Raw genomic sequence first — 230,686 nt, forward strand, 5'->3', positions numbered from 1 at the left:
CATCATCACGCCCACCCTGATCATGGGCGGCGCTCTGGGCCTGCAAAGCGAAGTGCCGTACCTGATCAGCATGGCGCTGTTTGTCTCGGGCCTGGGCACCTTTGTTCAGGCGCGTCGGTTCGGCCCGATCGGTTCCGGCCTGTTGTGCCTGCAAGGCACCAGTTTCTCGTTCATCAGCGTGATTCTCAGCGCCGGGTTCATGGTCAAGGCCCGGGGTGGCGGCACCGATGAAATCCTCTCGACGATTTTCGGCGTGTGCTTTTTCGCGGCATTTATCGAAGTGGTGTTGAGCCAGTTCATCGGCAAGCTGCGGATGCTGATCACACCCGTGGTGACCGGCACCATCATTACCCTGATGGGGCTTTCGCTGATCAAGGTCGCGATGACCGACATCGCCGGCGGCTTTGGCGCGGCGGACCTTGGCGCGGCCAGTCATCTGGGGTTGGCGGCGTTGGTGCTCGGCACGATCGTGGTGCTGAACCGGGTCGATGTGCCGTTCCTGCGCCTGGGGGCGATTGTCATTGGCCTGACCCTCGGTTACGTCGTGGCCTGGCTGATGGGCGACGTCAATTTCGCCAGCCTGCCCGACGTGCCGCTGATGAGCGTGCCGGTGCCGTTCAAGTACGGCTTCAATTTTGACTGGGTGGCGTTTGTACCGGTGGCGGTGATTTTCCTGGTGTCGCCGCTGGAAGCCGCCGGTGACCTGACCGCCAACTCGATGATTTCCCGGCAACCGGTCAAGGGTCCGATTTACATCCGCCGGATCAAGTCCGGCCTGCTGGCTGACGGCCTGAACTCGGCCATGGCGGCGGTGTTCAACAGCATGCCGATGGTGACCTTCGCGCAAAACAACGGAGTGATCCAGCTCACCGGCGTGGCCAGCCGTTACGTGGCGTTCTTCATCGCCGGCCTGCTGGTGTTGCTGGGGCTGTTCCCGATGATTGGCGCGGTGCTGCAATTGATGCCCAAACCGGTGCTCGGCGGCGCGGAACTGGTGATGTTCGGCACCGTGGCGGTGGCCGGCATCAAGATCCTCGCCGAGGCCGGTCTGCATCGGCGCAACATGCTGATCGTGGCGATTTCCATCGGCATGGGCCTGGGGGTCGCAGCGGTGCCCGAAGTGCTGCGCGAGCTGCCCAAGGCGCTGCACAACATCTTCGAATCACCGATCACCGTCGGGGCGTTGTGCGCTATCGTGCTGAACATCTTCCTGCCCGAGGAATTCATCGAGCTGGAAGAGGACGATTTCGATCCGGAAGCGTCGATCTTGCAGGTCATGGAAAACCCCGATGTCCCGGCCAAGGGTGAACCCCCACGGCCTGCGGCAGTCGCACAGTTGAACCGCTAGAAAGCTCGAGGGCTGAGCCCGTGGCGGCTCAGCCCTTTTATTTATGAGAGCGTCTACATGCGCAGCGTCCACGCCGTCATCCTTTCTCTGCTGTTGCTCTCCCTGAGCGCCTGCGCCCTCTTCCCTCATCGCGATCCGTTGAACATCAACGTGGTCGGCATCGAGCCGCTGCAAAGCCAGGATATGGAAGTGCGCTTTGCCGTAAAGATCCGGGTACAGAACCCCAACGAAACGCCGATCGACTACAACGGCGTGGCGCTGGATCTGGAAGTCAATGGCCAGCCACTGGCGTCCGGCGTCAGCGATCAGTCGGGCTCGATTGCACGCTTTTCCGAAACCGTGCTGAGCGTGCCGGTGAGCGTTTCGGCGTTCTCGGTGTTACGCCAGACGTTGGGGCTGAGCCAGACGCAGACACTGAATAATCTTCCCTACGTGTTACGCGGCAAACTGGCGGGCGGCTTGTTTGGAACGGTGCGCTTCGTGGACACCGGAAAACTGAGCTTGCCGGGGTCGACAGCCGGAACTCGGTCATACCGACAATGAATATCCCCTGTGGGAGCGAGCCTGCTCGCGAATGCGGTGTGTCAGAAAACACATGCATTGACTGACACTCCGTCTTCGCGAGCAGGCTCGCTCCCACAGGGGTGATGCTGTTCAACCAGTGACGGCTAAACGGACGCCGGGCCGGGCGCGCGTAGTGACCGATCACGTCGTAGTCCTAACGCGCGCGACTTGATCTTCTAGCGCCAATCCAGATAACGAAACAGTTCCTCCTCCTGATCAAAGTGCAGTCGCACGAGGGTATCCAGACGAATCAACTGATGCTGGATCTCATCAGCAGATGCCGTTGCGGGGTCGGAACTGAAGTCGCTACTCATGCGCGCCAGTAAATGGATAAGACGAAAAATCTCCCGGTGAGCGTGGCTCATAGCCGACATCGGGTCCTCGCCCGGCATGCTTCGCGTCAGCAGCGGGTACAGTATGTTTTCATCTTCGTGTTCATGCTGCGCCAGTGATGTTTGCAGCTTGTTGACCAGTTGCGCCAAGTCGGTCTGTGCTTGCGAAAGTGGGCGCCGGGCGAAGTCATTGGCCAGTTGGTGCAGATCGCTCAGTACGGTGGAGAGTTGCTGGTGTTCATCTTGCAGGCGGTCGATATGCTCTGCGGCAAGCTTTCGTTTCCTCAGCACCCACATCGGCCCAAGTGCCCGCAAGGCGTTAAGGATAATCACCACGTCGATACCCTCCTGCACCACGGCGCCAATCAGCGGCGGCAGGTAACCGAGGGCCGCCACCGCCATGGCCAGCAACGACATCCCCATGCCGACCAGCACACCCTGGCGGGCGATGTAGCGGGTGCGTCGGGCAATGTCCAGCGCCTCGACCAGACGATCCAGACGATCCACCAGCAGCACAACACCTGCGGCTTGTGCAGAAGCAGTGGCACCGCTGGCCCCCATGGCTACGCCGACGGTGGCCGCCGCCAGGGCCGGGGCATCGTTGATGCCATCACCGACCATCAGTGTGCTAGTGCGCAGGCAACCTTCCTGTACCGCACGCACTTTATCCTCAGGGGTCAACCCGGCACGCAGCTCGTCAATCCCGGCAGATAGCGCAATCATCTCGGCGGTTTCCAGGCGATCCCCGGTGAGCATGACTATCTTTTCGATGCCCCGATTACGCAGTCGATGCAGAGTCTGCGGCGTTTCGCGCCGAACCTTGTCCGAGAAAACCAGCAGGCCCGCGAGTTGCCCATCCACGTCGATGAAGCTTCCACTGCACGCCAGGTAATCCATGTGGCGCAGCATGGCGGCGACCCAGTCAGTTTCAGGGGCGTCTTTGTGAGCAAAAGACAACGAGCCGAAACGCACCTGCACGCCATCGACCTGCCCACAAAGTCCAGAGCCTGGGCTTTCTTCTACTTCCTGTGGGACGCTCAGAGGCAATTGACGCTGATGCGCCGCCTCAACGATGGCCTGGGAGACAGGGTGCGTCGAGGCCTGCGCCAGCGAAGCGGCCAGGCCAAGCAGGCGCTGCGGATCGACCAGTCCGTTGACCTCTATCGACTGCAGACGGGCATGGCCGCTGGTCAGCGTGCCGGTCTTGTCGAGGAACACCTGCTTGACTCCGGCCAACGCTTCCAGGGTCACGCCGTCCTTGATCAGTATCCCGCGCCGCGCTGCCCTGGAAATCCCCGACATGATGGCAATCGGTACGGCCAGAATCAAAGGGCAAGGTGTGGCCACCACCAGTACCGCCAGCGCTCGCAAAGGATCACCACTCAATTGCCAGGCCAATCCGGCAATCAGCAACGTCAGCGGGATGAAGAACAATGCATAGCGGTCGGCCAGGCGCACGAAAGGTGCGCGCGAACGACGTGCCTCCTCAGCCAGCCGCACTATGCCGGCATAGGTACTCTGCGCGGCCGTTCGCGTGGCGATTATCAGGATGGGCGCACCGACATTGGAAACGCCGCTGGGCAGTTGCTCTCCTTCTCGACGGGTGACGGGCAACGACTCACCGCTGAGCGCCGATTCGTCCAGAATGGCCGCAGGACTTAGCAACCGACCGTCGACCGGTATCACCTCCCCAGCCGCACCAGCAATGTCTGATTCAGCTGGACCTGCTCAACGGGGATCTCGCGCAAGCCGCCCTCCTCCTGCAGCCAGGCAAAACGTGGCGCCCGGTCGATGAGCGCACGAAGCTCACGGTCGGCGCGTTGCTTGGTGAAAAACTCCAGGGTCCGTCCGGTCGCCAGCATTAAGGCAATCACCGCTGCCACCAGTGTCTGATCAAAGACCAGGGCAGCAGTGATCGACAGCAGCGCGATCAGGTCGACACCGGCCTCGCGCCGGGCCAGGCGCCTGACGATTTCAAGGAGCAGTACCGCAGCCATCACCAGACTTCCGGCGGCCCAGCACCTCGATGCCCAATCAGGTGCTTGCGCAACATACGCAATGCCGCCGGCCAGCAGCGTCAGTGCGGTGAGCAGCAACAGAACAGGGTCCAGCCACTTACTGAGCATCGAAGTGAGTTCCTCAAAAGCGATTTGCAGGCCTCGCTGTAAAACAGCTGTCGCTCATCGAGGTATAGCTTAGGACTCGAATGTCTTTCGTGTCCCCGGCGCGCCGCAATTTCAGCGCTGGACACAACAGAAGTCGCGGTTGTGCCCGGACGACCCAGGTGTAAACCTGTTTCAGGACTAGACAGTGCAAAAGGCTGAAGCAAGGCGTGCGTTAACGCTGCGATCACATGTTCTCTTCGACACACGAATCTGATTGTCTGACCGCCAGAATGCTGCCCTGCAACGAATACAGCGCGCGCTCCATAGTGCTGCCGATGAATCGATTAGTACCCACCCGATGCAAGGTGCCCATCACCACGACGTCAGCCTGGTAATCATCGACAAATGCACTGATCACCGGCATCGGCAGCCCCATGAAAAAATGCCGGCGCTCTGGAGCAATGCCATAGCGCTCAGCCAGGGTGTTGAAGGCCTGATAAAGGGACGCTCGCAACTCATCCATGAAGGCCACATTCCAGCAGCCGGTGATCAGCGGCGTATCGCCATTGAATGCAGGCGATAAGTCATAGGCGTAAAGCAGGTGCAGCGATGCGTCGCATTGCACGGCCAGCGTATGAGCTGCCTGAATGATGGCATCGTTCACATCACGGATTTGTGTGACCGTATCAAACAGGTCCACAGCGGCGACGATCTGATGAGGCAACTCATCATGGACCTGGTTGACCAGGTGCAACGCAACGGGACACCCGCGCAGCAAATGGTAATCCAGAGGTGTGACGAACACCCGTCCAAGTACCGGGTCCACCGTGACATCCTTGATGACCAGGTCGGGCTTGAGCTCTTCTACACACTTCACGATGTCGAGCAGTGGATCGCAGGTGAAGACAACTTGCACGTTCACCTCCAATCCCTGTGCATTGAGACGCTGAAGTGTCTGGTCCCTCCAGTGGAGATAATGGCGCTGATATCGCTGGTCCCCCTCCTCGTCTCTGTTCTCTTCCCACACATGCGCCATGGGCGCGGGTTCGATAAAGGCTCGTACATCCAGCATGGCTCCACTGGCCCTGGCCAGGGCGATGGCACGCAGCAAGGCTGGGGCCTCTTTGAGGTTTGGGTTGGCGATCAGCAGCAAGCGTTGATAGTGGGCCATGACACACCTCGTCTATACACCGGCCCATAGCGTGGCCATGTTCAAAGACTGCACTCGTTGCGCCCTATGCCTGTTTGACTTACATCAAATCCAGGCAATTGAGTGCACTGTCACAAGAGATCTGATCCAGATCATATTCAGGCGCACTCAGCGGAGTAGAAAGAAGTGAATCGCGAGATTTGCCACTGCGCGCCAACCTATGAAGACGGCTGGAGGATCGCATCATGCTCACTGTCAAAGACCATAATGATCGGGCCTCTGAAGCCTATTCCAAAGTCACTGGGAAATACTGGATCGAAGCGCTCAAGGATGGTCGTCACGTGTTGATCCGGCAACTGACGGAAAAAGACCGCGAGCGAGAGTACCGCTTCATCAAACATCTGTGCCCTGAGTCCCGGCACATGCGCTTTCTCATGCAGAGCAGCGAACCCGGCAACAAGCAGTGCCTGGCTTACATCGCACTGGTCCACGAAAATGGCCAATTGATCGAGATCGGCGTCAGCCGTTATGCCGCCACGGGCGAATACAAGTGTGAAGGTACGGTGACAGTCGCCGATCAATGGAAGCGTCTAGGTTTGGGTACGTTATTGCTGGAACATTTGATCACGGCCGCGCGCAAGAACGGTTTTCACCAGATGTATGCGCTCGACGCCTCCAGCAATGCCCCGATGCGCGACCTGGCCAGATCACTGGGCTTCGAGACGCGCGACGATCCCTACGATACCCGTCAGGTGATTCACTGCCTGTACCTGTAAAACAACGGGGCGCTTGAAGCACCTTGATCTGGTGACTCATATAAGCGGCCTATTGGCCCGCGAGGTGAGGAATCTGGCCCCCGACACCTTCTCTCAAGCCTTTGCACCCTTTATTGACGAAACTCAATTGTTCATCTGGAGCAAGGCGTAGGAATAATCAAACAGGTGATGAATCGACACAAAAGTTTGCGTTTAAACACAATGTGTCGAGGACCTGCGGATCGATCTCCGGCCGTTGTGCGCAAGCGCAATACCGCTGGCGGTAACCCACCCTTACGGGGACGACGGTCATGAACACACCCTCCCAAGACATGCTGGATAACCTGTATGGCTCACCTCGGCACATTGACCAGGCTGCCATCGCACCGCTTCTGCGCCAATACGCTGAGCCTCTGCCGGCGCTGGACTCATCCGCCTTTGGTGAAATGTTCGATCGCTATGCGGATGCGCGCGTGGTGATGATTGGTGAGGCCAGTCATGGCACCAGTGATTTTTATCGAACCCGGGCAGCGATCACCCAAAGGCTGATTGAGCAACACGGGTTCAACATTGTGGCCGTTGAAGCCGACTGGCCGGACGCCGGCCATGTCGACCAGTATGTCCGGGGGTTGGCACACTCGGCGTGGAAACGTCACATCTTCAGCCGATTCCCGACCTGGATGTGGCGCAACACCGACGTGAGAGCATTCGCCCACTGGCTGCATCTCTACAACCACACCCTCGCCACTGAACGTCGCGTCGAGTTCCGCGGGCTGGACGTCTACAGCTTGCGCAACTCCATCCATGAGGTGCTGAGTTATCTGGACCGGGTCGACCCACAGCTGGCCCACGAGGCCCGGCGGCGCTATGGCTGTCTGACCCCTTGGCAGGATGATCCCGCGTTGTATGGTCACTTCGTCGAACGTGCCGGCTTGATGCCTTGTGAGCAACCGGTGATTGAACAGCTCGACGCCATGCTGGCCGAACAACTGGCCGGGCTCATCCAGAACGACGAGGCCTTCTTCAATGCGGCGCAAAACGCTCGGGTAGTGCAGGCGGCGGAACAGTATTACCGTGCGATTTATCGAGGGTCGACCGCCTCATGGAACCTGCGTGACCGGCACATGTTCGACACACTTCGGGCACTGCTTGAGCACCGCGGTCCACAAGCCAAAGCCGTGGTTTGGGCGCACAATTCTCATATCGGCAACGCGGCTGCGACGGAAATGGGCTGGAAGGGTCAGTTCAACATCGGTCAGCTGTGCCGCAGTGCTTATGGGCGCGATGCCGTACTGATCGGTATGAGCACCGACCGTGGCCAGGTGGCCGCAGCCGATGACTGGGACGGCGACATGCTCATCAAGGACATCCGGCCCTCTCGCCCGGACAGTTGGGAGCACCAGTTCCTCAAGGCGGGTGTGCCGGCGTCATTGACCGACTGGCGAGACCCAACGCGCAAAGCGCTGCGCCGGGTGTTGTCCAAACCGTTGCTGGAACGGGCCATCGGGGTGATTTACCGCCCTGAAACCGAGCGTGGCAGTCACTACTTCGAAGCGACGCTGGCCGAACAGTTCGACGCCATGATCTGGATTGAACAGACCCAACCCGTGACAGCACTGGCGCTACCGAAAAGCCAGAGACTCGAACCGGAAGACGAAACCTATCCGTTTGGCGTGTGAGGCCGGTCAGGCGTTGTCAGGCGGGGTCGTGCAAATACTTCTCGAACCAGTCGCCAGCGAGTCTGGCGACTTCTTCAAGTGCTCCAGGTTCTTCGAAAAGATGGGTCGCGCCCGCCACAATTTCCAGCTGCTGCTCACACTGCAAGGCCTGACTGCTTTGATCATTCAGTTCGAGCACCACCGGGTCCTGGGCGCCTACGATCTGCAGAGTGGGTGCCCTCACCTGCGACAATGCAGCCCCCGCCAGGTCGGTGCGCCCTCCGCGGCTGACCACCGCATGCACCACCTCCGGGCGCACGGCCGCCGCCAACAACGCCGCCGCAGCACCGGTGCTTGCGCCGAACAGACCGATTCGCAGCGAGTGCAACTCCACGTCCCGACCGACCCAGTCGATGACGTCCACCAGTCGCCTGGCGAGCAAGGCAATATCGAAACGCAGCTCCCCGGTGAGGTTGTCCAGGCGTTGCTCTGGCTCCGTGAGCAGGTCGAACAGCAGCGACGCCAGCCCCCGCCTGGCCAAGGACTCTGCGACAAACTGATTGCGTGGGCTCAGACGGCCACTGCCGCTACCGTGCACGAAGATCACCAGACCATCAGTCTGCAGCGGCAGACGCAGATCGGCCGATAACTCAACCTCTTGCAATTCCAGCTGTCGAGATTGAGGCTTAATCATCGAAAGGTTCCCGCGAGGCAGAATCGGTGGAGGCCTCTCGCTGCCAGGCCCGTTGCAACAAATCAATGACTTCTTCGTCCGAGGTCTGGGGGAAACTCAAGTACCAATACCCGATCGACATCATCCATTCAGGTATGAGTGGACAGATCACCTCATCGACTTCGAAGCTCAGCGTGTCCACCGTTTCCCGCGGAGCAACCGGCACGGCAACGACGATACGAGCAGGTGCCTGCATACGCACCGCGCGGATCGCCGCCATCATCGAGGCGCCCGTCGCCAGGCCGTCATCCACCAGAATCACCACCTGCCCCTTGAGCTGCAAGGGTGGCCGGGCGCCCCGGTACAGGTGCTCCCGCCGCTGCAATTCCCGTGTTTCACGCGCGACCACGGCGTCGAATGCGGCCGGGGAAATCGGGTGAGCCCGCAGCGCTTCTTCATTTCGGATCTGGATACCGCCACTGGCGATGGCACCCATGGCGAACTCGGGGTTGGACGGCACGCCCAGTTTGCGCACCAGCATCAGGTCCAGGCGCACGTCCAGGGCCTTGACCACTTCATAGGCAACCGGAACGCCGCCACGGGGCAAGGCGAGGACGATGATATCGGGTCGATGGGCGTATTTGAGCAACGGTTCCACCAGGCGTCGACCGGCTTCTGCCCGGTCCTCCAATGTGGTTTGTAATGAGGGGCTTTGACTCATGAATAACCTCCTCAGGCGATGACGCCTGTCGTTTCGTTACACCATGGCCTTGTCCGGCTAGACCGCCAGAACACTGCAAGGCACCTGGTACAGAATATGTTCGGTCGTGCTGCCCAGCAGCTTCTCCAGGCCGTGGTACTGGACTCGGCCCATCACGATCACATCCACCTGCTGCTCGTTGGCAAAATCGCTCAACGCCGCGACCGGATGTCCGAGAACAAAATGCCGACGGTCAGAGGGGACGCCGTACCGACCGGCCAATTTGCTGAACGATTGTTCCTCGGTGGTGCGCAACTCTTTGGTGATGTCTGGAAGCGCCAGCCCCCCATGTCTGCCAGATAGACCCCTGAAAGATCGCAGGCATACAGCAGGTGCAGCTCGGCATCGCACTGCAACGCCAGGTTGGTGGCTTGCTGAATGATCCGCTCGTTCAGCTCGCTGTCCGCAGGCGCCGTATCCGACGCGTCAACCGCCGCCACGACCTTGCGCGGCAAGGCATGACCACCGCCGCCCACCAGATAGACCGGTATCGGGCAGTGCCGCAACAAATGCCAATCCAGCGGGGTGAAGAACGCGCGTTTGAGCGCTGATTCGTGCTGCACTTCCTTGATCAGCAGGTCGGGCTGCATTTCCGTGACGTGATCAAGAATGTCTTGCTTCATGTCGTCGGCCCACATCACCTCTGTCGTCACTTTGAGCCCCAGCGCGTTGAGATTGGTTGCCTGGTTTTTCAGCCAGTCGCGATGGTCCTGAAGGTAGCTTTCCCGGGCTTTTTCCTGCACGCCTTCGTCAAGCAGTGACAGTATCTCCAACGGCTTTACAAGCGCAGCAATATGCAAGCCCGCGCCGCTGGCCTTGGCCAGAGCGGCCGCATGGTTTATCGCTGGGGAATGGCGCAGGGCCGGGTTGATGATGAGTAACAAGCGTTGATATTGGCTCATGATCTGACTCCATACAGGGGGACTCGACGTCCATCGCTGCCCCATTGCTGAGACTAGTCGTAACGCCTGCGCCGGATCAGGCACCCGCGTTGATTCAGCGTCCTCTGTTGATGTCGCCCTGGCGTTGATTTATATCAAATCCCCGCGTAACGCCGTTCATTGGACCAATGCAGGTCATGGATCGGCTTTCATTTAACCGTACTTGATCAATATCAACAGGGCCGGGCCGAGCAGGATTACGTTGGCAAAATGGGACGGCATTTTTGCTGTGCTCAGGACTTTGATGCTTGCCGGTTCCTTGATGGTGTGATGCCCCCACCGCACCGGCTTTCGACAGGAGACGACAATGTCGACCCAACTTGCGAGTCAGCGGTTGCGCTTGTACGACAGCGATGAACTCGATGGTGTGCTGCAGGCGATGGCGCGCCAAGCGGCGATATTGTTGCCGCCCGCTCAATCGGCACTGATTGGCATCCAGCGTCGCGGCGAGCCGCTGGCACAGCGCTTACAGCAGCATCTTTCGCGTCAGACCGGCCAGCCAGAACTGCCGCTTTACCCCCTGAAGGTCAAGCGTTATGCCGATGACCTCAAGGTCCTGCATGCACAGACGGAATTGACTGAGAACCCACTTCTGGGCGAGCTGGACCTTGCCAATACCACCCTGCTTGTTGTCGACGATGTGCTTTTTGAAGGCCACTCCCTTCTGCGCACCTGTGCCTATCTGGCGCAGCTGGGGGCCCGTCGGGTCTACACTGCGGTATTGGTTGACCGGCATGTTTGCCAGCAACCGATCCGTGCCGACATTGTCGGCGTGCACCTGCAAGTTGCCGCCCATGACATCGTCGAATGCAACGTCCCGCCCTACGAAATGGAGTTCTGCATTGAAGTGTTGCGGCATGGTGCTGTCCGATGACGGCGCAACTGTTCGACAAGCCTCAAAGGAGCCAATGCATGCTCACCGACCGCCCGCTTCTTTTTGCCCTGCAAGGCAGTGAGCACTATGCAACCCGCGTCGCGCAGCGGCTTGGCTGCCAACTGGCCCTGCATGAAGAGCGCGACTATGAAGATGGCGAACATAAATGCCGACCGCTGGCATCGGTTAACGGTCGCGAGGTCGTGGTGTTCCATGCTTTGTATGGGGATGACCGGCAGAGCGCTAACGATAAGTTGTGTCGCCTGTTGTTCTTTTGCGGAGCACTCAAGGATGCCGGCGCTCGCCATGTGCAAGTCGTAACGCCCTATCTCTGTTACGGACGCAAAGATCGTCGCAGCCAACCTCAAGACCCAACGATCACCCGCTACCTGGCGGCCATGATTGAAGCCTGCCACGTTGATCGTCTGGTTGCCCTGGAGGTGCATAATCCGGCCGCGTTCGACAATGCCTTTCGCATTCCGACGTGGAACGTGCAGTGCACAGAATTATTCGCCGAGCATTTCGCCAGGTTCGTCGGCGACACCGACGTGGTGGCGGTGTCCCCGGATTCCGGTGGTGCCAAGCGCGCCGAACAGTTTCGTCAGGCCCTCGAACGACATCTGGGACGCTCAGTGGGCAGTGCGCTGATGGAAAAGCACCGTGCTCACGCGACGCTGACAGGCGCCCTTTTGGTGGGCGACGTATCGGGTAAGACAGCCATTGTTTTCGACGATCTGATCAGTACCGGTGAAACGCTGAAGCATGCGGGCCTTGCCTGTCAAAAGGGTGGAGCCAGCCGATTGTTTGCCGCGGCGACCCATGGTTTGTTCACGGCGGGCAGCCATCTGTTCGACAAGCCGCTTTTCGAGCACATTGCGATCTCTGACAGCGTGCCTCCATTTCGCCTGTCCCCGAGTGCGTGACGCAGCACGTGCACGTAATCGACAGCACCGCCCTGATAGCCACCTTGCTGGCTGAAAGTGGAGCATTCGATACCGTTTGAGCAGATGAAGAGGCCGATCAAAGACAATGGGGAGTGCCTGACGTTGAAAAAGATGAAAATCAACACAGCATTCACACTGATGGAGCCAGGCCCGGTGGTCTTCGTCACCACAAATGATGGCCGCAAGAACAACATCATGACCATCTCGTGGACCATGGTGATGGGCTTCACGCCGATTTTTGCCATCACCACCGGGCCCTGGAACTATTCGTACGCCGCGCTTCTGAAAACCAAGGAGTGCGTCATTTCAATCCCCACTGTCGATTTGATCGATTGCGTTATTGGTGTGGGAACCTGTTCTGGTGCCGACACAGACAAGTTTGCAACCTTCGGATTGACGCCCGTGAAAGGCAAACATGTCAGGTCACCCTTGATCAAGGAGTGCCTGGCCAATATCGAATGCAAGGTTGTCGATATCATCGAGAAACACAATATTGTTGTCCTCGAAGGCCTCGCCGCCTACATCGATGAGTCACGCAAAGAGACACGAACCCTTCATTCAGTGGGTGATGGTTCCTTTGTCGTGGACGGACGCAAACTGGATAGAAGAGAAATGATGCAGTCGAAGCTACCAGAGGGTGTCCAGGTGGTTAGTCAATGATAATGGGCGCCACAGGTGTCCACATGGCAGGCAATGAACAGTCCTCGACGAGTCACTGACCTGGTGCGTTCCCGAGCGTTAATAAAAGCCTTCCGGGTAATACGTTGAGACCTGTCAAGTGAAGGCAAGCCAGCGTCAACGTTGCCATGCAATTAGTGCATTTTCCGCTGGCAGAAAGGCGTCTGAGTGCCAGGCGCGTACCCGTGGGGTGTAGCCATCCACGGGCCGCGTGGCAGCGACCGAGATGGCAAAGATATAGCCTTGGATGGCGCCGGGTATGGGGCCGACGGCGTTCATCGGCAGGCATTCTGCCGGGTGTCCATCGCACGGGGCGGCATAGAGTTCCACCCTTACCCACTCCGGTGCGATCTCCCCCAGATAGACCGGTACGCTGATGTACAGCCACTCGCCGTCGTGTTTCGCATCGACCGTGCCGAAATGTATGTTGTCCCATCCCAAGGCAACCGCCTTGTGCCAGGCATGAAGCCCACGTGCGAGTTCGGCCTTATCCTTGCTACGGCGTCGGAACGCCTGGATCGCCGGTTGGTAACAACAATCCAGGTATTCGAGCAGCATGCGATTGCTACTGAATTGCGGCCCCAGTTGCGACATGCTGGCGCGCATGCGTTGCACCCAGTCTCGTGGAATTCCCTGCGTGTCGCGTGTGTAAAAGGTGGGCACTACTTCTTCTTCGAGCAGGCGGTACAAGCACTCGGCGTCGGCTACATCGTCGCTGGGGGCGTCGTCGCCGATTGCCCAACCGCAGGTGGGCTGGTACGCCTCCGCCCACCAACCGTCCAGTTGGGACAGGTTAAGTCCGCCATTGACCAGAACCTTCATCCCACTGGTGCCACAGGCTTCCCATGGTCGTCGCGGTGTATTGATCCAGACATCGACGCCTTGCACCAGATGTTGGGCCTGTTCAATGTCGTAATCCTCCAGGAACACGACATGCCTTCGCAGATTTGGACGATGAACAAACTCCATCCATGCCTGGATCAGCTGCTTGCCCTGCTCGTCACTGGGATGGGCTTTACCGGCGATGATCAGTTGGACCGGTCGATGCTCATCGGTTAGCAGGCGGCTCAGGCGCTCCGGGTCATGCAGCAACAGATTCGGTCGCTTATAGTCGGTGAATCGCCGCGCGAAGCCGAGCGTAAGGCAATTGGGATCGAGCACCTGCGCGGCTTCTTCGACCCGCTGAGGTGACTCGCCACGCTGTCCAAGATGCCATGCCAAACGGTGACGCGTGTAATGCACCAGATCGCGGCGTTGCTCGGCGGCCATCGTCCACAAGGCCCTGTCATCACTGTGGGAGACCGTCCCTGAGAGAGACTCCACCGTGCCGAGCCAACGTTCCTTGCCACAGGTGCTAGTCCAAAGGTGATCAGACCACACCGAATCCCAGGATGGCACATGGACGCCGTTGGTAATGTGCCCTACAGGTATCTCTTGAAGCGGCCAGCGTGGATAAAGATCACTGAACAATTGACGGCTGACCTCGCCATGCAAACGACTCACTGCATTGCACTGGGCGCACCCACGCAATGCCAGAAAAGCCATGTTGAACGGCTCATCGTCGTCCGCCGGATCACGCCGGCCCAACGCCAGAAGTTCGCGCAATGAAATGCGACAGTCTTCGAGATACTCACGCGCGTACTTGTAAATGAGCGAGGGTGGAAATAAGTCGAAACCCACAGCCACTGGCGTATGCGTTGTGAATACGTTACCTGCACGCGTTGCCCACCATGCCTCCCAGAACGATGTTCCCATCTTGTGCATAAAACGACGGGCACGTTCCAGCACAAGCAGTGCGGCGTGACCTTCGTTAAGGTGGCACACGTCAACGTCGATACCCAGTGCGTCGAGTACCGCCCAGCCACCAATGCCGAGCACCACTTCCTGGAGCAAACGCATTTCCGAGCCGCAGCCATACAACTTAGAGGTGATACCGCGGTCGGCGGGCCCATTGCGCAGATCGTTACTGTCCAGCAGATACAGGCGCGTACGTCCGACAATGGCCTGCCATATACGCAAATACAAAGTGCGACCGGGAAGTTGCAGCACGATTTTCAGCCAGGCGCCGTCATTTCCGATCGTTGGCTGAATCGGCAGGCTGGTGGCGTCGTTGTAAGGATAGGCCTCATGCTGCCTGCCTTGCGCGTCGATGTATTGCCGAAAATAGCCTTCCTGATAGAGCAAACCCACCCCAAGTATCGGAACGCCCATGTCGCTCGCCGTCTTCAGGTAATCTCCTGCAAGCACACCGAGTCCGCCAGCGTAGAGCGGAAAGGCCTCACTCAAACCGTACTCCATGCTGAAATAGGCGATCCGCGCCGAATCCCTGGCCCCTTGCTGCTGTGCATACCAGCCTGAGTCGTCGAGATAACGCCGATGCTCTGCGATGGCGTGCGCCAGTTTCTGCGAGAAGTCAGGATCTCGGCAGAGTTCGTCAAGACGCTGCTGCGAAGCATTCTGCAGAATCATCCACGGATTATGGGTACGCACCCAAAGTTCTGGGTCAATCGATTTCCACAGGTCGTCGAGTGCATGATTCCAGGTCCAGCGCAGGTTAAGCGCGAGGTCGGTCAGTGCGCAGAGTTGCTCCGGCAACTCACGTGGCAAGAAGGCATACACGTCGACACCTCAAAGTAATCGGCAGTTTTTCGGATCTTGATCAGGCGTGCCATGAGGCAACGGTTTTACGGTGTGCGATTAAGTGACAGGCGCTTTTCCACCGCCAGAACATGCCGAGTCGTGGCGAGCACTGCATCCGGATTGAGGCTTATCGAGTCGATGCCAATTTCCACCAGAAATTCAGCCATCTCAGGATAGTCAGACGGCGCCTGTCCGCAAATACCGGAGTGGCGGCCGTTACGTTTTGCTCCCTCCACCGCCAGGCGAATCATCTGTTTAACCCCCGGATCGCGTTCATCGAAATCGAATGCGACGATTTCCGAATCGCGATCCACGCCGAGCGTCAGCTGGGTCAAGTCATTGGAGCCGATGGAGAATCCGTCGAACAGTTTGGCGAAGGCGTCGATCAGGATGACGTTGTTGGGGATCTCGCACATGACGTAGACCTCCAGTCCGTTTTCTCCGCGCTTGAGGCCATGGCTGGCCATCGCTGCCAATACCTTTTCGCCCTCCTCCACTCTGCGGCAAAAAGGGATCATCAACTTGACGTTAGTCAGGCCTATCTCGTCGCGCACCCGCTTCATTGCCGCGCATTCCAGCGCAAAACCTTCGGCATAGGCACTATGGGTATAACGGGACGCCCCACGAAAACCGATCATTGGGTTGTCTTCTTCCGGCTCGAAATACTGACCGCCCAGCAGGGTCGCGTATTCGTTGCTTTTGAAGTCGCTCATGCGCACTACGCAGGGTTTTGGATACACCGCCGCCGCAATTGTGGCCACGCCTTCGGCCAAGGTCTTGACGAAAAAATCTGCAGGATCATTGTAAGCAATGCTCAAGGCCGCGATTTTTTCACGTGTTGCGTCATCCACCTTTTCCGGGTGTACGAGCGCCATCGGATGCACCTTGATGTATTCATTAATAATGAATTCCATACGCGCCAGACCAATGCCATCCACCGGTAGCGAGGCAAGACTAAAGGCCTGATCAGGATTGCCCAGGTTCATCATAATCTTTGTTTTTGGATGTCCCAGCTCGCTGAGATCGGTGTGCTGAATGTCAAAACCCAGAATGCCTTCATAGACATTTCCGGTTTCGCCTTCGGCGCAGCTAATGGTGATCGGTGTGCCGGTTTCTATTTTGTCTGCCGCGTTTGCGGTTCCCACGATGGCGGGAATGCCCAGCTCACGCGAGACGATGGCGGCGTGACAAGTACGTCCGCCCCTGCTAGTCACGATAGCCGCGGCGGTCTTCATGACAGGTTCCCAGTCGGGTGCCGTGGTATCTGAGACCAGCACCTCGCCTGGTTGGAAATCACTCAGATGCTTGGCATCGTTGATGACACGCGCCTTGCCGGCGCCAATTCTGGTGCCGACCGCCCTGCCCTTAAGCAGCACTGTCGATCTTTGCTTGAGATGGTAAATCTCAAGCACGCTGCCTTTCTTTTGCGACTCCACCGTTTCCGGTCGCGCCTGCACTATATATAACCGGCCATCTATGCCGTCTTTGGCCCATTCCATATCCATGGGTTTGTAAAAACCGGCTTTGCCCGAATAGTGGTTTTCAACCTTGATGGCATAGTCGGCCAGCACCATCACATCCGCATCAGAGATGCAGAAGCGGGTTCGTTCTTCGCCGGGCGTATCAATATTCTTGGTGTATTCCACCGCGATAGTGCCGGTATTGAGCTCGCCGGCAAAAATCATCTTCTTTGCTTTGCTACCCAGGCTGCGCTTCAAGACAGCACGATAACCCTGCAGAAAGCTGGGTTTGTGCACATAGAAACTGTCGGGGTCTATCGTGCCCTGCACGACATTCTCGCCGAGCCCCAACGCGGCATTTATGAAGACGACATCCCTGAAGCCTGTTTCCGTGTCCAGCGAAAACATCACGCCACTGGCCCCTATATCGCTACGCACCATCTTCATGACCACGACGGCGAGATAGACCTTGTAGTAATCAAAGCCATTGTCGTATTTGTAGTGGATGGAGCGGTCGGTAAAGTTGGACGCCAGGCAACGTTTGTAGGCATCGAGCAGATCATCGTCAGTGACGATGTTGAGATAGGTGTCGTTCTGCCCGGCAAATGAGGCCTGCGGCGAATCCTCGGCGGTCGCCGAGGACCGCACCGCCAATGAGATGTTTTCGCCGTATTCCTGTTTGAGTTGGGCATAACTTTGCAAAATCGCCGTCTTTAGATCTTCCGGCAATGAACAGCCATATACGATCGCCCTCGCCTTTGCCCCCGCGCCTGCAAATCCTTGATGTTGTCGGGGTCGAGTCCGTCAAGTGCCGCATGCAGAGGCTGCCAGGCGCTATTGTGATCAAGCACATAACGATACGCCTCAACGGTGATGGCAAAACCGTTGGGGATGCATACACCCTCAGTCGTGAGGTTCTGGTACATCTCACCCAGCGAGGCGTTCTTGCCACCGACCAGCGATACATCGTTGATACCCAGCTCTTTGAACCAGCGGATATGTGAATGCATCACGATATTTCTCCTTTTGATGGGGGAGACTGTGTCGGCCGCTTCTATTTGATATAGAGCTTTATGGCTTGATGCCGCCTGCGTGTGTTGATTTAGATCAATGAGCGCCCTTTGAGCAGTAATAGCCGGGAGTATCAGCCCGCTTTTTGATGTATGCAGAGGGCGTAGCTGGACGAGAAGTACCGCCGCTACCAAGACCTCACCGTCTGCAATGGCTGCCAGCTCTGGTCACCTGCGCCGATTGAGCGTTGAATGATGTAGCCGAGCCGTCCGCCATCCTATTCAGGATCAAACCCATGACCCGTTCTGTTCCTGTAAACGCCGACGATCTGGAGCGACTGCATAATCGATCGTTCGAGGAAATCGTCATCGGCGAGTCCGCCTCTCTGGAGCGCACCCTGACAGCTCCAGACATTCAGCTGTTCGCACTGGTCTCGGGCGATGTGAACCCGCTGTACGTCGATCCGGAATTTGCTGCCACCACCCACTTCAACACTGTTTTCGCCCATGGCATGTGGGGGGGAGCGTTGATTTCGGCGTTGATTGGTACGCAGTTGCCAGGGCCCGGTTCGGTGCCCTTGGGGCAAACCCTCAAGTTCCTTGCCCCGGTACGCATCGGTGACACACTGACGGTCTCGGTGACGGTTACTGCTCGCGACGTAGCGCGGTATCTGCTCACGCTGGCCTGTACCGGCATCAATCAGGAAGGCGTGGTCGTGCTGGAAGGTGAATCCCTGGTCCACGCGGCCGGCGAGCATATCGATGTGCATCGAGCCAGCCTGCCGGGCATAGAACTGCGCCACAGCGCCGACGGTCTGAATCGTTTGTTGCAAGCCTGCCAGACGCTGGAACCGATCCGCGTTGCGGTGGTACATCCTTGCGACGAGGTGAGTTTCGAGGCGGCCCTTGATGCCCGCGATGCAGGGTTGATCGACCCGATCCTGATTGGCCCAAGAGCCAGACTCGAAGCGTTGGCGGCCAAGGGCGGCCACGACCTTTGCGGTCTCACCATTGAATACGTGCCCCACAGCCATGCTGCCGCCCTGCGCGGTGCGCAAATGGCCCGTGATGGTCTAGTCGAAGCGTTGATGAAAGGTAGCCTTCACACCGACGAATTGATGTCCGCCGTGGTGCCGTCGTCGGCGCTACTGCGTACCAAGCGGCGCATCACCCACTGCTTCGTGATGCAGACGCCTTTTTATCCGCGCCCCTTCATCATCACCGATGCAGCGATCAATATCGCGCCGGCGTTGGTCGACAAAGTGGACATCGTGCGTAACGCCATCGATCTGGCACATATCCTCGGCGTCAGTAATCCCCACGTGGCGATTCTCGCTGCCGTGGAAACGGTGAATGCCAACATGCCCGCCACCCTTGATGCCGCAGCGCTGTGCAAAATGGCTGATCGCGGCCAGATCACTGGCGCGGTCCTTGACGGGCCGCTGGCGTTCGACAACGCCATCTCCCTGGCGGCGGCGCGTATCAAGGGCATTCACTCAGCTGTTTCCGGTAAAGCCGACATTCTCGTCGTGCCTGATCTGGAAAGCGGCAATATGCTCGTCAAGCAACTGGAATACCTGGGCGGTGCCTCCAGCGCGGGTATCGTGCTTGGCGCCAAAGTGCCGATTGTCCTGACCAGCCGCGCCGACTCCGTTGAATCGCGCATCGCGTCCTGCGCCATCGCCGCGCTGGTCGCCCATCACTATCGGGTCACCCCGCCATGAACGACACGGATAACGGTGAAGTGATCCTGGTCCTCAATGCGGGGTCGTCGAGCATCAAGTTCGCCCTGTTCGACGCCACCTGCAGCCCTTTGGCTCGCACACCACTGTGGCGCGCAAAGGTCGACGGCATCACGGGGCCAAACTCGGTGGTCAGCGAAAACGGCGGCGACGATCAGCCACTGACCCTCCATGCAAAACATCCTTATCACGATGCCCTTGGGTATATTCGTGAGCGGTTGCGAACTCAACTGGTAGGCCGTTCGATGAGGGCCATCGCCCACCGCGTCGTGCATGGAGGGATTAAATACTCCAAACCGGTATTGATCGACACGCAGGTGCTGGCCGACCTTAAAAGCTACATCCCGCTAGCCCCGTTGCATCAGCCCTTCGCACTGGAGGCCATCGAAACGCTGCTGCAAACCCACCCCGACCTGCCACAAGTGGTGTGTTTCGATACCGCCTTCCACCAGACCCTGCCAGACGTGGAGAAAATCCTGCCGCTGCCTTGGTCGGCCTGGGAAAGCGGCTTGCGCCGTTACGGGTTTCACGGACTTTCCTATTGCTATCATTCCATTGCGCTGGCCGAACGCTATGGCGATCAGGCGCGCGGCCGGACGCTGGTCGCGCACCTGGGCAGCGGTGCCAGCCTGTGCGGTATGCGGGACTTGAAAAGCGTCGCCACCACCATGGGTTTCTCAGCGCTGGACGGTTTGATGATGGGCTCCCGCTGCGGGGCGCTGGACCCTGGCGCGGTGATTTTCCTGATGGAAATCTGGAAGCTGAGCCTGGAGCGGGTCAGCCATATTCTGTATCACGAGTCTGGCCTGCTGGGAGTTTCCGGCATTTCCAGCGACCCGCGCGAATTGCTCAAAGTCGAAGCCACTGAGCCTCGCGCGGCCATGGCCCTTGCGTTGTACCTACGCCGGTTCATCCACGAAGCCGGTGCCCTTGTCGCGGCACTGGGTGGTCTGGACATGCTGGTGTTCACGGCAGGTATTGGCGAACACAACGCGGCGATTCGCTCTCGTATGTGCGCTGGCCTGCAGTATCTGGGTGTCGAACTGAACGAAACGGCGAACCAGGCCAATGCCTCAGTGATCTCGACCCCGGCCAGCCGAGTCAAAGTGGTGGTCGAGGCCACCAACGAAGAATGGGTCACGGCGCTCGATGCCCTGCGCCTGACAGAGCCAGCCAATCAGCAAGTTCGATCCGCCCCGCGCCTCATCCCCTGAAGGTATTCGATGGCTCGCCGAGAAGTGCTGTAAAGCGTCGGCACGTCGGTCAACCCGCCGACGGTGATCGTTGAGCTCAAATGAGGTGCCGATCGTGAGGCTGCCCCGGACAACAAGGCGCTCAACGGCCTGACATCAGTTTTGTGCGCTTTGAGGGCGACCGCCACCGCCATCGCGTAAAAACTCCTTGAGTGAGGTCAGCGAACGGGTATTGAGCACATCGTGTTTTTCCAGCCAGGCTCGACGCGCCTGAGCGACGCCGTAGCGCAAATAGGAAAAATCCGCGGCGCGATGGGCGTCCGAATTGATGCTGATGAGCACGCCTTGATCCTTGGCGTATTGGCACTGAAGGTCAAACAGATCCATGCGCTGGGGCTGCGAGTTGAGTTCCAGGCAGCAACCACGCTCAGAGGCTGCCTTGATGATTGCAGGCAGGTCCATGCTCAGGGGCGCGCGTTCATTGATCAACCGACATAGGGGATGTGCCAGTACGCTGAAGTAGCGATGATCCATGGCCCTGAGCAGGCGTTGGGTTTGTTGATGCAGGGTCAAGCCGAAATGACTGTGGACGGCGCCCACCACCAGGTCCAGGCGCCCCAGAATGTCATCTGGCAGATCCAGGCGACCGTCTTCGAGAATGTCGACCTCAACGCCCTTGAGCAAGGTCATGCCTTGCAAGCGGGCGTTGAGCGCATCGATCTGGTCGATTTGCTTCAACAATCGATCAGTGTCCAGGCCATGGGCCACCCTGAGGGACCGGGAGTGGTCGGTAATCGCCAGGTATTCCAGTCCGGCGTGCTGCGCCGCAAATGCCATCTCTTCCAGGCTATTGCCTCCATCCGAGTCACGGGTATGAGCATGCAAGTCACCTTTGAGGTCGCTCAACTCAATCAGCCTCGGTAAACGACCTGTCAGTGCCGCCTCGACTTCACCGCGATCTTCGCGCAGTTCCGGCGTGATCCATACCAATCCCAAGGCCTGATAAACCGCCACCTCGGTGGCACGGGCCACGCATTCTTCGGCCTTGAACACCCCATATTCGTTGAGTTTGAGCCCCAGCTTCCGGGCCCTCTGGCGAATCGCGATGTTATGCGCCTTGCTGCCAGTGAAATACACCAGAGCGGCGCCAAATTGCGCCGGCTTTACAATGCGCATATCCACTTGCAGGCCTGAGCCCAGCACGACGCTGGCACGCGTGCGCCCTTTAACCAACACGGTGGAAATCTCCGGGTGCTTGAGCAAGTGTGCCGTGACATTCACAGAAGGCGCTGCGGCCACGAGGAGGTCGATATCACCGACAGTGTCGCGCATGCGACGCAGGCTTCCGGCCACCGTCGCTTCCTCGATACCCGCAAGCTGCTGCAAGTATTCGATCAGACGGTGCGCCACGGGCTCGACAAACGCCAGCGGCAAACGGCGATCGCTTCCAATCCCCTTCTGCGCGGCGCTCAACAGCCGCGTTTCCATCTTTTCGCCGAAACCGGGCAGATGGCGAATGCGCCCCTGTCGAGCAGCCTCGCATAACTGCTGCGCGGTTTCGATCCCCAGATCGTGATACAGGTGCCTGACGCGTTTGGGGCCCAATCCGGCGATGGACAACAGTTCAACCAATCCGGGCGGCAATGTCGAACGCAACCGCTGGCGCAAAGCGCAATTTCCGCAGGTAACGATTTCGTTGATCTTGCCTGCCAGATCAACTCCAATACCGGTCAGTTTGGGCAGTGGTTCGCCACGCGCGATGATCTCTGCCAGCTCAAAGGTCAACGCCCTCAAGGTACGCGCCGCATTACGGTAGGCCCGGATCCGAAAGGGGTTGGCGTCATCGATTTCCAGCAGATCAGCGATTTCGAAAAAAACTTCGGCAATTTGATCATTGCCAATCACCCGCCTGTCCTTGAGCGAGGCCGATAGCCAGTCTGGTAACGGTTCCTGAGGCGGTACGGCGGTGAGCTTCATGGCAGTGCCCGTCCAGTGAAATGAAGAACGCGCGTTTGAGCGTTGATTCGTATTGCACGTCCTTGACTAACAGGTCGGGCTTTTTCCCGCGCGATTCCTCAAGCAGTGACGATTTTACGAAAGCGGCAATATGCAAGCTCGCCACGGTAGCCGAGTTCAGCGCTAAATGCCGGTGAGGCACATGCTGTGCGTGTTTTGCGATCAGCCGACCCAGCGAATCTCCGGCGCCTTGTGCGAGACCGGTGCAGGCGCCGATTTCGGATGGCCAACGATAATGGGCGCCACTGGCGTCCACTCGGCAGGAAGGCCCAGTGCATGCTTCCCCTGCGGCGTATCAAGAAAACGTTGGGCGAAACCGATCCAGCAGGTACCCAGCCCGTCAGCGTACGCGGCGAGCATCAGGTTTTCGGCGGCCAATGCGCAGTCTTCGACGATCCACTGACCTGGCGCGTTCCCCGAAATAAGGATGAGTACTGGCGCGTGGTAGAAGATGTGAAAGTTTTCGTCATTGAGTAGCGAATGGAAGTGCGCGGAATGGGGGCCAGCGGGCATCGTCTTGAGCATGTAGGCCTTTGCTTCTCGCGAGATCCGATCCAGCACTGCTTGGTCTCGGATCACCGTGAACGTCCACGGTTGTTGGTTGACCGCGCTGGGCGCTTGGGCAGCGGCATTGATCAAACGACGAATGACATTTTCATCAACGGCTTCTGTCGTGTATTCACGCGTGGAGCGCCGGCCGGAGATTGCCTTGTCGATGTTCATGAGTGCATACCTCAAGGTAGGTCATTTCATAAAGTCGTCCACTCACGCAGACCTGCTGCTGATTTAAATCAGATCAGGGCGGAACCGGTGGCAACCGACGATTCGATCGGCTCACCGTTTGAGTGGCAAACAATGCGTGACGGCACTACTGCCCAGTACCTTCACCCCTTGCGGATCGAAGGCTCGGCTTCGCCGGATTTCGCCTTTTGCCCCAGATAGGCGATGAGCTTGTCCAGGGTGTCCACGTGTTGGTAATCGCTTTCAGGAATTGCTATTCCCAGGCTCCGATTCAGAGCCTCGATGACACGAAGCCAATCCATGGAATCCAGATCAACCTCTTCGCGCAGTGACCGATCAGATCGCAACTGCTCGATTTCAAGTTCCGGGGCAATGCCTTTCAAGGCTTTCAATACTTCATCGCGGATCATTTGCGGGTTCATATGCCCTCTCCTCAAAGCGCCTCTGGCGTCTGCAGCAAACGACGAACTTCGCCCAGAAAACGTGCGCCGTAGTGACCGTCGCTGACTCGATGATCGGCGGACAAACTGCTAATGACAGTGGGCATGACACACAGCTGGCCCTCTTTCACCCAGGGCCGCTCACTGATACGACCGAAACCGACCAAGGCAACCTGGGGCGGATAGATCACCCCCAATACGCTGTCCACGCCCTGATCGCCGAGTTGAGTGACCGTCATGCCGGCGCCTCCCAGCTCGGAGCTGCGCAGGGATCCGCTGCGGGCGCGCTCGACCAGGCTGGCCAGTTCACTCATCAAATGAGTCAAGGATGTGTCCGCCACATGATGCAGCACCGGGGCGACCAGGCCACCCTGGCGCAAGGTGATTGCCACCCCAAGGTCGGTATCGAGTGCGGGCTTGAAGGCGTTATCCAGCCAGAAACCATTGAGCTGCGGATAGTCGCGCAAGGCCAGCGCCACTGCTTTGAGCAGCAAGACGCTGGGCAGCAGGCGCTCTTGAAGTGTGCTTTGCGCATTGTGTGCCTGCAGCCAGGCCATGGATTTATCCAAGGCGATGGTTTCGCTGAGGTAGTAATGGGGAATCTCGCTTTTTGAACGAGTCATGGCCGCCGCAATGGCGTGCCGCATGGCCTGGTCGGGGGCCGGCGGGTGCGCCACATGAGCGGCTGCCTCGATGTCCTCCAGGGTAACGACTCCCTGTGGACCATGGCCTTTTACATCAGCGGTGCTGACGCCTAGCTCGGCAGCACGCTTGCGCGCCGCGGGAGATATCCGCGGGCGTCTGCCGGACGATGCCTGCTCTTCGATCAGCAGCGGCGCCGCCGTCGTTGTTCGTCGCGCACTGTGCGGATCTTCGCCCGGTTCCAACAACCGGGCGATGGTGGTACCGACCGGGACTTTGGCGCCGATATCGATCAGCAGTTGCGACACCGTGCCCTCATGCCAGCACTCGACATCGATGGCGGCCTTGGCGGTATCGACGACGGCAATCACCTGGCCCGGCTTGACCGCATCGCCCGGGTGGACTTTCCACTCCAGCAACGTGCCTTCATCCATATCAGCCCCCAGAGAGGGCAATTTGAATTCGATCATCGTTTACCTTCCTGGCCTGATACTCGAAGACACCACGTCATCGCGCTCACCCTGATGTCCCCCGGCACAGCTCATGAGCGGCCGCGACGATCGTCGACACTTGTGGCAGGGCCGCCTCTTCCAGATGCCGGGGATAAGGTATCGGCACCTCGGCGCTGCACACCCGTGCCGGCGGTGCATCCAGCTCGAAAAAGCCTTGTTCTATGATCCGCGTAATGATCTCGGCGGATAGACTGCCGCTGCGCCATCCCTCGTCGACCACCAGGGCCCGACGGGTTTTGCAGACAGAAGCCATCAAAGTCTTGTCATCCAGAGGGCGCAGGACACGCAGGTCGATGACTTCGCAATCAATACCCTCCCCGGCCAGTACCTGCGCAGCCTCCAAGGTCTTGCCGAGTGTGCCGCCGTAAGTGATCAGGGTCAGGTCCTTGCCGGTTCGGCGGACCTTGGCGGAGCTGATGTCCACCGTCTCCCACTCGCCCGCATCACCCTCCAGGTTGTAGAGCTGGGCGTGTTCGAATATCAGCACCGGGTCCGGATCCAGCAGCGCTGGCCAGAGCATGCCGCGTGCATCTTCGATGGTCGCCGGCGCCAGGATTTTCAGCCCGGGAATATGGGCGTACCAGCCCTCCAGGCTGTGCGAGTGTTGCGCCGCAAGCTGGCGTCCGGCGCCTGTCGCCATGCGCACAACCAGGGGCACGGAGAACTGTCCACCGGACATGTGCCTCAAGGCAGCAGCCGTATTCATCAACGGATCGAGTGCGAGCAGACTGAAGTTCACGGTCATGATTTCGACAATCGGCCGCATGCCCCCCAAAGCCGCCCCTATTCCGGCTCCCACGAAACCCAGCTCGGACAATGGCGCGTCTCGAATGCGCTCGGGGCCAAACGCCTCAAGCAACCCCAGGGACACGGCATAACTGCCACCGTAGCGACCGACGTCTTCGCCCATCAGAAATACCCGTGGGTCCCGCTGCAGCGCCTCACGTATTGCCTCGCGCAGCGCCTCGCGATAGCTCACACGAATGCTCATGGCGCCGCCCTTGGGGTGTAGACATCGCGAGACAAATCCTCGAGCGGCTCCAGGCTACCGCTTTCGGCATAAGTAACGGCGGCTTCCACTTCAGCGTCCACCTGGGCGAGGATCGCCAGAAATCCGGGTTCGTCCAAAAGGCCCTCGGCCTTAAGCTGTGCACTGTACGTATGGATCGGCCCATGGGTCTTCCATTGCTCCACCTCGTCCTTGTCACGATACAGCTGTGGGTCGAACATCGAATGGGCACGAAACCGATAGGTGCGGAACTCCAGAAAAAAAGGCCCACGCCCCGCACGGATGTGTTCAACCGCATCACGAGCGGCTTCATACACCGCGATCACGTCCATGCCATCGACGGACCGGGTATCGACTTTGTAGGCTGAGGCTTTCGCACACAGGTCCGTTTGCGACTGCGAACGGTCCAGGGCCGTCCCCATCGCATAGAGGTTGTTTTCACAGCAAAACAGCATCGGCAGTTGCCACAATGCGGCCAGGTTGATGGACTCATGGAAAGCCCCTTCCGCCATCGCGCCTTCACCAAAAAAACAGGCTGAAAGACGCGATCCACCTTGCATACGTTCAGCGAGTGCCAGACCCACCGTCAGTGGCAAGCCACCCGCGACAATGGCATTGCCGCCGAAGAATCGTGTCGTGGCATCAAACAGGTGCATTGAGCCGCCGCGCCCTCGCGAACATCCTTCCTGGTGCCCATACATTTCGGCCATGATTGCTTTCATGGAGACGCCCTTGATCAGGGCGTGGCCATGTTCGCGATACGTCGCGACCACCGCATCGTCGGCTGCCAGTGCATGCAGAACGCCGACGGCGACCGCTTCTTCACCGATGTACAGGTGCAGAAAGCCACGAATCTTGCCCTCCCCGTACAACTCGCCAGCGCGCTCCTCAAGACGACGGATACGCACCATGTCCCGCAGCAGCTCGAGAGCAATGTCCTGGGACCGCGGTGGGAGGCTCATGGCGGACTCTCCATGCTGGAAGTGTCGCCTTCAGGCAAACCCAGTTCCCGGGCCTTGAGCAGACGCCGCATGAGTTTTCCGCTACGGGTGTGCGGAAGCACTTCCACAAATTCCAGTTCCTTGGGCGCAACGACCGCCCCGAGGCGCTTGCGTCCATGACCGAGCAACTCGTCGTGCAGGGCCTGGCTGGCAGTGAAACCACGCTTGAGTGAAACAAAGGCTTTCACGGTTTCACCCAACAGCGGGTCGGGCTTGCCGATCACCGCGGCCTCGGCTACGGCCGGGTGTTCCATGAGGGAGCTTTCAACTTCGAACGGACCGATCAGGTGACCCGCCGACTTGATGACATCGTCGCTGCGACCAATGAACCAGTAGTAACCATCGGCATCGCGACGCACGAGATCGCCGCTCAGGTACCACTCACCGACAAAGCAGTGACGATAACGCTCCTCCTGCCCCAGGTAGGTACGGAACATGGCAGGCCATGGCTGTTTCAAGGCAAGGTCACCGACCTCGTTGTCACCCAGAAACGCCAGTCCGCCCTCTTCTGCTCGAACGACGATGGCCGCCTCGACACCCGGCAGCGGCTTACCCATGGAGCCTGGTTTGATGGGCATGGCAACTGTGTTGGCAATCATGATGCCGCCGGTTTCGGTCTGCCACCAATTGTCGTGGATCGGCAGCCCAAGCACCTCTGTGCCCCACCAGACAGCCTCGGGATTAAGCGGCTCGCCGACACTGGCAATAAACCGCAGACTCGGAAAACGATGGCCGCGCGCCAACTCCGCCCCCGCTTTCATCAGCAGGCGAATGGCTGTCGGGGCGGTATACCAGACCGTCACCTGTTGCTTCTCAAGTATCCGGTACCAACGCTCGGCATCGAATTCATTGCCCTCGACCACACTGGTGACGCCCAGCAACAACGGGGCAAAGATCCCGTAGGAAGTGCCGGTCACCCAACCCGGATCGGCGCTGCACCAATAGACATCTTCGGGGTGCAAGTCCAGGGCGTATTTCCCGGTGACGCGATGGGTCAGCGCCGCGCCATGGGCATGCAACACGCCTTTTGGAGTGCCTGTCGTGCCGCTGGTGAAGTGTAAAAGTGCCGGGCTGTCGGCGGTCGTATTGGCAACGGTGAAGGCTTCCTCTGCCTGCGCCAGCAGTTGATGCAGATTGAGCGTCCCCTCGATCTGCGCCGTATCGCCACCGTTTTCGTCGTACAGCAGCACATGTTTGAGGGCCGGCAAACGCTCGCGTATGGCCGCGACCTTGCGCCGGTAGAGGGTTTCGCTGGTCAGCAACACACTGCCTTCGCCAAGACGCATACGGGTTTCGATGGGCTCCGGGCCGAAGGCACAGAACAATGGCGACACCACGCAACCGAGTTTCAGGCCACCGAGCACCCCCAGATACAGTTCCAGCCCTCGGCCACAGAGTACAAATAGTCGATCACCGGGCATCACGCCCAGCTTTTTCAATACATTGGCAAACCGGTTGGTCAGGATGCTCAGTTGGGCGTAACTGATGTCGCAACTCCCCCCGTTGCGATCAAGAATGCGCAATGCCGTATGACGTCGACGCGCCCCTTGCGCATGCCGATCCACGGCCTCATACGCCAGGTTCAAACCGCCGCCCGGCAAACCGGCCAGCGCATTGGCTTCCACCTCCCAGGAAAAGGCCTCCCGAGCTTGCACGCTATCGAGCCAATTCGGCGCTAACGGCAAGTTGGCCAGGGTTTTCTTAATGATCGCTGGATGCATGATTGCCACCTTGAGTCGTCTTCGGTCCGTCCCTAGACCGCCAGGACACTGCAGGGCACCTGATACAGAATATGTTCGGTCGTGCTGCCCAGCAGTTTCTCCACCCCGTGGTACTGGACTCTGCCCATCACGATCACATCTATGTTGTGCTTGTTGGCGAACTCGCTCAGCGCCGAAACGGGATGTCCCAGAATGAAATGTCGACGGTTAGCAGGCACACCGTACCGACCGGCGAGTTTCAGAAACGATTGTTCCAGCTCTTTGCGCAGCCCCTTGGTCAGCTCCGACAGTTTCAAGCCACCGCCCAATTCCTCCAGGTAGTCTTCCGTAATGTCATAGGCATACAGCAGGTGCAACTCGGCATCACACTGTATGGCGAGGCTGGAAGCCTGGTGGATAATGCGGTCATTCAACTCACTGTTCTCAGGCCCACCCGCCGAAGCATCAACCGCCGCCACAATCTTGCGCGGCAGGACATGGTGAGCCTCGCCCACCAGATAAATCGGTACCGGACAGTGGCGCAGCAAGTGCCAGTCCAGCGGGGTGAAAAACGTGCGCTTGAGCGCTGATTCTTGCTGGATTTCCTTAATCAACAGGTCGGGCTGCAATTCCTTGACGTGATCCAGGATGTCTTGCTCCATGTCATCAGCCCACGCCACCTCGGTGGTCACCTCGATCCCTCTGCCACGCAGAAGTTTGGACTGGTCCTCCAGCCAATCGTGATGGTCCTGCAGGTAACGCTCCCGAGCCTTTTCCCGGTCGCCTTCTTCGAGCAGCGACAACAGTTTCAACGCAGGAATCAACGTCGCAATATGCAAACGTGCACCGCTGGCCCTGGCGAGCGCTGCTGCATGGTCGATTGCCGGAGAATGGCGCAGGGCCAGGTGGAGGATGAGTAACAGTTGTTGATACTGGCTCATGGTCTGACTCCAGGCAGAGGGTTCAACGCCTGCCGTTGGCCTCGTAGGGCTCAGCCGTTGCGTCCACGCCGGACCAAGCACCAGCGCTGATTCAGGTTGCTCCGCTGGAAAGTGCCTGACGTTGATAAATATCAACTACCGGCGTGAGCCCCTATAAGAGGAGCAGCCTTTCATTCCACCGTACTTGATCAATATCAATCGGAGCGGGCCTTCCCTTCTCCACACTGCCGAAAAGTCCGCAGACGACGTGGAGGCGAGAATGCACACCCTGCAAGACGAGGTCATAGCCTTTCTCTCCAGGCCGTCCAGCTACGGCACGTCAAACCAGCCCGTGGAGCGTATCGAGACCCATGGTTCGGTGATTTTTCTGCATGCCAACCGCGCCTACAAACTCAAACGCGCCGTGGCGTTTGCCGAGCTGGATTTCCTCAGCCTGGAAAGCCGCAAAAACGCCTGCGAGGCAGAGTTACTGCTCAATCGACGGACTGCGCCGACGCTGTATTTGAGCCTGTGTCCGATCAATCGCCAGGCGAATGGCCAGTTGGCGCTCAACGGTTGCGGACCAGCGGTTGACTGGCTCGTGGTGATGCGCCGCTTCGCTCAGGATCGGCTGTTTGACCGAATGGCCGTTGAAGGACGTCTGACTGAACCGATGATGGAACAGTTGGGGGCTGAGATCGCCCGCTTTCATGCCAATGCACCCATCACTCCTTCTTACGGTCACATCCCGGACCTGTATGAAGAAATCGAGAAAAACCATCGGGAAATGTCTCGCTACCCACCCATCCTCGATTTCGCGACAGTCACCGCGATTGCTCATACCTCCCGGACCCTGTTGGAGTCGTTGACCGAGTGCCTCGAAGATCGCCGCCGTGAGGGCCGCGTTCGCCGTTGCCATGGTGATATGCGCTTGGCCAATATCTGCCTGCTCGACGGTCAGCCCACCCTCTTCGATGGCATCGAGTTCAGTGAGCGGCTTTCCTGCATCGATGTGCTCTACGACCTGGCTTTTGTGCTGATGGACCTGCAACACCATGGCCTGAACAGGTTAGGTGCTCGGCTGTTGTCCAGTTACCTCAACCACAGTGATGTGCAGGAGGACTGCAAACCCTTGGCGTTTTTCCTTTCTTTGCGGGCCGCCACGCGCAGCTTCTCCCTTGCGGGTGCAGCGCTACGTCATGCCGATCCGGCCAAGCGATACGAGAAAAAAGAAAAAGCTGTCCAGTTGATGCACCAGGCACTGAGTTACTTGCACGGCGAAAACCCGATTCTCAATCACCTGGCGATGTCTGAGGCGGCCTCCTATACATGACGTTATCCACGATGGGCGTTTCATTCAGGGAAAGGAGCCTGGGCCGGTGATTCCTTTTCCGGAATATCCGTCATGGTCGCCTCGGTCAGCAGCAAGATACTGGCGACTGAAACAGCATTTTCGAGGGCAATACGCACCACCTTGGTCGGGTCAATGATGCCGGCTTCGTACATGTCGACATAGCAATTGGCAGACGCATCGAAGCCAATGTTCCCAGGTTCGGCGAGCATGCGCGCAACCACGACGCCGGCATCCACCGCCGAATTTTCAGCGATGAGTCTGGCCGGAGCTTCCAGCGCCCGGCGAAGAATCTGCAGGCCGGTCCTGGCATCGCCCTCATATCGGGCCTCTTCGGCCGCGATAATCGGGACGGCCTTGAGCAACGCAAGACCACCCCCCGGCACAATGCCTTCGGCGATCGCCGCCCGGGTCGCTGAGATGGCATCATCCAGCGCATCCTTGCGCGCCTTCATTTCAGCTTCGGAAGGCGCCCCGACCCGGATCACCGCAACTCCGCCAGACAGCCTTGCCAGTCGTTCCTGTAGCTTTTCACGGTCGTAATCGCTGGTGGTACTGTCTAGTTGCGCACGGATCTGCTGCAAACGCGCCTCGATGGCCTCGCGCGTACCGGCGCCCCCTATCAGCGCCGTGCTGTCTTTTTGCACCACGACTCGATGTGCACTTCCCAACTGGTTCAGTTCCACCTGTTCCAGAGTGACGCCCAGTTCGCTGGAAACCACCGTTGCCCCCGTCAGAACGGCCATGTCCTGCAGCATTTCCTTGCGCCGATCACCAAAGCCCGGAGCCTTGATCGCCACCGCTCGCAGAACACCGCGTATCTGGTTGACGACTAGCGTGGTCAACGCCTCACCCTCGATATCGTCCGCGATCAAAACCAGTGGTTGCCCGCTTTTAGCCACGAGCTCAAGCAAGGGCAGCAAGTCTTTGAGTGCACCGATCTTATGGTCGCAGAGCAGCAAGTAGGCGTCATCGAGTTCGACCTGCATCTTCTCGGCATCGGTGACGAAATAGGGTGAGACATAACCCCGGTCAAACCGCATGCCTTCCATGACTTCGACCACTGTTTCGGTGGTCTTGGATTCCTCGACACTGACGACGCCTTCAACGCCGACCTTTTCCAGGGCGTCTGCCACCAGCTGACCGATGACGGCATCGTTATGCGCCGACAGCGTGGCGACCTGAGCCTTTTCCTTGGGGGTGCTGACCGGACGTGACTGGGCGGCCAGGGATTCGACGACCAACAACAGCCCGCGATCCAGGCCGCGCTTGAGGTCGATTGCACTGGCGCCCGCGACGACGTTACGGATGCCATCGGCCAGGATTGCATGGGCCAGCACCGTTGACGTACTGGTTCCGTCCCCTACCGCATCGCCTGTGCGTTCGGCCGCCTGACGCAGCATTTGCGCGCCCAGGTTTTCCTCGGGGTCGAGCAAGTCAATGCGTTTGGCGATCGTGACGCCATCATTGCAGACCGTTGGATTGCCCCATTTACTCTGGATCAGTACCGATTTTGATTTTGGCCCCAACGTCACTCGCACGGCGTCTGCCAACTGTGTGGCGCCACTCAGGATTTTCTCGCGGGCTGCAGCACGAAACACGATTTTAGTGTGAGCCATCAGGGTGTTCTCCTGGCCAGTTTTTCAACAAGTGCGTTTTGGCAGCTTCTATGAACTGGCCCGGGCGACGTTGACTTTTATCAACAAACTCACAACGCCACCGCGCCCCAGACGGCCCAAACAATGCGCGCACCGTCGGGATGACCGACTGTCAGTTCACGTCCCGGAATTGACAAAGATCAATTCGCGCAGCAAGAAACAGAGTCCAAATGAAGGTGTGTGTTCAGCAGGCTGAAAGGAGAAGGGATCTGTTTTTCAGTCACGGTTTCACGGTTATAGGTGAAATCTTTTCCCATTTGATGCGCGAGGAGAAAAGCCATGGACAAGTTTCAGCAGAGTCAAAAAAGCAAGCTGTTCAAAACATCCACTCATGACCCCTATTGCTCGCAGCGGGTTGAAGGTTCAGCCATCTGCCCGCAGTGTGACGCGGTCTATCAAGCCGGGAACTGGACTTGGAAACACCCTGAAAACACGGTCATTCATGATGCGCAAACAGTGACGTGCCCAGCCTGCCGACGCATCGATGACAACATGCCAGCGGGGACGCTCACGTTATCGGGCAGCTTCTTGCTCAAGCATCGAAATGAAATCATCAACCTGATCAAAAACACCGAAAAAAAGGAAAAAGCCGAGCATGCCCTGGAGCGCATCATCGGCCTTACCGACTCAGCGGCTGCTCTAATCGTGACCACGACCGGCATCCATCTCGCGAATCGCCTGGGCCATGCACTGGAAGCCGCGTTCAAAGGGAACTCTGATTACCGGTACGGCGATGATAAGTATGGCTTGAGCGTCAACTGGACACGTGACGAATAGAACCGGACGCGGTTGTCTCAATATGGAAAGTTGAGGGGGATCAGGACACCCAGCTCACCTTCTTGTGCTTCCAGAAGGAGTACGACCATGGCCATCAATGAATCAGCCTCGCCGAATGCAACCAACCTTAAATCGATCAGCCATAGCAGGGCGTTGTTTTTTGAAGCCGACCGTTTGAACGATCAAGCCTACGCATTGTTGAACGAGCCCGTTTCGGCGCAGACCATCCATAAGTTTTCTGACGCAAAAAAAAGGGCGGATGAAAAATACCGACAAGCCTGGCAGGAATGGTTGCATACCAGGGACAAGAACAACCGATGACAGCACGTGAATGCTGTTGGGTCAGCAGCGTGGCCAGCCATGGCATGGCGTCAGGCGTCAGGCGTCAGCGATCAATCGGGCTCGATTGCACGCTTTTCCGAAACCGTGCTGAGCGTTTCGGCGTTCTCGGTGTTGCGCCAGACGTTGGGGCTGAGCCAGACGCAGACACTGAATAATCTTCCCTACGTGTTACGCGGCAAACTGGCGGGTTTGGAACGGTGCGCTTCGTCGACACCGGAAAACTGAGCTTGCCGGGGTCGACAGCCGGAACTCGGTTATACCGACAATGAATATCCCCTGTGGGAGCGAGCCTGCTCGCGAAGACGGAGTGTCAGTCAATACACGGTTTTCCGACACACCGCATTCGCGAGCAGGCTCGCTCCTACAGGGGTGATGCTGTTCAACCAGTGACGGTTATGCGGTGAAACGGACGCCGGGCCTGGCGCGCTCGTCGACGCTCAACTCGAACACATCCGGGCGCGCGTAGTGACCGACCACGTCGTAGTCATAACGCGCGCGGACCAGGTCGTCGGTGTCGATTTCGGCGGTGAGCAACCCGGCCCCGTCACGCAACGGCCCCGCCAGAATGTCGCCCATGGGCCCGACGATCACACTGCCGCCCGCAATCAGCGGCCGATCCGCTGGCCAGTTGGCAATCTCCACGCCCAGGGCTTGCGGTGAATCCTGAACCTGGCAAGCGCTGACCACAAAACAACGGCCTTCATGAGCGATGTGGCGCATGCTGACCTGCCACATCTCGCGCTCATCCACGGTCGGCGCGCACCAGACCTCGATGCCTTTGGCGTACATCGCGGTGCGCAGCAGCGGCATCATGTTTTCCCAGCACACCACCGCGCCGATTCGCCCGACCTGGCTGTCGATCACCGGCAACGTCGAGCCATCGCCCTTGCCCCAGATCAATCGCTCAGTGCCCGTGGGCATCAGTTTGCGGTGCTTGGCGACCAGGCCGGCCTGCGGATCGAAATACAGCGCCGTGCAATGCAACGTGCTCCCGGCGCGCTCGATCACGCCAATGACCAGGTTGGCCCCGGTGCGCGCCGACAACCCGGCCAGGGCGTCGGTTTCGGCCCCGGGCACGTCGATGGCGTTGGCAAAATAGCGGGCAAACGCTTCGCGACCTTCCGGCAGTCGGTAGCCCAGCTGAGTGCCGAACGTCTCGCCTTTGGGATAACCCCCGAGCAACGCTTCGGGCATCACCACCAGCGCGGCGCCGGATTCGATAATCGCGTTTTCCCAGGCAAGAATCTGTTCCAGGGTCTCGGTCTTGCCGCCGGGCAAGGCGCCGATTTGCAACGCTGCGACAATGGATTTTGGCATGGCGATCTCTCCGAAAGCGTTGAGGTGTTGCCCATTCTCATGCGCCACGGGATCATGAATAAAGCCCGACTCACTGCTGAATGATATGAGCCAAATGAATATCGCCACTGTTGACCTCAATCTGCTCAAAGTTTTCGAAGCGCTGCATGAAGAGTCCAGCGCCAGCCGTGCGGCGTTGCGCCTGGGCGTGACGCAATCGGCCGTCAGCGCGGCGTTGCGGCGACTGCGCGAGCTGTATGGCGATCAATTGTTCGTGCGCACCGGCCGTGGCCTGGCACCGACGCTCAAGGCCAATCAGTTAAAACCGGTGGTGAGCGATGCGCTGAACAAATGCCGTCAGAGCCTGGCAATGGTCGATCCGGCGGCCAATCATTACGACGGGCGCTCGGTCACGGTGGGGTTATCGGATGATTTCGAGGTGGCCTACGGCCGGCGATTGATCGAGGCCATTGCGCGCAGCGCGCCGAAGTTGCGCCTGATCTTTCGGCAAACCCACAGCCAGATCGTCGCCCAGGCATTGATGGAACGCAGCATTGATCTGGCGATCACCGCGGGCGGGTTCAGCGAGCGGTTGCTCAGTCGTCAGGTGCTGGGTGAAGGCAGTTATTCGTGCCTGGTGGATCCGCTCAGCCTGGCCCCGGGGCAACAGACTCTCACGCTTGAGGAGTTCGTCGCCCGCGAGCACATTCTGGTGTCGTCCGGCGGCTTTATCGGGATCACCGATGAGGGGTTGGCGGCGCTGGGGCTGAGTCGGCGGGTATGCGCCTCGACCACCCACTTTGCGGCGTTGCCACACTTGCTCAAGGGCAGTCAGGCGGTGGCGACCATTCCGGCCCACGCCGCTCAAAGCATCGCGACGCTCTGCGGTCTGGCGCTGCTGCCCTGCCCTTTGGCGTTACCGCGCTACCCGATTGAACTGGGCTGGCGCACCAGCACGCAGCTCGATCCGGTGGTGTTGAAAGTGCGCGAGGCCATTGTCGCGAGTTTTGCGTGAAGGCAGGCCTTACTTGGCGGCCATCAAGCGATTCACTTCACTGCGCACCATATTGGCGAATTCCGGGGGCGACATGGCATCAAGTTCGGCACGAACCCATTCAGCCCATTTGCCTTTGCGCTTGGCGCGTTCGCCAAACAACCGCGCGGCCTCGCCCTTGGATTTGCCAAGGTTGCTTTGCCAGAGGTCGAACAGACGGGATTTCTCATCTTCAAGCGCTGCGCGCTCAGCCAGGGGTTTGTCGGCCAGATTGAAGCTCATGGGAGTTACCTGCTGCGTAAAATAGGCGACATCTTACACTGTAGGACGAAATATCCGACTCGGGATTTTTCCTTGGCGTACAGTCAATACGCAAAGTCGCTGCAACTTTTTCAGTTGCCGCAGACTCCATTGTTCACTGCCCATTTACCTGCAAGGAGTACCCAATGGCCCGGAAAACCGCCGCACAAACCGCCGAAGACCAGATCAAGGATCAGGCATTCAGCGAACTTCAGGCACTGATCGAAGAATCGGAAAAACTGCTCAAAAGCAGCGCTTCTCTGGTGGGTGAGGAAGCCGAGACCCTTCGCGGGCAAATCTCTCAGAAACTCCAGCAGGCCCGGGACTCGGTCACCAGTGTTCGTGACCGCACCAAACCGGTGGTCGACGCGACGGAGACCTACATCGGTGGCCATCCATGGCAAACCGTGGCCATCTCCGCCGGGTTCGGCCTGGTGGTCGGGTTGCTGCTGGGCCGCCGTTAAACAGAAATACATCGAACCTGCAGGACCCAGGCTTGCCGGCGAAGGCGTATTTGAAATCGCCTTCGCCGGCAAGCCTGGCTCCTACAAAAAAAGTTTCAGAGCCCTGCCAGTTCTCGCAGGTTTGCCAACGTCTGAGCGTTCAGCTGAATGCCTTGAGCGTTGGACTGAGCTCGCTGGTGGTGACGTCGATCACCCGGCAGGCGCTTGAGCCCTACGCTGTGCATCTGACGCACCAGTTCCTGGCTGCGTTCGGCGAAATTCTGCCCGGCGGCCTTGCTCGGATCGATCACGATCAGCAGTTGGCCGGTCCATGGCGTTTTGGCTCCCGGATGGTTCTTCCAGTCAAACTCGAAGGAGAAATTGCCGCCGGTCAGGGCCGCCGCCAACAATTCGACCATCATCGACAGCGCTGAACCCTTGTGGCCACCAAACGGCAGCAGCGCGCCCCCCTCCAGAATCGCCTTCGGATCCTCAGTCGGCTGGCCAAGGCTGTCCACGCCCATGCCTGCCGGCAAGCGTTCACCTTTTTGTGCGGCAATCTGCACATCGCCATGGGCGATGGCGCTGGTGGCCAGGTCAAAGACAATCGGCTCACCGTCAGCCCGGGGTGCGGCGAAGGCGATCGGGTTGGTGCCGAACAGCGGCCGGTCGGCGCCGTGGGGCACCACGCACGTCATGCTGTTCACTACGCTCAGCGCCACCAGCCCTTCATAGGCAAACGGCTCGACATCCGGCCACAGTGCCGCGAAATGATGGGAGTTGCGGATCGCCAACACCGCAATCCCGGCGCTGCGGGCCTTTTCCACCAGCAGAGCCCTGGCGGCCGCAAGCGCGGGTTGGGCAAAACCGTTAGCCGCGTCGACCCGGACAAACCCCGAGGCGACGTCCTCGACCACGGGCACGGCCTGGCCGTTGACCCAGCCGCTCTTGAGTGTCGAGACATAACCTGGAATACGAAACACGCCATGGCTGTGGGCGCCATCGCGTTCAGCGCCGGCGCAGTTCAGCGCCAGGGTCCTGGCGACATCGGCGGAGGTGCCATGGCGCAGGAAAATTTGCTCAAGCAATACAACAAGCGCGTCGAAATCGAGCGATGGGGTGGTCGAACTGACGGCCACTTCGGGCGTTGCGGTCATCTGAAGCTCCAGTTTTATTATTGAATACGGGCACCAGGGGAAACGAGGTTGCTCGGCAACCAACAGCAGACGTCGATTAAGCGCTGTTGTACCGGCGTCCTGTCAAGTCTCGAGCACCTGATCGGCTCAAGCAATATGTACCGCACCGAAGCACTCCGCTGACCGTAATGTTTTTCCTCAACCAATAGCCTGCGATGGCCACTGATCGCAGCCAATGAGGAACATCCATGACCACCCCCGCTGAGCCCTATTTTTTCGACGAGGCTGAACGCGCATCCAATGCCAGACAACCCGGTGAGCGCGAAAACACGCTGAACTTCACCCTCGACGACCTGAAATGGCTGAAGCACGTGTATTTGGCCACCCACGCTGCTCGCGTCGCGCAAAAAGAGCCCATGCAGGCCTGCCAACTGTTGTTGAAAGTAACCGGCAAAACAGACATTCCATTGGCCGGAGCCTTTGCCCTGAGCCGGTCCGAAAATGGAGAGGTCATCCTTTACACACCTTGGAAAGGCTTGATCAAGTTTGCCGATTTGGCCGACCTCAAAAGCAAACTCAAGGAGTGGCTGACGCAGGCCGAAGGCAAACGCGAGCTGTTGCGCTTTCTCTCCATCGAACAACGCAGCGCTTTACCCGCCGCCACCGTTCCCGACATTGCCACGAAAGACATCGAAGGCGCGGTGTTCCAGGACCAGCAACTGACCCTCGATCACAATCAGGAACAGAACATCAAGGCGATGAAGGCTGAGCTGCTGAAGACGCCAACCCTGCAATCGATGCTCGATGACACCCTCAAGCACGCGTTGCACAAGGCATTTCCCGCGCTGGACCAGCGTCTGACCCGGCTCAAGAGTTTCGTGAAGACCGTTTCAGCCTTCGACGGCAACGAAGACCTGCACACAATTTCCTCGATCCCTTTGAGCGATGCACTTCTGCACTTCTATCTGACCAACCAGTGGCCCACCGGCGATTCAAGAGTCTTCGCCAATCCCGAGCACAGCGTCAGCAGCGACGCGGATAACCAGACGTGGGAAAGCGCGGTGAAAGAAATCGCGCAGAGCTTCACGCCGCACTTGCACAGCCTGCTCGCCTTGTTCTGGAACACATCCATGAGCACAGGCCTTTCACGCTTGGCGTTTTTCACCGAGGGCCTGCGTGACACCTTTCACCTGAAACTTCTGCACCAGCGCCAGAACGGTGGTTTGACCACGCAGGAATACCTGCGACTGATGAACGTCAGCCTCCCGCCTGACGCGCACGACCCTCTTCGCATCGAGAAAATACGAGTGACCGCACCCTTCAGGCATTTTGCGGAGCTGGCCTCGACCTTGATGATCGGGTGCACCAACACCCTGGGTTTTCTGTACTCCCCTTCCCGAGGCATCGAAGCGACGAACAATCTGCCGGCAGTCAAAAACATCGTGCTGGAGATGATGAAAACCGAAGGGCATGAAGACACCTTGCTCAACTTCATGTCGCTGGACGAACGCGCCACCTTTCTTGCTTTGGAGCCGGTTGAGCGTGTGGTTGAGGGCAAACCGATCGTTGGTCCGGTGTTCAATCACTTGATGGCCGACATCCTCGGCAAGCAACGGGACAACCTGTCTCATGCGCTGAGCCGCTTGCGCGAAAGTGAAGGTACGCTCGAGCCCCATGCCTTGCTCGACAGCGCACTGGATGTCCGGGGATTGATCGATGACCGTCTGCTGGCCTCCGACCCTTCAGGACGCTGGAGTACACGCGTGGACCGACGCTTTGGCGCGCAACCGGCCACCGTCCGCGCCGAGTCGGCCAGGGAGGAGTTGTCGCGGCTCGATTCCGTCGAACAGGCGCTCGATCAACTTCTGGATAAACACCCGGCCATCTCCACGGCAACCCGCTCGATCACTGACGCTGAGCGCGTCCTGAGTGACTCCGTGGCCAGCTTGCAATCGACGTTTTCTCATACGTTGTCAACGGCATTGCGCAGTGAACTGAAGCTGCGTGCCGTCACCCGCACCTTGAGTACAACGGAGCAGGCAATCATCAAAACCGTGCTCGACAGCCCGATACACCTGCAGCGAGCGGCATTGAACGGCTTTCTGCCGGACGTGTTTTCCCTGGCGCTCAAGGCCGGCGATGCAGCGGATCCGTTGAAGCTGGCCAGCTGTTTTGTCCTGACTGAACGAGGCGGCCAGGATCCGGTGCATTCGGGCAAGGCGATTGTGTGGACGCCTGCGTTGGGGTTTGAAGCGTTCAAAGGGCTGACGCCGTTGCTGACCGAACTCGGTCGACGCCTCGCCGACGTCAACCATCGCTCAATGCTGCTGGAGAACCTTGGTCGCAGCGAGCGTTTGCCTGGCCGGACTTACACGTTGGCGCCTCTGCAGCGGGTCTATGGGCATTTTCTTGATTATCTGCAAAAACCTTATGTGCACCTCGATGAGCCGTGCCTGACCGATGCGCTGGCAACAAAGCTCTCCGCGACGCCACTGACCCATCTCCTGGATCTTGTCTCGCTGCGTAAACCGATGACAGGGCTTGACCGTCCGATGGACATTGCACAATCCCTGACCACCCGGCAAAAACTGCCGGCATGGCTGGCCCAGGCATCCGTCAAAGAGCTGATTGTGCATGCCGAGCTGCTTCAGCAATACGTCGATAATGTGAAAGACGACCAGGATTACCTGACCGGCCTGCGGTCACTGCAACGCACGGCGCACCATGGCCTTGAAAAACAACTCAAGGCGGACGGCTTCAACATCGACCCTGACACGGTCCGGGTGCAAATCAACGCCCGCCCGACATCCACGGCCCACACCCAAACCCTGACCGACTTTGCCTTGACTCATCTCAAGTCGCTGGACCCACTCCATTTCAAACTGGTATCGCTTGATAGCACCGTGATTCCCGAGGGGATGAACGAGCGCTACATCAAAGAGCTGATCCGCAACCTGAAAGCGGGCGACCATCAACAGAAAATAGTGAACGACGCCCTGGCCGACACCCCGGCAAACGCAGAGCGCCGCAAGCGCTTCTACACACAATTGCCCTGGCAATTAATGCATTACGCCCACGCGGAAAAACTTCAGGAGCGCCTGAGCGAGACCGGGTTTGATCTGATCCGGCAAGTCATGGACATGCCCGACGCCCTCGCCCGCGCGGCGGTCGACGGTGCCCACGCAATCATCCGTCCGCTTGAGTTCCTGGGTATCAGGCAGGCCCAATCGATCAAAGTGCCCGGTGTCTATCTGATCGGCTCGACGGCGGATCGCACTGGAGCGCAGGTGCTGATTGCGCCTCACAGCCCTGGGCACGGGATGAAAGAATATGAAAACGAAGCCCAGCTGCTGACAGAACTGAAGACCCGCGGACCGCTGCTCGACTGGCTACTCCTGAATCTGCAGAACCCTGACCGGACGCTGCTGGAAACCCGGATGGCGACCCCCCATCACCGCGTTGCCAGAGCCACGTCGTCGAACATCACCACGCTGGCTTCCCAACCGATCAAGGGGAACCTGTTCAAACACCTGCTCAATGACAACGTCGCCTTGTTGGGCCGATTGCTCGGTTGCCAGTCCGATGAGCGAAAACAAGGCGAATGGGCAACCATCAAGCATGTGCTGGGCGAAGACCTGCACGAGGCCTATACATTTTTCATGGGCAAGCTCGCCTACCCGGAGACGGTGTGGCGCAGTTACCGCGACATCAAGCAATCTGCCGAAGACCTGCAAACCCATCGGTGGGGAGCCGCCGTAAAAGCGTTCATCAGCGGCGTGGCCGAACTTTCCACGCTGCGCCAGACACTGGGGGATTCAACGCTGCTGTCGTCGGCACCGGCCCTACCGGCACCGGAAAAACCCGATACCCGGCTCAAATGGCAGGATATCGATGTCACGGGACCCGAACGCACGAAACTCGCGCGCCACGAAAGCATCAACGTCGATCTGGGTTCGCTGACTTCAGACGCCACGCTTGGGCTCTACACCCACCCAACGACAAAACAGCACTACGGGCCGGTTGAAGGAAAGGTGTATCCGGTCATCAAGCGCGGCAGCCGCTGGCGCATCGGCGACACACGCAAGCTGGGCCCTCATCTGCGCCAGAACGAATCGAAGCAATGGTTGCTTGATGGACGAGAGTCGGCGCCTCGCTTCAGTCTGTTCGGACGCCTGGAGACTGCGAGATCGGTGTTTGATGGCATGAACGTCGATGCCTCGGGCATGTCCCGTATCCGACGATTGTTTCCACAGAAGGCCCGTCAGATTGACGAAGCGCTGGACCTGGCAACGACCTACGCCTGGAACAGCTACCGAAACCTGCAACAGCTCAAATCCTCCGACGACACCGTCACGCCCGTGCATCAGCTCATCATGGATTTCCTCGGTGTGCAGCATGTGCTGCCCGCGCATGTCGAGCAGCTTGAAAAAGTCATTGGCGACGTTTTCGCAGCGCTGCTGGAGCCGTCACTGAGAAAACCGAAGTCCAGTCGTTTTGCCGTCGGCAGGCTGACCGAAGACGCCCAAAACACGTTTGCCTTCATTGTCGCCAAAGACAAAAACCGCAGAATCCACCTTGCAGAAAGATTCTTCGACCTTAGATTCGATCACTACCGTCAACACCTGACCGACGCGGCCTTCCCGATCGACACCCATGCACGGGCGGTGACGTTGATACATGAGTTGTCGCACATGGCCTGTCAAACCGAGGACATTTCCTATCTCGATCCCGGCAGGCCGTTCACCGACCTGATTGGAACAGCCACCCCGCTGGCCACAGAGCTCAAACGTGCGTTGACCCACGTGCAGAAAACGGCGCTTTCGATCCAGACCCCTTATACCCGGCTGTTCATGACCCAGGATCCTGATACCGGTGAGTGGGAAGATCTGGGCAGTAACTCCGACAAGGAATCCGATCGGGTGAAGGACCATATCCTGGCATTGACTGGCGCAGAAAACCTCAGCGGAGCCCGCGAAACGTTCAAGAAAAACCCGCTGGTCAGGCTGACCGTACAGTTGGGCAACGCCGACAGTGTGGCCTGGCTGGTCAGTCATCTGGGCCGTGAACTGCACGTCAGTACGCCCTGATGTCAAAAATAATTCTCATTTGATGGTTAATTGCCATGACGGCTGTTCTCGCAGACTTCCCCTCAAGGTTAGAATGCACGAAATCAGGATGAGTCAATGACCGACAATTCTCTCTCGCAAGCCGAATATGACGCCATCACCGATGCCGCTGCGCACTGGTGCATGCGTCTGCACGCCGTCGACTGCACCGCCGAAGAGCGGATCGCCTTCGAACATTGGCGTGATGTTCATCCGCTGCATGCGTTCGAGTACGAAGCCATGCTCGAGATCTGGGAAGTCGCGGGGGATTTGCCGCGTCCCGAAGCCGTTACATCGGTAGCTCGCTTCAAACAGGCCGCTCCTTGGCGCACGGTCGGCATTGCCGCCGCCGTGTGCGCCTTGGCGTTGCCGCTGGCGGCGTACAGCGGCTGGAACATGGGCTGGCTACCGAATTCGTATCAGCATTTCGAAGCGAGTGACACGGTCCGTCAGGTCACCCTGAGCGATGGCAGCCAAGTGGAGCTGAACCTCGGCAGCGAACTGATCTTCAGCAACTACAAGGATCAGCGCCGGGTCACGCTGGAAAAAGGCGAGGCCTTCTTCAGCGTCAGCCACGATCTGGCTCACCCTTTTGTTGTCAGGGCAGCGGACGGCAGGATTCGCGTCACAGGGACCAAGTTCAACGTCTGGATGTACGAGGATCAGGTACGCGTGAACCTGATTGAAGGCTCGGTGCTGGTGAGCAGCAACGATGACCTTCCAGGGGATGGCTTGCGCCTGGGGCCGGCGATGCAGGCGCGTTATAAACACGGCGACTTCACACCGCAGATCAATCAGACCTACCCCAACGACAATTCCCTGGCGTGGCGCAGTGGCAAACTGGTGATTGATGATCTGGCGCTGAACGATGCCCTGCCGTTGATCAACCGTTACCTGAGCAAACCGGTCATGGTCGCTGACCACAGCACCGGCACGATTCGCCTGGGTGGCATCTACAACATCAAGGAATTGAACAACCTGGTGGCGTCCCTGCCCAAGGTGCTGCCGGTCTACCTGACCCGTAACAAGGAAGGTAATCCGGTACTCAATTCGATCCCGCAACAAACCCCTAAAAGCTGAAAAGGCCGCAACCCTCAAGGGGGTGCGGCCTTTTTTACTGCTTGAATCGCCCTCTTACTGAGCGGCGACCTTCCCGGCTTTTTCATCCTGCTCGCGGATCGTCTGCGCCTGATACTGCGGATCTGAGGTTATCTGTTGCTCGGTAAACGGCAGCGTGCTCAACTGCTTCTTCGAAAAGGCAACGGTCTGATCCCGTGAGTACTTCGACGTCGGGTCGCTGGACAACGAGAAAGCCAGCAGGCCTTGGGCGTGCGGCCCCTTGTCATCAAAGGTCACCACTTGCAAATAGCTGGTGCCGCTGATGACTTCAAGTTTGCCGTCGGTTCTCGGAACACTCTGGATGGCGTTGTACACGCCAAGCGTGCCGGGTCCGCCGTGGATCGGTGTCTGTTGCCCACCGCTGCTGACCACCTGAATATCACCCCAACGGCTGTCATCCTTGAGTCCCAGTTTTTCCACTTGTTCCACCGACGCCAGCATCGCCTCGCGAATCGCCTGGGTGACCTGCGAATTATCGAGCGCCAGGCCACGGGGCGTGTGCTGCGGATCTTTCGGGTCGAACGCCACTCGCCAGATGTCCGGGACTTGCTGTAACGGTTCCATGACATTCTGGAAGTGTACAAAGCCGAGTCCGCTGTCCAGATTCGCACTGCGGTCCCATGTCTTCAGGCTCGCGCACATCGGAGCGAGCGTTGCTGCATCGGCACCCAGATCGTTGGCGCAAAATTGCAGCAGGTCCGGCATCACTTGCCCGGCCTGGTACACCTGATCGTCCATCACCATCCGTTGCAGATCCGCCGCCGAGACCGGACCGGCCTTGCTCAGCGTGCTCAACCGGTCCAGAGCGAACCGCGAGCGCAGCCCCAGCGGCTGGCCTTCCTGACTGATCAGGGGCGAGAAGCCGGTGAGCGGTTGCGCCGGGTTGGCCATCCACGCCGAATCGTTGGAGTGTTGGACGTAGTCCCTGCGTTGCAGTTGCGGCAACTTGTCCGCCGCATAAATGCCTTTTTGCGCGGCGTTCGGGTCGATGTCCCAGGCACAGGCGCTGTTTGAACCATCGAGCACGATCAACTGCAACCCGACGCGCGGGTCGCTGCACTTGGCGAGTTTGTCAGCACTGACGTTCGGCACCACCGACAGGTTCATGTACAGCGTCTGCCCCTGATCATCCACCGCCAGGGTATTGACCCACGGGATACCCTGAATCTTGTGGACCGAGGCCTGTAGATCCTTGAGGCTGGAGGCCTGGTTCATGGCGTACCACTGCTGCAACACCCGGTCGTTTTCCAGGTTGGCATCGCGCAGGCTGTAGGCGTACTGATTGTCCCAGTCGAGTTTTCCGGGCCACTGCACGATCGGACCGAACTGCGAGCTGTAGACCACATGGGACACTGCTTTGGTCTGGCCGTCGGGCTGTTTCACGTTCACCGTCACGGTCTGCTTGTTCATCGGCAGCGACTGGCCGTCGAGCAGATAACGGGTCGAATCCTTGGGATCAAGTTGCAGGCGATACAGGGTGAAGTGCTTGGACGTGTCCACCGTATGGGTCCACGCCAGGTGTTGGTTAAAACCGATATTGATCATCGGCAACCCCGGCAACGCCGCGCCCATCACGTCCAGCTTGCCGGGAATGGTCAGGTGCATCTGGTAGAAGCGCATCCCGCCAATCCACGGGAAATGCGGGTTGGCCAGCAACATCCCACGGCCGTTGAACGAACGTTCGCTGCCGACCGCCACCGCGTTGCTGCCGCGATCCAGCGCGAACCGCTGCATGCGCGTGGCCGCCAGCTGAAACGACGACCCTTCGCCCGCGGCCTGAGCAACGGCCTTGGGTGGCGTCGCCCCCGCCAACGCTTCGGCGAATTGCCCTACGCCACCTTCGACCAACAGGCGGCGGGTCAACTTGACCAGGTCCTGCGAGGTGATGTCGCGCACCCATTCGCCCTGGCACTGCTGCGGCAAACCCTGTGCACGACGCTCGGTCAGCGAGCGGTTGTATCCGGCCACATAACCGTCGACCAGATCACGCACTGCCTGAGTTTGCGCCTTCCAGAACCCGGCGACGGCTTCTGGGGTATTGAGCCAGGTGAAGAACAGGTCGCTGACCTGGTTCTCGCGCTCCTCGACCGTCAGCTGATCCGGGCCGAAATAGCGTGAGCGCTCGCCATTGACGGTGACAATCTCATTGGCCAGCAAGCACAGGTTGTCCTGCGCATAGGCGTAACCGATGCCATAACCGAGTCCACGCTCGTTATCGGCACGAATATGCGGCACACCAAAACTGGTGCGGCGAATGTCGGCGCTGGCCTGCTCCGGGGCATTGCGTGCATTTGCCGCAAGACTCAGCCCTATCAACATGCCCGCAAGGCTCAACCTGGTAAATTGCCTGGAAATAATCACGCTCGCTCCTGATCGAAAAGACAAACACCCTGCGTCAAACACGCATCGCGCCTTCCCCTAGGAACGAAACCCACGGCAAAAATTTAGGCCCTGAAAGGCGCTTTAACCAGCCTTCTCACAGGACGCTGACGTGATGGTGACGAATTTTCTACATTCGATCCTTCATTATTTGCCGTGCTCATACGTCTTATTGAATGAGAGCACCCATCACATTTCCTGGCCGGCTCGGAAAAGGAGTTTTTGCATGTACAACTCGCAACTGCCAACGGACGGTAGTCACGCGCCCAAGCGTTCAGCCATGGACTCCGGGGTCTTCAGTCAACGAGGCGAGCGTAATGGTAACGAGCGGATCAGATTGCTGCTCAAAAGCTTCGGCCTGCGAACCAGCCTGATTCGCCTCAAGGTCATCGACGCCTTGCTGACCGCCGCCGAAAGCGAGCGCAGCCTGGGCGTGCGAGGCGTGCACGGCCATTTGCTGGACCTGGATATTCCCCTATCCTTTCTGAGTGTGCGAGAAGTGTTGAAACGCTTGTGCAGCGAAGGCGTGATCACCCTCAATGCCGACAAAAGCTACAGCCTGCATCCGCACGCTGTAGCCATGCTCCATCGCGACTGATCAGGTCAAGGTGCGTCGCTCAAGGCTTGACCTTGCGACGCATCACACCATTGACCACCACCACGATCACCGCGACGCCGATGGCGATGTACTGAAACAGCTTCTCGCTGATGACGCCTGCGTTTTGCAGATACGAAAGGCCGAACATGATCCCCAACACCACCAGGGAGATCAGAATCGAGTATTTCAAACGTTGCGACTGAGTCATTGCGAATTCCTGAACCTGAAAAATGTGTCCGGTTTGTATCCGAAAGCATGCCAAGCCCCTACCTTTGTGCAGGAATGGGACGCTGCAAACGGGGTCTCATGTTACAGCCGATGAAGAGATTTGGCTTTATTACGGCGATAACCATGAGGATTTTCAAATGTTCCGTCGAATCACACGGCTGATTCCCCTGCTCGCGCTGCTGATGCTGAGCGGCTGCATCGTTTTCCCCCACGGTGGCCGGCACGGCGACCACCATTACGATCGCGGTGGACCGGGTTATTACCAGCATCGATAACGTATGACGCGTAAGTAATTGAACATCCGCTTGTAAGAAAAGCGGATATCCCGTGATTGCTGAACCAATGCCCGCCCCGTTGCGGGCATTTTTCGTACATACACTTTCCCTTCTTTTTTACTGCCCTCCCCCCATCGAAACCTGGCGAAAACTATTGAAGCTTTCAGTCTTAATAGTCCGTTTGAGGTATTCATACCCGCTTGATTAATCTTGGCGCATCGCAATAAGACCCACTATTTAACTTCACGAAGAAGAACAGGGATGCCATGCACAAACCGCTCATAAATATTAGCCCCTATCAGGTGTTCGGCTTTTGCCTTGCCATTACTTTTTTTGAACTTCTGACGTATATGGCCAGCGACATGATCATGCCCGCCATGTTGACCGTCACTCATGATCTGAATGCCAGCGGGAGACATGTCCCCTACGCCTTCAATCTTTATCTGGCGGGCGGCATTCTTCTGCAATGGCTTATTGGTCCGCTGTCGGATCAGTTCGGTCGCCGACCGATGTTGCTCATCGGTTGCGGTTTATTCGCCCTGTCCTGTGCCGCCGCGTTCAGCGTGCACAGCATTTATGCATTCAACGGCTTGCGGGTGATTCAGGGCATGGGGCTGGGATTTGTCATCGCGGTCAGCTATCCAGCCTTGCAAGAAGTGTTCTGCGAAGCCGACGCAGTAAAAATCATGGCGTTGCTGGGCAACGTTGCATTGCTCTCTCCGCTGCTGGGGCCTTTGCTCGGCAGCCTGCTGCTGGAGTGGTTGTCCTGGCGGCAGCTGTTTTTACTGCTGGGTATCGGCGGCCTGTTGGTCTGGCTCGGGCTTTACCTGTTCATGCCGGAAACCGTGGGTACCTCGCGTCATGACGGTCAGCGACTGGCGGCGGTGCCGTTCGAATGGCGCGGCACCGTGCGCCGTTATGCCGCGTTGCTCGGCAACCCGCGATTCCTCAGCGCCTCGGTCGCGCTGGGGGTCATGAGCCTGCCCTTGATTGCGTGGATCGGGCTGGCCCCGCTCCTGCTGATTCACAATCAGGGACTTTCACCCTTGCAGTACGGCCTGTGGCAGATCCCGGTGTTTGCGGCCGTCATTCTCGGCAACCTGATACTCAATCGATTGATCGCCGACACTGAATTGCCGCAACTGATTCGATACGCGTTGTGGCCGTTTTGCGTCGGACTCCTCGCCTTGCTCGCCAGCAGTTTCTACGGGGCGTCTACGCCTTTGCTCATCAGCGCCCTGGCCGTTTACGCCATCGGCCTTGGCATGAGCAACGCCGCCCTGTACCGGCTCGCGCTGTTTTCAAGCGACGACAGCAAAGGCCTGGTCTCGGCCATGATCGGCATGATCTCGATCGCCGTCATGGGCGGCGGCGGCTCGCTGATTGCGGCGGCCGGTGCCGGTGACAACCACGAATCCTTCGCCCTGATGGCGGCTATTGCAGGGCTCATGTGCCTGCTGCCCTTACGCCTTTTTCTGCGGCGTTCTCACCTCCCGCTTGCTGCCTGACTCCACCCGAAAGGTCCTTCGATGATCCATTTACCCCACACCGATGCGCTTTGCGCGTTAACGCAACCCTATTGCCTGGATTCCGTGCCTGAAGGCCTGTTCGACCGGGCCATGGGGGAAATCAGCCTGTTTCATTGTCACCACACGCCTGGCTATGAGCGCTGGCTCAACAGCAACGGGCTGGTCGCTCAAGACCTGGCGACACTGGATGACTGGTCAAGACTACCGCCGATTTTCGCTCACTATTTCAAACGTCACCTGTTGTTCGGCCCTACGGGCGAAGGCGCGCTGGAGCTGACATCGTCCGGTACCAGCGGCCAGAAAAGTCGCCTGCGCTATGACCAGCGCAGCATGGCGGCCGCCCAAGGCATGGTGAGCCACATTTTTCGCCATTACGGCTGGGACACTCCGGACAGTCCCTGCAACTACTTGCTGCTGAGCTATGAACCCAAGGCTGCGATCACCTTGGGCACTGCGTACACCGACCAGTTTCTGTGCAGCTATGCGCCGGTCAACCGCATCGCTTATGGATTGCGCCTGACGGGCAACGGTCACGCGTTCGATGTTTTTGGGGTGATCCGCGCCTTGCAGGAATTCGCCGAAGAAGGATTGCCGGTGCGCATTCTCGGCTTCCCGGCGTTCCTCTCCCACGCGTTGCAGCACATGGAAGACACCGGCGTCGCGGATCTGAAGCTAGCGGCCGAGTCCCTGGTGTTTCTCGGGGTGGTTGGAAAACCCAGGCCGCACAGGAAATTCCTTTGTCGCAGTTGTATCAACGCATCCACCGCCAATTGGGCATCGACCTGTCCCGCTGCCGGGACGGTTACGGCGCTGTCGAGCATGCCGTGCCCTACATCCAGTGTGCTCGGCAGCATTTCCATGTGCCGGTTTATTCGAAGGTCTTCGTGCGCAACCCAACCAGTTTCACTGTTCAACCCTACGGTCAGCGCGGCTTGTTGGAGTTCGTGTCGCCGTACATTTCGTCCAGCCCCGCGCACGCCGTTGTCATGGGCGACCTGGCGACGCTGCACCCCGCTGCCAGCTGCGGATGCGGCTTGCAGACCGACTGGTTTGAACTGCATGGACGCGCCGGCACGACCGCCAGCCGCAGCTGCGCAATGGCCGCTTCTGAACTGATTGAAGGAGCCTGACATGTACTTGATCAATGGTGAACTGCGGGACGATATCACCCTCGAGACAGCCCTCGAGCAACTGCATCCACAATTGCCACAGCGGTTGAATGCACCGATCGACAGCGACACCGTCATCGACGCAGCGGCCCGATTTGCCCTGCAATTGCAAGCTGGCCGACTGGATGTGCCCCTCGACAACGATCAACAATTGGGGCTTGTCGACTTCTGCCAACGCAGCCACCTCACCACCAAGCTTGAACGTGAGTTGGGGGTGCAACCGCGTTCGTTACGGCGTATTGATTACCGGCAATCCTGTTTTGAAAGCTGGCATCCGCTGGGGCTGGTGGTGCACATCACGCCGGGCAATGCGCCGATGCTGGCGTTCTGCGCGGTCCTGGAAAGCCTGTTGGCCGGCAACATCAACTGGCTGCGCCCCAGCTCCAGCGATGAAGGATTGACCGCCCGGTTACTCGCCGCGCTGGTGCATTGCGACACCAGTGGCCAGTTGGCTGATTTCATCGCGGTGCTGCCGGTCAGCACGGCTCAGATAGCGCAACTCTGCACCCGCGCCGATGGCGTCGCCGCCTGGGGTGGTGAAAACGCGCTAAAAGCGATTCGTCAGCAGATCCCGGCCGGGTGTCGCTGGATCGATTGGGGCCACAGGATCAGCTTCGCTTATCTGTCGCCCGAGGCGGCGAGCGATTCGACGCTGGACGCGCTGGTGGATGAAGTGTGCAGTCTGGATCAGCAAGCATGCTCCAGCCCGCAATGGCTGCTGGTAGACAGCAACGATCCGGCGGTTTTGCTGGACCTGGGTGAACGTCTGGCCAAAGCCTTTACACGTCGTTCCTCACATTGGCCGGCGCTGGTTCCTACTGACCAGGAGGCTTCGGAAATCACCACCCGTACCGCGATGGCGAGGCTGGAACACTGCTTTGCGCAGCAGACTGGTCAGGTCTGGACCGGCCCGGGATGGAGGGTCATCTGGGATCACCATCAGACGCTCGCGCCCTCGCCGCTGTTTCGTACACTGCTGCTCAAACCGGTGCCGCAACACTTGATCGCCGAGACGCTATTGCCTTGGCGCACCGTCCTGCAAAGCTGCGTGTTGATGTGTTCTGCGGTGCAGACGCCCGGGTTGGTGCGCTCGCTGGTCAATGCCGGCGTCACGCGTATTGCCCCGTGCGGGCTGATTCATGACGGCTACCCTGGGGAACCCCATGACGGCGTCTACGCGCTGTCGCGCTTCAGTCGCCGCCTCTCGGTGAGTCTGTCGCCTGAGGCCGTGCCTGGCCGGGCAACACTCGACGCGCTGCCAACCGCTGCGGATACACGCCATGAGCCGATCATGGACAAAAACACATTCATGACCCAGCCGATCAACGCCATGGCCCAGCTGTTTTTCCGCTCTGGGGGCAGCAGCGGCACGCCAGCCCTGGCCGGGTTCAGCTATCAGGACTTTCAACGGCAGATGCGCGCGGCGGCAGACGGCCTGTTCGCCGCCGGTCTCGACCCGTTAACGGATCGGGTGATGAACCTGTTTTACGGCGGCAGCCTGTATGGGGGATTCTCCAGCTTCACCAAGGTTCTGGAATTGATGGGCGTTACACATTTCCCCATGGGGGCGCCGCACGATGATGACTTCAGCGAAATGGCCCGAATGATCGTGGATCATCGCATCACCGTGCTGATCGGCATGCCGAGTACGTTACATCGCTTGTTTTTCAACGAACAATGCCAGCTTCGCGCGTACTCGGGCATCAGCAAAGTGTTCCTCGGCGGCGAGCACCCCGGCCAGGCCAGCCTGCGCCTGATGGAAAGCTGCGGAGTCTCGACGATTCGCTCCGCGATTTATGGCTCGGTCGATGCCGGTCCGCTGGGGCATGCCTGCGCGGCAACGGCAGACGGCGTCTTTCATTTGATGTGCGATACCCAGCATCTGGAAATCGTGCATCTCGAACACGATTCTCCGGTGCAAGCCGATGAGATCGGCCGGCTGCTGTTCACCTCTCGGGCCCGGCAAGGTCAGGCCGTGCGCCGGTATGACGTGGGGGACACCGGTCGCTGGATATCCGGAGCCTGCCCTTGCGGGCTCGACTCACCGCGATTCGAATTGCTGCAGCGCCACGGCAAGCTGATACGGATGGGCACGGAATTCATTTCACCGTCGGCGCTGCAGGACAGCCTCGGCCTGCCCGTTCAACTTGTGCTGGACCACGCCTGCGATGGCGGCGAGCGGTTGAAGGTTTTAGTGAACCTGGAGGCCGAAAAGGCGTATGAAAAGTTATTGACCCACACCGCACTGACCAATGCCGTGAATGCCGCGCTGATCACGGTAGAAGTTCACGAGTGTGCTGAATCCGAATTCACCAAAAACAAACACAGCGGAAAAACACCGTTGGTTATCGACAACAGACATTAAACATCTCGTTTGTCTTTTAATCTCACAACGCCTGATAAAAAAAAGAGAACCCAGTGAAAACAACTTATTCGCTTGAACAACTCTTGCCTTATATAAGGCAACACTCAAACTTCTATCGCAAACACCTGCAACACTTACCGGCAGAAGGTATTACATTAAAAGACCTGCCACTGACCAATGTGGCCGACTATTGGGCTGACAGTAACGACCTGAATCATTGGCCTGTGCTGACCGGCAACATCGAAGACGCGCTGGTGTTTAAAACCGGCGGATCCACCAGTCAGGGCAAACTGACGGTTTACTCGACCCGCGAGTGGCAAGCCTTGGTCAGTACGTTTGGAAACAGTGTTTCCTCTCAACTGAAGGACGGTGACAGGGTCGCCAACCTGTTCTTTTCCGGCGATCTCTACGCCAGTTTTCTGTTCATCCACGACTCGCTGGCGCACGTCAAAAGGTCCATCTGTGAGTTTCCGTTCACCGGCGAAGTCAGCATGGATGTCCTGGCGGATGCGCTGGATCAGCACCGGATCAACGTGCTGGTGGGTGTGCCGGCGCAGTTGTTGAAATTCGCCGCATACCTGAATCAGCATCAGCGGGTGCTGTGTGGGGTTGATACGTTGCTGTACGGCGGCGAAAGCCTGTTCGGCCCGCAATTGGCCATCCTCACCCAGGTATTTCCCAATGTGCGCATCGCCTCAATCGGCTACGCCAGTGTCGATGCGGGCCTGATCGGCGCGACAAGCCGCGACTGCGCCTTGGGCGAGCATCGGGTATTTGAACCCCAGACCCTGCTGGAAATCGTCGACGAACTGACCGGTGAAGTCATTGAACAATGCGACCACACCGGATTATTGCTGGTGACCAACCTGACCCGCCAACTCATGCCGCTGCTGCGATATCCGGTAGGCGACCGTGCCTGCTGGCGTGAGCCCGCCAACACCCCGATGCGCAAATTCGCCCTCAAGGGGCGTAGCGCCCATAGTCAGCGGGTTCGTGTGGGGTCGGCGTCGTTGTTGATCGACGAAATGCGACAGATCGTCCAGCGCGTTGCTGGCACCGACCAATGGCAATTGCGCATCGAACATGACGGCTACAAGGACATCGTCAGTGTGACATGGGTGCCTGACGCAAACGCCGTGGCCACCGCCACACGATGCCTGGCATTGTATGAAGCGCTTATGGCCCATTACCCCGCGCTCGAGCATCTGAATCACGAAGGGCTGCTGGAGTTGCGAGTGCTGTCCTGCAACGTTACCGACCTGAAGCTTCACCCTCGTTCCGGCAAACAGATGCGGGTCCTGGATTTGCGCCCCTATGACGCGCCATCGCTGGAGACTGAGTGATGTCTCATCTGATTTTTCGACGCTACCGCCCTTCCGATGCCCGTGCCGTGAGCCAGTTGTTTCGCGAGGTTTATGGCGATCATTACGTTCAACCGGATGTTTACCTGCCGCACATGATCAGCCAGCACACCGCCGAGGGTCGCTGGAAATCGATGCTGGCGGTGGATGATGTACGCGTTCTGGGGCATGCCGCGTTATGCCACGAATCGTCCCCGCAGAGCGCGGAACTGGCTCTCAGCGTGGTGCATCCCGCGGCGCAGGGGCAAAGTATCGCGACACGCCTGGGCCGGGAGTTACTGTTGCAGGCCGGGGCACTGGGCTTTAAGAGCGTCCTGATCAAGCAAGTGACCCACCATCCGTACACGCAACGCATGGCCGCAAACATCGGTTTCCACAGCACGGGAGTGCTGCCCGACTACGTTCCTTCGCCCTTCGCCGAACCGCACCCGGAAACCATTGTGATGGGCTGCCACGTGGTCGAAGGGCAGGCGCGTCCTCTTCCCGACATTCTCTGGCCCGAACGCTACCGGGGGTTTATGCAGCACCTGAGTTCGCTGTTCGGAACCCATCCAGAAATGCCCCCACAACCTTCGATACCCTTGCAGATCAAGCAGCACCATCACCGCTTCGACATGGTCATTCACCGTCTGACCAAACGTCTGCTCGACCAGATCCGGCAATTGCCCGGTCACTGGATGATCTCGACCCGACTTGCGTTGTCGCGCCACTTCGCCGAAGACTTGCGCAGTTTGACGACGCTTGGCTTCTCGTTTACCGGGTTGATGCCCGCTCCCGGCAGTCATGGATGGTTTGCCCTGTTTCATCGAGGGGCGCGGCCTCGGTCCCTCAATCTGCATTGCCCCTACATGCAACAGTTGCACGACGATTTGCAGCAAAACACCGAAGCACTGGGCAGCGCTCGCTCAGCCGCTTGAGTCTTTTCGGTAAAACTCATTGCCCGGTTGCGCGCAAAGCTCCACCAGCCAGTCGACAAACACCCTCACCCGCCGGGACAACTGGCGGTGTGGAGGATAGAGCGCCGTCAACGGCATGCCGGGGGGCGGCGTCGCGTTCAATACTTCGCACAAACGCCCTTCCTTCAATTGGCGGGCGACATGGTAGTACGGCGTCTGGATCAGTCCGTAACCCGCCTCACAAGCAGCCAGGTACCCGTCGGAACTGTTGACCGACACGTGCTTGGGCAGGTCAATCAACCGGAGTTGATCATCGACCATGAATTCCAGCCCGAACCGCTTGCCGGTGGTGCTGGAGAAATACTCCACCATCTGATGGCCCTCAAGGTCAGCCAGACTTTGCGGGGTTCCATGGCGCGCCAGGTACTCGGCGCTGGCGCAGGTGATCTGGTCGAGCATGACCAGCGGCCGCGCCACCAGTGACTCATCCAGCGCCGCCCCGCCGCGCAGCACACAATCAACGCCTTCACGAATCAGGTCGACAGGTCGGTCATTCAAACCGATTTCCAGTTCGATCAACGGATAGCGGCGGGTGAACTGCGGCAATGCCGGAATCACGATCAGGCGCCCGATCCCGGACGGCATGTCCACTCGCAGCAAGCCTTTGGGGTTGTGGCGGGCGGCGGAAAACACCACTTCGGTTTCCTCCAGATCGGCCAGCAACCGCACGCAACGGGGGTAATAGGCTGCGCCGTCGAGGGTCAGGCTGATCTGCCGCGTGGTCCGTTGCAGCAGTTGCACGCCAAGGTGAGCCTCAAGTTGCTTGATCAGGATGGTCACCGACGCGCGGGGCAATTGCAGGCTGTCCGCGGCTTTGGCAAAGCCGCCCAGCTCGACGATTCGGGTGAACACGCGCATGGCGTTAAAACGGTCCATTTGTCAGGCGATCCGGTCGATTATTTAGAAATTGCGAACAGTGATAGCAGTTGTAGCCGGTTTATCTTGTTTCTGTCGAGGTCAACACTGGAGGCTTACACCACAGGGAGTTCATTTCATGCAAACACGTCAATTGGGCAAAAACGGCCCACAGGTTTCTGCCATCGGTTTGGGCTGCATGGGCATGACCGATTTCTATACGACCGGTGTCGATACCCGTGAAGCCACCGCCACCCTGCATCGGGCGCTGGAGTTGGGGATCAACCTGCTCGACACCGCAGACATGTACGGCCCGCACACCAACGAAGAGTTGATCGGCAAGGCCATCGTCGGCAAACGCGAGCAGGTGTTCCTGGCCAGCAAGTTCGGCATTGTCCGCGATCCGTCCAATCCCGGCGCCCGGGGCGTCAACGGCCGACCGGACTACATTCGCACGTCTATCGACGGCACGCTCAAACGACTGGGCGTTGAAACCCTGGATTTGTACTACCAGCACCGGATCGATCCCCAGGTGGCCATTGAGGAAACCGTCGGCGCCATGGCCGAGTTGGTCAAAGTCGGCAAGGTGCGTTATCTGGGCTTGAGTGAGGCGTCAGTGGCCACGCTGGAACGGGCACACAAGGTTCATCCGATCAGCGCCCTGCAAAGTGAGTATTCGCTGTGGAGCCGTGACCAGGAAGAGAACGGTTGCCTGGCTGCGTGCCAGCGTCTGGGCATTGCGTTCGTCCCTTACAGCCCATTGGGTCGTGGCTTTCTGACGGGGGCACTGAAAAGCCCGGATGACTTTGCCGCCGACGATTACCGGCGCTTCAGCCCGCGATTTGAAGGGGAAAATTTCGCGAAAAACCTGTTGCTGGTGCAGCAGGTACAAGCCTTGGCAGCCGACAAAGGGGTGACGGCGGGCCAATTGGCGCTAGCCTGGGTGCTGGCGCAAGGTGACTACCTGATCCCGATTCCCGGGACCAAACAGCGTAAATACCTTGAAGAAAACGTTGGCGCACTGGAGGTGAAACTCAGCGACCACGACTTGCACGCCCTGGAAGCGATTTTCCCGGCCAATGCCACCGCAGGCTTGCGCTATCCAGAGGAAGTCATGAAATTACTTGATCGGTAACCAACGCCAGGCCCATTCGGTCTGAGTGGGCCGGCACTGCGAGCATCAAGCCTTGGATCTGACGCCACCGTCGGTAGCAGGCACCGTTGTACCGTTGCCCTTGCCGTAAGCCTGCAGGTTCTGCAGCACATAAATCGCCGTCTTGTATTCCGGAATCAGGCCGGCGGCGTATCTGTCGCCCTTGATGCTGTTGTTCTGGATGGTGTCCAGTTGCGTAGCGAAATACTCCAGCGCATTGAATTTTGCATCCGGGTCTTTCTGAATACCAAACCGGTCGAATTTGTCACCGGCGTTCATCAACGTCATCGACGTGATATCGGAGATCAATCCCTTGCCTCGCAAAAAGGCGCTGAGATTGCCCAGCTGTTTGGCGGAGACATTTTCCGGGTCAAAGCCTTTCACGTTCCGATGGATTTTCTGCTCATCCATTTTCGCCGTGTTCAGCGCGTTTGGATTGGTCCCCACCAGTGCCAGCATCTGCTTGACCCTGGCGCTGTGGGTGACAGGTTTGCCCCCGCCCGTATCCTGAACCAGCAACCCTGCCTTGGGAGTCCAGGCCCCTGTGTAGCCGATAGTCATGAATGAACTCCCGACTGCGTGACCATAAAAAATTCCTTGTTAAGTCCAGTTTTAGAGCCGCCGAGTATCGGCCTGGCAACTAGCCATACCAACAACTTTTTTCCAGTTTTTACAATTTTTGTACATGTTAGATACAAAGCACCAAGCGCCTTGTTTCATTGGTCTACACATTCTTTTCAAAAGAGGTCTAGCCAACTAATCAGCCTCTTGTACGTCTTGGTTAGTTTATTTGTATCAACATCGACACTGTCCGGCCCCTGACCGCTCGTCACCCTGCCCCTTTCTAGCACGCTCGTACCTAAAGCTCGTCCCTTGCAAGCCGATAGCTCTTCGAAGCGCCGATTTTCATTCCGAAAACCACAATAAGAACGCTGCACAAGGACCGGTCCCATGCCCGCATTCCGCACCATCCAGGCTCGTTACACGCTGTTTCTGGTCCTGTTCATCCTTCTGTTATTCGTCCTCACGGTGGTCGGCATCAGCCAGTTGGTCGCCCCCAAGCTTCGTCACACCGAAGAACAGGTGGCCCTCAACCGCATCGCCGAAGTGGCCGAGCAAATCCAGGGCGAACTGAACAAGGTTCAGGCGCAACAGCGCAGCATCACCCAGACCATTCCGTTGCTCGACAGCGCCGCCATCGACACGGTGCTGCCAGGCCTGGTCGATCAATACGGCGAGTTGAAAGTGTTCGGAGGCGGTATCTGGCCGTTACCCGGCCAGCGTGAGGCCGGACGTAACAAATTCAGCACCTTCTGGCACCGCGACGCCTCGGGCAAGCTGGCGGTCAATACGTTCTGGAACAGTGACGCCGCTCCCAACTATTACGACCAGACCTGGTACAAGGGCGGCATGCAAACCCCGCGCGGCCAATGCGCCTGGGCCGCAGCCTATAAAGATGACGCCAGCGCGGAGCCACGGACCAACTGCGCCATGGCCATTCAGAAAAATGGCGCGGCGTATGGCGTCTCGACTATCGACGTGACGCTGGGCTTCTTCAATGACTTGATCGCCCGCAAGGAAAAAGACCTCGGCGCCGAAATGCTGATCGTCGAAGCCGACGGCAAGATCATCAGCAACAGCTCGCGGATCAGTGGGCCAATCGTGCTGAAGAACATCAGTGAGCTGGCCGGCAACTCGCCGTTCGCCAGTCAAGTGAAGGCCGGCCTGCAAAACCGTGATCAGTCGCAGCGGGTCGAGTTCGACAACAACGGTGAAGCCAACACCTTCTTCATGCGCCCGATCGAAGGCACCCCGTGGTTCCTCGCCACGGCCCTGCCGACCACGCTGATCACCGCCCAGCGTGACGATGTGCTCAGCACACTGAGCCTGCTGCAAATCCCGATGGTGATTCTGCTGGTGTTGCTTCAGATCTATGCGATTCGCCAACTGATCCAGCGGATGAAAATCCTCAAAGCCAACATTGACGCCCTGTCCGCGGGCGATGCCGACCTGACCAAGCGCATCACTATCCGCGCCGAAGACGAACTGGGCGCCATCGGGCACTCGGTCAACGCCTTCATCATTTATTTGCAGAACATGATCGGCGAAGTCACCCAGGCCACCGGTGCCATGGCCTCCAGCCTGGACAACCTGCAGCGGACTTCCGCCCACACCAGTCAGATTCTGGTGCGCCATGCGTCTGAAACGGATCAGACGGTCACGGCGATTACCGAGATGAGTTCGACCGCCGAAAGCGTCGCGCAGAACGCCGCTGAAACGGCGGCCTTCACCCAGCGCGCCAACGAGAACGCCGATCGTTCACGGGTCGTGGTCGGTGAAGCGTCCAGCAGCGTGATCGCCTTGATCGACGAAGTGGCGAGCGCCACCCATAAAGTCGAAAGCATGCAGGAAGACGCGCAACGCATCACCGAAATCCTCGGGGTGATTGGCGCGATTGCCGGGCAGACCAACTTACTGGCGCTCAACGCCGCGATCGAAGCGGCCCGGGCCGGTGAGCAAGGTCGCGGTTTCGCGGTCGTCGCCGATGAAGTCCGCGCCCTCGCCGCCCGCACGCAAGCCAGCACTTCGCAAATCAATGAAATGCTCAAGCGCCTGACCCAAGGCGTGAGTTCGTCTGTAACTGCGATGGAAAATACCCAGGCCAGTTGCCAGTCTGCCGCCGACGCCACGGCGCGGGTCAACACGGGCCTGGATGAAATGGCCGGCTCGGTCAGCCACATCAACAGCCTGAGTACGCAGATCGCCACCGCCGCCGAGCAGCAAAGCGCGGTGACCGAAGAGATCAACCGCAGCATGGTGCAGATCCGTCACATGGTGGATGAGCTGGTGAAAAGCGGCCAGGCCAGCGAACTTAATACCCAACAACTGCTGCAAGCCAACGCGCGTGTCAGCTCGATCATGGGGCGATTCAAGGTTCGTTGATCGCTGCTGAATTACACATGCTCCCTGGGCCGGGGAGTTGGGTCTGGTGAGGATCTTTGTGGCGAGGGGGCATGCCCCCTCGCCACGACAGCTTGGCGTACCTGTATTACTTCGAAACAACCTCGTATCTCTTCCCGGCAAAAAATGGTCAAAATGCATCTTTTTGGCCGCAACCCGAGACGAGATCCCCCATGCGAATCCACCTGCGTCTGGTCGCCCTGAGCGCCCTTTTTATCTCCTCCATGGCCCAGGCCGCCGACCTGGTCCCGATCGAAGTCCACCGTGACGCCAACTGCGGCTGCTGCAAAAAATGGATCAGCCACCTCGAGGCCAACGGCTTCAAGGTTGAAGACCACGTCGAATCCAACATGAGCGAATTCAAGCAGCAGCACGGCGTGCCTCCACGCCTGGCGTCCTGCCACACCGGCCTGATCAACGGCAAATTCGTCGAAGGCCATGTGCCTGCGGATCAAGTCCTGGCCTTGAGCAAACGCAATGACCTGCTGGGTGTTGCGGCACCGGGCATGCCTATGGGTTCGCCGGGCATGGAAATGGACGGCATGAGCGATGCCTATCAAGTGATCGGCCTGAAAAAGGACGGCACTGATGTGGTGGTGGCGGACTACCCGGCCCATTGATGGGTGGCGCCTACATCGGGCTGTTCTTCGCGGCGTTCGGTGCCGCGACCTTGCTGCCGTTGCAGTCCGAAGCGCTACTCGTGGGGCTGTTGCTCAGCGAACAGTATTGGCTATGGTTGCTGCTGGCCGTCGCGACGCTGGGTAATGTCCTCGGTTCGGTGGTGAATTGGTGGCTCGGCTGTCGCATCGAGCGGTTTCGCGACCGGCGCTGGTTTCCGGTCAGCCCGCGCCATCTGGAACAGGCCCGAAAACACTATCAACGCTATGGTCATTGGTCATTGCTGCTGAGTTGGGTGCCAATCATCGGTGACCCGCTGACGTTGGTGGCCGGCGTCATGCGCGAGCCGCTTGGGCGGTTCCTGCTGATCGTGACGCTCGCCAAAGGTGCTCGTTATGGCGTGCTGGCCCTGGCCACGCTCGGCTGGATCGGTTGAACGATCGGCGGCGGCGATTGCCTGTCTTTAATGTCGCCCTAATCATGCCGATCCAGCATCGGCGGGTTTTCTATGGAGTTCACCCATGTCCCTTCCCCTCTCCCGTTGGCTGCCCGGCCTGTTTCTGACCGCTGCACTGCCTGTTCTGGCTCACGCCGAAGGCCCGGAATACGGGCCGGAACTGCAAGGGTTCGAGTACCCGTATACGGTCAAGCACTTCTCGTTCGAGTCCCAAGGCAAATCCTTGCAGATGGGTTACATGGACGTCGCCGCCCACGGCAAGGCCAACGGGCGCAGCGTGGTGTTGATGCATGGCAAAAACTTCTGCGGCGCCACTTGGGACAGCTCGATCAAAGCCCTGAGCGAAGCCGGTTACCGGGTGATTGCGCCGGACCAGATCGGTTTCTGCACCTCCAGTAAACCGGACAACTATCAATACACATTCCAGCAACTGGCGACCAATACCCAGCAACTGCTCAAAGCCCTTGGCATCCAGAAGTCCAGCGTGCTCGGGCACTCCACCGGCGGCATGCTCGCCACACGCTATGCGTTGCAATACCCCGATCAGGTCGAGCAACTGGCGCTGGTCAATCCCATTGGCCTGGAAGACTGGAAAGCCCTTGGCGTGCCCTATCGCACCGTCGATCAGTGGTACGAGCGCGAACTCAAACTCAGCGCCGACGGCATCCGCACCTATGAACGCAACACCTATTACGGTGGCCGCTGGAAGCCTGAATTCGATCGCTGGGTCGATATGCTTGCCGGCTTGAACAAAGGCCCGGGGCACACACAGGTGGCCTGGAACTCGGCGTTGATCTACGACATGATCTTCACCCAGCCGGTGTACTACGAGTTCAAGGACCTGAAGATGCCGACGCTGTTGCTGATCGGCACGTCCGACACCACGGCCATCGGCAGTGACATTGCCTCCCCGGAGGTCAAGGCCAGGCTCGGTCATTACGACGTGCTCGGCAAGCAAGTGGCAAAACTGATTCCCCAGTCCACACTGGTTGAATTCCCCGGCATGGGCCACGCGCCACAGATGGAAGAACCGGCGCAATTCCACCAGGCATTGCTCGACTGGCTGAACAAAACCAATCCCGTGCGTTAATGAGGTAAGGCTGATGGCGGTGCAGATTGCGGTGATCGATGATTGGCAGGACGTGGCCCGTGACGTGGTCGACTGGTCAGTGCTGGACAGCCTCGGCGAGGTGAGTTTTATCCATGATTACCCCGCCGACAACGCAACCCTGGCGGAGCGTCTGGGTAAATTCGAAGTGATCTGCGTAATGCGCGAACGCACCCGCTTCGATGAAGACCTTCTGCGCCAATTGCCGACACTCAAGCTGCTGGTCACCGGTGGTATGCGTAATGCTGCGCTGGATCTCAAGGCCGCTGCGGCACTGGGCATCCAGGTCTGTGGCACCGACAGCTACAAACACGCCGCTCCAGAACTGACCTGGGCGTTGATAATGGCCGCGACCCGCAATCTCGTGGCCGAAGCCAATGCCTTACGCGCCGGGAAATGGCAGCAAGGCCTGGGCGGCGACTTGCACGGCAAGACACTGGCGATCCTCGGCCTTGGCAGCATCGGCCAACGGGTCGCGCAGTTCGGTCAGGTGTTCGGGATGCGGGTGATCGCGTGGAGCGAAAACCTCACGGCCGAACGTGCCGCTGAAGTGGGCGTGACCTATGTCAGCAAGCAGGAACTGTTCGAGCAGGCCGATGTGCTGTCGGTTCATCTGGTGCTCAGTGATCGCAGCCGCGGATTGGTCGACGCCCAGGCGCTGGACTGGATGAAACCCTCGGCGCTGCTGGTCAACACCGCCCGCGGACCGATTGTCGATGAGGCTGCGCTGATCAAGGCCTTGCAAAAGAATCGACTCGCGGGGGCGGCACTGGATGTGTTCGACATCGAGCCATTGCCGGTGAATCATCCGTTCAGAACGCTGGACAACGTGTTGGCAACGCCGCATGTCGGGTACGTCAGCCAACAGAACTACCATCAGTTCTTTTCGCAAATGATCGAGGACATTCAAGCGTGGTCGGCGGGTGAGCCGATTCGCCTTCTGAGCTAGGACCGAAGCGCCGCTCTCGCACTCGATCGATGTTGGTCAATACTGAACGCGAAAACCACGTATCCTCTGCGCCCGTTTCACGTTCAACCTCGCGAGGGCAGTTTGTCTAAAGGTATCGCTTTATCGGTCTCGGCCTCGGTGCTGTTTGCCGTCATGTATTACTACACCTCGCTGCTCACGCCCTTGAGCGGCGTGGAGATTTTCGGCTGGCGCATGCTGCTGACCGTGCCGTGCATGACCGTGTTCATGACGGTTTCCGGCGAATGGAAACGCGTGGTCGAGATTTTTCGGCGTATCGCCGGGAATCGCAAACTGATCGCCGGCCTGATCGCCTCCTCTGCCCTGCTCGGCGTGCAGCTTTGGCTGTTCATGTGGGCGCCACTCAACGGCTACAGCCTGGATGTGTCGCTCGGCTATTTCCTGTTGCCGCTGACCATGGTCCTGACCGGGCGGATCGCCTATGGCGAGCGCCTCTCGTATCTGCAAAAAATCGCCGTGGTGCTGGCCTGCCTTGGGGTGATCAACGAGGTGTATCAGGTCGGTGGTTTTTCCTGGGCAACCTTGCTGGTCTGCATCGGCTATCCCTTGTATTTCATCCTGCGCAAGCGCCTGGCCGCCGACAACCTTGGCGGTTTATGGCTGGACATGGCGTTGACGCTGCCGGTGGCGTTCTGGTTCGTGCAGAGTGGCGAACAGGGTTTCGGCGTGTTTGATCAACACCCGTGGTTGTCGCTGCTAATCCCGATACTCGGAGTGATCAGCGCGTCGGCGCTGGTGGTCTACATCATCGCCAGCCGGTTGTTGCCGTTCAGTCTGTTCGGGCTGTTGAGTTATGTAGAACCGGTGTTGCTGCTGGGCGTTGCATTGCTGCTTGGGGAAAGCATCAAGCCCGGGGAATGGTTGACTTATATTCCGATCTGGCTGGCGGTGGTGGTGCTGGTGTTTGAAGGGTTCAAGCACCTGGTTCGGCATCGCAAACCTTAAGCCCTACACAAAACCAAATGCAGGAGTGAGCCTGCCCGCGATAGCTATCTGTCAGTCAACAATGATGTTGAATTTGACGACACTATCGCGAGCAGGCTCACTCCTGCAGTTTTAACGGTGAAGCGGCTTAATCGGTGGCGAGTACACCGCGGCGAACCTGATCACGTTCGATCGATTCGAACAGTGCCTTGAAGTTGCCTTCGCCGAAACCGTCGTCGCCTTTACGCTGGATGAATTCGAAGAACACCGGCCCCATCAGGGTTTCCGAGAAAATCTGCAGCAACAGACGCTTGTCGCCCGACTCGGACGAACCGTCCAGCAGGATCCCACGCGATTGCAGCTGATCGACCGGCTCACCGTGGTTCGGCAGGCGGCCTTCGAGCATTTCGTAGTAGGTTTCCGGTGGCGCGGTCATGAAGCGCATGCCGATGCTTTTCAGGTGATCCCAGGTCTTGATCAGGTCATCGCTGAGGAAGGCCACGTGCTGAATGCCCTCACCATTGAACTGCATCAGGAACTCTTCGATCTGCCCGGCGCCCTTGGACGATTCTTCGTTCAGCGGGATGCGGATCATGCCGTCCGGCGCGGTCATGGCCTTGGAGGTCAGGCCGGTGTATTCGCCCTTGATGTCGAAGTAACGGATCTCACGGAAGTTGAACAGCTTCTCGTAGAAGTTGGCCCAATACGCCATGCGACCGCGATACACGTTGTGGGTCAGGTGATCGATGATTTTCAGACCGGCGCCGACCGGGTTGCGGTCAACACCTTCGATGAACACGAAGTCGATGTCGTAGATCGAGCTGCCTTCACCAAAACGGTCGATCAGGTACAGCGGCGCGCCGCCAATGCCTTTGATCGCCGGCAGGTTCAGTTCCATCGGCCCGGTTTCGATGTGGATCGGCTGGGCGCCGATTTCCAGCGCGCGCTTGTAGGCCAGTTGCGAATCCTTGACGCGGAACGCCATGCCGCACACCGATGGGCCGTGCTCGGCCGCGAAGTACGAAGCAACGCTGTGCGGTTCGTTGTTGAGGATCAGGTTGATCTGGCCCTGGCGATACAGGTGCACGTCTTTGGAGCGGTGGGTCGCGACCTTGGTGAAGCCCATGATCTCGAAGATCGGCTCCAGGGTGTTCGGGGTCGGCGATGCGAACTCGATGAACTCAAAGCCCATCAGGCCCATTGGGTTTTCGTATAAATCTGCCATTTTGGCGCCTCATCATTTTTTAGAATTAACGGAACGTTAGTTGCTAAGAATGCTGAAGCCGGCGGGTGGCGCGCAGGAGATGCCCCGCACGCTGCGGGCGAGGAAGTCACCGTAGATCAATTGAAACCCAAAACTTTTCATTGTCGACCCAAGGCTGATGCGGGCGAGGCTTCTGCTGGCAGAAGACGATTATTATTGTATGCGTAACCCGATTCTACACAGCGTAAATAGGTTTGTCCGCCTTCTGTATCAAATCCCCTTTTTCCCTGCTCGCGCAAGGGGTTTGTTGCACAGGAAAATCCCCGTGAGAATCAGCCCGCCTCCCAGGCACATCACCAGCGTCAACTGCTCGCCCAACAGTAACGCGCCGAGGATCACCGCCGTCAGCGGATTCAGGGCAATGAACACCCCCGAACGTGTCGCGCCGATTTGGCGAATGCCATCGTAATAGCCGATGTAGGCCAGCGCCGAGCCCAATACACCCAGGTACATCAGGCTCATCCATTGCTGCGGACCGAGGCTCATGAGCGCGCTGACACTCAGTTCACCCCGTATCGCACTTGCCACCCACAGCATCAGGGTGCCGAGCAGAATCGAATACGCCACCGTCTGCACCGGCCCCAGCGAGTGGTTCAGTTCTTTGGAGAACAGCGAGTAAATCCCCCAGCCGAGCACGCAGCCGAAAATCAGCAGGTCACCGATCCACGCGTCGGCGTTGTCGACCAGTAACTGCGGGTTGCGACTGACGATCACCAGACTCGCCCCGGCGATACAGATCGCGATCCCGATAACCTTCGCCCGACTCAAGCGCTCCTTGAACAGCAGCCACGACGCCAGTCCGATCACGGCGGGATTCAGCGCCACAATCAATGACGCACGCGATGCATTGATGTAATGCAGTCCATAAAAGAAGCACAGGTTGTAGAAGAAGATGCCGAAGAACCCCAGCAGCGCCAGTTGCAGCCACTGCCCGGGGCTCGGCTTCGCCAGTGGTACGCGGGCCAGCAGCAAAAACAGCAGCAATGCCACGCTGGCCAGGAGGAATCTGAGGCTGGCGGCGAACAATGGGCTGAGGCTGTCCGCGAGAAACCGGCCAGCCACGAACGTCCCGCCCCAGATCATGGTGACGGCGGCGAGTTTCAAATAAACCGGCACATCCGATGAGGTTGTTTGCGCGTAAGCATTCATGAGGTGCAAGGACTTCAGTCAGGGAAGATGACGTATCATTTGACTAATGCATGATCATCGTAAAATGAGTAAAGACTCATGACCCTGACACAACTCGAGATTTTTTCGCTGGTCGCCGAACTGCGCGGGTTCACGGCGGCGGCCAATCGGCTGGGGATCTCCCAATCGGCGGTGTCGCATGCCTTGAAGTCGCTGGAACAGGAATTGGGGGTCGAGTTGTTCCGGCGCCACCAGTCCCAAGTCGAGCCGAGCGACATCGGTCTACAGCTCTTGTCGCGCGCCCGGGCCATGCTCGGGTTGGCCGACACCTTGCGCCAGGAAGCCGCCGACGCTCGCGGGATGAAGCGCGGCACCCTGCGCATCGGCTCGTTCGGCCCCACCTCATCGATCAAACTGCTGCCACAGATCCTGGCGCACTACCGCGCCGCTCACCCCGGTATCGAAGTGCACATCGACGAAGGTCCGGACCGGCAGATTATCCAGTGGCTGGAAGAACGACGAATCGATATCGGTTTCGTGGTGCTGCCCGAAGATCGCTTCGATACCTTCAGGCTGATCGAAGACCGGATGGTCGCGCTGCTGCCCTCCGATCACCCGCTGACCGGTCGCGACAGCCTGAGTTTGAGCGACTTGTGTCACGACCCGTTCGTGCTGACCGAAGCCGGGTCTTCGGAGCTGGTTTCACGGCTGTTCACGGCTGCCCGGCTGACACCGAACATCCGTTATCGCTGCTCGCAGCTGCTCAGCACCCTCGACACCGTAGGCCGAGGCGATGCCGTGACCGTGGTCGCCGAAGGTTCGTTGCCCGACGACAACGACAGCCGCTACGTGAAAAAACCGCTGTCTCCATCCGTCAATCGGCAGGTAGGTCTGGCGGTGCTCGACCAGCGTCAGTCGTCGCCCGCAACGCTGGCGTTTATCCAAATGGCTACAAACCTTGACTATCGTTGACCGGCATAAATACCGACGGCCATCTATCATGCCCACTACCTGAACTCTTTTTGGGGAGGCGTGCCGTTGTCCTCCCTGCATTTGAGAGCCGTATCCCTTCGTCACAGGCTTTGTGAATGCCACTGAACGCCAAGACCCACAAACGCGGCAAACGAATGGCTGTAACCGTTTTGAGCGGGGTACTCCCGGTGCTATTGGGGGTTGTCATTCTCTATATGCAGGCCGAGCGTGCGCTCAAGCAGAGCACCGAGCTGACGGCCGAAGAAGCCATCCGCCAATTCGAACTGATGCTCGACCGTAACGCCCAGGCGGCACGAGAACTGCTGCCGCTGGCCGGCCAAAGCTGCAAAGACGTCAAATTGGCCCTGCGTGAACAGGTCACCCGCGGTCCATTCGTGCGCGCGACGAATCTGGTGTGGGACGACAGCATTTATTGCAGTTCTTTGTTCGGTGACTACCACGAAAAGCTCAGTGCCGGCGACTACTCCAAAGGCCGGTTGCTACTGATGAAAGGCAACCTGGTCACGCCTGACACTGCGATACTGGTGTATCGACTGGGCGAAGGAAAACAGGGAGCTTTAAGTACGCTGGACGGTTATCACCTGAGCAACGTGCTGCGCATGATTGGTCGCAAGACGATCCTGTTGCTGCAAGTCGGTCCCAACTGGATATCCGCCGACGGCAAGGTTCACGATGTCGCCCTTCCCGTCCCGCCCGTAGCCGAAAGCAAACTGACGTCCACGCGTTATGGCTTTACGGTCGCAGCCGGTTTCCCCGAGGGTGAAACCTGGCGCTACATGAACAGCGAGTACCCACCGCTGTTCAGTTTGCTGATCTTCTTCGGCGTGGTCTCGGGCGCAATCGGACATGTCCTGCAAAAACGCTCGTCGTCCCCCAGCCATGAAATGCAGCGTGCGCTGGAGGCCGGTGAGTTTGTTCCGTACTTTCAGCCCGTGGTGCATGGCGATACCAAAACCTGGTCCGGCGCCGAAGTGTTGATGCGCTGGAATCACCCGAAGGAAGGCCTGGTACGCCCGGACCTGTTCATTCCTTTTGCCGAGCATTCCGGGTTGATCGTGCCAATGACCCGCTCGTTGATGCGACACACCGCGGCGCTGTTGGCGCCTGCCGCTGCTTCGTTCGATGGGCCATTTCACATTGGCATCAACATCACCGCCAGTCATTGCAAGGACTTGGACCTGGTCGAAGACTGCCGGGAGTTTCTCAGTGCCTTCGCACCAGGGGCCATCCACCTGGTGCTGGAATTGACCGAGCGCGAACTGATTGAACCAACGGCCATTACGCACCTGCTGTTCGAGCAGCTTCGCACCTTGGGCGTAATGATCGCTATCGATGACTTTGGCACAGGTCACTCAAGCCTCGGTTATCTGCGTCAGTTCAATGTGGACTTTCTGAAAATCGATCAGAGTTTTGTCGCGATGATCGGCGTTGACGCGCTTTCCCGGCACATTCTGGACAGCATTATCGAATTGTCGGCCAAGCTTGATCTGGGCATCGTCGCCGAAGGCGTGGAAACCGAGGAGCAAAGTGACTATCTGGCCGCACACGGCGTGAACTTTCTGCAAGGTTATTTGTTCGGTCGACCGATGCCAGGAGCCGAATTCATTAATGCATTAAGGCACCATTAACCTGCGGTTTAAGCGACGAGGAAACGAAGCAGCGCACCAAATTGAATCAAAAGACTACTGTAGTTACATGAAGAAAAAGACAGGATTTACTCTTGGCCAATTAACTACTACAATTTTTCATGCCTGCGCAAGATTGGCAGGTGAGCCACTATCACCGAGTCGCTTCAAGGCTCTTGGCTTATAGCTTTGTTTGCGGTTGGTATCAGCCAAACACACTATTGGAGTAATGAATTTGTCCAGACTCGCTGAATTTCGTGCCGCTGAGAAGGCCCTTCAAGAACAGCTCAAGCAGCTGGAATCGCTGAAGAATGATGCCGGGCTCAAGAAAGAAATCGAATTCGAAGAAAAGCTCCAGGGGCTGATGAAAACCTACGGCAAAAGCCTGCGCGACATCATCGCCATCCTCGATCCGAACCCGGCAAAATCCGGTCTGCAGGCAGCAGCCCCTAAAACCCGTCGCGCCCGTGTGGTCAAGGTTTATCACAACCCGCATACCGGTGAGCTGATTGAAACCAAGGGCGGCAACCACCGTGGCCTGAAAGCCTGGAAGGAACAATACGGTGCCGCCACCGTAGATTCCTGGCTGCGGGGCTAAGCACTCGCGGTGATAAACAAGCCCTGCCAATGCAGGGCTTTTTTTATGGCCGGCCTCTCAATGCAACGAAGGGAGTCGTTCAACTCGCTACTTGCCGACTAAACTTTATGCTTAATCCGTTTGGGTATCTAAAGATTTCAGATCGCGCTGAAATCTGCAGTCACGCAAACCCGCAACTAAAGTTTCAAGCTGTTACGAGCCGCCGCAATTTCATCCTCACTTGCCTTATAAGCCTCAGCCTGCCCCGCGTAGGAAAGAACATAGGCCTTATCGGCATCCACCGCCGCGACCAATGTTTGCGACAGCACATGTCGACCATTCTGCGTAATCGTGCAGGTAGTTTCCAATCCCGATAAGCGGCTCAAGGTCGCCGGGTGAATTTTGTTGCAGACACTTTGATAGCCGCCTTGAAAGAAGTCCTTCTGCACCGACTTGCGCATTTCCAGCAGCACACCCTCAAGATTGACCTGATGACCGCTTTCTACTTGAGTCATGGTCAATTCCATCACCATTACCGGCGTGCCGCCTTGGTCGACTTTCACCGCGCGCTGTCGGGAAACCCCTGGTTTGGCATCATCTTGCGGAACGGCTTCCACCTCCCAGCCCTTCGGCCAGGTCACCACCGGTGCATCCGCTTGAGCGCTGGCGACACCTGACAACAGGAAAATCAGGACCCACGTCGATTTACAGAATCGGATCATTGCAATGAGCACTCACGGATTGAACCGTAAAGTCTGAGCCTCACCCGTCCGTCAGGCAATAGCAGACTCTTAGCGTTTGGTGATGTCCCAGCCCTTGCGTATCATTGTCGCCATTCGTTAGCCCCACTTATTTTCCGGAGGGCCCATGAGCCTGCACGAATTGAACACTTTCCCCGGCGTGACCGCTCAACCTGACACCGCCACCCAGAAGTTCGTCTTCAACCACACCATGCTACGGGTCAAGGACATCACCAAGTCCCTGGATTTTTACACGCGCATCCTGGGTTTTTCGCTGGTGGAAAAACGCGACTTCCCGGAAGCCGAGTTCAGTCTGTATTTCCTGGCGCTGGTTGATAAAAACCAGATTCCGGCTGACGCCGCCGCCCGTACCGAATGGATGAAATCGATCCCTGGCATTCTCGAACTGACCCACAACCACGGCACCGAGAACGATGCGGATTTCGCCTACCACAACGGCAACACCGACCCGCGCGGCTTCGGCCATATCTGCATCTCCGTGCCGGACATCCGTGCGGCGTGCGAACGTTTCGAAGCGCTGGGCTGCGATTTCCAGAAACGCCTGAACGACGGGCGCATGAAGAGCCTGGCCTTTATCAAAGACCCGGATGCGTACTGGGTCGAGATCATCCAACCGGCACCGATGTAAAAAATTCGCTGCCACTGATCGCTCCCACGCTCTGCGTGGAATTCAGCCCGGTAGGCGTTACCACGCAGAGCTTGGGAACGATCAGTATCACGCACACAAAAACCCCATGATCGCTCATGGGGTTTTGTGTTTCAGCGTTGGTGTTTAAGCCGGCGCGGAGGTGCGGATCAGGTGATCGAATGCGCTCAGCGAAGCCTTGGCGCCCTCGCCCACTGCAATCACGATCTGCTTGTACGGCACGGTGGTGACGTCACCGGCAGCAAACACGCCCGGCATCGACGTTTCACCACGGGCATCGACGATGATCTCGCCGCGAGGCGACAGCTCGATGGTGCCTTTGAGCCAATCGGTGTTGGGCAGCAAACCGATCTGCACGAAGATCCCTTCCAGCTCTACGTTACGCAGCTCGTCAGACTGACGATCCTTGTAACGCAGGCCATTGACCTTCTGACCGTCGCCCAACACTTCAGTGGTTTGCGCACTGGTGATCACGGTGACGTTCGGCAGGCTGTGCAACTTGCGTTGCAAGACCGCGTCAGCGCGCAGTTGTACATCGAACTCCAGCAACGTGACATGAGACACGATGCCCGCCAGATCGATGGCCGCTTCGACGCCGGAGTTACCGCCGCCAATCACCGCCACGCGCTTGCCTTTGAACAGCGGACCGTCGCAGTGCGGGCAGTACGCCACGCCTTTGTTGCGGTATTGCTGCTCGCCCGGGACGTTCATTTCACGCCACCGCGCACCGGTCGCGAGGATCACGGTCCTGGCTTTCAGGGTCGCGCCACTGGCGAAATGGACCTCGTGCAACTCACCGTTCTTGCCCGGCACCAGTTTGTCGGCACGTTGCAGGTTCATGATGTCGACGTCGTATTGCTTGACGTGTTCTTCCAGCGCTACTGCCAGTTTCGGGCCTTCGGTTTCCTGCACGGAGATGAAGTTCTCGATGGCCATGGTGTCGAGCACCTGTCCACCAAAACGCTCAGCCGCCACACCGGTGCGAATGCCTTTACGAGCAGCGTAGATCGCTGCCGAAGCACCGGCCGGGCCACCGCCGACGACCAATACGTCAAAGGCTTCCTTGGCGCTGATTTTCTCGGCCTGGCGCTCGATGCCGCTGGTGTCGATCTTGGCGAGGATTTCTTCCAGACCCATGCGGCCCTGGCCGAAGTTCACGCCGTTGAGGTAAATGCTTGGCACGGCCATGATCTGACGATCATCGACTTCGGCCTGGAACAACGCGCCGTCGATGGCGACGTGGCGGATGTTCGGGTTCAGTACCGCCATCAGGTTCAGCGCCTGGACCACGTCCGGGCAGTTCTGGCAGGACAGCGAGAAGTAGGTCTCGAAGCTGAACTCGCCTTTGAGCGAACGGATCTGTTCGATCACTTCGACACTGGCCTTCGAAGGGTGACCGCCCACTTGCAGCAAGGCCAATACCAACGAAGTGAATTCATGGCCCATCGGGATGCCGGCAAAACGCAGGCTGATATCGGCACCCGGGCGATTGATCGAGAACGATGGCTTGCGTGCATCGTCACCGTTATCTAACAACGTAATCTGGCTGGAAAGACTGGCAACGTCTTTCAGGAGTTCGAGCATTTCCTGGGATTTCGCACCGTCGTCGAGGGAAGCAATGATCTCGATCGGCTGGGTGACCCGTTCCAGGTACGATTTCAACTGGGCTTTAAGATTGGCGTCCAACATACGGGCGATTTCCTTTTACTTGAGACGAAAAAAAACGCCCGAGCGAATCTCGCCCGGGCGTTTTTGAGGGCGGTTGCAGCTTACTGAGGTGCGGAAACCCGCCCTGATAGTGCTTTCACAGACTTAGATCTTGCCGACCAGGTCCAGGGACGGAGCCAGAGTGGCCTCGCCTTCTTTCCACTTGGCTGGGCAAACCTGGCCTGGGTGAGCAGCGACGTACTGGGCAGCCTTGATTTTGCGCAGCAGCTCGGAAGCGTCACGGCCAACGCCGCCATCGTTCAGTTCAACGATTTTGATCTGGCCTTCAGGGTTGATCACGAAGGTGCCACGGTCAGCCAGGCCAGCGTCTTCGATCAGCACGTCGAAGTTGCGGGAGATAGCGTGAGTCGGGTCGCCGATCATGGTGTACTGGATTTTGCCGATGGCTGGCGAAGTGTTGTGCCAGGCAGCGTGGGCAAAATGGGTGTCGGTGGAAACGCTGTAGATCTCGACGCCCAGTTTCTGGAACGCGTCGTAGTTGTCAGCCAGGTCTTCCAGTTCGGTCGGGCAAACGAAGGTGAAGTCGGCTGGGTAGAAGAACACGACAGACCACTTGCCTTTCAGGTCAGCGTCCGACACTTTTACGAAGTCGCCATTTTTGAAGGCGTCAGCTTTGAACGGTTTAACTTGGCTGTTGATGATAGGCATCGATGACTCTCCGTCAGGGTTGAAAAGTTTGGTTGAGAAGTTGATGGGGTGAATCCTACCCACTCGATCGCCGCCTGGCTCATTGGCAAAGCTCATGCTGCTGATTGGTTTTCGCTATTAGCGGACAGTATTAATAGAAGAAAACGGTATCTAGCTCACCAATGGCTTTTCAGCGACTCGGGCCATCCCGAGAAACGGGCTGACTTCAACATAGCGCATGGCTGACTTCACATCCTTCCAACCCACATAACTCATCAACGATTTCAGATCCCAACCACTCTGATGGGCCCAACTGGCAAAGCCGCGGCGCAGGGAATGGCTGGTGTAGTGGTCCGCCGAAATGCCGGCACGCTCCAAGGCCTGGCGCAACAAAGGGATCACGCTGTTGGCGTGCAAGCCCTCCTCGCTCAAGTGACCCCAGCGGTCGATTCCGCGAAACACCGGCCCGCGGACCAGCGCAGCTTCCGTGATCCATTGAATGTAGGCGTTGACTGGGCAGAGGCGCTGCAGGGCCGGGGTCTGGTACGTCTTGCCGAGGTTTTCGCGATCACTCTTGCTGCGCGGCAGGTAGAGGGTGATGCCTGAACTGGCGATCGCCTGCACGTGTTCGATTTGTACGCGGCACAATTCATCACTGCGAAAGCCACGCCAGAAGCCCAGCAAGATCAGCGCGGTGTCACGTTTGGCGCGAAGCAATCCTGGCTGATCGTTTTGCGCCCTGGCGGTTTTCGCCTCCTGTTCCAGCCATGCCACCACTTGCTCCAAATGCTGAAGCTGCAATGGCTCGGCCTGTTTCTCCTGGGCCGGGTGCAGCGCCCGTATGCCCTTGAAGACCTTGCGCACCACCGGCGACTTGGTGGGGTCGGCGAATCCCTGGCTGTTATGCCACTGCGCCAGCGCTGACAAACGCAACTTCAACGTATTGATCGACAGCACGCCCGCATGGGCCACCAGATAGCGCGCGACGCTGTCGCTCGTCGCAGGCAGGAAACCACCCCAACTGACTTCGAAATGCTCGACGGCCGCCCGGTAGCTGCGACGCGTGTTGTCGCGGGTGGCGGCTTGCAGGTAGCGATCCAGATCGGTCATGGGCTTATCTCTCGAAAATGTACCGCTTTGGTGAAGTAAAACGTGTAACACGGCGTATCACGCGGGGTAATACCAGTATATCCCGCCTCAACAACTTACATTTTTTATCTTTTTGTTGATGATGGTACACTGCGTACTTTAGTGGCATGTACCACAGTACGAAATCGTAGGAGAAGAAATGGCTCGTGGCGGCGTAAACAAAGCGGTGGTGCAGGCGGCACGTTTGGCAATCCTTGCCCGTGGCGAAAACCCCAGCATCGATGCAGTACGGATCGAGATGGGCAATACCGGCTCAAAAACCACCATTCACCGCTATTTGAAGGAGCTGGACGATGGCAGCGAGCGCGCCGAAACTCCCTCTGAACCCATCGATGATGAGCTCGCAGGCTTGGTCGCGCGTCTGGCGCAGCGCCTCAAGGAGCAGGCGCAAGAGCCCATCGACCAGGCACGCACGCAGTTCGATCAGCAACGGAAGGAACTGGAAATCCAGCTGACTGAAGCCCGGCAAGCCAACACTGAACTGCACCAGCAATACGAAATTCAAAGCCTGGCCCTGACTCAAGAATCCGAAGCGCTGCACGAAACCCGCGCCATGCTGCAGACCGAGCAAACCCGCAACGCCGGATTGAACCAGGCACTGGCCGATTTCGATTTACGCTTGCAAGACAAGGATGTGCAGATCCGCTCACTGGAAGAAAAGCACCTGCACGCACGCGATGCACTGGAACACTACCGCAACGCCATCAAGGAACAGCGCGAGCAGGAACAGAGCCGCCACGAAGGCCAGTTGCAACAGATTCAGATGGAATTGCGCCAGGCCCAGCAAAGCGCATTGGTGCGTCAGGACGAAATCACTCAATTGCACCGCGACAACGAGCGCCTGCTCACTGAGAACCGTGGAACGCTACGCGAACTTGGGCTGCTACAGGAGCAACTCAAACACACCCACAGCCGCCAGGATCAACTGCTGGAGCAGGTCAACCGCATCGACAGTGAGCGCACCCTCCTCCAGGAACGCTTGCGTGCCGCGCTGTTGGAAAGTCAGTCGCTCAAGCAAAGCGTCGACGAGCAGTCGCAGATAAACAAAGCGCTGGAAATCGATTTGCTCAAGACTCAGGCGAGCCTCGACGAAAGCCTGCGCCTGGCCGCTGTCATTGCAACAGCGCCAGACGCATCAGAGAGTGAAAAGAGCGATTAACCGGCAACCGGCGTGCGCATGGTGACGAACTCTTCGGCGGCAGTAGGATGCACGCCGATGGTTTCGTCGAAATCGCGCTTGGTCGCACCAGCCTTCAAGGCAATCGCCAAGCCCTGAACGATCTCACCGGCATCCGGCCCGACCATGTGGCAACCCAAAACCTTATCGGTCTTGGCATCGACCACCAACTTCATCAGCGTGCGCTCCTGGCACTCGGTCAGGGTCAGCTTCATCGGCCGGAAACGGCTTTCGAAAATCTGCACCTCGTGGCCAGCTTCGCGCGCATCTTCCTCGCTCAAGCCGACAGTGCCAATGTTTGGCAGGCTGAACACGGCGGTCGGGATCATCTTGTAATCCACCGGACGATATTGCTCAGGCTTGAACAAGCGACGCGCCACGGCCATGCCCTCAGCCAAAGCGACGGGGGTCAGCTGGACACGGCCGATCACATCGCCAAGCGCCAGAATCGACGGCTCCGCAGTCTGATACTGATCATCGACCGCGATGAAACCTTTCTTGTCGAGTTTGACACCGGTATTTTCCAGCCCGAGGTTGTCGAGCATCGGCCGGCGACCGGTGGCGTAGAACACACAATCCGCTTCCAGTTCGCGACCATCCTTGAGCGTCACCTTCAGGCTGCCATCGGACTGTTTATCGATGCGCTCGATGTCGGCGTTGAATTGCAGGTTCAGGCCGCGCTTGGTCAGCTCCTCCTGCAAATGCTTGCGTACCGCACCGTCGAAGCCGCGCAGGAACAGCTCGCCGCGATACAACAACGTAGTGTCGGCGCCCAGCCCGTGGAAGATCCCGGCGAATTCGACAGCGATGTAACCGCCGCCCACCACCAGAACGCGCTTGGGCAACTCTTTGAGGAAGAACGCCTGGTTGGAACTGATCGCGTGTTCATGCCCCGGAATCTCCGGGATCTGCGGCCAGCCACCGGTCGCAATCAGGATGTTTTTAGCGGTGTGACGCTCGCCATTGATTTCGACGGTGTTCGGGTCGACGATTTTGGCGTGGCCTTCATGCAAGGTCACACCGCTGTTGACCAGCAAGTTGCGGTAAATGCCATTCAGGCGATTGATCTCGCGATCCTTGTTGGCGATCAGCGTCGCCCAGTCAAACTTCGCTTCACCCAACGTCCAGCCAAAGCCCGAAGACTGCTCGAAGTCTTCGGCGAAGTGCGCGCCGTAGACCAGCAGTTTCTTCGGCACGCAGCCGACGTTCACGCACGTACCACCCAGGTAACGACTTTCAGCCACCGCCACTTTCGCACCAAAACCGGCAGCGAAACGCGCAGCCCGTACACCGCCGGAACCGGCGCCAATCACATAAAGGTCAAAATCGTAGGCCATTTTCAATCTCCTCGGCAGGCAACCAGCATACCCGCAGACGTCCGTTGGGCAAGCGCTGCAAGCGATATCGGGGGGCGGCAAATGAAAAAGCCACCCGAAGGTGGCTTTTCAATACAAGCAGGTCAAGCGCTATCAGTAAGCCTTGCCAGTCTTGTAGAAGTTCTCGAAGCAGAAGTTGGTCGCGTCGATGTAGCCTTCAGCGCCACCGCAGTCGAAACGCTTGCCTTTGAACTTGTAAGCCATGACGCAGCCGTTCTGGGCTTGCTTCATCAGGGCGTCGGTGATCTGGATTTCACCACCCTTGCCTGGCTCGGTTTGTTCGATCAGGTCGAAGATGTCCGGCGTCAGGATGTAACGACCGATGATCGCCAGGTTCGACGGTGCATCTTCAGGCTTTGGCTTCTCGACCATGCTGTGAACACGGTAGATGTCATCGCGGATCATCTCACCGGCAATCACGCCGTACTTGTGAGTTTCTTGCGGGTCGACTTCCTGGATGGCAACGATCGAGCAGCGGAACTGCTTGTACAGCTTGACCATCTGGGTCAGTACGCCGTCGCCTTCGAGGTTGACGCACAAGTCATCCGCCAGCACCACGGCGAACGGTTCGTCGCCGATCAGTGGGCGACCGGTCAGAATCGCGTGGCCCAGGCCTTTCATTTCGGTCTGGCGGGTGTAGGAGAACGAGCAGTTGTCGAGCAGCTTGCGGATGCCGACCAGGTACTTCTCTTTGTCGGTGCCCTTGATCTGGTTTTCCAGCTCGTAGCTGATGTCGAAGTGGTCTTCCAGGGCGCGTTTGCCACGACCGGTGACGATGGAGATTTCAGTCAAACCAGCGTCCAGTGCTTCTTCGACGCCGTACTGGATCAGTGGCTTGTTTACCACCGGCAGCATTTCTTTGGGCATGGCTTTAGTCGCTGGCAGGAAGCGAGTACCGTAACCGGCTGCTGGGAACAAGCATTTCTTGATCATATAAGTCCTTGAAAGGGCTGTGTGTACGAGTTTCGGCGCAGTCTAATCAGGCGGCGTGCACCTTACAATGCCCCGCGCTGGCTAACCAATGCCATCATAGAGAAATATTCCCGCGGATAGTTCAATCCGCATTTTCACGCGGTCAAATCAGCGTAGCTCAAAGAGGCCGACAAACTCGACCACCATACGCTTATCGTCCCCCAATGCGAGCATTTGCCGGTATCATGGCGACTTTGAACCAGTGAACGAGACAGATAGATGACCGCAGCGAAAATCATCAACGGGTACACGGTCGACAAAGGAAAAGATGGCCAGTGGCGCATTACCGCCGCCAATGGCGAAGATGTTTCCGGGCCGTTACCCAGCGAAGCGATGGCGATTGAAGTGGCGTCGGTGTTCGACTACACCCACCCCGCGCCGAAGCGACGCGGCAAGAGTCAGGACTGATATCCTGCGGCACTCGCAGAGCCCTGCCATTGAGCAGGGCTTTTTTGTGGCCAGGTACAAACAAGTGGCCATTCGCTATAACCTTTTGCTGCCTGCGCTGTCACAGGCTTAGCCCCATCATCCTGACGACGACAACGACATGACTAAATTTTTGCCCCTGATTGCAATCCTGGCCCTGAGCGGCTGCGCCACTTCCGAGAAAATGTACCTGAACAACGGAGAGCAAGGCCTGGCAATCGACTGCTCCGGCGAAGCCAACTCCTGGGCCACGTGCTATGAAAAAGCCGATGCCTCTTGCGCGGGGACCGGCTACCGGATCGTCGGCACCGACGGATCGCCTTCCACCAAGGAAAGCGACAAAACCCTGGGGGTCGATGTCGGCAACTTCAAGAACCGCAGTGTCGTGGTGGTCTGCAAGTAGGGCGCCCTGCCCTACATGTGAATTTCCGCAAATTTGATTCCGAGACCACGCACGGTCTCGATCAAATCGTCGAGACGGGCAAACGACTCGACCTCATCGTTATCATCCACCAGAAAATAGCTGCGCCCGGCGCTCTTCTTGAAAAACACGATCCATTCCCCCGGGTTCGCGGGATTTTGAATGACGTGGGTGGCAGAGATCAGTCCCTCTGCATGGCGTTCCTGTACCTGCTCTCGCTTCATGCTCGACTCCAGAAAAGACAATGCCGCCAAAGCATGACTTTGACGGCATCGGTGTGAACGGTGGCTAGTCTATCAGCCGGAAATGCAAGCGTTGGCGGCTTTCTGCACGTCTTTAGGACGCACCGGCACATTGGACATACGCTCATGCAGCTTTATACCACTGCCACCCGAACGGTCTTCGATGTCGAACACGGCTGCCGGGGCCGATGAAAATTTCGCCGGCACGATGACGCGCATCCCGTCCTTGGTTGACTCCAGTTGCAGGGCGCCACGACTGTCGGCCAGTTTTTCGACCAGGCATTGCGCGTATTCATTGGGCCTTTTGCCTGAGATCACGTTCATGGTAGGCAACGTCTCATTAATCTCCGAGACATTCGCACAGCCACTCATCACCAATGCCAACGGCAAGGCCAACACACCCCACTTCATACAAAACCTCCGATAAAGACCCTCCGACAGCACAAATGCTGATTTTCTCCGAGGCTCGCTGCGTTTATCGCTCATAGAATTCCGAATAACTGTTTTTAATTGTCAAAGCGAACCTCGACGACCGGATAATAACCTGTTCGGGCTGATAAACTGCGCCAATCGCCCATGCTATCGTTTTGATTTTGTAGAAAAAGCCCTTCTGGAGGCGCCTCATGAAATTTATCCACCAGCGCGAGCACCTCAACGAAGACGACATCGTCGTCATCCAGTGCTCCCAAACATGCAACATCCGCTTGATGAACGACGCCAACTTCCGCAGCTTCAAGAACGGCGGCCGTCACACTTACCACGGCGGTGCGTTCGATACTTTCCCGGCCCGGATTACTGCACCGAGCACCGGTTTCTGGAACATCACCATCGATACGGTCAACCGCCGTCCGATCAGCGTGACCCGCAAACCGACCCTGACGCACTCGATCAAGATCATCCGTCGCTCCAGCACGAAACTGAGCTGAGTGACGCTCCCACACGAATAAAAGCAGGTATGACCGTGGCCCAAACGACCAAGTACGTCATCAAATACAAACTCAACGGCGAACGCCGCTTCGAATTTGCCCAGCTCGAAAAAGGCACTGAAGAAGAAGCCAAAGCTGCGCTGGACGCCATTCATGGTTCGAGCGACGACGTCATCAGCGACATTGCCGTCAGCAAAGCACTGTAACGCGACCCGGCACCCGGAGCGACAACAAGGACGTCATGCTCCGCGCCCGTCTTGAATTCGACCGCAAGCGCCGGAGTGTTCACTCCCTTGGCGCCCCTTAAACTGGCCACCTCGACCTTTGGTTAAGGAGTCAGAACATGTCTACCTCCCCGATTCGCTACATCAGCGGCACTTCCAGCCTAGGCGTCTTGTTGCTGGCGTTCAGCGCCGAGGGCCTGTGCGCGTTGCTGCTCGGTGAAGACTTGATCACGCTCGAACGCGATCTGGCGCGGCGCTTCCCTGGCCCGCCACCGCCGCAGCGCGATGAAGGTTTGATGCCGGCCCTGGAGCAAACCCTGCGCCACCTCGAAAACCCACACACCGCACTCGATCTCCCACTGCACCTGAGCGGCAGCGTATTTCAACGGCGAGTCTGGGAAGTCCTGCGGAAAATCCCCGTCGGTGAAACCGCCAGCTACCGTGATATCGCCCAGCGTCTGGGTCAGCCCAGCGCTTCCCGGGCGGTAGCGAATGCCTGTGGGGCCAACCCGGTGGCCGTTATCGTGCCTTGCCATCGGGTGCTGCGCCAGGACGGCAGCCTCGGCGGTTATCGCTGGGGACTGGAGCGCAAACGGCAGTTGCTGGATCGCGAGGCTCAGCGATGAGCGAGCAAACCTTCGATGCGCTGGACTGGGCAGCCCTGGGGCAACAAATCGATCAGGATGGCTGCGCTGTCATCAAGTCGCTATTGAGTGCGCAGGCGTGCAATGACGTCAGTGCGCTCTATACCCAGTCAGCGCCCTTCCGCTCTCAAGTGATCATGGCGCGACACGGTTTTGGCCGTGGCGAGTACAAGTATTTCAACTACCCCTTGCCGGACACAGTCGCCCGCTTGCGCAGTGCGCTCTACCCTCGACTGGTGCCGATCGCCAACCGCTGGTATGAATGCATGGACTTGCCGACCCGTTTCCCCGCAACCCACGAAGCATTTCTGCAACGCTGCCATGCCGCCGGTCAGGAACGCCCGACTCCGTTATTGCTGCAATACGGCCCGCAGGACTACAACTGTTTGCATCAGGATCTGTACGGCGAACACGTGTTCCCGCTGCAGGTGGCGATTCTTCTGTCGGAACCGGACGAAGACTTTACCGGCGGCGAGTTTGTGCTAACCGAACAACGCCCGCGGATGCAGTCACGCCCGCAGGTGATCCGCCTGAAGAAAGGCGATGGTCTGATCTTTGCCGTGAGCCAGCGACCGGTCAAAGGCGTTCGCGGCTATTACCGAGTGACCATGCGTCACGGCGTAAGTCGCCTGCACAGCGGAAAACGGCATACCCTTGGAATCATCTTTCACGATGCGTTATGACCCCATGAGCCCGACCACTTTCGATCTTTTTGCCGATGCCGAACCCGAGCAGGAGCCCAGACGTGAGCAGATCGGTGAACAGTCCTTCGTCTTGCGCGGCTTTGCCCTGCCCCGGCTCGATCGATTGTTGCCAGCACTTGAAGCGGTTCTGGCGGCCGCTCCGTTTCGACAGATGGTCACGCCCGGCGGCTTTACCATGTCGGTGGCCTTGAGCAGTTGCGGCACCTGGGGCTGGACCACCGACCGCAGCGGCTACCGGTATACGCGCAATCACCCACAGACCGGACGCCCCTGGCCCGAGATGCCCGACGTGTTTTTCGAACTGGCACAAGCGGCGGCACGGGAAGCGGGATTTGCCGGGTTTGTCCCTGACTCCTGCCTGATCAACCGCTATGTCCCCGGGGCCAAGATGTCATTGCACCAAGACAAGAACGAAGGTTCCTACGCCGCACCGATCGTGTCGGTGTCATTGGGATTGCCGGCCATGTTCCTGTTCGGCGGGTTTGAACGAAGCGATAAAAGCCAGCGTGTACCGTTGCTGCATGGCGATATCGTGGTCTGGGGTGGCGTCGATCGTTTGCGTTATCACGGCGTGCTGCCGATCAAGGACGGCCATCACCCACGCCTGGGTGAACAACGGATCAACTTCACCTTTCGAACCGCCGGATGAAGCCCTCGAATTCAACCGCAAGACTCGGAGTGCTGTGGTGTCGGGGGCTTGTTAATCTGAAAAAAACGGGTCAACGGACATGAAACCATGACAACTCATTCGACCAGGATTGCCACCGAGGACGATCCTCGTTGGGCCGCCGTCGTTGCACGGGATCCCGGTGCCGACGGGCAGTTTGTCTACGCCGTGAAAACCACCGGAATCTATTGCCGCCCCAGCAGCCTGGCGCGCTTGCCGAAACCGCAGAATGTCGAATTTTTCGACACGGCAGAACAAGCCCTGGCGGCGGGCTATCGTCCCAGCAAACGGGCCACGAAGGATCAAAGCGATGTCGCCGCACAACACACCGCAACCGTCGCTGTCGCCTGCCGCCACATCGAATCCGCCGAAAATCCGCCTGCGTTAAGTGAGCTGGCGCAGGCAGCGGGCCTGAGCAGCTTCCATTTCCACCGCGTGTTCAAAGCCGTGACCGGGCTGACACCCAAGGGGTACGCCACCGCCCATCGTTCCCGCAAAGTGCGCGAACGCCTGGCCGACGGCGGCTCAGTCACCGACGCCCTGTATGACGCCGGTTTCAACTCCAACAGCCGCTTCTATGAATCGGCCGATAAACTGCTGGGCATGAAGCCGGGGGATTACCGCGCGGCGGGCCAGAACAACGACATTCGTTTTGCCGTTGGCCAGTGTTCCCTGGGGGCCATTCTGGTGGCGCAAAGTGAACGCGGTGTTTGCGCGATCCTGCTGGGGGATGATCCGCATCAACTGGTTTGCGATCTGCAGGACAAGTTTCGGCGGGCGAATCTGATTGGCGCCGATCACGCGTTCGAGCAGTTGATTGCCAAGGTGGTCGGTTTTATCGAGGCCCCGGCAATTGGCCTGGATTTGCCGCTGGACGTGCGCGGCACCGCTTTTCAAGAGCGGGTCTGGCAGGCGCTGCGGGAGATTCCTGCAGGCAGCACCGCCAGCTACGCCGATATCGCTCAGCGTATCGGCGCGCCCAAAGCCGTGCGCGCCGTGGCTCAGGCCTGCGGCGCGAACAGTATTGCAGTGGCGATCCCGTGCCACCGCGTGGTACGCAGCGACGGCAACCTCTCGGGCTATCGCTGGGGTGTCGAGCGCAAGCGTCAGTTGCTGGAACGTGAAACCGTGTAATCAGCGATTCACATCGACCACCACCCGCCCGCGCAATTGCCCGGCGAGCAAGCGCGGTGCGGCGTCGATGGCTTCGCTCAAGCCGATTTCATGGCTGATCAGTGGCAGCAACGCGAAGTCCAGATCCTTGGCCAGCCGATTCCAGGCTTCCATCCGCTTGGCTTTGGGCTGGGTCACGCTGTTGATCCCGGCCAACGTCACGCCACGCAAAATGAACGGCGCGACGGAGGCCGGGAAATCCATGCCTTGTGCAAGACCACAGGCGGCGACCGTGCCATTGGCCTTGGTGCTGGCGCAGGCGTTGGCCAGCGTGTGGCTGCCGACCGAGTCGATCACCGCCGCCCAGCGTTCCTTGGCCAGCGGCTTGCCCGGCAAGGACAGAGTGGCGCGATCAATGATCTCGCTGGCGCCCAGTTGCTTGAGGTAATCGTGCTCGGCGGTGCGCCCCGTGGACGCTACGACTTTATAGCCAAGCTTGCTCAGCAGCGCGATGGCGAAACTGCCTACGCCGCCGTTGGCCCCGGTGACCAGGACTTCGCCCTGCTCAGGCGTGACACCATTATGTTCCAGCGCCAGGATGCACAGCATCGCCGTGTAACCGGCCGTGCCGATTGCCATGGCTTGAGCCGCGGTGAATTCCTTGGGCAGTGGGATCAGCCAGTCACCCTTGAGGCGCGCTTTTTGTGCGAGCCCGCCCCAATGCCCTTCGCCTACGCCCCAGCCATTGAGCAAGACCTGGTCACCGACCTTGTAGTCCGGATGCTCGCTGACTTCGACCGTACCGGCCAGGTCGATTCCGGGCACCATGGGGAATTTCCTGACCACCGGGCTGCTGCCGGTGATCGCCAGGCCATCCTTGAAGTTCAAGGTGCTGTACGCGACCCGCACCGTCACATCGCCCTCGGGCAGTTGATCGTCATTGATCTCTTGCAGTGTGGCCCGGTAACCGCTGTCGTCTTTGTCGATCAAAATACCTTTGAACATCATTGCCTCTCAATGCAATCGATCCGGTTGTGGGGGCATTGAAATACCACAAAGAAACATCTCGCCGTACAAGACTTTAGCCAAACCTACGATGCACCGAGCACTACCATGACGTGCGGTTACGCCTTTTTTTTGCGATCCTTGAATAACGGAAAACGTCCCGGATACAAAAGTCGACTGGCTCTACATCAACCATTGCTGGTAAAAAACCGGTTCTATCCGCCGGAGAATCATTGAAATGAGCCAATGGCCAGACACCCGTATTCTTGACCTGCTCGGCATCGAACTGCCGATCATCCAGGCTCCTATGGCCGGCGCTACCGGCTCGGCCATGGTTATCGCCGCGAGTAACGCTGGCGGCCTGGGCTCGATGCCCGCGGCGATGCTGAGCATCGAGCAGTTGTGCGAAGAGCTGAAGACGATCCGCCAACAGAGCCAGCGTCCGTTCAATATCAACTATTTTTGCCATCAGACCCCGGCCGCCGATGAGCAACGGGCTCGGGAATGGAAAAACCTGCTGGAACCGTATTATCGGGAACTGGGCGTCGATTTCGAGGCCCCAACACCGGTATCCAATCGCGCGCCGTTCGATAACGCCGCCTGCGAAGTGCTCGAAGAATTCCGTCCCGAAGTCGTGAGTTTTCACTTCGGCCTGCCGGAACAATCACTGCTGGATCGGGTAAAAGCCACCGGGGCGAAAATTCTTTCCTCGGCGACCACCGTCGAAGAAGCCGTCTGGCTGGAACAACATGGCTGCGACGCGATCATCGCCATGGGCTACGAGGCAGGCGGACATCGGGGAATGTTCCTCAGCGATGACTTGAGCAGTCAGGTCGGCACATTCGCCCTCGTGCCTCAGGTCGTCGATGCGGTGAAAGTGCCGGTGATTGCAGCGGGTGGGATCAGTGATGCGCGGGGGGTGGCGGCAGCTTTTCTGTTGGGCGCTTCGGCGGTGCAGGTGGGGACGGCTTACCTGTTCACGCCGGAGGCCAAGGTCAGCGCGTCTCACCACAAGGCGCTGCGCACGGCCAAGGAAAGCGAGACGGCGGTGACCAATCTTTTCACCGGCCGCCCAGCACGAGGAATTCTCAATCGGGTGATGCGCGAACTCGGCCCCATGAGCGATAAAGCCCCGGCCTTCCCGTTGGCCGGTGGTGCGTTGATGCCGTTGCGGGCCAAGGGCGAAGCGGATTTCAGCAATCTCTGGGCTGGGCAGGCATTCACGTTGGGCGTTGAAGTGAGTACGGCAGAGCTGACTCGGCGTTTGGCGGAGGAAGGTTTGGCCAAGTTGCTCCGTCGCTGAAGCACGCTGCTGTAGCCTGCTGCTCCAGGATCACGCAATTTCACAGACTCGGCTCCAACACATTCCGTTTGCGGGCATTACGCTATATATTTCGATATATAGCGTTTCGCCCCCTCGTTGCGTTCGCCTATCACGGAGCCGTTTCATGCCCATGCGTGCCTCACGTTTTGCCCCGACCTGCCTCGCAAGCCTGCTCGCCGTCTTCGCGTTCGGCTCCGCTCAGGCAGGCGAAGTCCAGGTGGCCGTCGCCGCCAACTTCACCGCGCCGATCCAGGCCATCGCCGCCGATTTCGAAAAAGACACCGGGCATAAACTGGTCACCTCCGTTGGTGCAACCGGTCAGTTCTACGCCCAGATCAAGAATGGCGCGCCGTTCGAAGTGTTCCTCTCTGCCGACGACACCACCCCGCAAAAACTCGAAGCTGAAGGCGACACCGTCAAGGGTTCGCGCTTCACCTACGCCGTAGGCACGCTGGCACTGTGGTCAGCCAAGGAGGATTACGTCGATGCCAAGGGCGATGTGTTGAAAAGGAACGAATACAAGCACCTTTCCATCGCCAACCCGAAAGCCGCGCCTTATGGCCTTGCCGCCACTCAGGTGCTGGCCAAACTGGGCCTGACCGACAAGGTCAAAGACAAGCTCGTTGAAGGCCAGAACATCACCCAGGCCTATCAGTTCGTTTCCACCGGCAACGCTGAACTCGGCTTCGTGGCCTTGTCGCAGATCTACAAAGACGGCAAAGTCACCGGCGGTTCGGCCTGGATCGTCCCGGCCGACATGCACGACCCGATCAAACAAGACGCGGTGATCCTCAACAAGGGCAAGGAAAACCCGGCCGCCAAGGCACTGGCTGACTACCTCAAGGGGCCGAAAGCCGCCGCTATTATCAAGTCCTACGGTTACCAACTCTAAATGACGCTGACGAGTGCCGACTTTTCCGCCATCTGGCTGACCCTGAAACTGGCGTCCCTGACGACGGTTATCCTGTTGATCATCGGCACTCCGATTGCGTTATGGCTGTCGCGCACACGCTCGTGGTTGCGCGGCCCGGTCGGGGCAATTGTCGCCCTGCCCCTGGTCCTGCCGCCCACGGTGATTGGCTTTTATTTGTTGTTGGCGCTCGGCCCTAACGGTTTTGTCGGCCAATTCACCCAGTCATTGGGGCTCGGCACGCTCACATTCAGTTTTGCGGGACTGGTGATCGGTTCGGTGCTGTACTCGATGCCGTTCGTGGTCCAGCCGCTGCAAAACGCCTTTTCCGCCATTGGCACCCGCCCGCTAGAAGTGGCCGCCACCTTGCGCGCCAATCCATGGGACACCTTTTTCAGCGTGATTCTGCCGCTGGCTCGCCCCGGCTTCATCACCGCGGCCATTCTCGGTTTCGCCCACACTGTCGGCGAGTTCGGCGTGGTGCTGATGATCGGCGGCAACATTCCCGACAAGACCCGCGTGGTCTCGGTGCAGATCTACGATCACGTTGAAGCCATGGAATATGCCCAGGCCCATTGGCTCGCCGGGGCAATGCTGGTGTTCTCCTTTGCCGTATTGCTGGCGCTCTATTCCAGCCGTAAAACCAAAGCGGGCTGGAGCTGATCGATGATTCATATGCGCCTTAAACTGACTTATTCAGGATTCGCCCTGGAGGTGGATCTGCAATTGCCCGGCCGCGGAGTGACGGCACTTTACGGCCATTCCGGGTCAGGCAAGACCACGTGCCTGCGCTGTATCGCCGGTCTGGAGCAGGCCGAACACGGCTTTATTCAGGTCAACGATGAAGTCTGGCAGGACAGTGACAAGAAGATTTTCGTACCGCCGCATAAACGTGCGCTGGGGTATGTTTTTCAGGAGGCCAGCCTGTTTCCTCACCTTTCGGTGCTGGCCAATCTGGAGTTCGGGCTGAAGCGCATCCCCAGGCAGCAACGCCGGGTTGACATGGCGCATGCCACTGAACTGTTGGGCATTGGTCATCTGCTGGACCGCCATCCGCAGCACCTGTCCGGAGGCGAACGGCAACGAATCGGCATCGCCCGCGCGCTGCTCACCAGCCCCAAACTGTTGCTGATGGACGAACCGCTGGCGGCGCTGGATAGCCAGCGCAAAAACGAAATCCTGCCTTATCTGCAACGCCTGCACGATGAACTCGATATCCCGGTGCTGTACGTCAGCCACTCACAGGATGAGGTCGCCCGACTGGCCGACCACATCGTCCTGCTCAGCGAGGGCAAGGCGTTGGCCAGCGGACCAATCGGTGAAACCCTGGCGCGTCTCGATTTGCCCCTGGCGCTGGGCGACGATGCGGGCGTGGTGATTGAAGGCCATGTCAGCGCCTATGACCCGCACTATCAGTTGCTGACGCTGCAGCTGCCCGATACCGACCTGAGCATTCGCGTGGCGCACGCTCCGATGACCCAAGGCCAGGCGCTGCGTTGCAAGGTCCAGGCGAGGGATGTCAGCCTGAGCCTGCAAGGCGTCGAGCACAGCAGCATCCTCAATCGCTTGCCGGTGACGGTGATCAGCGAAATCGGCGCCGATAACGCCGCCCACGTGCTGATCCGCCTGAATGCGGCCGGCACACCGCTGCTGGCACGCATCACCCGCTACTCCCGGGACCAACTGGGCGTGCACCCCGGCCAGCAACTCTGGGCGCAGATCAAAGCGGTGGCCGTGCTGGCGTAAATTCGTCGGCACCACGGCGAATGGACGCGGTCAATGGCTGTACAGGCCCCCTGACTTCGTTGCCAAGGATTTTTTGCCATGCCCGATACCGCGCTGCCCGATGTGCTGCCACCCGACCTGCACTACGTCGACGACACGCAGCCTGGAATCACCCGCAAACGCTTGCGCGGCAAATTCTGCTACTTCGATCCTGCGGGCCAGCGCATTACCGATCCCGACGAAATCAAGCGCCTCAACGCCCTTGCCGTGCCGCCGGCCTATACCAATGTGTGGATCTGCGCCGACCCACGTGGTCATTTGCAAGCCACCGGCCGTGACGCTCGCGGTCGCAAGCAATACCGTTATCACGCGCGTTGGCGCGAAGTGCGCGATGCCGATAAATACTCACGCCTGCGGGACTTTGGCCTGGCACTGCCGAAGCTGCGCAAACAGCTTGAAACGCTGCTGGACGCTCCGGGTTTCAGCCGAGATAAAGTCATGGCCACCGTGATTACCTTGCTCGATGCGACGCTGATCCGGGTCGGCAACACGCAATACGCCCGGGAAAATCGCTCCTATGGCCTGACCACCCTGCGCAGCCGTCACGTCGAGGTCAACGGCAGCGCGATCCTGTTCCAGTTTCGCGGCAAGAGTGGTGTCGAGCATCAGATCACCGTGAAAGACCGACGCCTGGCGCGAATTATCAAGCGCTGCCTGGAGATTCCCGGGCAAGACCTTTTCCAATACCTGGACGAAAATGGCGAGCGACACACCGTCAGCTCCTCAGATGTCAATGCCTACCTGCAAACCCTCACCGGCGCCGACTTCACGGCCAAGGATTATCGAACATGGGCCGGGAGCGTCCTGGCGTTGTCGGTGCTGCGTGAGTTGCAGTGGGAGCCTGAGTCGGACGCGAAACGGCATGTGGTCGAGATGGTCAAGAACGTTGCCAGGCAACTCGGTAACACCCCGGCCGTGTGCCGCAAGTGCTACATCCACCCGGCGGTGCTCGAAGGTTTTATGCTCGGCGCCTTGGCCCAACTGCCGCGGCCGAGACTGCGTAAAGGTCTCAGGGCAGAAGAAGTCGGGCTCGCCATGTATCTGGAGAAAATGATCGCTGAGGCAGAATCGACGAAATGACCCGTCCATTTTTTGCACGATTGCAAAGAACTTCTATAGTTGATGTGGACATGAATCAGCTGCGGTGACGCCATGGAAGACATTTTCGTTGTGAAGCGTTGCAACAAGATCATCATTCATGGCCGCCGGGCCGGAGAATCCGGCCACCCGCCACCCGACGCCGCCGTCTGGTATCGCATTGAAGATACCCGCACCCGTGGCTTTATCGGTGACGGCTTTGATCTTGAAGAAGATGCCCAACGTGAATGCCGGCAGCTCAATACCAGGTCACAAGTGACGGCCCGACAAGCCTGAAGTCCGGGTCTATACTGAAATCAGCTGAAGGACCAGCGACCCCATCGGCAGAAAGCTCGCACCCAGCGGGCTTTTTGCTGCTATTTGTCAGGTTTCTTGAACGGAGGTGTTTGCCATGTCCGAAAAAGAGTCCATCACCACCCTGCTTACCCTGCTCGACTCCCGCCAGGCTCGACTTGCCGCTGCGTGCAAGGAGATTGCCGATTGGGTAGACCATCAAGGAGGGCATCCGACAGCCCTCAGAATTCGTGACCGCCTGAACGACATTGAAAAAGACGCGCCACTGATTCGAAACACCCTGTCTTCGTTAAAACCTGTCGACCCGCCTCTTCCGCGGTTCAGATGATTCGATCTGGGCGCGCGATTCAAGAACAGGGCCTGATCCAGGACGTGTGAACGGCGACTTCATCGTCAGTGCGTCCGTGCCTGTCTGATTATCTTTCTCTCCACACCCTACCTGGCCTGACGCCGGGATTTTTTGTGACTTCTTTTCACGTAACGTTCACAACATACACCCTACAGTGGGTTCACTCCTTTGATGAACCCCTGGCCTGCCCGCATGCAGGCCATTTTTTTGCCCGCTGGGCAGCCAACGAACGTCTTCATTAGCTGGAGGTCAAACAGTCACACGTCACGAAGGAGACGTCCCATGGTCACTCACTTCAAAGTCAGCGGGCATCTGGCCTGCGGTCACAAAGGCAGCAATCTCACATCAACCAGCGAATTGACCCGCGTAAAGTGCAGAAGCTGCCGCAACACCGACGCGTTCAAGGACGCGCGCAAAGCCGAACGTAACGCAGCACGCCGTGCTGCGCGTAAGGCCAAAGTCACTCACACCGCCAATGACTGGCGCGCCGCCTGGGTACAACGGTTGACCGCCATGGCCGGATTGCAAAGGTTACCCCGTGGTTTTACCGGCCAGCCTTTCGTTTAAAAACTGCGCCAGGAAAGATCTCATGCGGGAGAGAACCTGCTCGCGATGAGGGCAGCACATTCAACATTGATGTGACTGACCTTCAACCATCGCGAGCCGGCTCGCTCTCACCGGGGGATTGGCCCTGACAGGTCTGTTGATGAGTCGCACGTGTTCAAGTTCGCCGGCTCCATGATTTCAGCGAGCGACATGCGCTTGAAGGCTTCAAACAACCGCCGGCCCTCTTCGGGCGCACAAGAAATGGCCAGTCGCATAGTCGCTTCACCTAGCTGCCAGATCAGAAAGGCAGAATCAGCAACCCGCTGCGCATCGCTGCCTGGAAACACACGCAGCATCGCATCGGCCAGCAAGCCGCCCGCCACACGACTCTCCTCCAGCTCCAACGCCAGCAACTGCTTGTCTGCCTGCATGCCTGACCAAATATCACGCATCGCAGGTTCGGCCTGAACGATCTCGTAATACTGATCCAGCAGGTCCGAATAGGCATCCGCCAACCCTTGCGCATCTTGCACCGTCACCAGCGCCTCTTCGATACAACGACGGCTTGCCGCGTTATAGCGCTCGGCCAGTGTGCGAATGACCGAGCTCTTGTCAGGGAAGTACTGATAAAGCGATCCGATCGAGATCTCCGAGCATTCGGCAATTTCGCTCATTTTTACCTGGTCGCTGCCCTTGGTTGCGATCAGTTGCGTCGCCACCGCTAGGATTCGCTCCTGCCGCTCGCGACTGCGTTGTTGCGTGGGATTGCGGCGGGTCGGCTCCGTAACAGGTTGCTCGAGCCCGGTGGCAGCTTTCTTTGGCACTGGCGTGATTCCGATCAATAACATGACAAGCACTCACCTTAGCACCACCCGCGAACGCCCCCAAGTGGTTGCATCCGTATGTCGGTTTCCTCTTTAACATTGGTTGACGGTAGAACATGAGCGTTTATCATCTTCTTAACGTGAGCATTACTCACATTAACCCGATGGAGATGAACGCGATGAAAACCACTCAGGACACCCTCCTCGTTCTCGGTGCGACCGGTAAAACAGGGCGCAGGATCACCCAGCATCTCCAGGCCGCGGGATTGCCCGTGCGCTTGGGTTCTCGCGGCGCTAATCCTCCCTTTGACTGGGAAAATCGACGGACCTGGGATGCGGCGCTTGATGGTGTTCACGCTGTTTACATTTCCTATCAACCGGACCTCGCCATTCCGGGTGCCCTCGATACTATCCAGGCGTTTACCAACCTGGCCGTCAAACGTGGCGTCGGCAAATTGGTTCTGCTGTCCGGACGTGGCGAGGTTGAAGCGGAACAAGCCGAACGCGTCATTCAAAACAGCGGTGTCGACTGGACGATCCTGCGGGCCAGCTGGTTCTTCCAGAACTTCAGTGAGGCGCATTTTCTGGAGCCCATTCTTGAAGGAGAACTGGCCCTTCCCGTCGGTAATATCGCGGAGCCCTTCGTCGATGTGGAGGACATTGCCGAAATTGCAGTCCAGGCACTGACCCAACCGGGGCATTCACGCCAACTCTATGAATTGACCGGGCCACGGGCACTGACTTTTGCCCAAGCGGTCGATGAGATTGCTCAAGGGACCGGGCGCGAGATCAGTTTCGTCGCCGTACCGCCGGATGCATATCGTCAGGCACTGGAGCAGGCACAACTTCCTGCGCCGTTGATTGACCTGGTGCTTTATCTCTTCACCACGGTGCTCGACGGTCGCAACACGCCGTTAGCCAATGGCGTTCAGCGCGCACTTGGCCGGCCCGCGCGCGACTTCAGCGATTATGTTCGGCGCACCGCTGCTACAAAAATCTGGCAGAACCAGGTTTGAGGTTGACGAGGGTCATTTATCAAGAATTGCGGAGCAGAAACGACAAAGGCCTGCATGAGTTTCCTCATGCAGGCCTTTGATATGTATGGTGCCCGAAGCCGGAATCGAACCGGCACGCCCTTACGAGCGGGGGATTTTAAGTCCCATGCGTCTACCAGTTTCGCCATTCGGGCGGTAGCGCGGTGAAGCTGTCTGGCTTGTGCAACAGAGGACGAAATATATACATACCGCCCCGGTGAAGCAAGTTCGCAGATCCCCTTTTCAAGACAAAATCTTGCAAGGTTGCGCAAATAAAAAAGCTCCGTAAATCATAGATCTACGGAGCTTGTTTATAGTGGAGGCCGAGGTCGGAATCGAACCGGCGTAGGTGGATTTGCAATCCACTGCATAACCATTTTGCTACTCGGCCTCAAACATCTGATGTCATGTAGCGCAACATCAAATGTGTACAAACCTGGAACAGGAAACGAGCTTATGATTCACGCTCTATCTCCTTGAAAACATTGAGCTTTTTCAGCCGTCTGTGCTTTCGATGGCGTGAATTATGTACTCATTTCCTGAGGCTGGCAACCCCTTGATTTCAAAAAAAATTCTGGCAGCAAGTTTTGTTGGCCCCGGGTGTTTGTGCCCTTCCCTCTGATCGCCCGGGGATTGATGCACGATTCTACAGCCAGGCAACAAGAGACTGATCATAAGGTGACTGGCTTGGTATCTGATCCCTGCAAGGTTGTCGTTTTCCGGTAGTACCTCCGGGATCGGACCTCAAGTTGTCACTATCACCGCCGACTAGTGAGGTAGGAACTTAATGAGCATGGAGCTGCCGTGACCCTGATATCTTCAATCTCCGCCCCCCAGCCACTGGCAATCGCTAAAGTGGCGGCCACCGTGCCCATCGGCAATCCCATCGAATCAACAGCCGTCACTGATTCGCCCTCGTCGATAGTCACCTTGCTGCAAGATAACAAAGCCGTCGATGCACTGACGTATACCTCCCGGGGCGGGATAGCGCAGCTTGACGCACCGCTTTCCTGGGAATACACGCAGCATGACAAAGTGTCCTTGCACATGAGGGGCAATTTCGGAAGTTCGTCGACGGCCGGCCGGTTCCAAAATCTGGGCGCATCGCTGCTTTTGCAACTGGCTGAGACCAACAAGAACATTTCCCAGTCAGTCCTTCGCTCATCGACTGGAAGGCCTCTTGAAGCTGGCGAACTGGCGGCTGCCCAAGCCAAACTCCATAGTGGCATCGCAGATAACTCCATCAGCCTCACGCTGAATACAGCGAGTGGCAAAACTATCCAACTGACCCTCTCCAGTCAGGACAATGCGCTGGCGGTACAGGCGCAGGTCGAGGGTGGTGATCTCAGCAAAGAAGAACTTGCTGCGCTGGGCGCAATGGCAGATGGATTTGAGTCGGCCATTCAAGGGCTCACTGCGGTGCCTCCGCAACTCAAACTGGACACCTTGATTCAGTTCGACTCCAAGGTGTTTTCCTCGGTCGATCTGGTGACACGATTCAAGCTCAGCGATGACAGCACGCAGACCCTTGAGCTGCATGCCGATGCAAGCCAGCGCCGGGTAAGCATGAAGGACGCATCGGGCGATCTCAACATAGCCGTGGACTTGAAAAATGCTGCGATTCTGGGCAACAGCACTCAGAAGGCCAAGGCGCTTGAGGGGTACATCCGTCAAATAGAAGCGGCGCGCGACCGAGGCGACGGCGACCGACACCTGCTGTCGATGTTCGATAGTGCATTTAAGGCAGTTCACACAAATTACTCGGAAAGCCTCGCCGCAACCGTGCGGCAGCCCCCAGGCTCGAACTACCTGACAGACACCGACCGCAGCATGCTTACCGGCCTGGCCGATTTCAGTGCGACGGTCACCGAGAAGACTGTAAACGGCAATCCTGCGCGGCCTGCCGAACTTGATTCATTCAGCTATGACGTGTCCCAATCCACGCAATCCAAAGGTGCGAATCGGCTCAATCGCACGCTTGTTCAGGATCAGCAATCCCATCTGACAGCCCAGTACCATAAGCCTCTGCATGCCGGGCAAAAGCTGGAGCTGACGACGGACTCGGAATCGCAGAATTACCTGTACTACCAGATCAACGATCAGGCCAGCAGCACGAGCCGCATCGGTTATGCCGAAGGTGAGTTGGTCGAGGCTTCCATAAGCCATTCGGCAAGCCAGTCCACTCGCATTGCCAAATACGTAAAGGGGAATTTGGAAGAAGACAATTTGACGCCTGTCTCATCCTCGAAGACGCAGAATCTTCTCGTCGTTCTGCAACAGGCACTGCAGCAGGATAAGGCGGCGAATCTGGGACGAGGCAGGTCATTTCTCGAATACACCTTGGCCGCTATCCAGGACAAAGTAATGTTGGTCAGCGATCCGAGTGAAATCAAGGATTGACCCGTCAACCGAGCGAGAGAGAGTCACTCATACCAGGTCTGGGGCAGATTTATGACCTGCCCTTGTTATTACCGACGGCATGCACGATGAGCCAACTTGTTGAGCGGGGATGGTGCGGAGAAATTCCTGGCAAATGCCGCGGGTGATTCTTTAACACAGATAACCGAGCCTATTTCTCAGATCAACGAGCGAAATCTGGTCATTGCAAGCGCTTCGGAGTAACAGGCACAAGTATCTAGAGAGGTTGATCGTAATCTGGTTAATATCCGCGACCTGTCGACTCAGTCTGCAGCAGGTGCCAATCAAACCAGTGCGGCCAGTAATGAGTTGTCACGGCTGGCTGTTGATCTAAGTGGAATGGTGACTCGATTGATAGTTTAACCACAGAAAAATGCCAAAAGTGTGGCGATTTACAACGTTCTCGTCACCCGGCATTGTGATGCCGTGCGCACGTCCGCCCGCAATCGGACGGAACACGTTAAACAGCCTGAAACAGTTAATGTTCACGGCCATCACCCGGCATTAATATCCTTCATTCAGGGCTCTGGAACGGGGGTCAAGAGCTGAAGCTTTTAGCCGGCAGGCCAATATCCAGGCTACCCACCGTTTCAGTACCCCTCCCTCTATTCGAATTTCCCGAGCAGTCCTGCCATCGCTTGATACCATTCAGCACACTTGTATGAAGCTTTAATGTCTGGAAGGTCTTTTTGTGAACGTTATCCGTCACTGGTTACGACAACCCTATGCGCGCCTCGTCGCGCTGATCGGATTGGTCCTGATCTTGCCTCTATGCCTGCGTGCGGCACTGGGTTGGTCGAGTCCACTCGGCTACCTTTCAGATCTGGGAATTGCCAGTCTTCTCATCGTCACCCTGCAGCGTCGTCCCTGGTGGTTAGCGCTGCCGGTGTTGCTGGTTTGGGGAATTATGACGTTGGCGACTGCTGAACTCGTCAGCGCGGTCGGGAGGTTTCCAAACGCCACAGACCTGCAGTACTTGATTGACCCTCAATTTTTGGAAAACTCTAGCGGCGGTGGTTTCGCCCAGCCATGGCTGGCAGCCACCCTGTGCTTTGGACTGGCGATCTGGTTGATCACGCAGTGGATGGGCCGCTCCAAACCTATTCCGGCCTTACCACGTAGCGTGTGGGCAGCACCGTTGCTGCTGTTGATCGGCCACTGGGGCGCCCAGCACCTCTACCCCACCGACGAAGACCCCTGGCGCTTGTTCAACCTCCCGCATCAGTTACTGTCCGCGAGCGTTGGAGACGTTCAGTCAAGTGCTGAAGAATGGTTGGCAGGTGATGTTGTCGATGTCCCTCCAGAAATGGCGGGACTCACCCAACTCGATCTGGAAGGACAGAAACTGCTCGCCGCTCCCGGGCGGGCGCGGAATGTGTTGATCATCGCGCTGGAAGGTATTCCCGGCGCCTACGTGGGTGTTAATCGAGAAGCCTTGCACAGCAGCTATCAGGAAAATCTCATGCCCAATCTCAGTCAATGGGCAGAGCGCGGCATGAATACGCCGGACTACGTCCTTCACAGCCACCAAACCATTCGCGGTCTGTATGCAATGCTGTGTGGCGATTACGACAAACTGGACAACGGCACGCCGAAGGGGGTGGAAATGTTGACCCAGAGCGAACGCAATCAAGCGTGCCTGCCAGCCCAGTTACACCAGAACGGATTCGCCACGCACTATCTCCAGGGTGCGGGCCTGCGTTTCATGGCAAAAGACAAGATCATGCCGCACATCGGTTTCGATGCCACTCATGGACTGGAATGGTTCACCAACAGCAACTACCTGGAATTCCCTTGGGGCAAGGACGACAAGGCCTTCTTCGAAGGAGCCCTTGAGTACGTTGGCCAGCTGAAAAAACAGAAAAAACCGTGGATGCTGACGCTACTGACCGTTGGCACCCACCAGCCCTATTCGGCTCCTGAAGACTACCTGGAGCGCTACGACACACCCAAGCAGGCCGCCGTCGGGTATCTGGATGATGCGCTTGGGCAATTCCTCAACGGCCTGGAACGTCAGGGAATGTTGAAAGACACCCTGGTGGTGATCACCTCGGATGAATCCCACGGTATCGATGGAGTGCGCCTGGCGTCCTCTTGGGGCTTCAATCTAATGCTCGCGCCCGAGCAGGATCAGTTGCCCAAGGTGAAGTCCGGGGTCTACGGGCATGTCGATCTGAGTGCCTCGATACTTGACTATTTCGCCTTGCCCTTCCCCCAGCCTTGAGCGGTCGCTCCCTGTTTCGCGACTATGAAACGGGCCGCGAAATCATGTCGTACACCAACGACAAGCTGCGCTATCACAATGGTCAGGGCACCTTGACCGAGTGTGACTTTCAACAGCGCTGCCGGAATTACGCCAGCCCAGGCTTCATCGCGGAACATGCGACCTTGACTGGTCAGTACGGAGGCAAGCGCGCCCGTCAAATCGCAGCCAGAGCGACGGCGCTGGATCATTCGCTGCTGCGCACACCCTTGAACCAGCACTACCAGTTCGGCAGTTCCGCCATCATCCCTCTTCAGACAGCGATCAAGGATGACTGGGCCGATAACCTCATTGGTGCGCAGTACCTGGAAATGCCAAAGGGCTCACTCACTCGCGTGCGTCTGACCGTGCGCTCGGTAGATCCACAACAGGATGCCTACATTCTGCTCAAGGCCAAGGAGCGGGAACAGGATGTCCCATTGGGCCTCCCCGCAGAAATGATTGTCACTGCGGATCAGCCATTGGAGATGCACTTCAGTTTCGACAATCCGCAGCCGCGCAAGGCGTTCTCTTTTCACTTGCTGGGCTACGGGTTGGGGGCCGTTGAGGTGAGTGACTTCAGTGTAATTACTGAGTTACCGGGGCAGGACGACCTACCCACGAATATCGACAAGGCAGAGGGCTAGTCGCGACCGATCAGGCAGGCGTATGAGGCGGCAGAGAGAATTGAATCATCGCTCCCCGGGGCTGATTCGAACTTGTCCATAATCGACCGCCATGCGCCTCTATGATCGAATGGCAGATTGAAAGCCCCATGCCCAGGCCGGTCGCCTTGGTCGCATAGAAAGCGGTGAACACCCGCTCGGCTTCACCTGCAGCGAACCCTGGGCCGCTGTCGCTCACCTGCACCAGCACGCTGCCCTGCTCTTCCATCTCGGCGTTGATCTGTAACTGTCTCTCGCCGCCGTTGACGCGGCTCATTGCCTCTAAAGCGTTAAGAATCAAATTCAGCAACACCTGCTGCAGTTCTACACGATCGCCGTGTACTAACGGCAAATCTTGCGCGATGCCTGTATGCACCGAGGCACCGTTACTGGTTGCCTGACTGCGAGTGAATTCGACCATTTCGCCGATGATTTTCGCGATGTCTACGGGTCCCTTTTGTGGCGGGGCCTTGCGGATATGCCCCCGGATCCGATCCAGAACCTCGGCCGCGCGATGAGCATCCTTAATCACGTTGTCGAGTACCTGTTTTATCTCGCCAAGATTAGGTGGCTGGGCGCCCATCCAACGCAGCGCAGCGTGAGCCCCCATAACGGTGGCGACAATAGGCTGGCTGACTTCATGGGCTATCGAAGCTGCCAGTTGGCCCATCGTCGCGACACGGTTAGCGTGCGCCAACTCCACCTGGACATTGCGATAACGCTGTTCGCTTTGACGAGCGTTTTCTTGCGACTGGGCATTTGCTCAATGAGCGGCCCTCATAAAGATTCGGCGCTCCTATCGCCTCATTGAACCATGACAATTCACAGCGTTTGTATAATTTCGCCATACAAAGGCACTGCGCACAATTGCAGCTGTCACCTTCGTTATCGAAGCGCTTAGACAAGCCGAGTAATTATTCTTAGGTGTTACCTGGTCACACTAAGAGGTTAGTCAGGCAACCGATCGTAGAAGCCATTAAATGCTATTTTCAGCGGACAATAAATCTGTTCCGTGGAGGGATGTCTTAGCCCATATATTTGCATTGGAGAAAACGCTATAAAATTTCTGCCCATGCTATTGGCTATTGGCTATTGGCTATTGGCTATTGGCTATTGTTGCGATAGCGAATTTTGGATTCGCTGGTCCGCCTAGCTGGATTGCGAAAGATACTGTGTTTTCGGGCCCTGACAGCGATACTCGACTGCGCGCGAACACATGGTCGACCAGCGCGGATGGGACGGAAGGTTGTTCGAGTCCTGTACGGGATATCAGCGCCGACAGTACTAGCGGCAATACTATTAGATTTGTTGCATAAGGCGCCGACCACATACCTGAACATCTCAGTCTGATCATCGATATCGCGTCGCCCTCTCTCGCCGATGATGCCAAGCGTGAAATGATCAAAGCCACCAAGCGCCTCTCGGTGAGAGCGCTGGGCTTATCAATACCGCATAAGATTGACGAATCGATACTGAAAGGCGAGAACGTGCAACTTGAAGTGGGCAGTGGCGTCGTGACGATCACCCGTACTAACCGGGCCCAGGGGGCGTATCAGTTGACGTTGACCATGCGATAAACGCCGGATAACAACGCTGAAATCACCGAAGCCGATTAAACACGACACGCCGCTAACCCTTAGCGCATTTACGCCAAGCGTTAATATTGTAAGAGAGTGTTTCCGAAGGCGGCCCCCCTCTTACAGACAAGATTTCTAACTACATTCAGTCATCGCCTTTCAAATGGCGGTTTTCTGCCTAGACTTGCTCTTGTCCGCCGTGCGCATGCTTTTCAGAGCATGGAATCGCACGAAAAACTAAAACAAGAGGAATTCCCCCCATGTTCAAACCCATGTGGAAAGCACTCGCCTGCGCCCTTGCCCTTGGCACCATGAGCACGGTCATGGCTGCTGATCCGGTGATTATAAAATTCTCCCACGTCGTTGCAGAGCAGACTCCCAAAGGCCAAGGCGCCCTGCTGTTCAAGAAACTGGTGGAAGAACGCTTGCCCGGCAAGGTCAAAGTAGAGGTCTACCCCAACTCTTCGTTGTTTGGCGATGGCAAAGAGATGGAAGCCTTACTGCTCGGGGACGTACAGATGATTGCACCGTCGCTGGCCAAGTTCGAGCACTACACCAAGACCGTTCAACTGTTCGACCTGCCTTTCCTGTTTGATGACATCTCTGCCGTTGACCGCTTTCAGCTGAGCCCGCAGGGCCAGGGACTGCTCAAGTCAATGGAAGACAAAAACATCACAGGACTGGCCTATTGGCACAACGGGATGAAACAACTGTCCGCGAACAAAGCGCTCCGAGTGCCGGGTGATGCCCGTGGGTTGAAGTTCCGGGTGCAGGCCTCTGCCGTGCTAGAGGAACAGTTCAAGGTCATACGCGCCAATCCACGCAAGATGAGCTTCGCCGAGGTTTATCAAGGCTTGCAGACCGGTGTTGTCAACGGAGCGGAGAATCCTTACTCGAACATCTACAGTCAGAAAATGCATGAAGTACAGAAGTACATCACCGAATCCAACCACGGTGTACTGGACTACATGCTGATCACCAACACCAAATTCTGGAATGGTTTATCGCCAGAGCTTCGTGGCGAGCTGGACAAGATCCTCGTCGAAGTCACCGCCCATGTGAACAAAGAGGCCGAGCAGCTGAATCAGAACGCCAAGCAGAGCATCATTGCGGCCAAGACCACCGAGATCATCATCCTGACACCTGAGCAGCGCGACCAATGGCGCGTTGCGATGAAGCCCGTGTGGAAGAAGTTCGAAGGCGATATCGGCGCCGAGCTGATCACCGCGGCTGAAGCTGCCAACCAGGCCCAATGATCGGTGGACGACAGGTGTTGCCGCCTTGGCAGCACCTGCCTGCCATCCGCTACAGGAGATGCTATCCATGAATGCTCTTCGGCGCATCTGGGAACACTTCGAGGAAGGCTTCATCGTCTTCCTTCTGGCGGCCATGACGTTGGTAACATTCGTCTACGTTGTCCTCAACAACCTCTACACCCTGTTCTACCGTCTCGCCGAGAGCTGGGAAAGCGCCAGCGAATCGCTGTTCGCCATCGGCGACGGCGTCATGGGTATGGCGCAAGCCATGACCTGGAGCACCTCACTGACCAAGGCCCTGTTTGGCTGGCTGATATTTTTCGGGCTGTCGTACGGCGTGCGCACCGCAGGCCATATCGGCGTCGACGCCCTGGTCAAGTTGGCCAGTAAACCGGTGCAACGGTTCATTGGCATCATCGCCTGCCTTTTCTGCCTGACTTATGCCGGGCTGCTCAGCATCGCCAGTTTTGGCTGGATCCAGACCCTGATGATTGCCCAAATTGGCGCCGAAGACCTGGGCCAGTACGGGATCATGCAATGGCACATCGGGTTGATCGTCCCCGTAGGGTTCGCCTTGGTTTTCATCCGTTTCGCTGAAATTCTCGTGCGCATCCTGCAAAACAGGCAGACCGGCCTGGGCCTGGCTGATGAAGCCGCAGATGCGTTGAAGCTGACCGAACACGAGGATGACAAGTCATGACCATTGCCTTCCTCTTTGCATCATTGTTCGTGCTGATGTTGATCGGCGTTCCCATTGCTATCTCCCTCGGGTTGGCAGGCTCACTGACCATCGTTTTTTTCAGCCCGGACTCCGTGCGCTCACTGGCGATCAAACTGTTCGAAACGTCGGAGCACTACACGCTGCTGGCCATCCCGTTCTTTCTGCTCGCGGGGGCCTTCATGACCACCGGTGGCGTCGCTCGGCGGCTGATTGATTTTGCCAATGCCTGTGTCGGTCATATTCGTGGTGGTCTGGCTATCGCTGCCGTGTTGGCGTGCATGTTGTTCGCTGCCCTTTCAGGATCGAGCCCAGCCACTGTGGCGGCGGTGGGTTCAATTGCCATTGCCGGCATGGTCCGCTCCGGTTATCCGCAGGCCTTCGGCGCGGGGATCGTGTGTAACGCGGGGACGCTGGGCATCCTGATTCCACCCTCGATCGTCATGGTGGTCTACGCCGCCGCGACCGAAACGTCTGTCGGCAAACTGTTCATGGCGGGCGTGTTACCAGGCCTGCTGCTGGGGTTGGCGCTGATGGTGGCGATCTACATCGTCGCCGTGAAGAAAAAGCTGCCCGCCATGCCGCGCGCGACGTTCCGTGAATGGCTTGGCACGGCACGCAAGGCGATCTGGGGTCTACTGCTGATGTTCATCATCCTGGGAGGTATCTACTCCGGGATGTTTACCCCCACCGAAGCTGCGGCGGTGGCGGCCGTGTACTCGGCCTTCATCGCCTTGTTCGTCTACAAAGACCTGACGTTCCGCGAAACGCCAAAGGTCCTGCTGGACTCGGCCAAGCTGAGCATCATGCTGATGTTCATTATTGCCAACGCCATGCTCTTCGCGCACGTTTTGACCACCGAGCAACTACCGCAACAGATCACCGTGTGGGTGATAGAGGCGGGTCTGACACCGATGATGTTCCTGCTGGTGGTGAACATTGTGCTGTTGATTGCGGGGGCCTTTATGGAACCTTCGGCCATCATCCTGATCCTGGCACCGATCCTCTTCCCCATCGCCATGAAGCTGGGTATCGATCCCATTCACCTGGGCATCATTATGGTGGTGAATCTGGAGATCGGCTTGATCACGCCGCCCGTGGGTCTGAACCTGTTCGTGACCTCTGCTGTGACGGGTATGACACTGCCGGCAACCATCAGAGCCGCCATGCCTTGGCTGATGATACTGTTCCTGTTCCTGATCCTGATTACCTACGTGCCTTGGATCTCCCTGGCTTTACCAAACTGGCTGGGCATGAGCTGATGCCTCCCCTGTCCGGGTACTGGACGTTCGTATCCGGACAGGGCTTTCACGTTTGTGCTACCCCGGCCACTTAGTGTTGTCCTGAGTCCGTCCAGCAACTCCATAGATCCACTGAGGCCGGGTTGCTGACGGGTGGCCCTAGCCACTCGCTCATCTCATGACATTGCTGTTGGAAGCATAACTGGTAGTCACCTGCTTGCGGGGTGCGTCCCAGACTCAGAGGCTGCAAAGGCGGCAGGTGACGTTGAAAGTGCCAACTGCCTTTTTCCAACCTGGCCTCCGGGGAATCTCCATACCCGCGCCATTCCCTTTGACCCTGGCCTCGGTGAGCACAAGTCCCTGCTCCGAGACTCGGTAGTCTTCTTCCCAACGAATTTTTTCAATTGAGTGGTTCCAAGCCAGTGTAAAGCTTGAAACAGGGAGTTGGGCCCAGGCGACGCCGGCCAAACCCAGGCACAAGCCAATCATGCGATGGCCGGTCTGACACGACGAGATCGCCAGACATGCTGAAGTATTATCAACACACCCAGCACGAAACCGATTTCGTCAGTCAACGGCAGCGCAACGACCAACAAAGCACCTGCGGCGAAACTCAATACACGCTCCCAAATCGGCATCTTCTGTTGCAGATAACCTGTGGACGCCATTCCCCAGAGGCCAACGGCCAACACTGTCTTCACCAACATATAAGCCGTCATCCACAAATTGTCGCCTTGCATCATGAGCGCAGGGTTGTAGACCGCCATGAACGGAATGACAAAGCCAGCCAATGCAATACGAACCGCCCACAGACTGATCTTGAATCCTGTTTCCTTGGCGATGGGCGCTGCGGCAAAGCATGCCAAGGCAACCGGTGGCGTAAGGTCTGCAAGAATTCCGAAATAGAAAACGAACATGTGCGACACGATCAGCGGCACACCCAACTCAAGCAGAGCAGGTGCTGCAATCGAACTGGTAATGATGTAGTTGGGAATCGTCGGGATACCCATGCCCAACACAAGGCAGGTAATCATCGTCAGTATGAGTGACAACAACAAATTATCCCTGCCGATGGCCAGTATGTAACCAGCGAAAGTCGAGGCTATCCCCGTCAATGACACTACGCCGATGATGATTCCCACTAGCGCGCAAGCAATCCCGACCGGTACAGCATGGCGAGCACCTTCGACTAACGCATGCAGGCAAATACTCAGGGTTGCTCGGCCTCCCTGAATGAACCAGCAGATGACCACTAACGTGGCGATCACCGCAAAGATCACGCTAATACCCAACTGGAAAAAACCGACGCAGAGGACACCAAGCGCGATCCAGAACGCACACCGCAACGCGAAACTGGACACCCGAAGAATGATTGCCGAACCGAGAATAACGATGGCTGTTAGCGCCAGACCCACCATTCCGGAGAACAGCGGAGTACGTCCGGAAAACAGCAGGTAGACCAGGACAAAAAGCGGAATCAGCAAATACCAGCTTTCCTTTACCGCACCCCATGCGCTGGGGCATTGGTCTTTGGGTAATCCCTTAAGGTCGGAGCGTTTTGCCTCAAGGTGAACCATCCAGAACACCGAACCGAAATACAGGATGGCTGGAATTAACGCAGCTTTGGCGATCTCTACAAACGGGACATTAATTGTTTCCGCCATAATAAACGCGACAGCCCCCATCACAGGCGGCATCAGTTGGCTGCCCATGCTCGAAGTCGCCTCTACGCCACCAGCAAATGCTGCCTTGTAGCCGAAGCGCTTCATCAATGGAATCGTGAACTGCCCGGTTGTGACAACGTTCGCAATGCCTGAGCCTGTGATCGTCCCCATCAAAGCCGATGACGCGACCGATACTTTTGCCGGCCCCCGAGTTTGTGGCCAAACAATCCCATCGCGAAGTCAGTGAACAATTTGATCATTCCCGCCTGTTCGAGGAAGGACCCGAACAAAATGAACAGGAAAATATAGGTAGCGGAAACGTAAGTTGGTGTGCCGTAGAGACCTTCGGTGCCGAATGACAACTGGTTGACGATTTGATCGAATCCGTAGCCTCGATGAGCCAGGTCGCCTGGCAGGTATTCACCCAATAGACCGTAGGCCAGAAACAAACCACAGATGACAGGCAAAGCGATCCCCATCACCCGACGCGCCGCCTCAAACACCAAGGCGATCAATACCAGCCCAACCACCATGTCAGCTGTAGTCAGGTCACCTGAACGCTGGATCAAATCCGCCTCGAAGAACCATTGATACAAAGCAGTGGTAATCCCCGCGAGGCTCAATATCCAGGCCAGCGGCTGCCAAGGACGTGCTCTGCCATACGCCGGGTAACTCAGAAACACCACCCACAACAGGAAACCAACGTGCACCGCGCGCAGCACCTGGCTGGAAACAGGCGCAAACGCAGCGGTAACAATCTGGAAAACAGAAAACAACAACGCCACGTAGAACAGCGTCTTAGGCCAGTCGCGTGGGTTGGCGGCGATGCCATGATGATCTTCGCTCATTGGGTACCTGCCTCAAAACTACATAGAAGGGTACGAACCGCTCTATCGCTCTAGCGACCATCCCCGTGGCGCATTTTTGGATTACAGCGCTCCAGCTTCCTTGTAGTAGCGCTCGGCACCGGGGTGAAGTGGAATGGGTAGATTCCTGGCAGCATTTTGCAACTTGATGTCCTTGGCGGCTGAGTGAGAATTACCCAGGCGAGTGAGGTTTTCGAACATCAGCTTGGTCATCTGGTAGGCAACATCCTCTGAGACGTCCTCGCGTGTCACAAAAATATTAGTGATCGCCACAGTAGGCACTGGCTCAGGTTGTCCGTCATAGGTGTTGGCTGGAATTTGTGCAGGCTGATAAGCGGCATTGCCGATTTTCGTAACCACATCAGGAGGGATCGCGACGTAGTTCAATGGCATGGTTGAGGAAAGGTCGCGGATGGCAGCCATGCCTAACCCCGAGGACTGAAGCGTGGCATCTAACTGACGGTTTTTGATCAGCTCTACCGACTCCGCGAAGGGTAGGTATTGGACTTTGCTCATGTCTTCGTACGTCAATCCCGCCGCTTTGAAAATCGCACGTGCGTTCAGTTCGGTACCGGACTTCGGGGCGCCGACGGAGATGGTTTTCCCTTTCAAATCCGCCAAGGTTTTGATGCCGGACTCTTTATTCGCAACAATTTGAATGTAGTTCGGATAGGCGCCTGCAATTGCTCGCAACTTTGTCAGCGGGGCCTTGAATCCGGCATCTTCCACTCCGTTTTTTGCATCAGCCACAGAGTCCCCAAGCGCCAGAGCGAGCTCCCCACGACCAGCTTGTAAAAGGTTGAGATTTTCCACCGAGGCTTTGGTCGCCTGGACGGAAGTCTTCGCCCCCGGTATCCCATCGCTGTATATCTGTGACAGCCCAACCCCAATGGGGTAATAAACCCCGCTAGTCCCACCGGTAAGAATATTTATGAACACAGGTGCGGCGTTAGCTGCGCACGAGACTGTCAACGCAGCGGTGGCCGCAAAGAGGCTAAAGCGACTGGTTACTCGCATGGAAAACTCTCCGTCTTGTTATGGCTTTATGCAGAGTCTTACCACTGTAGTCGAAACCAACGACTTGAGTGGGAAACTGAGTTGGCCTGGGGAAAACGGGCGTCTGCGCGACCGCGCCCCGTGGATGGAACGCGTGCGCTGGCCATTACAGTTTTTCGTGGCCTGCACCTTCTGGAACATGCTCGGTGCCGGAGTCTTCGGTTTCCTGATCAACCCGCCAATCGCGCTGTTCTACATACAAGGTTTGAACACCACCCCGCTACATGCCCACGCTGCCCTGTTCGGTGTCTATGGCTTCCTGGCGCTGGGGTTTGGCTAGTTGATCCTGCGCTACATTCGCCCCGACCTGCGGTTCAACAATCGCCACTATCTCCGTCATCAATCTTTTGATTGACTCGGATCTCTCGCATGCCGTGCTCTACATCACCCTGCTGTTCATGTCGGCGCATGTTTTTTCGATCTGGATAGTGACCATCGACCAATGAATTGCGCCGCAATCAGGCTTTTCTGACCGGGGCGCAACGTTCGATGCGCGCCAGTGACGCCATCACTGGCATCCGTGCGTTGTCGAAGAAGTGCGTCCCACAACGTCAACATCATGCCTTCGACAAAATCGTGACTGACACTCTGCTGCTGGTTCAGCATGAGATGAGTCATAAACACATCAAACAGCATTTGTTGCTGGATGCCGCCGACGCTCGCATCAATGGCGATCGCGTGCAGTTGCAACAAGTCATCATCAATCTCGTCATGAACGCCTGCCAGGCCATGGGCAATCTGAGTGAAGGAGCGCGCTCGCTGAACATTTGCACGAGGGTTGAGCGCAACGAAGTGATCATTGAAGTCAATGACAGCGGCGAAGGCATTGATGTCGCCGATTTGCCGTTACTGTTCAACCCGTTCTATACCACCAAGGCTGAAGGGCTGGGCATGGGGCTGTCTATTTGCCGCTCGATCATCGAATTTCATGACGGCAGGATCTGGGCCACGAGTATCAAGGGACAAGGCGCTACGTTTATGTGCGCCTTGCCACTGCTCTTGCCAGAACCGCCCGTCTTGAACCCGGCCCAGGACACCGACACTGACACCCAGTGGTCGACGGATTTGGGCGTCAGTTTCGGTTGAAACTGAGGCGAACAAGCGGTGCTGGCCGCCACCTTTGGGGATTTACACCTGCGGGCCAGCAGAGGCCTGATCGCGGGTTTTCCACAGCGACAGCAGCACACCGCTCAGCAGCAACCCCAGGGTCACGCTCAAGGAAATGACCGCGGGAATCTTGCCGATGATGCCGACCAGGAAGATCTTGGCACCGATAAACACCAGCACCAGTGCCAGCGCGTACTTGAGGTAGGCGAAACGGTGAATCATCGCCGCCAAAGCGAAATACAACGCACGCAGACCAAGGATGGCAAAGATGTTGGAGGTGTAGACAATGAAGGGGTCTTGGGTGATGGCGAAGATCGCCGGCACACTGTCCACGGCGAACACCAGATCGGCACACTCGATCAGCACCAGGGCCAGGAACAACGGCGTCACCCAGACCACGGACTTGCCGCTGGCGTCCGCCTGGCGGACGAAGAAGCGCCCTTCATGCAGTCGCTCGGTCACCCGCATGTGTTTGCGCAGAAACTTCACCAGCAGGTTTTCGCTGAGGTTCGGGTGGGCATCGACCTTGCTGAACAGCATCTTCACGCCGGTCAGTAGCAGGAAAATGCCGAACACATAGAGAATCCAGCTGAACTCGGCGATCAGCGCCGCCCCCAGGCCAATCATGATCGCGCGCAGCACGATGACACCGAGAATGCCCCAGAACAGCACCTCGTGTTGATACTTACGGGGGATTGCGAGAAAGCTGAAGATCATCGCCATCAGGAATACGTTGTCCATCGACAACGATTTCTCGATCAGAAAGCCGGTGTAGAAATCCATCCCGGCGTCACCGCCTTTGATCTGCCAGACCCAGAGGCCGAACAGCAAACCGGCCGTGATATAGCCGGCAGACAGCAGCAGACTTTCACGAACACCGATTTCTCGCTGCTCACGGTGCAGCACCCCGAGGTCGAACACCAACAGGCCTATTACGATGCTGATAAAGGCGAGCCACAACCAAGTGGCGGTGCCGAGAAACTCGGCCAGGAAGAACGGTTCCAGGGCAGTCATAAGCCCCTCCTCTAGGTGTCGAAGTTATACAAACTGCAACTCCGACATGGCAGCGGTTAGCTGTCAGAGGGGCCCGGCATTGCGAGTTCAAATCTAGAGAGGCGTGTGGGGTTTCTCAATCCCGCAAGGTTTGCAAGTTATTTCAAATCGCTAGGTCGTAGCGGAAGTCGGAGTGCCGATAGGCAGAGATCCTATCTGCATGCAGAGGCATCACCCTGGACGCAGGCGGACCGCTTATCGCCGATTCTGCAACTCGCAAGCGACTGCTGCAGGCCCAATAGCAGTCGCTCGAGCACGATCGCGACTCAGCGTGTCTCGTCCTGCCCTGCCCCATCCCTCGAATGGATCACCAGGTAGCTGTCGACGGCATCGTCAATGGTGGGAAAGAATGCCGTTTCGCCAAGTCGCGCGAAAAGACCGAATCGCTTCAGCTTATCTTTGACCGGGTCCTTCATCTCGGCCATGCACAACTTGATGCCTGCGGCGCGCAGGGTTTCGTCCAACTCCAATAGCATGTCGGAAGAAGTGACGTCGACACTGGTGACGGGTTCCGCTGCAACGACTAACCAGCGCACGGGCGTTGGCGATGCCGCCACTGCGTCCAGCACGCGGTCATTGAACAGTTCGGCGTTGGCGAAAAACAACGGCGCATCCCAGCGAAACAGCACCAGGCCGGGGATGAGGCTTGCGTCGGGATAGCGCTGGATATCGTGGTAGCCCTTGACCCCCTTGGCTTGTCCCAGCACTGCGGAATACGGCCGCCAACCATCCCACAGAAATTCGATGACGGCGACCACGATGGCCAGACCGATGCCCTCGATTGCGCCGAACACAGCCACTCCGACAGTGCAGACGATCGACAACCAGAACTCCCAGCGCTGGATGCGATAAATGCGTCGCAGGTCAGCGACTTCAATCAGACCGATGGCCGACGCGATCACCACCGCTGCCAATGCACTGCTGGGCAAACTCTGCAACAGGTCCGGCCCCACCATCAGCAGCAGGGCCACGGCCAATGCGCCGACAACGCCGGTCAACTGGGTTTTGGCGCCCGCAGCTTCGGCGACAGGGGTACGAGAGGAACTGCTACTGATCGGAAAGCCTTGAAAAAATCCGGCCGCCAGATTGGCAAAACCGAGCCCTGCCATCTCCTGGTTCGGATCGACGTGGGTTCTGGTCCGTGCTGCATAGACACGAGAGAGCACACTGGTGTCGGCGAACGACACAAGTGCGACGGCGCAGCCGCCGATGAGCACGGGGATAATATCGGCTCGGGTGATCCAGGGGATGGTCAACTCCGGTAAACCTTGTGGAAGCGAACCGAGTACCGACACCCCCGCGCGTGTACCAAGGTCCAGCATACCGACAACGACAGTGGCGCCTGCCACTGCAATCAAGATGCTCGGCACGCGTTTGTAATCCTTGAGTAGCAGGATCACGATCAAGGTGGCTGCGCCGATCATGAACGCGGTCCAGTTGGTCTTTCCTTCCATCACCGCGGTGACGACGGCCCATATGTTTCTCAGCGGGCCGTCTGACTCAATCGAAAAACCGAAGAGCTTGGGTAATTGGCTGATGAGTACAGTCAGCGCGATGCCGTTCATGTACCCGTAACGGATCGGTTTGGACAGCAACTCCGTAATGAACCCTAAGCGCATGATGCCCGCCAGGATGCACACGGTTCCTGAAACGATCGCCATCATGCCCGCCAGTGCGATGGCGCGTTGTGGATCGCCGCCCGAAAGGGGCAGGACGACCGCGAGAATAACGGCGGCCAGTGAAGAATCCGGGCCAAGCACCAGAATTCGGCTGGGCCCAAACAACGCGTAAGCGATCAGAGGAACGATGGTCGCATAGAGGCCATAGATGCCGGGCACGCCCGATGCCACGGCGTAGGCGATGCCAACGGGCACCAACATCGTGGTGAGCACCAACCCGGCCATGATGTCGTGACGCAACCAGGCAACCCGGTACCCGCGTAGCGTGCGAAGTCCAGGAAGCCAGCGACCCCACCCGGTTTCGTTACCGACACCGCGACGTGCAATCCGGCCCGGTTCAGGGACGGGAGGCAAAGAATCCGAATTGCTCATAGCGCTGTGGCCTGCGGTAATGTGATTAGACAGTAGCTCAATCAGGCAAATTGTCCCGTCCCGATGCCCGATTCCGAGGGGGCGAATGCCGGGGTCGGTAGCTGCCAATGATGAAATGCAGCTAACGGCCAAGCGGACATCCGCCAAATGTCCACCGGCAGTGAACACGCGCTGGTCGCTGGTTTCGGCATTCGGCACATTCGCGCGAAAAAGACGGCTAGACAGTCGGCACCGTTCCGCCATCGATGACAAACTCACTGCCCGTGATAGATGAAGCTCGAGGCGAAGCCAGAAAGCCAATCAGGTCGGCAACCTCTGACGGCGTCGATGGGCGCCCGAGCGGGATGCCCCCTAGTGCTTCCATGATGATCTGCTTGCCGCCTTGATAGTCAGTCCCTGCCTCCTGCGCGAGTCGCTCGGCCAATGCGACCGAGGCTTCGGTTTCAACCCAGCCCGGCGAAACCCGGACAACACGGACGCCTTTGGGCGAAACCTCTTTCGATAAACTCTTGCTGTAAGTCGAAAGCGCAGCCTTGGCCGCTGCGTAGGCTGTCGTAGCGTCCGGCAGAGGCAGCCGACTCTGGATGGAGGTCACGTGGAGGATGACCCCTTCCTTTCGCCCCAGCATATCCGCGAGCAAGGCACGATCCAGGCGCACGGCCGGAAACAGATTCAGATTGAGCTCACGTTGCCACTGCTCTTCGTCCAGTGCAGCGAAGCCACCGCCAGGTGCCGACGAACCACCCAGGACATGGATGATGATGTCCACACTGCCCAGTCGCTGTCGGGTCGCGGCGATGACTGCATCGCAGCCTTCCCGGGTCGAAAGATCAGCCAGAACCAACAGGCCATCCGGCAGGGCACTGTTTGGCTCCCGAGCAGAGGTAATCACCTTCGCGCCCTCGGCCAGGAACAGGTCGACGACGGCCTTCCCGATGCCCTTGGTGCCTCCGGTGACGAGGACTCGCTTACCACTCAAGCCAAGGTTCAGCATGGCGTGATCTCCAAGGAGGCTATGCGATCGCTCTCCAGCGTGAAGACGTGACTCAACTGAACCGGGCTACCGGGAAAATGGCCGGTAAGCCGTGCAATGACGGTCAGCCTGCCCTCTCCCTGCATTGCCTGCAGAGGTTGAACGTCAAAAGAGAAAGCCCGCCGGACCTCCCTCTGCCAGACTTCGATGGCCTGAATGCCTTCATGCGTTTTGTTTTCATCGAACACCCTGGCATGCGAGCAGAAGCAGCTCGCAAGTTGTGATAGGTCGCCGCCATTGCTGACATCGAAGTACGTCTCAACGGCGACGGGAAGCTTAAGGCTCATTTGTTGATCTCCTGGATGGATTACCTGGAGTGATCTTGCGACCTGACTGATAGTTTGCTCAACTGGGATAAACTTTATGACCTATCCCATAATCCAGGACAATTCATGTCAGACCCTCGTTTAGGCCTGAGCGAGCTGGACGCCGTTATAGCGGTTGCCCGCAGGGCTTCGTTTCGACAAGCCGCCATCGATCTGAATGTCTCAACCACCGCGTTAAGCAGCACCATCGCTAAACTGGAAGCAAGCCTCGAAACGCGGTTGTTCAATCGCACGACCCGCAGCGTGGCCGTCACCGAGGCCGGCAGGATTTTTCTGGAGCAGGTGGGGCCGGCGCTGCAGGATTTGCGCGCGGCGCTCGACGCGGTGCGATCCCACAATGCCGGCCCTTCGGGTACGCTGCGCATCAATGCGTTCGCCAGCGCTGCTCGCGCAGCACTCCTGCCATTGGTGGTGGAATTCTTGCGGCATCATCCGAAGGTACACATCGACCTTGTCACCGAAGGCCGCCTGGTGGATATCGTCGCTGATGGCTTCGATTTCGGCGTACGTTCCGCGAGCCTCGTGCCGAGCGATATGATCGTGATCCCCCTCGGCCTGCCGCAACGGTACGCCGTGGTCGGTACACCGGCGTACTTCGACCAATACGGCAGGCCACGGACACCGCCTGATCTGCTCAACCATCGGTGCGTGCGTGTCCGTCTGCCCAATGGGGCGATTTTCCCGTGGCATTTCGAGCGAGATGGAGAAGTGACCAGGCTCGATGTGAGCGGGCCGCTCACGCTTGATGAACCGAGCGTCGTCAAAGCAGCGGTGCAGGAAAGCATGGGGCTCGGCTTTTTCATGGAGCAGGACGTTCGGGATGAAATCGAGGCCGGACAGTTCGAGCGGGTATTGGACGATTGGACGCCGCCCAGAGACAAGCTCTGCCTGTACTACCCTAACCGCCGCAACCCCTCCGCCGCGATCAAGGCATTCATCGCCCTGGCTCGCGCCAAACCGCTCGCCAAAGATGGACCCGCGTAAACGTCGCCCATCGATTGTACAAACGAGCCTCACACACTGATTAACCTGGCGCTACTCGGCATCAGGCGATCAAACCCAGCGTCAATCCTTTCAGGGTCGCGGCGGCTCGGGTCGAGCATTCCAATTTGCGAAATATGCTTTCCATGTGGGTGCGAACAGTGCTCGGACTGATGTCCAGCAGTCGCGCCACCTGCTTGTTACTAGCGCCGCGGCTGATTTCCAAGAGCACGTCACACTCGCGTGCGGTGAGTAACGAGCCCTTCGGCTGATGAGTCCGACGCTCGCCACGGGCAGCGGCGATAACCGCGTCACAAACATCCTTGTCGAACAAGCCACCGGCGGCATCCTGTGCGAGCAGACTGGCCGCCTCCGATTCGCCATAGGCCGTCCTCCATGGCCGGGCTTCCCTTAGTGCGACCCAGGCCACGGAGGTGGCGAACAGTCGATGCTCGGCACACAGTGCATCACCCATCACGCCTCGAAAATAACCACTGCCATTCAGCCGTTCGTAAGCATGGGCTGCAATCTCCGCAGACACGGCCAGCTCACTGATAGGCCTCAGCGCCTGCTGCGTCCAGTAGGGGACGAGGTGCACCCGCTCCACGGCGCTATAAGAAAGCGCCCCGGCGGTATTCCAGAGCTGGTTGGAAACGGCTGCCCGGCCGAGACCGTAAACGAGCGCTGCCTTGCCGATCGCAGTCAGGGAGGGTTCACCTAGCCCCAAGAACGTGCAGCCTCCATCGCGACATGCGCCACCCGTCGCGAGTGCCCCGCCAGCCAGGGTAGCTTCAAGTCAATCACGTCCCCCACTAATGTCAGCGAGACCGAACGTTCGGCCTGCGCGTCGGCCGGGTGTTGCGAGAGGCCTTCCAGGTCTGCCAGCCACTCCCTGGCGTTATCCATGAGCAACGACGCGAGGGAGGCGGGATAGCGTCGATCCGACTGGTCGCGAATCCAGCGCAGCGCCGCGTCGAGGCCATGTGCTCGACTGAGAATATCCAGATCACCTGCAAGCACCACCTGATAGGCGACCTCCGGAATGTGTTCATGGGTCAAGCCCAGCGGTCGGCCAGTCCCATCGTAGGTTTCGAATACGCCGCACAAGCCGGCCTCGACAGCGGCACCCAGTTCGAGGGTTCTCGCGACTTCGCCAGAGACCTCGCAGTGCACCACGGCAAGCGGAATCGCCTGGTGTACCGCGTTCATCTTCTCTTTGCTCAGGGTCAGATCGAGCATCGCACGGCGGCCATCGACGTCATCACCCAGCAGATTTGCAAACCCTTCGGCGTTGGCGGTGCAACCTGACCAGCGCAGCAAGGCGACCTGCTCCGCTACCCTCTGATGCTCGCCCTCGCCGTGTGCGGCCTGCGCCAACCTCCGCGCCAGTGCGGCAACGCGTCGGGAATGCCCGAGAGGCTGTCCCATGCTGAGGTCCCCGACCTGGCCGATCGCCCGCAACGCTCCGCTCAATGAGATGTCCAGGTGCAACGCGCTATCCATGAAAAAATGCCTTGGGTCGGATAAATGACCGATGCCCACGAAGCAGGCCAGTCAGCAGAATTTGAGCTCCCACACAGGAGCTGATGCAATGAAAACATTCAGATCGAAAGCCGCCACCGTCGCCTTTGCCCTTGCAAGCACATTGGTCGCGGGTGTCAGTCAGGCCAAAGATACAACGCCTTCGGTGGTCATCGTACACGGCGCATTCGCCGACGGCTCCGATTGGGCCAAGGTCGTGCCGCTTCTTCAGGCCAAAGGGGTTGCAGTTTCGGTCGTGCAAAACCCGCTCACCTCGCTTGCCGATGACGTCGCCGCGACGCAAAGAACCTTGAACAATCAGCCAGGCCCGGTCGTTCTGGTCGGTCACTCCTGGGGCGGCACCGTGATTACTCAGGCCGGCAGCGACGAAAAAGTCCGCGCCCTGGTGTACGTCGCCGCCTTTGCGCCTGATGCCGGTCAAACAAGCGGCGAGCAAGGAAAAGGCGCGCCCACGCCTCCGGGCATCAGCCAGATCAAGGCTGACGGCAACGGTTTCCTCTACTTGACGCCAGAAGGTATGGCCAAGGACTTCGCCCAGGACCTCCCTGCGACGCAGACCGCCGTGATGACCGCGACGCAAGGCCCCATCAAAGCCTCCGCGTTCGAGGATAAAACGACCGTTTCGGCCTGGAAGACCAAACCGTCGTGGTATCTGCTCGCCACCGAGGACCGGATGATCCATCCCGATGTCCAGCGCTCTGCCGCCAAGCGTATCGGCGCCACCCTGGCGGAGCTGCGCACCAGCCATGTCCCCCAGCAGTCGCAGCCAGCCGAAGTGGCCAAGGTGATTCTCGAGGCAGTGAAAAAAGTCGGCGAGCAGTGATTGCTGCGTGCGGCGCCACTAATAACCCAGAACTCAACCGCTGCATCGATACGGAACGGACGCATGAATCATCTGAGTGAGCGCAACTACGACTTCATCGTGTGTGGCGCAGGCACGGCGGGCTGCGTGGTTGCTGCCCGCCTTGCCCAACAGTCCAACGCACGCGTGTTATTGATTGAAGCAGGCAGCGAATACAACGGCCCAGAGGTTGTAGAACCCGCGCAGTGGCCGCTGAACCTCGGTTCGGAGCGCGACTGGGCATTCGAAGGACAAGCCAATCCCCACCTCAACGGTCGTCGTCTTTCCTTGAACATGGGCAAGGGGCTCGGGGGTGGATCCAGCATCAACGTGATGGTCTGGGCACGCGGGCATCGATCGGACTGGGATCACTTCGCTGCCGAGTCCGGCGACGCTGCCTGGGGATACGATTCGGTACTGGATTATTACCGGAGGATCGAGAACTGGCACGGCAGCCCGGATGCCGCACGGCGGGGTTCTGGTGGCCCCGTGCATGTCGAGCAGCCAGCTACGCCTCAGCCCCTCGCCAAGGCAATACTGGAAGCGGCCAGCCGTCTCGGTATTCCCCGATATGACAGTCCCAACGGCGCGATGATGGAAGGCCCGGGCGGGGCCGCGATCACCGATCTGCGCATCAATCAGGGCAGGCGCGAGTCCGTTTACGATTCCTATATCCGGCCACTGCTGAACCAACCGAATCTGACGGTTCTCACCGGCGCATTGGTGGCCCGTGTTCTTCTTGACGGCTCACGGGCGGTCGGTGTCGAAGTGATAATCGAAGGGCAACGCCACTGCTTCTATGCCGAAGCCGAAGTCGTCTTGTCCCTGGGCGCGGTGAATACGCCCAAGGTGCTCATGCAGTCAGGAATCGGCCCGGAGCGCGAACTGCGCACCCATGGCATCGTTCCGATCAGTCACCTTCCCGGCGTGGGTCAGAATCTTCAGGACCATATTGCCTTTGCCTGTACCTGGGAATACTTGCGACCCCAAGCTGTGGGCGGCGGTGGTTGTGAAACCACTGTGTACTGGAAAAGCGACAGTCGCCTGGACGCCCCAGACCTGCTGCACTGTCAGCTTGAATTTGCGGTGCCCTCCCCGGCTGAAGTGGGTATCCTGCCGCCGCAACAGGGTTGGACGACGTTCGCAGGGCTGGCCAGGCCTGTCAGTCGAGGGCGCGTGCGCCTATCGGGCGCCGGGCCATTGGATGCACCGCTGATTGAACCGAACTCGCTGAGCGCACCCGAGGACATTGCGTCGGCGTTTGCGTCGATCGACCTCTGCCGGGCAATCGGCAACAGCGAAGCCTTCAATGGGTTGGTAAAGCGCGAGGTGGTCCCCGGGCCAAAAGATCACCGCGCCATGGAGCAGTTCATGCGCAATTCTGCAGTGTCCTACTGGCACCAGTCCTGCACCGCGAAAATGGGCCGAGATGCGATGTCGGTGGTCGACCATCAACTCCGCGTGTATGGCATCGAGAAACTGCGGATCGCCGATGCCTCGATCATGCCGCGAATCACCGTTGGCAACACCATGGCTCCTTGCGTCGTCATTGGCGAGCGAGCAGCCGATCTCATCCTCGCGGCGCATGGAGTGATCGCTCCGGTCACAGCGCCACTCGGATAAGGCAATGAGAACACTGACAGCGGGCGGCGGTATCGTCGACCTTGCAAAGAAAGGGAGGCAATTGACGGTCGCAGTCGCAACCCACAGCAATTGACCAAACACGCCTCGCGTCGCTATCTGGCGCCCTGCTGGTATTCCCGGGGCGTGCACCCCAACTCGCGGCGAAAAACGGTGTGCAGGTACTGCGCCGATTTGAAGCCGCAATTGCGCGCGATGTCGGCGATGGCTGAATCAGTGTTCTCCAGCCCGTTGGTGGCGGCTGCCAGTTTGAAACCCAGGATCTCGTCGTGGACGCTGCAGCCTCGCACATCGCGAAAGTGCGATTCCAGCGATGAGCGAGACACCCCCACGTAGGCCGCCACTTGCGCGGACTTGATGCCCTGGCAGGCATATTGGCGAATGAACAGCAGGGCTTGCATGACATATGGGTTGCCCAAGGGTTGGTGCAAACTCGAGACCTGCACGTTGATCGCATCCGGGGGTATCAGGATGTGCATGCCGGTGGAGGGCATGCCGTGCAGCATCTGGTGCAGCAATCGCGCAGCGGTGCGCCCCATGGTTTCGGTGCCCTGGATGACCGAACTCAGGGGGACCCGGGTCAAGCAGCGGGTCAACGGGTCGTTGTCGATGCCAATCAGTGCCACCTGCTCCGGGACGGCGATTCCGGCGGTCAGGCAGGCTTGCAGCAGCTGCCGGGCGCGGGCGTCACTGACGGCGATGATACCAATGGGTTTGGGCAGGCTCTGTAGCCAGTCGATCTGCTGCTCGACGGCGCTGTCCCAGAGTGGCGCGCTGGTGCCCATGCCCCGATAGACCTCAGCGTGCAGACCATCGCGTTGCATCAATCGTCGAAAGGATTTTTCCCGTTCCTGCGCCCAACGGTTGGCCTGCGCTTCCGGCAGGCTGAAGCAGGCAAAACGTGTCAGCCCTGCCTCGATCAAGTGCTTGTAGGCAAGGGTAATCAAGGCGTCGTTATCGGTGGCCACATACGGGATACCTTTCGGATAGGCGCGCTCATCCTCGTAAGAACCGCCCACCGCCACCACGGGTAACGCGATGCCGGCCAACGCCTCACCGATCAGCGGATCGTCGAAGTCGGCAATGATCCCATCCCCCTGCCATCGTTCGATGCCTTTCAGGCGACAGAGAAAATCCTCCTCCAGAAAAAGGTCCCAAGAGGCACGGGTGCTGCTCAGGTAATTGCCGATGCCGCTGATGATGCCGCGGTCATAGATCTTGCTGCCGTTGAACAGCAGCGCAATGCGGTGCACGGGAGGTACGGTTTTCATTGTTTTTATTATGGTCTGGAGGCAAGCCGTCCTGGACGGCGATTGGCACAGACTAGGCGTGCGGTCGACGAATCTCAATACTCAAAATCGCACCCTGTGTTGATGATTTTCGTAATCAGCGGTAACGAGGCCGTTGCTAGTATCGGGACACCGCCAAGAACAACAAGGACATTTGCCTGATGCCGTACTTCCCCAACGTCGACCAGATTCGCTACGAAGGCCCTGACAGCAACTCGCCTCTCGCCTTCCGACACTACGACGCCGACAAAGTCATCCTCGGCAAACCCATGCGTGAACACCTGCGCATGGCTGCCTGTTATTGGCACACCTTCGTCTGGCCAGGGTCCGATGTGTTCGGTGCAGCAACCTTCAAGCGCCCGTGGCAACACACCGGCGACCCGATGGAGGTGGCCATTGACAAGGCGGCCGCCGCGTTCGAGTTTTTCTCCAAACTGGGTATCGACTATTACTGCTTCCACGACACGGATGTCGCCCCGGAGGGCAATTCGCTGAAGGAGTACCGCAACCACTTCGCGCAAATGGTTGATCACCTGGAGCGACATCAGGAAGACAGCGCAATCAAGCTGCTGTGGGGAACCGCCAACTGTTTCAGCAACCCACGCTTTGCCGCCGGTGCCGCCAGCAATCCGGACCCCGAAGTGTTTGCCTGCGCCGCCGCCCAGGTGTTCAGCGCCATGAACGCCACCCAACGCCTGAAAGGCTCCAATTACGTGTTGTGGGGCGGTCGCGAAGGTTACGAAACCTTGCTCAATACCGATCTGAAACGTGAACGCGAACAACTGGGCCGCTTCATGCGCATGGTGGTCGAGCACAAGCACAAGATCGGCTTCAAAGGCGACCTGCTGATCGAACCCAAGCCGCAGGAACCGACCAAGCACCAATACGATTACGACAGCGCGACCGTTTTCGGCTTTCTCCAGCAGTTCGGTCTGGAAAAGGAAATCAAAGTCAACATCGAGGCCAACCACGCAACCCTGGCAGGCCATAGCTTTCATCACGAGATTGCGACGGCCGTCTCGCTGGGGATTTTCGGCAGCATCGACGCCAACCGCGGTGATCCGCAAAACGGTTGGGACACCGATCAGTTCCCCAACAGCGTCGAAGAAATGACCCTGGTGACCTATGAAATTCTCAAGGCCGGCGGGTTCATGAATGGCGGATTCAACTTCGACTCCAAGGTCCGCCGCCAGAGCCTCGATGAGATTGATCTGTTCCATGGCCATATCGGTGCAATGGACGTTCTTGCCCTGTCTCTGGAACGGGCAGCCGCCATGGTTCAGAACGACCGACTGCAGCAACTCAAGGATCAACGCTACTCCGGCTGGCAGCAGCCGTTCGGGCAGGCGGTGCTGACGGGTGACTTCAACCTCCAGTCACTGGCCGAACATGCATTCGCTAACGAGCTGAACCCGCAAGCCGTCAGCGGCAGGCAGGAGATGCTCGAGAACGTCGTCAACCGGTTCATCTATCGCTGATCGCCAGCGAAGTCAGCCGGCAGCGGGGCTGTGACATTTACGCGACAAATCTGTGTCCGCAACGCCTGCCGACTCTCTACAGTCCTACCAGCCCGATACTCATCATCAGGCAGTGTCTTTCCAACAACAATAAAAGGACGCACCACCATGAAGAACGTAAAACGCACGCTATTGGCCGGCGCCTTGGCTCTGCTGTCGTTGCCGGTGATGGCCGATGCCGCCCACCCGAAAATCGGTTTCTCCATTGATGATCTGCGGCTGGAGCGCTGGTCACGGGACCGCGATTACTTTGTCGCGGCAGCAGATAAAATGGACGCCAAGGTCTTCGTGCAATCGGCCGATGGCAACGAGCAAAAGCAGATCTCGCAAATCGAAAACCTCATTTCCCGCGGCGTCGATGTGATCGTCATCGTGCCGTTCAATGCCACCGTCCTGACCAACGCCGTCGCCGAAGCGAAGAAGGCCGGAATCAAGGTTGTGTCCTATGACCGCCTGATTCTCAACGCCGATATCGACGCGTACATTTCATTCGACAACGAAAAGGTCGGCGAAATGCAGGCCAGCGGCGTGCTGCACGCAGCGCCCAAGGGCAATTACTTTCTGCTGGGTGGCGCGCCCACCGACAACAACGCAAAAGTGCTGCGCGAAGGGCAGATGAAAGTGCTGCAACCGGCCATCGACAAGGGGGACATCAAGATTGTTGGCCAACAATGGGTGAAGGAATGGAGCCCGACCGAAGCGCTGAGCATTGTTGAAAACGCCTTGACCCGCAACGACAACAAAATCGATGGCATCGTTGCCTCCAACGACGCCACGGCAGGCGGCGCCATACAGGCATTGGCGTCTCAGCAACTGGCTGGCAAGGTGCCGATTTCTGGGCAAGACGCGGACCTTGCAGCGGTCAAGCGAGTGATCGATGGCACTCAAACCATGACCGTGTATAAGCCGCTGAAACTCATCGCCTCCGAAGCCGCCAAACTCTCGGTACAACTGGCGCGTAACGAGAAACCCGCCTATAGCTCGCAGTACGACAATGGCAGCAAAAAAGTGGACACCATCCTGCTCACGCCAACCCCGTTGACCAAGGACAACATTGACCTGCTGGAGCAGGACGGGTTCTACACCAAGGCACAGATTGCCGGGAAATGAACAGCAGAGCGTAACGTCTCAACGGCCCGCTGCGGGAGCCCGGCCAGCCCCTGGTTCCTGCAGTGTCAGCCACATACCTCACGCTCATGAGTCTCTGCCATGCCCGATTATCTGCTGCAAATGAACGGTATCGTCAAAACCTTCGGCGGTGTCAAAGCGCTCAATGGCATCGACATCAAAGTCAGGCCGGGTGAGTGCGTTGGACTGTGCGGCGAGAACGGCGCCGGCAAGTCCACACTGATGAAAATCCTTTCGGCGGTCTACCCCCATGGCACTTGGGACGGCGAAATTCTCTGGGATGGTCAACCGCTCAAGGCCCAATCCATCAGCGAAACCGAAGCCGCCGGTATCGTCATCATTCACCAGGAACTGACGCTGGTTCCCGACCTGTCGGTGGCCGAGAACATTTTCATGGGCCATGAACTGACGCTGCCCGGTGGGCGCATGAATTACCCGGCGATGATCCACCGTGCCGAAGCCTTGATGCGTGAACTGAAAGTGCCGGACATGAACGTGTCGCTACCCGTTTCGCAGTACGGCGGCGGCTATCAGCAACTGGTGGAAATTGCCAAGGCACTGAACAAGCAAGCGCGCCTGCTGATCCTCGACGAGCCTTCATCGGCCCTGACCCGCTCAGAAATCGAAGTGTTGCTGGACATCATCCGCGACCTCAAGGCCAAGGGTGTTGCCTGCGTCTACATCTCCCACAAGCTCGACGAAGTAGCCGCCGTGTGCGACACCATTTCAGTGATCCGTGACGGCAAGCACATCGCCACGACCGCCATGGCGGACATGGACATTGCGCAGATCATCACCCAGATGGTCGGACGGGAAATGAGCAACCTCTACCCTACCGAGCCGCACGACATCGGCGACGTGATTTTCGAGGCCCGCCACATCACGTGCTACGACGTCGATAGCCCCAAACGCAAACGGGTCGACGATATTTCGTTCGTTCTCAAACGTGGGGAAATCCTCGGAATCGCCGGTCTGGTCGGCGCAGGCCGTACAGAACTGGTGACCGCGCTGTTTGGCGCCTACCCCGGCCGCCATGAAGGCGAGGTCTGGCTGGACGGCCAACCCATCGACACCCGCACGCCGCTCAAGTCAATCCGAGCCGGCCTGTGCCTGGTACCCGAGGACCGCAAGCGCCAAGGCATCATTCCAGACCTGGGCGTCGGCCAGAACATCACCCTGGCCGTGCTGGACGGTTACTCGAAACTGACCCGCATTGATGCCGAAGCCGAGCTGGGTTGCATCGATCGGGAAATATCGCGCTTGCACCTCAATACCGCGAGCCCGTTCCTGCCGATTACCAGTCTCTCCGGCGGCAATCAGCAAAAAGCCGTGTTGGCGAAGATGCTGCTGACCAAACCCCGGGTCCTGATCCTCGATGAGCCCACCCGGGGTGTGGATGTCGGCGCCAAGTACGAAATCTACAAGTTGATGGGAGCGCTGGCGGCCGAAGGCGTGTCGATCATCATGGTTTCCTCGGAGCTGGCCGAGGTGCTAGGTGTGTCCGACCGAGTATTGGTCATCGGCGAGGGGCAGTTGCGTGGCGACTTCATCAACCGCGAACTCACCCAGGAACAGGTGCTCGCCGCCGCACTCAGTCAATCTGGTGGCTATAACAATAATGATCGGATACCCGCGTAAATGAATCAGGTCAAACAACTTTTTACCCGCTACAAAATGCTCGCGCTGCTGGTTGCCGTGGCAATGATTTGGATGTTCTTCAGCTGGCAGACCGAGGGCGGATTTCTAACACCGCGCAACCTGTCCAATCTGCTGCGACAGATGTCCATCACCGGGATTCTTGCCTGCGGCATGGTGCTGGTCATCATCAGTGGCGAGATCGATTTGTCGGTCGGCTCATTGCTGGGCTTGCTCGGTGGGGTGGCGGCCATCCTCGACGTGATCTACCACATACCGCTGCTGGCGAATCTCAGCCTTGTCGCCCTGTGCGGACTGCTGATCGGTCTTGCCAACGGCTACATGGCTGCGTACCTGCGCATCCCGTCTTTCATCGTGGGGCTGGGGGCATGCTGGCTTTTCGCGGCATTTTACTGGGGATTACCGGCGGCACGACCATCGCCCCGGTGTCGCCGGAGTTTGTCTACATTGGCCAGGGTTATTTGCCACACACGATGGGCATGGCCCTGGGCGTTCTGCTGTTCGCATTGACGCTGTTCCTGACCTGGAAACAACGGCGCAATCGCGCGCTTCATGGTCTGGCGCCACATTCACTGGCGCGTGACGTTTTTCGAGTGCTGTTGATCGGTGCAGTGCTGGCCGGATTCGTCCAAACGCTCAACAGCTATGACGGCATCCCCGTGCCGGTTCTGCTTCTGCTGATTCTGCTGGGTGTGTTCAGCTACGTGACCAGTCAGACCGTATTCGGTCGACGCGTCTATTCCGTGGGCAGCAACATGGAAGCAACGCGCCTGTCCGGTATCAATGTGCAAGCCGTGAAGCTCTGGATTTTCGGCATCATGGGCGTAATGTGCGCGCTCGCCGGCGTGGTGAACACGGCGCGCCTCGCCGCCGGCTCGCCCTCGGCCGGCAGCATGGGCGAACTCGACGCCATCGCTGCGTGCTTTATCGGTGGCACCTCCATGCGCGGGGGCTCCGGTACGGTCTACGGTGCCCTCCTCGGCGCGCTGGTCATTACTAGCCTGGACAACGGCATGTCCATGCTTGACGTCGACAGTTACTGGCAGATGATCGTCAAAGGCAGCATTTTGGTGCTGGCCGTATGGATAGACGTGAGCACCCGGACCGGACGACGCTGATCCGCTGCGGGATGAAATCATTCACGACCGCATTGGACATAAGCCCTTTTTCTCAAGCCGAAGCCTCCCTCTTTCAATGCCGAACATAACCGCCCAAGCAATATAGGGTCGTTGATCTTGTCGAGGGAGGTTCAGCTGGCAAGCACTGAGTATTCAAGATTAGGGCAGAGGCAGACGCCATTTGCGGTGGATCAGTATGGAATTGGTCAAATTCACCATCGAGCAGGCCATCATCAAGAAGGCAGCCAGGCTCATCCACAGCTATTCGAAGCCGACGCTGAGCTACTGATCAACAATGACGAGTTACTTAAGCACGAGGTGTTTGGCCCGGTGGTCGTCGTCGTTGCGGTTAATGACCGGCACCAACTGCAGCAAGCCCTGATTTTCGGGGGGATTCACCAAGGCGATTCATGAAGCCCGGCGGATTTACGGTATCGCACATTACACGTAGCACATGAGCGCCAGGCTCCTGAGCGCGGTTTCAATGCTGTCCATCTAGCCTGGCAATTGCGCCTTGACCTGATGTGCAAATTCCGGACTCCCATTGACGAACCTGCTCAAAATGCTCGGGGAAAAGTGCAGCCTTCGAATGAACACCAGCCGCTCTTCCAGTTTGAGCGTAACAGCCAAATGAATCGTGCCCATTGTCAGTCCTTTTCTTTCAGCATATCTTGTACAAAACCTATACAAGGCCGCTAGAAATGTACAATAAAAAGGATTGGCCACTGACGCTGTACTTCGACGGTCAATGTCCACTGTGTGCGCGTGAAATCAAGATCCTGAATCGACACGCCACAGAGAGTCGACTGCTTTTTATTGACATCAGCAGCGGTGCGTTCGACGCCAAGGCACTTGGGTTCACTTTCGAGCAAATGCAGTCCTCGCTGCACGCCCGTTTCGCCGATGGCCGCTGGGTAACCGGTCTGGACGCCACCTTGTGGAGCTGGCGAGCCGCAGGCCTGGGGTTTTGGGCTGCGCCATTGACATGGCGTGCCATCCGACCGCTGCTTGCTTTAGGTTATCGCTTCTTCTGCCGCTTACGGCCCCATTTGGCATGGCTTCCTCACCCTGATGGCCGCCGTAGCTGTGTGGATGACCGTTGTGGGGTGCCGGAGTCAAAACCCGCACCAGACGAGCGGCCCACGTTGAAAACAAAGCAGCCCTAGAACGCTTCGCTTTGACATTGGCCCGACGAAGAAACTGGGTCATAGCTGATCGGGTGCACAACGTGTTTTCTGGTGCGCAGCAGGCACTTTCCTACTGCCAAGGATTGCCGCCACATGAAGCGCAGCATGGCTGCGAGGAGTCTAAATGAACCCATCAATAGCCAAGCATTACCGTGAAATTCTCGTCGCCGTAGGCGAGAACCCTGAGCGTGAAGGACTGCTGGACACGCCCAAGCGCGCAGCCAAAGCGATGCAATACCTTTGCAACGGTTACACGATGAGTCTGGAAGACGTGACCAACGGTGCCCTGTTCGAATCGCAAAACGATGAAATGGTCATCGTGCGCGATATCGAGCTGTATTCATTGTGTGAGCATCACCTGCTGCCCTTCATCGGCAAGGCTCATGTCGCGTACATCCCCACAGGAAGGGTACTGGGTCTATCAAAGGTCGCCCGAGTCGTCGATATGTTCGCCCGCCGCTTACAGATCCAGGAAAACCTCACAAAACAAATTGCTGATGCCATCCATCACATCACCGATGCGGCCGGCGTGGCCGTGGTCATTGAGGCAAAGCACATGTGCATGATGATGCGGGGCGTGGAAAAGCAAAACTCTGTGATGACGACCTCAGTGATGCTGGGGGCCTTTCGCGAGTCATCCGCTACGCGTCTCGAGTTCCTGCAACTGATTGGGCGACGCAGTTAAGGCCCAAAATCCGTACAAGGTGTGGGAGAGGCAAAATGAACAGTTCCTTTGAGATGAACTCACTCGGCTACGGCTACCGCGCCTTGGTGATAGGCGCCAGTGGAGCGCTCGGCACGGCGTTTTGTGAATTGCTCAACGAAGATCCACGATGCTCGGTTGTTCGTGAGCTGGGGCGCAATAGTGCTCCAGGATTGGATCTGGAAAAGCCCGACAGTATCGCCAGCGCAGCCGCCGAATTAGCCGAAGAAGCCCCGTATCAGTTGATTTTGCATGCTGCCGGCCTGCTTCATCGCGAAGACATCAAGCCTGAAAAAAGTTACACCTCTATTGAAGCGGATGCGCTTCAGGCGATATTCCAAGTCAACACACTCGGGCCTGCACTGATTTTGCGTCACTTCTTGCCCTTGCTTGACGCTCGCGGCGCAATGGCCGTGCTCTCCGCCAAGGTCGGCAGTATTGGCGATAACCGTCTGGGCGGCTGGTATGCCTATCGCGCCTCCAAGGCAGCGTTGAACATGTTGATTAAAACGGCTGCGATTGAACTAGCCCGAACACGCCCTCAGACGCGCTTGCTGAGTCTTCATCCAGGCACGGTCATTTCGGGCCTGTCCCAGCCCTTTAAAGGCGCTTCTGCCGCCAGGCCTGCAAGCCTCGCTGCCCGCGAATTGTTATCACTGATTGACCGCTTGGCGCCTGCCGACAGCGGCAATTTCTTTGCTTATAACGGAGAACGCCTACCGTGGTAGGCAGGGAGTGAACCTTGAATCTGCAAGCGTTGACCGAACGGGCCGCCAATGGCGAAGTACGAGAGTTGGAGCTGCTGTCTCTGGAAGGCGGTTTTTATCTGGCGCGAGTCGGGCTGGATCACGGCCAGTTCACGTTGCTGGACGATACAGCGAAGCCTATGCACCTTCGCTCCATCAATCACCTGCGTGAGTTGTTGCAGTTTGTCCCGCCATTCCCCTGCGTGCTTGTGCAGCAGTGCGTCCATGACGAGATGTGCGGCTCACGTGAAGGGCGCATTGAGCCGTTACGCATTCCTTTCTCGCTGACTGCGCCTTGGTGAGTCACCTTCCGTTGGACTCTGTCGAATGAATAAGACTCACCGACTATGCCTGGTTTTGGGCGACCAGTTGTCTTTTGACCTGGCCTCATTGAAGGGGCTGGACAGCGAGCGTGATACGGTTTTACTGGTCGAAGTGATGGAGGAAGCCAGTCATGTGCCCCATCACCCGCAAAAAATCGCACTGATCTTCAGTGCCATGCGCCATTTTGCTGAGGCATTGCAGCAGCGTGGCATTCGCGTGCAATACGTCACGCTCGATGATCCGCAAAATAGCGGCTCGGTGCCGGGCGAGTTACGGCGCTGGCAGTCGCTGCTGCAGCCGGATGAGTTGCACCTGACAGAATGCGGTGACTGGCGCCTGGAGCAGTCGCTCAAAGATTGCGGCTTGGCGATTCAGTGGCATACCGATACCCGTTTTTACTGCACCCGATTCGAATTTGCATCCTGGGCCGAAGGCAAAAAGCAGCTGCGCATGGAGTTCTTCTACCGCGAGATGCGACGCAAGAGTGGCTTGTTGCTCAACGGCGATGGCAGCCCGGTCGGCGGCGCCTGGAACTTTGATGCCGAAAATCGCAAGGCACTGCCTAAAGGCGTTAGAGCCCCCTCACCCCTCCGTTTTTCGGCCGATGCCATCACCCAGGACGTGCTGGCGCTGGTTGCAAAAAACTTTTCCAGCCACTACGGCGCCCTCGACACTTTTGACTACCCGGTGACTCACGCCGATGCCCAAGCGCTGTGGGACTACTTCCTTGACTGGGGTCTGGCAGCCTTCGGCGACTACCAGGATGCGATGGCCAGTGATGAACCTTTCTTGTTCCATGCACGGATCAGCGCCGCGCTGAATATTGGCCTGTTGGATCTGCGTCAATTGTGCAGCGACGTCGAGGCTGCTTACTGGGCGCACAGCATTCCATTAAACGCTGCCGAAGGCTTTATCCGTCAACTCATTGGCTGGCGTGAATATGTACGCGGCGTCTACTGGCTGAAAATGCCCGACTACGCCGGCGGCAATCTGTTTGGCAACAGCAGGCCGCTTCCAGAGTTCTATTGGACAGGCGACACCAAGATGAACTGCATGGGCCAGGCGATCGGCCAAAGTTTGAAACATGCCTATGCCCACCATATCCAACGGTTGATGGTCACCGGCAACTTTGCGTTGCTGGCGGGCATCGCACCGAGCCAGATTTGCGACTGGTACCTGGCGATCTACATGGACGCATTCGACTGGGTCGAGCTACCCAATACATTGGGCATGGTCATGCATGCCGATGGTGGTTACCTGGGCTCCAAGCCTTACTGCGCCAGTGGCCAATATATAAAGCGTATGTCCGACTACTGCCGTAACTGCGCGTACAAAGTCAGTGAAAGCACGACGGACGACGCCTGCCCTTTCAATTCGCTTTACTGGCATTTTCTAATGCGTCACGGCGACCTTTTGCGCAGCAATCAGCGCATGGGCATGGTCTATAAAAACCTCGATCGTATGACTGAATCCAAGCAGCAAGCACTCTGGGATCGTGGCCAGAAACTGCTCGCCAAAATCGATGCGGGGGAGTCGTTTTGAAGAAGAGTGAACTACCGATCAAAACCTGTGCGGTCTGCGGATTGCTCTGCCCTACTAGAAAGATCTTCCAGTCCTAAAAACTTTCGTGCTGCTACGCCGATCTCTTCGACGGAGGATTCGCGATGCCAAATTCAGATCTGCTCCCTTCCCTGCTACTCAAGATCTATCAGAACCAGCTTGCCTTTGAGGCCGCCATCATGGAACTCACGCTTTGCGTCGAGCAGCGTGGATCGGTTCAAGGTAAGCAACGGACAAGCAAGTCCTCAAGCGAATAGCTAGTTTAAAGATGTATGCCAATTGGAGAGGGCCTGAAAGGCTCTCGTCTGGCCGAACATTTTTATCGCCATAACCAGCAAAAATATGGTCGGAATAGGCCTGCGCACCCTAGTCATACGATCTCCAATCATTAACCAAAGAAGCAAAAATCACCCCTCCAACGCAATACCAGAGCCTGCAACGCTCGAAACCCTCTTGCCCGGCCTACTCGAATACGATACAAACCAATCCAGTTGTACGACAACATTATAAAAATGCCCCCGCCACCTGAGTCGGCCTATCACTCTTCGAGACCTGCCATGCCCCGCCCTACGTATGCCCAAACCATACCGCCGCCCTTCCCCCGCCATCTCGCCGTGATCATACTTTTGTGCATGGGCTGCGCGTTCGCCGGTAACCATGTGGCGGCACGGGTCGCTTTTGATGATGGCGCGGGTGTGTTGTTGGCGATTTTGATGCGTTCTGGCGGGACCTTGCTGGTGCTCGCCATTCTGGTGTTGTGGCAAAAACAAAGTCTGCGTCCGCCGCCGGGTACCTGGCACTGGCAGTTGCTGTTGGGCCTTCTGATTACCGTGCAGAGCCTGTGTCTGTACTCCGCTGTAGCACGGATCCCAGTGGCGCTGGCGCTGCTGGTGGCCAACGTGTTTCCTATCTTGCTGGCGTTGCTCACCTGGGTAGTGGGTGGCCCTAGACCGACTGCACGCACCGCTACGTTGATGGGTTTGATTCTGGTTGGGCTGGTGTTTGTGTTGGATGTCCCCGGGCGTGTGTCGACCACGACCAACGTCAGCCAAGAATGGCTGCTGGGCGTCGCGTTCGCGTTCTGCGCCGCCAGCGTGTTCGCATGCGCGCTGTGGATTACTGACCACAAGTTGTCTCAGGTACGTGGTTCGGTGCGCAGTCTGTTGACCATTTTTATCGTATTCGGCAGCGTCAATCTTGCGGGGTTGGCTGGCGCCCTTCCAGGCGGACTAAATCTGCCCGCGACGTCAACCGGATGGTTGGCCCTTGCCACCTTGGTGGTGCTGTACGGCACGGGTTTTATCGTACTGTTTATTTTGGTGCCTCGGCTGGACATGCCACGCAATGCGCCGGTAATGAACATCGAGCCGCTGGCGACGTTGCTGATGGGCTGGATTGTGCTGGATCAGATGCTCAGTGCGGGGCAGGTTCTGGGTGGGGCGATTGTGGTCACCTGTATCGTTTTGCTGACGTATCGCACATCAGCTATCAAGGCTGACGAAAAAGCGCGACGGGCACAGTGCTAATACCAGGGATACTGCTTGGGGTTAAACAACGTAACCGCCGTCCTACCCGAGAACTTAGGTAGTCATCCATTGTGACTTCATTGAACGAGCGCCCTTTGGAAGATCGGAGGTGTGGAATGAACCCAGTAACACCTGACGGTCGTTACTTTGTTGTCAAAGGGCAGCTGTGGCGATGTTCTAATCCATCGCTTAAGGAGGATGTGCGGCAGAGTCTCGTAGATGAGCTCATGGCAGCTCGACGTGAGGTGAAGAAAGCTAAGGCTTGGTCCGGGTTGTAGCCCGCCTCCAGCCAGACCTCCTGTGATTGCTTGTTGCGCTTCACAACACGTTCACTTGCCCCTGCCAAGTGCTGCCAGAACCTACGGCAGTCCGCACTGCCCTGGTAGTCAGGAAAATAGACGTCTGGGGCTTATGTACTCAAACCGACATCACTTGGCCGGTATCCTTCAAGACGTCAGTCAGACACAGCGGTTCGGCATTCAACCGGGGCGCGAAATACCATGCTGGCGCAGTTTGCGGTAGAGCGTATTACGGCTGATCCCCAAGCGGGCGGCGACATGAGCGATGTGCCAATGTTCCGCCTCAATCAACGTTAGCAGTGTCTGCCGTTCAGACACTCCAAGTGGGTTTTCGGCTAACACGGCTGGAACTGCCGGTAGCAACTCCGCCAAGTCCTCCAGAGTGACACGTCCCTCTATCGACAACGCTATCAGTGTGCGCAGACACGTGCGCAGCTGCCGGACATTACCCGGCCAAGGATGCGTCAGCAAGCGCTCTCTAACTCCGGCCTCGAGCCGAATCCTTGCATCTTTTGTCTCTTCGCGCAGTAGAAGGTCGAGCAAACGACCCTTGTCTGAACGCTCACGTAACGGTGGGAGCTGCACGGAGAAACCGGCAATGCGATAAAACAAGTCTTCGCGAAAACGCCCTTCGACCACACAGGTGTGCAGATCCTGGTGGCTGGCACTGATAAGGCGAATATCGAGCGGACGTGCCGTCGCGCCGCCTAGGGGCACCACCTGACGTTCCTCCAGCACCCGCAGCAGGCGAGTCTGCAACGCCAGGGGCATATCGGCGATCTCATCGAGAAATAGAATGCCGCCATGGGCTTGCTCCAGCTTACCGATCATTCCTTCCTTGCGTGCGCCAGTAAAGCTGCCGCCGTGATAGCCGAACAGCTCGCTCTCAATCAGCGTTTCTGGAATGGCCGCGCAATTGATCGCTACAAACGGCTGGCTAACCCTGGAGCTGGCGCGATGCAGCGCAGCAGAAAAAGCTTCTTTGCCTGTACCGGTTTCACCTTGTAAAAATACGGGTACGTCACGCTCCAAAACACGCAATGCGCGAGCAAAGCCGCGTTGCAAGCGCGGATCTTCGAGACACACTTGCCCGTCGTCAATTTTGGGGATTGCAGGAGTGCCGGAAGGCACTCGGCGTAAGGGTTCTCGCAACTGTCCGTAGAGCTGGCGTCCGTCCAGCAGCCGCATTGGCCAGCAGACACTTGGCTGCGAGCTGGCCTGACTCATCACCTGATCGAGAGGTGTCTCCAGCAGCATCGTCAGAGATTGCCCAACCACCTGCTCACGGCTGAGGCCCAGCAGCTCGAGCGCCGCATGATTGACTGAACAGATACAAGCGCTCTCGTCGAAACTGAGCAACCCCTCCCCCAACAGCCCGACGTAGTCGGACTCCGGGTGGAAGCGCAGCAAGTATCGCTGCGGATCATGCCCCAGGAAATAACAGCTCTCGATCAAATGGGCCGTCAGGTTGGTCAATGCCATTGCTTTGAAGTGCTGCTGAAGACCTTGTTCTTCTCGCACAGAAGAGAGGTTAAGAACGGCGAGCAACTCTCCGCTCGCATCAAATATTGGGCTGGCCGAACAGGTTAAGCCGGCATGCTTGCCACGGAAATGTTGATCACGACGGATAGTGACATGCTGTCGCTCGACCAGGCAGGTGCCGACACCGTTGGTTCCCTCACAATCCTCGCTCCATACCGAACCGAGCCACAGTCCGGAACGCTGCAATTCGGCTCGTTCGGAGTCATTGAACACGCTGTCGATCGCCACACCGCGAGCGTCGGTGAGTAGCACCACGTGGCCATCACGTCCGAGCTGTTGGTGCAAGTTGCTCATCTGCCAGTGAGCCACAGCGATGATGTGTTCCAGTGGCGCGCGGTGATCCTGCAAGCGTGGATGCTCAACCACGTTAGGTGCGCGGCGACTGGCAGGATCGAGCTGATATTGATCCAGGCACCGGCGCCAGGATCGTGTGATGGCCAAGTCAGCAATAGGGCCATGGGTGGCGTGAGTACCCTGCACGGCTTGCAGCACTTGTTGTGCATGGGCGTTGATCAAGGCCGACTTCATTATTCTTGTTCTCCGTTACGGTTAGGACACGGGTCTGTTCGCAGCTTATATGAAAAGATCGCAACCAGCGCTTTTTGCACCGAGTGACACTCTGTCATCCACCATTTTCAGAATCGTGACAGATCTGCGAATCCAAGCCTGAGCAACACCGCAGCAGCCGCTCTGCAATGGGGCTTTCGCGAAGGTGGCCCGAGCCTTGCTCAGGGGCAAGTTGTACAAAAACAACAAGATCGGAGAAGCCCCATGAACATCGCTGTTGAAACACCTCTGCACACGCCAACTGCTCAACTCGCGGCTTGGGTCGAAAACCTCGGCGAGCGTCTCGCCCAACGTGATGTGGACGGCGTACTGGAACTGTTTGCCGAAGAGTGTCACTGGCGTGACCTGCTACTTTTCAGCTGGAACCTGGTGACCCTCGAAGGCAAGCCTGCCATCCGAGACATGCTCGAAGCACGCCTCGACCAGACTCGTCCTGAGCGATGGAAACTGGAAGGTGAAGCGACGCTGAATGACGGTGTGCTCGAAGGTTGGATCAGCCTGGAAACCGAAGCGGCGCGAGGTAAAGGCTACGTTCGCCTAAAAGACGGTGTGTGCTGGACGCTGTTGACAGCCATGCGCGAGCTCAAAGGCTTTGAAGAACCCAGTGGCCGCCGTCGTCCAATGGGTGCAAGTCATGGTCACACCCACGCCGACAAACGCAACTGGTTAGAGCGTCGCCAAGATGAAGAAGCTTCGCTAGGCATTACCACCCAACCTTACTGCCTGATCGTTGGTGGCGGCCAAGGTGGGCTGGGGCTCGCTGCGCGGCTCAAGCGAATGGGCGTGCCAACTCTGATCGTCGACAAAGCCGAACGTCCCGGCGATCAGTGGCGCGGTCGCTACAAGTCGCTGTGCCTGCACGACCCTGTCTGGTACGACCATATGCCTTACCTGCCCTTCCCCGATCACTGGCCAGTCTTCACCCCAAAAGACCAGATTGGAGACTGGCTCGAAATGTACACCAAAGTCATGGAGCTCAATTATTGGCCGCGTACCGAATGCGTGAGTGCCAACTTTGACGAGCAAAGTGGCACCTGGAAGGTTGAAGTGCAGCGCGATGGCGAGCGTGTGACTTTACAGCCTACACAGTTGATCCTCGCCACTGGCATGTCTGGCGTCCCCAACGTTCCTGTTTACCCGGGTGCTGAGATTTTCAATGGCCAGCAGCACCATTCCAGCCGCCACCCCGGCGGGGACGCCTGGCGCGGCAAGCGCGCGGTTGTCATCGGTGCCAACAACTCTGCTCACGATATCTGCGCCGACTTGGTGGAGAACGGTGTCGAGGTGACCATGGTGCAGCGCTCCAGCACCCACATCGTACGCTCCGACAGCTTGATGGAGCTGGTCTTCGGCGGGCTCTACTCTGAAGACGCCCTGGAGACAGGCTTGACCACCGACAAGGCTGACATGCTATTCGCCTCTATCCCCTACAAAGTGATGCCAAGCTTCCATCAACCGATCTTTGAGGCGATCAAGGAGCGTGACAAGGACTTCTACGAGGGTTTGACCAAGGCCGGCTTCATGCTCGATTTCGGTGATGACGAATCTGGCCTTTTCATGAAGTACGTCCGCCGTGGTTCTGGTTACTACATCGACGTCGGCGCCTGCGAACTCATCGCTAACGGCACGATCAAGCTCAAAAGCGCGCCAGGCCTGGGTGTCGAACGCATCGAAGCAGATGCCGTCGTCCTCAACGATGGCAGCCGCCTACCTGCAGATCTGATCGTCTACGCCACGGGCTATGGCTCAATGAATGGGTGGGCGGCGAAGCTGATTTCCCAGGAAGTCGCTGACAAGGTCGGCCGTTGCTGGGGACTGGGGTCTGGAACCACGAATGATCCTGGTCCGTATGAGGGCGAATTGCGCAACATGTGGAAGCCCACACAGCAGGAAAACCTCTGGTTCCACGGTGGCAACCTACACCAGTCACGGCATTATTCGCTGTATCTGGCGTTGCAGTTAAAGGCGCGCTTCGAAGGCATCGACACATCCATCTACGGCCTTGCAAAGAGTCATCACACTGGCTGAGTCAGAAGGCGCCCAACCGAGGTTGGGCGCTCAATCGGCACGGAAACGCTGGCTGAGCGATCCTTGAAAATGCTCCAGCAGAAAATCCACGAACACTCGTGTTTTGGCCGGCAAAGCTTTTCGGGACGAGAAGTACACCGAAACGACACCTAGATCCACATACCAATCCGGTAACAAACAGTACAACCCATCCATATCCTTGAGGGTATAGTTTTTTTCGTAGAGTTTGGCGTTACGAACGGTGGTATCAGTCAAAGGCATGAATACATCTCCTCGTCTCGTTCGATTGAGGAGAGATGTACAGGTCCGGCGATGCGTCATCTATCTGGAAACGGCTATCAGCAAAGCCCGGATTTCAATGTACTTATTGATGTACTTAAAATTCGTGGCTGCAGGTAGATTTCGGTAGAATTCGCCGGAACGAAAAAAGAGGCCGAAGCCTCTATTTTCTAGATTTGCAGAGCTCAATGGAGCTCTGCAAAACAACATCTGGAGCGGGAAACGAGACTCGAACTCGCGACCCCGACCTTGGCAAGGTCGTGCTCTACCAACTGAGCTATTCCCGCGTCTTGGTGTGGCGCATTCTATAGAATCCAGAAGCCCCGTCAACCCTTTGATTCAAAAAAGTTTTATTTCTTTTCCACGTCGGTCTTCAGATGCGGCCAGGCAGCCCGCAGGTATTGGACCATGGACCACAATGTCAGTCCGGCAGATACCAGCAGCAAGGCATAACCGATCAAGACCCAGAAGGTAAAGTCCGATGGATTGGCCAGCAGGATCACCAGCGCCAGCATTTGCGCGGCGGTTTTCCATTTGCCCAGGTTCGACACGGCAACGTGAGCCCGTGCACCGAGTTCGGCCATCCACTCGCGAAGTGCCGAGACGACAATTTCGCGACCGATGATGACGGCCGCCGGCAGCGTGAGCCACAGGTTGCCGTGTTCTTGCACCAGCAACACCAGCGCAACGGCCACCATCAGCTTGTCAGCCACGGGGTCAAGGAACGCCCCGAATGGTGTGCTTTGCTCCAGACGACGGGCCAGATAACCGTCCAGCCAGTCTGTGGCGGCGGCAAATGCGAAGACCGAAGCGGAGGCCATGTAGCTCCATTGGTACGGCAGGTAGAACAGTAAAATGAAGATCGGGATGAGCAGGACGCGTAGAACGGTAATCAGATTAGGGATATTCATCGGCACAACTGGCTACGAGGTGAGGTGGCATTCTACTCGCTGTGCAGATTTGCATAAATCAACTCTGCGAGCTTTTTACTGATCCCGGGTGCTTTGGCGATCTCTTCGATGCTGGCACGAGACAGCTCCTGCAATCCACCAAAATGTTTTAACAAATCTCGGCGGCGTGTCGGTCCGACGCCTGCAACGCCCTCAAGTGTCGAGGTGCGCCGGGTTTTACCACGGCGGGCCCGGTGCCCGGTAATGGCGAAACGGTGGGCTTCATCGCGTATCTGTTGAATCAGATGCAGCGCGGGGGAATCACCGCGCAAGGTAAATTCGTGAGCTGCGTCGTTGAGGTACAGGGTTTCAAAACCGGCCTTGCGCGTCGCCCCCTTGGCCACGCCCAGCAGAATCAGGTCAGGCACCGCCAGCTCATTGAGCACGTCGCGGGCCATCGACAGCTGACCCTTGCCGCCATCCACCAGCAGAATGTCCGGCAACTTGCCCTCCCCGTCCTTCAGTTTGCTGAAGCGCCGCGTCAGGGCCTGGTGCATGGCCGCATAGTCGTCGCCCGGGGTGACGCCTTCGATGTTGTAACGACGATAGTCGGACTTGATCGGGCCTTCCGGACCGAACACCACGCACGACGCCACGGTGGCTTCGCCGCTGGAGTGGCTGATGTCGTAGCACTCCAGGCGCTGTGGCGGCTCGTCCAGGTTCAAGACTTCTGCCAGGGCATCGAAACGCGCGGCGACGTGTTGACGGTTGGCCAGCCTCGCGCCCAACGCCTGCTCGGCATTGGTGACCGCCAATTGTTGCCAGCGTGCTCGCGTACCCCGTACCCGATGGCTGATGGTCAACTCGCGACCGCGCAGCTCTTCAATGGCCGCAATGAGGGTCGGAAAGTCTTCGTGAACCACGTTGACGATCAGTTCGCTCGGCAGGTCGCGCTCAGGACTGGTAATGAAGTACTGGCCGAGAAAGGCAGCCATGACCTCGGAAACGTCCTCGTCGATGCCGACCTGAGGGAAGAAGTTCTTGCTGCCCAACACCCGCCCACCGCGCACGCTGATCAGGTGAACACAGGCACCACCCGGATTGACGAACGCAGCGATCACATCGATATCGCCGGTTCCGCCTTCCATGCTTTGCTGATCCTGGACTCGACGCAGCAGCGAAATCTGGTCACGCAACTCGGCGGCGCGCTCGAACTCGAGGTTGATCGCCGCCTCTTCCATGCCCGCGGACAACTCGTCGGTCAGCGCATTGCTGCGGCCTTCAAGGAACATCACTGAGTGACGAACGTCCTCGGCATACACTTCGGGCTCTACCAGCCCGACACACGGGGCCTTGCAGCGCTTGATCTGGTATTGCAGACAAGGGCGCGTGCGGTTCTTGTAATAGCTGTCTTCGCACTGGCGAACAAAAAACGTTTTTTGCAGCAAGCTCAAGCTTTCGCGAATCGCGCCCGCGCTGGGATACGGACCGAAATACTTGCCCTTGGCCTTTTTCGCACCGCGATGAATGCTCAGACGAGGAAACTGGCCATCCGAAAGAAAGACGTAAGGGTAGGATTTGTCATCACGCAGCAGGATGTTATACGGCGGACGCCACTCCTTGATCAGCGTCTGCTCAAGCAGCAAGGCTTCCGTTTCGTTGGCCGTGATGGTGGTTTCGACCTGGGCGATACGGGCGACCAGCGCCGCCGTCTTGGGCGCGAGACCGGATTTGCGGAAGTAGCTCGACAGGCGATTTTTCAGGTTCTTGGCTTTGCCGACATACAGAAGGCGAGCATCGCTGTCGAACATGCGGTAGACGCCGGGGCGCCCACTGACGGTCGACAGAAAAGCGCCTGGATCAAAGACTTCGGTCATTTTCAGAGGCTGGCATCGACCATGCCGTGACGCACCGCCAACAGCGTCAGCTCGACATCACTGCTGATCGAGAGCTTCTCGAAAATGCGGTAACGGTAAGTGTTGACCGTTTTGGGCGACAGGCAGAGCTTGTCGGAAATGATCTGGACTTTCTGACAGCCGACAATCATCAATGCGATCTGGATCTCGCGTTCCGACAGCGCGTCGAAGGGCGAATCGTTGGTCGGCTGAAAGGATTTGATCGCCAGTTGCTGCGCAATCTGCGGGCTGATGTAGCGTTGCCCGGCAAACACCAGGCGAATGGCCTGGACCATTTCCGGCAACCCGGCGCCCTTGGTCAGATAACCGGCGGCACCGGCCTGCAGCAGCCGCGTAGGAAATGGATCTTCCTCGCACACGGTGACCGCGACGACTTTGATGTCCGGATGACTGCGCAATAACTTGCGCGTGGCTTCAAGACCGCCGATCCCGGGCATCTTGACGTCCATCAGCACCACATCGGGTTTCAACTCACGCGCTTTAAGCAGGGATTCCTCCCCCGACTCAGCCTGGCCGACTACTTGCAGGCCATCGATGTCAGCCAGCATTCGTGTAATGCCTGTACGAACGAGATCATGGTCATCGACTACTAGCACCCTAATCAAGCAGACACCTCGCGATATGGTCTTATTGGGTTGCCGGACACCTTAGCAAAAAGCGACTGGCAGACCTAGCGGCAAGCGCTATATAAAAAGTTTCAATACATCTTGAAAGGCTTGTCGCTAGCGTGTTTCAGCGATACAGCTCATCGAGATCACGCTGCATTCTCAGGAAACACTCGTCTTGGCCGGCTACCTTCAGTCCTTTTCTCTCGTACAGCGCTTTGGCCGGATTCGTTTCAAAAACTGTCAGGCGTAATGCTGGACGCCGTTCCTTGCACGCCATGGTCAATACCTGATCGATCGCCCAGGAACCGGCACCCTGCCCCTGAAACGCTTCCAGCACGTGCAATTCGCGGATATACAAAGCCCTGGAGTCGCGACTGAGGCTCACATAACCCAGCAAGACATCGTCCCGGACAATCAACCAGTTCTCGCGCCCGGCCCAGGCGACATCGAACGCCTCGTCCTGCCAGAGCAGGTCATTTTGAATGTAATAGCGGAGCATGTTGCGACAGGTCAGTTCGCGAGCGAAATCAAGGTCGCCGGATGTTGCCGGGCGCCAGTCAAAAGCCATTAAAACCTCCGCAGGTGCCAACGATCAGAGTCGTCATGGTTCGCCCTTATGACATCACTCGTGAGCGACGCCCAAAGTGTGTCACAAACCTCGACCACTCAAGCGATAGAAAAGGTGATCGGTCATCGATAGCATTTTCTGATTGAAACCGCGCACCAGCCTCTAGTAAGCTCGGGGCATTCATCGGAGACAGACCATGTTCAACGCCCTCTCACAGCTTCGTATCGCCAGCGCCTCGCGCTCGGTTACGGCTGCCCGGGCGACTGACGTTTGTGCTCCGGTCAGCTTTTATTTTGGGTATTGGTTTAGCCACTGGCGCGCCTGATACCCACACGGCGCCCACTTTAAACGGGTCGCCACCAGAGAATTCTCAACCCCCGGTCGGCTTCCCGACCGGGGGTTTTGTTTTTTCAGCCCCTGATTTTTTTGCGACACACCAGACAACCAGAGGATTTACGAAATGAACTACGCCACTTATTACCGTTACGACAGTTTTTCCGCCTGGCGATTTAGCAGCCTCCGCTCGGGACAGCCTGCCGCCTCCGATCGGTCACCCACAGGTGGCAAGCACACACACGCAGCCAATCCGGCCAATTGTCGAACACCCCAGTAGGGCCGAGCGCGCGGGAACGAACCCGCCGCCAGCCCAGGAAGCCTGAATATGAACTCGTCCGTCTCTGCTCTGCCGCTGTCCACCTTGAGTCCCGCCAATGAAGCGCTGACCCTGCGTCTGCCCAGCTCGTTGCAACTCAAGCAGCAACTGCCCCTCAACAACGCCCTGACCCGGCAAGTCGCCGCCCACCGCGACGCGGTCCGCGCGATCCTCAACGGTGAAGATTCCCGTCTGCTGGTCATCGTCGGCCCTTGCTCGATTCACGATCCCCAGTCCGCCCTCGAATACGCCACCAACCTCGCTCGCCTCGCCGCCGAAGTCAGCGACCAGCTGTTGCTGGTAATGCGCGCCTACGTCGAAAAGCCCCGCACCACGGTCGGCTGGAAAGGCCTGGCCTACGACCCGCAGCTTGACGGCAGCGATGACATGGCCGGCGGCTTGACCCTGTCCCGTGAACTGATGCGCGAGATGCTGCACCTCGGCTTGCCAATTGCCACCGAACTGTTGCAACCGATGGCGGCCGGCTACTTCGACGATCTGCTGAGCTGGGTCGCCATCGGTGCCCGTACCACCGAGTCGCAAATCCACCGGGAAATGGCCAGCGGCCTGAGCATGCCCGTCGGATTCAAGAACGGCACCGATGGCGGCGTGGCCGTTGCCAGCGATGCCATGCGTTCGGCCGCCCACCCGCATCGTCATTTCGGTGTCGACAGCCAGGGGCATCCTGCGATCATTCAAACCCCGGGCAATCCCGACACCCATCTGGTGTTGCGCGGCGGTCATCGCGGGCCGAACTACGATCGCGACAGCGTCGCCCAAGTGAACAGCGACTTGACCCGACTCAAGATCCCCGCACGGATCATGGTCGACTGCAGCCACGCCAACAGCGGCAAAGACCCGGCTCGTCAGCCCGCCGTATTCAACGATGTGCTTGAGCAACGCCTGCAGGGCGATCGATCGCTGATAGGCATGATGATCGAGAGCCATTTGTTCGAAGGCTGCCAGCCCTTGAGCCCATCGCTGCGCTACGGCGTATCGGTGACTGATGGCTGCCTCGGCTGGACCGGAACGGAACACCTGTTGCGACAGGCCGTCGACCGGCTGCGGGCACAGAACGGCGTTCAGCGACCGGCATAACCACCGCCGACCTTCCAGCCCTCGATTCGAGGGCTGGGCGTCTGAAAAGCGAATCGGTTGACAGGTAAACGGCGTTGACACAGTAGGCCGTTGCATTGATGCGCTCGGCGAGCGACAAAAAGATGTCCAAATATTCCGAACGGGACCTCAGGCTCTTTCGAACTTTCCTACGTTTTCTATACCTTTTTCATCAACTTACAGCGGATTCCTCATACATCGCCGAGCCGCTGGTGTGCTTTAGAGTGAGCCCATATTCACCTCTCTGAACCATCGCGAAAAAGGAATGAACATGCTACGGAATGCAACTACTCAGTATCCAATCCTGTTGATCCACGGCCTCTTCGGCTTTGATCGCATTGGCAAAGTCGAACTCTTCCATGACGTCAAGCAGGCCCTCAGAAGTGCCGGTGCAAGAGTGTTCATCCCCCACCTCTCGGCTACCCAAAGCAACGAAGTGCGCGGTGACCAACTGTTGGCACAGATCGAACGGGTGCTGGAAGGAACCGGCGCCCACCAGGTCAACCTGATCGGTCACAGTCAGGGTGCCCTCGCGGCACGTTACGCCGCCGCCATCGCGCCAGAGATCGTCGCGTCGGTGACTTCGGTCAGCGGCCCGAACCACGGCTCGGAACTGGCCGATTTCCTGCGCAAGGCCCTCACACCGGGACGCCTGCCGGAACACGTGGCGGCCACGGTTGCCACGCTGTTTGCTGATTTTCTGTCGTTGCTCAGCGGTCATCAGCATTTGCCGCAGAACGCCATCGCCGCGCTCAACGCCTTGACCACCGAAGGTGTGGGCGCGTTCAACGACAAATACCCGCAAGGACTGCCGAAAACCTGGGGCGGCAAGGGGCGCGAACTGGTGAACGGCGTGCGTTATTACTCCTGGAGCGGCACATTGCAGGGTGACCTTCTCGATAAAGGGCTGGGGGCGGTCAGTCCGCTGCACGGTTTCCTCCGGGCCTTCTCTCGCTACTTCACCACCGAGGCAGAGCAAAATGACGGCATGGTGGGCCGCTACAGCTCCCATTTAGGCAAAGTCATCCGTTCCGACTATCCGCTGGATCATCTGGACAGCCTCTGTCAAACCGCCGGCCCGCTGCGCAAGGGCATCGATCCGATTGCCTTGTATGTGCAGCATGCCGAGCGCCTGAGAAATGCCGGCCTATAATCTGTCCGGAACTTTGTCGAGAAATAGGCCACTGAATCCGGTAGGCTCCGCACTTTACTGAACATTGAAAGGAGAATTTTCCATGGCTAAAGCCACTGCCCGTCACATCCTGGTTAGCTCGGAAGACAAGTGCAACGAACTCAAGGCCCAGATCGAAGGCGGCGCTGATTTCGCCGAAGTTGCCAAAGCCAACTCCACTTGCCCATCCAGCCGCCAGGGCGGCGACCTCGGCTCGTTCGGTCCAGGACAGATGGTCAAGGAGTTCGACACCGTCGTCTTCAGCGCACCTATCAACGTGGTGCAAGGCCCGGTCAAGACCCAGTTCGGTTACCACCTGCTGGAAGTGACCAGCCGTCAGGACTGATCAGCACTCTGATATTCTGCACAGCGGCCCGCCTTTTGGCGGGCCGTTGTGTTTCGGATACGTAATACGGCTGGCGAGGGACGCGCTGCTAGCGTACAAATTGCGGTTATCGACCACCCGGCTCTAAGGCTGACAATGCGACTGGCTTTCCCCACTTTGTTGTTCACTGCCATGGCCCTGCTGTTGAGTGCCGTCGGTGTGAATGCTGCACCGCAACATGCGTTGACCGTGTACGGCGAACCGGCGAAGTACCCCGCCGGCTTCAGTCATTTCGCCTACGCCAACCCGCAAGCCCCCAAGGGCGGCACGATGCGTCGCTCGGCCATCGAGATCGGGCATTTCGACCATATATTGCCGTACATCGACAAAGGCATTGGCGTCACGCAGATCGACGGCTTGCTCTACTCGCCCCTGGCCCAGCGTTCGCTGGACGAACCCTATACCGTGTACGGTCTGGTGGCACAGAAAATGGAGCGCTCCGACGACGGTATGTCGCTGCGCTTCTATTTGAATCCGAAGGCGCGTTTCGCCGACGGCACACCGATCACCGCCCAGGACGTGCGCTACACCTTCGACCTGCTGATGACCCAGGGCAGCCTGCGCTATCGCACCCAGTTCGCCGACGTCAAAGGCGTCGAAGTCGAAGGGCCGCTAACGGTCCGGTTCGACTTCAAAAGCAACGAAAACCGTACCCTGCCCCTCGACATCGCCACGTTGCCGGTATTTCCCGAACACTGGTGGAAGACCCGTGACTTCGCCAATGGCGGTGGTTATGAGGCGCCATTGGGCAGCGGCCCTTATAAGGTGGGCAAGGTCGACTCCGGTCGCAGCATTACCTTCGAGCGCAATGCCACCTGGTGGGGCAAGGATTTGCCGGTCAGCCGCGGCCTCTACAACTTCGATCATTTCAGCATCGAGTACTTCGGCGATACCGACGTCGCACGCCAGGTCCTGCGTGGCGGCGCCTATGACTACAACCGCGAATTCTCCGCGACCGGTTACTCCATCGGCTACGAAAGCCCGGCCCTGAGCGACGGTCGCCTGCAAAAAGCACATCTGGCCACAGAAGCCCCGCAATCGGCCCAGGGTTTTGTCTTCAACCTGCAAAAACCGATATTCCAGGACCGCCGAGTGCGCCAGGCCCTGGCCATGCTCTGGGATTTCGAGTGGAGCAATCGGCAGATGATGCGCGACCTGTACATCCGCCAGCAAAGCTTCTTTTCCAACACCGACCTCGCCGCCCGCAAACTGCCGGACGCCGGCGAGCTGGCCACTCTCGAACCGCTGCGCGGGCAGATTCCCGACGAAGTCTTCACCCAGGTCTTCGAAGCGCCGAAAACCGATGGCAGCGGTCTGATTCGCGACAAACAATTGCAAGCGCTGGACTTGCTCGAGCAGGCCGGCTGGAAACCCGACGGCGACCAACTGGTCAACGCCGAGGGCACGCCGCTGAGTTTCACTTTTCTGGTCAGCCAAAACGGCATGGACCGATTGCTCCTGCCATACAAGCGCACCTTGAAACAGATCGGCATCGACCTGAACATCCGCCGCATCGACGCGTCCCAGTATGTGAATCGCCTGATGAGCCGCGATTACGACATGATCGTCACCGGCTACCCGGTCACCACTTCACCGGGTGGCGAGCTGTTCAACTACTTCGGCTCGGTCTCGGCCAACGACCCCGGCGCCAACAACTACATGGTGCTGAAGAACCCGGCGGTCGACACCCTGATCAACGGCCTGGTCCGCGCCAACACCCAGCCCGAAATGCTGCGTTACGCCCACGCACTGGACCGGGTGCTGCAATGGAACTACTACTGGATTCCCAACTATTACCCGCCGGGCACTTCAACGGTGTGGTGGAACCGGTTCGGCATGCCCAACGAGCAGGCCAGTAATGACGAAGCCATCGAAAGCTGGTGGGAAGTGAGCACCACGCCGCTGACCAACCAGCAGATGACGGCGGAAAAAATCCGCCGTGGCACACCCGGAGGACCGCATTGATGTGGGCTTACATACTGCGGCGTCTGCTGCTGATCATCCCGACGCTGGTGATCATTCTTCTGGTCAACTTCGTCATCGTCCAGGCTGCACCGGGCGGTCCGGTGGAGCAGGCCATCGCGCACTTGCAAGGCATCGGTGGCGCCAGTGTCGGCGGCGGCTCCGGGGAGACCATGTCCGGCACCTCCCGGGCCAGTCGCGGTCTCGACCCGCAATTGATCAAGGACATCGAAAAGCAGTACGGCTTCGACAAACCCGCACACGAACGCCTGTGGCTGATGCTCACCAGCTACGCGCGCCTGGACTTTGGCAAGAGCTTCTTCCGCGGCGCCACCGTCACCGACCTGATCCTGGAAAAAATGCCGGTAACCATTTCCCTCGGGCTATGGGCGACGCTGATCACGTACCTGGTGTCGATCCCGCTGGGCATCCGCAAGGCCGTGCATCATGGCAGCCATTTCGACATCTGGAGCAGCACGGCAATCATCATCGGTTACGCGATGCCGGCGTTCCTGTTCGCGATGTTCCTGATCGTGGTCTTCGCCGGTGGCACCTCGCTGAACTGGTTCCCTGTGCGCGGACTGGTGTCGGACAACTTCGAATCGCTGTCGACCGTGGGCAAGATCGCCGACTATTTCTGGCACCTGGTGCTGCCGGTGACGGCGTTGGTGATCGGCGGTTTCGCCACGCTGACGATCCTCACCAAGAACTCGTTCCTCAATGAAATCACGCGCCAGTACGTGGTCACCGCACGGGCCAAAGGCTTGAGCGAACGACGCGTGCTGTACGGCCATGTGTTCCGCAATGCGATGTTGCTGGTGGTGTCGGGGATTCCCCAGGCGTTCATCAGCGTGTTCTTCGCCGGGTCGCTGCTGATCGAAGTGATTTTCTCCCTCGATGGCCTGGGGCGCATGAGCTATGAGGCTGCCGTGTCGCGGGACTATCCGGTGGTGTTCGGCTCGCTGTTTATCTTCACGCTGTTCGGGCTTTTGATAAAACTGATCGGCGACCTCTGCTACACCCTGGTCGACCCGCGTATCGACTTTGCCGCGAGGAACGCCTGATGTTCAAGCTCTCGCCGTTAGGCCGTCGCCGCTTTGAACGCTTCAAGAAAAACCGTCGGGGCTGGTGGTCGCTGTGGCTGTTCATTGGCCTGTTTCTGCTGACCTTGGGCGGTGAGTTGATCGCCAACGACAAACCGCTGGTGGTCAGTTATCAGGGCCAGTGGTACTTCCCGGTATTCAAGCGCCACACCGAGCAGGAGTTCGGCGGGCAACTGCCATTCCAGGCTGACTATCGCAGCGACTACGTGCAAAAGCTGATTCACAAGGACGGCGGCTGGATGCTGTTCCCGCCGATCCCGTTCAGCGATGACACGCCCAACTATGAACTCAATACACCGGCGCCGAGCCCGCCCTCCAGCGTCAACTGGCTGGGCACCGACGACCAGTCGCGGGACGTCATGGCCCGGGTGATTTTCGGCGCACGGGTGTCGATCCTGTTTGCGTTGATGCTGACCTTCGTCAGTGCCTTGATCGGCATCGCCGCCGGCGCTTTGCAAGGCTATTACGGCGGCTGGGTCGACCTGCTGGGTCAACGCTTGCTGGAGGTCTGGTCCGGTCTGCCAGTGCTGTACTTGCTGATCATTCTGTCGGGGTTCGTCGAACCGAATTTCTGGTGGCTGTTGGGGATCATGGCGCTGTTTTCCTGGCTGGCGCTGGTCGACGTGGTGCGCGCCGAGTTCCTGCGCGGGCGCAATCTGGAATACGTCAAAGCCGCCCGGGCGCTGGGCCTCACGGATCGAAAAGTGATTGTCCGGCATATCCTGCCCAACGCCATGAACGCGACCTTGAGCTACCTGCCGTTCATTCTCACCGGCGCCATCTCCACCCTCACGGCCCTGGATTTTCTCGGCTTCGGCATGCCGGCCGGCAGCGCATCGCTGGGCGAGCTGATCGGGCAAGGCAAGCAGAACCTGCAAGCGCCGTGGCTGGGGCTGACGGCGTTTTTCACCCTGGCGCTGATTCTTTCCTTATTGGTGTTTATCGGCGAGGCGTTGCGCGATGCCTTTGATCCCCGATCCTGACGCGGACTGTAGATATGAGTACCAACCTGATCGAAATCCGTGACCTCAGCGTGGCCTTCAATGGCCAGACGGTGGTGCGCAATCTGTGCCTGGACATCCATCCCGGCGAATGCTTGGCATTGGTCGGCGAATCGGGCTCCGGCAAATCGGTGACCGCCCACTCGATCCTGCAACTGCTGCCCGAGACCGGCACCCGGACCACGGGCAGCATTCGCTATCGCGGCAAGGAGTTGCTCGGTGCCCCGCCCCAGGTGTTGCGTGAGCTACGCGGCAACCGGATCGCGATGATCTTCCAGGAACCGATGACCTCGCTCAACCCGTTGCACAGCATCGAAAAGCAGATCGGCGAAACCCTGCTGGTGCACAAGGGCCTGACGGGCAACGCGGCGCAAGCGCGGATTCTGGAGTTGCTGCAACTGGTCGGCATCCAGAAACCCAAAGAGCGGCTCAAGGCCTATCCCCATCAGCTGTCCGGTGGCCAGCGGCAACGGGTAATGATCGCCATGGCCCTGGCGTGCGAGCCGCAGTTGCTGATCGCCGACGAACCCACCACGGCGCTGGACGTGACAGTGCAGCGCAAGATTCTGATTCTGCTCAAGTCCCTGCAACAGCGTCTCGGCATGTCGCTGCTGTTGATCAGCCACGACCTCAATCTGGTGCGCAGCATCGCTCAGCGTGTGTGCGTGATGAAGGCCGGGGAAATCGTCGAAGAGGCCACCTGCGAAACGATCTTCACCGAACCGAAACATCCCTACAGTTGCGTGCTGCTGAACGCCGAACCGGAAGGCGAAGCCCTGCCCCGGGACGAGCGCGAGAACGTTCTGGAAGTGGACAACCTGCGCGTGCAGTTTGCCCTCGGTGGCGGCTTGTTCCAGCGCAAGACGTATCTGAACGCGGTGGACGGCATCAGCCTCAACATTCAGCGTGGCAAGACCCTGGGCATCGTGGGCGAGTCCGGTTCGGGCAAATCGACCCTGGGCCAGGCGATTCTGCGTTTGCTCGATTCCCAAGGCAGCATTCGCTTTCAGGGCGAGGCACTGGACGGTCTGACGCAAAAGCAGTTGCGGCCATGGCGCAAGAAGATGCAGGTGGTGTTCCAGGACCCCTTCGGCAGCCTCAGTCCACGCATGTCCGTGGCGCAGATCATCAGCGAAGGGCTTGAAGTGCATAGCCAATTGACCGCTGATGAATGCAAAGCCGAAGTGATTCGTGCACTGGAAGAAGTCGGCCTCGACCCGCAAAGCCGTGATCGCTATCCCCACGAGTTCTCCGGTGGCCAGCGTCAGCGCATCGCCATTGCCCGGGCGCTGGTGCTGAAACCGGCGCTGATTCTGCTCGATGAACCGACCTCGGCACTGGATCGCACCGTGCAGAAACAAGTGGTCGCCCTGCTCCGCCAACTTCAGGAAAAACACGGCCTGACCTACCTGTTCATCAGTCATGATCTGGCGGTGGTGCGTGCCCTGGCCCACGACATGATCGTGATCAAGGACGGCAAAGTGGTAGAAAGCGGTGCCAGCCACGACGTATTCGATTCGCCGCAGCATCCGTACACCAAAGAGCTGTTGGCGGCGGCGCATACGCGGTAGGCATAATCGCGTCCACATCGATGAGCCGCGTCGCGGCTTACGCGGGCAAGCCTCGCTCCCACAGGTTTGGTGGTTATCGCTGAATTTTTGGCTCGACACAAACCCTGCAGGAGCGAGGCTTGCCCGCGAAGAGGCCCGCCAAGACAACACACATTCTGGACATGAAACCCATGAACACCACCGAAAGCCTCAAGGACTACCAGCGCGTTCGCCTGCTGGCGATCCGTTCGCTGTTCGAGATCATCGAGCAATCCAGCGAGGGCACGGTGATTGTCGACCGCGACGCGAATATCGTCTGGATGAACGAGCGCTATGCCCGCCGCTTCGGCCTGGAATCAGCCGAAGTGGCCATCGGCAAAGCGTGCGAAAGCGTGATACCGGGCAGCTTGTTACGTGAGGTAGTTCGCACCGGTCGCCCGATTTTGCTGGATATGCAGGACACGCCGAAAGAACCCCTGGTGGTCATGCGCTTGCCGATCCACGACGACGCGGGCGCCGTCATCGGCGCCATTGGTTTTGCGCTGTTCGACGAATTGCACAGCCTGTCTCCGATGCTCAAACGCTACCTGAGCATGCAGGAAGAACTGGCATCTACCCGCTCGTTGCTGCGGTCGCGGCAGACCAAATACAACTTCGCCCACTTCATCGGGACCAGCGCCGCCAGCCTGGAAGTCAAACGCCGCGCCCGGCGCAGTGCCAGTGCCGAGTCACCGGTGCTATTGCTCGGCGAAACCGGCACCGGCAAGGAGCTGCTGGCCCAGGCGATCCACGGCGCTTCACCCCGCGCGCACAAAGCCTTCGTCAGCATCAACAGCGCAGCGATTCCCGAGTCGTTGCTCGAAGCCGAATTCTTTGGCACCGCGCCGGGCGCCTTCACTGGCGCCGATCGCAAAGGCCGGGCCGGCAAGTTGCAGATCGCCCAGGGCGGCACGCTGTTTCTCGATGAAATCGGCGACATGCCGCTGCCGCTGCAAAGCAAGTTGCTGCGCGTTTTGCAGGAAAAGGAATTCGAGCCGGTCGGTTCCAATGAGGTCATCCAGAGTGATGTGCGAGTGATCGCAGCGACCTCCACGGACCTGGAAGCGGCGATCAAGCGCGGCGAATTTCGCGCCGATTTGTATTACCGGCTCAACGTGCTGCCGATCAACGTGCCGCCTCTGCGTGATCGTCTTGATGACTTGCCAGCGCTCAGTGAAGCGATCCTTGAGGAACTTCGCAGCCAGCATGAGCTGAACACCGAAGCCTTGGACCTGCTGGCGCATCACGCCTGGCCGGGCAATATCCGTGAGCTGCGCAACGTGCTGGAACGCGCGGCGCTGCTCAGTGATGACCTGATGCTGAATGCAGGGGACATCCGCGCGGCAATCGGGACGTTCACACCAGTGACGCGTGTGGCGCCGAGGGTCGTTGAGGCCGTTGCGCATGAGACGTTCAGCGAGGCGCGGGAGCGGTTTGACCGGCAATTGATTGAATCTGCCCTGGCGCAATGCGGGGGCAAGGTGATTGAAGCGGCGGCGCGGTTGGGGCTGGGTCGGTCGACTTTGTATAAGAAGATGGTGGCGCTAGGGATTGCCGAGTCTCCATAAAGAGACATTGATCTCTATTGGTAGATAGGGCCTCTTCGCGGGCAATCCTCGGTTCTACGGGACCAAGGCGCTCTTGTTTGTGCGGACGACCGCAAATCATGCAGGAGCGAGGCTTGCCCGCGAAGGCACTCTCACAGCCGCAAAAAAATCTCGAATAAGAGATAAATCATTCAGAATCACCTTACAAATAAATAAATATCCTTATATTTCAATGCCTTAAATAAATGGCACGAATCTCGCTAAAGCCCTCTCCCACAAAAGTTCCACCCTACAAAAATAACAAACCAGGAGACACACCATGAGTGTGATCATTGCCTTGGCAGCCCTCGCGCTGCTGATGCTGGCTGCTTACCGTGGCTACAGCGTTATTCTCTTCGCCCCGATTGCCGCCCTCGGCGCCGTCTTGCTCACCGACCCTTCCGCCGTCGCCCCTGCCTTCACCGGGGTGTTCATGGAGAAAATGGTCGGCTTCATCAAACTGTATTTCCCGGTGTTCCTGCTCGGCGCGGTGTTCGGCAAGCTGATTGAGCTGTCGGGATTCTCACGCTCCATCGTCGCGGCAGCGATTCGGTTGCTCGGTACACGTCAGGCGATGTTGGTGATCGTGTTGGTCTGCGCCCTGCTGACTTACGGCGGCGTGTCGCTGTTTGTGGTGGTGTTCGCGGTCTACCCGTTTGCCGCTGAAATGTTCCGCCAGAGCAACATCCCCAAGCGCTTGATCCCGGCGACCATCGCCCTCGGTGCGTTTTCGTTCACCATGGACGCCTTGCCCGGCACCCCGCAGATCCAGAACATCATCCCCAGCACCTTCTTCAACACCACCGCGTGGGCGGCGCCGTGGCTGGGTGTAATCGGCGCGATCTTCGTAGTCTGCGCCGGCATGCTGTTTCTCCAACGCCAGCGCAACAAGGCGCAGGCCGCCGGTGAAGGTTATGGCACCGAACTGCGCAACGAGCCGGAAACCGCGGCCGACATCAAACTGCCGAATCCATGGATTGCCCTGTCGCCGTTGCTGGCAGTCGGCATCATGAACCTGCTGTTTACCCAGTGGATTCCGCAGTGGTATGGCAAGACCCACAGCCTCGCACTGCCGGGCATGGCCGCGCCGGTCACCACCGAAATCGCCAAGCTCACGGCGATCTGGGCAGTGCAAGCGGCCTTGCTGGTCGGCATCATCATGGTGCTGGTGTTCGGCTTCCAGGCGATTCGCGGCAAGTTGGCCGAGGGCAGTCGAAGTGCAGTCAGCGGTTCGTTGCTGGCGGCGATGAACACCGCGTCGGAGTACGGTTTTGGTGCGGTGATCGCCTCCTTGCCGGGCTTCCTGGTATTGGCCGACTGGCTCAAGAGCATTCCCAACCCGTTGGTCAACGAAGCGATTACCGTGACCCTGCTCGCCGGCATCACCGGTTCGGCGTCGGGCGGCATGAGCATTGCGCTGGCGGCCATGGCCAATGACTTCATCGCTGCGGCCCACGCTGCCAACATTCCGTTGGAAGTGCTGCACCGAGTGGCTGCGATGGCCAGTGGTGGCATGGACACCCTGCCGCACAACGGCGCAGTGATTACCCTGCTGGCGGTCACCGGCCTGACCCACCGTGAAGCCTACAAAGATATTTTCTGTATTACGCTGATCAAGACCCTGGCGGTTTTTGTGGTGATCGGTACTTTCTACGCCACTGGCATTGTGTGAGGTATTCATGACGACTCTTTCGGGCAAGACTGCACTGGTCACCGGTTCCACCAGCGGCATCGGCCTGGGCATTGCCCTGAGCCTGGCCAAGGCTGGCGCCAATCTGATTCTCAACGGTTTCGGCGATGCGTCCAAGGTGATTGCCGAGGTCGAGCAATTCGGTGGCAAGGTCGGCCATCACCCGGCCGACGTCAGCGACCCGGTGCAGATTGCCGACATGATTGCTTATGCCGAGCGTGAGTTCGGCGGCGTCGACATCCTGGTGAACAACGCCGGTATCCAGCACGTAGCGGCGGTAGAAGACTTTCCCGTGGAACGTTGGGACTCGATCATTGCGATCAACCTGTCGTCGGTGTTTCACAGCACCCGCTTGAGCCTGCCGGGCATGCGCACCAAAGGTTGGGGGCGGATCATCAACATTGCCTCGGTGCATGGACAGGTGGGCTCGGTGGGTAAAGCCGCCTATGTCGCGGCCAAACATGGCGTGATCGGCTTGACCAAGGTCGTCGGGCTGGAAACGGCAACGACCAATGTGACCTGCAACGCCATTTGCCCGGGCTGGGTATTGACGCCGCTGGTGCAGAAGCAGATTGATGCACGCATCGCGACCGGGATCGAGCCGCAACAGGCGCAGCATGATTTGCTCGCGGAGAAGCAGCCGTCGCTGGAATTCGTCACCCCGCCGCAATTGGGCGAACTGGTGTTGTTCTTGTGCAGTGAGGCCGGAAGCCAGGTGCGCGGCGCGGCGTGGAATATTGATGGTGGGTGGTTGGCGCAGTAATTCGGCAGTAAACCGCGTTATCGTTCTTCGCGGGCAAGCCTCGCTCCCACAGGTTTTGTGGTTGCAGCCGGATTTGTGGCTCGACGCAAAACCTGTAGGAGCGAGGCTTGCCCGCGAATGAATCTGAAAATAGAAGAAGAGGCAAGCCATGTCCGACATCCTCTGGCAACCCAGCGCCGAGCGCATCAGCAAAACCCGCATGGAGGCCTTTCGGCGCTTCATCATTAAACGGCACCACATTCACCTCGACGACTACCCCGCCCTGCACCAATGGTCCATCGATCAGCGCGTAGCTTTCTGGCAGGCGATCGTCGACTTCTTCGACATCCGTTTCCACGATCAGCCGGACGCAGTGCTGGTGGAAGGCGCGCAAATGCCCAGCGCCGAGTGGTTCCCAGGCGCCACCCTGAATTTCGCCGAGCACCTGCTGCGCCGTCGCGACGATGCCGTGGCGGTCATTGCGATTGGCGAGAACGGCCAGCGTGAACACCTGACCTGGGCGGAACTCGCCGAGCATGTCGCCGGTTTTCAAAACAGTCTGAAAGCCGCTGGCGTCGGCCTCGGCGACCGTGTCGCCGCGTGCATGCCCAATACCTGGCAAACTCTGGTGGCCATGCTCGGCACCACCAGCCTGGGGGCGATCTGGTCCTGCTCATCACCGGACTTCGGCACCCAGGGCGTCATCGACCGCTTCGGCCAGATCGAACCGAAAGTGCTCATCACCTGCGCCGGTTACCGCTACGCCGGCAAGGACATCGATCAGACCGCCAAGGTCAATGAAATCCTCGAACGCCTGCCATCCTTGCAACAGTTGATCCTGGTGCCCTATGCCCGACCACAGGCACGCATCGAACAGTTCCACACCCGAGCCAACGTGACGCTGTGGGATGATTTTTACGACATCGGTGGCGAGCCGGATTTCGTCCCCGTGCCGTTCGCCCATCCGCTGTACATCCTCTACTCCAGCGGCACCACCGGCGTGCCGAAATGCATCGTCCACAGCACCGGCGGCGTGTTGCTGCAACACGTCAAGGAACACGGCCTGCATTGCGATCTCGGCCCCGGCGACCGTTTGTTTTACTACACGACATGCGGATGGATGATGTGGAACTGGCTGGTCTCGGCCCTGGCCGTGGGCAGTGCGGTGGTGCTGTACGACGGCTCGCCGTTCCATCCGGCCCCCCGGCGTTTGATCGACCTGATCGACGATGAACGCATCAGCGTCTTCGGCACCAGTCCAAAATTTCTCGCCACCCTGGAAACCCATGGGATCAAACCGCGCGAAAGCCATGACCTGAGCAGCCTGAAAACCCTGCTTTGCACCGGTTCCGCGCTGTCGCCGCAGAGTTACGACTACGTGTATCGCGACCTCAAGAGCGACCTGTGCCTGGCCTCGATGTCCGGTGGTACCGACATCGTTTCGTGCTTTGTGAACAGCAATCCTTTTGAGCCCGTGCGTCGCGGCGAAATCCAAGGCAAAAGCCTGGGCATGGCGGTCGAAGTCTGGAATGACGACGGCAAGCCTGTGATCGGCGAGAAAGGTGAACTGGTCTGCACCCGGCACTTCCCGGCGATGCCCATTGGTTTCTGGAACGACCCGCAGCAAGAGAAGCTGCACGCTTCATATTTCAGCCAGTTCCCCGGCGTCTGGGCCCAGGGCGATTACGCCGAACAGCTGCCCCACGGCGCGATGATGATCCACGGCCGCTCGGACGCGTTGCTCAACCCGGGCGGCGTGCGCATTGGCACAGCGGAAATCTATCGTCAGGTGGAGAAGGTCCCACAGGTGCTGGACAGCGTGGCCATTGGTCAGCAATGGCAGGATGACGTGCGGGTGGTGCTGTTCGTGAAGTTGCGCGACGGCGTCGAACTGGATGAAGCTTTGCAGCAGCAGATCCGCCAGGTCATCCGCGCCAACACCACACCCCGGCATGTACCGGCGAAGATTGTCGCGGTGACCGATATCCCACGGACCATCAGCGGCAAGGTCGTCGAGCTGGCGGTGCGGAACGTGGTGCATGGGCAGAAGGTGAAGAACACCGATGCGTTGGCCAATCCCGAGGCGCTGGAGCAATTTCGGGATCGGCCGGAACTGGCTTTTTAAACGGTTCGATCGAACGCTCGGGCCGGGGCTGCCGTGCCCTGTGCAAACCTCTGCGCAGTCACGGGTTTGTTCAGCGTGATCAGCACCGGATCGACAATCGCACGTTCGGGGTTTGCTTCCAGCGTGCTCCGCAGGAGGGACATGTTGCGGTCAAACCCGCCTTCGTCGGTGTACAACTGGCTCAGCAGCGAAGTGACCACCGCCAGTGAGTCGGCGTTTTCAAAGGCTTTGGAACGGGCGTGACGGGCAATGCCTCCATCTGTCACCGCAAGCTGTCCGGAGGCCAGGTTCAACAGCGACGCCACGTTCAGCGACTGGCCACCGCCAACGTTGCCGGCGTCGCGGGCATAGGCGACATCACCGATCTGCGCAGGTCCGTGAAACAGCTCATGGATCAAGTCGTCTGCGACGACGTCAAGGTTGAAACCCTGGCCGATGAAGTGACGGTTGAGATTGACGGTGTAGATTTCAACGAACTTCGCGTCGGACTGCCCGGTTGCACCTTTCCACTGCTGGTAAGCGTTCGCGTCGAAAGCGGCAATGTGGTGGGTGTCCTTGAGTGGATCTAGGACGAAGTTACTGATGGAAACGCCCGCGAAGTCCGCCCTGACCGCTCTCAAATAATTCAATAACTGATTGATTGCTTCATTCGAATCGCTTCCCATCAGCAGCCTGGCGACCAACGTGCGCTGCGCCTCAAAGTCACGGCGGATCAAGGCATTGATTGCGTTTTCGATTTTAGTCCGGGCTCGCGGCAGACTTTGTTCAATGAACTGTCGGGTGTAACTGACAGGCAATGTTTTGGTTGGGCGCGGCAAGCCGACAGGCGCCACGTAGGCAAAGTGGTCCAGTTTGGGCCCCCAGGCTTTGCCCAGGCGGTCGAGGGCATACCATTGGAGTTGGTTGCGCGCGGCCACCACTGACAGGGTCTCACCCACTGCACCACGTGGCCGCCAGCTACCCTGTCCGGTGTGGACGTGACTGGCGGCGCGGAGCAGGTCATAGGATTTGTGGCTGCCATGGAGTCTGCCCAACTGGGACTTCGCCAGTCCAAGAAGCGCTTCAGCCTGACTGCTGAAACGTAACGCGCCCTTATGGATGAGTTTGCCGGCACCATAAAACACCGTTGGCACATCATCCACGGGGTTGAAGAGGGAAATGGAGGTGACAAAGGCCAGTTTGGTCAGACGGGCGCCTTTGGACGACAGGGAGATCGCCTTCGACGAGATGCTCAGCGCTTTGGCGCCCGCCCCACGAATGCCCCGCCCAACGCCATGGCGTCCATGACGCAACCGTAGATCCCGTCTACGACCTTGTTGTGCTCTCCGGAAGACAAATCCTCGATGCACTTTTTGAACGGAACCACCAGATTCACGATGTAATCGGCAGTCTCTTCGCCTTTTTTGCGTTCGGTTTCAAGCGCTGTCGGCACGGTGGCCATCAACTCGATTTCGTCCAACGTGCGCAACGGATGATTGTTCACAACGAACGCCGCAATTCGCGCCAGTTGCGGATTGCCAACATTTATATAAGTACTCTGCTGGCGAGCCGTTACTTGCAGTGGCGCGGGGAGTTCGCCCAGTTTTTCAATAATTGCCATGTCGCTGCTGGCGTCATCCCCGGCGAAAACGCCGTCGGTATATTCAATAACAGAAAGAGGTAACCATTCGGAGGGCGCAGGTCGTTCCGGCGCATTCAGGTCCCCGGTGAAATCCATTCTCGCGGCCGTTCGCAATTTGCCTGTTGAGATGATCAGCGAGGCGAGCGTGTTGTTTCTCCGTAATTCACCCCGCAAGGTGAACAACTCATAACACACCGCCGTGTTTGCGTGAGTTGCAAACATGACAATGCCGAAGCGTCCCTTGACAGCATCGCTACCTTGCCGGGTTTCGTAAGTCGTTGAAACAGGGACCGGCGATATTGAAAAGAAAGACTCGGTTCTGGTGGCCGGAAGACGAACGGTAAAAAAGCTGATCTTTCCGTTCAGAAAGACGTCCAGATCATGAGGAAGCATGTGTGAAAGGGCCAACTTGATGTTGCTCGCCAGCGCATTATTCAACTGGCCGTGATAATCGCGCAATTGGCGATGGTACTCGACATTGTTGGGAGGCAGGCTCCGCAACCTTGGAAAGCGACTATAAAGGCTAGTGACGGAGGGGTCGTACTGAGTTGGTCTTTTGTAATGGGTGATACCGGCCAACAAATCAGGGGTCCCGGAAATAACTTTATCGGGGAAGACCGCAGGAAAATCCCACTGGCCACCTTCCAGATCCGCCGACATGTGCAACTCGACCATGGACATGGGGTTGGAGGACGCATAAAGGCCGGGGTGTTGATAGAGCACTTTATCGTCGAGAAAATCACACTCCGGCACCGCTCCTTGCAAGGCTTCGCGCGCGATGGTTTCGCGGTTGGGCATCGGGATGGAATAGACGCGCGCCAGATGGGTGAAGTTTTCCGCATATGCCTGGAACGCGGTGATGGCCCGCTCGGTGGTGTCCTTTGCCGCTTGAGTCAGCTCGCTTGCGCTGATAACGCTGTTGATCAGGGCCCAGTCGACGATCGGATCGATCATTGCCAAATCCCGCAGTCGGGACAGCGGCTCGCTGACAGGCTCCAGTTCGACATACGCCATGATTTGCGCATACGTCAGCACACGCGACGCGCCCTTCCTGACCGCTTCCGCCAAGGCAACGCCATGGCAAAAGGTTACCCAGGCAACCGAGCCCAACGTCATCGACGATGGCACGCCCCTGACCAGAAATTCCGGCGCAATGTCCGCCAGCAGCAGATGACACGCCAGTGGCGCCGCCGCAGGATCAACCCAGCCCTTGGTATAGAGAAAGGCTTGCAGCTCTTCGCGGACCATGGCCGGCGACCGCTCTACGTTGCTCGGCGCATATAAAGCGAAACCACCGAGACTCTTGCGGTCCCCGGTGCTACCAAGAGACGGATAAAGATCCAGCAACAGGCTGGTGACCAGCAGTTGCTCGAGATCTTGCGCAGAGACGTTCTGCCCGGGATGCGCGCCGAACCAGTCCGACGCTTCCAGAATCTGCCTGGCACAGGCCTGGGCCACCGGATGCTTGACCAACGCGACGATCCGCTCGGCGGCATTTTCGTGTGTCGCAACGGCGCGTCCCGTTTCGCGGTACAACATGTCCAGCAGTCTGGTGTTCTGGGTAACACGCTGAGTAACCTGCCGAATGGCGGTCCGTTGCTCAGCCGACAAGACGGCTAACGATGAATCATCCGTAACCAACTGCCCCCAATAGTGCCCCAACTCATCGACATCAGGATCAAACTCGAAAAGCGCGATCAGGTTTCTGGTTTCGCTCGCGTTCGTTGGAACCGTCAGGCCATGAAACCTCAGCCATTGGTCCACATCGACGAAATCTTCGGTGTAAATGTATCCACCGGCTTGCCTGGCAATATCACCTACCACCAGCAGCTTTTGATAATAGTGCGACGCCTGGACGATATTCACGTCGACGACTTCCCACACTTGCCGGTCTTTTCGGAATATCTCAAGTCCGCCGTTTTCGTTAATACGGGTTGCCGCCATATTCTCCGGACGGTGGCGACGGAGTTCGTCCATTACGACCGTGTAGTTGGCCAGGTTATTCCATGCCACTCGCCCCGGCATATGGACTTCATACAGCGAAGAACCTTTTGCCAGCTCAAACTCATAACCTTGCCAATGGTACGGCCCTTCATCCTCTTGATCCTCGAAGACACTTTGCAACAAGCGCGCGACCACTTGTCGTTCAGCGGCATCGGCCCTTAACCACTGGTGCTGGACTTCTGAAACGGCTCCGGACAACGGATAGTCTTTATATTTCAACTTAACAACCATAAAACAACCTTATGTATTTAGTTCACTGATTCATTAATCGAAGGTGAATCCTGACCCACCAAAAATTAACTAAACAGTAAAACTTCATAAGACAACATTTCATCGTCGCCGCCTTACCCACCTCATCAATCCACTAACCCCCAGTCCCCATTGGGCGCATTGACGGTCGAAGGCCCACCGCCATACAGCTTGAGGCGCAACTTCAGATTGCTCAGCGAGTCCGCATGTTTTAGCGCCTCTTCCTCACTGATTGCGCCTTCCATCACCAGTGCATACAGTGCGCCATCGAACGTCTGCATACCGAACTCTGCGGACTTTTCCATGATGTCTTTAAGTTCGTCCAGTTGATTGCGCTTTATCAAGTCACCGATCGTGGGTGTTCCCAACATCACTTCCACTGCCGCCCTGCGCTGACCGTCAAGGGTCCGCACCAGTCGTTGGGAAACAAACGCTTTCAGATTGTTGCTCAAGTCATGCAGCAACTGCGTCCGCCGCTCTTCGGGAAAGAAATTGATGATGCGGTCCAGCGCCTGATGGGCGTTGTGCGCGTGCAACGTCGAGATCACCAGATGGCCCGTATCGGCAAACGCCAGCGCGTGCTCCATGGTTTCGCGGTCGCGGATTTCGCCGATCAGTACCACGTCCGGGGCCTGGCGCAGGGTGTTTTTCAGGGCAGCATGAAAACTGCGGGTATCGACGCCGACCTCGCGCTGGTTGATGATCGACTGCTTGTGCCGATGGATGTACTCGATCGGGTCCTCGATGGTGACGATATGGCCAGTGCTGTGGCGGTTGCGGTAATCGATCAGCGCCGCGAGGGAGGTTGACTTGCCGCAATCGGTGGCGCCGACGAACAGTATCAATCCTTGTTTGAGCATCACGGTTTCGAGCAGCACCGCCGGTAGTTTGAGGTCTTCGAAACGCGGGATGTCGAGCTTGATGTTGCGTGCCACGATTGACACATCGTTGCGTTGCTTGAAGATGTTGACCCGAAAGCGCCCGACACCCGCCAGGGAGATTGCCAGGTTCATCTCCAGTTCCCGATCGAACTCCAGGCGCTGTTCGGCGTCCATGATGGACTCGGCAATGGCCGCGACTGCTCCCGGCTTGAATGGCTGGTCGGTCAGCGGCTTGAGCACACCGTCGAACCGCGCACTGGGTGGTGCGCCGGTGGAAAGATAGAGATCGGATCCATTCCGGTCAGACAGTATCTGCAACAGTGCATCGATTTCCATGGCAAAAAACACCCGCGAAGCATTCAATGAAAAAGTAATGACCCATGGCAGGTCATCCAGCGTCTACCGCCCTGCAAGGATAGTAGACGCCGCGCCACCGACTTAAGTGCAGGACAATTTGATGAACGCAACACTGACGGGCAGCGATGCACAGGCCTTGATCGCCAGACTGGACTGGACACGCACCCCGCTGGGCGCTGCCAGCACCTGGCCACAGAGCCTGCGCACTGCCGTGGACATCGTGATTCATTCACCGATGCCGATGCTGTTGCTGTGGGGTCCGCACCTCACGCAGATCTACAACGACGGCTTCGCCCTCCTCGCCGGCAGCAAGCATCCACACGCTTTCGGACAACCGACGCACCAGATCTGGCCAGAACTTCAGGACTTTACCAGCCCCATTTACAGCGCTGTCCTACAAGGCCAGGTGCGTACCTACAGCGAACAACGTTTTACCTTGCAACGCGACGAAGGTGATTCCGACTTCTGGCTGGACCTGACCTACAGCCCGATCCGCGATGAAAACGCTGAGGTTGCTGGCATTCTGGTCACCGCCATCGAAACCAATGAACGCCGACGCATCGCGCTGGAACTGGAACAGCGGTCGGCCGCCAGTCTCAAGGCCCAGCACGAAACCGAACAGCGCCTGCAACTGGCGCTGGCGGCCACCGACGCCGTCGGCACCTGGGATTGGGACATCGGCGAAGATCGCTTCATCGCCGATGCGCATTTCGCCGAACTGCACAACATCGACCCACTGCTCGCCAGTCAGTTGCCCATCAGCGCCTACCTCCAGGCCGTGCACCCGGAAGATCGCGCCATGGTCGCCCGCAGCATCAAATATTCCATCACCCACGGCACCGAATACGCCGAGGAATATCGCTTGCTGCAACCCAGCGGTCACCTGCGCTGGGTGTTTGCCCGCGGTCGCTGCTACAAGGACCACCATGGCCGGCCGATCCGCTTCCTTGGCGCCGCGCTGGATCTGACCGAACGCAAGCTCACCGAGCAAGCCCTGCGCCAGAGCCAGACCGAGTTGCAGCTGATCATCAACGCCATGCCCATCCTGATCAGCTACGTGGACAGCGAGGAACGCTTTCGCTTGAACAACGCCGCTTATCTGGACTGGTATGGCCTGACACCGCAGGAACTCTATGGCCGCACCATTCGTGAAGTGCTGGGCGAGGAAGCCTATGCCTTGCGCGCCGAACACATTGCCCTGGCGCTGACGGGCAAGTCTTGCTGTTTCAGCATCAATACCCCGCACCGGGACGGCAGTAACCGCCATGCCTTGATGAATTACTTGCCGCGCCACGGCGCCGACGGCACGGTGAATGGTTTCTACATCTTTGTCATTGACGAAACCGAGCGCAAACAGACGGAAGAAGCCCTGCGCAATCTCAACGATACCCTTGAGGAACGGGTCGCGGCCCGCACCCAGCAGTTGGCCGAAGCCAACCAACGGCTGCAAAACGAGATGTTCGAGCGTGAACGCGCGGAAGACGCCTTGCGCCATGCACAGAAAATGGAGGCGGTCGGGCAGCTCACCGGCGGCATCGCCCACGACTTCAACAACATGCTGACCGGGATCATCGGCAGCCTCGATCTGATGCAGCGCTATATCGCGGACGGGCGCGCCGCCGAGATTGGCCGTTTCACCGAAGCCGCGGTGTCCTCGGCCAATCGTGCCGCCGCCCTGACCCATCGGCTACTGGCGTTTTCCCGGCGTCAGTCGCTGGATCGCCGGCCGCTGAACGCCAATGACCTGGTGCACTCCCTGGAAGACTTGTTCAGCCGGACCAAGGGCGATCACATCGAACTCAAACTGCTGCTGGCCGGCGAGGTCTGGCCAGTGAGCACTGACGTCAGCCAACTGGAAAACGCTCTGCTCAACCTCGTCATCAACGCCCGGGACGCCATGCCCGATGGCGGCGAGTTGCTGATCGAAACCGCCAACGTTTACCTCGACGGCAGCGACATCACCACGTTGGAACCGGTCAAGGCCGGGGATTACGTGATGATTGCCGTCAGCGATAACGGCACCGGGATGACACCGTCGGTGCTGGCCAAGGCGTTCGACCCGTTCTTCACCACCAAACCCATCGGCCAGGGTACCGGCCTTGGGTTGTCGATGATTTATGGGTTCGCCCAGCAGTCGGGCGGGCATGTCAGCCTGTTCAGTTTGCCGGGCAAGGGCACCAGCGTTCGCCTTTACTTGCCCCGATTGCACGCCACGGAACCGGAAAAAGTACTGCTGCCGTTCACGGGCGAGGCTCCGGCGGCGATTGCCGGCGAAACCGTGGTGTTGGTGGAAGACGACCCGGCGGTGCGCATGCTGGTGCTCGACCTGCTCAACGAGCTGGGTTATCACGCCCACGAAGCCGAGGATGCGAAGACCGCCCTGCCCTTGCTGGAATCCGACCTGAGGGTCGATCTGCTGGTGACCGACGTAGGCCTGCCGGGCATGAACGGCCGGCAACTGGCAGAGATCGCTCGCCAGCACCGCCCCGAACTCAAGGTCCTGTTCATGACCGGTTACGCGGAGAAAGCCGCCGAACGCCAGGGTTTCCTGGAAGAAGGCATGGACATGGTCGCCAAACCGTTTTCCATTGACCTGTTGGCCAACAAGATTCGCACGATGATCGGCCAACCGGAGTGAGTTGAGGCATAATCGCGCGCCCCGCTGGCATCAACATAGCCATCACCGTTGCAAGGTATGCCCCCATGAAAGCTCAAGCCCGCCATATTCTGGTGAAAACCTCGGAAGAAGCCGAGCAGCTCAAACAACGCATCGCCAAGGGCGAAGCCTTTGATGTGCTGGCCAAGAAGTACTCCACCTGCCCGTCCGGCAAACGCGGGGGCGACCTGGGTGAAGTGCGGCCTGGGCAAATGGTCGGGGTGATCGACGCGGTGATCTTCAAAAAACCGCTACGGGTGGTGCATGGGCCGATCAAGAGCAAGTTCGGGTATCACCTGGTGCAGGTGTTTTACCGGGATTGATGGGTTTGGCTTAAAGGCCCTGTGGCGAGGGAGCTTGCTCCCGCTGGGCTGCGTAGCGGCCCCAATTTACGGCTGCTGCGCACCCGAACGGGAGCAAGCTCCCTTGCCACAAAAGCTTATTTCAATCTTTGGGAATCAGTGCTCCAGGCACTTGAATCACCCGACTCGCCAACCGATGCCCCGCCTCGGCCGCCTCAACCGCACTTCCACCCTTGAGCCGACTGGCCAAATACGCCGCGCTGAACGAATCCCCCGCCGCCGTGGTGTCCACCACGCGCTCGACCTTCTGCGCGGGCACCTCGAACGACTCGCCATCACAGCGAATCAGACACGCCTCGGCGCCACGCTTGAGCACCACTTCGGGGGTGCCAATCTGCTCGTAAGCGGCAAACACCGCCTCGCCATCGGAAAAATGAAACAGCGCCTGCTCGTCATCGACGGTCAGCAACGCCAGATCGACATAGGGCAAGACGCTGCGATAAGCCGCCCGCGCCTCTTCGACTGACGCCCACAAGCGTGGCCGGTAGTTGTTGTCGAACACGATCCGCGCATCCCGCTGGCGGGCCTCGATCAGGGTTTCCAGCAGTTTCACCCGACCTTGCACGCCGAGCACCGCCAGGGTGATGCCGCTGAAATACAGCACGTCGTAATCCGGCAGCGCGGCCAGGATCGGCGCGGCGGCCGGGGTGGTGAAGCAGTCGCGCACGGCCGCTTCGTTACGCCAATAGAGGAAGCGGCGCTCGCCCGCCGCATCAGTCTGGATGCAGTACAAACCGGGCAGTCGCCCGGGCAGGCGCTGAACCATGCCCAACCCGATGTGTTCGTCGGCCCAGGTCTGGCACATGGCATCGCTGAAACTGTCGTCGCCCAGTGCAGTGACGTAATCGACGATGCCGCGGGTGCCGAGTTCCCGGGACAGGTAGACCGCAGTGTTCAAGGTATCGCCGCCGAAGCTCTGTTGCAGCGTGCCATCGGCGCGTTGTTGCAGCTCGATCATGCATTCGCCGATCAAGGCGATGCGCGGGGTGTTGGGGCCGAGGGTGTTGATGGTGTTCATTGTTGTGGGGTCTCTGGTATTGCGGTGTTGTCTGGGAGGATGCCATCGCGAGCAGGCTCACTCCCACATTGGATCTTCAGTGTTCACAAGATCCCTGTAGGAGCGGGCTTGCTGGCGAAGGCCGCGCCTCGGTCCGAAGCCTTAGAAACAGGTTTCCATGGTTTCGATGACGTTCAGCTGCTCATCCACCAGACACCCCGTGCGCCACTTGTCGAACGTCAGGCACGGGTGCGAAGTGCCGAACGAAATGATGTCGCCCACCCGCAGCTCAACCCCCGGCGCCACGGTCATGAACGCGTGCTGGTCCATCACCGCCGTCACTTTGCAGGCGCTGACATCGTCGCCGGTTGCAGGCACCACGCCGGCCTTGTAACGCAGCAGCGGCACGGGCAACCCCGCGTCGTAGGCGACGTCGCGTTTGCCCAGGGCGATCACCGCAAAACCCGGTTCCGGCAACGACTGCACATGCGCCCAGACTTCCAGCGCCGGGCGCAGGCCCTCGTGCAGATCGCTGCGGCGGTCGAGCACGCAGCATTGCGCTTCCTTGTAGATGCCATGGTCGTGAGCCACGTAGCTGCCGGGGCGCAACACACTGAGGAAACGTCCACCCGCGTTCTGCGCTTCGAAGGATTCGGCGATCAAGTCGTACCAGGCCGAACCCGACGCGGTGATGATCGGCTTGGGAATCGCAAAGGCGCCGCTGTCCTGCAACTGCACGGCCAGGCGCACCAGGGAGGCGGCGAATTCACGAATGCCTGTGACCGCATGATCACCGTGGATCACGCCCTCGTAGCCTTCGATGCCGGTCAGCGCCAGCGCCGGTTGAGCGTCGATGGCTTTGGCCAGCGCGACCACTTCCGTTTCACTGCGGCAACCGCAACGACCGCCGACCACGCCGTACTCGATCATCACGTTCAGGCGCACACCGCGCGAGGCGAAGTACGCGCCCAGGTCAGCGACGTTATCCGGATGATCGACCATGCAATGGAAGTCGAACGTCGGGTCCGCCAGCAAATCGGCGATCAGCGCCATGTTCGGCGTACCGACCAATTGGTTGGCCATCAGCACCCGACGCACACCGTGGGCATAGGCCGCGCGGGTTTGCGTGGCGCTGGCCAGGGTGATGCCCCAGGCGCCGGCGTCCAGTTGGCGTCGGAACAGCGCGGGCGTCATGCTGGTTTTGCCGTGGGGCGCGAGTTCGGCGCCGCTGTTGCTGACAAACGCCTGCATCCAGCGAATGTTGTGTTCCAGCGCTTCGCGGTGCAGCACCAGCGCAGGCAGGCTGACGTCGCGCACGAGATTGGCGCCAGTCTGGGCAAAGCCCTTTTCCACAGCGGCAGTGTTTTGGGCAGAAGACATGGTCGAACTCCTCACATTAGCGGCTGCAGACAGCCGCTTTTATTCGTTGATACGCCGGGCCAGGCTATTGGCGCTGTCGATCAGCACCCGGCGATAGTCGTTGTAATTGTTCTTGGCGTCGTCCCGTGGGGCGACGATGCACAGGGTCGCAATGGCCACGCCGCTCGGGTCTTTGACCGGGGCGGCGAAGCAATGGGTGAAGGTGTCGGCGACGCTATCGAAAGAGAAGAAGCCATCGATACCGGCCTGACGGATTTCCTTGAGAAACTGCTCCAGCGGCAGGCGTTCGCCGTCGGGCAGGATGAAGTCGTCGTGGTCGATCAGGTCAATGATCTCCTGATCACTCAGGTGCGCCAGCAGCAGGCGCCCGGACGCAGTCCAGGGGATTGGCGCGTTCTCGCCGATGTCCGAGGAAATACGGAAATGCCGCTCGCCCTCTTTCATCAGCGCCACGGTGTATTTGCGCCCGTTAAGCAGGCACATCTGCGCGGTTTCATGGGTCTGGCTGACGATGTCCTGCAAAGCGTGATCGGCTTCGCGGGTCAGGTCGAAATGGCGCAAATGCGCTTGCCCGAGAAAGTACAACTGACGGCCGAGGTAGACGTGACCGTCCTTGCCCACGGGTTCGAGAATGCGTCGTTCCAGCAGGGAAGCGACCAGTTCGTAGATCGTGGATTTCGGGCTGTCGATGCCGCTGGCGATTTCATTCGGGCGCAGCGGTTTGCCGACTTCCTTGAGGAAATCGAGGATATCGAACGCCCGGTCCAGACCGCGAGCCCGGCGCTTGATGGTGTCTTCGGTCATGTCAGTGGTTCCCATACAAATTCGCCGGGGAGTTTACCGCTAATGATCGTTCCCACGCTCGGCGTGGGAATGCCTCAATGGACGCTCTGCGTCCGCTTTGCGACGCGGAGCGCCCCGGGCTGCATTCCCCCGCAGAGCGTGGGATCGATCATTAGGCTCAGGCCTTTTTCTTGTACGCGATGCAGTCGATCTCGACCTTGCAATCGACCATCATGTTCGCCTGCACACAGGCCCGGGCTGGTGCGTGCTCGCTTTTGAAGTACTCGGAGAAGACCTTGTTGAAACTGGTGAAATCCCGCGGATCCTCCAGCCACACGCCAGCACGCACCACGTCTTCCAGGCCATAACCGGCCTCTTCGAGAATCGCGATCAGGTTCTTCATGGCCTGGTGGGTCTGCTCGACGATGCCACCGGTAATGATCTCGCCGTCCACCGCCGGCACCTGCCCGGAAACGTGCAGCCAGCCATCGGCTTCAACGGCTCGGGCGAAAGGGCGAGGCTGACCGCCAGCGGCGGTGTTGCCGGTGCCGTAACGAGTAATGCTCATGAGTGTTTCTCCTGATCGAAAAAATATAAAAATTAAAACCGCGTGTTCTTGAGAAATTCGGCAAGACGCGGCGATTGCGGGCGTTCGAACAGCTCCTTGGGAGGCCCCTGCTCTTCGATCCGCCCCTGGTTCATGAAGACAATCTTGTCCGAGACCTCGAAGGCAAAACGCATCTCGTGGGTAACCAGCAACATGGTCATGCCTTCGTCGGCCAGGCCCTTGATCACGTTCAGCACTTCGCCGACCAGTTCCGGGTCCAGGGCCGAGGTCACTTCATCGAACAGCATCAGGCTCGGGTTCATCGCAATCGCCCGGGCAATCGCCACGCGCTGTTGCTGACCGCCGGACAACTGGCCGGGATAGTGGTCACGACGCTCCAGCAGGCCAACCCGCTCCAGCCATTTCTCCGCCAGCGCCACCGCTTCTTCCTTGTGCAGTTTCTTGACCTTGAGCAAGCCAAGGGTGACGTTCTGCAGCGCGGTCAGGTGCGGGAACAGGTTGAACTGCTGGAACGCCATGCCGGTCATTGCCCGGTGCCGGGCGATGACTTTTTCCGGGTGACGCACGCGCTTGCCGTTGACCTCGTCATAGCCGATGGACTCGCCATCGAGCACGATCTGCCCGCTCTGGAATTCTTCGAGCATGTTCACGCAACGCAGCAGCGTGGTCTTGCCCGAGCCGCTGGAGCCGATCAGCGTGACCACGTTGCCGCGCTGCATGGTCAGGTCGACGCCCTTGAGCACTTCAAGCTTGCCGTACTGTTTGTGCAGGCTGCGAATGTCCAGCAGGGCCTGGTTCTGTGTCGAAACTTGAGGTTGAGTCATGGCAAGGCCACCCGCTTTTCAATGTGCCGGCCGAGTAATTCGATGGCGTAGTTGATGACGAAAAACAGAAATCCGGCGAACAGGTAAAACTCCAGCGTCATGAAGGTGCGCGCGATGATCTGCTGCGTGCTGAGCAACAATTCCGCCACACCGATGACCGACAGCAAGGTCGACGCCTTGACGATTTCGGTCGACGAGTTGACCCAGGTCGGCAGGATCTGCCGCAACGCCTGGGGCAACAACACGTAGCCGAGCGCCTGATAAAACGTCAGGCCGATGGCCTTGCTTGCCTCCATCTGGCCACTGGGCAACGCTTGCAACGCGCCGCGCACAATCTCCGCGACGTGGGAGCCGCAGAACAGCGTCAGCCCCAAGGCACCGGCCTGAAACGCGCTGATTTGCCAGCCCAATGCGGGCGCCATGTAGAAGCAGGCCAGCACCAGTACAAACACTGGTGTGCCGCGAATAATGTCCACGTAAAACCGGAACGGTGCGCGCATCCAGAACTTGCCGTAGGTCAGCACCAGACCGGTAACAATACCGACCATCGTACCCAGCAAAATCGCCAGGGCCGAGACCTGCACACTGGTCAAAAAGCCCTGCCACAGAACTTCCCGCGCCACCCATAACTCATGCAACCAACTGGGGGATTCGTACATGGTGGCCTCCTATCGGCGGATCGCCAGACGCTGCTCGAGGTAACGCAGCATCATGGCAATGAGGTAACAGGCCGCAACATAGAGCGCTGTGGTCACCAGCCAGGTTTCGATCACCCGGTAGCTCTCGACATTGATCTTGCGTGCGTAGTAAGTCAGCTCCGGCACCGCAATCGCGGCGGCCAGCGAGGTGTCCTTGAACAGCGAAATGAAGTTGTTCGACAAGGCCGGCAACACATTGCGCAGCATCACCGGCACGGTGACGTAGGCCTTGACCTGCCACTCGCCCAACCCGATCGCCAGGCCCGCTTCACGCTGCCCCTTGGGAATGCTCAACAACCCACCACGGAACACTTCAGTCAGGTACGCCCCGGCGTACAGCGACAGGGTGATGATGAACGACGGGATCTTGTCCAGCCGGATCCCCAGGCTCGGCAAGGCGAAGTAGATCAACAGAATCAACACCAGAATCGGCGTATTACGGACCACCGTCACATACACCGACGCCAGCACCCGCAATGCACGGTGCTTTGACAGCAAAGCAAACGCCATCATCAGGCCGATCACGCAACCGATGGCGATCGACACCAGCGCCAGCTCAAGGCCCAGACCGAGCCCCGCCAGCAAGGTGTCGAAATCGCGCCACACGGCGGCAAAGTTCAACTGATAGTTCATGGTCAGCAGTACCTTGAACGGGGCGCGTCATCGGCGCCCCGCTCTCACGGGATCATTTGAATTCGACAGGGAAACCGATGGCCGGGGTCGGCAGGTCTACGCCGAACCATTGCTTGAAGGACGCCGCGTAAGTCGGGAACTCAACGCCGGTCATGGCTTCATGCAAGGTGGTGTTGACGAAGTTCAGCCAGTCCTGATCGCCGCGCTTGACCGCGCAGGCGTAGGTCTGCGGGCTCCAGGCGTAGGCCGGGCTGCGATAGCGGCCAGGGTTCTGCACCATCAGGTATTTCACCGACGATTGATCGGTGGCGGCGGCGTCGGCCCGGCCGGAATTCACGGCCTGATACATCAGATCAACACTGTCGTACTGATCGACCTTGGCCTTGGGCAAGGCTTGATGCACCAGCTCTTCGGCGTACACGTTCTGCAGCACCGCCACGGTCACGCTGTCGTTGGCGGCCTTGAGGTCTTCGATTTCCTTGTACTTGCTGTTGGCCGGCAGCAGCAGTCCGACACCTTCGCGGTAGTACGGCAGGGTGAACGCCACTTGCTGGGCACGGCTGGCGGTCACGGTGATGAACTGGCAACTGATGTCGACCTTGTCCGTCAGCAGGTTGGGAATCCGCGCATCGGACGACTGCACCACGAATTCAACCTTGGTCGGGTCATTGAACAAACCCTTGGCAATCATTTTCCCGATATCGATATCAAACCCCTGCAACTTGCCATCCGCTCCCTGGAAGTGCCACGGCGCATTGGTACTGCCCGTGCCCACGATCAGTTTCCCGCGGGCCAGCACGCTATCGAGCTTGCTGTCCGCCGCCTGGGCCACGCCCATGGCAGCAGCCGAAGCAGCGACAAGAAAAATACACGCTTTAAACAAGGAAGGTCGGCGTTGCATGGCAAGCACTCCAGGGTGATGTTTATTCCGCTATACCGGACATAGGTGTGTAACAACGGAATAGACAGCAGAAAGTGTGCCACAGGTTGTGAGGGGAATGTCGGGGAGATTGGAAAGTGTTGTGAATCAAATGGATGGGTGAACGTTAAAAATGCACGTTACGAAACGCACAGGGGAACGAGCGCTACCGTTGGCTACACGGTTCGGGTACTTGCACCACATTCGTCTTGAGGCGGTTCAAATTGGGGCAGCGTGTTACCTGTAATTTCTGACAGTAGACCCACCCGTCTCCGCTCCTTTACCGTCGGCAGACACTCAATGCACAGTGAAAAAAGGAGTTCACCATGCGCTCGGCTGCCCACAACACGCTGGCCCCGACTTACCGTAAAGCCCTGAAAACCTGGCGTCCGGTGATCTTGTACTTCGGCAGCCAGCACTGTCCGGCCTGCGAAATGGCCGGGCCGGTCTTTCGTGGGATCGCCGAGGCTTATCGGCACCAAGCGCACATCTACATGCTGAACACGGTTGACTCGCCTCGACACCCGAACGTCACCGGTACGCCGACTGTGCTGTTTTATAAGGACGGGAAACTGCTGCAGAAGCTCAAGGGGATCGGCACTGAGGAAGCGTTAAGGGCGGATTTCGCCAGGCACATTGGCAGGGTGAAACCGGCGAGGGAGAAGCGTAAGCCGACGCACGATCTGACATGGTTGCGACGGACCTTGCGCCGGCTGTGCACGGTGCCTCGTGCGACTGAGCGGTTGAATCGTCGGGTTTGCTGTTAGGTTGGGGCATTGGTGGTGTTGGGTAGATTGCTTTCGCGAGCAGGCTTGCTCCTACATTGGATCTTCAGTGTTCATAAGATCCCTGCTCGCGAAAGCTTTTGCCCTTAGCGATTTTTGACCTGCTCGATGTACCTGGACACCGCCGCCGATTTCTCGAACCGTCGATGAATCAACGACAACCACGACGTCGCCTCGCAGCCCTTGATCGTGCGGTACAACACGCCGGGCAACCCGACATGCCCGACCACCGACGCCGGCACAACTGTCACGCCCTGCCCCAGCGAAACCAGCGCGATCACCGCCACCAGCCCGCCCGGCTGCGCGCCCAGTTTCGGTGCAAACCCGCCCTCGGCGGCGACTTGCAAAGTGCCGCTGATTTGTTCCGGCAGGATGAACGTCTCGTTTTGCAGATGCTCCGGAGCAATCTCTGGCAGTCGGCACAACCAGGACTCGGAGGACAGCGCCAGCACAAAGCCTTCTGAGTCCAGACGAATAGCCTCCAGTCCGTCGGGCAGGGTCATCGGTGAGCGGACATAGCCCACATCAAATCGCCCCTCGACCACCATGGCTGGCAATGACGCCATAGGGCTTTCCCGAACATTCAAGCTGACGTCCGGGCATTCACGACCAAAAGCCTGCACCTGTTTTTGCAGCACCCCCGAGTACACCGCCGACGCCACGTAACCGAGTTCGATATGGCCAATATCCCCGCGTCCGGCCCGCTGGGCATTGTGCTGGGCGTACTCGAATTGCCGCACCGTCGCCTCGGCTTCGATCATTAACGCCGCGCCGGCCTCGGTCAGGCTGACTTCACGTGTCTGGCGCACGAACAGTCGCGTGCCGAGTTCGTTCTCCATGTCCTGGATCTGCCGGGTCAAGGTCGGCGGCGCGATACCGAGTTGTTCGGCGGCGCGGGTAAAGTTGCCTTGCCGGGCAACGGCCAGAAAGTAGCGGAAATGCCGTATGTCCATGGGTGCATTAGCTCAAAGGTAATGAAGTCCCGGTGCCGGGCTAACAGAGCCGACAATCGACCGCGATAAGCTCAATGGCAATCACAGTAGAGAGCCAACGCCATGTACGTCAAACACCTTTGCGCCGCCACGATCAACGACCTTGCCCAAAAGGCAATCAGGCCATGAGCCGGGTCAGTCCGCGCCTGACGCTGCTGACGGCCTCCGGCGTGTGCTCGCTGATCGTGCTCGACACCAACATCGTCGCCGTCACTCTGCCGACCATCGCACGGGACCTGGGCGCGAACTTTGCCGACATTGAATGGGTGGTCAGCGCCTACATGCTGGCGTTCGCAGCGTTGTTGCTGCCCGCCGGGAGCATCGCCGACCGCTTTGGCCGGCAGAAAACCCTGCTCTGGGGGCTGGGGATTTTCATCCTTGCCTCCATCGGTTGCGGCGCGGCGCCCACAGCGTTGTTCCTTGACATTGCGCGGGCGGTCAAGGGTGTCGGCGCGGCACTGTTGCTGACCTCGGCCCTGGCCTCCATCGGCCACACCTTTCACGATGAAGTCGAACGGGCCAAGGCCTGGGCGTTCTGGGGCGCGTGCATGGGCGTGGCGATGACCGCTGCGCCGACGGTCGGCGGGCTGATCACCGAATATGTGGGCTGGCGCTGGATCTTCTACCTCAACCTGCCGGTGGGCGCGTTCTTGATGTTCATGGTCTGGCGCGCCGTGCCGGAATCCAGGGACCCCCAATCGGCGCGACTCGATCCCTGGGGCAGCCTGGCGTTCAGTGCGAGTTTGCTGTGCCTGATCTGGGGCTTGATCGAGGCCAATCGAATCGGCTGGAGCAACCCGCTCACCTACGCCCGGATCATCGGGGGCGCGCTGCTATTGGGGCTGTTTGTACTGATTGAGCGGATGCAACAGCGGCCGATGGTCGACCTGAAATTGTTCAGGCATCCGCGTTTCATCGGCGCCCTCCTTGGCATGTTTGCCTACGCCGGTTGCGCTCAGGTGATGATGACGTTGCTGCCGTTCTACCTGCAAAACGGCCTGGGCTTCTCGGCCATCGCGTCGGGGCTGGGGATGTTGCCGTTTGCCGTGACCATGTTGATTTGCCCGCGCATCGGCGCTCGGCTGGCCAATCGACTTGCCCCAGCCACGCTGATGGCGGCGGGTTTGACCCTGGTCGGCAGCGGCAACCTGCTCAGCGCCTGGGCCGTCAGCAGCGGCGGCTACCTGCCCTTCGCACTGGCCATCGCCGTGACGGGCGCCGGTGCCGGCCTGCTCAATGGCGACACGCAAAAGAACATCATGGCCTGCGTCCCTCGCGAGCGCACCGGCATGGCCTCAGGCATGAGCACCACCATGCGTTTCAGCGCGATCGTGCTGGCCATCGGTGTCTTTGGCGCGCTGCTGTCCAGCCACACCGAATTGCTGTTGCGCACCAGCCTGTCGACGCAGGGTCCGCAATGGCTCGGCCAGACCCAGGGCATTGCCTCTCGGGTGGTCGCCGGAGACATGACGGCGGCAATGAACCTGCTGCCGGAAACCGCGCGTGCGTTGGTCGAGCCACTGGCGCGTCAGGCCTTCGTCGGCGGCTTCAGCCTGCTGCTTCTGGTCGCGGGTTCGCTGGCCTTGCTGGGGGCGCTGGTGGTCGGCACGCTGATGCGCAATCCGCTCCCTGCGCCGAAAAGTTTTTCCCTGAGCCTGGAATAAACCCCAACGGGGCTCGTCGTACTGCCACTGAAATCGTTCAGTAGTCACTACGAGAGCCCCATCATGAAACGCATTCTGTCCGCCCTGTTTCTCATCAGCCTGAGCGGTGTTGCAGCGGCCGCCGCCGTCGACAACTCCAGCACACCGAAAGTCGAGGACTACAAGTACTCGACGCCGCTCCATATCGCCAAAGTGCTTAACATGACCCGCGACGATGGTTGCGGCCCCCTGCCGCGGGAGATGACTTACATTGATACCGCGGGCACCACCCATGTCCTGCGTTACCAGGCCTTTGGCGATAACTGCCTCGGTCAAAATTAATGCTGGATCAACGCCAGCACTCGCTCGGCATTCTCACCGCACGCCATTCCTTCGGGCCGCGTCTGGATGTTCTCGATCAACCCCAGCAACTGCGCCTTGTTTTGCGCCAGGTGCAGTTGCATCGCTTCGATCTGTTCGACTTTGCGCCCCAGGCTCGCCACCAGTGCATTGTCGTCGAACTCGCCTGTTACGGTGTCTGGCAACAATAACTTGAGCTCGTCGAGGCTGAACCCGGCCTGCTGTGCGCACTGAATAATCTTCAGGGTTTGCAGAACTTGCGGCGGGTAACGCCGATAGCCGTTGGCCATGCGCTCCACTTGCCGGATCAGGCCTTGAGCCTCGTAGAACCGAATGCGCGACGCGTTCAACCCGCTCAATTGCGCCAATTCACCAATCTTCATCTCGGCCTCATTTGCCTGCTTGACATTAAAGTTAACTTTAAGCTTAGCCTCTTCGCATTACTGATGAGGAGTCAAGCATGTCACCCTTTCAAACGCTGAAGTTACCCAACGGCCAGACCCTCGACAATCGCATCGCCAAAGCTGCGATGGATGAGAACCTTGCCGATACCGGACAAGCGCCGTCGACTGCGCTGCTCAAGTTGTATCAGGCTTGGGCCGAAGGTGAAACGGGCCTGTTGCTGACCGGCAACGTGATGATCGATCGCCGTGCCATGACCAGCCCTGCAGGTGTCGTGCTGGAAGACGAGCGCCATCTTGAGCTGTTCCGTCAGTGGGCCACCATTGGCCGCTCCGGTGGCGCGCACGTGTGGATGCAGCTCAACCATCCCGGGCGCCAGATCATGGCCAACCTCGGTCAGCAAGCCTGGGCACCCTCCGCCGTGGCGCTGGACCTGGGTTCTTTTTCCAAGATGTTTGCCGAACCCAAACCGATGTCGGAAAGCGATATCGCCGAGGTTATCCAACGCTTTGCCACCAGTGCCGCCCTTGCAGAGAAAGCCGGTTTCACCGGCGTGCAGATTCACGCGGCACACGGCTACCTGATCAGCCAGTTTCTGTCGCCCTTGACCAACCGTCGGGCTGACCAGTGGGGTGGCTCGCTGGAGAATCGCGCCCGGCTGTTGCTGGCCGTGGTCAGCGCCGTTCGCCAAGCGGTGTCGCCTCAGTTTTGCGTCTCGGTAAAGCTCAACTCGGCAGACTTCCAGCGCGGCGGTTTCGACGCTGACGACGCCCGCCAAGTGATCCAGTGGCTCAACGACCAACCACTGGATTTGCTCGAACTCTCCGGGGGCAGCTACGAAGCACCAGCCATGCAAGGCGACGCCCGCGACGGCAGGACCCTGGCCCGGGAGGCGTACTTTCTGGAAATGGCCGGCGAACTGGCCAGCGTTGCGAGCATGCCGGTGATGGTAACGGGTGGGATTCGACGTCTGGCCATCGTCGAACAGGTGCTCGACAGCGGCATCGCCATGGCCGGTATCGGCACGGCGCTCGCCATTGAACCGCAGCTGGTGAAACGCTGGCGCGAAGGCCAGGACAGCCACCCGCAATTGCCGCCGATCCTCTGGAAACGTAAACCGCTGGCCGCCTTGGCGAACATGGCCGTAGTGAAGTTCCAGCTCAATCGCCTGAGCCGCGGACGCAAGACCCGGCCACAGGTTTCAGCACTATGGGCGTTGATCGTTGATCAGCTGTATCTCGCCCGGCGCACGCGTCAGTACCGGCAGGCGATGGGCAAGTAATCTCAAATCGGGGTGAGTCATGGTTGCCGCAGCGTTGTCCTCTTTTAACCCTGAGGACCATTCATTAACCACTGGAGCACCCCATGGCGAAAATCACCCTTGCCCAGCAACTGGCGACCACCCTTGAACAAGCAGGTGTGAAACGCATCTGGGGCCTGACGGGCGACAGCCTCAATGGCCTGACCGAAGCCCTGCGCACCATGGACAGCATCGAGTGGATGCACGTGCGTCACGAGGAAGTTGCAGCGTTCGCCGCCGGCGCCGATGCGGCGGTTACCGGGGAACTGGCGGTCTGCGCTGGCAGCTGTGGGCCGGGCAATCTGCACTTGATCAACGGGCTCTTCGATTGCCATAAAAACCATGTGCCGGTGTTGGCCATCGCGGCGCAGATTCCCTCTTCGGAAGTAGGCCTGAATTACTTTCAGGAAACCCACCCGCAGGAACTGTTCAAGGAATGCAGCCACTTCGTCGAGCTGGTGAGCAGCCCGGCGCAGATGCCCCAGGTGCTGCATCGGGCGATGCGCAGTGCCATCCTCAATCGCGGTGTCGCAGTGGTGGTGATTCCCGGCGACGTCGCTCTGCAGGAGGTCGAAGACAACCTCAAACCCTGGCCGGCGCTGTCCAAACCTCGCACCCTGCCCGCGCCTCACGACCTGGATCGGCTGGTCGAATTGCTGAGTCAAAGCAACGCCGTGACGCTGATGTGCGGCGCCGGGTGCGCGGGTGCCCACGATCAGGTGGTGGCATTGGCCGACGCCCTCGGCGCGCCGGTGGTGCATGCGTTGCGCGGCAAGGAGCACGTGGAGTGGGACAATCCGTTCGACGTCGGCATGACCGGGTTGATCGGCTTCAGCTCCGGTTATCACGCGATGCTCAACTGCGACACGCTGGTGATGCTCGGGACTGACTTTCCCTATCGCCAGTTCTACCCCTCCGACGCCACCATCATTCAGATCGACCACGACCCGCAAGCCCTCGGACGGCGGACCACGCTGGATCTGGGCATCGCCGCCGATGTTGGCGAAACCCTCGCCGCGTTGCTGCCGCGCCTGCCTTATCGTGGCGACCGGAGCTTTCTCGAATCATCCCTCAAGCACTACCAGAAGGCCCGTCAGGGGCTGGATGACCTGGCTCAACCGTCGGCGTCGGGTCGGCCGATTCATCCGCAGTACCTCACTCGCCTGCTCAGTGAGCTGGCCGATGACGATGCGATCTTCACTGCCGACGTGGGCACGCCGACCGTCTGGGCCGCGCGTTATCTGAAAATGAACGGCAAGCGCCGATTGCTCGGCTCGTTCAACCACGGTTCCATGGCGAACGCGATGCCCCAGGCCATTGGCGCGCAAGCGTCATTTCCCGGGCGGCAGGTAATTTCGCTGTCTGGCGATGGCGGCTTCAGCATGTTGATGGGGGACTTCATTTCGCTGGCGCAACTCAAGCTGCCGGTGAAAATCATCGTCTACGACAATGCCTCGCTCGGGTTCGTGGCCATGGAAATGAAATCCAGCGGGCTGCTGGACACCGGTACGGACCTGCACAATCCAGACTTCGCGGCGATGGCCAATGCCATGGGGATCCTGGGGATTCGTGTCGAGGAATCCGAAGCGCTGGAACCGGCCTTGCGCCGCGCGCTGGCGCATGACGGGCCCGTGCTGGTGGACGTGGTGACGGCGACCCAGGAACTGGCGATGCCCCCGACGATCAAGCTGGAACAGGCCAAAGGGTTCAGTTTGTACATGCTCAAAGCGGTGATGAGCGGGCGTGGGGATGAGGTGATTGAGTTGGCGCGTACTAATCTGTTCCGCTGACGCGCCTGGACCGCATCGCCCCCTTCGCGAGCAGGCTCGCTCCCACAGGATTTGTGAACGCCCAAGATCCAGTGTGGGAGCGAGCCTGCTCGCGATGGGGCCCCGTGAGGCCAACGATTACTGCCCGGAAAAACGCAATCGCGACAACTGTCGCAAATTCCCCTCGACATAATAATCATCCGTCCAACTGTCATCCGCCGCCAACGGCTGGACCTGCTTTAGCGCCAGTTTTTTCGCGTAATAGCGAAACCGGTAATGCTCATAAAACCGCAGCAACTCCAGACCATAACGGTCCGCCAGGTCGGTATCGCCGCGGATGATCAGGTAGTTCTCGTCATTGCTGTTGCTGGCCGCCGCACTGAGGTTATGACTGCCGCTGATGATCGTTGGCGTATCGCTGGTGAAATCCGTGACGATCGCTTTGGTGTGCACCAGCAGGTTGCCCTTCTGTCCTTCCTTGCTTTCCAGGAGCCAGCCTTCAAGGCCGGTATTGAGCAACGCAACCGTGGTGAATTCGGCGCTACGGTCGGCGTGAAAACCGGTGATCTTGCTCACGGAGTTCTGCAGGCCGTAGCGCAGAATGTCGTCGTGGGGCTTACCGAGCAACGCGTTGAGGATGGAGTCGGGCAAGGTAAAGGCAGTGACGAACAGCAGGTCTTTCTTCGCCGCATTGATGATGTCGACGAACTCATGCAAGTCGCCCTGACCCGAGCGCGGGGAGAATCCGGCGAACAACGGTTGGCTCGGGTCCATCGGGTTGTGTTCGGTAATCCACTGCCGCGCGGCACCGACATTCGCCGGTGTGCCCCAGACCTGCTCGAACGTTTGCAGATAACGGGCGCCGACCCGAGCATCGTCCAGCACATGCACCACGTTGGCCTGACGGTAAATGCCGTTGGGCGTGAAGTTGGTGCTGCCGCAGAGCACGGCTTCAGGCTGACGCAGCCCCGCGGCATCGAACCGGCTCAGGACGATGAACTTGTTATGGAAAATACTGTGGGTGACGCGTCCGCGCTTGTTTGCCGCCGGGATCTTTTCCAGGCTGGCCTCGTTAAAGGCGGTGGTGTCTTCGCCCGGTTGCGCGTGATACAGAACGCGAACGTGCACCCCGCGCTCCCGCGCCGCGTTCACCGCCTCGACAATCACCGGTAACTGGTATTCGTAGATGGCGACATCCAGTGCCCATTCGCTGCCGACGGCACGCTCGATAAACCCCAGCAAACGCCCGAGCAGACCGTTTTCCAGCCATCGGCGCGGGGCATCGGGCCAGGATTCCAAGGGCAATCTTTCCTTGCTGCCAAGGAGCGCGTCGAGCTCTGGAAACTTGCGCTGGAACGCCTGGCTGGCGGCCACGGCGCGGTTGAAATTGACACTCTGGTTGCCGGGATGGCCGTCGTCGGAAGTGACCGTCACCTCCAGGGATTCGCCCAGTTGCGGCGCATCGGCGCTGCCGTAAGCCAGATAGACCCGGTATTGGATCGTCAGCCCCGGATTGACCGCGTAATCGGCCCAGCGAAATTTCTGCAACGGCGCGATATTGCTGGGGGTGGCGTGGTATTGAGGGAAGGTATGGGTCTTGCCCGGGAACGTCAGGCTGTTGAATAGAAACTGCCAGGGTTTGCTGCCCTGCTGCTTTTCGATGGCGAAACCCAGCAGGCCTTTGCGGCGGGGTTCGGCCACATCCATGGCCAACAGCACGCCATTGGTGCCGGCATAGGCTTTGACGCGGAAATCGTTCTGATGGTTAACGGCAAGTGCGCGCATGATTCACTCCTTTGATCGAATGCACTCAGAGCATAGGGGAGCGATGCGGATTCACCATGATTCTCCGGGACCCGGGTGATGCCATCGGGTACAGGCTCGCTCGCACAAGGGATCTGCGGCGTAAACAAATCCTGCTCGCGATGGGGCCTTTGCAGACAACACAGTCCTCAGCCTGAAACCAGCTCATCAATGTGGCGATAATCCGCTTGCAACTCTGCTGCCATCTGTCTGGCCCGACCTAACCGAATCGGCCCGCGCTCGATATCAATCAATAACCCCGGGCAGTCCAGCACCGGCACCCCCGGCCAGTCCTTCAATCGCCCATCGGTCACCAGCAGCAGCCTTTGCTGTTCCGCCGGAAAGCGTTTTTTCCGTGCCGCCAGCCAACGCCCCGCTTCACCCAGCGCCGCCAACAACGGCGTGCCGCCGCCCGCACCCAGGCCATCGAGCCAGGCACGCAACCCCGCCGACGCTTTCAAGCCTTGCACCTGCCACTTCGGCGCCTGACCGCTGGCGGTCAACAAGGCCAGGCGCGCGCGTTGGCGGTACGCATCGTCGAACACTTGCGCAAGTAAACCCTTGGCATCGCTCAACGCCTGATGACGGCGTGTCGAAGCCGATGCGTCGACGATCACCAGCCACAGTTCATGGGAGGGACGTGTGCGCAGGTGGAACAGCACATCTTTGCGTTGATGCGGCCGACCATTGAGCAAAGTGCCGGGCCAGTTGATCGAGCCACTGCGCGCAGCGTGACGCTTGCCCTGTTTACCGTTATCCAGTCGGCCTGCGCGGGGTCTGGCATTCGCCCCCGCGTCAGATCGAGGGCGAATGCCTAGGGCTTTTTTGGCCAGCTCGGCACTTCACGTCGGGCGCCGACCGGCAGGGCCTGAGCGGGCATTTCGCCCCATTGGCCCTGGCCTTCGCTCGGGCTGGAAGATTGCGCCGAGGGCGACTGATTGTGGGGCGGCGCTGGTGGCGATTGCTCGCGACGACGATGACGCAGGGCAAACTCGGCGACGGCGTCGATGTCTTCCTCGGCGATGGCGCCCGCCCCTCGCCATGCGGCGTGGGCACGGGCCGCGCGCAACCAGACCAGATCGGCGCGCAGGCCATCGACACCGGCGGCAAAACAGCGCTCGGTAATCTGCGCCAGTGCGGCATCATCCAGGGGGATGCTCGCCAATGCGCCGCGCGCCTTCTGGCAACGTTCACGCAGGGACTGCTGCTGGCTTTCCCACTCGACGCAGAAACCCTGGGGATCGGTGTCGAAATCCAGACGCCGGCGAATAATCTGGCCACGCTCGACCGGTGCCGTGTGACCACTGAGGGCGACGTTCAGGCCAAAACGGTCGAGCAGTTGCGGACGCAGCTCGCCCTCTTCCGGGTTCATGGTGCCGATCAGGACGAACTTCGCCGAATGCCGATGGGATATACCGTCGCGCTCGATCAAGTTGGTGCCGCTGGCGGCCACGTCGAGCAACAGGTCAACGAGGTGATCGGGCAGCAGATTGACTTCATCGACGTACAGCACACCGCCGTCGGCCTTGGCCAGTACGCCGGGGGAAAATTGCGCGCGGCCTTCGCTCAGGGCGGCGTCGAGATCGAGGGTGCCGACCAGCCGTTCTTCGGTGGCACCGAGGGGCAAGGTGACGAATTGACCGCTAGCGAGCAAGTCCGCCAGGCCTCGGGCGAGGGTCGACTTGGCCATGCCGCGCGGGCCTTCGATCAGCACGCCGCCGATTTTCGGGTCGATGGCGGTCAGATAGAGGGCGAGCTTCAGATCGTCGGCGCCGACCACGGCGGAGAGCGGGAAATGCGGGGTGTCGGTCATCTTCAATACTCGGTCATGGTCTGTAGCAGGCACACTTTGTACCTGTAGGAGCGAGGCTTGCCCGCGAAGGCGTCTATTCAGTCGATATCACTATTGAATGTGAAGGCCTCATCGCGGGCAAGCCTCGCTCCTACGGGGTTTGCGGTGTATCAGCCGTCTTCTTCTATGTCCAGCAACAGGTTTTCCAGCGCCTCGCGATACGCGCCCGGTTCCTGCCACATTCCCCGCTGCTGCGCTTCGAGCATGCGCTCGGTCATGTCGCGCAGCGCATGCGGATTATGCTCACGCACAAAATCCCGGGTTGCCGGATCGAGCAAATACGCATCCGCCAGCAACGCATATTGATGATCGTCGATCAACTGGGTCGTGGCGTCGAACGCGAACAGGTTATCGACCGTCGCGGCCAATTCGAATGCGCCTTTATAGCCGTGACGCTTCACGCCGTCGATCCACTTCGGATTCGCCGCCCGGGAGCGGATCACCCGGTTCAACTCTTCCTTCAAGGTGCGGATCTTCGGCAAGTCCGGCTGACTGTGATCACCGTGGTAACTGGCCGCCGCTTCGCCGCTGAGGCTTTCCACGGCAGCGAGCATGCCGCCCTGGAATTGGTAATAGTCGTTGGAATCAAGCAGGTCATGCTCGCGATTGTCCTGGTTTTGCAGCACCGCCTGCACCTGGCTCAGACGCTGGGCGAATTGTTCGCGGGCGGCGGTGCCTTCATCGGACCCGCCGTAAGCGTAGCCGCCCCAGTTCAAGTAAACCTCGGCCAGATCTTCGCGGCTTTGCCACAGACGACCGTCGATGGCGCCCTGCACGCCTGCGCCATAAGCACCGGGCTTGGCCCCGAAGATGCGCCAACCGGCCTGACGCTTGGCCGCGTCTTCATCAAGGCCCGATTGCATCAGTGCTTCACGTTCGGCGCGCACTTTGGCGGCCAACGGGTTGAGATCGTCCGGCTCGTCCAGCGCGGCGACCGCTTGCACGGCAGCGTCGAACAGGCGGATCAGATTGGCGAAGGCATCACGAAAGAATCCGGACACGCGCAAGGTCACATCCACGCGAGGACGGTCGAGCAAGCTCAGTGGCAGGATTTCAAAGTCGTCGACCCGCTGACTGCCGGTGGCCCAGACCGGACGCACGCCCATCAGCGCCATGGCCTGGGCGATGTCATCGCCGCCGGTGCGCATGGTCGCGGTGCCCCAGACGGACAGGCCGAGCTGACGCAGGTGATCGCCGTGGTCTTGCAGATGCCGTTCGAGAATCAGGTTGGCCGACTGGAAACCGATGCGCCACGCCGTGGTGGTTGGCAGGTTGCGCACGTCCACCGAGTAGAAATTGCGCCCGGTCGGCAGCACGTCCAGACGACCGCGACTCGGCGCGCCGCTGGGGCCGGCCGGGACGAAACGACCGCTCAGGGCATCGAGCAGGCCGCGCATTTCTGCCGGGCCGCAGGCGTCCAGGCGCGGGGCGACGACTTCGAGCAGGCTGTCGAGGATGGCGCGGACGTCGGACCAACCCGCTGGGAGTTTGTCGGAATGCTGCATCATCGCGCTGGATTGCGCAGCAGTCCCACTTTCTGGGTCCGCTTCGCGAACCAACGGGAGCAAGCTCCCTCGCCACAGAGGCTCGTTCCCATGAGGTTCGGCGTTGGTATTCAGAGTTTGCGCAATGAGTTGAGCTGCGAACAGTTCGAGGCGTTCGCGGGTATCCCCGGCGGTGCGCCAAGCCTCCTCGTTAAGCGATTGCAGTTCCACAGGACGCGGCCCCGCCCATGGCTCGGCCAACGCACAATCCAGCGGATCAAACCCCAGTTCAAACGCTTTGGCCAACGCCCGCAGCAGGCTTGATTGCGCGCCACGACCGTCGCCACGGGGGATGCGCAACAGCGCCAATAACGTATCGATGCGCAAGCGCCCGGTCGGCGACTCGCCAAAGATGTGCAGGCCATCGCGGATCTGCGACTCTTTCAAGTCGCACAAGTACGTGTCCAGCCGTGGCAACCAGATCGCCGCATCGGCGTCGCTGTTGAGCTTTTCGTCCAGTTGCAGTTCACGGTCGATGTGCGTGTCGCGCACCAGTTGCAGGATGTCGCGCTGCAACTCTCGGGCGCGGCGCGGATCGAGCAATTGCGCTTCGTAATACTCGTCGGCCAGCAGTTCGAGATTGCGCAGCGGGCCGTAGGTTTCGGCGCGGGTCAGCGGCGGCATCAGGTGGTCGATGATCACCGCTTGGGTGCGACGCTTGGCCTGGGCGCCCTCGCCCGGGTCGTTGACGATGAATGGATAAATGTTCGGCAGTGGCCCGAGCAGCGCATCCGGCCAGCAGTTTTCCGACAGCCCGACGCCTTTGCCCGGCAGCCATTCGAGGTTGCCGTGCTTGCCGACGTGGATCACGCCGTGGGCGCCATAGGTATGGCGCAGCCAGAAGTAGAACGCCAGGTAGCCGTGGGGCGGTACCAGGTCCGGGTCGTGATACACCGCACTCGGATCAACCTGATAACCCCGCGCCGGTTGAATGCCGACGAAGGTCAGGCCAAAGCGCAGCCCGGCGACCATCATGCGTCCGTCACGGCACATCGGATCGCTTTCGGGCGTGCCCCAGCGCTCCAGCACCGCTTGCTGATTGGCTTTGGGCAATTGGTGGAACATCAGCCGATAGTCGTCCATCGCCAAACTTTGCGCGCAGGGACGCTGATCAAGGGTGTCGAGGTCGTTGCTCACGCCGCCAAGCAACTGTTGAATCAACGCAGTGCCGCTGTCCGGCAACCCGGCAGGCAGCGGATAGCCTTCGGTGTGCAGCGCCCGCAGGATGTTGAGCGCGGCGGCCGGAGTGTCGAGGCCGACACCGTTGCCGATGCGCCCGTCACGGGTCGGGTAGTTGGCGAGGATCAGCGCGATGCGTTTTTCGCTGTTCGGTACCCGGGCCAGATCGATCCAGCGCCGCGCCAGTTCGGCGACGAAATCCATGCGCTCCGGTTGCGCCCGATAGCACACCACGTCCGACTGACTGCGCTCGCTGCGCCACGCCAGGTCCTTGAAGCTGATCGGCCGGCTGATGATCCGTCCGTCCAGTTCCGGCAACGCGATGTGCATCGCCAGATCACGGGGCCGAGGCCCTGTTCACTGGCGAGCCAACCCGGCTCGTTGTCCTGGGCGCAGATCGCCTGGATCACCGGAATGTTGCGTCGAAACGGCTGCAGATGCGGCGCTTCGGGGCTGGATTGAGCGAAACCGGTGGTGTTCAAGATCACCCCCGCCTCGACGTCGTCCAGCAGGTCCTCGACCACCGTCAGGCAGCCGGGTTCTTTCAGACTGGCCACAGCAATCGGCAACGGATTCAAACCCGCCGCCTGCAAACGCTGGCAGAAAACATCGATGAACGCGGTGTTCGCCGCCTGTAAATGCGATCGATAGAACAGCACCGCTGCCACCGGTTGACCGGCCTGCCAATCGGCTTGCCAATCGTGAAGGTCGGCGGGGCTCTTTTGCGGGTGGTATATCGCCGTGCGCGGCAGGGTTTGCGGCTCGGCCCAGGCGTAATCGCGATCCAGCCAGCGATTGGCCAGGCAGCGGAAAAAATCCAGGGCATTGGCCATGCCGCCCTGACGCAAAAACTGCCAGAGCCGGTCACGGTCGGCGGCGGCTACGGTGCTCAGGTCGCTGAGTTCCGGGTCCGGGCGGTCATCGCCAGGCACCAGAATCAGCTGAACACCGCGCTGGGACAGCTCCACCAGACGCTCGACCCCGTAACGCCAATAGGCGATGCCGCCGTGCAACGAAATCAGAATGACCTTGGCGTGGCGCAACACTTCGTCGACATACAGGTCGACCGACGCGTGATTCTGCACCTGCATCGGGTTGGCCAGGCGCACGCTCGGGTAATCGTCAGGCAGTTGCTGCGCCGCTTCGGCGAGCAGCGCCAGGCTGGAATCGCCGCTGCACAGGATCACCAGCTCGGCGGGGGTTTGTCCAAGGTCGGCAATGTTGTCATCCGACACGAAACCGCCGGGCTGGGTCCTGAGCAGGTGCATGGCTTAAACGCTGAGCGCGGCGCGCAATTGCGCTTCAAGCAGCGTGGCGTCCAGCTCCTGACCGATCAACACCAGACGCGTGTTGCGCGCTTCATCAATGCCCCACTGACGGTCGAAGTGCTTGTCGAAACGTGTGCCCACGCCCTGAATCAGCAAGCGCATCGGTTTGTTCGGAATCGCCGCGAAACCTTTGACCCGCAGAATGCCGTGCTGGACCACCAGTTGGGTCAGCGCGTCCAGCAGCAGGCTTTCGTCGGCTTGGGGCAATTCGATGGAAATGGAGTCGAAGGCGTCGTGGTCGTGATCGTCTTCACCTTCGTGGTGGTGATCGTGATGGCTGTGACGGCTGTCGATGTGTTCTTCGGAACCGGCACCGAGACCGATCAGCACGTCCAGTGGCACACGGCCGCTGCTGGCTTCGATGACTTTGACGGCCGGCGGCAGTTCTTCGGCGACTTCCAGGCGCACCCGGGCCAGATCTTCAGGGCTGATCAGGTCGGCCTTGTTGAGGATCACCAGGTCGGCGCTGGCCAGTTGGTCGGCGAACAGCTCGTGCAACGGCGATTCGTGGTCCAGGTTCGGGTCGAGTTTGCGCTGGGCATCGACCCGATCCGGGAACGCGGCGAACGTGCCAGCGGCGACGGCCGGGCTGTCGACCACGGTGATGACCGCGTCAACGGTGCAAGCGCTGCGAATTTCCGGCCACTGGAAGGCTTGCACCAGCGGTTTTGGCAGGGCCAGGCCCGAGGTTTCGATGAGGATGTGGTCGAGATCACCGCGACGGGCGACCAATTCGCGCATCACCGGGAAGAATTCTTCTTGAACGGTGCAGCACAGGCAGCCGTTGGCCAATTCGTAGACGCGGCCGTTGGCCTCTTCTTCGGTACAGCCGATGGAGCACTGTTTGAGGATTTCGCCATCGATGCCCAGCTCGCCGAACTCGTTGACGATCACCGCAATGCGGCGGCCCTGAGCGTTGTCGAGCATGTGCCGCAGCAAGGTGGTTTTGCCCGAGCCGAGGAAGCCGGTAACGATGGTGACGGGGAGTTTGGCCAGTGTTTTCATCGGATGCCCTTTGGCAAGGTGGCGGGCATACGGGACGACAATCGCTGCGACGGATGCGCGCGCGGAAGAGTTCGCCACCGGATCACCCCGCCCGGTTGTAGTGAGAATCTGTGTCGAGGCAGGTCTCCTGGCTGACGGTGTGCCGGTCGATGGACCTGGCATTCGCTGCGCCTTCCCGCGAACCCGTTGCACAGGGTTTGCAGTGGCGTGGCAGCGAACATCACCGTTCACAGTTGCGGGGGCAGCCGCGGCATCGACCGCGTTCCCTTCTTAGCTTCGGCAAATGCCGAAGAACCTCGAAAGCGCAAGGCTACGCATGGTGTGGGGGCGGGTCAATGTCTTGTGGCGCTCTCACCGGCGCCTTCGCGGGCAAGCCTCGCTCCTGCGGGACAGCGGTGCTTTTACAGGAGCGAGGCGTGCCCGCGAAGAATTCACCTCGCTATCGAATGAGAACCCATGCCAATTGACGTCAAACCCCCGCCCATGCTCTCCTACACGCCTTGTTACGGGTGCCCTTCACAGGGTGAAACGGGAAACCGGTGAATCATGTGCTTTACTCCAAGCCATGTCAGTCCGGTGCTGCCCCCGCAACGGTAAGCGAGCGAAGCGTCAGACCCACTGTGCCAGCAGTTCGGCATGGGAAGGTGATGCTTGCAGGTACAGGCGCAAGCCTTGACCCCTCGTGAGCCCGGAGACCGGCCCGCAACACAAAGTGACCTTTACGTCACTGAATAACAAACCCGCGGTGGGCGGGCGCTGTTTGAACCTCTGTGCGCCCGATTCGCAGGGGTCTTCCATGCGCTCTATTCACCCGCTGACAGACCAGAGGGATGCGCCATGTCGATCATCAGCAGCACCGACCACAGCACCGCCAGTACCACCACAACCCTGAGCCAACGCCTGACCGCCGCCGTGTGTGCGTCGATCCTTGGCGCATGCCTTGTGTATTTCGCTGGGTTCTCGCACATCGAAGCGGTGCACAATGCCGCGCACGACACCCGTCACAGCTCTGCCTTCCCGTGCCATTGAGACCTGCTGACATGATCAAGCGTATTGCGCAAACCGCAGGTTTCACAGGGCTGCTGGCCGCTCTGCTGCTGACCCTGCTGCAAAGTTTCTGGGTCTCGCCGCTGATTCTGCAGGCCGAAACCTACGAAAAATCCGAGCCGGCCGCTGTTGAAGTTCACGAACACGCCGCCGGTGCCGCCGCTCACACTCACGACGCCGAAGCCTGGGAGCCGGAAGACGGCTGGCAGCGCCTGCTGTCGACCACGGGCGGTAACCTGGTGGTCGCCGTCGGTTTCGCCCTGATGCTCGCTGGCCTCTACACCTTGCGTGCACCGACCAAAACCTCCCAGGGCCTGCTTTGGGGCCTGGCCGGTTACGCGACCTTCGTGCTGGCCCCGACCCTCGGCCTGCCGCCTGAACTGCCGGGCACTGCCGCAGCTGATCTGGCGCAACGACAACTCTGGTGGATCAGTACAGCCGCCTCCACGGCGGTCGGCATCGCGTTGATCGTGTTCAGCCGTCACTGGCTGATGAAGATCCTTGGCGTGGCGATTCTCGCCGTTCCGCACGTGATCGGCGCGCCGCAACCGGAAGTGCACTCGATGCTCGCTCCGCAAGCGCTGGAAGCTCAGTTCAAAATCGCGTCGCAGCTGACCAACGTCGCGTTCTGGCTGGCCCTGGGCCTGATCAGCGCCTGGTGGTTCCGCCGCAAAAGCGATGGCCAATACCACGCATGATTGATCCCCGCACAGCGCCGACTTTAGTCGTCGGCCTGGGCTGCCAGCGCGGCTGCCCCGCCAGCACGCTGCGGGCGTTGATCGATCAGGCATTGCAGGCTCATCAAATCGGACTTCACCAGATCAAGGCCCTGGCCAGTATCGACCTGAAGCGTGATGAGCCTGGCCTGGTCGAGCTCGCCGAACAACTGGCGTTACCGCTGATGTATTTCAGCAGTAAGCAATTGGAAGGTTACAAACCCCAACTCAGCCATCATTCGGACATCGCGTTCGAACGCACCGGCTGCTACGGCGTGGCGGAAAGTGCCGCCCTGGCCCTCGCCGAACACTTGGCCCAGGCCCCGGCAAAACTGCTGATTTCGCGACAAAAATATGCCCAGGCCACCCTGGCATTGGCCTGCGTTGCGTAAGATCCCCGATAATCCCCGCCTTCGATCATGAGCAATCTTCATCTGAAGCCTTGCCCAAGCCCCTTTTCTGACAGACTCTTTATTCAAAGGAACGGACGATGACCGTCTACTTCATTGGCGCAGGTCCAGGTGACCCGGAACTGATCACCGTCAAAGGCCAACGGCTGATTCGCAGTTGCCCGGTGATCATCTATGCAGGCTCTTTGGTGCCCGCCGCCGTCCTCGAAGGCCATGGTGCCGAACAGGTGGTCAACAGCGCCGAATTGCACCTGGAGCAAATCATCGAACTGATCAAGACCGCCCATGCCAACGGCCAGGACGTGGCGCGGGTGCATTCCGGTGATCCGAGTCTTTACGGCGCGATTGGCGAGCAGATTCGCTGTTTGCGTGAACTCGGGATTGCGTTTGAAATCATCCCGGGGGTCACGGCGACAGCCGCGTGTGCGGCGCTTTTGGGGGCTGAACTGACCCTGCCCGACATTTCACAGAGTGTGATTCTGACCCGCTACGCCGACAAAACCGTGATGCCGGCCGGTGAAGAACTGGGGAGCCTGGCCCAGCACGGGGCGACCATGGCGATTCATTTGGGGGTCAATCATCTGGAGAAGATCCTGGCGGAGTTGCTACCACATTACGGCGCCGACTGCCCGATTGCGGTGATTCACCGGGCGACCTGGCCGGATCAGGATTGGGTGGTGGGGACGATTGCGGACATTGCCGCGAAGGTTGAAGCCAAGGGATTTCGCCGCACGGCGTTGATTCTGGTGGGTCGGGTGTTGGGCAGTGATCAGTTCAGCGAGTCATCGCTGTACCGCGCCGGACATGCACATCTCTACAGGCCATAGGGTCCTCCCACATTGGATCTGCGGCGGAAACAGATTGGGTATCCAATGATAGCCCCCTGTGGGAGCGAGCCTTCTCGCGATGGGGCCAGTGAATTTCACCCATAAAAAAACGGCACTCACGGGTGCCGTTCTTTCATTTCGCAGCGAACACCTTACTTAGTAGTAGGCGTTTTCTTTCTGCGTGTGGTCAGTCACATCGCGTACACCCTTGAGCTCGGGAATGCGCTCGAGCAAGGTGCGCTCGATGCCTTCGCGAAGGGTGACGTCTGCCTGGCCGCAGCCTTGGCAACCGCCGCCGAATTTCAATACGGCGATGCCATCTTCGACCACATCGATCAAGCTGACCTGACCGCCGTGGCTGGCCAGCCCCGGATTGATCTCGGTTTGCAGGTAGTAGTTGATGCGCTCGTTGACCGGGCTGTCAGCGTTGACCATCGGCACTTTGGCGTTGGGCGCCTTGATCGTCAGTTGGCCGCCCATGCGGTCGGTAGCGTAGTCGACGACCGCGTCGTCCAGGAAAGCTTCGCTGAACGAATCGATGTAAGCGGTGAAGCTTTTGAGCCCCAGCGCGGTGTCTTCAGGTTTCTCTTCGCCCGGCTTGCAGTACGCAATGCAGGTTTCGGCGTACTGGGTGCCAGGCTGGGTGATAAAGACGCGGATGCCGATACCCGGGGTGTTCTGCTTGGAGAGCAGATCAGCCAGATAATCGTGTGCGGCGTCGGTGATGGTAATAGCGGTCATGGAAACTCCTCGCAGGCTTGGGCGCAGTTTACGCCAATCATCGCGCCGTACAAAGTCCTAGTATTTTTGTCGGGAAAGAGCCGGAACAGCATTGCTTGCCGGTTCGCCGTCGATCCACTCTTTAAGCCACCGATAGCTGCATTTTTCTACATATTCGTAACTTGCCCAGGAAGCCACGCCGATGGTCACCACACAAACGGCGAACATCACGTAGGGATTTACCCCATAACGCTGGGCGACAAATCCGCCGACAGACAGCACCAGCACATGCATCAGGTAAACCGAATAGGAACAATCGCCAAGCACCTTGAACAGACGGGTGTTCTCGAAAAAGCGTTCCAGCGCCATGCACGCCATCACCAACACCGCACCGGGCACGCCCCAGGCCAGGAAACGTGGCTGCGGTGCCAGGTTATAAATCGCCAGCAACGCGCCGCCAATCCCCAGCAAGGGCAGCCAGACACCGGGCTTGATCCAGCCGCGCCGGTAGATCATGCCGATGGCGATCCCCAGCAGAAACTCATAAACAATGTCCGAGCGGTAGAACTCGCTGATCCAGCCATAACCGGTCCACGCCTGGCACACCGCAAACAGCAACGCCGCGACGATCAGCAGCCGAACCTGCAAACGGAACAGCAATGCCCAGGCAAACAGCACGTAGAACAGCATTTCGTAATTCAGCGTCCAGCCGACATTGAGGGTCGGATAGATGCCGTAGCCACCGGGGTTTTGCGTGGGAATGAATAACAGCGACAGCAGGACATGTGACCAGTCGACCGTCTGATCCGGCAACACAGGCTGTGCGAACACGACCACCAGCGCCATCAGCACCGTGTACAGCCAGTACGCCGGAACGATGCGAAACAGTCGATACAGGAGAAACCGTGCAGGTGGCAGCGATTTCCCTTCGGTGGACAGGAAGATCACCAGGCCACTGATGACGAAAAAGATATCAACGCCCACCGCGCCCTTGTCGATGAACATCTGACCCACGGGACCACGGGCCTTGAAGTCGAAAAATATCTGCATGAAGTGGTGGCAGACCACCGTCCATGCCGCGACGGCGCGCAGTGCCTGTACTGAAATCAACATCGGCGCCCCTCCGATCGCACTTCACACATCACCGCAGACCCCTGTAGGAGCGAAGCTTGCTCGAGAAGGCGATCGACCGGCCAACAATGATGTTGAATGTACCGGTCTCTTCGCGAGCAAGCTTCGCTCCTACAGGGGAATGGCGGTGCCTATTGAGTCCGACACCGACCAGCAGTCAAAGGTCGATTAAAGATTCTCGTACCGGTTCATATCCAGCACGCCCTCTTCCACCGGCTCGGTTTCGTGGATGTAGCGACTCAGGTCATGGAAGTAGAACCAGAACTGCGGATGGCTGCGGCGAATGCCCCAGCGTTCGACGATTTTCTCGAAGCGGTGCGCATCCTTGGCGTTTTCCATCGCATCGACGAACGCCGGCACCTGGTCGGCGGGTATGTTGAACATGAAGTTGGGGTAGCTGCTGAGCACGCCCGGGAAAATGGTCAAGGTGTCGAGCCCAGGCTGATAGCGCAGCGATTCACCGAGCAGGAAGGCCACATTGCTGTGGGCCCGATTGCGCAGCAGGCTGTAGACCTCGCGCTTGCCGCTCGCCGTCTCGATGCGCAGCACCGTCGCTTCCGGCAACTGATCAATGACCTTCAAACCGGCCGCCGGGCGTGACGTCAGGCGACTCAAGGCTTGCTCGGCACTCTGCAACGCCGGGTCGATGTTCGGTCGCGAACAGTAAGCGCCGTCGCAACGGTTGATCGGATCAGGCTTGGCATCGAGCTCGCCATAACGGGCCAGCAGTTGCATCGCGAAGTCGCGCTTGGGGTCCTTTTCATCCAGCTTCAGGGCCGTCGGCGTGTCATTGTCGATGGACTCATAATCCAGCCACATTTTGAACTTGCCACCGCTTTGATACCAATCATCAAGGTAATCGTCCCGCGAATCGGCCGGCATCAGGCGCAGGAAATTCTGCTCGGCGCCGTTGCGGATCAGGTCGAAGTACAAGCGTGTCTGGGCCTGGTGAGACACGTTGCCGAACACGTCGAAGTTGACCACCAACTGATAATACGTGCGTTCCAGCAGCGGATAGTCAAACAGCCAGATGGTTTGCGGCACGTCGCCGATCAGGCCCTTGTTCACCGATGCGCTGTCGAAATGCCGAAAGATGCTCAGCAACGCGTTGTCGTTGCCTGCCCACAGGGTCGACCAGCTCGGCGCCGGCAGATCGGCGTAGTTGTCCCGGCGTAGCGCTTCGTACTCGTTGCGCTTGTCGCGGTAGTCATGCCACAGGCTCAGGACGCTGCCGACATCGTCGTTTTGTCCCGGCATCGCCAACAACGGCGTGGCCTGGCCGCGGTAGTTCGGGTCGGTGATGTAGAGGTCATGTTCCGGCGCCTGGAACAATGCCCAGAAGTTGTCACGAATCACGTCCGTGGCGATCTGGCCACGGCAGACCGGACCGCGAATGAAGGTACGGACGAAGTACTCGGCGTTATCGAGCATGAACTGATAACGCGCCTGAGCCGGGATCGCTTCAAACGTACTGAACGGATTGGCCCGGCGCTCCGGCCCGTATCCCGGCAAGGCATCGACCTGCCAGTTGCCGCTGTAAAAGAGTGTTTTGATCCGCGCCATCTTCGACGCGCTCAGCGGATAAGTGATGTGGGTCTTGTGCACGATCACACCCTGCACCGGCCACAAACGGTAATAAATCCGAGTGCCCGGATCATCATTCGGCCGGCGCGTATCGATCAGGTCGATCGGCTGCCCCGTCGGGGTGCGTGAACGGACCCATTGGAAGAAATGCCCCGGCTCACCGTCCTTGAAGTAAATATGGGCGATATACCAATGCTCGAATAACCAGCGACCGACCAGACTTTCCCGGGCACCCGGGGCGTTGAGCAGGTTTTCCCACTGCACCACCTGCATGGCCTCTTTCGCGCTCGGGACCAGGCCTTGCTCATCGATAGGCGCACCCGAAGCCAGCCAGCGCTGGAGCGTCTGGTATTGCTGGTCGGTCAGGCCGGTGACGGCCAGCGGCATGCCTTCTTTCGGGTGGGTACTGGCGTAGCCGTCGAACTCCGCCGGCATGGCGCACATGTTTTCCCGGTTGAGGCCCAGGACGATGTCTTCCGGCAACCTGGCGTTGGGTTGCAGCGGGGTTGTGTGGCCCAGCTCCAGCATTCGCGTCATCAACGCCGCCTGGCTGCCTTGGGCGTCGAGTACCGAATAGAAGCCTTTCTGCTGCCAGGCACGCTTGCCGAAAGCGTCATAAAACAACCGGGTCGGCGCCGCGGCCTGACTGCGTTCGCCGTCGTAAACCGGGGATTTGGTCCCGCCACGCGCCGCCCCTTCGCCGCTGCCCAGATTGAGCTGACAGGCGGAGTCGTAGCAGGCATGGCAGGCCACGCACTTTTCGGTGAAGATCGGTTGAATGTCACGTGTGTAGGAAATCGCCGGATCCTGCGCAGCGGCATCCCAGCTTATAAGCAGCATAAAGATGCTGGTGATGACGCGATACGACATGTCCCTGGTCCTGATCCTGAAAAAACGCCGCGATTCTACCGGTCTCGCCCCCTCACCAACATGAGCGATATTCATGCAAAACCGGAGCATGCTCTAAAAGCGCACAGGTTTGCTATTATCCCGGCCCTTCGTCATGGTCTTTTCGAGTAGTCCCAATGTCCGATCGCAGCGTTCGCCTTCAAGCTCTCAAGCACGCCCTCAAAGAGCGCATCCTGATTCTCGATGGCGGCATGGGCACGATGATCCAGAGCTACAAGCTCGAAGAGCAGGATTACCGGGGCAAACGCTTTGCTGACTGGCCAAGCGACGTCAAAGGTAACAACGACCTCTTGGTGTTGACGCGCCCGGACGTGATCGGGTCGATCGAGAAAGCCTACCTGGATGCCGGCGCCGATATTCTGGAGACCAACACGTTCAACGCCACCCAGGTTTCCCTGGCCGACTACGGCATGCAAGGTCTGGCATATGAGTTAAACGTAGAAGGCGCGCGCCTGGCACGCAAGGTGGCCGACGCAAAGACCCTGGAAACGCCGGACAAGCCGCGCTTCGTCGCTGGCGTGATCGGGCCGACCAGCCGCACCTGCTCGCTGTCACCGGACGTGAACAACCCCGGCTACCGCAACGTGACCTTCGATGAATTGGTGGAAAACTACACCGAGGCCACCAAAGGCCTGATCGAAGGCGGCGCCGACCTGATCCTGATCGAAACCATTTTCGACACGCTGAACGCCAAAGCCGCGATCTTCGCCGTGCAGGGTGTGTTTGAAGAGTTGGGTATCGAACTGCCGATCATGATTTCCGGCACCATTACCGACGCCTCCGGCCGAACCCTGTCCGGCCAGACCACCGAAGCGTTCTGGAACTCGGTCGCCCACGCCAAGCCGATCTCGGTCGGCCTGAACTGCGCCCTCGGCGCCAGCGAATTGCGCCCGTACCTGGAAGAACTGTCAAACAAGGCTGGCACCCACGTTTCGGCACACCCGAACGCCGGCCTGCCGAACGAATTCGGCGAGTACGATGAGCTGCCAGCGGAAACCGCCAAGGTCATCGAAGAATTCGCCCAGAGCGGTTTCCTCAACATCGTCGGCGGCTGCTGCGGCACCACGCCGGGCCACATCGAAGCCATCGCCAAAGCCGTGGCCGGTTATGCACCACGTGTCATTCCGGAAATCCCGAAGGCTTGCCGCCTCTCGGGCCTGGAGCCGTTCACCATCGATCGCAGTTCGCTGTTCGTCAACGTCGGCGAGCGCACCAACATCACCGGCTCGGCGAAATTCGCCCGCCTGATCCGTGAAGACAACTACACCGAAGCGCTGGAAGTGGCCCTGCAACAGGTTGAAGCCGGTGCCCAGATCATCGACATCAACATGGATGAAGGGATGCTCGATTCGAAGAAGGCCATGGTGACCTTCCTCAATCTGATTGCCGGTGAACCGGACATCTCCCGTGTGCCGATCATGATCGACTCCTCGAAGTGGGAAGTGATCGAAGCCGGCCTCAAGTGCATTCAGGGCAAGGGCATCGTCAACTCGATCAGCATGAAAGAAGGCGTCGAGCAATTCATTCACCACGCCAAACTGTGCAAGCGCTATGGCGCCGCCGTGGTCGTGATGGCGTTCGACGAAGCCGGCCAAGCCGACACCGAAGCGCGCAAGAAAGAGATCTGCAAACGCTCCTACGACATTCTGGTCAACGAAGTCGGCTTCCCGCCGGAAGACATCATTTTCGACCCGAACATCTTCGCCGTGGCCACCGGCATCGAAGAACACAACAACTACGCTGTGGACTTCATCAACGCCTGCGCCTACATCCGCGACGAACTGCCCTACGCGCTGACCTCGGGCGGCGTGTCCAACGTGTCGTTCTCGTTCCGTGGCAACAACCCGGTGCGCGAGGCGATTCACTCGGTGTTCCTGCTGTATGCGATCCGCAACGGTCTGACCATGGGTATCGTCAACGCCGGTCAGCTGGAGATCTACGACCAGATCCCGGCCGAGCTGCGCGACGCCGTTGAAGACGTGGTGCTCAACCGTACGCCGAACGGCACTGACGCCCTCCTCGCCATCGCCGACAAATACAAGGGCGACGGCAGCGTCAAGGAAGCCGAGACCGAAGAGTGGCGCAACTGGGACGTCAACAAGCGTCTGGAGCATGCGCTGGTCAAGGGCATCACCACGCACATCGTGGAAGACACCGAAGAATCGCGCCAGTCGTTCGCCCGCCCGATCGAAGTGATCGAAGGCCCGCTGATGTCCGGCATGAACATCGTGGGCGACCTGTTCGGCGCCGGCAAAATGTTCCTGCCGCAGGTGGTGAAATCCGCCCGTGTGATGAAACAGGCCGTGGCCCACTTGATCCCGTTCATCGAACTGGAAAAAGGCGACAAGCCGGAAGCCAAGGGCAAGATCCTGATGGCCACGGTGAAAGGCGACGTGCACGACATCGGCAAGAACATCGTCGGTGTGGTGCTCGGCTGTAACGGCTACGACATCGTCGACCTCGGCGTGATGGTCCCGGCGGAGAAGATCCTGCAAGTGGCCAAGGAGCAGAAGTGCGACATCATCGGCCTGTCCGGTCTGATCACGCCTTCACTGGATGAAATGGTCCACGTGGCCCGCGAGATGCAGCGTCAGGATTTCCATCTGCCGCTGATGATCGGTGGCGCGACCACCTCCAAGGCGCACACGGCGGTCAAGATCGAACCGAAGTACAGCAACGATGCGGTGATCTACGTCACCGACGCCTCCCGCGCCGTGGGCGTGGCGACGCAGTTGCTGTCCAAGGAGTTGAAACCGGCGTTCGTCGAAAAGACTCGCCTGGAATACATCGACGTTCGCGAGCGCACCGCCAATCGCAGCGCCCGCACCGAACGCCTGAGCTACCCGGCCGCCATCGCCAAGAAGCCGCAGTTCGACTGGAGCACTTATGTGCCGGTCAAACCGACCTTTACCGGTTCCAGGGTGCTGGACAACATCGACCTCAAGGTTCTGGCCGAATACATCGACTGGACGCCGTTCTTTATCTCCTGGGACCTGGCCGGCAAGTTCCCGCGCATCCTCCAGGACGAAGTGGTCGGTGAAGCCGCTACCGCGTTGTATGCCGATGCTCAGGAAATGCTCGCCAAGCTGATCGACGAGAAACTCATCAGCGCCCGTGCGGTGTTCGGCTTCTGGCCGGCCAACCAGGTGCGTGAAGATGACATCGAAGTCTACGGCGATGACGGCAAGCCGATTGCCAAGCTGCATCACTTGCGCCAGCAGATCATCAAGACCGATGGCAAGCCGAACTTCTCCCTCGCCGACTTCGTCGCGCCGAAGGACAGCGAAATCACCGACTACGTGGGTGGATTCATCACCACGGCCGGGATCGGCGCCGAAGAAGTGGCCAAGGCTTATCAAGACGCCGGCGATGATTACAACTCGATCATGGTCAAGGCACTGGCCGACCGACTGGCCGAGGCGTGTGCCGAGTGGCTGCACCAGCAGGTGCGGAAAGAACACTGGGGTTACGCCAAGGACGAGACGCTCGACAACGAGGCGCTGATCAAAGAGCAATACACCGGCATCCGCCCTGCCCCGGGCTACCCGGCCTGCCCGGATCACACCGAGAAAAGCACCTTGTTTGCCTTGCTCGACCCCGAGGCCAGCGAAATGCAGGCCGGCCGCAGCGGCGTGTTCCTCACCGAGCACTACGCGATGTTCCCGGCGGCAGCGGTCAGCGGCTGGTACTTCGCTCATCCGCAGGCGCAATATTTTGCGGTGGGCAAAATCGACAAGGACCAGGTGCAGAGCTACACATCGCGCAAAGGGCAGGAACTGAGCGTGACCGAACGCTGGCTGGCGCCTAACCTCGGTTACGACAACTAACCCAGGCGCCTGGCCACAATATTGTGGCCAGATGAGCCCCCTGTGGGAGCGAGCCTGCTCGCGAAGGCGATGTGACAGTCAACGAAGATGTTGAATGCTACGACCCCTTCGCTAGCAAGCTCTCTCCCACAGTTGTTTTGGGTCGTTCACAAACGTGTGGATCAACCCGATCAAGTGTGGGAGTGAGCCTGCTCGCGATGGCGCTATAACGTTCAACGAAGATGTTGAATGTTATGGCCACTTCGCTAGCAGGCTAGCTCCCACAGTTGTTTTGGGTCGTTCACAAACGTGTGGATCAACCCGATCAAGTGTGGGAGCGAGCCTGCTCGCGAAGGCGTTATAACGTTCAACGAAGATGTTGAATGTTATGGCCACTTCGCTAGCAGGCTAGCTCCCACAGTTGTTTTGGGTCGTTCACAAACGTGTGGATCAACCCGATCAAGTGTGGGAGTGAGCCTGCTCGCGATTGCGATGTGACAGTCAACGAAGATGTTGAATGTTATGGCCAATTCGCTAGCAGGCTAGCTCCCACAGTTGTTTTGGGTCGTTCACAAACGTGTGGATCAACCCGATCAAGTGTGGGAGCGAGCCTGCTCGCGAAGGCGATGTGACAGTCAACGAAGATGTTGAATGTTATGGCCACTTCGCTAGCAGGCTCGCTCCCACAGTTGTTTTGGGTCGTTCACAAACGTGTGGATCAACCCGATCAAGTGTGGGAGTGAGCCTGCTCGCGATGGCGATGTGACAGTCAACGAAGATGTTGAATGTTATGGCCCCTTCGCTAGCAAGCTCGCTCCCACATTTGCTTTGTGCATGCCGCGGATTGTCTATGCTTACTCTTCACACATTGATGACGAGGGATTTATGGACGATCCAGTCGACAACAAGCCACCGACCTTCTGGCAGATGCTGCAAAGCGTCATGGCGGCGGCGTTCGGTGTGCAGAGCGGGAAGAATCGGGCGCGGGACTTCACCCACGGCAAGCCGAGTCATTTCGTGATTCTGGGGATTCTGTTCACGGCCGTGTTCGCTTTGACGCTGTTCGGCATCGTGCAACTGGTGGTGCATCTGGCGGGGCGTTAGCGCATCAGGGTTTGCAAGCTGAACGGATAGCGATAGGAGGTCGGCCGGCCCTTGGCCGACAGACGACGGAAATTCACCCCGTAATCCGGTGATGCGCCCATGGCCAGCAACCGCTTGGCGTGGGCCTTGTCGATCAGTTGCAATACCGGAATCAACCGGTCGCGCCCGCCGTACTGGTCCAGATCCACGCCCATTTCCACGTCATGCAACTCCACCAGCGCCCAACCGCCCAATGTGAAGTGCCCGCCCACCAACACGCTCAGGCGACCGTCGATCATCGCCTGCAATGCAGCGGGCGACGTGTTCACCCCGCTGAACAAGGCATCTTTGCCGGGCACGCCACCCGTCTCCGAATAGGCTTGCATGGCGCCAAACGCCATTTCGTCATTGGCAGACCACACCAACGAGACATTCGGGTAACGCCGGAACAACAATTTGGCCTGCTCATAGGCCCTTCCCCGGCTCCAGCCACCGTAAACCACTTGGCGCAAGCGCACTTGCGGGTGCTCGGCCAAGGCGCGCAGCATGCCTTGTTCGCGCAGTTGCGACGACGGCGTGATCTTCAGGCCGGAAAACGCCAGTAATTCGATGACCTGCCCAGGCGCCACGGGTGGATGCTGGCGAATCAGCTCCTTGAGCATCAGGTAGCCGCCCTCCTCATCGTTCGGCACCAGGCTGCCCAATCGATCGGAACGCTCGCCCAGCAGGCTCAGCTGATTGGCTGTCAGCGAAGCGTTGACCGTAAACAGCTTCACCCCGCTGCCTTGAGCCAGGCGCAGAATCTGTGGAGCGACATACTGTTCGTTGACGAACACCAGATAGTCCGGACGATCGGGACCTTGCAGGGCCAGGCGGGCTTGCGCCACGGTGAGCTCGGGCATGCGTTGGGAATACAGAATTCGCAGATCAATGCGCAGATCCTTGGCGGCCGCCTGCATGAATTGCGAATAGCTGATCCAGAAGGCCTCATCCGTCTTGCCCGGATTGAGGAACAACACCGACTCTGCATGCGCAACAGGGCCCCAAGCCGCGCCAAGCATCAGCAGGAAGGTGTAGACAAACTTCAACATTAACGCCCGAGCCCCCGGAAATTTTCGCCGCGCATTATAGCCAGCGAAGTCCCGGCAAACGGCGTTTATTCCGGTTTTTGTCCGACAATCGTCGGAACCGGGCCCGGACGGGGTCGGTTATTGATGGCTGACCCAAAATACAGCGGTGCCCACGACCAGAATGATCAGGAACAGAATCGCCCAAGCATCGACCGTGCTATCAGGTTTTGTCGCTTTGGTAGGGTTGCTCATTGCATCGCCTCTTGTCGGTTTTATCGGTGATTGCATAAAGACTCGACCACAGTAAAGACGACGATTGCCCTCACCACAAATACGGGTTTATCCATAACGGATCTCGTTAGTCGTTTTGGTTCTTTACATATACTCAAACATCACTTTTGCGCATAACTGCAAACTGGTATCTTGCCCCGGCTCCGTAGGGAGTGCGCGGCCGTGCGCGCAGAATTGCCGAGGCAGCATCGGAGACCTCCAGGCGAAAAAACGCAACGGGATCCGACCGGCCCAAGCCTGAGAACAGGACTTATATGTACGTATATGACGAGTACGATCAGCGGATCATCGAGGACCGCGTCAAGCAGTTCCGTGATCAGACCCGACGCTATCTGGCAGGTGAGCTGAGCGAAGAAGAATTCCGCCCCCTGCGCCTGCAAAACGGGCTTTATATCCAACGCTTCGCGCCGATGTTGCGGGTGGCGGTGCCTTACGGCCAACTGACTTCGCGCCAGACGCGGATGATGGCCAAGATTGCCCGCGACTATGACAAGGGCTATGCCCACATCAGTACCCGGCAGAACGTCCAGTTCAACTGGCCGGCGCTGGAAGACATCCCGGACATTCTCGCTGAGCTGGCCACCGTGCAGATGCACGCGATCCAGACCAGCGGCAACTGCCTGCGTAACGTCACCACCGACCAGTTCGCCGGTGTCGCTGCCGATGAGCTGATTGACCCGCGCCCTTGGTGCGAGATCGTTCGCCAGTGGACCACGTTCCACCCGGAATTCGCCTACCTGCCGCGCAAGTTCAAGATCGCTATCAACGGTTCGACGTCTGACCGTGCGGCCATCGAAGTCCATGACATCGGCCTCGAGCCGGTGCACAACGCGGCCGGCGAACTCGGTTTCCGCGTGCTGGTGGGCGGTGGTCTCGGCCGTACACCGGTAGTGGGCGCGTTCATCAATGAATTCCTGCCGTGGCAAGACCTGTTGAGCTACCTCGACGCCATCCTGCGGGTCTACAACCGCTATGGCCGTCGTGACAACAAGTACAAGGCGCGGATCAAGATTCTGGTCAAGGCCCTGACGCCTGAAGTCTTCGCCCAGAAAGTCGACGCGGAAATGGAACACCTGCGCGGTGGCCAGACCACGTTGACCGAGGCCGAAGTGCATCGCGTCGCCAAACACTTCGTCGACCCGGAGTACAAGGCCCTGGACAACCAGGCGGCCCAACTGGCCGAGCTCGACAAAGAACACCCGGGCTTCGCCCGCTGGCGCACCCGCAATACCCTGGCCCACAAAAAGCCGGGTTATGTCGCGGTGACCCTGTCCCTGAAGCCGACCGGCGTTGCGCCGGGCGACATCACCGACAAGCAGCTCGACGCGGTGGCCGACCTGGCCGATCGCTACAGCTTCGGTCAACTGCGCACGTCCCACGAGCAGAACATCATCCTGGCCGACGTTGAACAGACCCAACTGTTCGCGATGTGGGGCGAGTTGCGCGAGCAAGGTTTTGCCACGCCAAACATCGGCTTGCTGACCGACATCATCTGCTGCCCTGGCGGTGATTTCTGCTCGCTGGCCAACGCCAAGTCGATCCCGATCGCCGAGTCGATCCAGCGTCGTTTCGAAGACCTGGACTACCTGTTCGACATCGGCGAACTGGACCTGAACATCTCCGGCTGCATGAACGCCTGTGGTCACCACCACGTCGGCCACATCGGCATCCTCGGGGTGGACAAGAAAGGCGAAGAGTTCTACCAGGTCTCCCTCGGTGGCAGCGCGAGCCGCGACGCCAGCCTGGGCAAGATCCTCGGCCCGTCCTTCGCCCAGGAAGCCATGCCTGACGTGATCGAGAAACTGATCGACGTGTACATCGAACAACGTACCGAAGACGAGCGCTTCATCGACACCTATCAGCGTATTGGCATCGACCTCTTCAAGGAACGCGTCTATGCAGCGAATCATTAAGAACAACGAGGTCGTCGACGAAACCTGGCACTTGCTGCCCAAGGATTTCAACATCGACGAGATCAGCAACTGCGACGACCTGATCGTCCCGTTGCAGCTGTGGCGCGAACACAGTCGTATGCTCAAGGCCCGCGATGGCGGTCTTGGCGTGTGGCTGGATGCCGATGAAGAAGCCGAGGAAATCGGTGAAGACGTCGATCAGTTCCAAGTGATCGCCCTGAATTTCCCGGCCTTCACCGACGGGCGCAACTACTCCAACGCACGTCTGCTGCGTGACCGCTATGGCTTCAAAGGCGAATTGCGGGCAATCGGCGATGTGCTGCGCGACCAGCTCTTTTACATGCACCGCTGCGGGTTCGACGCCTTTGCCATTCGCGCCGATAAAGACCCGTATGAAGCCCTTGAAGGTCTCAAGGACTTCTCGGTGACCTATCAGGCCGCCACCGACGAACCGCTGCCATTGTTCCGTCGCCGCTGATACCGGCAAAACCTTGAACCCCGCCCGGGGTTCAAGGCGCCCTCCTTCGCTTAGAAACCCGCACGCGCCTCCAGCGCCCGGAATGCCGCCATCGGGTGATCGAAGCGCCCGCTCCCGCGAATTATCCGCCCCCACATGTCCTCTGAAGCATCGGCCTCTTGCAACAATCGCCAGACTCGCGCCTGAAGTGACAGGTAACTGACCCGAAAGTCGGCCGTCAGGCTCAGCCGGTCTATGACGGCTAAAAACCGCGTACCGGAGGGTTTACCTGCCAATCGCTGCCAAAGGGCTTGCCGGGACTGTTGCAACGCTTCGTCGCAGTCGCGCAACCACACCGTCGGCGTACCATAATCCGCGGCCGGAGCGCTCAGCCACAGATTGATGCCCGTCTGTTCACGATGACTGATCAACCGGTGCAGCGTGTCCTCGTCTGTCAACGGATTGCCCCATAGCAATACGCGGTCGTCCGCCACCGCCTGATTGATGATCGCGGGCGGAACCCGGGTAATACGGTTGTCGCGCAGGTCCAGCATCGTCAGATAAGGCTCATCCTTGACCCCGACAGGGCAGCGATTGATCGCCGTATTCCTCAGGTTGAGCTGGCGTAAATTGTTCATGCCCAGCACCACTGGCGGAACGCCCAACGGGTTGTCGCTCAGGTCCAGGGTTTGCAAGTAGGTCAGATCACTCAATTGTGAAGCGGCGCGCTCAGTGAATGCCAACTGTGTGGCTCGCAGATTGAGTGAGACCAGTTTCGGCAACTGCCCGATAACGGGCGGCAAGGCGCGCCCTGCGTCACCGCCTACGAAGAAAGGACGCAAATCGAAGCCTTCCAGATTCAACACTTCAAGGTTCGGAAAGCCCTCCAGGAACCCGTTCAGACTCTCGTGCTCGGTCAGGTGAAAACCATGCATCGACAATTCGATCACATCGTTGAGCCTGGCATTCAGCGTGGGTAATCGGTGAAAGTCCTCGAAGGTCAGGTCCAGCCTGACACCACGCAGTTGCCCGTCGATATAGACACGATCTTGCAGCGGCCCGCGTTTTTGCCAAATGGCGACAAGCTCCACGGCAAGCTCAGTCCTGACCCCGCGCTCCTGTTGCAGGGCGGTGTGCAGGACGTGGGCATTGTGCACGGCGATTTGCGCAGGGTTCATCCCCTCCGCCTCCTCATCGCCCATGGCCACGAAGGGAACGTCCATATCGGCAATGTCTTGTACCGCTTGATCGACCCATTCGGTCAAATCGACATTGAGCTGTTGCAGTTGCAGAGCCAGCAGGTCGATATACGCCTGCACCCTGCCCTCTGCCAGCAGCAACACCTGATCAATGCTCGCGTCGCTGATGTCCGGATAAATATCCTTGAACTGCAACTTGATCGCTTGCAACTTCAGGGCGTCACCCTGAGGGGTTGTCGGGTAACCGCCGCCGCGCAGTCCCTGCCGTTCAAAGGTCAGCCCCGTGTCCAGCCTTTGCAGGCCGAGCAGGGTATCGGCACGGGACAATGCCCGATCGCCGAGGTTGAGCCGCAACGCCTTGGCCGGGTCTGGTGACGTGAGGTGCAACGCCGAGCGTTCCTCGTCCGTCAGCACGCCGAGGACCGCGTCATAGACATCCGTTTGCCGGCCTTGGCGCAGGTAACGGTTTCCGACCTTGATGATGTTTCGGCAGTGAGGGCTGTCAAGGGGGCCGCAACGATCAAGCACCCGGCCAGAGGACGCACCGTCGAGGACCTCAATGCGCAGGTCTTTCGGCCAGCCGGGCAGATTGTTCAGCGAGTGCAATGCCAGCGTGTCCGTCTCGGCATTCGCGACCGAGCGCAGGTAAAAGCCTTCATAGACCCGGTCGAGACGGACATGCTGTTGGTATTGCCGGGCTTTGCCGTCCAGTCGCGCGAATACCTGCCTGGCCTCGTTCGCATCTGGCAACGACGTGATGTCGATGCCATAGCGGTTGAGCATCTGCTCGATGGCGATTGTCGGCAGGTCGGGGTACTCGCGCTGAAATAGCCGGACCCATTCATGCTCCGACTTTTGCAGCGCTTCGTAGCGTCGGTTGAAAAGCACAGTGTCTGCTTCCAGACCGAGATCCTGATCGATCTTGAAGCGGCTGATGGTATCCGCCAATAAAGGGGTCGGTGGACGGCCCGTCTGCATCAACCGCAGCATGTCATCGTCGACCGCGCTGACCTTGGCGATCTGCGCCAGGACCTCATCGCTGAAGGAGGCCACCGAGGGGCCGATTCCACGGATCAATTCGATGCGAGGGTTCAAGGGCGTCGGCGCAACGGCCGGTTCCGACGCAGGACGGGCGCCCGGCTCTGCCGGATCGACGCTGGGCTCGCGGACGCGCTCCGCCATGCTATCGGCCTGCACAGCGCTCCCATTGAGCGCTGACTCGGCACCCAGCATCGGCAACGCATTCAGCAAGCCAAACACCGTGCGTGTCCGGCCCTCCGAGCGTTGGCCCGGCGTGTTTCCATTGACTGCCTGATTCAGGCCATACCCGGCGTCAATGAGTCCGGCCAATGCCAGCACCCCCTCGCCTCCTGGGACAAACAAGGCGAGCGGACCAAACCGGTTGACCCATTGCACAACGGGTTCGACGACGGCGCTCAACTGATCCCGGCTGACCTGCGCATCGTCACGGATGGCCCGAAGCTCTGCCCGTGCGGCCTGTTTCATTGTCATTAGCAGGCGGGCAAAAGGGTCGGTCGCCGCCGCCGGATCATCGAAGCCGATGTAATCGTTCGGGTCCCAATAGCCATCGTTGTTGAAGAAACCGGCGTTGTTGCCCAGCCAATGTTTAGCCGGATAAATCGCCATGCCATCCAGCGCTGTCAGAACGCCGGCGTGAAACGTTCCATCTTCGCGATCGTCTTCGGCAAAGTGACGGGCCAAGGCCTGCCTGGTCGCGTCGAGCTTGCCCTGCGTGGCAACCCACTGGCGCAACTGCGCGGTATTGGCGAATTCATGCAGCGGGGAAGAATTGCCAGGGATGTACACCAGCAAACGGGCACTGACGGTGTCACGGAAGGCCCAGATATCGGTCGCGGTGTAGCGGTACAGTTTCAGAAGGCCGAACTTGACGGTTGAAGGCACGCGAGTCGGTGCTTGCAGCTGCTCAAGGGTCAGCGTTTGCCAGGACTGATCGGCGGACAGACCTGCCGCCCGCATCGCCAGCGCCAGACCTTCTTGCGTCAGGCGTTGTTCATGTCGCTGCAACCAGGCCGCCATGACGAACGCCGCCTTGACCGACGTTCTCAATGCGGACGGTCTGGCCGCCACCTGCACAGCGTCGGCTGGCCATGCCTGATCGAGATACGCTTGGTACAGGTCCTTGAGCTCCAGCTCCCAGACCCATTTCTTGAAATCGGCGGGCCTGAGATTGAGCTGAGTCAGCGGCCCATATACCTGCGGGGTGGTCTGCCGGTAGATGCCTTCATAGGTCTGGTGATTGCCGCTGCCGTGATCGGCGAATTCGTCGACGTGCTCGACAATCCGAATCGTCGGTCCCACGTCCGGCGGCGTGTACAGGCCGAACGCCGTCTCGGCAAAACGCCCGTCACCCACCGTCTGGTCGTTGGACAGCAGCGCGTGCAGCAGCGACCGGGAACTTGCCACTCGTCCCTGCTCGAAACCGTTCTCGGCAGGATGACCCTTGTAATGGTAATCGAGCGTGACCAGCAAGGCCGTCTGCGGGTCGATGCCCGCGCCCCACTTTTGCTTGATCAGGCATTCGCCGAACTGCCCTGGGGATTGTGGCAAGGCGAGATCGATAACGGCTTTCAATTCATCACGCCATTTCGGCGCCGCCGACGGTGTCGGGCTATCAGCAGACTCGTGAGCGATGTCGTTCATTGAGCGGCCCCCGAATGGCTGGGCCCCGGGACTGGCGGCGCAGGATGGCGCATCAGCGCCGCACCGGTGAGCTGCCTGATCAATGCCCGACGTTCATTTTTGAAGTTATCGAAAATGGCGTTCAGGCGTTCGGTGGCCACTGGACGGGTGAGTTCAGCCTGCCTCTCCACCTGGGCAAAATCTCGTGCCGAGCGGTCGGCGATTGCCAGGAAACGATCTGGATTTGACACCTCCAGATACTCCACCCAAAACCGTTGGATGATCATCCATTCCAGCAACGCGCTGGTGCGTTCGGTGGTCAGGACTTTCTGATAAGCCCGTTCCAGCGCCGCCGGCGCCACCTCGACATCCAACGCCGATGTCACCATTCTGGGCTGAGCCGGCAAGCTCAGGCGTTCGGCCAGCCCCACGCGATACGCCAGACTGATTTCCAGAGCTTGTTCGTAGCTTCCGGACTGTGGACCGGTGCGCGCATTGATATCCGCCAGCGCAAACCCCTCGACCTCATGCAGCCTGAACAACCCCCTGAGCAGGGTGATCAGTTGCTGCTCCACCGAAGCAGGCCCGGTGAGGGCTGCGGCCATGGCCCGATAAAACAACACCTGCACTTCCATCTCACTGAAGAGTGCGGAGTAGCCATCAGCGCTGAACCTTCCGACCCGGGCCAGACGAAACAGCCTGCGTCGCAAGTCATCATCTTCCGTCGCAGCCTCCACGACACTCCACACCCGCTGGCTGAAGTGGCTGAACAGTCGTTTGTAATCGGCCGTCTCGGACAGTTGCGCAAGCACAGTGAAAAAGCTCCTGGATTCCGGATAGGCGCGCAATGAATCCCACAACCCGCGCTTGCGCCGGGTTTCGGTAGAGCCAAGCCCGGTCAGCCACGCGGAACTGTGAGCCTCGGTCGGCGAGTAAGCGCCTGGGCGACGGTAGTCCGAAGCAATGATCCCCAGGCTTACACCGGTCTTCTGCTGATGCACCACGACCTTTTTCAACGTGTCGGCGGACAGAGGATTGCCATACAGGTTGGTGCCTTTGTTCGGGACCGCATGCCCCTTGAAGACATCCTCAGGCAGGGTTTCGATCTGATTGTCTCGTAAATCCAGCTCACTCAGCCTGGGCAAACCGGAGGCGCCCAAAGGCCAGTTTTTTATCCCGGTGCCTTGCAGGTTCAGGTGTTCCAGGTGCTGCAACTTGCTGACATCGGGAGCCCTCACAAGGTTTGGGTTAAACGCCAGGTTCACTGATTGCAGGCTGGTCATATCGGCCAATTGAGTCACCGACTCAGAGGTCAGTTGAATGAGGTTGTCGCTCAGATCCAGATGAACCAACCCGGGCATTGAGCTCAACGCCAGCGGCAGCCTGGTCAGTTGATTGCCTCTCAATGACAAGCTTCGAAGAGTGCGGAAGTTTCTCAGGAAGGCGTTCAGCCCGGCGCTGGCGCCCACGCCGTCCAGCACCAACCTCTTGACGTGGCTGAAGTCCCCGACGATGACCGGCAATTCGCCCAGAGGCTGGGCGTCAAAGCTGAGTGTGGAGCGTAGGTTAGCGCCCGCTTCACTCGCCTCGGGCTCGTTGCGCCAGCAGCGAATGATCGCCTGAGCGATGCGATATTTGCTGAGATGACTGACCTCCTGCCTTGAGCCATCGGGCCGCAGATACCAGGTTTGCCGACTGACCCAGTGACTCAGTACCTGCCTGATGGTCTGAAATTGCAGCCTCAACGCTTCCAGCTTCTTCAAGACGACCGTCACGTTCTGCCCCAGATCATTTACCAACGCGTGAATGCGAACCGGGGAATGCATCGGATACAGTTCCAGCGCCCTGCGGACCAGGACGTCTTGGGTGGTTTTGATGAGCACGGGCCTCGGCATAACGGGAGAAGACGACGTCGCGTGCCTGTCTGCCAGCCGCATGGGGGAGGTGTAGCCCGCTCGCGGGGGGCGTGCATCGATCAGTTGCGCGATGGCGGTTCGCCGTGTCAGGGCGAGCTGCGTTATTTTCTCTCGCAACGCTGCCCCGCCGTCGCTCAGGTTAACGCCCAGTGCTGTTTTGAGCGGCGTCGAGAGTCCATGCCAGAGGGCCTTGAAATACTGTTCGCGCGTGCGTCCCGCGAATGCGGTGGCGGGAGCAATGTCGTCGATCGACACGCTGTATCGATCAGGATGGACGTCGATCTGCAGCTTCTGCGCAGCGTCCGCCGATCCAATGCTGGTCGACTCGCTTTGCACACCTGACGAAGCCTGCAACTGAACCCTGGTATTACCCGTCCATCCCGGCAGTTGCTCTAGGGTGTCGAGCACCAGGCGGTCGGTGGCCAGCCCACCCACGGCATTAAGGTACAACCCTTCGTAAGCGCGACTGATCTGCACCCGTTGCAAATAACGACGGGCTTCCTCCGCCAGACGCAAGGGTACGTTGCCCTCCTCCAGGCTGCTCAACTCCGCAGCATCGGCATGCCGCACCAGTTCTTCGGCAATCGCCGAGGGCAACTGGGCCATCTTGTCGATCAACACCGTGACCCGGGTATCAGCCGGTACTTCAGTACGTTTGTAAATCCGCTCGAACAGCGCGAGCTTGCTGCTTTCGGCTTGATCGGCAATGAGCTTTGTCAGGGCCTTTGCCCGCGCGCTCGCGTCCTGGGTAGTGGAGCCCAGAAGGCTTTGGCGTTGGGCGCTGTCCATGGCTGTCAGCAGCGAGGTGTGTAATTGGCCCTTATGCAAAGCATCCTGATTGAGGCTGACGGTTTTCCCCGGTAACGCCGTGGCCGCGCCATAGAAACCCGTTTGCCTGCCTGCGGCAGTGACAACTTTGATGGCCGAGTTGTCTGGCCAATGACGGGACGTCGTCAGCAGGTGCAATTGCAGATCCGGGTCTGCCAAGACTGCCGACGACGGGGTTTTCAACTGCTCGATAAAGTCGGTGACCGCAGCATCCGCCCGAAACCGCTGCACTGTATCGACCAGCAGTGCCGGTGGCCGGCTGCGGTCGACGTGTGCCTGGCGCAAGACCGTGTCCTCGATCCCGCAGACGGCAAGGATGTGCGTCGCCGTGGTATCGGGCACCTTGTCGCGGGTGTAACCGAAACGGCGAAACAATTTAAGCCGATCCCATTCTTGCGGCAGCTCAGAGTCATGGCGCCACGCCCCGACATCGTTGGTTTCGAGCTCGGGTGAATAGGTGCCGCCGCTCCCCACCGGGGCAATCACCTCCCACAGGTCCGTCGCCGTCTTTGGCCGCACGGCATACAAATGTGTATCGATTGGAAGGTACGCCTGACCGTCCATCCAGTGCAGTCCTCTCGCATCCGCTGCGAGTGCCGGGGGTAACCGTCGGCTCTGTTGATACACCGTAAGATCGGGATTCCACAGACGGCCCCGAGCGTCCACACCCGGAACCTTTCTCAGGCGCTCGATGAAGACGGATGTCCTGATGTTTTTAAACGCGGTACCAACAGCCGCCGAACCGGCGGCAAACGCGGCCATCAGGATCAGGTTTTCGATGGTATCGAACAGATAATCCGTGGCTTGCTCCTGCTCGCCCCTGGACCAACTGGCCACGCCTTCATACACCTCCGACAGCAACTGCATCACCGTCACAGCCAAGAGGATGTGGCCAACAAACGGCACAAACGATGCACCGAACAACAGGACATTAAGGCTGATGGCCTTGTAGGTCTCCAGCCTGTCCAGTCGGGATTTTTCGTCTTCATCGTCCGTGGGCACCACCAGAAGCCGGGCATCGGCGATGACCTGGTTCGCATACTGACGAAAAATTTCCTCGAACATGTCGCCTTGTATGTCCACACCCGACAGCGACACGTAGACACTGGTCGCGGGAAGCGGCGAGGAAACGGGGACGGACAAGCGTTTTTCAAGGGCTTGCAGAAACGCGGACCGTTCACCCAGCTTGATGTAGCGCATGAAGAATTTCTGGAACGCGGAGGTTCTCAGACGCTTACTCAATTCCACCTCGAAATCCGTGAAGGACGCGTATTCCTTCAACGGGTGCAGCGGGTCATCCGGCAGGTAGACCACGCAGCGGTAATCGTCATCGTCATGCTCCTCGACCGGCCCGATAAACATCGCGCCATTGACCGTGACATCAAACATTTCCAACGCCTGGTAACCCAGCGTGTGGTTGCCAAGTTTGACGGGGCGCTGTTCCTTGACTGACTTCAATGCCTGGTGCATTTCGACACTGATGGCTTTTTTCATCAGCGCGACATGCCGCTGTACTTCAAAGCTGTTCTTGGCGTGTGCAACATACTTGTTAGATAAGTGGTTGATACCGGACGCTGGCTCAAACAGTGATTTGACATGCGCCTGGTATTGTTTTCCAAGATCAAGTTTGCGGCACAACGCGGCGAACTCATGCGGCTCTATCGATAAGACTTTATTGACTGTGCCGGTGATGGTTTGCGGGATATAAATTAACGATGTATCGCTATAGTTTCCGGCCAGTGTTTCGCTGAGTTCAAAATTTTCACAGGCGGCCGACAGCAGATCCCGATCAATCGGCAGCACCAGTTTCTTGCGAAGTCCCAGCAGGCTGGACGTTGACCGCACGTGCTGGAAAATGACGCCCTGCGTATCCAGTGGCGTACCCAGCTTGTCCGACATGGCTTGAGCCAGTAAGGGGCGACAGACGCTTTCAGGCGATTTGAAGCCCTTCAGGAGGTCGGCAAGTTCACCTCTTGAACGATGGCTGGCGGTCAGGCTTTCATAAAGTTCACTTCGCCGTTGACTTGAGGCAGTCAACAACCAGGCAGGAGCATTACTTTTAATCAGATCAAAAAAGACACCCTGTTGATCTGGCGTCAACACAGGCGTGTTTGAGTTTGTGGGCGGAGAAGACATTGTGATCACTCGAAACTGACTAGGATCGCTAGCCTATCGAGCCACTTTTTTAAAAAGCGCTATCTATATACCGCCACAAAAAAACGGTCGCTTTCACTGCAAGGCAGTGCAAGCGACCGTTAATTTAAAGTGTTACCAAAAGCGTTGCTGGGTCAACCGGCTCCACCAGCTCAGTAATACGCGATCCACCGACCCACTGGCCGCCATCCCGATACGCTCTTGCAGGCTTTTGCGTTCGGCGTAATGCAAATGGTACAGCTCCGACTTCTTCGCTCGTTCAGCGAGGTATTCGTCGCTGGTCTTGAGTTCGTCCACCAGTTGCTTGTCCAGCGCGGCAATGCCAAGCCAGATTTCACCGGTGGCCACTTCGTCAATGGCCAGTTGCGGGCGATAACGCGAGACGAAGTTCTTGAACAACTGATGGGTGATGTCCAGGTCTTCCTGAAACTTTTCGCGGCCTTTCTCAGTGTTTTCGCCAAACACAGTCAAGGTGCGCTTGTATTCGCCGGCGGTCAGGACTTCGAAGTCGATATCGTGCTTTTTCAGCAAGCGATTGACGTTAGGCAACTGCGCCACGACGCCGATCGAACCCAGAATCGCAAACGGGGCGCTGATGATCTTCTCGCCGATACACGCCATCATGTAGCCGCCACTGGCCGCGACCTTGTCGATGCAGATGGTCAACGGCACGCCGGCATCGCGGATGCGCGCCACCTGCGAGGACGCCAGGCCGTAGCTGTGAACCATGCCGCCGCCGCTTTCCAGACGCAGTACCACTTCGTCTTTGGGCGTCGCCAACGTCAACAGTGCCGTGATCTCATGGCGCAGACTTTCAGTGGCCGACGCCTTGATGTCGCCGTCGAAATCCAGCACGAATACCCGCGGCTTGGCCTCGGGTTTCTTCTTTTGTTTTTTATCGGTTTTAGCCTGGGACTTGCGCAAGGCCTTGAGCTGGTCCTTGTCGAGCAAGGTTTGCTCCAGGCGTTCGCGCAGCTCTTTGTAGAAATCATTCAGCTTGCTGACTTGCAACTGGCCGGCCGATTTGCGCCGACCTTTGCTGCGCAGCGCCGCGAAACTGGCCAGGACCACCAGAATGGCGATCACCAGTGTCACGGTCTTGGCCAGGAAACTGGCGTACTCGGACAAAAACTCCACAGTGACTCCTTCAAAACGATGCGCGGCTTAAAACACGCGCGGGACAACGCCAGCATACCCATGCTCCGCCTCGGCGGCCAGCCGTGAAACCTCTGGCAACAGGCCTGTAACGGGCATTTCAAACAAGCGTATGTTTTTTCATTGACAGCTCACTGTCATCCTCATAACCTCGCCAAACCTTCAACGTACCGGGATGACGCGGACGTGGGCAGCATCTATCTGATTCGACATGGCCAGGCCTCCTTTGGTGCAGACGACTATGACGTCCTGTCGCCGACCGGTGTTCGCCAGGCAGAAATCCTCGGCCAGCACCTCGCCGAGCTGGGTGTCAGCTTTGACCGCTGCCTCTCGGGCGACTTGCGCCGTCAGCAGCACACCGCCACCAGCGCGCTGGAACAGTTCGCTGCCGTGGGCCTGCCGGTGCCGCCCCTGGAAATCGATTCCGCCTTCAACGAATTCGACGCCGACGCGGTGATCCGCGCGCTGCTGCCAGCCATGCTGGAGGATGAACCCGAAGCCCTGGACATCCTGCGCAATGCCGCGCAAAACCGTGCCGAGTTCCAGCGCATCTTCGCCCTGATCATCGAGCGCTGGCTTGCCGGCACCTATGACACGCCGGGGCTTGAAAGCTGGCTTGGGTTTGTCGAACGCGTACAGGCCGGTCTGCACCGCCTCCTCGAAAGCGCCGACAACACCCAGAAAATCGCCGTGTTCACCTCCGGTGGCACCATCACTGCCCTGCTCCACCTCATTACTCAGATGCCCGCAAGGCAGGCATTTGAACTGAACTGGCAAATCGTCAACACCTCGCTCAACCTGCTGAAGTTTCGCGGTCGCGAGGTGGCACTGTCTTCTTTCAACAGTCATGCGCACTTGCAGCTGTTGAAGGCACCGGAACTCATCACGTTTCGCTGAGTCCGGACTATTGTGACCCTGGCTGTAATCACCCAGCTCTAATTACCCAAGAAAGGATCGAACCATGACCTCCGTAGCTGATGCCGTACAAGCAATGAAAGCCAAGTTCAACCCAGCCGCCGCTGCCGGTCTGAACCTGGTATTCGGTTTCCGCATCGACGACACCAAGAATTTCTCGCTGGTCGTCAAAGATGGCACTTGCGAGCTGCAGGAAGGCGAAAATCCTGACGCCCAGGTCACTCTGGTGATGGACGGCGAAACCCTGCAAGGCATCGTCGACGGTTCGACCGACGGCATGCAAGCGTTCATGGGCGGCAAACTGCGCGCTGAAGGCGACATGATGCTGGCCATGAAACTGTCCGAGCTGTTCCCAAGCTAAGACGGCGGTTCCCGTCTTCGGGAACCTCTCTGGCTGCACACGAATCCCGCCCCTTGTGGCGGGATTCGTCGTTTTCCGCCCCCGCAAATCGGCTACCGGTGAATTTGCCGTCTATATTCCTTGTGGCCGCATGCGTCAGACATCGGCTGTTTGCCCCTCGATGAATTGACGGAGCGCACTGCCATGAGTCCACCTGACAACCACGAAGGTCTGAACCGCCGACGTGTACTGCAAGGCCTTTCGGCAGGCGCCGTCGGTGCCTGGATCAGCCCGCTCATCGCAGGGAGTAAAACCATGCCCGACACCCCGGCCGACCTCATTCTGTACAACGGACGCCTGCACACCGTCGACCGCAAGAAACCCCAGGCCAGCGCCGTCGCGATCAAGGACGGACGCTTCGTGGTAGTCGGCAGCGACGCCCAGGCCATGGCCCTGCAAGGCCCCGGCACACAGATCGTCGACTTGCACGGACGCACGGTGATTCCCGGCCTCAACGACTCGCACCTGCACCTGATCCGCGGTGGCTTGAACTACAACCTCGAACTGCGCTGGGAAGGCGTGCCATCGCTGGTCGATGCCCTGCGCCTGCTCAAGGACCAGGCCGACCGAACGCCCACACCGCAATGGGTGCGGGTGGTCGGTGGCTGGAACGAATTCCAGTTTGCCGAGAAGCGCCTGCCGACGATTGATGAACTGAACAAAGCCGCACCGGACACCCCGGTGTTCGTGCTGCACCTTTACGACCGCGCCCTGCTCAACCGCGCGGCGCTGAAAGTGGTCGGTTATACCCGCGACACGCCGAACCCGCCGGGCGGCGAAATCCAGCGGGACGCTAATGGTGATCCCACCGGCATGCTGATCGCCCGCCCGAACGCGATGATTCTCTACTCGACCCTGGCCAAGGGGCCGAAGTTGCCGCTGGACTATCAGGTCAACTCGACCCGCCAGTTCATGCGCGAACTCAATCGCCTCGGCGTGACCAGCGCCATCGATGCCGGCGGCGGTTATCAGAATTACCCGGACGACTATCAAGTCATTCAGCAGCTGGCCAAAGACCAGCAACTCACCGTGCGCATCGCCTACAACCTGTTCACACAGAAACCCAAGGAAGAGCTGACCGACTTCAAAAACTGGACCAGCACCTCCCATTACGGCCAGGGCGACGATTTCCTGCGGCACAACGGTGCCGGGGAAATGCTGGTGTTTTCGGCGGCCGACTTCGAAGACTTCCTCGAACCACGCCCGGACTTGCCGCAAACCATGGAACAGGAGTTGGAACCAGTGGTGCGGCATCTGGTGGAACAGCGCTGGCCGTTCCGCCTGCATGCCACCTACAACGAATCCATCAGCCGCATGCTCGACGTGTTCGAGAAGGTCAATCGCGACATCCCGTTCGACGGTTTACCGTGGTTTTTCGATCATGCGGAAACCATCACCCCGCGGAACATCGAGCGGGTCAAAGCCTTGGGCGGGGGCATCGCCATTCAGGATCGCATGGCTTTCCAGGGCGAATATTTCGTCGACCGCTATGGCGCCAAAGCCGCCGAACACACGCCGCCGATTGCGCGCATGCTCGCAGAAGGTATTCCGGTGGGGGCCGGCACCGATGCCACGCGGGTGTCCAGCTACAACCCCTGGACATCGATGTATTGGCTGGTCAGCGGCCGCACCGTTGGCGGACTGGAACTGTACCCGCAAGGCTTGAGCCGCGATACGGCGCTGGAACTCTTCACCCACGGCAGCGCCTGGTTTTCGTCCGAACAAGGCAAGAAAGGCCAGATCAAGGTCGGGCAACTGGCGGATCTGATTGCACTGTCGGCGGACTATTTCCACATCGACGATGAAGCGATCAAATGGATCGAGTCGGTGCTGACCATTGTCGACGGCAAGATCGTCTACGGCAGCGTCGAGTTTGAAAAACTCGGGCCGCCGCCGATTCCTGTGGTGCCCGAGTGGTCGCCCGTCGCCAAGGTGCCGGGCCACTGGAAACCCGTGGCGCCACTGACGGCGCAGGTGCATCAATGCATCGGCGCGTGCGCGGTGCATGCGCACAGCCACGAGCGGGCGCGATTGTCGTCAGCGCCGGTCAGCGACTTTCAGGGGTTCTGGGGCGCGTTTGGCTGTTCGTGTTTTGCGTTTTGAACAATGATTCCCCCACACCCACTGGGGGTCTGCCTCAGGCATGACTCCCAGGCTGTAGCCGCACTCGCCCCCCCCTTCTTTAGCGACCGCCGACATCGCAAACTCGTCTAAAAAACTGTTAGTTCTTACAGGTGCCAGCACAAGGACGTCGGCCCTATTCTTTCAACTGACAGGCAAGTCGGAATGGTTTGACCCACATCAAGGTCCAGCGCCTGTCATTCCCGCACCCTAACTTGCATCGAAAGCCAATGAAGGCTTATTCGAGGCTGATGGCCGGCCATTCTCAAGGAAGAGTCAAACATGCGTTCACTCAACATTATCCTGTTGTCATCGGCATTCAATGGTCTGAGCCAAAGGGCCTGGCTCGAATTGCGCGAGTTGGGACACAGCCCCAGCGTAGTGCTGTTCACCGACGAGAAAGCTGTCTGCGAGCAGATTGAGCAGTCGGGGGCCGACCTGGTGATTTGCCCATTCCTCAAGGACCGGGTGCCGCAACTCCTGTGGAGCAACCGTGATCGCCCGGTGGTGATTATCCATCCGGGCATTGTCGGTGACCGGGGCGCCAGCGCACTGGATTGGGCCATTACCCGTGAGCTGACCCGCTGGGGTGTCACCGCGCTTCAAGCCGTGGAAGACATGGATGCCGGGCCGGTCTGGTCTACGTGCGAATTCAACCTCCCCCAAGGCCTGCGCAAATCCGAGCTGTATAACGGCCCGGTCAGCGATGCCGCGATCCGCTGCATTCGTGATGTCGTGGACAAATTCATCGACGGTTATGAGCCAGTACCGGTCGAACATCATCCCCGGGTGATGGGCCACTTGCAGCCGAACATGAACCAGGCTGATCGGACCTTCGGTTGGCATGACTGCTCGCGATTCATCAAACGCTGCATTGACGCAGCGGACGGGCAACCTGGCGTATTGGCGAGCCTGGCAGGTGGTCAGTATTACGTATACGACGCCCATCTGGACTCACGCAGCGGCACACCTGGAGACATTCTGGCGGTGCGCGACGACGCGGTACTGGTCGCCACCGGCGATCACAGTGTGTGGATCGGTTCGATGCGACGCAAACCCCGGCCGGGCGAAGAAACCTTCAAACGTCCAGCCCGGCATGTACTCGCTGCTCAACTGAATAACGTGCCCATCCTCCACGGATCGATCGCCTCGTCCCCTGACACCGAAACCTATCAACCGATCCGCTACCGTGAATCGGGGACTGTCGGCGAGCTCACTTTCGAGTTTTATAACGGCGCCATGAGCACCGAGCAATGCCAGAGACTGGTCACCGCTCTGCGCTGGGCCAAGACCCGAGATACCCAGGTGCTGCTGATCAAGGGTGGGCGCGGCAGTTTCTCCAATGGCGTGCACCTCAACGTGATCCAGGCTGCCGAGGCGCCGGGGCTGGAGGCCTGGGCCAATATCCAGGCGATCGACGACGTCTGCGAAGAAATGCTCAGCGCCCGGCAACTGGTGGTCAGCGGCCTGACGGGCAGTGCCGGGGCCGGCGGCGTGATGCTGGCGCTGGCCGCAGATATTGTCTTCGCCCGCGCGGATATCGTCCTCAACCCGCACTATAAAACCATGGGGCTGTACGGCTCTGAATACTGGACCTACAGCCTGCCCCGCGCCGTCGGTCCGCGGATGGCGGAAAAACTTTGCGAGGAGTGCCTGCCGGTCAGCGCGACGCATGCCATGCAACTGGGCATGGTTCAGGAAATCGGCCCACGCTGCCCGGACGCGTTCGGCCGGTGGTTGTTGCAACGGGCAGGCAATGCGCTGACCGATCCGACGTATGCCGCTGTGCGCGAGCGCAAGAGCCGGCTCGATACGCAACTCATGCAGCACTGCAGAAACGCCGAGCTGGCGGCGATGGAACTGGACATGGTGCACGACCGCAAACAGTTCGCCGAGAAGTGCCGACATTTTGTGTTCAAGCGCAAGGCGTGCGGCACACCGGTGCGGCTGGTGGCGCAGTGGGCACGCCAGCGCAGCCGGACGCAGCCGTTGGCCGCTGCTACATAAGCCGGCCCCCGCAGATACGTTTACAATGCCGGCACCTCCCGCACCGGCCGCCCCATGGACATTGATCTCGCTCGCACCTTTCTGGAAATTGTTCGCCACGGCAGCCTGGCTGCCGCGGCGGAAAAACTTCACGTCACCCAGACCGCAATCACGGCGCGCGTGCAAAAACTCGAGAGCCAGCTGGGCAGCACGTTATTCGTGCGCAACCGTGCCGGCGCGCGGCTGACACCCAATGGCGAGGCCTTTGTGGTGTACGCCAATCAACTGGTCGAGACCTGGGAAGCCGCGCGGCGGGACTTGCCGTTGCCCGACGGTTACCGCGATGTGCTGCACATTGGCGGCGAGGTCAGTCTGTGCAATCCGCTGATGCTCAGTTGGGCCGGCGAACTGCGCGAGAAGATTCCCAGTCACGCCTTGCGCATGGAAATCCGCGACGGCGAGACCCTGCTGCGCCAACTGGAACTGGGGGTGCTGGACGCGGCGCTGGTTTATCAGCCCGAATATTGGCCGCGCCTGCAAGTCGAGCAGATCCTCGAAGAAAAACTCATCCTGGTACGCCTCGCCGGGCAGCCCGATCCTTATGTGTATATCGACTGGGGTCCGGACTTCCGCCGCCAGCACGATGCCGCCCTGCCGGAAAAAGCCAAGGCCGCCCTGAGCTTTAACCTCGGCCCCCTGGCCTTGCAATACATTCTGGAAAACGGCGGCAGCGGCTACTTCCGTACACGCGTGGTGCAGAGCTACCTCGAAAGCGGCGTGCTGGAGCCCGTGCCCAAAGCCCCGGAATTCAGTTACCCGACCTACCTGGTTTACTCGCGGGATCGCGACTCGGCGACCCTGCAACGGGCCTTCGATTTGCTGCGTGAAGTGATCAAGATCGACGACGACTGGTCCCAACGCTGGAATCCGCTGACCTGAATAAACCGGATCATGGCGCTTGTGTCATCCAGGTTTGCCCAAGCTTGCGCGGGCAGATCAGCTAATCTGCTGGTGATAACAATAAGCAGAGGTGAACGCAGTGAGGCAAACCACCCAGGCATTCCGCGACCGCTATCGCGCTGACATCCATCCGCGCTACAACCCTTGGCTGCACGGGGCCTTTGTGCTGCTGTTCGGCGTGCTGGCCATCGGAGGGTTCTGGAGCACTGTGCATCAGGTCCGGCCGCTGGAATGGCTGACAGTGCCGTTGACGCTGTTGTTCTTCAACTTCGGCGTGTACCTGGTGCATCGGCACTTGGGGCATCACAAAAAGAGCTTCGCGCGGATGTTCTACGCCCGCCATGCCGGCGACCATCACAGTTTTTTCGCCCCCGGCCACATGACCTACGATACTGCCCGGGACTGGCGGGTGATTCTGTTTCCAGCCTGGCTGATCGTGATCCACACCGTGGTCTTCACCCTGCCCGCCTGGTGGCTGTTCAAACAGGTCAATGCCAACGTCGCCGGATTGTTTGGTGGCTGTCTGGTCCTCGGGTACCTGATGTACGAGGTGTTCCATGCCTGCGAGCATTTACCACCAGACAACCCGGTCACGCGTCTGCCGTGGATCCGCCAGATGCGCCGCCTGCATGAACTGCATCACCGCCGCGAGCTGATGCAGGAACGCAATTTCAATATCGTTTTCCCGCTGATGGACTACCTGTTCGGCACCCTGTACTGGGAGCCGGTGCCTGCCCCCCTGACGAGTACGACCATGACCCGCATGCAGCACCAGATCGCTATCGCTGGAACTCCGATTGACGTGCTCGCCTATGCCAGCACCGTCACCCGTTGGCCGGAGTGGCATCCGTCGTCCCTGAAGGTCGAGGGCCAGGGTGGGCCGCTGCATGCCGGCCTGCGGTTCGAGGAGGACATCAGTGCCGGCGGGCGCGCGGGGCACTTGAGTTGGGAAGTCAACGAATACCTGCCAGGACGCCGCTGGAGTGCCTGGGCGCGCGGTGATCACGGGTTGTCGCTGGTCGTGACCTACGAATGCGAGGCGCAGGGCGAAGGCACACGTTTTGTACGGACCCTGGAGTATCAATTCTCGGGCCTGGCGATGCGCATCACCAATCGATTGCTGCTCAAGCGACGTATCGAGCGTGAGTCCGCAGCATCGATGCTGGCGTTGCGTGACATGGCGCAGAAAAACCTGAATCCGGCAGGAGTCAGCGTGTGAGAAGCGCCTTCAGGTTTCGCCATCTGTTGTCGCTGCTGATCATTGTCCTGGGGGCTTTTCTATTGTTGTTCCCGACCAAGGTTCGGCCGGTGGCCTGGACACCGCCGCCGGCGCCTTCCCTGACCAGCGGGGTGTATGCCGACAATCAGCGGCTCAAAGGGGTGGAGCGTGTCGGCCCGGCGGACATCGAAGGGCCCGAGGCGCTCCTGCTCGAAGATAACGTGCTCATCACCGGGCTGCACGACGGCCGGCTGATCCGCACCAGCCTCGACGGCAAGGACACCAAAGTGCTGGCCGATACCGGCGGCCGGCCTCTGGGCCTGGCGCGGCACCCTAACGGGTTGCTGGTCATCGCTGACGGCGTGAAGGGTTTGCTGTCCCTGGATGCCCAGGGCCGGTTGATCCCGCTGACCACCTCGGCCGGCGGCGTGCCTTTCGGGTTTACCGATGACGTGGCCATCGATAAATCCGGGCACTACGCCTATTTCAGCGACGCTTCCAGCCGCTGGGGCTACGGCAAGGATGGCGAGGCAATCATCGAGCACGGGGGCGACGGCCGTTTGTTGCGTTACGACTTCCAGACCGGCAAGACCACGGTGTTGCTGGACACGCTGGAATTTGCCAACGGCGTGACGCTGGGCCCGGACGACAGCTTTGTGCTGGTCAACGAAACCGGCGCTTACCGCATCATCCGCTTCTGGTTGAGCGGGCCGAATGCCGGAACCCATGATGTATTTATCGACAATCTGCCGGGGTTGCCGGACAACCTCGCGTTCAATGGCCGCGACCGTTTCTGGGTGGCGCTCTACGCACCCCGTAATGCGCTGCTCGACGCCACGGCGCAGCACCCGTTCGTGCGCAAAATGATTGTTCGGGCATTGACGGTACTGCCCAAACCCGTGGAAAAGCGCGCCTTTGCGCTGGGTCTGGACCTGGACGGCAAGGTGATTGCCAACCTGCAGGATGCGAGCACCGGTAATTACTCGCCGATCACGACAGTGCGCGAGTATGGGGACTGGTTGTACCTGGGTTCGTTGAAGGCAAAAAACATGGCGCGCCTGCCCCTGAACACCGCGCTACAGAAATAACGCACACCAAAAATGTGGGAGCGGGCCTGCTCGCGCGGGCAGTCTGCCATTCAATAGTGATATTGACTGGCAGGCTCGCTCCTACAGGGGGTATGTGGTGGTTTTGGCTAGCGGGGATCTATCTCGTTATCGCGCACGGCATTGTCCGTCTCTTCAAGCACCCGCTCAGGGTCCATCGCGGTGGAGTCGTCTTCATCCAGCGGGCGCACGCCTTCGTTGTTCGGCAATTCGTCGATGCCCGGCTCGTCTTCGGGATTGACCGTCGTGCGGCCGGGGCTTAGTGGTTCGGGATGAGTCGGGATCGGGTCGTACCCGCCCTGCTCTTCACTTGGAAATCTGGGCTCGTTCATAAGGCACCTCGCAAGGAGTCGAAAAGGTCGGACTCTGATCTTTCGAGGTGCCGGTCTTGATCACCGTTCCAATTTTTCATTCACCGGTTGTCGGTGGGTGGACAAGGCGTGTCAGGACGGCGATTGGAGCCGGTCAACGATCTTTTGCTTAACCTGCACGCGCGTCTCCTTGAGCTTCTTCAGTGCGTCATCGCTGGGCGCATCCGATTTTGCGGTTTCAGCCTTTACTACCTCGGCGTCCGCTTGCGAATACTTGTTGATCAGTGAATCCAGTAACGGATCCTTGGAGCGTTTTTGCTGGATATCTTCCTTTGAAAGTTTCAGGTCCTGATAAAGGTCGTGTGGCACCGGCATGGAACACCTCCGTTTGTTGATCGGCAGCAAACGCGATCGATTGCGTTCGCCAACTATCAGAATGGCCTCGGTTGGCCGGTTCTGTCGACCGCCTATCAGACCAGCGGTGTCCGTTCGTCGTCCTGGCACAAACCCGATAAAACCTTTAACGCAGCGCCTGCCTCCATTGAATAACGATCACCTCGATCGCTAACCCGAACCCTGTGTGGAGAATGACCAATGGACGGATTCACCCTGCGCCATCTCGCCCTGGCCGTCGCCTTGAGCACCAGCATGGGCACAGCTTTTGCTGCCACTTCCAATGACTTTGTCGACAACGCAGCCGTAGGTGGCATTGCGGAAATCGAGACCAGCCGACTGGCGCTGGAAAAAAGCTCATCGGCCGACATCAAGAAATTCGCCAACATGATGATCACCGATCATTCCAAGGCCAACGATGAACTGGCGGCCCTGGCGAAAAAGAATGACATCGAGGTCCCGGACGAGACGACGCTGGTCAAACAGGCCAAGGAAAAAATCCTCGACATGCGGGACGAGTCCTTCGACGCGGCCTATGCCAATAACCAAGTGAAGGCCCACGAAGACACGATCAAGCTGTTCGAAAAACAGGCCAACACGGTGACGGACGACAAGGTCAAAGGCGCCACCGATTTGAAAGGCTTCGCGCAAAAAATGCTGCCGGCACTGGAAAAACACCTGGAGATGGCGAAAGAGCTCCAGGCCGCCCACCCCAGCAAATAACCGGTAAAAAGAAGGCCGCATCGATGGATGCGGCCTTTCTGCATACTGCCGGCACTAGCCGCCATCGGTATCGATGTCGGCATCCGTGTCATCGCCGGGTTTCGGCCGGTCGGGATTCGGTTTGAAGCCGGGGCTGAACTCGTTGTCATTGTCGGTATGGCGGTTCTTCTGATCCACCGCTGCGTCAGCGCTTTCTGAGTCGGAGGATTGGCTCTGACGCTGACCGCCTGGCGCACCCTCACCCGGCGTCTGCGGGTCAATCGCCGGGTCATTGCGGTCGACCGGCATCCCCGATTGATCCTGTTGTTGTGTCGATTCGTCTTTCATACACACCTCGCTCGTAACGGCCAGCCCACGATTCAAACAGCCGGGGGCTTAAAGGTTCGAAGCCACCCCGGGACAGGGGTTCAATCCAATGGACAGGCAACGTCAGGCTCAAGGTCAAAAAATCGCCGTCTGCGGCAGTGCCGACTAGAGTTACCGGGCAAATGCCGGCCAGGACGAAAAATTCTTGTCGGGACGAACAACTATTTCAGACGGCAAATGTCACTGATTCGGGTCGATCGTTTTTGGGGAATCGGCCCGCCATCTTTCAGGAGCACAAGGACATGGCAGCAATGCAGATCAACACACTCGACGCGATGAAAAACAACCACACGTATTTGCTTGGGGAATGGATCAAGAGCCTGGAAGCCGGTGGTGCCAATCGTAATGTCAAAGACCACGATCTCAAGCAGCAAACCTCGGATTTTCTGCAACTGGTGACCGCGGGCCTGGAAAACGGCAACGGTCCCAACATCGCCGCGCCGGGTTGGGATGAGGCTCGTCAGTTCCTCGAAAAACTCTCCCACAGCCGCGCCCTGCTCGGCCAGGATTCGCACCAGACCGCCAGTTTCATTTTTTCACTGAAAGGTCCGCTGTTTTCCCTGCTGCAGTCTCACTACAAAGAAAATCCGGGGGTACTGGCCGAACAGCTCTGGCAAGTGTCCGAGCTGCTCGATGCGCTGGGCATGCACACCATCCGTACCTTCCAGAAATCCCGCGAAGCAGTGATCAAGCGTCAGCAGGAAGAACTGCTGGAACTCTCCACCCCGGTGGTCAAGCTCTGGGATGGCGTCCTCGCCCTGCCGATGATCGGCACCCTGGACTCGCAACGCACCCAGGTGGTGATGGAATCGCTGCTGCAACGCATCGTCGATACCGGCTCGGAAATCGCCATCATCGACATCACCGGTGTGCCGACCGTTGACACCCTGGTGGCTCAGCACCTGCTCAAAACCGTGACCGCAATTCGCCTGATGGGCGCCGATTGCATCATCAGCGGCGTGCGTCCGCAGATCGCACAGACCATCGTTCACCTGGGGCTGGACCTGCAAGGCGTGGTCACCAAGGCCAACCTGGCCGATGCCCTGAAACTGGCCCTGACCCGTCTGGGAATCACCGTCAGCAAGACGGTTTAAGACGATGGAGCGCATTCCGATTTTGCAGATGGGCGACTTCCTGCTGGTGACTATTCAGGTCGACATGCATGACCAGCTTGCCCTCACGCTCCAGGACGATCTCTCTGAACGCATCAGCAAGACTTCCGCTCGCGGCGTGTTGATCGACATCTCGGCGCTGGACATGGTCGACTCGTTTATCGGTCGAATGATCGGCACCATCTCCGGCCTGTCGAAAATCATGGATGCCCAGACCGTGCTGGTCGGCATGCAGCCTGCGGTCGCGATCACGCTGGTAGAGCTCGGGCTGACCTTGCCCGGCGTCAGCACCGCGCTGAACGTCGAGCGCGGGATGAAACTGCTCCAGGAACGAGTACGCGAGCAATGACCCTGCGCAGCAGCGGCACTCAGCCCATTCAAATCGAGCAGGACGTAGTCCTGGCCCGGCAGACGGCGCGCAAGCTGGCCACCGAGTGCGGCATGCGCCTGATCGACCTGACCAAACTGGTGACCGCCGTCAGCGAGCTGGCGCGCAACACCATGGTCTATGGCGGCGGAGGCGACATGGACTGGCAGATCCTCGACGAAAACTCGCGGGTCGGCCTGCGCCTGACGTTTCGAGATGAAGGCCCGGGAATCCCGGACATCAAACTGGCAATGACCGACGGCTGGACTTCCGGCAGCGGCCTGGGCCTTGGCCTGACAGGCGCGAAACGGCTGGTGGATGAGTTCGAACTGGACACCGTACCCGGACAGGGCACTCGCATCACGATCACCCGATGGACATGAACATCGGGGGGTCGCTGACCCAAGTGCTGTTGATCGAGGACAGCAGCCAGATCGGCCATGCCCGGCGCACGGCGCAGAAGCTCGCCGAAGACAACGGTTTCGACGCGACGGATGCCGGACGCGTGGCGCTGGTGGCCACTGAATTGGCCAGCAACGTGCTCAAGCATGCGGGCCGTGGCGAATTGCACCTGCGCATCCTGCCGGGCAGCAGCGCCAACGGCATCGAGATACTCGCAGTGGACCGTGCCCAAGGCTTTGACCTGCAGGCGTGCATGACGGACGGGTTTTCCACGGGCGGTACGCAGGGCATTGGCCTGGGGGCAGTATCGCGCCAGGCGGAAGTCTTCGATGTTCATACCGACTTGCGCGGCACCGTGTTATTGGCCCGGTTATACCCACGCGCCAGCAAGGCCGCCGACTTGCGCATCGGCATCAGCCAACACTCGCTGCACAACGACCCGGCGTGCGGCGATGTCTGGCACCTGGCGTTCGACGGGGCGAACCTCAGCGCGTTGGTGATCGACGGCCTGGGTCATGGCGAAGAAGCCGAACGCGCCGCCCGCGCCGGTGAAAAAGCTTTCGCCCTGGCCCCTTTTGCCTCGCCGGTGTACCTGCTCGAAGACATTCACCAGGCCATGACAGGCACCCGCGGCGGTGCGCTGGCGATTGCGCAGTTCGACGGTGACCTCGGTACGCTGAGATTCACCGGTATCGGCAATATCGGCGGCAGCCTGATCAGTGCGGACAAGTCCCGTGGCCTGGCGTCCCATCCGGGAATCGTCGGCGGGCAATACCGCAAAGCCCAACCCTTTGACTACGCTCATGTGAACGGACATCTATTGATCATGTACAGCGACGGCCTGCAATCCCGTTGGAACCTCCACGATTACCTCGGACTGGTGTACCGCCATCCCGCCGTGATCGCCGCGGTCCTGCATCGCGACTTCTGTCGCGACCGGGACGATGTAACGGTACTGGTCGTTGCACTGGAGGCTGCCCATGGCTGAATCGCCCCTGCTGCCGATCGAAGAACAATCGGCATTGATCGAGCGCTTGCAAAGTGAAGCCACGGCGCTGCGCGAAGAGCTCGACGAAACCAATCAGGGCGTGCTCGCGCTCTACGCCGAACTCGACAACCAGGCCGAAGAATTGCGTCAGGCGTCGGACCTCAAGAGCCGCTTCCTGTCCTACATGAGTCACGAGTTTCGCACGCCCCTGGGCTCGATCCTGAGCATCGCCAGCCTGCTGACCGATGAACTCGACGGCCCGCTCAGCACCGAGCAGCACAAGCAGGTCGCATTCGTCAGCACGGCCGCGCGGGAACTGAGCGACATGGTCGACGACTTGCTCGACCTGGCGAAAATCGAGGCCGGGCGCATCACCATCTCGCCCGCCTGGTTCGACATGTTCGACCTGTTTGCCGCCCTGCGCGGCATGTTTCGCCCGATCGTCAATGCATCCGCCGTGGACCTGATCTTTGAAGAACCGGTTGGCCTGCCGCGCCTGTACACCGATGACAAGAAGCTCGCGCAGATCCTGCGCAACTTTATTTCCAACTCGCTGAAGTTCACCACACGCGGTGAAGTACGGGTCTCGGCCTCGCTCGAAGGCTCCAGCCAAGTGCGCTTTGCCGTCACGGATACAGGAATAGGTATCGCTACCGAGCTACATGGCGCATTGTTCGAGGACTTTTCCCAAGTCGATTCGCCCTTGCAGAAACGCTTGCGCGGTACTGGTCTGGGCTTGTCTTTGTGCAAACGCTTCGCCGCGCTGCTGGGAGGCGACGTCGGGGTAGAAAGCACGCCCGGGGTCGGCTCGTCCTTTTTCGTGATCATCCCGCTGGCCATCGCCATGGAGCCCGCCGATGAAACGTGACATCCGCCTGTTGATCGTCGATGACAACGTCGCGACCCGCTATGCCCTGCGTCGACGCCTGGAACGCCACGGTTACCTCGTGCTCGAAGCCGGGACCGGCGGCGACGGCCTGGCGCTGATCGACAGCGAATTGATCGACGCGCTGATCCTGGATGTCAACCTGCCGGACATGAGTGGCTTCGATATCGTGCGCAAGCTGCGTTCGGAGCCGGCCACGGCGCTGTTGCCGGTGATTCACGTGTCGGCGGCGTCGATCCAGACCGGCGACATCATCACTGGCCTGGACGCCGGGGCCGATGCCTACCTGATCCATCCCGTGGACCCGGACGTATTGCTGGCCACCCTGCGCACCCTGCTGCGGGTGCGTGAAACGGAAAACGCCCTGCGAGAAAGCGAGGCGCGTTTTCGGGAGATTTTCGTCAACGTCTCGGCCCCCATCGCGGTGCTCGACGCGCAATTCAAAGTCCACGAATGCAATCACGCCTTCGCCCGACTGATTCAGGACAATCGCGATCCACAGAGCTTGCGTGAATGCTTCGCCGAGCAACAGGAGTCGATTCTCGATGAATTGCGGGTGCGCCTGACGGCGGGTGAACGCTGGAAAGGCACGCTGAATATGCGCATCGACGGGGAGCTGCGGGAAACCGAGTGGCAGATTTCGCCGTATCGCACCCCTGAACTGAGCCTGGTATTCGTCGAAGACGTCACCGAGCATCGCCATCGCGAGCGCTCGCACCTGGCCCGTCTCGACGATGCCACCTCGCAACTGGAACACGAGATCGCCGCACGCGTGCGCACCGAGAGCCAGTTGCTGCAAGTGCAGAAAATGGACGCACTGGGCAAGCTGACGGGCGGCATCGCCCATGACTTCAACAACCTGCTGACCGGCATCATCACCAGTCTGGAACTGATCCAGAAACGGGTGGCCGATTCGCGTACCGACAAGGTCCAGTTCTATGCCGAAGCGGCGCTGAACTCGGCCATGAGCGCCGCCTCGCTGACCCATCGCTTGTTGGCGTTCGCGCGCCAGCAACCGCTCAATACGCGTCCGGTGGACATCAACGAACACATCCGTTCCCTTGAGGATCTGCTGGTGCGCACCATCGGCGAACACATTGCGCTGAGACTCGAATTGACCTCCAAGGCCGCGATTGCCCTGGTCGACCCGATCCAGCTGGAAAGCGCCGTGCTCAACCTGGTGATCAACGCCCGCGACGCCCTTCCCCAAGGCGGAAATATCTGGGTCAGCACCTATGCGGCGTATTCCCACGGCGACCTGAAACTGGCGGACGGGGCATATGTCGCCCTGTCAGTGCGCGATGACGGGACGGGCATCGAACACAGTGTGATCGACAAGGTGTTCGACCCGTTTTTTACCACCAAGCCACTGGGCCAGGGCACCGGGTTGGGGTTGTCGAGCATTTACGGGTTCGCCCGGCAATCGGGGGGCGATGCGCACATCCGCAGCGTGGCCCGTCGCGGCACCGAAGTCACGATCATGTTGCCCGCCAGCGCCGACCCGACCACCACGGAAGCGGAACCGGCGACCGTCGATCAACAGGGCGCGGGCGAGCATGTCCTGATTGTCGAAGACATGCCGTCGGTGCGCATGTTCGTTGCCGAGGTGTTGGTGGATGCCGGGTACCGCTGCACGCAGGTGGGCGATATCGAAGGCGCCCTTGAACGCCTGCAGAACGACCCCTCGATTGACCTGATGCTCACAGACGTGGGACTGCCGCGCATGAACGGCCGGGAGCTGGCCGATGTCGCCCGAGGCTGGCGTGAAAGCTTGCCGATCCTGTTCATGACCGGCTACGCGGAGAACGCGATCAATCGCCAGGTATTCCTCGGCGATGGCATGGAGATGCTGATCAAGCCGTTTCAGATCAATGAGCTGTTGGACAAAGTCCGACGCTCGCTCGACTGCGCCTGACATCGATCCTGTAGGAGCGAGGCTTACCCGCGAAGAACGATAACCGTATTTTGATCGTTCCCACGCGTGGGAACGATCATAGGACCCGGGCCAGGAACGGCGCAGTCCTACTCTTCTTGCTCTTGGCGACTTTCTGCGGCGTGCCGGCAACGACAATCTTGCCGCCCTGATCCCCCGCCCCCGGCCCGATATCAATCACCCAGTCACTCTGCGCCACCACGCGCATTTCATGCTCCACCACAATCACCGTGTGCCCCGCCGCGACCAGCGTATTCAACTGTTCGAGCAACCGGTCAACGTCCCTTGGATGCAAGCCGGTGGTGGGTTCGTCGAGCACATACAACGTCGCCCCGCGCTGGTTGCGTTGCAGCTCGGTGGCCAGTTTGATGCGCTGGGCTTCGCCACCCGAGAGTTCCGTGGCTGGCTGGCCGAGGCGCAGATAGCCCAGGCCGATGTCGCGTAGCACTTCCAGCGAACGGCGAATGCCCGGTTGCTCGGCGAACACCTCGACCGCTTCGTCCACGGTCAATTGCAAGACCTGGGCAATGTTCAGACCTTGCCAGACGATCGCGAGCGTCTCGGGGTTGTAGCGAGCGCCATGGCACGTCGGACACGGTGCATAGACGCTGGGCATGAACAGCAACTCAACGCTGACAAACCCCTCGCCTTCGCACGTCGGGCAACGGCCTTTGGCTACGTTGAACGAGAACTGCCCGGCGTCGTAGCCCTCGGCCTGCGCCTGGGGGGTGGCGGCGTACAGTTTGCGCACGTTGTCGAACAGCCCGGTGTAGGTCGCCAGGTTCGAGCGCGGCGTGCGGCCGATGGGTTTCTGATCGACCTGCACCAGGCGCTTGATCGATTCCAGCCCCGCCGTGACCTGACCGCCGCTGACTTGTGGCGCATCGTCCTCAAGGCTCAACTCTTCAGGTTCGCTGGCGCTGGTCGCGCGCCCCAGATGCGCACCCACCAACTCGAGCAAGGCCTGACTGACCAGGCTTGATTTGCCGGAACCGGAAACGCCGGTCACCGAGGTAAAACACCCCAAGGGAAACTCGACGCCGAGGTCGTTCAGGTTATTGCGCGTGATGCCTTCCAGGCGCAGCCAATCGGTCGGCTTGCGGCTGGTTCTGGCTTCGGTGACTTGCTCGGCGAACAGGTAGGCGCGGGTCTGGGAATCTTTGATTTCGGTCAGCCCCTGTGGCGGTCCGCTGTAGAGGATCCGACCGCCATGCTCACCCGCCGCCGGGCCGACATCGATCAGCCAGTCCGCACGGCGCATGGTTTCCAGGTCGTGTTCAACCACAAACAACGTATTACCAGCCGCCTTCAAGCGTTGCAGCGCTTCGAACAGCGCTTCCCCATCGGCCGGATGCAGACCGGCCGACGGTTCATCCAGCACGTAGATCACGCCGAACAACTGCGAACCCAATTGCGTGGCCAGGCGCAGCCGTTGCAACTCGCCGGACGACAGTGTCGGCGTGCTGCGTTCCAGCGCCAGATAACCAAGTCCCAGATCGGTCAACGTGCTGACCCGTTCCAGTAAATCCTGGGCGATCCGTTTCGCGGCCAGGCGTTTCTCCACCGACAAGTTAGGCGTATGCCGCACATCCGGCGCGTTGGCGTGGCCGCTGGCGCCGTGGGCCACGCGCTGTTCACGGGCCTCGCGGGTCTGACGGTGAGTCAACACCTCGCCCGCCTCATCGGCCTGTTCAAGGTAGCTGTGGGCCGCCACCGGTTTCAGCACCTCGGCCACTTGCAGCAACGGCATCTGCGACAGCTCGCCGATGTCATAGCCGGCAAAGGTCACCGACAACGCCTCGCGCTTGAGCCGTTTACCGTCGCACAACGGGCAAGGACTGCCGAGCATGAATTGCGCGACGCGCTTCTTCATCAACGCACTTTGCGAGTGGCTGAACGTGTGCAGGATGTAGCGTCGGGCGCCGGTGAAGGTGCCCTGGTAGCTGGGCTCCATTTTGCGTTTGAGCGCCACTTTGGTTTCTTCCGGGGTGAGCCCGGCATACACCGGAACAGTCGGTGTTTCCTCGGTGAAGAGGATCCAGTCACGCTGCTTTTTCGGCAGATCGCGCCAGGGTTTGTCGACGTCGTAGCCCATCGTCACCAGGATGTCGCGCAGGTTCTGCCCTTGCCACGCCGTGGGCCAGGACGCCACCGCCCGTTGGCGGATGGTCAGGCTCGGGTCCGGGACCATCAAGGCTTCGGTGACTTCATACACCCGGCCCAGGCCATGACATTCGGCGCAGGCGCCTTGAGGCGTGTTGGGCGAGAAGTCCTCGGCATACAGCATCGGCTGCCCCGGCGGATAACTCCCGGCCCGGGAGTACAGCATGCGGATCAGGCTCGACAGCGTCGTCACGCTGCCCACCGAAGACCGCGTACTCGGCGTGCCGCGCTGCTGTTGCAGGGCCACGGCCGGGGGCAGGCCTTCGATGGAATCCACGTCCGGCACACCGACCTGATCGATCAGCCGCCGCGCGTAGGGCGCCACGGATTCGAAATAGCGGCGCTGCGCTTCAGCGTACAGCGTGGAAAACGCCAGCGACGACTTGCCCGACCCCGAGACGCCGGTGAACACCACCAGGGCATCCCGTGGAATGTCGACGTCAATGTTCTTGAGGTTGTGTTCCCGGGCACCGCGTACCCTGACCATGCCGGAAGGAGGATTGGAGGTACGCGTTGAAGTCATCGTGAGCCCTTATTGGATAGCAGAAAAAACACAAAACCCTGTGGGAGCGAGCGTGCTCCCGCCTGATCATTCCCGCGCAGAGCGAGGGAACGATCATTCAACCCCCCATAATGTGTGCGTGGTCAGCCACTGAGGACGGTGTGGATCATGTGTGTCAGGGCTTCGGGCCCATAAGGTTTGCTCAGCAGATGGGTATCCGGGCTGAGCTGGTGATTGCGCGAGATGATGTCCCGGGTGTGGCCGGAGGTAAACAGCACCGCCACCGGGGGATTCTGCACCTTGGCCCAGGCTGCCAGGTCCGAGCTTTTGATCAGGCCGGGCATGACAACATCGGTGAAAATCAGGTTCACCCGCACGCCCTCCAGCAACATCTGCATCGCCTGGTCGCCGTTGGCCGCGGTCAGGACCTGATAGCCCTCTTCGCTCAGCAATTCGACCGCCGAGCTGCGCACCGCTTCGTTGTCCTCCACCACCAGGATGGTTTCGTGCCCGCCCTGCCGGGGTGAATTACGTAATGTTGTTTCACTGGGCAACGCACGCAAGCTGCGCGGGAAGTAAAGCTGCACCCGAGTGCCCTGCCCGACAATGCTGGAGATCTCGATGTGCCCGCCGCTCTGTTTGACGAAACCGAACACCATGCTCAGTCCCAACCCCGTGCCCTGACCGTCGGCCTTGGTGGTGAAAAACGGCTCGAACGCCTGCCCGAGTATTTCGGGCGACATACCGGCGCCGCTGTCGGCCACCGCGACACGCACATAATCGCCCGCCGCGATGCCCTTACCGGCACAGAATTTACGATCGAGCGCGACATTCCCGGCGCTCAGCTCAATGGTCCCTTCGCCCTGCATGGCGTCACGGGCATTGATCGCCAGGTTGAGAATGGCGTTTTCCAACTGGTTGCGATCGACGTTGATGTACCAAGGTTCTTGCGGCACCTGCACATCGATCTGGATGGTTTCCCCCAGCGCCCGTTGCAACAGCTCACCCAGCCCTTCGAATATCAGTTGTGGGTCGCACACCGCCGGCGACAACGGTTGCCGGCGGGCAAACGCGAGCAATTGCGAAGACAGTTTGGCGCCGCGCTCGACGGCCGCAATCGACGCACTGACCCGGCGCTGCACGTTGGCGTTGTCCGGCTCATGCCGCGCCAGCAGGTGCAGGTTGCCGGCGATCACCTGCAGCAGGTTATTGAAGTCGTGGGCCACGCCGCCGGTGAGGCCGCCGATGGCTTCGAGCTTCTGCGACTGGCGCAGTTGCTCTTCAGCCGCCAGCCGCGCATCGACTTCGTCGGCCACGCGCTGCTCCAGGTTGCGGGTGAATTTGAGCAGAGAATCTTCAGCAATCTTGCGTTCATGAATGTCAATCAACACGCCGGGGA

Annotated in this window: 181 protein-coding genes, 3 tRNA genes, 17 pseudogenes and 2 riboswitches (2 of these 203 cut by a window edge); of the genes and pseudogenes, 117 read left to right on the forward strand and 84 right to left on the reverse strand. The window is 59.0% G+C overall.

Annotation, left to right across the window (positions count from 1 at the left end; genetic code table 11):
- Together HP062_RS06005 and HP062_RS06010 are read left to right on the forward strand one after the other, a co-directional pair.
- Positions 1-1,348 carry the 3' portion of a nucleobase:cation symporter-2 family protein gene (locus HP062_RS06005; protein ID WP_083376673.1) on the forward strand. The gene continues 125 nt to the left of window position 1, outside the view, so the window shows 1,348 of its 1,473 coding nt (coding positions 126-1,473); its start codon lies beyond the left edge, outside the window; the stop codon is at positions 1,346-1,348.
- Positions 1,349-1,405: 57 nt separating this feature from the next.
- Positions 1,406-1,891 (forward strand): LEA type 2 family protein, encoded by a 486-nt coding sequence (locus tag HP062_RS06010; RefSeq protein WP_010460595.1) that lies wholly within the window; start codon positions 1,406-1,408, stop codon positions 1,889-1,891.
- Positions 1,892-2,088: 197 nt separating this feature from the next.
- Here the strand turns inward: HP062_RS06010 and HP062_RS06015 are convergent.
- Positions 2,089-4,370, reverse strand: a pseudogene (locus HP062_RS06015) (heavy metal translocating P-type ATPase).
- A gap of 223 nt (positions 4,371-4,593) precedes the next feature.
- A complete protein-coding gene (locus HP062_RS06020; RefSeq protein WP_172791063.1) occupies positions 4,594-5,520 on the reverse strand; it encodes a universal stress protein in 927 nt (308 codons plus the stop codon).
- Positions 5,521-5,744: 224 nt separating this feature from the next.
- Between HP062_RS06020 and HP062_RS06025 the strand changes: the two genes are divergently transcribed.
- Both HP062_RS06025 and HP062_RS06030 read left to right on the forward strand, forming a co-directional pair.
- Positions 5,745-6,275 carry a GNAT family N-acetyltransferase gene (locus tag HP062_RS06025; RefSeq protein WP_010460601.1) on the forward strand — a complete coding sequence of 177 codons (531 nt, stop codon included), beginning with the start codon at positions 5,745-5,747 and terminating at the stop codon, positions 6,273-6,275.
- Positions 6,276-6,565: 290 nt separating this feature from the next.
- Positions 6,566-7,933 carry an erythromycin esterase family protein gene (locus HP062_RS06030; RefSeq protein ID WP_077747783.1) on the forward strand — a complete coding sequence of 456 codons (1,368 nt, stop codon included), beginning with the start codon at positions 6,566-6,568 and terminating at the stop codon, positions 7,931-7,933.
- Positions 7,934-7,949: 16 nt separating this feature from the next.
- Here the strand turns inward: HP062_RS06030 and HP062_RS06035 are convergent, their stop codons facing one another.
- The 3 genes and pseudogenes from HP062_RS06035 to HP062_RS06045 all read right to left on the reverse strand — a co-directional run bounded on the left by HP062_RS06035 (position 7,950) and on the right by HP062_RS06045 (position 10,247).
- Entirely contained in the window at positions 7,950-8,606 is a 657-nt protein-coding gene (locus HP062_RS06035) for a dienelactone hydrolase family protein (RefSeq protein WP_172791064.1), read from the reverse strand.
- Positions 8,599-9,306 carry a phosphoribosyltransferase gene (locus tag HP062_RS06040; protein WP_172791065.1) on the reverse strand — a complete coding sequence of 236 codons (708 nt, stop codon included), beginning with the start codon at positions 9,304-9,306 and terminating at the stop codon, positions 8,599-8,601. Before HP062_RS06040 ends, HP062_RS06035 begins: the two co-directional genes overlap by 8 nt.
- Before the next feature lie 57 nt (positions 9,307-9,363).
- Positions 9,364-10,247 (reverse strand): annotated as a pseudogene (locus tag HP062_RS06045) (universal stress protein).
- A 346-nt stretch (positions 10,248-10,593) separates the two neighbouring features.
- On the opposite strand from HP062_RS06045, the gene HP062_RS06050 reads away from it, so the two are divergent.
- The 3 genes and pseudogenes from HP062_RS06050 to HP062_RS06060 all read left to right on the forward strand — a co-directional run bounded on the left by HP062_RS06050 (position 10,594) and on the right by HP062_RS06060 (position 12,764).
- A complete protein-coding gene (locus HP062_RS06050; protein WP_010460612.1) occupies positions 10,594-11,160 on the forward strand; it encodes a phosphoribosyltransferase family protein in 567 nt (188 codons plus the stop codon).
- Positions 11,161-11,198: 38 nt separating this feature from the next.
- Positions 11,199-12,163: pseudogene (locus HP062_RS06055) on the forward strand (ribose-phosphate diphosphokinase).
- Positions 12,164-12,215: 52 nt separating this feature from the next.
- The gene (locus HP062_RS06060; RefSeq protein WP_197678990.1) at positions 12,216-12,764 is read left to right on the forward strand and encodes a flavin reductase family protein; all 549 of its coding nucleotides are present in this window, start codon (positions 12,216-12,218) and stop codon (positions 12,762-12,764) included.
- A gap of 135 nt (positions 12,765-12,899) precedes the next feature.
- Here the strand turns inward: HP062_RS06060 and glgP are convergent, their stop codons facing one another.
- Together glgP and ppsA are read right to left on the reverse strand one after the other, a co-directional pair.
- A complete protein-coding gene (gene glgP / locus HP062_RS06065; RefSeq protein ID WP_172791066.1) occupies positions 12,900-15,401 on the reverse strand; it encodes an alpha-glucan family phosphorylase in 2,502 nt (833 codons plus the stop codon).
- A gap of 65 nt (positions 15,402-15,466) precedes the next feature.
- Positions 15,467-17,892: pseudogene (ppsA, locus tag HP062_RS06070) on the reverse strand (phosphoenolpyruvate synthase).
- 296 nt (positions 17,893-18,188) lie between these two features.
- Between ppsA and HP062_RS06075 the strand changes: the two are divergent.
- Complete coding sequence (locus HP062_RS06075) at positions 18,189-19,616, forward strand: bifunctional enoyl-CoA hydratase/phosphate acetyltransferase (protein WP_172791067.1); 1,428 nt, start codon at positions 18,189-18,191, stop codon at positions 19,614-19,616.
- Positions 19,613-20,848: an acetate/propionate family kinase gene (locus HP062_RS06080; protein WP_172791068.1), complete on the forward strand. Its 1,236-nt coding sequence runs from the start codon at positions 19,613-19,615 to the stop codon at positions 20,846-20,848. Before HP062_RS06075 ends, HP062_RS06080 begins: the two co-directional genes overlap by 4 nt.
- Before the next feature lie 135 nt (positions 20,849-20,983).
- On the opposite strand, the gene polX is transcribed toward HP062_RS06080, so the two are convergent.
- The 8 genes from polX to HP062_RS06120 form a co-directional block, all read right to left on the reverse strand.
- Positions 20,984-22,804, reverse strand: coding sequence for a DNA polymerase/3'-5' exonuclease PolX (polX, locus tag HP062_RS06085; RefSeq protein ID WP_172791069.1), 1,821 nt, complete (start codon positions 22,802-22,804; stop codon positions 20,984-20,986).
- A 201-nt stretch (positions 22,805-23,005) separates the two neighbouring features.
- The gene (locus HP062_RS06090) at positions 23,006-23,566 is read right to left on the reverse strand and encodes a nitroreductase (RefSeq protein WP_083376660.1); all 561 of its coding nucleotides are present in this window, start codon (positions 23,564-23,566) and stop codon (positions 23,006-23,008) included.
- A gap of 161 nt (positions 23,567-23,727) precedes the next feature.
- On the reverse strand, positions 23,728-24,006 hold the full coding sequence (locus tag HP062_RS06095) for an acyl carrier protein (RefSeq protein ID WP_010460623.1): 279 nt from the start codon (positions 24,004-24,006) through the stop codon (positions 23,728-23,730).
- 11 nt (positions 24,007-24,017) lie between these two features.
- On the reverse strand, positions 24,018-25,136 hold the full coding sequence (locus HP062_RS06100; RefSeq protein ID WP_172791070.1) for a dihydrolipoamide acetyltransferase family protein: 1,119 nt from the start codon (positions 25,134-25,136) through the stop codon (positions 24,018-24,020).
- Between the two features lie 46 nt (positions 25,137-25,182).
- Positions 25,183-26,169 carry an alpha-ketoacid dehydrogenase subunit beta gene (locus HP062_RS06105; protein ID WP_172791071.1) on the reverse strand — a complete coding sequence of 329 codons (987 nt, stop codon included), beginning with the start codon at positions 26,167-26,169 and terminating at the stop codon, positions 25,183-25,185.
- Positions 26,166-27,149, reverse strand: a complete 984-nt coding sequence (gene pdhA, locus HP062_RS06110; protein ID WP_172791072.1) for a pyruvate dehydrogenase (acetyl-transferring) E1 component subunit alpha — start codon at positions 27,147-27,149, stop codon at positions 26,166-26,168. The genes HP062_RS06105 and pdhA overlap by 4 nt, the downstream gene beginning before the upstream one ends.
- Positions 27,146-28,909 (reverse strand): acetate--CoA ligase, encoded by a 1,764-nt coding sequence (gene acsA / locus HP062_RS06115; protein ID WP_172791073.1) that lies wholly within the window; start codon positions 28,907-28,909, stop codon positions 27,146-27,148. Before acsA ends, pdhA begins: the two co-directional genes overlap by 4 nt.
- 32 nt (positions 28,910-28,941) lie before the next feature.
- Entirely contained in the window at positions 28,942-29,829 is an 888-nt protein-coding gene (locus HP062_RS06120) for a universal stress protein (RefSeq protein WP_172791074.1), read from the reverse strand.
- Positions 29,830-30,088: 259 nt separating this feature from the next.
- Between HP062_RS06120 and HP062_RS06125 the strand changes: the two genes are divergently transcribed.
- Positions 30,089-31,141 (forward strand): phosphotransferase, encoded by a 1,053-nt coding sequence (locus HP062_RS06125; protein ID WP_172791075.1) that lies wholly within the window; start codon positions 30,089-30,091, stop codon positions 31,139-31,141.
- Positions 31,142-31,161: 20 nt separating this feature from the next.
- Here the strand turns inward: HP062_RS06125 and groL are convergent, their stop codons facing one another.
- Entirely contained in the window at positions 31,162-32,778 is a 1,617-nt protein-coding gene (gene groL, locus HP062_RS06130) for a chaperonin GroEL (RefSeq protein WP_172791076.1), read from the reverse strand.
- Between the two features lie 318 nt (positions 32,779-33,096).
- Here groL and HP062_RS06135 point away from each other — a divergent pair, with 318 nt between their 5' ends.
- The 3 genes and pseudogenes from HP062_RS06135 to HP062_RS06145 all read left to right on the forward strand — a co-directional run.
- Positions 33,097-33,594, forward strand: coding sequence for a BCAM0308 family protein (locus HP062_RS06135; protein ID WP_010460640.1), 498 nt, complete (start codon positions 33,097-33,099; stop codon positions 33,592-33,594).
- Positions 33,595-33,681: 87 nt separating this feature from the next.
- Positions 33,682-33,915, forward strand: coding sequence for a hypothetical protein (locus HP062_RS06140; RefSeq protein WP_172791077.1), 234 nt, complete (start codon positions 33,682-33,684; stop codon positions 33,913-33,915).
- Positions 33,916-33,969: 54 nt separating this feature from the next.
- A pseudogene (locus tag HP062_RS06145) lies at positions 33,970-34,205 on the forward strand (hypothetical protein); the annotation flags it as partial.
- 124 nt (positions 34,206-34,329) lie between these two features.
- Here the strand turns inward: HP062_RS06145 and HP062_RS06150 are convergent.
- Positions 34,330-35,253, reverse strand: coding sequence for a carbon-nitrogen hydrolase family protein (locus HP062_RS06150; protein ID WP_154504807.1), 924 nt, complete (start codon positions 35,251-35,253; stop codon positions 34,330-34,332).
- A gap of 85 nt (positions 35,254-35,338) precedes the next feature.
- Here HP062_RS06150 and HP062_RS06155 point away from each other — a divergent pair, with 85 nt between their 5' ends.
- Complete coding sequence (locus HP062_RS06155; protein WP_077747761.1) at positions 35,339-36,247, forward strand: LysR family transcriptional regulator; 909 nt, start codon at positions 35,339-35,341, stop codon at positions 36,245-36,247.
- A 9-nt stretch (positions 36,248-36,256) separates the two neighbouring features.
- Here HP062_RS06155 and HP062_RS06160 read toward each other — a convergent pair whose 3' ends face one another.
- On the reverse strand, positions 36,257-36,508 hold the full coding sequence (locus tag HP062_RS06160; RefSeq protein ID WP_010460650.1) for a hypothetical protein: 252 nt from the start codon (positions 36,506-36,508) through the stop codon (positions 36,257-36,259).
- Positions 36,509-36,672: 164 nt separating this feature from the next.
- On the opposite strand from HP062_RS06160, the gene HP062_RS06165 reads away from it, so the two are divergent.
- A complete protein-coding gene (locus HP062_RS06165) occupies positions 36,673-36,990 on the forward strand; it encodes a YqjD family protein (protein ID WP_010460652.1) in 318 nt (105 codons plus the stop codon).
- Between the two features lie 95 nt (positions 36,991-37,085).
- Here the strand turns inward: HP062_RS06165 and HP062_RS06170 are convergent, their stop codons facing one another.
- On the reverse strand, positions 37,086-38,126 hold the full coding sequence (locus tag HP062_RS06170) for an Ldh family oxidoreductase (protein ID WP_102595503.1): 1,041 nt from the start codon (positions 38,124-38,126) through the stop codon (positions 37,086-37,088).
- 227 nt (positions 38,127-38,353) lie between these two features.
- Between HP062_RS06170 and HP062_RS06175 the strand changes: the two genes are divergently transcribed.
- Together HP062_RS06175 and HP062_RS06180 are read left to right on the forward strand one after the other, a co-directional pair.
- A complete protein-coding gene (locus tag HP062_RS06175) occupies positions 38,354-43,192 on the forward strand; it encodes a dermonecrotic toxin domain-containing protein (protein WP_172791078.1) in 4,839 nt (1,612 codons plus the stop codon).
- Positions 43,193-43,288: 96 nt separating this feature from the next.
- A complete protein-coding gene (locus HP062_RS06180; RefSeq protein WP_010460659.1) occupies positions 43,289-44,290 on the forward strand; it encodes a FecR family protein in 1,002 nt (333 codons plus the stop codon).
- Positions 44,291-44,344: 54 nt separating this feature from the next.
- On the opposite strand, the gene HP062_RS06185 is transcribed toward HP062_RS06180, so the two are convergent.
- Positions 44,345-46,690 (reverse strand): acylase, encoded by a 2,346-nt coding sequence (locus HP062_RS06185; protein ID WP_172791079.1) that lies wholly within the window; start codon positions 46,688-46,690, stop codon positions 44,345-44,347.
- 244 nt (positions 46,691-46,934) lie between these two features.
- Here HP062_RS06185 and HP062_RS06190 point away from each other — a divergent pair, with 244 nt between their 5' ends.
- The gene (locus HP062_RS06190) at positions 46,935-47,306 is read left to right on the forward strand and encodes a hypothetical protein (RefSeq protein WP_010460662.1); all 372 of its coding nucleotides are present in this window, start codon (positions 46,935-46,937) and stop codon (positions 47,304-47,306) included.
- A 19-nt stretch (positions 47,307-47,325) separates the two neighbouring features.
- On the opposite strand, the gene HP062_RS06195 is transcribed toward HP062_RS06190, so the two are convergent.
- On the reverse strand, positions 47,326-47,514 hold the full coding sequence (locus tag HP062_RS06195) for a hypothetical protein (RefSeq protein ID WP_010460665.1): 189 nt from the start codon (positions 47,512-47,514) through the stop codon (positions 47,326-47,328).
- Positions 47,515-47,671: 157 nt separating this feature from the next.
- Here HP062_RS06195 and HP062_RS06200 point away from each other — a divergent pair, with 157 nt between their 5' ends.
- The 6 genes and pseudogenes from HP062_RS06200 to HP062_RS06225 all read left to right on the forward strand — a co-directional run bounded on the left by HP062_RS06200 (position 47,672) and on the right by HP062_RS06225 (position 55,150).
- A complete protein-coding gene (locus HP062_RS06200; protein ID WP_010460667.1) occupies positions 47,672-47,809 on the forward strand; it encodes a hypothetical protein in 138 nt (45 codons plus the stop codon).
- A 266-nt stretch (positions 47,810-48,075) separates the two neighbouring features.
- Complete coding sequence (locus tag HP062_RS06205; protein ID WP_172791080.1) at positions 48,076-49,317, forward strand: MFS transporter; 1,242 nt, start codon at positions 48,076-48,078, stop codon at positions 49,315-49,317.
- A 21-nt stretch (positions 49,318-49,338) separates the two neighbouring features.
- Positions 49,339-50,468 (forward strand): annotated as a pseudogene (locus tag HP062_RS06210) (acyl-protein synthase).
- A gap of 1 nt (position 50,469) precedes the next feature.
- Complete coding sequence (locus HP062_RS06215; protein ID WP_172791081.1) at positions 50,470-52,872, forward strand: aldehyde dehydrogenase family protein; 2,403 nt, start codon at positions 50,470-50,472, stop codon at positions 52,870-52,872.
- A gap of 53 nt (positions 52,873-52,925) precedes the next feature.
- Entirely contained in the window at positions 52,926-54,215 is a 1,290-nt protein-coding gene (locus tag HP062_RS06220; RefSeq protein ID WP_172791082.1) for a phenylacetate--CoA ligase family protein, read from the forward strand.
- Complete coding sequence (locus tag HP062_RS06225) at positions 54,215-55,150, forward strand: GNAT family N-acetyltransferase (protein WP_172791083.1); 936 nt, start codon at positions 54,215-54,217, stop codon at positions 55,148-55,150. Before HP062_RS06220 ends, HP062_RS06225 begins: the two co-directional genes overlap by 1 nt.
- Here the strand turns inward: HP062_RS06225 and HP062_RS06230 are convergent.
- Entirely contained in the window at positions 55,139-56,065 is a 927-nt protein-coding gene (locus HP062_RS06230) for a LysR family transcriptional regulator (RefSeq protein ID WP_172791084.1), read from the reverse strand. The genes HP062_RS06225 and HP062_RS06230 overlap by 12 nt on opposite strands.
- Before the next feature lie 118 nt (positions 56,066-56,183).
- Here HP062_RS06230 and HP062_RS06235 point away from each other — a divergent pair, with 118 nt between their 5' ends.
- The gene (locus HP062_RS06235; RefSeq protein ID WP_077747752.1) at positions 56,184-57,179 is read left to right on the forward strand and encodes an aldo/keto reductase; all 996 of its coding nucleotides are present in this window, start codon (positions 56,184-56,186) and stop codon (positions 57,177-57,179) included.
- Positions 57,180-57,224: 45 nt separating this feature from the next.
- Here HP062_RS06235 and HP062_RS06240 read toward each other — a convergent pair whose 3' ends face one another.
- A complete protein-coding gene (locus HP062_RS06240) occupies positions 57,225-57,758 on the reverse strand; it encodes a hypothetical protein (protein ID WP_010460681.1) in 534 nt (177 codons plus the stop codon).
- A 390-nt stretch (positions 57,759-58,148) separates the two neighbouring features.
- On the opposite strand from HP062_RS06240, the pseudogene HP062_RS31420 reads away from it, so the two are divergent.
- The 7 genes and pseudogenes from HP062_RS31420 to rarD all read left to right on the forward strand — a co-directional run.
- A pseudogene (locus tag HP062_RS31420) lies at positions 58,149-59,228 on the forward strand (cache domain-containing protein); the annotation flags it as partial.
- 387 nt (positions 59,229-59,615) lie between these two features.
- Positions 59,616-60,140, forward strand: a pseudogene (locus HP062_RS31425) (methyl-accepting chemotaxis protein); the annotation flags it as partial.
- A gap of 191 nt (positions 60,141-60,331) precedes the next feature.
- Positions 60,332-60,778, forward strand: coding sequence for a DUF411 domain-containing protein (locus HP062_RS06250; RefSeq protein WP_010460685.1), 447 nt, complete (start codon positions 60,332-60,334; stop codon positions 60,776-60,778).
- Complete coding sequence (locus HP062_RS06255; protein WP_077747751.1) at positions 60,778-61,212, forward strand: YqaA family protein; 435 nt, start codon at positions 60,778-60,780, stop codon at positions 61,210-61,212. Before HP062_RS06250 ends, HP062_RS06255 begins: the two co-directional genes overlap by 1 nt.
- An 85-nt stretch (positions 61,213-61,297) precedes the next feature.
- Complete coding sequence (locus HP062_RS06260; RefSeq protein WP_010460690.1) at positions 61,298-62,323, forward strand: alpha/beta fold hydrolase; 1,026 nt, start codon at positions 61,298-61,300, stop codon at positions 62,321-62,323.
- A 13-nt stretch (positions 62,324-62,336) separates the two neighbouring features.
- Positions 62,337-63,290 carry a D-2-hydroxyacid dehydrogenase family protein gene (locus tag HP062_RS06265; protein ID WP_010460692.1) on the forward strand — a complete coding sequence of 318 codons (954 nt, stop codon included), beginning with the start codon at positions 62,337-62,339 and terminating at the stop codon, positions 63,288-63,290.
- A 102-nt stretch (positions 63,291-63,392) separates the two neighbouring features.
- Complete coding sequence (gene rarD, locus HP062_RS06270) at positions 63,393-64,274, forward strand: EamA family transporter RarD (RefSeq protein ID WP_172791085.1); 882 nt, start codon at positions 63,393-63,395, stop codon at positions 64,272-64,274.
- A 127-nt stretch (positions 64,275-64,401) separates the two neighbouring features.
- Here rarD and hppD read toward each other — a convergent pair whose 3' ends face one another.
- Both hppD and HP062_RS06280 read right to left on the reverse strand, forming a co-directional pair.
- Positions 64,402-65,478, reverse strand: coding sequence for a 4-hydroxyphenylpyruvate dioxygenase (gene hppD, locus HP062_RS06275; protein ID WP_010460695.1), 1,077 nt, complete (start codon positions 65,476-65,478; stop codon positions 64,402-64,404).
- Between the two features lie 249 nt (positions 65,479-65,727).
- Entirely contained in the window at positions 65,728-66,666 is a 939-nt protein-coding gene (locus HP062_RS06280; RefSeq protein ID WP_172791086.1) for a DMT family transporter, read from the reverse strand.
- Between the two features lie 78 nt (positions 66,667-66,744).
- Here HP062_RS06280 and HP062_RS06285 point away from each other — a divergent pair, with 78 nt between their 5' ends.
- The 3 genes from HP062_RS06285 to HP062_RS06295 all read left to right on the forward strand — a co-directional run bounded on the left by HP062_RS06285 (position 66,745) and on the right by HP062_RS06295 (position 69,861).
- On the forward strand, positions 66,745-67,617 hold the full coding sequence (locus tag HP062_RS06285) for a LysR family transcriptional regulator (protein WP_010460697.1): 873 nt from the start codon (positions 66,745-66,747) through the stop codon (positions 67,615-67,617).
- Between the two features lie 116 nt (positions 67,618-67,733).
- The gene (locus HP062_RS06290) at positions 67,734-69,266 is read left to right on the forward strand and encodes an EAL domain-containing protein (RefSeq protein WP_172791087.1); all 1,533 of its coding nucleotides are present in this window, start codon (positions 67,734-67,736) and stop codon (positions 69,264-69,266) included.
- A gap of 232 nt (positions 69,267-69,498) precedes the next feature.
- Entirely contained in the window at positions 69,499-69,861 is a 363-nt protein-coding gene (locus HP062_RS06295; protein ID WP_077747869.1) for a histone-like nucleoid-structuring protein, MvaT/MvaU family, read from the forward strand.
- A gap of 176 nt (positions 69,862-70,037) precedes the next feature.
- Here the strand turns inward: HP062_RS06295 and HP062_RS06300 are convergent, their stop codons facing one another.
- On the reverse strand, positions 70,038-70,562 hold the full coding sequence (locus HP062_RS06300; protein WP_077747746.1) for a DUF4946 domain-containing protein: 525 nt from the start codon (positions 70,560-70,562) through the stop codon (positions 70,038-70,040).
- A gap of 145 nt (positions 70,563-70,707) precedes the next feature.
- On the opposite strand from HP062_RS06300, the gene gloA reads away from it, so the two are divergent.
- Positions 70,708-71,229, forward strand: a complete 522-nt coding sequence (gene gloA, locus HP062_RS06305; RefSeq protein ID WP_010460703.1) for a lactoylglutathione lyase — start codon at positions 70,708-70,710, stop codon at positions 71,227-71,229.
- 144 nt (positions 71,230-71,373) lie between these two features.
- Here the strand turns inward: gloA and ahpF are convergent, their stop codons facing one another.
- The 3 genes from ahpF to HP062_RS06320 form a co-directional block, all read right to left on the reverse strand.
- Complete coding sequence (gene ahpF / locus HP062_RS06310) at positions 71,374-72,936, reverse strand: alkyl hydroperoxide reductase subunit F (RefSeq protein ID WP_077747745.1); 1,563 nt, start codon at positions 72,934-72,936, stop codon at positions 71,374-71,376.
- Positions 72,937-73,059: 123 nt separating this feature from the next.
- On the reverse strand, positions 73,060-73,623 hold the full coding sequence (gene ahpC / locus HP062_RS06315) for an alkyl hydroperoxide reductase subunit C (protein WP_010460707.1): 564 nt from the start codon (positions 73,621-73,623) through the stop codon (positions 73,060-73,062).
- 150 nt (positions 73,624-73,773) lie between these two features.
- Positions 73,774-74,712: a site-specific integrase gene (locus tag HP062_RS06320; RefSeq protein ID WP_172791088.1), complete on the reverse strand. Its 939-nt coding sequence runs from the start codon at positions 74,710-74,712 to the stop codon at positions 73,774-73,776.
- 178 nt (positions 74,713-74,890) lie between these two features.
- On the opposite strand from HP062_RS06320, the gene HP062_RS06325 reads away from it, so the two are divergent.
- Positions 74,891-75,910 carry a DNA-binding protein gene (locus HP062_RS06325; RefSeq protein WP_083376634.1) on the forward strand — a complete coding sequence of 340 codons (1,020 nt, stop codon included), beginning with the start codon at positions 74,891-74,893 and terminating at the stop codon, positions 75,908-75,910.
- On the opposite strand, the gene gorA is transcribed toward HP062_RS06325, so the two are convergent.
- Both gorA and galU read right to left on the reverse strand, forming a co-directional pair.
- Positions 75,907-77,265: a glutathione-disulfide reductase gene (gene gorA, locus HP062_RS06330; protein WP_077747742.1), complete on the reverse strand. Its 1,359-nt coding sequence runs from the start codon at positions 77,263-77,265 to the stop codon at positions 75,907-75,909. The two genes, HP062_RS06325 and gorA, sit on opposite strands and share 4 nt — an antisense overlap.
- A gap of 132 nt (positions 77,266-77,397) precedes the next feature.
- Positions 77,398-78,237 (reverse strand): UTP--glucose-1-phosphate uridylyltransferase GalU, encoded by an 840-nt coding sequence (galU, locus tag HP062_RS06335; protein WP_010460715.1) that lies wholly within the window; start codon positions 78,235-78,237, stop codon positions 77,398-77,400.
- 258 nt (positions 78,238-78,495) lie between these two features.
- Between galU and HP062_RS06340 the strand changes: the two genes are divergently transcribed.
- Together HP062_RS06340 and HP062_RS06345 are read left to right on the forward strand one after the other, a co-directional pair.
- On the forward strand, positions 78,496-78,684 hold the full coding sequence (locus HP062_RS06340; protein ID WP_172791089.1) for a hypothetical protein: 189 nt from the start codon (positions 78,496-78,498) through the stop codon (positions 78,682-78,684).
- A gap of 139 nt (positions 78,685-78,823) precedes the next feature.
- Positions 78,824-79,105: a hypothetical protein gene (locus HP062_RS06345; protein WP_010460719.1), complete on the forward strand. Its 282-nt coding sequence runs from the start codon at positions 78,824-78,826 to the stop codon at positions 79,103-79,105.
- 11 nt (positions 79,106-79,116) lie between these two features.
- Here HP062_RS06345 and HP062_RS06350 read toward each other — a convergent pair whose 3' ends face one another.
- Both HP062_RS06350 and HP062_RS06355 read right to left on the reverse strand, forming a co-directional pair.
- Positions 79,117-79,347, reverse strand: coding sequence for a hypothetical protein (locus tag HP062_RS06350; RefSeq protein WP_010460721.1), 231 nt, complete (start codon positions 79,345-79,347; stop codon positions 79,117-79,119).
- A 72-nt stretch (positions 79,348-79,419) separates the two neighbouring features.
- Positions 79,420-79,776, reverse strand: a complete 357-nt coding sequence (locus HP062_RS06355; RefSeq protein WP_010460722.1) for a hypothetical protein — start codon at positions 79,774-79,776, stop codon at positions 79,420-79,422.
- Between the two features lie 212 nt (positions 79,777-79,988).
- On the opposite strand from HP062_RS06355, the gene HP062_RS06360 reads away from it, so the two are divergent.
- From HP062_RS06360 to ada, 6 genes are all read left to right on the forward strand, one after another.
- Positions 79,989-80,291: a DUF1883 domain-containing protein gene (locus tag HP062_RS06360; RefSeq protein WP_007946189.1), complete on the forward strand. Its 303-nt coding sequence runs from the start codon at positions 79,989-79,991 to the stop codon at positions 80,289-80,291.
- A gap of 29 nt (positions 80,292-80,320) precedes the next feature.
- Complete coding sequence (locus HP062_RS06365; RefSeq protein ID WP_010460725.1) at positions 80,321-80,497, forward strand: hypothetical protein; 177 nt, start codon at positions 80,321-80,323, stop codon at positions 80,495-80,497.
- A gap of 137 nt (positions 80,498-80,634) precedes the next feature.
- A complete protein-coding gene (locus tag HP062_RS06370; protein WP_077747740.1) occupies positions 80,635-81,141 on the forward strand; it encodes a methylated-DNA--[protein]-cysteine S-methyltransferase in 507 nt (168 codons plus the stop codon).
- Positions 81,138-81,842, forward strand: coding sequence for a 2OG-Fe(II) oxygenase (locus HP062_RS06375; protein ID WP_010460729.1), 705 nt, complete (start codon positions 81,138-81,140; stop codon positions 81,840-81,842). The genes HP062_RS06370 and HP062_RS06375 overlap by 4 nt, the downstream gene beginning before the upstream one ends.
- Complete coding sequence (gene alkB, locus HP062_RS06380; RefSeq protein ID WP_172791090.1) at positions 81,832-82,512, forward strand: DNA oxidative demethylase AlkB; 681 nt, start codon at positions 81,832-81,834, stop codon at positions 82,510-82,512. The genes HP062_RS06375 and alkB overlap by 11 nt, the downstream gene beginning before the upstream one ends.
- An 87-nt stretch (positions 82,513-82,599) precedes the next feature.
- Positions 82,600-83,664 (forward strand): bifunctional DNA-binding transcriptional regulator/O6-methylguanine-DNA methyltransferase Ada, encoded by a 1,065-nt coding sequence (ada, locus tag HP062_RS06385; protein ID WP_172791091.1) that lies wholly within the window; start codon positions 82,600-82,602, stop codon positions 83,662-83,664.
- Here ada and HP062_RS06390 read toward each other — a convergent pair whose 3' ends face one another.
- Positions 83,665-84,648 (reverse strand): MDR family oxidoreductase, encoded by a 984-nt coding sequence (locus tag HP062_RS06390; RefSeq protein WP_083377304.1) that lies wholly within the window; start codon positions 84,646-84,648, stop codon positions 83,665-83,667.
- A gap of 238 nt (positions 84,649-84,886) precedes the next feature.
- On the opposite strand from HP062_RS06390, the gene HP062_RS06395 reads away from it, so the two are divergent.
- The 8 genes from HP062_RS06395 (at position 84,887) to HP062_RS06430 (ending at position 90,975) form a co-directional block, all read left to right on the forward strand.
- The gene (locus tag HP062_RS06395; RefSeq protein ID WP_172791092.1) at positions 84,887-85,951 is read left to right on the forward strand and encodes a nitronate monooxygenase family protein; all 1,065 of its coding nucleotides are present in this window, start codon (positions 84,887-84,889) and stop codon (positions 85,949-85,951) included.
- 145 nt (positions 85,952-86,096) lie between these two features.
- The gene (modA, locus tag HP062_RS06400; RefSeq protein WP_256666105.1) at positions 86,097-86,864 is read left to right on the forward strand and encodes a molybdate ABC transporter substrate-binding protein; all 768 of its coding nucleotides are present in this window, start codon (positions 86,097-86,099) and stop codon (positions 86,862-86,864) included.
- Positions 86,865-87,545 (forward strand): molybdate ABC transporter permease subunit, encoded by a 681-nt coding sequence (gene modB / locus HP062_RS06405; protein ID WP_077747734.1) that lies wholly within the window; start codon positions 86,865-86,867, stop codon positions 87,543-87,545.
- Between the two features lie 3 nt (positions 87,546-87,548).
- Entirely contained in the window at positions 87,549-88,628 is a 1,080-nt protein-coding gene (gene modC, locus HP062_RS06410) for a molybdenum ABC transporter ATP-binding protein (protein WP_172791093.1), read from the forward strand.
- A 78-nt stretch (positions 88,629-88,706) separates the two neighbouring features.
- Positions 88,707-89,747, forward strand: a complete 1,041-nt coding sequence (locus HP062_RS06415; RefSeq protein ID WP_010460743.1) for a DNA topoisomerase IB — start codon at positions 88,707-88,709, stop codon at positions 89,745-89,747.
- Positions 89,748-89,819: 72 nt separating this feature from the next.
- The gene (locus tag HP062_RS06420) at positions 89,820-90,041 is read left to right on the forward strand and encodes a hypothetical protein (protein WP_010460745.1); all 222 of its coding nucleotides are present in this window, start codon (positions 89,820-89,822) and stop codon (positions 90,039-90,041) included.
- Between the two features lie 115 nt (positions 90,042-90,156).
- On the forward strand, positions 90,157-90,387 hold the full coding sequence (locus HP062_RS06425; protein ID WP_010460746.1) for a hypothetical protein: 231 nt from the start codon (positions 90,157-90,159) through the stop codon (positions 90,385-90,387).
- A gap of 303 nt (positions 90,388-90,690) precedes the next feature.
- Entirely contained in the window at positions 90,691-90,975 is a 285-nt protein-coding gene (locus HP062_RS06430) for a hypothetical protein (RefSeq protein ID WP_010460748.1), read from the forward strand.
- Positions 90,976-91,082: 107 nt separating this feature from the next.
- On the opposite strand, the gene HP062_RS06435 is transcribed toward HP062_RS06430, so the two are convergent.
- Positions 91,083-91,802, reverse strand: a complete 720-nt coding sequence (locus HP062_RS06435) for a TetR/AcrR family transcriptional regulator (RefSeq protein WP_077747730.1) — start codon at positions 91,800-91,802, stop codon at positions 91,083-91,085.
- Between the two features lie 155 nt (positions 91,803-91,957).
- On the opposite strand from HP062_RS06435, the gene HP062_RS06440 reads away from it, so the two are divergent.
- On the forward strand, positions 91,958-92,794 hold the full coding sequence (locus tag HP062_RS06440) for an NAD(P)H-binding protein (RefSeq protein WP_172791094.1): 837 nt from the start codon (positions 91,958-91,960) through the stop codon (positions 92,792-92,794).
- An 86-nt stretch (positions 92,795-92,880) separates the two neighbouring features.
- Here the strand turns inward: HP062_RS06440 and HP062_RS06445 are convergent.
- Both HP062_RS06445 and HP062_RS06450 read right to left on the reverse strand, forming a co-directional pair.
- Positions 92,881-92,967 (reverse strand) — tRNA-Leu (locus tag HP062_RS06445).
- 162 nt (positions 92,968-93,129) lie between these two features.
- A tRNA-Cys gene (locus tag HP062_RS06450) sits at positions 93,130-93,203 on the reverse strand.
- A 413-nt stretch (positions 93,204-93,616) separates the two neighbouring features.
- Between HP062_RS06450 and HP062_RS06455 the strand changes: the two genes are divergently transcribed.
- The 3 genes and pseudogenes from HP062_RS06455 to HP062_RS06465 all read left to right on the forward strand — a co-directional run bounded on the left by HP062_RS06455 (position 93,617) and on the right by HP062_RS06465 (position 98,119).
- On the forward strand, positions 93,617-95,212 hold the full coding sequence (locus tag HP062_RS06455) for a lactate dehydrogenase (protein WP_172791095.1): 1,596 nt from the start codon (positions 93,617-93,619) through the stop codon (positions 95,210-95,212).
- A gap of 126 nt (positions 95,213-95,338) precedes the next feature.
- Positions 95,339-95,593 (forward strand): annotated as a pseudogene (locus HP062_RS06460) (methyl-accepting chemotaxis protein); the annotation flags it as partial.
- 328 nt (positions 95,594-95,921) lie between these two features.
- A pseudogene (locus HP062_RS06465) lies at positions 95,922-98,119 on the forward strand (LTA synthase family protein).
- A gap of 10 nt (positions 98,120-98,129) precedes the next feature.
- Here HP062_RS06465 and HP062_RS06470 read toward each other — a convergent pair.
- Positions 98,130-98,891 (reverse strand): annotated as a pseudogene (locus HP062_RS06470) (sensor histidine kinase); the annotation flags it as partial.
- Between the two features lie 1,083 nt (positions 98,892-99,974).
- On the opposite strand from HP062_RS06470, the gene dctP reads away from it, so the two are divergent.
- The 3 genes from dctP (at position 99,975) to dctM (ending at position 102,950) form a co-directional block, all read left to right on the forward strand.
- On the forward strand, positions 99,975-100,970 hold the full coding sequence (gene dctP, locus HP062_RS06475; RefSeq protein WP_010460763.1) for a C4-dicarboxylate TRAP substrate-binding protein DctP: 996 nt from the start codon (positions 99,975-99,977) through the stop codon (positions 100,968-100,970).
- 67 nt (positions 100,971-101,037) lie between these two features.
- Entirely contained in the window at positions 101,038-101,670 is a 633-nt protein-coding gene (locus HP062_RS06480) for a TRAP transporter small permease (RefSeq protein WP_172791096.1), read from the forward strand.
- Positions 101,667-102,950, forward strand: a complete 1,284-nt coding sequence (gene dctM / locus HP062_RS06485; protein ID WP_010460767.1) for a C4-dicarboxylate TRAP transporter large permease protein DctM — start codon at positions 101,667-101,669, stop codon at positions 102,948-102,950. The genes HP062_RS06480 and dctM overlap by 4 nt, the downstream gene beginning before the upstream one ends.
- A 70-nt stretch (positions 102,951-103,020) precedes the next feature.
- On the opposite strand, the pseudogene HP062_RS06490 reads toward dctM, so the two are convergent.
- From HP062_RS06490 to HP062_RS06500, 3 genes and pseudogenes are all read right to left on the reverse strand, one after another.
- Positions 103,021-103,418 (reverse strand): annotated as a pseudogene (locus HP062_RS06490) (DUF1850 domain-containing protein).
- Positions 103,415-105,441, reverse strand: a pseudogene (locus tag HP062_RS06495) (TRAP transporter permease). Before HP062_RS06495 ends, HP062_RS06490 begins: the two co-directional pseudogenes overlap by 4 nt.
- Positions 105,442-105,522: 81 nt before the next feature.
- On the reverse strand, positions 105,523-106,476 hold the full coding sequence (locus HP062_RS06500; protein WP_102594149.1) for a TAXI family TRAP transporter solute-binding subunit: 954 nt from the start codon (positions 106,474-106,476) through the stop codon (positions 105,523-105,525).
- 28 nt (positions 106,477-106,504) lie between these two features.
- On the opposite strand from HP062_RS06500, the gene HP062_RS06505 reads away from it, so the two are divergent.
- Together HP062_RS06505 and HP062_RS06510 are read left to right on the forward strand one after the other, a co-directional pair.
- Complete coding sequence (locus HP062_RS06505) at positions 106,505-106,795, forward strand: cbb3-type cytochrome c oxidase subunit I (protein WP_256666108.1); 291 nt, start codon at positions 106,505-106,507, stop codon at positions 106,793-106,795.
- 167 nt (positions 106,796-106,962) lie between these two features.
- On the forward strand, positions 106,963-107,601 hold the full coding sequence (locus HP062_RS06510) for a sensor histidine kinase (protein ID WP_256666109.1): 639 nt from the start codon (positions 106,963-106,965) through the stop codon (positions 107,599-107,601).
- Between the two features lie 42 nt (positions 107,602-107,643).
- Here HP062_RS06510 and HP062_RS06515 read toward each other — a convergent pair whose 3' ends face one another.
- The 4 genes from HP062_RS06515 to HP062_RS06530 form a co-directional block, all read right to left on the reverse strand.
- Positions 107,644-108,636 carry a TerC family protein gene (locus tag HP062_RS06515; RefSeq protein ID WP_154912139.1) on the reverse strand — a complete coding sequence of 331 codons (993 nt, stop codon included), beginning with the start codon at positions 108,634-108,636 and terminating at the stop codon, positions 107,644-107,646.
- A gap of 305 nt (positions 108,637-108,941) precedes the next feature.
- A complete protein-coding gene (locus HP062_RS06520; protein WP_102594145.1) occupies positions 108,942-110,726 on the reverse strand; it encodes a SulP family inorganic anion transporter in 1,785 nt (594 codons plus the stop codon).
- 217 nt (positions 110,727-110,943) lie between these two features.
- Positions 110,944-111,720 carry an SDR family oxidoreductase gene (locus tag HP062_RS06525; protein ID WP_172791097.1) on the reverse strand — a complete coding sequence of 259 codons (777 nt, stop codon included), beginning with the start codon at positions 111,718-111,720 and terminating at the stop codon, positions 110,944-110,946.
- Positions 111,714-112,046, reverse strand: a complete 333-nt coding sequence (locus HP062_RS06530; protein WP_172791098.1) for a nuclear transport factor 2 family protein — start codon at positions 112,044-112,046, stop codon at positions 111,714-111,716. Before HP062_RS06530 ends, HP062_RS06525 begins: the two co-directional genes overlap by 7 nt.
- Before the next feature lie 105 nt (positions 112,047-112,151).
- Here HP062_RS06530 and HP062_RS06535 point away from each other — a divergent pair, with 105 nt between their 5' ends.
- On the forward strand, positions 112,152-113,069 hold the full coding sequence (locus HP062_RS06535; protein ID WP_172791099.1) for a LysR substrate-binding domain-containing protein: 918 nt from the start codon (positions 112,152-112,154) through the stop codon (positions 113,067-113,069).
- A gap of 61 nt (positions 113,070-113,130) precedes the next feature.
- Here HP062_RS06535 and HP062_RS06540 read toward each other — a convergent pair.
- Positions 113,131-114,569 (reverse strand): annotated as a pseudogene (locus tag HP062_RS06540) (HD domain-containing phosphohydrolase).
- A gap of 88 nt (positions 114,570-114,657) precedes the next feature.
- Between HP062_RS06540 and HP062_RS06545 the strand changes: the two are divergent.
- A complete protein-coding gene (locus HP062_RS06545) occupies positions 114,658-115,431 on the forward strand; it encodes an alpha/beta hydrolase (protein WP_077747721.1) in 774 nt (257 codons plus the stop codon).
- 63 nt (positions 115,432-115,494) lie between these two features.
- The gene (locus tag HP062_RS06550) at positions 115,495-117,072 is read left to right on the forward strand and encodes a GMC family oxidoreductase (RefSeq protein ID WP_145307849.1); all 1,578 of its coding nucleotides are present in this window, start codon (positions 115,495-115,497) and stop codon (positions 117,070-117,072) included.
- A gap of 113 nt (positions 117,073-117,185) precedes the next feature.
- Here HP062_RS06550 and HP062_RS06555 read toward each other — a convergent pair whose 3' ends face one another.
- Complete coding sequence (locus HP062_RS06555; protein WP_172791100.1) at positions 117,186-118,361, reverse strand: DNA-binding transcriptional regulator; 1,176 nt, start codon at positions 118,359-118,361, stop codon at positions 117,186-117,188.
- A 179-nt stretch (positions 118,362-118,540) separates the two neighbouring features.
- Here HP062_RS06555 and xylA point away from each other — a divergent pair, with 179 nt between their 5' ends.
- The 11 genes and pseudogenes from xylA to HP062_RS06605 all read left to right on the forward strand — a co-directional run bounded on the left by xylA (position 118,541) and on the right by HP062_RS06605 (position 129,844).
- On the forward strand, positions 118,541-119,857 hold the full coding sequence (xylA, locus tag HP062_RS06560; RefSeq protein ID WP_154504885.1) for a xylose isomerase: 1,317 nt from the start codon (positions 118,541-118,543) through the stop codon (positions 119,855-119,857).
- A 147-nt stretch (positions 119,858-120,004) separates the two neighbouring features.
- Positions 120,005-121,006 carry a D-xylose ABC transporter substrate-binding protein gene (gene xylF / locus HP062_RS06565; RefSeq protein ID WP_010460800.1) on the forward strand — a complete coding sequence of 334 codons (1,002 nt, stop codon included), beginning with the start codon at positions 120,005-120,007 and terminating at the stop codon, positions 121,004-121,006.
- Between the two features lie 99 nt (positions 121,007-121,105).
- A complete protein-coding gene (gene xylG / locus HP062_RS06570) occupies positions 121,106-122,662 on the forward strand; it encodes a D-xylose ABC transporter ATP-binding protein (protein ID WP_010460802.1) in 1,557 nt (518 codons plus the stop codon).
- Positions 122,663-123,798, forward strand: a pseudogene (locus tag HP062_RS06575) (sugar ABC transporter permease).
- Positions 123,799-124,008: 210 nt separating this feature from the next.
- Positions 124,009-124,179: pseudogene (locus HP062_RS30970) on the forward strand (aldehyde dehydrogenase (NADP(+))); the annotation flags it as partial.
- A 320-nt stretch (positions 124,180-124,499) separates the two neighbouring features.
- A complete protein-coding gene (locus HP062_RS06580) occupies positions 124,500-124,964 on the forward strand; it encodes a thiol-disulfide oxidoreductase DCC family protein (protein WP_172791101.1) in 465 nt (154 codons plus the stop codon).
- 145 nt (positions 124,965-125,109) lie between these two features.
- The gene (gene folE / locus HP062_RS06585) at positions 125,110-125,670 is read left to right on the forward strand and encodes a GTP cyclohydrolase I FolE (RefSeq protein WP_010460809.1); all 561 of its coding nucleotides are present in this window, start codon (positions 125,110-125,112) and stop codon (positions 125,668-125,670) included.
- A 35-nt stretch (positions 125,671-125,705) separates the two neighbouring features.
- A complete protein-coding gene (locus HP062_RS06590) occupies positions 125,706-126,416 on the forward strand; it encodes an SDR family NAD(P)-dependent oxidoreductase (RefSeq protein ID WP_172791102.1) in 711 nt (236 codons plus the stop codon).
- A gap of 14 nt (positions 126,417-126,430) precedes the next feature.
- Positions 126,431-126,736 (forward strand): DUF6482 family protein, encoded by a 306-nt coding sequence (locus HP062_RS06595; RefSeq protein WP_010460813.1) that lies wholly within the window; start codon positions 126,431-126,433, stop codon positions 126,734-126,736.
- Between the two features lie 25 nt (positions 126,737-126,761).
- The gene (locus tag HP062_RS06600; RefSeq protein ID WP_172791103.1) at positions 126,762-128,300 is read left to right on the forward strand and encodes a cryptochrome/photolyase family protein; all 1,539 of its coding nucleotides are present in this window, start codon (positions 126,762-126,764) and stop codon (positions 128,298-128,300) included.
- Between the two features lie 575 nt (positions 128,301-128,875).
- Positions 128,876-129,844: a DMT family transporter gene (locus tag HP062_RS06605; protein ID WP_083376601.1), complete on the forward strand. Its 969-nt coding sequence runs from the start codon at positions 128,876-128,878 to the stop codon at positions 129,842-129,844.
- 479 nt (positions 129,845-130,323) lie between these two features.
- On the opposite strand, the gene HP062_RS06610 is transcribed toward HP062_RS06605, so the two are convergent.
- Positions 130,324-132,213 (reverse strand): sigma-54-dependent Fis family transcriptional regulator, encoded by a 1,890-nt coding sequence (locus tag HP062_RS06610; RefSeq protein WP_172791104.1) that lies wholly within the window; start codon positions 132,211-132,213, stop codon positions 130,324-130,326.
- A 243-nt stretch (positions 132,214-132,456) separates the two neighbouring features.
- Between HP062_RS06610 and HP062_RS06615 the strand changes: the two genes are divergently transcribed.
- Entirely contained in the window at positions 132,457-134,280 is a 1,824-nt protein-coding gene (locus tag HP062_RS06615) for an NAD(P)/FAD-dependent oxidoreductase (protein ID WP_172791105.1), read from the forward strand.
- A gap of 30 nt (positions 134,281-134,310) precedes the next feature.
- Here HP062_RS06615 and HP062_RS30975 read toward each other — a convergent pair whose 3' ends face one another.
- From HP062_RS30975 to HP062_RS06645, 6 genes are all read right to left on the reverse strand, one after another.
- The gene (locus HP062_RS30975; RefSeq protein ID WP_256666111.1) at positions 134,311-134,541 is read right to left on the reverse strand and encodes a hypothetical protein; all 231 of its coding nucleotides are present in this window, start codon (positions 134,539-134,541) and stop codon (positions 134,311-134,313) included.
- A gap of 229 nt (positions 134,542-134,770) precedes the next feature.
- Positions 134,771-134,846: transfer RNA gene (locus HP062_RS06625), tRNA-Gly, on the reverse strand.
- Positions 134,847-134,909: 63 nt separating this feature from the next.
- Complete coding sequence (gene pgsA, locus HP062_RS06630) at positions 134,910-135,470, reverse strand: CDP-diacylglycerol--glycerol-3-phosphate 3-phosphatidyltransferase (protein WP_010460829.1); 561 nt, start codon at positions 135,468-135,470, stop codon at positions 134,910-134,912.
- 32 nt (positions 135,471-135,502) lie between these two features.
- Complete coding sequence (uvrC, locus tag HP062_RS06635) at positions 135,503-137,326, reverse strand: excinuclease ABC subunit UvrC (protein WP_010460831.1); 1,824 nt, start codon at positions 137,324-137,326, stop codon at positions 135,503-135,505.
- Positions 137,327-137,328: 2 nt separating this feature from the next.
- Positions 137,329-137,970 carry a UvrY/SirA/GacA family response regulator transcription factor gene (gene uvrY / locus HP062_RS06640; RefSeq protein WP_008015884.1) on the reverse strand — a complete coding sequence of 214 codons (642 nt, stop codon included), beginning with the start codon at positions 137,968-137,970 and terminating at the stop codon, positions 137,329-137,331.
- A gap of 127 nt (positions 137,971-138,097) precedes the next feature.
- Complete coding sequence (locus HP062_RS06645) at positions 138,098-138,541, reverse strand: N-acetyltransferase (protein WP_172791106.1); 444 nt, start codon at positions 138,539-138,541, stop codon at positions 138,098-138,100.
- 661 nt (positions 138,542-139,202) lie between these two features.
- On the opposite strand from HP062_RS06645, the gene HP062_RS06650 reads away from it, so the two are divergent.
- The 11 genes from HP062_RS06650 (at position 139,203) to HP062_RS06700 (ending at position 153,663) form a co-directional block, all read left to right on the forward strand.
- Positions 139,203-140,291: a 3-deoxy-7-phosphoheptulonate synthase gene (locus HP062_RS06650; RefSeq protein ID WP_172791107.1), complete on the forward strand. Its 1,089-nt coding sequence runs from the start codon at positions 139,203-139,205 to the stop codon at positions 140,289-140,291.
- A gap of 289 nt (positions 140,292-140,580) precedes the next feature.
- Entirely contained in the window at positions 140,581-141,462 is an 882-nt protein-coding gene (locus tag HP062_RS06655; protein ID WP_172791108.1) for a triacylglycerol lipase, read from the forward strand.
- A gap of 82 nt (positions 141,463-141,544) precedes the next feature.
- Positions 141,545-141,826 (forward strand): peptidylprolyl isomerase, encoded by a 282-nt coding sequence (locus HP062_RS06660; protein WP_007912303.1) that lies wholly within the window; start codon positions 141,545-141,547, stop codon positions 141,824-141,826.
- A gap of 135 nt (positions 141,827-141,961) precedes the next feature.
- The gene (locus HP062_RS06665) at positions 141,962-143,830 is read left to right on the forward strand and encodes an extracellular solute-binding protein (RefSeq protein ID WP_172791109.1); all 1,869 of its coding nucleotides are present in this window, start codon (positions 141,962-141,964) and stop codon (positions 143,828-143,830) included.
- The gene (locus HP062_RS06670) at positions 143,830-144,891 is read left to right on the forward strand and encodes a microcin C ABC transporter permease YejB (protein ID WP_010460849.1); all 1,062 of its coding nucleotides are present in this window, start codon (positions 143,830-143,832) and stop codon (positions 144,889-144,891) included. Before HP062_RS06665 ends, HP062_RS06670 begins: the two co-directional genes overlap by 1 nt.
- Complete coding sequence (locus HP062_RS06675; protein WP_010460851.1) at positions 144,891-145,913, forward strand: ABC transporter permease; 1,023 nt, start codon at positions 144,891-144,893, stop codon at positions 145,911-145,913. The genes HP062_RS06670 and HP062_RS06675 overlap by 1 nt, the downstream gene beginning before the upstream one ends.
- A gap of 14 nt (positions 145,914-145,927) precedes the next feature.
- Entirely contained in the window at positions 145,928-147,502 is a 1,575-nt protein-coding gene (locus tag HP062_RS06680) for an ABC transporter ATP-binding protein (RefSeq protein WP_154912122.1), read from the forward strand.
- A 170-nt stretch (positions 147,503-147,672) separates the two neighbouring features.
- On the forward strand, positions 147,673-149,088 hold the full coding sequence (locus tag HP062_RS06685) for a sigma-54-dependent Fis family transcriptional regulator (RefSeq protein ID WP_172791110.1): 1,416 nt from the start codon (positions 147,673-147,675) through the stop codon (positions 149,086-149,088).
- 298 nt (positions 149,089-149,386) lie between these two features.
- Positions 149,387-150,778 carry a GntP family permease gene (locus tag HP062_RS06690; RefSeq protein WP_010460857.1) on the forward strand — a complete coding sequence of 464 codons (1,392 nt, stop codon included), beginning with the start codon at positions 149,387-149,389 and terminating at the stop codon, positions 150,776-150,778.
- A 7-nt stretch (positions 150,779-150,785) separates the two neighbouring features.
- Complete coding sequence (hbdH, locus tag HP062_RS06695; RefSeq protein ID WP_010460859.1) at positions 150,786-151,559, forward strand: 3-hydroxybutyrate dehydrogenase; 774 nt, start codon at positions 150,786-150,788, stop codon at positions 151,557-151,559.
- 148 nt (positions 151,560-151,707) lie between these two features.
- The gene (locus HP062_RS06700) at positions 151,708-153,663 is read left to right on the forward strand and encodes an acetoacetate--CoA ligase (protein WP_172791111.1); all 1,956 of its coding nucleotides are present in this window, start codon (positions 151,708-151,710) and stop codon (positions 153,661-153,663) included.
- On the opposite strand, the gene HP062_RS06705 is transcribed toward HP062_RS06700, so the two are convergent.
- From HP062_RS06705 to HP062_RS06715, 3 genes are all read right to left on the reverse strand, one after another.
- Positions 153,660-154,955 (reverse strand): hypothetical protein, encoded by a 1,296-nt coding sequence (locus HP062_RS06705; protein WP_172791112.1) that lies wholly within the window; start codon positions 154,953-154,955, stop codon positions 153,660-153,662. The two genes, HP062_RS06700 and HP062_RS06705, sit on opposite strands and share 4 nt — an antisense overlap.
- Entirely contained in the window at positions 154,895-157,519 is a 2,625-nt protein-coding gene (locus HP062_RS06710) for a hypothetical protein (protein ID WP_172791113.1), read from the reverse strand. Before HP062_RS06710 ends, HP062_RS06705 begins: the two co-directional genes overlap by 61 nt.
- Positions 157,520-157,644: 125 nt before the next feature.
- Positions 157,645-158,754, reverse strand: coding sequence for a PilT/PilU family type 4a pilus ATPase (locus tag HP062_RS06715; RefSeq protein ID WP_172791114.1), 1,110 nt, complete (start codon positions 158,752-158,754; stop codon positions 157,645-157,647).
- A gap of 121 nt (positions 158,755-158,875) precedes the next feature.
- On the opposite strand from HP062_RS06715, the gene HP062_RS06720 reads away from it, so the two are divergent.
- Together HP062_RS06720 and HP062_RS06725 are read left to right on the forward strand one after the other, a co-directional pair.
- Positions 158,876-161,413 carry a PAS domain-containing protein gene (locus HP062_RS06720; protein WP_172791115.1) on the forward strand — a complete coding sequence of 846 codons (2,538 nt, stop codon included), beginning with the start codon at positions 158,876-158,878 and terminating at the stop codon, positions 161,411-161,413.
- A 65-nt stretch (positions 161,414-161,478) separates the two neighbouring features.
- The gene (locus HP062_RS06725) at positions 161,479-161,754 is read left to right on the forward strand and encodes a peptidylprolyl isomerase (protein ID WP_007898282.1); all 276 of its coding nucleotides are present in this window, start codon (positions 161,479-161,481) and stop codon (positions 161,752-161,754) included.
- 121 nt (positions 161,755-161,875) lie between these two features.
- On the opposite strand, the gene HP062_RS06730 is transcribed toward HP062_RS06725, so the two are convergent.
- The 8 genes from HP062_RS06730 to HP062_RS06765 form a co-directional block, all read right to left on the reverse strand.
- On the reverse strand, positions 161,876-162,811 hold the full coding sequence (locus HP062_RS06730; RefSeq protein ID WP_083376588.1) for a sugar kinase: 936 nt from the start codon (positions 162,809-162,811) through the stop codon (positions 161,876-161,878).
- A 141-nt stretch (positions 162,812-162,952) separates the two neighbouring features.
- The gene (locus HP062_RS06735; RefSeq protein WP_172791116.1) at positions 162,953-164,170 is read right to left on the reverse strand and encodes an amino acid deaminase; all 1,218 of its coding nucleotides are present in this window, start codon (positions 164,168-164,170) and stop codon (positions 162,953-162,955) included.
- Positions 164,171-164,209: 39 nt separating this feature from the next.
- Positions 164,210-164,974, reverse strand: coding sequence for an IclR family transcriptional regulator (locus tag HP062_RS06740; RefSeq protein WP_010460880.1), 765 nt, complete (start codon positions 164,972-164,974; stop codon positions 164,210-164,212).
- 157 nt (positions 164,975-165,131) lie between these two features.
- Positions 165,132-165,521 carry a RidA family protein gene (locus tag HP062_RS06745; protein ID WP_172791117.1) on the reverse strand — a complete coding sequence of 130 codons (390 nt, stop codon included), beginning with the start codon at positions 165,519-165,521 and terminating at the stop codon, positions 165,132-165,134.
- 32 nt (positions 165,522-165,553) lie between these two features.
- Complete coding sequence (locus HP062_RS06750; RefSeq protein WP_172791118.1) at positions 165,554-166,345, reverse strand: amino acid ABC transporter ATP-binding protein; 792 nt, start codon at positions 166,343-166,345, stop codon at positions 165,554-165,556.
- Entirely contained in the window at positions 166,342-167,004 is a 663-nt protein-coding gene (locus tag HP062_RS06755) for an amino acid ABC transporter permease (protein ID WP_077747697.1), read from the reverse strand. The genes HP062_RS06750 and HP062_RS06755 overlap by 4 nt, the downstream gene beginning before the upstream one ends.
- A 9-nt stretch (positions 167,005-167,013) precedes the next feature.
- Complete coding sequence (locus tag HP062_RS06760; protein ID WP_010460889.1) at positions 167,014-167,676, reverse strand: amino acid ABC transporter permease; 663 nt, start codon at positions 167,674-167,676, stop codon at positions 167,014-167,016.
- Positions 167,677-167,728: 52 nt separating this feature from the next.
- Complete coding sequence (locus tag HP062_RS06765; protein WP_010460890.1) at positions 167,729-168,577, reverse strand: transporter substrate-binding domain-containing protein; 849 nt, start codon at positions 168,575-168,577, stop codon at positions 167,729-167,731.
- Positions 168,578-168,921: 344 nt separating this feature from the next.
- Between HP062_RS06765 and HP062_RS06770 the strand changes: the two genes are divergently transcribed.
- On the forward strand, positions 168,922-169,362 hold the full coding sequence (locus tag HP062_RS06770; protein WP_172791119.1) for a co-chaperone YbbN: 441 nt from the start codon (positions 168,922-168,924) through the stop codon (positions 169,360-169,362).
- A gap of 104 nt (positions 169,363-169,466) precedes the next feature.
- Here HP062_RS06770 and HP062_RS06775 read toward each other — a convergent pair whose 3' ends face one another.
- On the reverse strand, positions 169,467-170,333 hold the full coding sequence (locus HP062_RS06775) for a LysR family transcriptional regulator (protein WP_102594998.1): 867 nt from the start codon (positions 170,331-170,333) through the stop codon (positions 169,467-169,469).
- Between the two features lie 164 nt (positions 170,334-170,497).
- Between HP062_RS06775 and HP062_RS06780 the strand changes: the two genes are divergently transcribed.
- Both HP062_RS06780 and HP062_RS06785 read left to right on the forward strand, forming a co-directional pair.
- Positions 170,498-172,036: an MFS transporter gene (locus tag HP062_RS06780; protein WP_083376584.1), complete on the forward strand. Its 1,539-nt coding sequence runs from the start codon at positions 170,498-170,500 to the stop codon at positions 172,034-172,036.
- Between the two features lie 63 nt (positions 172,037-172,099).
- A complete protein-coding gene (locus HP062_RS06785) occupies positions 172,100-172,357 on the forward strand; it encodes a DUF2790 domain-containing protein (RefSeq protein WP_077747692.1) in 258 nt (85 codons plus the stop codon).
- Here HP062_RS06785 and HP062_RS06790 read toward each other — a convergent pair.
- Positions 172,354-172,758, reverse strand: a complete 405-nt coding sequence (locus HP062_RS06790; protein ID WP_172791120.1) for a MerR family transcriptional regulator — start codon at positions 172,756-172,758, stop codon at positions 172,354-172,356. The two genes, HP062_RS06785 and HP062_RS06790, sit on opposite strands and share 4 nt — an antisense overlap.
- 77 nt (positions 172,759-172,835) lie before the next feature.
- On the opposite strand from HP062_RS06790, the gene HP062_RS06795 reads away from it, so the two are divergent.
- Positions 172,836-174,059 (forward strand): NADH:flavin oxidoreductase/NADH oxidase family protein, encoded by a 1,224-nt coding sequence (locus HP062_RS06795; RefSeq protein WP_145310525.1) that lies wholly within the window; start codon positions 172,836-172,838, stop codon positions 174,057-174,059.
- 83 nt (positions 174,060-174,142) lie between these two features.
- The gene (gene poxB / locus HP062_RS06800) at positions 174,143-175,867 is read left to right on the forward strand and encodes a ubiquinone-dependent pyruvate dehydrogenase (protein ID WP_172791121.1); all 1,725 of its coding nucleotides are present in this window, start codon (positions 174,143-174,145) and stop codon (positions 175,865-175,867) included.
- A gap of 117 nt (positions 175,868-175,984) precedes the next feature.
- Here poxB and HP062_RS06805 read toward each other — a convergent pair whose 3' ends face one another.
- The 5 genes and pseudogenes from HP062_RS06805 to cobW all read right to left on the reverse strand — a co-directional run bounded on the left by HP062_RS06805 (position 175,985) and on the right by cobW (position 184,557).
- Positions 175,985-177,631, reverse strand: coding sequence for a phospholipase D-like domain-containing protein (locus HP062_RS06805; protein WP_172791122.1), 1,647 nt, complete (start codon positions 177,629-177,631; stop codon positions 175,985-175,987).
- 167 nt (positions 177,632-177,798) lie between these two features.
- Entirely contained in the window at positions 177,799-178,410 is a 612-nt protein-coding gene (locus tag HP062_RS06810; protein ID WP_172792549.1) for a VWA domain-containing protein, read from the reverse strand.
- A 53-nt stretch (positions 178,411-178,463) separates the two neighbouring features.
- Entirely contained in the window at positions 178,464-179,462 is a 999-nt protein-coding gene (locus tag HP062_RS06815; RefSeq protein WP_102595004.1) for an ATP-binding protein, read from the reverse strand.
- A 149-nt stretch (positions 179,463-179,611) separates the two neighbouring features.
- Positions 179,612-183,492: pseudogene (cobN, locus tag HP062_RS06820) on the reverse strand (cobaltochelatase subunit CobN).
- Positions 183,493-183,495: 3 nt separating this feature from the next.
- Positions 183,496-184,557 (reverse strand): cobalamin biosynthesis protein CobW, encoded by a 1,062-nt coding sequence (gene cobW, locus HP062_RS06825; RefSeq protein WP_102595006.1) that lies wholly within the window; start codon positions 184,555-184,557, stop codon positions 183,496-183,498.
- A gap of 99 nt (positions 184,558-184,656) precedes the next feature.
- Positions 184,657-184,871: riboswitch (cobalamin riboswitch) on the reverse strand.
- Positions 184,872-185,047: 176 nt separating this feature from the next.
- Positions 185,048-185,276: riboswitch (cobalamin riboswitch) on the forward strand.
- 118 nt (positions 185,277-185,394) lie between these two features.
- Here cobW and HP062_RS06830 point away from each other — a divergent pair.
- From HP062_RS06830 to cobM, 4 genes are all read left to right on the forward strand, one after another.
- A complete protein-coding gene (locus tag HP062_RS06830; RefSeq protein ID WP_010460909.1) occupies positions 185,395-185,586 on the forward strand; it encodes a CbtB-domain containing protein in 192 nt (63 codons plus the stop codon).
- Between the two features lie 11 nt (positions 185,587-185,597).
- Positions 185,598-186,302: a CbtA family protein gene (locus tag HP062_RS06835; protein WP_172791123.1), complete on the forward strand. Its 705-nt coding sequence runs from the start codon at positions 185,598-185,600 to the stop codon at positions 186,300-186,302.
- Positions 186,299-186,712: a cobalamin biosynthesis protein gene (locus HP062_RS06840; protein WP_102595008.1), complete on the forward strand. Its 414-nt coding sequence runs from the start codon at positions 186,299-186,301 to the stop codon at positions 186,710-186,712. Before HP062_RS06835 ends, HP062_RS06840 begins: the two co-directional genes overlap by 4 nt.
- A gap of 98 nt (positions 186,713-186,810) precedes the next feature.
- The gene (gene cobM, locus HP062_RS06845; RefSeq protein WP_077747683.1) at positions 186,811-187,557 is read left to right on the forward strand and encodes a precorrin-4 C(11)-methyltransferase; all 747 of its coding nucleotides are present in this window, start codon (positions 186,811-186,813) and stop codon (positions 187,555-187,557) included.
- Between the two features lie 156 nt (positions 187,558-187,713).
- Here cobM and nfuA read toward each other — a convergent pair whose 3' ends face one another.
- From nfuA to HP062_RS06860, 3 genes are all read right to left on the reverse strand, one after another.
- Positions 187,714-188,298 carry a Fe-S biogenesis protein NfuA gene (nfuA, locus tag HP062_RS06850; protein WP_007898222.1) on the reverse strand — a complete coding sequence of 195 codons (585 nt, stop codon included), beginning with the start codon at positions 188,296-188,298 and terminating at the stop codon, positions 187,714-187,716.
- Between the two features lie 57 nt (positions 188,299-188,355).
- The gene (locus HP062_RS06855) at positions 188,356-189,390 is read right to left on the reverse strand and encodes an acyltransferase (RefSeq protein WP_172791124.1); all 1,035 of its coding nucleotides are present in this window, start codon (positions 189,388-189,390) and stop codon (positions 188,356-188,358) included.
- A 186-nt stretch (positions 189,391-189,576) separates the two neighbouring features.
- Complete coding sequence (locus HP062_RS06860; RefSeq protein ID WP_172791125.1) at positions 189,577-191,862, reverse strand: fatty acid cis/trans isomerase; 2,286 nt, start codon at positions 191,860-191,862, stop codon at positions 189,577-189,579.
- Between the two features lie 155 nt (positions 191,863-192,017).
- Here HP062_RS06860 and metH point away from each other — a divergent pair, with 155 nt between their 5' ends.
- Positions 192,018-195,728 (forward strand): methionine synthase, encoded by a 3,711-nt coding sequence (gene metH / locus HP062_RS06865; protein WP_083376574.1) that lies wholly within the window; start codon positions 192,018-192,020, stop codon positions 195,726-195,728.
- 864 nt (positions 195,729-196,592) lie between these two features.
- Positions 196,593-196,811 carry a DUF2970 domain-containing protein gene (locus tag HP062_RS06870; RefSeq protein WP_010460924.1) on the forward strand — a complete coding sequence of 73 codons (219 nt, stop codon included), beginning with the start codon at positions 196,593-196,595 and terminating at the stop codon, positions 196,809-196,811.
- Here HP062_RS06870 and HP062_RS06875 read toward each other — a convergent pair.
- Positions 196,808-197,881 carry an ABC transporter substrate-binding protein gene (locus tag HP062_RS06875; RefSeq protein ID WP_145310436.1) on the reverse strand — a complete coding sequence of 358 codons (1,074 nt, stop codon included), beginning with the start codon at positions 197,879-197,881 and terminating at the stop codon, positions 196,808-196,810. The two genes, HP062_RS06870 and HP062_RS06875, sit on opposite strands and share 4 nt — an antisense overlap.
- A 524-nt stretch (positions 197,882-198,405) precedes the next feature.
- Between HP062_RS06875 and HP062_RS06880 the strand changes: the two genes are divergently transcribed.
- Together HP062_RS06880 and HP062_RS06885 are read left to right on the forward strand one after the other, a co-directional pair.
- On the forward strand, positions 198,406-200,064 hold the full coding sequence (locus HP062_RS06880) for a nitrite/sulfite reductase (RefSeq protein WP_172791126.1): 1,659 nt from the start codon (positions 198,406-198,408) through the stop codon (positions 200,062-200,064).
- Entirely contained in the window at positions 200,048-200,542 is a 495-nt protein-coding gene (locus HP062_RS06885; protein ID WP_010460931.1) for a DUF934 domain-containing protein, read from the forward strand. The genes HP062_RS06880 and HP062_RS06885 overlap by 17 nt, the downstream gene beginning before the upstream one ends.
- A 50-nt stretch (positions 200,543-200,592) precedes the next feature.
- Here HP062_RS06885 and HP062_RS06890 read toward each other — a convergent pair whose 3' ends face one another.
- The 3 genes from HP062_RS06890 to sohB form a co-directional block, all read right to left on the reverse strand.
- On the reverse strand, positions 200,593-204,402 hold the full coding sequence (locus tag HP062_RS06890; RefSeq protein WP_172791127.1) for a dermonecrotic toxin domain-containing protein: 3,810 nt from the start codon (positions 204,400-204,402) through the stop codon (positions 200,593-200,595).
- Complete coding sequence (locus tag HP062_RS06895) at positions 204,399-209,261, reverse strand: NEL-type E3 ubiquitin ligase domain-containing protein (RefSeq protein ID WP_256666114.1); 4,863 nt, start codon at positions 209,259-209,261, stop codon at positions 204,399-204,401. Before HP062_RS06895 ends, HP062_RS06890 begins: the two co-directional genes overlap by 4 nt.
- 132 nt (positions 209,262-209,393) lie before the next feature.
- Positions 209,394-210,416, reverse strand: a complete 1,023-nt coding sequence (gene sohB / locus HP062_RS06900; protein ID WP_172791128.1) for a protease SohB — start codon at positions 210,414-210,416, stop codon at positions 209,394-209,396.
- Positions 210,417-210,620: 204 nt separating this feature from the next.
- Between sohB and HP062_RS06905 the strand changes: the two genes are divergently transcribed.
- The 7 genes from HP062_RS06905 to HP062_RS06935 all read left to right on the forward strand — a co-directional run bounded on the left by HP062_RS06905 (position 210,621) and on the right by HP062_RS06935 (position 219,123).
- Positions 210,621-211,331 carry a histidine phosphatase family protein gene (locus HP062_RS06905; RefSeq protein WP_172791129.1) on the forward strand — a complete coding sequence of 237 codons (711 nt, stop codon included), beginning with the start codon at positions 210,621-210,623 and terminating at the stop codon, positions 211,329-211,331.
- Positions 211,332-211,395: 64 nt separating this feature from the next.
- On the forward strand, positions 211,396-211,710 hold the full coding sequence (locus HP062_RS06910; protein WP_172791130.1) for an SCP2 sterol-binding domain-containing protein: 315 nt from the start codon (positions 211,396-211,398) through the stop codon (positions 211,708-211,710).
- A gap of 294 nt (positions 211,711-212,004) precedes the next feature.
- A complete protein-coding gene (locus HP062_RS06915) occupies positions 212,005-213,852 on the forward strand; it encodes an amidohydrolase (RefSeq protein ID WP_010460943.1) in 1,848 nt (615 codons plus the stop codon).
- Between the two features lie 300 nt (positions 213,853-214,152).
- On the forward strand, positions 214,153-215,877 hold the full coding sequence (locus HP062_RS06920; RefSeq protein WP_172791131.1) for a hydrogenase maturation protein: 1,725 nt from the start codon (positions 214,153-214,155) through the stop codon (positions 215,875-215,877).
- 54 nt (positions 215,878-215,931) lie between these two features.
- On the forward strand, positions 215,932-216,795 hold the full coding sequence (locus HP062_RS06925; RefSeq protein ID WP_010460947.1) for a LysR family transcriptional regulator: 864 nt from the start codon (positions 215,932-215,934) through the stop codon (positions 216,793-216,795).
- A 100-nt stretch (positions 216,796-216,895) separates the two neighbouring features.
- Positions 216,896-218,035, forward strand: a complete 1,140-nt coding sequence (locus HP062_RS06930) for an SRPBCC family protein (RefSeq protein WP_169857638.1) — start codon at positions 216,896-216,898, stop codon at positions 218,033-218,035.
- Positions 218,032-219,123: an SMP-30/gluconolactonase/LRE family protein gene (locus HP062_RS06935; RefSeq protein WP_010460951.1), complete on the forward strand. Its 1,092-nt coding sequence runs from the start codon at positions 218,032-218,034 to the stop codon at positions 219,121-219,123. Before HP062_RS06930 ends, HP062_RS06935 begins: the two co-directional genes overlap by 4 nt.
- 107 nt (positions 219,124-219,230) lie before the next feature.
- Here the strand turns inward: HP062_RS06935 and HP062_RS06940 are convergent, their stop codons facing one another.
- Entirely contained in the window at positions 219,231-219,473 is a 243-nt protein-coding gene (locus HP062_RS06940) for a hypothetical protein (RefSeq protein WP_010460953.1), read from the reverse strand.
- A 111-nt stretch (positions 219,474-219,584) separates the two neighbouring features.
- Positions 219,585-219,827: a hypothetical protein gene (locus tag HP062_RS06945; RefSeq protein WP_010460955.1), complete on the reverse strand. Its 243-nt coding sequence runs from the start codon at positions 219,825-219,827 to the stop codon at positions 219,585-219,587.
- 219 nt (positions 219,828-220,046) lie between these two features.
- Between HP062_RS06945 and HP062_RS06950 the strand changes: the two genes are divergently transcribed.
- Positions 220,047-220,568 carry a DUF4142 domain-containing protein gene (locus HP062_RS06950; protein ID WP_172791132.1) on the forward strand — a complete coding sequence of 174 codons (522 nt, stop codon included), beginning with the start codon at positions 220,047-220,049 and terminating at the stop codon, positions 220,566-220,568.
- Positions 220,569-220,622: 54 nt separating this feature from the next.
- On the opposite strand, the gene HP062_RS06955 is transcribed toward HP062_RS06950, so the two are convergent.
- Entirely contained in the window at positions 220,623-220,895 is a 273-nt protein-coding gene (locus HP062_RS06955) for a hypothetical protein (protein ID WP_077749679.1), read from the reverse strand.
- Between the two features lie 281 nt (positions 220,896-221,176).
- Between HP062_RS06955 and HP062_RS06960 the strand changes: the two genes are divergently transcribed.
- The 6 genes from HP062_RS06960 to HP062_RS06985 are packed head-to-tail and all read left to right on the forward strand — an operon-like array spanning position 221,177 to position 226,604.
- Positions 221,177-222,028 (forward strand): STAS domain-containing protein, encoded by an 852-nt coding sequence (locus tag HP062_RS06960; RefSeq protein ID WP_010460961.1) that lies wholly within the window; start codon positions 221,177-221,179, stop codon positions 222,026-222,028.
- Positions 222,029-222,032: 4 nt separating this feature from the next.
- Complete coding sequence (locus HP062_RS06965; protein WP_077749680.1) at positions 222,033-222,395, forward strand: STAS domain-containing protein; 363 nt, start codon at positions 222,033-222,035, stop codon at positions 222,393-222,395.
- Positions 222,392-222,796 carry an anti-sigma regulatory factor gene (locus HP062_RS06970; protein WP_010460966.1) on the forward strand — a complete coding sequence of 135 codons (405 nt, stop codon included), beginning with the start codon at positions 222,392-222,394 and terminating at the stop codon, positions 222,794-222,796. Before HP062_RS06965 ends, HP062_RS06970 begins: the two co-directional genes overlap by 4 nt.
- On the forward strand, positions 222,793-223,803 hold the full coding sequence (locus tag HP062_RS06975; RefSeq protein WP_172792551.1) for an ATP-binding protein: 1,011 nt from the start codon (positions 222,793-222,795) through the stop codon (positions 223,801-223,803). The genes HP062_RS06970 and HP062_RS06975 overlap by 4 nt, the downstream gene beginning before the upstream one ends.
- Positions 223,796-224,671, forward strand: coding sequence for a sensor histidine kinase KdpD (locus tag HP062_RS06980; RefSeq protein WP_172791133.1), 876 nt, complete (start codon positions 223,796-223,798; stop codon positions 224,669-224,671). Before HP062_RS06975 ends, HP062_RS06980 begins: the two co-directional genes overlap by 8 nt.
- Positions 224,661-226,604 carry a response regulator gene (locus tag HP062_RS06985; RefSeq protein ID WP_172791134.1) on the forward strand — a complete coding sequence of 648 codons (1,944 nt, stop codon included), beginning with the start codon at positions 224,661-224,663 and terminating at the stop codon, positions 226,602-226,604. Before HP062_RS06980 ends, HP062_RS06985 begins: the two co-directional genes overlap by 11 nt.
- Positions 226,605-226,680: 76 nt before the next feature.
- Here HP062_RS06985 and uvrA read toward each other — a convergent pair whose 3' ends face one another.
- Together uvrA and HP062_RS06995 are read right to left on the reverse strand one after the other, a co-directional pair.
- Positions 226,681-229,308: an excinuclease ABC subunit UvrA gene (uvrA, locus tag HP062_RS06990; protein ID WP_172791135.1), complete on the reverse strand. Its 2,628-nt coding sequence runs from the start codon at positions 229,306-229,308 to the stop codon at positions 226,681-226,683.
- Positions 229,309-229,430: 122 nt separating this feature from the next.
- On the reverse strand, positions 229,431-230,686 hold the 3' portion of the coding sequence (locus tag HP062_RS06995) for a PAS domain-containing sensor histidine kinase (protein ID WP_042932009.1). It continues 856 nt past the right edge of the window; only the last 1,256 of its 2,112 coding nucleotides appear in the window; its start codon lies beyond the right edge, outside the window — the gene reads right to left on this strand; the stop codon is at positions 229,431-229,433.

This window comes from Pseudomonas sp. B14-6 (assembly GCF_013260315.1).
Lineage (GTDB): Bacteria > Pseudomonadota > Gammaproteobacteria > Pseudomonadales > Pseudomonadaceae > Aquipseudomonas > Aquipseudomonas mandelii.

What these genes read in the sequence shown, in the direction of transcription:
- HP062_RS06590 (WP_172791102.1), top strand. Translation starts at nt 125,706, where the DNA reads ATGAACAGTTCCTTTGAGATGAACTCACTCGGCTACGGCTACCGCGCC.
- HP062_RS06020 (WP_172791063.1), bottom strand. Translation starts at nt 5,520, where the DNA reads ATGGCCCACTATCAACGCTTGCTGCTGATCGCCAACCCAAACCTCAAA.
- HP062_RS06340 (WP_172791089.1), top strand. Translation starts at nt 78,496, where the DNA reads ATGACCGCAGCGAAAATCATCAACGGGTACACGGTCGACAAAGGAAAA.
- hbdH (WP_010460859.1), top strand. Translation starts at nt 150,786, where the DNA reads ATGACGACTCTTTCGGGCAAGACTGCACTGGTCACCGGTTCCACCAGC.
- HP062_RS06945 (WP_010460955.1), bottom strand. Translation starts at nt 219,827, where the DNA reads ATGCCGGTGCCACACGACCTTTATCAGGACCTGAAACTTTCAAAGGAA.
- modA (WP_256666105.1), top strand. Translation starts at nt 86,097, where the DNA reads ATGCCCATGCGTGCCTCACGTTTTGCCCCGACCTGCCTCGCAAGCCTG.
- HP062_RS06880 (WP_172791126.1), top strand. Translation starts at nt 198,406, where the DNA reads ATGTACGTATATGACGAGTACGATCAGCGGATCATCGAGGACCGCGTC.
- HP062_RS06750 (WP_172791118.1), bottom strand. Translation starts at nt 166,345, where the DNA reads ATGACTCAACCTCAAGTTTCGACACAGAACCAGGCCCTGCTGGACATT.
- HP062_RS06670 (WP_010460849.1), top strand. Translation starts at nt 143,830, where the DNA reads ATGTGGGCTTACATACTGCGGCGTCTGCTGCTGATCATCCCGACGCTG.
- HP062_RS06710 (WP_172791113.1), bottom strand. Translation starts at nt 157,519, where the DNA reads ATGGTTGTTAAGTTGAAATATAAAGACTATCCGTTGTCCGGAGCCGTT.
- HP062_RS06170 (WP_102595503.1), bottom strand. Translation starts at nt 38,126, where the DNA reads ATGACCGCAACGCCCGAAGTGGCCGTCAGTTCGACCACCCCATCGCTC.
- HP062_RS06010 (WP_010460595.1), top strand. Translation starts at nt 1,406, where the DNA reads ATGCGCAGCGTCCACGCCGTCATCCTTTCTCTGCTGTTGCTCTCCCTG.
- uvrC (WP_010460831.1), bottom strand. Translation starts at nt 137,326, where the DNA reads ATGACCGAAGTCTTTGATCCAGGCGCTTTTCTGTCGACCGTCAGTGGG.
- HP062_RS06755 (WP_077747697.1), bottom strand. Translation starts at nt 167,004, where the DNA reads ATGTACGAATCCCCCAGTTGGTTGCATGAGTTATGGGTGGCGCGGGAA.
- HP062_RS06325 (WP_083376634.1), top strand. Translation starts at nt 74,891, where the DNA reads ATGGCTCGTGGCGGCGTAAACAAAGCGGTGGTGCAGGCGGCACGTTTG.
- HP062_RS06580 (WP_172791101.1), top strand. Translation starts at nt 124,500, where the DNA reads ATGTACAATAAAAAGGATTGGCCACTGACGCTGTACTTCGACGGTCAA.
- HP062_RS06605 (WP_083376601.1), top strand. Translation starts at nt 128,876, where the DNA reads ATGCCCCGCCCTACGTATGCCCAAACCATACCGCCGCCCTTCCCCCGC.
- HP062_RS06680 (WP_154912122.1), top strand. Translation starts at nt 145,928, where the DNA reads ATGAGTACCAACCTGATCGAAATCCGTGACCTCAGCGTGGCCTTCAAT.
- modB (WP_077747734.1), top strand. Translation starts at nt 86,865, where the DNA reads ATGACGCTGACGAGTGCCGACTTTTCCGCCATCTGGCTGACCCTGAAA.
- HP062_RS06915 (WP_010460943.1), top strand. Translation starts at nt 212,005, where the DNA reads ATGCCCGACACCCCGGCCGACCTCATTCTGTACAACGGACGCCTGCAC.
- HP062_RS06795 (WP_145310525.1), top strand. Translation starts at nt 172,836, where the DNA reads ATGTCACCCTTTCAAACGCTGAAGTTACCCAACGGCCAGACCCTCGAC.
- HP062_RS06050 (WP_010460612.1), top strand. Translation starts at nt 10,594, where the DNA reads ATGTCGACCCAACTTGCGAGTCAGCGGTTGCGCTTGTACGACAGCGAT.
- HP062_RS06105 (WP_172791071.1), bottom strand. Translation starts at nt 26,169, where the DNA reads ATGAGCATTCGTGTGAGCTATCGCGAGGCGCTGCGCGAGGCAATACGT.
- hppD (WP_010460695.1), bottom strand. Translation starts at nt 65,478, where the DNA reads ATGGCAGATTTATACGAAAACCCAATGGGCCTGATGGGCTTTGAGTTC.
- HP062_RS06610 (WP_172791104.1), bottom strand. Translation starts at nt 132,213, where the DNA reads ATGAAGTCGGCCTTGATCAACGCCCATGCACAACAAGTGCTGCAAGCC.
- HP062_RS06760 (WP_010460889.1), bottom strand. Translation starts at nt 167,676, where the DNA reads ATGAACTATCAGTTGAACTTTGCCGCCGTGTGGCGCGATTTCGACACC.
- HP062_RS06940 (WP_010460953.1), bottom strand. Translation starts at nt 219,473, where the DNA reads ATGAACGAGCCCAGATTTCCAAGTGAAGAGCAGGGCGGGTACGACCCG.
- HP062_RS06515 (WP_154912139.1), bottom strand. Translation starts at nt 108,636, where the DNA reads ATGACTGCCCTGGAACCGTTCTTCCTGGCCGAGTTTCTCGGCACCGCC.
- HP062_RS06290 (WP_172791087.1), top strand. Translation starts at nt 67,734, where the DNA reads ATGCCACTGAACGCCAAGACCCACAAACGCGGCAAACGAATGGCTGTA.
- HP062_RS06545 (WP_077747721.1), top strand. Translation starts at nt 114,658, where the DNA reads ATGAAAACATTCAGATCGAAAGCCGCCACCGTCGCCTTTGCCCTTGCA.
- ahpF (WP_077747745.1), bottom strand. Translation starts at nt 72,936, where the DNA reads ATGTTGGACGCCAATCTTAAAGCCCAGTTGAAATCGTACCTGGAACGG.
- HP062_RS06040 (WP_172791065.1), bottom strand. Translation starts at nt 9,306, where the DNA reads ATGAGTCAAAGCCCCTCATTACAAACCACATTGGAGGACCGGGCAGAA.
- HP062_RS06415 (WP_010460743.1), top strand. Translation starts at nt 88,707, where the DNA reads ATGCCCGATACCGCGCTGCCCGATGTGCTGCCACCCGACCTGCACTAC.
- HP062_RS06165 (WP_010460652.1), top strand. Translation starts at nt 36,673, where the DNA reads ATGGCCCGGAAAACCGCCGCACAAACCGCCGAAGACCAGATCAAGGAT.
- HP062_RS06855 (WP_172791124.1), bottom strand. Translation starts at nt 189,390, where the DNA reads ATGTTGATTTCAGTACAGGCACTGCGCGCCGTCGCGGCATGGACGGTG.
- gloA (WP_010460703.1), top strand. Translation starts at nt 70,708, where the DNA reads ATGAGCCTGCACGAATTGAACACTTTCCCCGGCGTGACCGCTCAACCT.
- gorA (WP_077747742.1), bottom strand. Translation starts at nt 77,265, where the DNA reads ATGGCCTACGATTTTGACCTTTATGTGATTGGCGCCGGTTCCGGCGGT.
- HP062_RS06700 (WP_172791111.1), top strand. Translation starts at nt 151,708, where the DNA reads ATGTCCGACATCCTCTGGCAACCCAGCGCCGAGCGCATCAGCAAAACC.
- HP062_RS06555 (WP_172791100.1), bottom strand. Translation starts at nt 118,361, where the DNA reads ATGAAAACCGTACCTCCCGTGCACCGCATTGCGCTGCTGTTCAACGGC.
- xylA (WP_154504885.1), top strand. Translation starts at nt 118,541, where the DNA reads ATGCCGTACTTCCCCAACGTCGACCAGATTCGCTACGAAGGCCCTGAC.
- HP062_RS06420 (WP_010460745.1), top strand. Translation starts at nt 89,820, where the DNA reads ATGGAAGACATTTTCGTTGTGAAGCGTTGCAACAAGATCATCATTCAT.
- HP062_RS06975 (WP_172792551.1), top strand. Translation starts at nt 222,793, where the DNA reads ATGAACATCGGGGGGTCGCTGACCCAAGTGCTGTTGATCGAGGACAGC.
- xylG (WP_010460802.1), top strand. Translation starts at nt 121,106, where the DNA reads ATGCCCGATTATCTGCTGCAAATGAACGGTATCGTCAAAACCTTCGGC.
- HP062_RS06735 (WP_172791116.1), bottom strand. Translation starts at nt 164,170, where the DNA reads ATGTCTTCTGCCCAAAACACTGCCGCTGTGGAAAAGGGCTTTGCCCAG.
- HP062_RS06675 (WP_010460851.1), top strand. Translation starts at nt 144,891, where the DNA reads ATGTTCAAGCTCTCGCCGTTAGGCCGTCGCCGCTTTGAACGCTTCAAG.
- HP062_RS06600 (WP_172791103.1), top strand. Translation starts at nt 126,762, where the DNA reads ATGAATAAGACTCACCGACTATGCCTGGTTTTGGGCGACCAGTTGTCT.
- HP062_RS06260 (WP_010460690.1), top strand. Translation starts at nt 61,298, where the DNA reads ATGTCCCTTCCCCTCTCCCGTTGGCTGCCCGGCCTGTTTCTGACCGCT.
- metH (WP_083376574.1), top strand. Translation starts at nt 192,018, where the DNA reads ATGTCCGATCGCAGCGTTCGCCTTCAAGCTCTCAAGCACGCCCTCAAA.
- HP062_RS06345 (WP_010460719.1), top strand. Translation starts at nt 78,824, where the DNA reads ATGACTAAATTTTTGCCCCTGATTGCAATCCTGGCCCTGAGCGGCTGC.
- HP062_RS06840 (WP_102595008.1), top strand. Translation starts at nt 186,299, where the DNA reads ATGATTGATCCCCGCACAGCGCCGACTTTAGTCGTCGGCCTGGGCTGC.
- HP062_RS06155 (WP_077747761.1), top strand. Translation starts at nt 35,339, where the DNA reads ATGAGCCAAATGAATATCGCCACTGTTGACCTCAATCTGCTCAAAGTT.
- HP062_RS06370 (WP_077747740.1), top strand. Translation starts at nt 80,635, where the DNA reads ATGTCTACCTCCCCGATTCGCTACATCAGCGGCACTTCCAGCCTAGGC.
- HP062_RS06815 (WP_102595004.1), bottom strand. Translation starts at nt 179,462, where the DNA reads ATGACCGACACCCCGCATTTCCCGCTCTCCGCCGTGGTCGGCGCCGAC.
- HP062_RS06035 (WP_172791064.1), bottom strand. Translation starts at nt 8,606, where the DNA reads ATGATTAAGCCTCAATCTCGACAGCTGGAATTGCAAGAGGTTGAGTTA.
- HP062_RS06180 (WP_010460659.1), top strand. Translation starts at nt 43,289, where the DNA reads ATGACCGACAATTCTCTCTCGCAAGCCGAATATGACGCCATCACCGAT.
- HP062_RS06770 (WP_172791119.1), top strand. Translation starts at nt 168,922, where the DNA reads ATGCGCTCGGCTGCCCACAACACGCTGGCCCCGACTTACCGTAAAGCC.
- HP062_RS06690 (WP_010460857.1), top strand. Translation starts at nt 149,387, where the DNA reads ATGAGTGTGATCATTGCCTTGGCAGCCCTCGCGCTGCTGATGCTGGCT.
- poxB (WP_172791121.1), top strand. Translation starts at nt 174,143, where the DNA reads ATGGCGAAAATCACCCTTGCCCAGCAACTGGCGACCACCCTTGAACAA.
- HP062_RS06860 (WP_172791125.1), bottom strand. Translation starts at nt 191,862, where the DNA reads ATGTCGTATCGCGTCATCACCAGCATCTTTATGCTGCTTATAAGCTGG.
- HP062_RS06720 (WP_172791115.1), top strand. Translation starts at nt 158,876, where the DNA reads ATGAACGCAACACTGACGGGCAGCGATGCACAGGCCTTGATCGCCAGA.
- HP062_RS06805 (WP_172791122.1), bottom strand. Translation starts at nt 177,631, where the DNA reads ATGCGCGCACTTGCCGTTAACCATCAGAACGATTTCCGCGTCAAAGCC.
- HP062_RS06715 (WP_172791114.1), bottom strand. Translation starts at nt 158,754, where the DNA reads ATGGAAATCGATGCACTGTTGCAGATACTGTCTGACCGGAATGGATCC.
- HP062_RS06125 (WP_172791075.1), top strand. Translation starts at nt 30,089, where the DNA reads ATGCACACCCTGCAAGACGAGGTCATAGCCTTTCTCTCCAGGCCGTCC.
- HP062_RS06920 (WP_172791131.1), top strand. Translation starts at nt 214,153, where the DNA reads ATGCGTTCACTCAACATTATCCTGTTGTCATCGGCATTCAATGGTCTG.
- HP062_RS06200 (WP_010460667.1), top strand. Translation starts at nt 47,672, where the DNA reads ATGTTCCGTCGAATCACACGGCTGATTCCCCTGCTCGCGCTGCTGATG.
- HP062_RS06250 (WP_010460685.1), top strand. Translation starts at nt 60,332, where the DNA reads ATGCGAATCCACCTGCGTCTGGTCGCCCTGAGCGCCCTTTTTATCTCC.
- HP062_RS06685 (WP_172791110.1), top strand. Translation starts at nt 147,673, where the DNA reads ATGAACACCACCGAAAGCCTCAAGGACTACCAGCGCGTTCGCCTGCTG.
- HP062_RS06890 (WP_172791127.1), bottom strand. Translation starts at nt 204,402, where the DNA reads ATGAACGACATCGCTCACGAGTCTGCTGATAGCCCGACACCGTCGGCG.
- HP062_RS06120 (WP_172791074.1), bottom strand. Translation starts at nt 29,829, where the DNA reads ATGAGCCAGTATCAACAACTGTTACTCATCCTCCACCTGGCCCTGCGC.
- HP062_RS06025 (WP_010460601.1), top strand. Translation starts at nt 5,745, where the DNA reads ATGCTCACTGTCAAAGACCATAATGATCGGGCCTCTGAAGCCTATTCC.
- HP062_RS06140 (WP_172791077.1), top strand. Translation starts at nt 33,682, where the DNA reads ATGGCCATCAATGAATCAGCCTCGCCGAATGCAACCAACCTTAAATCG.
- HP062_RS06150 (WP_154504807.1), bottom strand. Translation starts at nt 35,253, where the DNA reads ATGCCAAAATCCATTGTCGCAGCGTTGCAAATCGGCGCCTTGCCCGGC.
- HP062_RS06985 (WP_172791134.1), top strand. Translation starts at nt 224,661, where the DNA reads ATGAAACGTGACATCCGCCTGTTGATCGTCGATGACAACGTCGCGACC.
- HP062_RS06265 (WP_010460692.1), top strand. Translation starts at nt 62,337, where the DNA reads ATGGCGGTGCAGATTGCGGTGATCGATGATTGGCAGGACGTGGCCCGT.
- HP062_RS06970 (WP_010460966.1), top strand. Translation starts at nt 222,392, where the DNA reads ATGACCCTGCGCAGCAGCGGCACTCAGCCCATTCAAATCGAGCAGGAC.
- HP062_RS06665 (WP_172791109.1), top strand. Translation starts at nt 141,962, where the DNA reads ATGCGACTGGCTTTCCCCACTTTGTTGTTCACTGCCATGGCCCTGCTG.
- HP062_RS06730 (WP_083376588.1), bottom strand. Translation starts at nt 162,811, where the DNA reads ATGAACACCATCAACACCCTCGGCCCCAACACCCCGCGCATCGCCTTG.
- HP062_RS06090 (WP_083376660.1), bottom strand. Translation starts at nt 23,566, where the DNA reads ATGAACATCGACAAGGCAATCTCCGGCCGGCGCTCCACGCGTGAATAC.
- HP062_RS06790 (WP_172791120.1), bottom strand. Translation starts at nt 172,758, where the DNA reads ATGAAGATTGGTGAATTGGCGCAATTGAGCGGGTTGAACGCGTCGCGC.
- HP062_RS06350 (WP_010460721.1), bottom strand. Translation starts at nt 79,347, where the DNA reads ATGAAGCGAGAGCAGGTACAGGAACGCCATGCAGAGGGACTGATCTCT.
- polX (WP_172791069.1), bottom strand. Translation starts at nt 22,804, where the DNA reads ATGAAGCTCACCGCCGTACCGCCTCAGGAACCGTTACCAGACTGGCTA.
- xylF (WP_010460800.1), top strand. Translation starts at nt 120,005, where the DNA reads ATGAAGAACGTAAAACGCACGCTATTGGCCGGCGCCTTGGCTCTGCTG.
- HP062_RS06300 (WP_077747746.1), bottom strand. Translation starts at nt 70,562, where the DNA reads ATGATCCGATTCTGTAAATCGACGTGGGTCCTGATTTTCCTGTTGTCA.
- HP062_RS06030 (WP_077747783.1), top strand. Translation starts at nt 6,566, where the DNA reads ATGAACACACCCTCCCAAGACATGCTGGATAACCTGTATGGCTCACCT.
- HP062_RS06100 (WP_172791070.1), bottom strand. Translation starts at nt 25,136, where the DNA reads ATGATCGAATTCAAATTGCCCTCTCTGGGGGCTGATATGGATGAAGGC.
- HP062_RS30975 (WP_256666111.1), bottom strand. Translation starts at nt 134,541, where the DNA reads ATGCCTTTGACTGATACCACCGTTCGTAACGCCAAACTCTACGAAAAA.
- HP062_RS06255 (WP_077747751.1), top strand. Translation starts at nt 60,778, where the DNA reads ATGGGTGGCGCCTACATCGGGCTGTTCTTCGCGGCGTTCGGTGCCGCG.
- HP062_RS06965 (WP_077749680.1), top strand. Translation starts at nt 222,033, where the DNA reads ATGGAGCGCATTCCGATTTTGCAGATGGGCGACTTCCTGCTGGTGACT.
- HP062_RS06650 (WP_172791107.1), top strand. Translation starts at nt 139,203, where the DNA reads ATGAACTCGTCCGTCTCTGCTCTGCCGCTGTCCACCTTGAGTCCCGCC.
- HP062_RS06525 (WP_172791097.1), bottom strand. Translation starts at nt 111,720, where the DNA reads ATGCTGAACCTTGGCTTGAGTGGTAAGCGAGTCCTCGTCACCGGAGGC.
- HP062_RS06280 (WP_172791086.1), bottom strand. Translation starts at nt 66,666, where the DNA reads ATGAATGCTTACGCGCAAACAACCTCATCGGATGTGCCGGTTTATTTG.
- HP062_RS06530 (WP_172791098.1), bottom strand. Translation starts at nt 112,046, where the DNA reads ATGAGCCTTAAGCTTCCCGTCGCCGTTGAGACGTACTTCGATGTCAGC.
- HP062_RS06390 (WP_083377304.1), bottom strand. Translation starts at nt 84,648, where the DNA reads ATGTTCAAAGGTATTTTGATCGACAAAGACGACAGCGGTTACCGGGCC.
- HP062_RS06535 (WP_172791099.1), top strand. Translation starts at nt 112,152, where the DNA reads ATGTCAGACCCTCGTTTAGGCCTGAGCGAGCTGGACGCCGTTATAGCG.
- acsA (WP_172791073.1), bottom strand. Translation starts at nt 28,909, where the DNA reads ATGCATCCAGCGATCATTAAGAAAACCCTGGCCAACTTGCCGTTAGCG.
- nfuA (WP_007898222.1), bottom strand. Translation starts at nt 188,298, where the DNA reads ATGACCGCTATTACCATCACCGACGCCGCACACGATTATCTGGCTGAT.
- HP062_RS06785 (WP_077747692.1), top strand. Translation starts at nt 172,100, where the DNA reads ATGAAACGCATTCTGTCCGCCCTGTTTCTCATCAGCCTGAGCGGTGTT.
- HP062_RS06835 (WP_172791123.1), top strand. Translation starts at nt 185,598, where the DNA reads ATGATCAAGCGTATTGCGCAAACCGCAGGTTTCACAGGGCTGCTGGCC.
- cobM (WP_077747683.1), top strand. Translation starts at nt 186,811, where the DNA reads ATGACCGTCTACTTCATTGGCGCAGGTCCAGGTGACCCGGAACTGATC.
- HP062_RS06235 (WP_077747752.1), top strand. Translation starts at nt 56,184, where the DNA reads ATGCAAACACGTCAATTGGGCAAAAACGGCCCACAGGTTTCTGCCATC.
- HP062_RS06960 (WP_010460961.1), top strand. Translation starts at nt 221,177, where the DNA reads ATGGCAGCAATGCAGATCAACACACTCGACGCGATGAAAAACAACCAC.
- modC (WP_172791093.1), top strand. Translation starts at nt 87,549, where the DNA reads ATGATTCATATGCGCCTTAAACTGACTTATTCAGGATTCGCCCTGGAG.
- HP062_RS06480 (WP_172791096.1), top strand. Translation starts at nt 101,038, where the DNA reads ATGAATGCTCTTCGGCGCATCTGGGAACACTTCGAGGAAGGCTTCATC.
- pgsA (WP_010460829.1), bottom strand. Translation starts at nt 135,470, where the DNA reads ATGAATATCCCTAATCTGATTACCGTTCTACGCGTCCTGCTCATCCCG.
- HP062_RS06095 (WP_010460623.1), bottom strand. Translation starts at nt 24,006, where the DNA reads ATGAACCCGCAAATGATCCGCGATGAAGTATTGAAAGCCTTGAAAGGC.
- galU (WP_010460715.1), bottom strand. Translation starts at nt 78,237, where the DNA reads ATGATCAAGAAATGCTTGTTCCCAGCAGCCGGTTACGGTACTCGCTTC.
- HP062_RS06195 (WP_010460665.1), bottom strand. Translation starts at nt 47,514, where the DNA reads ATGACTCAGTCGCAACGTTTGAAATACTCGATTCTGATCTCCCTGGTG.
- HP062_RS06285 (WP_010460697.1), top strand. Translation starts at nt 66,745, where the DNA reads ATGACCCTGACACAACTCGAGATTTTTTCGCTGGTCGCCGAACTGCGC.
- HP062_RS06870 (WP_010460924.1), top strand. Translation starts at nt 196,593, where the DNA reads ATGGACGATCCAGTCGACAACAAGCCACCGACCTTCTGGCAGATGCTG.
- HP062_RS06205 (WP_172791080.1), top strand. Translation starts at nt 48,076, where the DNA reads ATGCACAAACCGCTCATAAATATTAGCCCCTATCAGGTGTTCGGCTTT.
- HP062_RS06500 (WP_102594149.1), bottom strand. Translation starts at nt 106,476, where the DNA reads ATGCGAGTAACCAGTCGCTTTAGCCTCTTTGCGGCCACCGCTGCGTTG.
- HP062_RS06375 (WP_010460729.1), top strand. Translation starts at nt 81,138, where the DNA reads ATGAGCGAGCAAACCTTCGATGCGCTGGACTGGGCAGCCCTGGGGCAA.
- ada (WP_172791091.1), top strand. Translation starts at nt 82,600, where the DNA reads ATGACAACTCATTCGACCAGGATTGCCACCGAGGACGATCCTCGTTGG.
- HP062_RS06980 (WP_172791133.1), top strand. Translation starts at nt 223,796, where the DNA reads ATGGCTGAATCGCCCCTGCTGCCGATCGAAGAACAATCGGCATTGATC.
- uvrA (WP_172791135.1), bottom strand. Translation starts at nt 229,308, where the DNA reads ATGACTTCAACGCGTACCTCCAATCCTCCTTCCGGCATGGTCAGGGTA.
- dctP (WP_010460763.1), top strand. Translation starts at nt 99,975, where the DNA reads ATGTTCAAACCCATGTGGAAAGCACTCGCCTGCGCCCTTGCCCTTGGC.
- HP062_RS06875 (WP_145310436.1), bottom strand. Translation starts at nt 197,881, where the DNA reads ATGTTGAAGTTTGTCTACACCTTCCTGCTGATGCTTGGCGCGGCTTGG.
- HP062_RS06320 (WP_172791088.1), bottom strand. Translation starts at nt 74,712, where the DNA reads ATGACCGATCTGGATCGCTACCTGCAAGCCGCCACCCGCGACAACACG.
- HP062_RS06060 (WP_197678990.1), top strand. Translation starts at nt 12,216, where the DNA reads ATGAAAATCAACACAGCATTCACACTGATGGAGCCAGGCCCGGTGGTC.
- HP062_RS06655 (WP_172791108.1), top strand. Translation starts at nt 140,581, where the DNA reads ATGCTACGGAATGCAACTACTCAGTATCCAATCCTGTTGATCCACGGC.
- HP062_RS06955 (WP_077749679.1), bottom strand. Translation starts at nt 220,895, where the DNA reads ATGAAAGACGAATCGACACAACAACAGGATCAATCGGGGATGCCGGTC.
- HP062_RS06365 (WP_010460725.1), top strand. Translation starts at nt 80,321, where the DNA reads ATGACCGTGGCCCAAACGACCAAGTACGTCATCAAATACAAACTCAAC.
- HP062_RS06215 (WP_172791081.1), top strand. Translation starts at nt 50,470, where the DNA reads ATGTACTTGATCAATGGTGAACTGCGGGACGATATCACCCTCGAGACA.
- HP062_RS06190 (WP_010460662.1), top strand. Translation starts at nt 46,935, where the DNA reads ATGTACAACTCGCAACTGCCAACGGACGGTAGTCACGCGCCCAAGCGT.
- HP062_RS06520 (WP_102594145.1), bottom strand. Translation starts at nt 110,726, where the DNA reads ATGAGCAATTCGGATTCTTTGCCTCCCGTCCCTGAACCGGGCCGGATT.
- HP062_RS06225 (WP_172791083.1), top strand. Translation starts at nt 54,215, where the DNA reads ATGTCTCATCTGATTTTTCGACGCTACCGCCCTTCCGATGCCCGTGCC.
- HP062_RS06175 (WP_172791078.1), top strand. Translation starts at nt 38,354, where the DNA reads ATGACCACCCCCGCTGAGCCCTATTTTTTCGACGAGGCTGAACGCGCA.
- alkB (WP_172791090.1), top strand. Translation starts at nt 81,832, where the DNA reads ATGCGTTATGACCCCATGAGCCCGACCACTTTCGATCTTTTTGCCGAT.
- HP062_RS06355 (WP_010460722.1), bottom strand. Translation starts at nt 79,776, where the DNA reads ATGAAGTGGGGTGTGTTGGCCTTGCCGTTGGCATTGGTGATGAGTGGC.
- HP062_RS06135 (WP_010460640.1), top strand. Translation starts at nt 33,097, where the DNA reads ATGGACAAGTTTCAGCAGAGTCAAAAAAGCAAGCTGTTCAAAACATCC.
- folE (WP_010460809.1), top strand. Translation starts at nt 125,110, where the DNA reads ATGAACCCATCAATAGCCAAGCATTACCGTGAAATTCTCGTCGCCGTA.
- groL (WP_172791076.1), bottom strand. Translation starts at nt 32,778, where the DNA reads ATGGCTCACACTAAAATCGTGTTTCGTGCTGCAGCCCGCGAGAAAATC.
- HP062_RS06615 (WP_172791105.1), top strand. Translation starts at nt 132,457, where the DNA reads ATGAACATCGCTGTTGAAACACCTCTGCACACGCCAACTGCTCAACTC.
- HP062_RS06745 (WP_172791117.1), bottom strand. Translation starts at nt 165,521, where the DNA reads ATGAGCATTACTCGTTACGGCACCGGCAACACCGCCGCTGGCGGTCAG.
- HP062_RS06440 (WP_172791094.1), top strand. Translation starts at nt 91,958, where the DNA reads ATGAAAACCACTCAGGACACCCTCCTCGTTCTCGGTGCGACCGGTAAA.
- HP062_RS06885 (WP_010460931.1), top strand. Translation starts at nt 200,048, where the DNA reads ATGCAGCGAATCATTAAGAACAACGAGGTCGTCGACGAAACCTGGCAC.
- HP062_RS06950 (WP_172791132.1), top strand. Translation starts at nt 220,047, where the DNA reads ATGGACGGATTCACCCTGCGCCATCTCGCCCTGGCCGTCGCCTTGAGC.
- ahpC (WP_010460707.1), bottom strand. Translation starts at nt 73,623, where the DNA reads ATGCCTATCATCAACAGCCAAGTTAAACCGTTCAAAGCTGACGCCTTC.
- HP062_RS06425 (WP_010460746.1), top strand. Translation starts at nt 90,157, where the DNA reads ATGTCCGAAAAAGAGTCCATCACCACCCTGCTTACCCTGCTCGACTCC.
- HP062_RS06895 (WP_256666114.1), bottom strand. Translation starts at nt 209,261, where the DNA reads ATGTCTTCTCCGCCCACAAACTCAAACACGCCTGTGTTGACGCCAGAT.
- HP062_RS06910 (WP_172791130.1), top strand. Translation starts at nt 211,396, where the DNA reads ATGACCTCCGTAGCTGATGCCGTACAAGCAATGAAAGCCAAGTTCAAC.
- HP062_RS06505 (WP_256666108.1), top strand. Translation starts at nt 106,505, where the DNA reads ATGCAGAGTCTTACCACTGTAGTCGAAACCAACGACTTGAGTGGGAAA.
- HP062_RS06925 (WP_010460947.1), top strand. Translation starts at nt 215,932, where the DNA reads ATGGACATTGATCTCGCTCGCACCTTTCTGGAAATTGTTCGCCACGGC.
- dctM (WP_010460767.1), top strand. Translation starts at nt 101,667, where the DNA reads ATGACCATTGCCTTCCTCTTTGCATCATTGTTCGTGCTGATGTTGATC.
- HP062_RS06725 (WP_007898282.1), top strand. Translation starts at nt 161,479, where the DNA reads ATGAAAGCTCAAGCCCGCCATATTCTGGTGAAAACCTCGGAAGAAGCC.
- cobW (WP_102595006.1), bottom strand. Translation starts at nt 184,557, where the DNA reads ATGAAAACACTGGCCAAACTCCCCGTCACCATCGTTACCGGCTTCCTC.
- HP062_RS06080 (WP_172791068.1), top strand. Translation starts at nt 19,613, where the DNA reads ATGAACGACACGGATAACGGTGAAGTGATCCTGGTCCTCAATGCGGGG.
- HP062_RS06395 (WP_172791092.1), top strand. Translation starts at nt 84,887, where the DNA reads ATGAGCCAATGGCCAGACACCCGTATTCTTGACCTGCTCGGCATCGAA.
- HP062_RS06775 (WP_102594998.1), bottom strand. Translation starts at nt 170,333, where the DNA reads ATGGACATACGGCATTTCCGCTACTTTCTGGCCGTTGCCCGGCAAGGC.
- HP062_RS06830 (WP_010460909.1), top strand. Translation starts at nt 185,395, where the DNA reads ATGTCGATCATCAGCAGCACCGACCACAGCACCGCCAGTACCACCACA.
- HP062_RS06765 (WP_010460890.1), bottom strand. Translation starts at nt 168,577, where the DNA reads ATGCAACGCCGACCTTCCTTGTTTAAAGCGTGTATTTTTCTTGTCGCT.
- HP062_RS06430 (WP_010460748.1), top strand. Translation starts at nt 90,691, where the DNA reads ATGGTCACTCACTTCAAAGTCAGCGGGCATCTGGCCTGCGGTCACAAA.
- HP062_RS06360 (WP_007946189.1), top strand. Translation starts at nt 79,989, where the DNA reads ATGAAATTTATCCACCAGCGCGAGCACCTCAACGAAGACGACATCGTC.
- HP062_RS06160 (WP_010460650.1), bottom strand. Translation starts at nt 36,508, where the DNA reads ATGAGCTTCAATCTGGCCGACAAACCCCTGGCTGAGCGCGCAGCGCTT.
- HP062_RS06645 (WP_172791106.1), bottom strand. Translation starts at nt 138,541, where the DNA reads ATGGCTTTTGACTGGCGCCCGGCAACATCCGGCGACCTTGATTTCGCT.
- HP062_RS06075 (WP_172791067.1), top strand. Translation starts at nt 18,189, where the DNA reads ATGACCCGTTCTGTTCCTGTAAACGCCGACGATCTGGAGCGACTGCAT.
- HP062_RS06740 (WP_010460880.1), bottom strand. Translation starts at nt 164,974, where the DNA reads ATGACCGAAGACACCATCAAGCGCCGGGCTCGCGGTCTGGACCGGGCG.
- HP062_RS06435 (WP_077747730.1), bottom strand. Translation starts at nt 91,802, where the DNA reads ATGTTATTGATCGGAATCACGCCAGTGCCAAAGAAAGCTGCCACCGGG.
- pdhA (WP_172791072.1), bottom strand. Translation starts at nt 27,149, where the DNA reads ATGAGCCTCCCACCGCGGTCCCAGGACATTGCTCTCGAGCTGCTGCGG.
- HP062_RS06240 (WP_010460681.1), bottom strand. Translation starts at nt 57,758, where the DNA reads ATGACTATCGGCTACACAGGGGCCTGGACTCCCAAGGCAGGGTTGCTG.
- HP062_RS06780 (WP_083376584.1), top strand. Translation starts at nt 170,498, where the DNA reads ATGAGCCGGGTCAGTCCGCGCCTGACGCTGCTGACGGCCTCCGGCGTG.
- HP062_RS06660 (WP_007912303.1), top strand. Translation starts at nt 141,545, where the DNA reads ATGGCTAAAGCCACTGCCCGTCACATCCTGGTTAGCTCGGAAGACAAG.
- HP062_RS06550 (WP_145307849.1), top strand. Translation starts at nt 115,495, where the DNA reads ATGAATCATCTGAGTGAGCGCAACTACGACTTCATCGTGTGTGGCGCA.
- HP062_RS06230 (WP_172791084.1), bottom strand. Translation starts at nt 56,065, where the DNA reads ATGGACCGTTTTAACGCCATGCGCGTGTTCACCCGAATCGTCGAGCTG.